Raw genomic sequence first — 230686 nt, forward strand, 5'->3', positions numbered from 1 at the left:
TCTTTAACTTCTTCTATTAATTTTAAAACTTTCTTTCTAGCAATATACATAACTAATATATTTCGTCTAAAATTCTTACCATTACCTTCAAGTACTGTAACTGCAAATCCTTTATCTCTAATATAATCAACTAATTCTTTTCCATCTTCTTCCTTAACTATTACTTCAACTTTACTAAGTCCAAGTCCAATTTTTGCTTCAACAATACTTCCAAAATAATTACCTAGAGCAAAGCCTAAAGCATATGCAATTACTTTAAACGGATCTGACATAACATCTTTTAATACAGAACCTGCAACGTATATCCATATAATAACTTCAAAGAAACCTATAATAGCTCCTAATTTTTTTTCTCCTTTTGTAATAAACATAATTCTAACAGTTGTAAGAGACACTTCAAATATTTTTGCAAAAACTATAAATACGTAAAGCCAAATTCCCATATTTACCTCCTTTTAATAAGAAACATCATCAACTTCGTTGTTTCTTTTTTCTCCTTTAATTTCTATTATTAACTTATGCGGAAGACATGCTATAATATCTCCAACTTTGTCTTTTTTTCCTTCAAGTACATCTATTTGATTAAAACAATCAGCTTCTATAACCTGGACTGAATCATTTTCAATCACAATTACATTTTTACCATATTTATTGTCAACAACAATTGTTTTTTTCGTTTTTTGCGGTAAATCTATTTTCATATATTCCTTATTATCAATTTTAATTTCAACATATTTTTTATTGTACTCACCATTTGGAATTATTAGAAAAAATGCAAAACCGATGCTAATAACTATATATATAACAATTAAAAAATAATCTAATTTTTTCATACTTACCCTCCGGCGAACAACATTCTAACATTAAATTTACAAATTAACAATAATAATATTAAAAAATAATTATTTATTTATATTTTTAATATATCATTTATTTTACCTTTAATCATAACATTTTATGTAGTAGTATTTAAGTAAGACTATTTTTATAAAATAAGACAAAATAGTTTTAGCCAGCTTAAACTATCTATAAGGAAAATGGTGATATGAAAAAAATTCGTATAATTATATTAATGTTAACAATAATTATTTTTGCTACTTCTTGCACGTCTAATCCAAAAGATAACTATATTACTCGCTCAAACTTGGAACTTGACACTTTAGTAACTATTACAGTATATAACACAAATGATCAAACTATTCTTGATGACATTTTTAATATACTTTCTGATATTACAAAAAAATTTAGTACTGATTTAAATGATAGCGAGATAAGTAAAATCAATTCATTAGATAAAGATATACCGCTTAAAATATCAGATGAAATGAATACAGTTATTGAGAGAGGCTTATATTACAGCAAACTTTCAAATGGATTATTTGATATTAGTATCGAACCTCTTGTTAAACTTTGGGGAATTGGAAGTGAACATTACAAAGTTCCCAGTCAAAGTGAAATAAAAAAAGCTCTATCTAATATTGATTTTAACAATATTGAACTTAAAAAAAATATTATAACTAAAAAGGATACTTCTACTAAAATTGATTTAGGCGGAATCGCCAAAGGATATGCAGCTGATGAAATTGTAAAATACCTTAAAGAAAAAGGCTATACAAAAGCGATGATTAATTTAGGTGGAAATGTATATGCACTAGGTGAAAAAAGTGAAAACACACTTTGGAACATAGGCATACAAAATCCTTTTAAAGATACTGGAGAATATATTGGAATTGTTAGCGTTAAAGATAAAACTATTGTATCAAGCGGTATAAATCAACGTTTTTTTATAAAAGACGGAAAAAGATATCATCATATTCTTAGCCCTTTTGATGGATATCCAATTGATAATAATCTTATGAGTGTTGCAATAATTGGAGAAAGTTCTATTGATGCTGATGCTCTTTCAACTATAACTTTTGAATATGGATTAGAAAAAGGTCTTGATTTTATAAATAATCTAGAAAATACTGAAGCTATTTTTATAACAAAAAATAAAGAAGTATACTTAACTACTAATTTATATAATAATCATAAATTTACATTAACTGATTCAACTTATAAAATAATGAATAAATAATATTGATTTTATTTTTAACAATCACAATTAGTAAATTAAAACACAGTATAAAGACTTTTTATAATCTTTATAACTGTGTTTTTATCGTTTACATTTCTAAATATTATTTTTCAAAGATAAGATAATCTTAAAAAGAGCACCATAGTTAATATTGTTAATTGCCTTAATTTCCCCATTATGTCTTTCTATAATAACCTTAGTAAGGGCAAGTCCAATGCCTGAACCACCTTTTTCTCCTTTATAAAATCTATCAAAAACATTCTTTTCTTCCCCTATTTTAAATCCAAGTCCATCATCTAGTATATCTATATAACAAAATTCTCCTGATATATTCACATTTATATCAATCTTAGTTCTTGCATATCTAGCGCAATTGCCAATAATATTGATAAAGGCTCTTGTTAGTTTATCTCTATCAAATTCTCCGCTACTTCCTTTTTCGCAGTTAAAATTGACAACTATATCATTTTTATCAAGGACTGGTTGAACGCTATTTAATGAATCTGCTAAAATATCATATATATCTTCTTTTTTATAGGTAAATATTTCACTTACATCATCTAATTTCGTCATCATTATCATTTCTTCAACAATTTTCTTTAATCTTTGACTTTCACTAATAATAATATCAAGTGACTCTTCTTTTTCTTTATCTTTAACAACACCATCTTTTATAGCCTCCGCATACCCTTGTATAGACATAAGTGGAGTCTTAAGTTCATGAGAAGCATTTTGAAAAAACGATTTTTGATTTTGGGAAAAAGAGTTAATTTTATTTGTTAATTCGATAAAGGCATTATAAAGATCTTCAATTTCGTCTCCAGTATTTATGGTTTGATCAATTTTATTGCTTATTTTATACTTAGATATTATATTTTTTAATTTTGATATCGGTTTACCTATTTTATTTTGCATAAAAACACTAAGAAGTATTGAAAAAATAGAACTTATACCTAATGCTATAATCAGAATTCTTCTTGCACTTTTATTTATGGCTTTTACATCTTCAATTTTTGCAATTACAATTACGTAACCAATTATTTTTTCATTATTTGTAACTTTCCTTGCTTCATAAACAATATCTCCGCTTCGCCCAGATGTTTTTGTAACAAGTTTTCGAATTTTATTATCAGGAACATTACCTAGTTTGAAAATATTATCTTTATTCACATTGTAAATGTAAATTTGAGAATCGATTCCAAATCCGCCTACTCTTAAACGAGTCTGATTATAATCCTCTCTAGAAATTTTAAAGCTAGGATCTTTATCATATTTTATTAGTAATGGTTTTACAACTTTTGTTATTTTATCAACTTTTAAGCTAATCTCTTTTTTAGTACTATCTAATATATATGATTCTGAAATTTTACTAAAAGAAATTCCAATTATCACAAAAGTAATAAGAATAACTATAATATAAGATAAAAATATCTTTTTACCTATTTTCCCTTTATTATTTTTATTTTTTTTCAATTTTATACCCATATCCCCACACCGTTTTTATTTCAACAATAGATCCAAATAGTTTTATTTTTTTTCTAATTCTTTTTACAAGATCATCAATAACTCTTGTTTCTCCTAAAAAATCATATCCCCAAATTTTTTCTATCATAGTTTCTCTTTCAAAAGGAATACCAGCGTTCACCAATAAAAACTCAAATAATTCATATTCTTTTGTTGTCAATTCAATAAAATTCTCATTAATTTTTACTATGCGTTTTTTTCTATCAAGCCTAATATCTTCAAATTCAATAGTACTGTCCGTGGTCATATTTTTACCTTTATCTATCCTTCTAAATATATTTTTAATCCTTGCTACAAGTTCTCTAGGACTAAAGGGCTTTGATAGATAGTCATCTCCTCCAATTTCGAGTCCTATCACTCTATCGAATTCATCGTCCCTAGCTGTTACAAAGATAATTGGTATTTCGCTATTTTTTCTAATTTTTTTTGTTAAATCAAGTCCATTTATCCCTGGCATATTTATATCTAGAACAATTAAATCTGGTTTGAGTCTAAAAATTTCTTCTTCAACTGTATTCCCATTTGAAAAAGTAGTAGTCTTATAACCTTCTTTTATTAAATATTTATTAATTAGTTCCCTAATGTTTTTTTCATCGTCTACAACAAATATATGTTTCATATACACTCCTAAAAATTTTAATAAATTAGAGTAATAATCCTTTTAATTTTACATAGTTCTATGAAACACTATCAGGAATAAATCCTTTAAATTGCGCGTTAAAAAGCTTTGAATATAAGCCATTCGAAGATAGAAGTCCACTATGATTTCCTCTTTCAATAATTCCTGTATCTGCTAGAACAAGTATCTCGTCAGCGCTCATTATTGTAGATAATCTATGTGCAATTATTATAGTTGTCCTTCCTTTTGATAGTTTTTCAATCGAATCTTGTATTATGATTTCGTTTTGATTGTCTAACGATGAAGTTGCCTCATCTAAAATTAATATAGGTGGATTTTTTATAAATACTCTTGCTATTGCAATTCTTTGCTTTTGTCCGCCTGATAATTTTATTCCTCTTTCTCCAACGATTGTATCGTATTTGTATTCAAGCGTCTCTATAAATTCATGTATATTTGCGTTCTTTGCAGCCTCTATTACTTCTTCTTCACTTGCACTTGGCTTACCATAAATAATGTTTTCTCTTATTGTTCCATAAAAAATAAAAACATCTTGCTGAACTATTCCAATATTATTTCTTAGATTAAATAATTTAATGTTTTTTATATCCATATTATCTATATAAATAGTACCTTCATTTACATCATAGTATCTAGGTATTAGATTTGATATTGTAGTTTTACCTACTCCTGACGGACCTACAAGTGCTATCGTTTTACCTTTTTCTATTTCTAAATTAAATTTGGTTAATACATATTTTTTATCATTATCATTATATTTAAAAGAAATATTGTCAATTTTAATATCTCCCTTTAAAGTGTCCACTTCAATTGCATCGTCATTATCAATTGTTTCAGTTTCAAGATCCATAATTTCTATAAATCTTTCAAATCCTGCCATTCCTGATTGATACTGCTGAGTAAATTGAATTAGTCTTCTTATAGGTCTTATAAAAAATGAAGTGTAAAGCAAATATGCAACTAAATCTCCATAATTAATTATTCCTTTATAAACAAAAATTCCTCCAACAGAAATTACAATAACGCTAAGTAAATCAGCTAAAAAATGTGTACCAGAAGAAAAAATACCCATTGCTCTATAAGCGTTATTTTTAGAATTTTTATATTCAGTATTAAATTCATCGAATCTATCAATTTCATAATCTCTATTTGCGAAAGATTTAGAAATTCTAATACCTGAAATAGAATTTTCTATTTTTGAGTTAATTTCTGCATTCTTCTTTCTAACATTTCTAAAAGCATATGTCATGCTTTTTCTTCTAGTAATTGTATAAATAATCAAAACAATTACTACTGAGAAAATAATTAACGTAAGTTCAATATTTATTGACATAAGGATAAAAAAAGATCCAAAAATCATAAGAAGCGAAATAAATAAATCTTCGGGTCCGTGATGTGCAAGTTCAGATACTTCATTTAAATCACCAGTTAATCTTGCCATAATTTGACCTGTTTTATTTTCATCAAAATAGTTAAAGGGTAAATTTTGAATATGCGAAAACAAATCTTTTCTTACGTCATATTCCATTCTTGAACCAAGTACATGTCCCCAATAAGCCATAATGTAATATAAACCTAGCCTTATAATATATAAGCCCACAATTATTGCAGTTAAAACTAAAATTCCATTTACGTTTTTATTTGGAATATAGTCATTTATTATTTCTCTTGAAAACATTGGAAATAATAAATCAATTCCAGCCACTGAAATTGCTGCAACCATATCAACAATAAATAAAAACATATGATTTTTATAATATTTTGCAAACCTTTTAATTTTATTCAAAAAAACCCCCTGAGATATGTAAATAAAGAATAATCAACGTTATAAATGAATTTCTAAAATTCAGAGGGAGTTTTTACTCCCACTGAATTTTAGAAAACATAATCCAGGGCCTTTTTAGAGTTCTTTATCCCTCACTTTTTTAAAAAGTGGGGGTATTAGAACTCTAAGGCATCGGATAAAATTACATACTTATATTTTAACATAATGAATATAATATTACAGCCTACATACGAACAAAAAAAAATTAACCAAACTTAGTTTTTAAGTTATAATGTATTTAAAGATTAAATTAAAATTTTTCTTAAATGAAAACACTAAATGATAAGGAGCAAACTAATGATAAATATAGATTTACTAAAAACTAGTATAAAATTATCAAAAACTAACTCTAAAGATTATAAAGAATATTCAATTGTAGTACCGGTAGTTTTACTTAACAATGAACTACATTTACTATATGAAGTACGAAGTGAAAATTTAAGAAGTCAACCTGGAGAAATATGCTTTCCTGGTGGAAAAATAGAAAAAAATGAGCTTAAATTAGATGCGGGTCTCAGAGAATTATATGAAGAAATAGGAATAGCAAAAGAAGATGTTGAAATAATTGGAGAAATACAAAAAATCATAACGCCATTTAATATTATTATCAATTGTTATATTGGTTTTGTAAAAGATTTTTCTATAGATAATTTAGTTTTAAATAAAGATGAAGTTAAAGAAGTTTTTTTAGCTTCGTTAGATGAACTTTTAAAAATCAAACCCAAACAATACACCTTAAAATCAAGTTTTGATTTATCAGATGAATTTCCTTATGAGCTTATTAGTAACGGAAAGGAATATAACTGGAGACAAGGTGAATATGCTGTTGTATTCTATGATTATAAGGGCAGAAATATATGGGGTATCACTGCAAGAATCACAAAAAATTTACTTGAAATATTAAAATAATACTTTACTTTCAAACTAAAAACTATTTTTAATTTATTTTTTTAATAATTTTATTATAATTAAACAAAATAAAAAAACCTAATCAATTAATCTTTACACCAATCGATTAGGTTTTCATTCGCAATATGAGCATGACATAAGTTTTCTATATTCAGTTTTTCGTGTCAGCTCTTTTTCGATATCACATTCCTCCTACAACTTACATTAATACATAATAAAAATCGTTTATTAAGTTATATTTGTTACTAGGAATATCTTTGCAAGACTCACCTTGCATCTACATCCTCATATTGCATCTATGTTAACCCTTCATATGAAAGGCAAACCCACTAACTTCTTGTTAGTATTATTATGTTACCCCAAAATATTAATTCTAAACAATTATTTTTTTTGAATTATTTTCAATATAATATTTTGCTATATTTTTTATTGAATACGAACAATCATCAATATACAAATCCATTGTTTGAATAGTATTATTTATCCTATAAATAAATCTAATTTTATAATTATTTAATCTGTAAATTTTAAATTTATCGATCTTATGATTATTTAAAAATTTACTATTGATCATTGTCCTCAGTGAATCAATAAGAAAAATATCTACTACATGTTTATCAAAAATCATATCTTTAAGTTCATCTTTAAGTTCAAGATTCAAGTGCTCAGCATTTTCAAGCTCAATTTTCATTTTTACAGTCTCAATAATATACCCAAGTATAGAAGTAATTAACAAAGCAAAAAGTATAATTAGCATAAAACTCACTCCTTTATGATTAATTTTATTTGTTATGTATATGACTTATTGCTTAACAATCAGCATATAGGGTATAATATATATATACTTTTTATATCTAATTTATATCCAAAATAACTAGATTTAAACTTTTATTTTACTATTAAAATAATTTATCAGATTGGAGGAAATATGACAATAGCGGCATTTTATGATATTGATGGTACACTTTATAGAGATTCACTTATGATAGAACATTTTAAAAAATTACTAAAATATGAAGTTATTGATCCCGCACTTTGGCATAATCATGTAAAACATACTCATAGAGATTGGCTTGAAAGAATCGGAGAATATGACGATTACATGATAGAACTTGCAAATATTTATATAGAAGCTCTAAAAGGATTAAATAAAGAAAAAATTGATTTTATAGCAGATCAAGTTATCAAGTTAAAAGGTGACATTGTTTATACATATACTAGAGATAGAATCTACTGGCATAAATTAAATGGTCATAAAGTTATATTTGTATCTGGAAGCCCTGAACATTTAGTTGAAAAACTCGCAGAAAAATATGGAATTGAAGACTACGTTGGAACTAAGTATCTTGTAGATTCTGAGTCAAAATTCACAGGAGAAGTTGTCCCTATGTGGGACTCTGAACATAAAAATAAAGCTATAAAAAATTTCGTTGATAAATATTCAATTGATTTAAACAAAAGCTATGCTTATGGTGATACAAACGGTGATTTTTCAATGCTTTCTCAAGTTGGAAATCCTTATGCTATTAACCCAACCAAAGAATTATTTAATAATATTAAATATGATCCTGATTTAAGCAAAAAAATTTCTATTATTGTAGAGAGAAAAGATATTGTATATAAATTAGACACTAATGTTAACACTCTTTAGACAATTTTTAATTTAATATTTTTTTGTTTTACTATACTCTATTCAAGGTAAAAAATATACTTTATATTAATACTATTAAACACAAAATAAATGAATTTCTTGGATTCAGAGGGAGTTTCTACTCCCACTGAATCTTAGAAAACATAATCCAGGGCCTTTTTAGAGTTCTTTATCCCCCACTTTTTTAAGAAGTGGGGGGGATATTAGAACTCTAAGGCATCGGATAAAAGGTGGTGAAAAAATGGAACTTAAAACCGCATTAATTACTGGAATGCTTATTGATATAGATTTTTTTGAGGATGGAAAAAATAGTAAGTTTAAAACTATTGTCGATAGACAAGTAATTAACGGTACCTTTACTGTTTTTACACCCATGCATAAAGGAAAATACTATGTGCCAAGAATAAGCGACAAAGTAAAAATCACTTTTTTATTTAATGATACTGAAAAAGACTTTAAAAAGCCATATTCATTCACTGCTAGTATCATAGACAGAAAAAAATCTAAAAAATCTTCCTATTTAGTACTTAAAGTAATTTCAAAAGTTACTAATGCTCAAAGAAGACAATCCTTTCGATTATCTGTGGTAAATAGCATTGAATTTGAGCACAATATAAAAAAAGGTGAACTTCTTACAAAAGATATTAGTTCAACTGGAATGAAATGTATTCTACCTTACCAGATAAAAGCAAAAGAAGAAATGAAAATATTTTTTCCTTATAAAAACACCATAATTGAAATTTACGCACATGTAGTAGATTCTTTTCAAATTAAAGATAGTATTAGTAAATATGAAGCAAGATTAAAATTTATCGACACAAACGAAGCTACAATTTCGAAAATTTCAAATTTCTTACTTAGTAAACAAGCTGAAGAAATAAGAAGTAATCTAGATAGCAAGGGCTACAGTGAACTTTATAAATTATTGAATTTTGAAGACGAGAAAAGAAGAGAAGACGATATAAATATTAGAATGGTCAACTATTTAGCATTTTTTTCATGGTTTATTTTCTTTATAATTCTTTTATTCTTTTTTAAAGCAAGACCTAAAATTCCATATGGTGTTCAATTATTTTTCAATATGTACTATGGTAGTGTATGGAATCTTACCTCATTAAATATTGCACTTGTTTTATCAATACTACAATTTTCTCTTACAGCATATGGTTTATCAATTAATTCAACAAGAATGAAAAGAGCAAGTGATAGATATAGTATTAGCCTAATAATAAATTTGATTTTATCAATTGTTTTTTTTATTATATATTCAGTTATTATCCGTATAATTCAATAAAACGCCTTACTATTTTTAACTAAAGTCAAATTAACTAACAGAAAAAAATCATGCATTTGATAGAATTATTTCTTCAAATGCATGATTTTTATTAATTAAATTTTTTTAATTTACATATTCATTTATTGTTTTAAACTTCTTTTTTATATTCTCAAGGTACCATGTTTTATATGTTCCTTTGTCAACTCTTACACTGCCTTGATTATAAGCAAGCGTAGCAAGATCTAAATTACCTTTATAATGTTCTAAATCGTTTTTTAAATACTTAACACCGGAATCTATACTTATAGCTGGATTATGGAGTTCTTCTTTTGTAATATCCATTGTTCTAGCGGTCGCTATAAGCATTTGCATTAATCCTACAGCATTTTTGTACACACAATCTTTATCATAATTACTTTCAAGCCACATCATAGACATAATCCAGTGAACATCAATTCCATAATCATTATTTGCCTTATATATTAATTCCAAAATATTTTTAGCCTCATCATATGAAAGATTTTTATTGATTTTCCTCATAAATTCTATTTCTTTTTCCTTTGAATCATCTTTTATAATTTTTTTATCAAGCTTTTCATAATTTTTTGTATATATTTTAAGACCATACACATTATCCCAAGATGAAGTCCATCCAAATTTTTTAATATTATCATAAATAAGTGGAATATAAATAAGATTATTTATAAGTAAATTAGGATAATCATTAGAGTTTATTTTTTCATCTTTGATTTCAACATTAAATTTTGATTTCCTTATATCTAAAATATTATTACATGAAAATTTTTTTATATCTATAACATTTGAAGAATCAAGTGATAATGTTTTTTTCTCATTATTCCATTTAAGACTTAAACCAAAAGATTTTGATGAATTATAGCTTAGTGGTAGATATATAATATTTTTATATGAAACCAAGGGAAAATCTAAATTGTTATTATTAACTAAATTATCATCAATATAGAAAGAAATTCCTGAGCTTTTTACTTTAAAATCAGAAGAATTTTCAGCAAATACTGTGTGATTATATATAAAACTTAAAAGAACTAACATGATTACAACTAATTTTTTCAACATTTTTAACTCCTAAATAGAATCTTTAAGGCAAAGTAATATTAACAAATTTCATAAAAATACTTGCTATTTTTTCATAAATAAATTAAATTAAATATAATTACTATTTATTTTATCATAGATAGTAATTAATGTAGAGATAAAAAAAAGATAATCCTACATACAACAAATATAATGGAAGAAAGAGTGTGATAAAATGAATACTAAAAATTTACCAAAAATTGAACTGCACTGTCATATTGACGGTAGCATAAGACCAAGTACCATATTTGAACTATTACAAAAAGAAAATATAAAAGTCGCGGCAAATACTTTAAATGAATTTAATAGGTATGTTAGAGCGCCAAAGAAATGTTCATCTTTAATTGAATACTTAGATAGATTCGAATATCCAAATCTAGTTATGCAATCAAAAGAGAACCTTGAAAGAATCACATTTGAAGTAATGGAAGACGCTGCAAAAGAAAATGTAAAATACATCGAACTTAGGTTTGCACCCCTTCTTCACTTAAAAAAAGGTCTTACTTTTGATGAAGTTATTGAAAGTGTTCTACTTGGAATAAAAAAAGCTCAAGCAAAATACGAGATATTTGGAAATTTGATTCTTTGTTTAATGAGACATGAAAGCATCGAAAATTCCCTATCAGTAGTAGAACAAGGAAGAAAATTTATTGAAAGGGGCGTTGTTGCTATAGATCTCGCTGGAAATGAGCATGATTTTCCACCAGAAATCCATAAAGAAGCTTTTGATAGAGCAAAAGAGTATGGTTACCATATAACAGTTCACGCAGGTGAAACTGGTAAATATGAAAACATAACAAAATCAATTGAACTACTTCACGCTGAGAGGATTGGTCATGGCGTTAATGCAAAAGATGATCTTAATACTCTTAACTCAGTTATTGATAATTCTATTGCACTTGAAATGTGTCCTACAAGCAATATTCAAACAAAAGCTGTTGACACCTATGAAAATCATCCATCTAAAATGTTTTTAGATAAAAAAGTACTAGTTACACTTAGCACTGATAATAGAACAGTTTCAAACGTTACACTAACAGATGAATTTAATACCCTTAGTAAATATTCAAACTATAGTAAAGCAGACTTTAAACAAGTATTTATTAATTCTAATAATGCTTCCTTTGCTTCAAGTGAAATTAAACTTAAACTTAAAAAATTTATAGATGATTATAAATAAGTTTAAGAGTTAAAGAAAATTATTAAAATATCTAAGCTTCAGTTTTGAATTTTACTCAAAGCTAATGCTTAGATATTTATTTATGTAACTTTATGTTTTTATATTTTTTTCAACTATATTTACTTCACTATCCTACATTTATTTCTCATAATCTAGTTGTAGACTTATTAACTTAAAGAGATTATAATTAATCTGATAAGAAGTATACTTAATACAATATTAATATATTTAGGAGGATTTTATGAACTATAAATTGCCAATTAGTGATAAACTTCATTGGATTGGAGTAAACGACAGAGAAACTCACCTATTTGAGAACTTTTGGCCTCTTGAAAAAGGTGTAACATACAATTCTTATTTAGTAAACGATGAAAAAATTGCACTTATTGATACCGTTAAGTTCAATAAAACTGATTTGTATCTAGAAAAAATAAAAGAAATTATCGGTGAAAAAGATGTTGATTTTTTAGTTATTAATCATATGGAACCAGATCACTCTGGATCTATTGCTGCAGTTATAAAAATGTGGCCCAATGTAAAAATAGTTGGAAACAAAAAAACTTTTGGCTTTTTAAAAGGGTTTTATGAAATCACAGATAATCTTTATGAAGTTAAAGAAGGCGACGAAATTAACTTAGGCTATCATAACCTTAAATTTTTTATAACTCCTATGGTCCACTGGCCTGAAACTATGATGACCTACGAAACTACAGATAAAATACTATTTTCAATGGACGCTTTTGGTGGTTTTGGTGCACTTGATGGTGGAATATTTGATTTTGAAGTTAATTTATCTTTCTATGAAGATGAAATAAGAAGATATTATTCAAATATTGTTGGAAAATACAGTCCAATTGTTCAAAGAACTCTTCAAAGATTCAAAGATGTTGAAATTTCTATGATTGCACCAACTCATGGAATTGTTTGGAAAGAATCTCCAAGTACTATTTTCAACTACTATGATAAATGGAGTAGATTTGAAGCAGAGGAAGGAGTAGTTATTGTTTATGGTACGATGTATGGAAACACTGCAAAAATGGCTGACTATCTTGCAAAAGAACTTTCAAGAAATGGAATAAAAAACATTAAAATTTTTGACGCAAGTAAAACTCACCTTTCTTATATTATTAGTGAATTATGGAAATATAAAGGTGTAATAATAGGTTCTGCTGCATACAATACTACTGTTTTTCCAGCTGTAGAGGCTGTACTTAGTAAAATCGAAAATAGTGGACTTAAAAATAGATATCTTGGCGTATTTGGCAATAAATCGTGGAGCGGCGGTGGAGTTAAAACTATTATGAATTTTGCCGAGAAAATCAAATGGGACTTTGTAGCCTCTCCTGTTGAAGCAACTTACTCACCAAAAGAAAAAGACTATAAAGAGCTTTCACTCCTTGCAAAAGAAATGGCTAATTTAGTTAAGAATAATCCTAAGTAAATAAAATCTGGCATACAAAAAACTATCAAATACATTTTTAAGGAGCTATTAATCGTATACAATTAATAGCTCTTTATTTTTCAAAAAAAATATATGTATTATTTAGATAAACACTCAATAATAGGTTTATTTGTCTATCTAGTGGATAAATATATAATAATATAAAATTTATATATACATATCAAAATTAGAGGTGATGCTTTTTGAAAAACACTTTATTAGCAATTATAAAAAAATTGAGTCCACTTTTTTACACATTAGCAATTTTACTATTAATACCCATAATTTTTATATTTTTTTATAAAGAGTACGATATGCTAAGTTCTTTTATTATTCCATCAATACTATCTTTATTACTTGGCGTTTTTTCCCAGTACATTTCAAAAAACAATCATAAACCATTTACTGCTACAACTGGTATGCTACTTTGCACTTTTGCATGGATATTATTATCTATTGTTGGTGCAATCCCTTTTATGATTGGATTAAACGAATCATTTGTTAATAGTTTTTTTGAAGCTGTATCAGGTTTTACTACAACTGGAATTACAGTTTTTACTGGTCTTGATAAAATGCCCTATTCGATTCTTTTTTGGAGAGCTTTAATTCAGTGGCTTGGCGGACTTGGAATTTTAACATTTTTCTTGCTTATAACTTTTAAAAGCGAAGGCGATTTATGGCATTTATTTTCTGCGGAAGGTCATAAAATTGATTCAGCTAGGCCTGTACCAAATGTATTTAAAACAGTAAAAATTTTATGGTCACTTTATATTTTTTACACATTACTAGAAACAGTTCTACTTTTCATTGCTGGTTTGTCACCATATGAAGCATTTATTCATTCCTTAACATCGCTTTCAACTGGCGGATTTTCCAATCACGATGCAAGTGTTGGTTACTATAAAATAGCCGGATTTAAACATTACAGAGCCATTGAATATATAATTACAATTTTTATGTTTTTAGGTGGCGTTAATTTTTTAATGCACTATAATTTATTTAAATTAAAATTAAAAAATATTAAACGAGATTTAGAAACAAGATCATATCTAAATTTTGTACTTGGCTTTACTTTATTAATATTAATTGGAATATTTGTTAATGGAAATTTGAATTTGGCTAACTTTGAGGAAAGTTTTAGAAAAACTATATTTCAAGTCGTTTCTCTTATTACCACAACTGGATTTGGAACAGAAGATATTGGAAGCGCTTTTTTCCCAGCTATCGCTAAGCAACTATTTATTTTACTTATGATAATTGGTGGATGTGTTGGTTCTACTGCTGGTGGAGTAAAAGTTATAAGAATTGTACTTCTTAGAAAATTACTAAAGCGTGAAGTACGAAAAGTTCACCTCCCTAGTAGTGCTATCTTACCTGTAACTGCAAAAGGCACCATAGTTAGCAGAGATGAAATCTTTAAAGTTTCTGCACTACTTTTTGCATGGGTTGTACTTATTTTTATAGGTGCTGGTATAACTGCTCTTTTTTCTGACCTTGGTCCATTTGAAGCTTTCTCAGGAATGGCCTCTGCTGTAGGTAATATCGGACCTTTTTACTTTAGTGTAGATAAAATGATTTCACTTTCTCCAGTTATTAAATATACTTATATTATAGGTATGTTAGCTGGAAGACTTGAACTTTTACCTTTACTAGTTGTTTTTAATAGAAAATCTTGGTTGTAAGTAAATAAATTATTCATTAGGAGGCTTATATGTTTATATTAATTGCTGGTGGCGGAATTGTAGGAAGAAATATTACAAAAAGTTTAGCTAAAAATCATGATATCGTTGTTATTGATAAAGATGAAAAAAACTGCGAAATAATCGCTTCAAAATATGGTGCAGTAGCAATAAATGGCGATGCAACTAATATAAGAACTTTAAAAGACGCAGGAATTGAAAAGGCTGATTATGCTCTTGGAGTTATGAGATATGACGCGCAAAATTTACTTTTTTCACTACTTGCAAAGAATTTTAATATCAAAAATATTTTTGTTAGGATGAGAGATCCTGAATATAAAGAAGCTTATGAAATCGCTGGTGCAACTAATATTGCTCACACAGTAGATATGATGACTAAAAAATTTATCTATGATATCGAAAATCCTGAAATTAGAACAGTAGCTTCACTTAGAAATGGAAGAGCCGATATTTCTATAATAACGATACCTAAAAAATCTTGGGTTTTTGGAAAAAGTATTTCTGAAATTACTAAGATGAGAAATTTTCCTAAAGAAATTGTTGTTGCTGGTATTTTTAATCAAGACCTTGATAAATTTATTGTACCTAGAGGCGACACAATTGTTGAAAAAAATTGCCAAATTTTCATAGTAGGAAAAAAAGAGAATATAAAGAATGCATATGAAATTTTAGTAAAATAAGACTCATTATTTAAAAACTAAGTAAGATTTAATAGACCTTTATAGAGTAATGGAGTAAGATTTAATAAATCTTACTCCATTACTACTTAGATTCTATTTTAATATTCAAATTCAGTGTATTTTAATTTAATTTGACTCATATCTATTTTCATATTTTCTAAATAATGTTTAACTAAGTCTCCATCAAAATCAACATGAAAACCTACTTTTTTATACACGTCATTTGTAAAATATCTTATCACTGAAAGTATCGCAGTTGGTGCAGTTTGACCTAACCCACAAAGAGATGCAATTTTCATAGTATTGCTAATTCTTTCTATTCTAATAACTTCTTCTTCAGTAATAGTTCCATCATTTAGCTTTAGTAATAGTTGTTTTAACTGTATATTTCCTTCTCTACAAGGAGTACATTTTCCACATGATTCATGAACAAAAAATTTCTGAACACCAAGTAAAAATTCAACTACATTGTTTGTTTCATCACCAACAGTAATAGCTCCTGAACCAATTGGAAGTCCATATGCCGATGTATTTTCATAAGTTATTGGAGTATTTAATATATATTTTTGCATAATTGGACCCGATACTCCACCTAATTGTAAAAATTTAAAAGGACTATCTGATTTCATTCCGCCACCAATGGTATATATAACATCATAAAAAGTTACACCAAATGGAACTTCATACATTCCAGGATTTTTTATGTTACCAGATAAACTTATTAACTTTGTTCCTTTACTCTCACTTGTACCATAATTTGCGTATTCTTCACTTCCATATCTCAAAATAGCTGTAACGTAGCTAAATGTTTCAACGTTATTAACCATTGTTGGAACTTGCATAAAACCTTTTGTTCCTATTCTTGGTGGTTTATTTCTTGGTCTTCCAGATTTACCTTCCATCGATTCAATTAATGCTGAGCCTTCACCACATATATAAGCACCTGCCCCAGTATATAATTCTATATCAAAAGAATAATCTGTTCCAAGTACACTTTCTCCTAATACACCTTCATTTCTTGCATTTTCTATACATTTTGCTACTTTATCTTGAATGTTTGGATATTCTTCTCTAATATAAATATAGCCCTTTACTGATCCAATTGTAATGCCTGCTATAATCATGCCTTCAAGAACGCTATATGGATCTTTATCAAGTAACTCTCTATCTTTAAAAGTACCCGGCTCGCCTTCATCAGCATTACATAAAATATACTTATCCTTAGCAATTCTTTTTTTGCCCATATCCCATTTTTTCCACGTAGGGTATGCAGCTCCACCTCTACCTCTAAGTCCTGTTTCTTTTAATTCACTAATTACAAAATCGGGCCCTTTTTCTATAAGTTTTTTTAAACCTGAAAAGCCACCTATTTCAATATATTTTTTTATATTTAATCCATCATACTTATTAAAATTATCAGTGACAAATGAAACTGTTTTATTCATTTAAATCACCCCTTAATTCATTAATAATTTTTGAAATTTTTTCCTTATCTAAATTTCCATATACTTTTTTTCCAATTCTCATAGCTGGTGCTCTATCACACGCTCCAAAACATGCTACGTATTCTAAAGTAAATAAATTATCTTTAGTTGTACCACCCATTTCAATATTTAATTCTTTTTCAAGCTCATCTTTTGCAATGTAATTTTTGCTTAATCTACATACTGTAGAATCACATAATTGAATAATATATTTTCCTTTTGGCTCAGTATTGATTGCAGAAAAAAAAGTAGTGACTTCATGTATTTGGCTTAATGGTACTTTTAACTTCTCTGAAAGATTAATTATATCTTCTTTAGAAACATAATTTTGTTCACTATTTTCTTGAATTTCAAGTAAAATCTTCAGTAATTTTGTTTTATCAAAATTATGTTTTTGAATCAACTCATCTATATACTTATTATTATTTTTCACACTAACCTCCGTTCAAGCTAAGATATCTCTTTAATTATATTTTACCAATATTATTTAAACATTCATAGCATAGTTAAATAAAAAACAATCTATTTTTTACCTATTTATAAAAAAATTTAACCCAGACTAAATACTTATTAATCTGGGTTACAAAGTTATTTTATTTTTTGTACTTCAAGATACCTAAAACACGAAGTAATATGATCATTAACTATACCCGTCGCTTGCATATGCGCATAACATATAGTTGGACCAAAAAATTTAAATCCTCGTTTTTTTAAATCTTTTGAAATTCTTTCACTTAATTTAGTCTTAGCAGGAATATCTTCTGTTTTTTCAAAAGAATTAACAATAGGTTTATATTGGGTATAACTCCAAATAAACTTTGAAAAACTACCAAATTCTTTTTGCAATTCAATAAAAAGATTAGCATTATTTATTGAAGCTTCAATTTTTTTCCTATTTCTTACAATGCCTTTATTATTCATTAATTCATTTATTTTTGTTTCATCATATTTGCTCACTTTTTCAACATCAAAATTACTGTAGGCTTTTCTATAATTTTCTCTTTTATTTAGTATTGTATTCCAACTTAAGCCTGCCTGCGCTGATTCTAATACTAAAAATTCAAATTGTACTTTATCATCATATACAGGAACTCCCCATTCTGTATCGTGATAATCAATGTATAATTGATTAACTTCACTCCAATCACATCTCTTCATAATACACCCACTCTTATTAATTAATTTTTTCAATTATACCATAATCATATTCGTCTACTTTTATTTCATTTATAAATTTTTTATAATAGTAATTCCCTACAATTAATCCAACAATAATGCTAATTATTAAAAATACTAAAGAATACATTACAATATTCGTTTTATTAATAATTATAATATTTTCTGGAGTTAATACAAAAACAAGTTCTAATAGTGCATAATACTCAATTATATAAAAAATGAGAATGAAAATAAATTTTGATTCTTTATTAACATCAAAATCATATAGTTTAACTTTATTCATAATAATCCACTTGTAGTTACTTTGAACAAAGTAAACCAAAGACAATAAAACAAATGGAATTGCAAATATAGTAACTACATCATTAAAATTAATTAATTTTCCTAAAAATAACATTTTGAAAATATTAACTAAAAAAATCACTGTTGAAGTTATAAAAGTCGTTGGAATAAATTCCCTTTTCATATGACTTCTATATCCAATTTTATGATTAAATCCATTTTTTGAAAAGTAAAACATAAGATCACCCATTCAATATTTAATAATACTTTACATTAATTATATTTCATTCATTTGTAATTGTAAACAACAACTTACAAATAAACAATTATATTTTAATAATTTAACATAATCTTAACAATTTAATTTATCTAATCTGTTAAAATAAATTGATTATATAGAGAACCTTTTGGTTTATATTAAAAACAATAGGGTATTTTATTATTAAATGATAATAACGGGAGGAAAAAAAGTGGGTTTTCAAATTGCTGTTGGGGTAATCGGAGGGCTTGGTCTATTTCTATTTGGTATGCAAATGATGGGAAATGGACTTCAAAAGGCTGCTGGTAAAAAATTAGAAAGAATTATTGAAATTCTTACAAGCAACAAATTCATTGGAGTTATTGTAGGTATTTTCGTTACAGGTATTATTCAAAGCTCAAGTGCAACTACAGTTATGGTTGTAGGATTTGTAAATGCTGGTGTTATGAAACTTTCACAAGCTGTTGGCGTAATTATGGGGGCTAATGTAGGTACTACTGTAACAGGTCAACTTGTTTCATTTAAATTAGAACATTATGCACCTTTAGCTGTTGGTATTGGTATGCTATTTTGGATGACAAGTAAAAAAGATAATGTCAAACAAATTGCTGAGATTTTTATTGGACTTGGAATTTTGTTTATCGGAATGGAATTCTTAAAAGACGCTTTAAAACCGCTTAGAGGAATACAAGCTTTTAACGATATTATGATAAGTTTTGGACATCATCCTGTTCTTGGAGTACTAATTGGATTTTTATTAACTTTAACTGTACAAAGTTCTAGTGCATCTATTGGAATGTTAATTGCACTTGCATCACAAGGAGCACTTCCACTAGCTGCTGCAATGCCAATTTTATATGGTGACAATATCGGAACATGTACTACAGCGTTAATTTCAAGTATTGGAGCTTCAAGAAACGCAAAAAGAGCTGCTATTATTCATTTGATTTTTAACTTAATTGGTACTATGCTATTCATTTTTGTATTCACAAAACCAATTATGGCTCTAGTACAATCATGGGACCCGAATGATGTTGCAAGACAAATCGCAAATACTCATACAATCTTTAATATATCAAACGTTTTAATTCAACTTCCATTCTCTTTTATGTTAATTAAAATAGTTATGTGGTTAGTTCCTGAAAGAGAAGATGAAAAAATTAGAACTACTACAACAAAATATATTGACAAAAGACTTCTTGCTACTCCTTCAATAGCATTAAGTAATTCTATTAGAGAAACTCTTCACATGGGTAATGTTGTTAAAAAATCGTATAAAACGTCCTTAGATAGTTTCTTCAACCTTGATAAAAAAGCAGTAATGGAAACTTTTAAGCTCGAAAAAGAAATAAATAAGCTTGAAAAAGATATTACAGATTATTTGGTAGAAGTATCAAATTGTGATATTTCTGATTTAGATAGAAAAATCATAGACGGTCTTTTCAATAGTGTCAATGATATAGAAAGAATTGGAGACCATGCTGATAATATTGCTGAACTTTCACTTGCCGCAATAGAAAATAAATTAGTTTTCTCTAAAAAAGGTGTAGAAGAACTTAAAGTTATGTATGAAATGGCTATGACTGCTTACGAAAATACACTTGAAGCAATCAAAACAGGTAAAACTGATAGAGTATTAAGTATAATCGAAATTGAAGAAAAAGTTGATCAACTTGAACTTAGAGCTCGTGAAGGTCATATAAGAAGACTTAACCACAATGAATGTTCTTCAGAGTCTGGAATAATATTCTTAGATATTATTAGCAATATCGAAAGAATATCAGACCTTTCAGCTAATATTGCAAAATTTGTTTTATCTATTTCTACTACTTCATAAATGAATTTCTATATAGAAAAAATGTAGAATAGAAGGAAATTATAAAATACTAAAAGCTAAGTATCAATAATGATACTTAGCTTTTTTAACAATCTATTCCTTCTCTTGATAAAACACCTTCACTATAATAATGCTTAACTTCTGTCATTTCAGTAACTAAATCGGCAAACTCATATAATTCTTTTGGACAATATCTACCAGTAAGTATTAATTCAGTTGATTGGCATTTACTTTCTATTAAATTAATAATCTGATCTTTTGAAATCATTTTATAAAAGTATGCTATAAATATTTCATCTAATACTATCAAGTCAAATTTACAGCTTTTTAAAGCATTAAGAGCATAATTATATCCAAGTAAAGCACGTTTGAAATCATCTTCAAGCGGCTCACTATCAATAAAACATTCCACTCCATACTGTTCTATTTTAAGATTAGTAAATGTATTTTCAAGTTTTGTTTCAGAATACTTCATTCCCTTAATAAATTGCCCAACATATACTTTTTTATCAATCATAATTGACCTTAAAACAACTCCAAATGCTGCTGTTGTTTTTCCTTTTCCATTCCCAGTATAAATATGTGTATAACCTTTACTCATATATTTCACCCCTTAATTATTTCTCAGATACAGTATATCAAATTATTATTTAAAAAAATATATAATCCCTTTTTTAGTTTTTTACAAAAAAATAGAGCATAAGCTCCATTTTTTATTCTAGGGGGACTAGAATAATAACTTAAAAATTAATAAATTTAAATTATTTTATATTGTTTTTTCAATAAAACTTGCAATTTTAATAAGAATATCTTCAGAAAATTTTCTTGAAATCACAGTAGCACCTATTGGTTCACCGTTATTTCTAAATCCCATAGGAATTGAAATTGCAGGAAATAGTGCACAGGAATATACTCTTGAAGCATAATTAGAAATTGTTACTATTGCATCAACTTTATTAAGTGCATCTTCAAGAACTTTTGTACTTAGTTTTGTATTTTCTTTTTTTATATTCTCATACAAATTTTTAGAAATATTATTATTTTGTGATTTTTCTAGTATATCCAATCCGTAAGGTGCAAACTTTTTTTTATTTTCGGTATATTTTTTTATTATTTTATCTAAAGATAAATCACTTTTAACTTCTTCTTTTTTTAAATAATCATTTATTCCTATTTTAAATTCATATAACATTAAATCCATTAAATTAATATTATAATTTTCTTCAGAAAATCCTATTTTTTCAATTACTATATCTTCATTTAAAAATAATTTTTTTATATTATCTAATAGTAATTGATCTTCTTCTCTATATTCATTTTTAATAAATTCATCTTCTAAAAAACCAATTTTCAAATTTTTAATTGGTTTATTAATAAATTTAGTATAATCCTTTACATAATATTTATTAGCTTTCTTATCTCTTTCATCGTAAGCACATATTACATTTAATACTTTAGCTAAATCCTTAATATTTTTTGCCATAGGACCTGCAGTATCTTGATTTTCTGATATTGGAATAATTAAATCTCTACTTACTAAACCTACAGTTGGTTTAAGCGCAAATATATTATTTTGACTTGCAGGATATATTAATGAGCCTGAAGTTTCTGTTCCTATAGATATAGGCGATAAATTTGCTGCAACTGCAACCGCACTTCCAGAACTAGACCCACCTACATCAAAATTTCCATAAGGGTTTTTAGTTTGTCCTCCAAGTGAAGAATATCCATTTGATGAATCAAAAGTCATAAAATTTGCCCATTCGCTCATATTTGCTTTACCAATTATTATAGCTCCAGCTTCTCTAAGTTTGACAGTTAAAAATGAATCCCTACTAACATATGAATTTTTTAAGAGAATAGACCCTGCTGTATTTGGCATATCATCTTTTGTTGCAATATTGTCCTTAAGTACTATAGGTACGCCATATAAAGGCATTTTATTTATATTGCTTTCTTTTAAACTATTTGCTACTTCTAGTGCAAAAGGATTTATAGATATGATAGCATTTAATTTTTTTTGATCTATAATTCTCTTTATATAAAAAATAACAATTTCTCTAGGTGTTACAAGCTTCTTCTCATATAGGTTAATTATATTATCAATGCTAACTTTTTCTACAAGTTTACTAATCATATTATATCTAAGCAAGCTCATACTTTGAATTTCTTTTTCATAAATTTCAGCATTTAATGGCTTATTTAAGTAGCCTTGCTTTGGATTTATATATTGTTTATTAATTTGATCTTTTAGATACTTATCTACTTCAGGATTTAAGTCAAACTTCATATAATATCACTACCTCATAGTTACTATTTATTAAAAATATGACATGAAACAAAATGGCCTTTAGATACTTCAATTAGTTTTGGCTCTTTATCCATGCAAACACTTTCAGCATAATTACATCTATTTGCAAATCTACAATTTTCTTTAGGATTTATTGGTGAAGTTATTTCACCCTTTAAAATAATCATTTCATCATCATTATCAAGTGTTGGTCTAGGAATTGCAGAAAGTAAAGCTTTTGTATAAGGATGAATTGGATTATCAAATAAATCTTTAGCTGGTGCTTTTTCAACTAATTTTCCTAAATACATAACTGCAATATCATCAGAAAAATGATTTACAACTGATAAATCATGCGTAATAAAAACATATGTTAAAGCTAATTTTTTTTGCAAATCTTTAAGCAAATTAAGTATTTGTGCTTGTATAGAAACATCAAGTGCTGATACAGGTTCATCACAAATAATAAATTTTGTGTCTAGTGCAAGGGCTCTTGCTATGCCAATTCTCTGCCTTCTACCTCCATCAAGTTCATGTGGATAAGTATTCATAAGACGTCTTGAAAGGCCTACTAAATCCATTAGTTCAAGTACTCTATCAAATCTTTTCTTTTTATCAATTATTAGTTTATTTAATTTAATAGGTTCTTCAATTATTTCACTTACGGTCATTCTGGGATCTAAAGAAGAAAATGGATCTTGAAATATTATTTGCATTTCTTTTCTAAGTTCTCTCATTTTACTTGCAGATAAATTTCTAATATTATTTCCTTTATAAATTATTTCTCCGTCAGTAGCTTCAAGAAGTCTTAATATTACTCTACCTGTAGTAGATTTTCCACATCCTGATTCTCCAACTAAGCCTAATGTTTTGCCTTTTTCTATAGAAAAATTAATATCATCTACAGCGTGTAAAGTACCTTTAGGAGTATCAAAATACTTCTTTAAATTTTTTACTTCTAAAATTATATCTGGCATTTTAATTCCCCCCTTATTTTAATTTATCTAACTTAAAATCCTTATTTTCCTTATATAAATGACATTCAACAAAATGAGTGTCTGAAAATTTTACTTTAACTGGCTTTATAGTTTTACACATATCCATAGCATAGTCACATCTATCACAAAATGAACATCCTTTTGGAAGATTATATGGATCAGACATTAAGCCTCTAATTGGTTTTAATTCAGCTTTTCTATCGTCAATATTGGGAATAGAATTAAATAATCCTTCTGTATAAGGGTGTTTAGTATTATTAAATATATCAACCAAGGTTCCTTGTTCCACTATTCTTCCAGCATACATTATCGCAACATCATCACAAACTTTTGCCACAACTCCAAGATCATGTGTAATCATAAGCATTGCCATTTTAAATTTTAATTTTAAATCTTTCATAAGTTTTAGAACTTGTGCCTGTATTGTAACATCAAGTGCTGTTGTAGGTTCATCAGCTAAAAGTAATTTTGGACTACATGAAAGTGCAATTGCAATAATTACTCTCTGTTTCATACCACCAGAAAACTGATGAGGATATTCGCCCATTCTTTCTCCAGGAATACCTACAAGTTCAAGCATTTCTTTTGCTTTCTTATTAGCTTCTTCATTTGAAACACTTTGATGAATACTAATTGCTTCTGAAATCTGATCTCCTACTGTAATTACAGGATTAAGTGCTGTCATAGGATCTTGAAAAATCATTGAAGCAACTTCACCTCTAATCTTTTCCATATCTTTTTCAGAAGTTTCCATTAAATTAATTCCATCTAAAATAATACTACCTGAAACTACTTTTCCAGGTGGATTCGGTATCAATTTTAAAATAGAAAGTGCAGTTGTTGTTTTACCCGCTCCTGTTTCTCCTACAAGCCCAAGTGTTTTTCCTTTTTCAAGATTTATATTAATTCCATTTACTGCTTCAACTATACCATCATCAGTTATATATTGAATTACTAAATCATTTATTTCTAGTACTTTATCATTCATGAACTCCCTCCACTATTTCAATTTAGGATCTAGTGCATCTCTAAGACCATCACCAATCAAATTAAGAGATAAAACAGTTAGAACTATTGCAAGTCCTGGGTATAAAACTATATACATATTATCTCTTATATAGGCTCTACCACCAGCTAACATACTTCCCCATTCTGGTGTTGGAGGTTGAACTCCTAGACCAATAAAACTAAGTGAAGCTGTTGCCATAATTGCGGTAGCAACTTTAAGTGTAGCATAAACAATTATTGGTGCCATTGAATTTGGAAGAACATGCTTTAAAATTATAGTATGATCTCTTGCACCAATAGCCCTTGCGGCTTCAATAAATTCTTGATCTTTTACACTAAGAACTGCAGCCCTAACTACCCTAGCAAAACCCGGAATATTTGATATTCCTACTGCTATCATTAAATTAAGTATACTCGCTCCAAGTGCTGCAACGATTGTAATGGCAAGTAAAATTGTTGGTATAGCAAGAAGAACATCAAGCACACGCATAATTACATTATCAATTTTTCCACCATAATATCCCGCGATTGAGCCTAAAAATCCCCCAAAAGAAAGTGCAATAGTAACTGATATTACTCCTACAAAAAGTGATATTCTAGTTCCATACACTATCCTTGCAAAAATATCTCTACCGAATTCATCAGTACCGAACCAATGTTCCATACTTGGCATTTCAAGCCTTGAGTGAAAATTCATCTTAAGTGCACCATTATTGTAATCAGCAATTAATGGTGCAAAAATAGCTAAACATATAAATAAAAATATTAATATTAGTCCAAGTACTGCAGTCTTACTTCTTCTTAGTCTTCGCCATACATCACGCATTTGACTACGTTTTTTCGTATTAAAGAGTTGACTAGAATTTGATTTTTCTAAAGTATTTTCCATAATATTCAACCCCCTAATTATAATTTGCTTTTATTCTAGGATCAATATAAGCATAAAGAATATCAATTAATAAATTCACTAAACTAAAAGCAAGTGCAAACACTATTACACAGCCCAAAACCATTGGTGTATCTTTTCTTTGAATTGATTCAACCATAAGTCTTCCAATACCCGGCCATGAAAAAACTGTTTCTGTAAGTACTGCTCCACCTAAAAGAACTCCAAATTCAAGCCCTATTACAGTTATAGCAGGAATAAGAGCATTTTTCAAAGCGTGCTTTCTAATAACTTTAGACCTACTAACACCTTTTGCTTTAGCAGTATTAATATAATCTTGCCTAATCACTTCAAGCATTGATGAACGTGTAGTTCTTGTTATACTTGCAGTCGAAGCTATTGCTAAAGTAAAGGCAGGAAGAATTAAGCTTTTAATTCCAGACATTCCGCCTGATGGAAACCAACCTAAATTTAATGAAAATGCAATTATAAGTATTAATCCAGTCCAAAACGATGGCATTGATATCCCTACTAAGGCAAAAATCATACCGAAATTATCAAAAATAGAATATTGCCTCGTGGCTGAAATTACTCCAATTGGTATTGATATTAATACTGATAAAATTATAGCCGTAATTGTTAATTTAAATGTATTAGGAAAACGTTCCCCTATTTCACTTGCAACAGACTTTCCTGTAGAATAAGAAATGCCCATATCACCAGTAACTAACTTTTCTACATAAACTGCATATTGAATTATAACTGGCTTATCAAGCCCCATATCATGACGCAATTCCACAATTGCCTCTTTAGTTGCACCATTACCAAGTATCATAGATGCTGCATCTCCAGGAGTTAAACTAATAATAAAATATACTAAAAATGTAACACCTATCATAACTGGTAAAAGCATTAAGAGCCTTCTAAAAATATATTTTGACATAATGCCTCCAATTCTAAAATATTTACTAAATACATAATTAATTTTATGAGATGAATTAATCATCTCATAAAATTAATATAATTCACACTAAAAATGAATTTTTTCTATATTCCAAAGACCTTGTGGACTTAATTCTACATCTTTTAAATTTGCATTTGCGCCTGTTACATTATTTTTAACAAATAACGGAACTATTGGAGCTTGATCCATAATATAAGTATGAAGTTCATTATATATCTTAATTCTTTTGTCTATATCAAGTTCTTTTCTAGCTGATTCAATTAATTGGTCAACTTTTGGATTATTAATTCTTGAGAAGTTCATTCCACCAATATTTCCTGAATAATATAATGGAGTTAATGTTGAGTCTGGATCAGGATTTGAGCTCCATCCAAGTACTAAAGTTTGCTCTTCACCCTTCATAAGAAGGTCAATATAAGTTCCCCACTCGTACATTTCAATCGTTGATTTTACTCCAATATCCATTAGATTAGCTTGTATTACTTCAGCAATTCTCTTTCTCTCATCACCTGAAGCCCAAATTGTCATTTCAAAACCATCTGGGTATCCAGCTTCTTTAAGTAGACTCTTAGCTTTTTCAGGATCATAACTATAATCAGAAGCTTTATAACCAAGCATTGAAGGTGCTAAAACAGATTTTGCAGGAGTACCTGCACCATCAATTGCAACAGCCATTATAGCATCTTTATCGATTGCATAGTTCATGGCTTGTCTTACTTTTTGATTATCAAAAGGTTTTTTTTCATTATTCATTGCAAAGAAATCTACTCTTGTTGAAGGAGTTTCATATAATTTAAGATCAGAATTTTCTTTTACTTTTTTAATATCAATAGTCTGTAGTTCATCAACTATATCAACTTCACCAGTTTCAAGAGCAATAGTTCTTGAAGTTCCTTCTGGAATGATTTTAAATACAATTTTAGACATTTGACCCATATTATTTTCATCAAAATAATTATCATTTCTTTCTAAAACAACTTTATCTCCTGAATCCCAAGAAACAAATTTATATGGACCAGAACCAATTGGATTTTTAAAATTATCATCCGATTCAACATATGCTTTTGGTAAAATTGAAGTTCCTGCGTGCACTAAAGTATATAAAAATGGAGCAAATGCAGTTTTAGTTGTAATTTTAACAGTATATTTATCTACTATTTCAACTGATTTCACTTCACTTAAAACATGTTTAACTTTTGGCATAGTCATTGATCTTTCCAAACTAAATTTAACATCCTCAGAAGTCATTTCACTTCCATCACTAAATTTTACACCCTCTTTAATCTTAATAATCCACTCAGTATCTGACGCTTGACTCCAAGTATCAGCTAGATCAGGTACAACTTTAAAATCAGTATCTAATCTAAAAAGTCTGTTAAAAAGTAAAAATGATACTCTCTCTGATTTAGTGTCATTATGACCTTGTGGATCTAATGATGTAATATCTGCACTAAGTGCAATCGTAAGTACATCTTTTTTAGGCTCCTCTTTAGATGCTTCATCTGTTTTTGTATCTGCTGGTGCTACTTTAACATCCTCTGTTTTCTTAGTTTCACTAGATGTATTATTCGTAGCTGAACATCCTGAAAATGCTGAAACTATTAAAACTAAAACCACTAATAACGATAATACTTTTTTCATTTTTTTTCCCCCTTTTTTTCTATATTAAAAGATCAACTTTTAATAGCTATAAAAATTTCTTGCAAAATCGCATATTACTTTTTCTAAAATTGTTAGCGAAGTAATATCTACATATTCATTTTCTCCATGCCAAAATTCTCCTACAGGACCGAATTCAATCGCTGGTATTCCCTTTTCAGCGAAGAATCTAGCATCTGACCCACCGTGCTGTCCAACTAATTCTATTTTTTTATCGGGTAAAAACCTAAGTATAGATTTTTTTAACTCTCCAATATTTTTATCCTTAGGATCAACATAAACACCTGGTTCAACAGCTTTAACAATTACTTTGCCTTCAATTACATCATTTATATTTTCTAGTATTTCTCCTGGATCCAAATTTGGAACATATCTTATATCTAGTCCCATTACAGCCTTGTCAGGAACCCTATTGTATATATCGCCTCCATTAATTTTAGCCAAATTAATAGAAGATTTTTTATAAAGAGTTGAAGAAATATTTAGTATATTTAGTTTTTCAATTTTTAAAAAATTATCATATGATTTTAGTATTGCATTTTCGCCTTCCCACGGTCTAGAACCATGTGCAGAAACTCCAAATGATTCAATATCAATTCGAATAATTCCTTTTGACTGAATAGATAATTCTAAATTAGTAGGTTCAGTGCATATTACAAAGTCACCAACATAGCCTTTTTCCACCAAATTTTTTGTACAATTTATTCCTCCAGTTTCTTCGTCACTTACAAGTTGCAGCATAATTTTTGAATTTAATTTTTCTTTATTTAATTTAATCAAAGCTTTCATTATTACAAAGCATCCACTCTTCATATCAGCTGAACCTCTTGCAAATAATTTTTCTCCTATAATTTTAGGTTTAAATTGATCTTTAGATGCTGACACTACATCTAAATGTCCATTTAAAACCAAGGTTTTTTCTCCTGATCCTATTAGAGAAACTAGACTTTTATAACCATTATTAACAATAATTTGACTTTCTATACCATTATTAAGCAAATATTCATTTGCATATTCTATAGCTAAATTTGCATTTTCTTTTATAGAAGTATCTATTTCTAATAGTTTTATAAGGATTTCATCAACTGCCACTAGCTAACACCTCCTTTCAAATATTTGTCAAACCAATTTAATATTTCATTATATCTATGCTTTTTATTTTGGGGTTTCCCTTTTATAGATAAACTATGGTCTTCGTTTTCAAAAAGACAAATTTTTGTTTCAATTCCAAAATAGTTTAAAGCGTTATACATTGATAAAGATTCCGTATAACTACATCTACAATCATTTTTACCATGAATAAACATCGTAGGAGTTTTAACTTTATTAGCATAGGTAAGCGGAGAAGATTCCATGTAAATTTTTGAATTGGTCCACGGTGTTTCATTATTACCCATATATTCATATATATAATTATATCCAATATCAGATGTCATAAAAGAGTGAGTCAAATCGCTAATACTTCTTTCAGAAACTGCAACTTTAAATCTATTTGTTTTTGTAATAATATAATTCGTCATATAACCACCATAGGATCCACCTGTAAGACCAAGTAATTCCTGATTTATCTGATTATTATTATTTATTACTTCATCCACAAATTTCATTAATTGTTTATAAGGCAAATCAGCATATTTACCTCTAATATTCGAAAATTCATCACCAAATCCATCACTACCCATTGGATTTGAGTAGAAGACATAATATCCATTTGAAGCAAATAACTGAACATCAAATGAAAAAATATCAGAATATATCATCTTTGGCCCACCATGAATCATAAGAATACCAGGATAAGTCTTGTTTTTTTCTATTTCAGTTGGTGGAAATACGAATCCATTTATTTCTATATCATTATGCTTAAATATTAATTGTTTTGGCTTAGAGAGTTTATATTTATTTAGCCATGAATTATGATTAGTTATTCTTTTAAGTTTCTTATCCTTATATAAATATAATTCTAATAAATCAAGATCTTTTAAACCAATAATTAATATTCCTTTTTCAAGTACACAATAGCTATTTATAACTTTAAGCCCAGTATCAATCATTTTATTATTACCGAACATATCAATTTCATTAATTTTTTCTCTATCTCTATCCACTCTTAAACTATAGAATTTATTATTTTTTTTATAGACAGAGTTTGAAGTAGTAAAGAAACTATCAGCAACAACACTTGGCTTTTCGTTGCTTAAATCAATGTATTTTCCTAATCTTTCACATTCATTACTTTGTAAATCAACGCTATATATTTGTTGATTATCATTTCTACTTTTTTTTCTTAAATCAACTCCTGTAAAAATTACTTTTTTTGAATTCATTGACTTAATATATCCAATATTAAAATTCCCTTTTGTATATATTTTTAAATCGTCATTTTTTAAATTATATATATATATATCTGTGGCAATATTCTTTAAATTAGATACTTTATAAGCACTAAACATAATTCTTTTATTAATAAAATCAAAATCAATTTTATCAATATCTAAATCTAAAGAAGTAATTAAATTTATTTTTTTACCATTCTCATCAGCATTAAATAAAGCTTTTACTTCCTTACCTACAAATCCTCTACCTTCAACAAAAGAAGGTGTAGTAAAACTATATTTAAAATCTTCAGATTTATTTTGACTCTGAATTATCGCAGTAAAATAAATATTTTTATTGCTAATGGAATAGTCCTTAACAACAAATGGAATAGTAAATTCTTTTATTACTTGTTGACTACTGATAAGATATTTATAAAATTTCGAACTATCTATAAAATCAACTTTAAAATAAATAAAGTCATTGTCAATAAAAAAATCATCTGCTTCAAAATCTAAAATTATTTTTTTAAGACTTAAATCTTTCAAATTAATTAAATATACTTCTCTTTTATATTTATTTAAATTCATATCATGCGAATATGTAAAATATAATCCAAAACTTTCATCATTATTAATTTTTAAATTAGTGATAATTTTATTTTTCAAAAAATCATCAGATTTAATTTCTCTTTGCATTTTACCACCTCAGCATAATATATATGCAATTACTATGCCAAATATTACAATAAGCACATATTTAAACATTTTTCTTTGCATATACATTTTTTTTATTATAAAATTGTAATATCAAAATTATTTCCTTACACTTTAGTTAGGATTTTTTCAAATTTAAAAATTCATTTATCGTAATTTTGGAGGTTTTATGAATAAAATAGCAATAGTAATAGACTCTGAATATAAACATAATCGTAGAAGCTTACTTGATAAACTTATTAAAGAAAACCTAAATTCAATTTTTGGACAAAAAATAAAGATTACAAACTATTATATTGATAAGTTAGTTAAGGGCGACTTAATCAAAGATGATTTAGTACTTGTAATGGCCGGAAGTAGAGTTTTAAAAATTAAAAACTTCGTAAACGATACTAATAATATAGTTGTAATAAAAAGAACTTTTTTAAAAAAAGGAATAAACCAACTTTTTCAAATTCCAAACGATTCTGACGTGTTAGTTGTAAATGATGATATTGAAACAGTACTTAATTCAATTTCGTCTCTTTATCAAATTGGTATTAAACACGTAAATTTAATACCTTATGAAAAAGATAAAGATTACCATAAAATTAAATATGCAATAACTCCTTCTGAAAATGAACTTGTGCCTAATTACATTAAAAACATCTATGATGTTGGCAATAGAATGGTTGATGTTTCAACTATTCTATTGATTATGAGTAAACTTAATATTAATGATAAAGTAACACAACAAAACCTATACAATTACTATCAAAATCTTTTTAGTTCAAATAACGCTATTACAGAAAATTTTAATAATCTATTATTTAGAACTGAAGAGATTGATAATCTACTTGATCTTTCACACGATGGAATATTGCTTACTGATAAAGACGGAAAAATATTAATTTGTAATGCTAAATTTAAAGAGATTTTTAATATAAATGAAAATATAGTGTCGACTTACCTTCATCAAATAATTGAAAATATTGATTTCTCAAAGTATTACTCTAATAGTTTTCATGATGGATTAATATATTTTAAAAACAAATATATCAACCTTGAAAAAAAGAATATAACTTATTTTAATAGTGAGTTTAGAATGTACTTCAGCTTTCAAGAAGTTACTTATATAAAAAAACTCGAACAAAATCTTTCACATAAACTTCGTCAAAAAGGGCAAATAGCAAAATATACTTTTAAAGATATTATTACACAATCAGATAAAATGAATGAAATAATCAAAAATAGTAAAAAAATTGCAAAAACTGATTTGACTGTCTTGATTACTGGTGAAAGTGGGACTGGAAAAGAAGTCTTAGCTCAGGCAATCCACAATTATTCCAATCGTAAAAAACAACCTTTTATTGCTATAAATGTCGCATCAATTCCTGATTCTTTACTTGAAAGTGAACTTTTTGGATATACAAAAGGATCATTTACAGGAGCACTAAACGAAGGAAAAAAAGGGATATTTGAAAGAGCAAATAGTGGAACGCTTTTTTTAGATGAAATTGGTGATATGCCAAAACATTTACAATCAAAGTTATTAAGAGTTCTTCAAGAAAAGCAGGTCATTCCAATAGGTTCTGAAAATGTCATTGAAATTGATGTAAGAATCATAGCTGCTACACATAAAAACCCAATAATTATGATTAAAGAAGGTAATTTTAGAAAAGATTTATTTTATAGATTAAATGTTTTTCCCCTTGAATTACCTCCGCTTAAAGACAGAAACGAGGACGTAAAACTTCTCCTTAATCATTTTACAAATAACAAGTTTGAATTTTCAAAAGAATGCTTAAAACATTTGCTAAATTACAATTGGCCTGGCAACATAAGAGAACTTTGTAATATAGCTATGTATATATCTACACTTGAAGAAAAACAAGTAGTTGAAACTACATCACTTCCAAATTATTTAACTGCACTTAATTTTGATGAAAATATTAAAGCTGAAAATATATTTGCAAAAGAAATTACAATAATTAAAGAACTTTCTAATTATAATTTATCAAAAGAAATACTCAAGTCTATAAAAATCCTAAATGAAATAGATAAAACTGCTGGTAGAAAGCATTTATTAAACTATTTAGAAAATAGAAAAATAAAAGTATCAGAGAATACATTAAAAAAATCTTTAAAAGCATTAAGTAAAAGCAAACTCATATTTTCAAAAAAAGGTAGAAGTGGAAACTATATAAATGAAAAAGGCAATTCTTTTTTAGAATATACAAAAGAATTACTTTAAAAAAATAAATAGACATATATTTTTTGAATTTAACAATATAAAGCTAATAAAATATATAAACAGGATAAAATACAGGATAAAACGAATTGATTCAATCCTATTTTTTATCCTGTATTTTTGTTTTAGTTTATTAAAATAAGTTAAAATACTTATAAAAACAAATATTTTTTTATTCGTTTTTCTTACAAAATTCTATAAATTTTCTTTCAATCAATGGCTTTTCAAAACAATAGCCTTGTACACAATTAGATTTAGTATTTTTTAAAAATTCAAGTTGTTTTTTTGTTTCAACGCCTTCAACAACAGATTCAATTCCAAGTTCATCAAAAAATATAAGAACTCCTTCAATAAATCTATTTTCATAATTATCAATAAAGGTTTTATCTATTTTAACTTCATCAATATTAAAATTCATGATACTAGAAAGAGATGAATATCCAGTTCCAAAATCGTCAAGAGCAATTCTAAAGCCACTTCGCCTTAAATTTTCTATTGTTAATAAAGCTTGTCCATTATTTTCTAAAAAAATACTTTCTGTAATTTCTATTTCAACGGATCTTGGATTAACATCATATTTTTTTACTATACTAGTCAAAAAATCACAATAATCAGTTTCTTTAAGCTCAATTGGCGATGCATTAATGGACGCAATCAACTCTTTTTTGCCAAGTTTTTTATAAAACTTAATTGTACTTTCTATAACAAACCTACCTATATCTATTATTTTACCTATTTCTTCTGCTATCGTTATAAGTTCGAAAGTTGATACATTTTCTTTTTCAGAATTTTTCCATCTTAATAAAGCTTCAAAGCCACGAAGTCTTTTTGACTCCTTTGTATAAAATTGTGGTTGATAGCACATATAAAATTCATTTTTTTCTAAGGCTATATTAATTGAAGCTTCAATGTTCATTCTTCTAACTAACTCTTTTTTCATATTCATATCAAAAAACTTATATTTATTTTTACCAATTTTTTTTGAAATTTGCATGGCAGAATCTGCATACATTAATAGTTCTTCAAAATTAATAGAATTTTCTGAAAATACCGAAACACCAAAACTACACGTAAGATAAAATCTATTATTTTCTAGAAAAACTACTTCACTTAATTTACTAGAAATTTTAACTATTAGTTCTTTAATTTCCTCCTTTGTTTTTTTATCTGAAATAATATATACAAATTCATCACCATTAAATCTCGTTAGCATATCATTTTTTAAAACAAATTTATTTAGTCTTTTAGAAATAATTACAAGTAATTTGTCACCTGTTAGATGTCCAAACGTATCATTTATATATTTAAAATTATCTATATTCAACATAATAATAAAAAACATTTTATTTTTTTCTAATATAGAATTTATATTATTATAAAGATAATTCTTATTAGGCAAACCAGTAAGAACATCAAAATATGCTAATTCACTTATTTTTTTTTCGTTTTTTTCTATAACAGAAATTTTACTTTTTAATTCTTCATTTATCTTTACTTGGTCAGTGATATCTTTTGTAACACCTATTAATTTTGATGGTTTAGAAAATTCATCATATTCAAGTTTCGCAATTGAATGAATATATCTTAACTCTCCATCACTAATTCGATATATTCTAAATTTTACATCATAAGGAATACCCTTATTAAGTAGATTAGGAATAGCTTCGTCTACAAATGAATCTTCAGGATGTCTTGATTTTTGAACTAAATCAAGTGGAAGTACTGAAGATTTTCTTTCAATACCATATATTTCAAATGCACCTTTTGATGCCCAAATTGACATACTATTAAAATCTAACTCCCAGTTTCCTGTTTTAGACATTTTTTGAGAAACAAATAATCTATTTTCATATTTTTTTAGTTCAGCCTTTGCTGACTCTATATCATCAAATGAAAGAATAAGTAAATCACATTCCGTCTTACTTGCTTTAATAATAAATGCTTGGTCTAATTTTTCTATATAAGCTTCAACTAAAATAGAACCCTTAAGCGAATACACTGTAATAAATGTATCTATATATTCCCTTGTAATATCAAATTGGGAAAGTTTTTCGCCAATGATATTTTTTCTTTCTTCTTTAATTAATTCTATGAATTTTAAATTAGTATCGATTACTACAAAATCTACTATTATGCCATCTGCATATATAGGTTTTACTAATAAATACCCACATAATAAATTTTCTTTAAACACTATAAAATTTTTATTTTTTATTAGATCTTTCATAAAACCACCAACTTTATTATTAAAGTTCACAGTAAAGTAAAACTAAATTCTACTATTACAATTAAAGTTCTTACTTTATAATTATACCTATAAATTAATAAATTAAACAGAAGTAGTCAAATTAATTGATTACTTCTATTAAATGTTAAGTCACAATTTAATTATAAGAATATGATTTTAACTAGAGGTCTAATTAACAATTTTACTAAATTCATCAATTTCTTTTTCAATTTCTTTTAACGAACTTGACCAAAATTCTTTTGAAGTAACATCTATATTCATAAGTTTTGCTACACTCTCTATATCAAGTTTACCTGTATTTTTAAGCATAATATTATAGTTTTTAACAAATTCATCTTTATCACTTAAATACAAGCTATAAAGACCTTTAGAAAACAGTAGTCCAAAAGCATAAGGAAAATTATAAAAATTTCTTTCACTATAGTAATAATGTGGTTTATTCATCCACATATATGGATGTAATGACTCATGATTAAGTGCATCACCATAAGCCTTTTTCTGAGCATCTAACATATACTTCTTTAATTCATCTACTGAAAGAGCGTGATCTCTTCTTGTTTCAAATAAATTAGTTTCAAAAATAAATCTTGAATATATATCTACAATTACTTGTCCATATCCTTGGAGTGAAGCTTCTAATATTGTTAGTTTTTCATCTTTACCTGCTTTTTCAAGTGCTGATTTTTTTACAATAGTTTCGCAAAATATTGAAGCAGTTTCAGCGAGTGGCATAGGATAACTAGTGTTTAATATATTTTCTTCAAATATATTTTGCCCATGAAAGCCATGACCTAATTCATGTGCTAAAGTTACCGCATTATTTAAAGATCCTGTAAAATTAACTAAAATTCTACTTTCATTTATAGCTTTTATATTACTACAAAATGCTCCGCCAACTTTTCCTTTCTTAGGTAGAATATCAATCCAATTTTTTTCAAAAGCATTTCTTGCAAAATCCCCAAGTTCATTGCTAAAAGAAGAAAAATTATCAACTACAATCGATTTTGCTTCTTCTATACTTATTTTACCCTTAGAACCACCCATTGGTGCAAATAAATCATAAAAAGGTAGTCCATTTTCATGTCCAAGTTTTTTTGCTTTTAATTTGTAGTATTCTCTTAGCTTAGGCAAAAATTCTTCTATCGAAGAAATAAGAGCATCTAACGTTTCTTTTTTCATTCTTGCATTAAATAAAGTTTCATATAAAGGCGACTCATAGCCTCTTTCTTTTGAAAGGGTAATAACTTCTCCTTTTATTGCATTTAAACAAGCAGCGGAGGCAACTTCATTAACTTTGTAAGCCTTTAACTCAGCATAATATGCATTTTTTCTAACTAGAGGATCTTTATCATAAGCTAAATTTCTAGCAGCTTGAAGTGGTAATTTCTCACCATCAATCTCTACAAGTAGTGATGAAGACAATTGACTTTGAAGAGTAGCAAAACTAGCTGAGCCTGTTTGCTTTAATTTAGAAATTAATACTTCTTCTTCTTTTGAAAGAAGATGCAATGAACCATTAAAAATTTCTAAAATGTGATACTCAAATTCTTCAAGAACTTTAGAACTATTAATTATTTCCTTAAGTTTATTTTCTCCTATATTTTTTAAATAATATGAAAACTCTACCATTGGTCCAGTTATATCACTATTCATTTTTTTAATTTTTTCAGCATATTTAAGTGCCGATGTATCACTAGTATTTACCGAAAAACTTAAAGATGAAAATGTAATCAGTTTACTTATTACTGTTCTATACTCACCAAAATGTTTAATATATCTTTCTAACACTTCTACACTTTTTAAATTACAAAATTCTTTTGAAAAAGTTTCAATTTCTTCAATCATTTTTTTTGCTTTATTTAAATCATCCAAAAACTCTTTTGATTCAAATGAACTATAAAGCTCTTTTAAACTCCAATTCATATAACAGCCTCCATTTTTTTATGCGTATAATTTTTTTTATACGTATATTATACCACTATTATATAAATTTTAATATAAATGTAGAATACACTACTTATATTTTTTCATAAAATTAACATCAATATAATTTTTAATTAAAAATGCAATTTTTCCATTAAATGTAATATTTTTATAATTTAAAATACCTGTCTTATTAGCTGAATAAATAATCGATAAAAACTCTTTTTTAGGTACAAATTCTTCTAATTCTTTACCATCTAAATATTTAAGTATATTATTATATAATATTTTTGATTCCTTTATTGCGTATACACCAACTTTTTTTAAGTTTTTATATTTATCAATAGAAATGCAATCTCCTGCTCCAAATAGAAAAGGATATTCATTTGATTGTAAAAAAATATTTACCTGTAAAAATCCTTTGATATCTGTTTTTAAATTTGATTTTTTATATAAATTACTTGAAGAAGAGCCTAAGGCCCAGAGTAAATATTCGTAAGGAATTTTTTCTTCTTCATTTGTTAGTATACAGTCTTTAAAAACTTCTTTAATTTTTTTATTTGCTAAGAAATTTATTTTATTTTCTCTAATTAATTTTTTCGATATTTTTTTAATTTTTTTATTTGATTTACTTAATATTTCAGAATTACTATCTAATATTGTAACTTCAACTACTTTATTTAATTTCTTAGATAGTGCTTTTAGAGAAAGTGCAATTTCAAACCCTGCTGCTCCTCCTCCTGCAACCAAAATATTTTTCCTTTTATCAATACCACTTATAAATTTTTCTCTTAAAGATTCTAAATTTTCGAGAGGTTTAATAACACTTGCATAATCTCTTACGCCCTTAATATCTAATCCATACATAATTGAACCCGTATTAACAGATATAATATCAAATTCAATTTTTTTGTCATCACTAAGCATAATGTATTTTTCATTTGCATTTATTTCAACAACTTTATTTTTGATAAATTTTATTTTTGAAACTTTACATATTTTTTCTATATCAAAACGGATTTCATCTTTGGAATATATGCCCTCTAAATAAGCTGCACTCATACCAGAATAAAATTGATATTTATATTCACTAACAAGTATTATATTAAGAAGACTATTAGGATTAAGACCAAATTCTTTTAACAAATATATATGTGAATGTCCTCCTCCAACTAAAACTAATGTTTTCTTTTTCATATTATCAACACCTTTCAAAATCAAATATAGTGAATACTATGCTTTGGAAAAATCAGACCAACTTCAACTCCTGTTTGTAAAATATTATTTGAAAATTCTTCAACTAAAAATGTTTTTTGGGTTTTTTTACTGTTTACCATATACAAGGCTTTTTTACCAATAACTTTGCAGCTTTCAATTAAATATCCACTTCTAGTTTCATCTATTTTAATTTGATGTGGTCTTATTAGTAAAACAAAGTTTGAATTAGTATTTTTAGGAACTTTAAATTCTCCTATTTCAGTTTTAAATAAATTATCACTTAATATTCCACTAATGAAATTGCAATCACCCATATATTTTGCAACTTCTTTTGTTTTTGGACTATAATAAATATTTTTTGGACTGTCTTTTTGCAGTTTTTTACCCTTGCTTATTAATAGTATTTCCTTAGAAAGTGCCATACTTTCATCTCTATCATGTGTTACGAAAATTATTGTTATTTTTAATTTTTCTTGAATTTTTTTTATTAATGCGCCCATTTCTTCTCTAAGCCTTGGATCTAAACTCGAAAATGGCTCATCCATAAGGAGTACTCTAGGATTAAAAGCTAGAGCTCTTGCAATTGCGACTCTTTGCTTTTGTCCACCAGATATTTCACTTGGCATTCTCTTTTCAAGACCTTCTATATGAAGTAATTCTAACAATTCTTTTGTTCTCTCTTTCATTTTTTCTTTTGTCCATTTTCTTATTTCAAGAGAAAAACATATATTTGCTTCTACATTCATATGTGGAAAAAGAAGTGGAGTTTGAAACACATAGCCTATATTTCTTTTATCCGGACTAATATTTGTAACATCTTTTCCATCAATAATAATACTCCCTGAATCAGCTTTTATAGTTCCTGCAATAATTCGAAGAATTGTAGTTTTTCCAGCACCAGATTCTCCGAGTATTGACAACAAATCTCCTTTCTCAACTTTAAAGGAAATATCTTCAACAACCTTAGTTTCACCAAATTTTTTTGATATATTTTTTATTTCAATATTCATACATTACCTCATTAATTACTAGTTTTATTCAAATAAATAATTTTCTGTTTTTATTTTTTTTCTTGATAAATATTCAGCAAATATAAAGATTAATAAATTTATAATTATAAATATAATACCTATAACTGCACCATTTTGTGAATCTCCATTACTAACGTATGGATAAAATAATAATGGCAAAGTTATAATATTTCCACCACCTACTAAAAAAGTTGAAAAATATTCAGAAAATGATATTAAAAATGATATTGAAAAAGATAAATATATTCCTGGGCTTATAAGGGGAAATATTATTCTAGTATATAACTTATAAGTAGAGCTACCAAGTGAAATAGCTGCGTTTTCCATATCTTCATTTATACCACTAAAAAAAGCAATAAAAATATTTATGGAATAAGGAATAGAAACTAACATATGAGCAATTATCACTCCTAAATATGTATTAATTATATTTAATTTAATCATCATCGAATGTATACCTATGAATAAGGCAATTGAGGGAATAAAAAGTGGAATAGAAAATAGTAGTTTTATACTATTTTGTCCTATAAATTTATATTTGATCAATGCTCTTGCGCTTAGCATTGCAATTACTGAAGTAAAAATTCCATTCAATATACCTATTAATAGACTTGTAAGAATAGATTTATATAAAAGGCTATTTCCAAATAAATTGTATTTCCATGACATTAAAGTAAAGCCCTTTGGAAGTAAACTTGGATATCTATAAAATGTGTTGATAGATAATAAAAAAATAAGTATAAGAGGAAATAAAATTATAAATGAAATCATAAATAATATTAGTTTTTTCATAGTACTTTCCCCCTAATAATTTGTCTAATCATTCTTGAATACATGAATATTAAGAATCCTGAAAGAAATAGTAAAATTATATTTAAAGCCATTGATTTTGGAATAATACTTAAATTGGGATTAATAAATAAACTATAAAGCTTAGATGACAAAGGTACTCTTATAATGCCCGAAAGTAAATATGGAACTTCAAAAGAACCCAAATCGTAAGCAAGAAGAATTGAAGAAGTCCAAACAATAGTTTCTTCGCAAAGTGGAAGAAATATTTTTTTTAAAATTGTAATTTTACTTGCTCCAAGAGAAACAGCAACATTTTTATATGAATTACTTATTCTTGACATAACATTAATTAAAAAAAGTGAAACAAACGGTGTACCCTTTAAAACAAATGCCACTATTAGTCCAAACCCATATCTATCATAAATTAATTTTGGAAAAGTTTCTATTTTGTTTATTAAACCTAAATTAAAAAGAATTCTCGAAAAAAAACCAGAACGCGAGAAAAATAAAGTTACTAAAAATATCACATATAAATAAGGCAAAATTAATCCAACTTGTAGAGATTTTTTAGAAAAAGTTTTAATCAATTTATTGTTTGATAATACGAAACTATAAGAAATAATAATACCAAATAACGTCGAAATAATTGCAGAAGTAAATGCAATATATACCGAAAAACCTAAATCTTTATAAAATCCATTTTGACTAAATAACTCTTTGTAAGAATTAAAATTTACTTGTTCTAAGCCAATGGACGGAATATAGCCAAGACTCTCTTTGAAAACACCTATTAATCCCCCACCAATGAAAAAAACATATAATATCACTAGTGGAGATATTAATAGGTATGGAATGATTTTTTTTGATTTAATTACTGATTTACAATTTGTGTTAGCCATATTTCTTTCACCCATTCAATGTATTTTGACTTCATTTCAGGTAGTCGATTATCTGATAGTGTTTTAAGTGGTATCATTGCACCACCTTTAGTTGCCTCATCTAAGCTTGCTAACTCTTCCTTAGTTAACTTACTAGCATCAAGTGCTGACATATCTCCCCAAACGCTTGCTTTAGCTTTTTCAATTTGAGCGTCTGGACTCTCAAGATAATTTATAACTAACATTGCTGCTGCTTTTTCTTTTGAATTAAAGGGTATTGCTAAATAATGCGAATTTCCAATCGTTCCAGTATCAAATACATAAGTTCTAACTGAATCTGGATATAGACCAGATTTTATAAGACCTTCTGTTTTACCAACCTCAAAGCCAATGGTCATAGCAATTTCTCCATTTTTAAATAATTCATCTAATTTTGCTTGAGTAGGTGGAAAAGCTTCACCGTCCTGCCATAAATATGGATTAATTTCTTTAAAATACTCAATTACAGGCCTCGAAACTTTCATGAATTCTTCTTTACTCATATCATTTTGAAAAATATCTTTTTCCCCAGTCAGTTCATAGTATGCTGTTCTAACAAAGGCAACCCCAACGAAATCATCAGGAAGCTTTGGAAAAGTAAATTTACCAGGATTTTTTTTAACCCATGTTTTTAACTCCTTAAAATTATTAGGTGGATTTGGTAAAACAGCAGAATCATAAGTTAATACTAGTTGCGCTCTTCCCCAAATACCTTCATATCCATCAATCTTAGTACCAGTATCGTATTTTAAATCATCTGAATCAGCTTCGTAATATGTTTTTAAATTAGGAAGCAAATGGGTAAAGGGACCCCAAATAAGTTTTCCTTCTTTGGCAGTTTTAAAATTTTCTCCATTTATCCAAATTATATCAGCAGTTCCATTTTCTACTTTACCTTTCTTTTCATTTAAAAGTTTACTTATAAATTCAGGAGCATTCATTGGGATTCTTTTTAACCTTATACCATATTTTTCTTTTAATCCTTTAGCAATATAATTATCCATATATTTATTTATATTTTCATTGCCACCCCACATAAATATACTAACTTCTTTATTTTTCCCATTTTCTTCTACTTGTTTAAATGAATCAAAATTATCAGTATTTTTATTTTCAACTTTTTCTTTTGAGCAAGCAGAGATTGAAAGTACTATAGTTATTAAAAGTAAAATTACAATCAAATTATTTTTTTTCATTTTTTCCCATCTCCTTTTTTCTTTTTTAGAATTAGCACAACAATAAAGACTAGAAAAATAGTTATTGTAATTACACTAAAATAATTGCTATACTTCAGCAGTGAATTTCCTAAAAATGTATATAATAGAGTACCTGGAATCATTCCTATAAAAACAATTTTTTAATAAGATTTTTTTGCCATGATTTAAAGGAATTTCTAACTTTAATTAAAGAAGCACTTGCAAATATTTCAGCTTCTGTAGGATATGAAAAAATCATATTTAAAAATACAGAAGTTTTCAATTTTTTCTTAATCGCTAAAGTAACTATAGGTATCATTTCACCAGCTTTTTCTCCAACTAATGAGGCACCAATAATTCTAGCTTTATCATCTAATATTATTTTTAAAAACCCATCAATATCATTTTCAGCTTTCGCTCTATCATTTTCTTTTAGATCAATAATCAAAGACTCTTTAAATAATCCAAGCGATTTTGCCCACGGCTCAGTATAGCCAACGTGTGTAACTTCTGGTTTTGTGTAAGTAGTCCAAGGTACAACAGAATAATTAACTTTTGTACCTAATCTAAATATAATATTTCTAATAACGACTCCCGCTTGGTAGGATGCCATATGGGTAAACTGATAAGGACCAGTTATATCGCCTGCAGCATATATATTTTTAACACTTGTTTGTAATTTTAAATTAGTTATTACGCTTCCTCTTTTGTCCAGTTTTACTCCAATTTTTTCAAGATTCATGCCTTTTGAAACAGGAGCTCTTCCAAGGGAAACTAAAATATTGTCACCGATAATTTCATTTTTAATTCCATCTTTTTCAATTACAACAACCACTGATTTATCCGCTTTTTTAACTTCAAGAATTCCAAAGCCAAGAAGTAAATCTACACCATCATTTTTTAGAACCTTTTCCATTATAGGTGCAACTTCAGGATCATCTTTCCTAAAGAGCCTTTCATTTCTATCAATAATAGTAACTTTCGATCCTAGATGTCTAAATCCTTGACCAAGTTCTAATCCAATAGGTCCGCCGCCAAGTACTATTAAATGTTTTGGTAAAATTTTTAAATCAAATATATTTCTATTAGTTAAAAAATCAACTTCACTTAGTCCCTTTATATTTGGAACAACAGCTTCTGATCCTGTAGCAATAACAATATTTTTCGCTGTTAGTACCTTACCATTAACTTCAATTGAATTTTTATCAACAAATACACCATTTCCAAAAAATACATCTACGCCAAGTTTTTCATATCTCTCTTTTGAATCATGAGGTTCAATTGACTTTATAACAGATTTAACTCTGTTCATTATTTTTTCTAAGTCAATCTCTTTAAATGTGCTATCTATTCCAAAGGTACTTGAAGAAGATATATCTTTAGCTAAATGAGCTGATTTAAGAAATGTTTTACTAGGAACGCATCCTGCATTTAAACAGTCTCCTCCCATTTTTTCGTTTTCTATAAGTGCAATCTTAGCACCAAGACCTGCACCTGCTGAGGCAACAACTAGACCTGCACTTCCAGCGCCTAGAACAATTATATTATAGTCAAATTTCATATGTCCTCCTCTTATTGTTCAACGTATAAATTTATACTTTGTTTGAATTTTTTACAATAAAATAAAACCTCATAATACCGGTAAATAAAATTAATAAATTAAAAACATTAAGAACATAAAAAATATAATTTGAAAATATAATCATTAAAGTAAAAACTATAAACGTTTCAGTTCTTTCAGCAAGTCCTGAGTCATAATGCATACTTTTTTCACCCTCATTTTGAAACAGTGCACCCGCTACCATAAATGTTGAAAAATTAAATATTACGAGTATAAGGAATAAAATATAAGAAATATAATGATTAGGAAACCTAATTGCAAATCCAAGAATCACAGCTGCTTCTACCATTCTATCCATGATTAGATCCATATATGCACCTAGTTTTGAAGATGTATTTGTGATTCTAGCAAGACTTCCGTCAATTGCGTCAAGTAAGCCAGAAACCCAAAGTAAAGCAACTGATAACATCCTTTGATCAAAATAAATTGCAATCCCAACTGAAACACCTGTAATAAATGCCAAAATAGTTATTTTATTTGCACTAATTTTAAGTCTTATAAATACTTTAGCAATAGTATTAAAAAAAGGCTGAAAATATTTTCTTGCTTTAGTATCTAACATTTTTCCTCCCTAAAAACTATATAATAAGTATATTATACCATTTTAGATCTGCATTAATCATATTATTAACTAAAATTTATATCGAATACAAGTTTACAACAATTATAATTAGTGATAAATAAAAAAATAGAACTAATATATTACTATTAGTTCTATCAATATTATTTCAAAATTTAAACAATTTTTTCGTCCAAATTAATAATATCCTTTACTACCTCTGACGCTATAATTAATCCTGCAACTGAAGGAACAAAAGAAACGCTTCCTGGAATACTTCTTCTGTTTTCACACGTTCTGTCCTTATTTGTACATATACAGTTGTTTTTACAATCACCATCTGTCACAAAAGTTTCTCTTGGTTTTTCTTTAGAATATACAACTTTTAATTTCCTAATTCTTCTCTTTTTTAATTCTCTTCTCATAACCCTAGCCAGTGGACACATACTAGTTTTATGAATATCTGCGACTTCAATCATTGTTGGATTTATTTTATTGCCCATTCCCATACTTGATATAATTGGTATATTTTTTTTATAGCATACTTCAATTAAATTTAGTTTTGATGTAACCATATCAATTGCATCAACTACATAATCGCAGTCATCTCCTATAATTTTTTCTGATGACTCTTCCTTGTACAAAATAGGAAAAATTTCGACTGTAGCTCTCGGATTAATATCTAATATTCTTTCTTTCATTACTTCTACCTTTAATTTACCAACCGTTTTTCTCGTTGCATGTATTTGTCTATTAATATTGGTAAGACAAATATCATCATCATCACAAAGTATAAAATTGCCAACTCCCATCCTTGCTAAACCTTCAGCTACGTAAGAACCAACTCCACCGATGCCTATTATAGCAATTTTAACTTTTTTAAGTTTATCTAAAGCTTCTGTTCCTATTACCATTTCTGTTCTTGAAAATGCATGTAACATCATAACACTCCTATATTTATATACTTTTTACTAACCTTAAGAAACATGTTCAAACTGCGAATTATATAGAGTTGCATAAAATCCATTTCTACTAAGAAGTTCACTATGATTTCCTTGCTCAACAATGTCACCATTATTCATAACAAGAATCAAATCAGCATCTCTAATAGTCGAAAGTCTATGTGCAATAATAAAACTTGTTTTACCATGCATAAGTCTATCCATAGAGGCTTGTATTTGAACCTCTGTTCTAGTATCTACTGAACTAGTCGCTTCGTCAAGTATTAATATATTAGGATTATTAAGCATAACTCTAGCAATAGTAATAAGCTGTTTTTGCCCCTGAGATATATTATTTGTATCTTCATTTAAGATCATATTATAACCATCCGGAAGCATATTAACAAAAGTATCAACATGTGATTTTTTAGCAGCTTCAATCACTTCTTCGTCGCTTGCATCAAGTCTTCCATAGCGTATATTTTCCATAATGCTTGTATTATAAAGCCATGTATCTTGAAGCACCATTCCAAGTTTAGTCCTAAGTTCTTTTCTACTCATATCTTTTACATTAACACCATCTATAAGTATACTACCAGAATTAACATCATAGTAACGCATAAGAAGTTTTACCATAGTTGTTTTACCTGCCCCTGTTGGTCCTACTATAGCAATTTTTTCTCCTTCTTTTATATCAGCACTAAAATCATTAATAATTATTTTGTCTTCACTATATCCAAAATGGACATTTTTAAAACTTACTCTTCCTTTTGAAGTTTTTGATATTGAAGAAGCATTTTTATCATATTTTTCTTTTAAAGTACTTTGAGCATTTCCACTAACAAATTCCACCTTTTCTTTTTCTTCAAGAAATTCAAAAACTCTTTCAGAAGCTGCAACGGTTTGCTGAAGTACATTAGATATATTAGCAATCTGAGCCATTGGTTGAGTAAAGTTTCTTACATACTGAATAAATGCCTGTATATCACCAACTGAAATTCTTCCAATTGCGGCTAAAAAGCCTCCTAAAACTGCAACTGCAACATATCCAATATTGCCAATAATATTCATCATAGGCATCATTAAACTCGATAAAAATTGTGACTTCCATGCACTATCATATAATTCTTCGTTCATTGTATCAAATTTTACAAGTGATTTTTCTTCTCCATTATAAGCTTTAACAATTAAATGAGAACTATATATTTCTTCAATATGACCATTTATGTGGCCTAAATAATCCTGTTGTTTTTTAAATAATTTTTGACTTCTTTTAACTACTTGCATGACTAAAACCATTGATAATGGTAGAATTAAAAGAGCTACCAAAGTCATAAGAGGACTTATACTAAACATCATAATAAGCACACCAATAACCGTAGCAACTGAAGTAATTATTTGTGATAGACTTTGACTTAAAGTTCTACTAACCGTATCAACATCATTTGTAATTCTAGAAAGTACTTCACCATGATTTGTTCCATCAAAATACTTAAGCGGAATTCTATTTATTTTTTTAGATATATTCTGGCGCATATTGTAACTAACTTTCATCGAAACTCCTGCCATTATATATCTTTGAAAATAACTAAAAATTGTACTAAGTCCGTATAAACCTACTAATATCAAAGTGATTTTTTTAATATATACGAAGTCTATTGTATCTTTTGAACCACTTATCATCTTCATTACACCAGAAAATATTTTTGTTGTTATATTTCCAAGTAATTTAGGTCCAATTATGCTAAAAGCAGAACTAATAATTGCAAAAATAACTACAACAAATATTGAATATTTATATACACTTAAGTATTTAATTAATTTTTTCAGAGTACCTTTAAAATTTTTAGCTTTAGGACCCGTTGCCCTCATCATAGAGTGTCCTCTTCCCATTGGTCTTGCTTGTGGTCTTGAGTTATTTTTATTTCTATTTTCCATTATAACTCCTCCTTTGAAAGCTGAGAGTTTGCAATTTCTCTGTATGTTAAACATTCTTTCATTAATTCTATATGTCTTCCTTTTCCTACAATTTCGCCATCATCTAAAACTATTATTTGATCTGCATTTTTAATAGTCGATATTCTCTGGGCAATAATTAAAACGGTTTTATTTTCGACTATTTCTCTTAAATCACTTCGTAAAGAAGCATCAGTTTTATAATCAAGAGCAGAAAAACTATCATCAAAAATATAAATTTCAGCATCCTTTACAAGCGCCCTAGCAATTGAAAGTCTCTGTTTTTGTCCTCCTGAAATATTTTGAGCACCCTGAGAAATTTCCTTTTTAATGCCAAGTTCATCTTCACTAATAAAATCAGTAGCCTGTGCAATTCTAATTGAATTATTAATTAATTCTTCACTTGCATTATTATTTCCGTATATTAAATTTGACTTTACCGTTCCACTAAAAAGCATTGATTTTTGTGGAATGTATCCTATTAGTTCTCTTAAATCACTTTGACTTACTTCAGTAATTAATCTATCTTTAATAGTAATTTTACCTTTAGAAGTATCATAAAATCTTGTAATTAAGTTTACTAAAGTAGTTTTTCCTGATCCAGTAGATCCAATAATTGCTGTTGTTTCTCCTTTTTTCGCTATAAAACTAATATCCTTTAGCATATACTCTTTAGCTCCATCATATTTAAAATATACATTTTCAAATACAATATTCGCTCCATTAGTTTTAGGAAATTTTTTAGGATTTTCAGGATTTTTTATCGATACTTTAGTTTCTATAACTTCTGCAATTCTTGTAGCTGATACAGAAGCCCTTGGAACCATTATAAATAGCATTGATAGCATTAAAAACGCCATAATTATTTGCATTGCATACTGCATAAATGCTATCATATCTCCAACTTGCATAGCAGAATTAGCTATATTATGAGCTCCTACCCAAATAATAAGTACCATTGCTCCGTTCATAATAAACATCATTATAGGAAATAAAAGAGCCATTACCCTATTAACAAATAAATTTAAATTAGTTAATTCTCTATTAGTTTTATCAAATCTATCTTCTTCAAAATTTTGATTATTAAAAGCTCTAATAACCATCATTCCACTTAAATGTTCTCTTGTAATTAAATTTATTTTATCAAGCGTCTTTTGTATTTTTTTAAACCTTGGCATGACAATTGAAAAAGTAACTAAAATAAATCCAAGTAACACTATAACTGCAAGTGCAATAATCCATGACATAGACGTACTTTTATTTAAAGCTTTTATTACCCCGCCAATTCCCATTAAAGGCGCATAAAACATCATCCTGATCATCATTACTAAAATGGTCTGAACTTGTGTAATATCATTTGTACTCCTTGTAATTAAAGAAGCAGTTGAAAATTTATCAAATTCATTATTTGTAAAACTTAGAATTTTAGAAAATAAATCTCTTCTTAGATTTTTAGCGACACCAGCAGCAACTTTTGAAGCAAAAAAACCAACTAAAATTGAAGAAAGTGCGCCAATTACCGTTATTAGAATCATAATGCTTCCTATTTTTAAAATATATGAAGTTTGAATCTTCTTAGTGTCAACTCCTAGGTAATCATAATATGATTTAATTGCCTTTAAATTCATTTGAGAAAATATATTTTCATCTATTTTATCCATTTGAGAAAATATATTTTTTGTAATTAATATTCTTTTATCATCTGGCATTTGCTTAAAAATATTAAAAATATCTGTTCCTTTTGGAAAAGTTATTTTTCCAAAAGAAATATTCTCTCCCGAATCTATTTTTTCTTTAATTCCAACAACCATATTAAATTTTTTCGAAATACTATTATAGAGTATTTGATCTTCACTTTCACTAATTTCTCCAATTATATATACATTGGTATTTTTACTTAGAATGCTATATTCACCAATATATTTTTCTACTAAATCTTTTTTACTTCCTATATATATATAATCTCTTAATATAATATCTTTCTCTTTTTCATTTGAAAATAATAAAACCTTATCCATATCTTCTTTTGCTAAAATTTTAGGAATATTTTCTTCTATTCCTCCGGACTGTATTCCACTATTTACTATATCTGATAAATAACCTGGAAGTGATAAATCCATTTGTGCCTGAATAAACACTAATCCTATAGTTATAAGTATCATTAAAATAAATGGTTTTAAATAACTTTTTAATTTAATCAATTTTATCCCCCACTTCATCATTTCTATTTAATATTTCTTCAAGTAAAGTTAATCCTTCTAAAACTTTTTCAAGTTCTTGATTCGAACTCTTATCCATTAATTTGTTAAGAAAATCATCCATGCTGTTAAATTTGTTTTTTGAATTCTCTTTAAAGTCTTTATTTAATGAAACGTTTACAACTCTTCTATCATTTTCACTTCTAACTCTTTTAACAATATTTTTTTTCTCCAATCTATCTACAATTCCAGAAACCGTAGCATTTGAAAGACCCATTTTTTTACTAAGTTCATTAAGTCTTAAAGAAGAGTGATTAAATAGTATTCCAATCATCATTCCCTGCGTTCCTGTAATATCAAGTTCTTTAAATTGTGATTTTGTGTTTTTATGCATAAATTTACGTAAGTTTTTTAACTTACTAAGTATTTCATATCCTAGCATTTCCATAAAACTCCCTCCAAAATAGTTAGCGTACAAATGTTTCGTACGCTAACTATTTTAACTTTTACTTTTTTTTATGTCAATAGATATTAAGCTATACTTTAAATTGTTTATATAATTAAATATTATAATTATTTGACCTTAATCTAAGTGTACTTTTCTAAAATAAGGGTATAATAAAAGTAAGTATTGCAATTCTGATAGTTGAGGTGATTATTTTGGATGATTCTATAAAAAAGTTAATTGAAGTAAGAAAATTATTAGATATTAATAGTCTTTTCAATGCCCAAAAAATTAATAGTGAAATTTTTAATAAAGCTATTAATGAAGGCAATAATAAAATTATAGTTAAAACATTGTATAATTTTGGAATTATTTTCGAAAGAAAAGGAGATTATAAAACTTCTTTTGATTATTACGAAAAAGCCTCAAAAAATGCTCTGATGTATGATTTTTTTGATGATTTTATCGATATTCAAAATAGCATTGCTTATTTAATTTCTCAAAGTGGTAAGTACAAACTATCACTAGCTAAATATAAAGAATTGCTTGAATTAATTGATAAAGACCAAAAGTTAATTAGCAAAAAAGCACTATTACTAAATAATAGCGCAATTATCTATAAAGAACTTGGAAAACTCGATCTTGCTTTAGATTTTTATATGAAGTGCATAGAACTCAAATCAAAACACGACGACAGATTACTTGATGCAATCGTATATTACAATATTGCAGAAATATTTTGTGAAAAAAAAGAATTTGAAAAAGCAAAAACATATTTAATAAAAAGCTACAAAGTATCAGAAAGTATTAATGATTATCTAGGTATTCATATGTGTAAAACTATTGATGCAATTATTAGTATACCAAAAGACCTCAACAAATCATTATCGCTATTTAAAGACTCTAAGAAAAATGTTGAAAAATTCGGTTCAAAATATAATGTTTTAGATATAGTTTATGATTATTCAATTTCACTGTATGAACTTGGCTATAAAGAACAAGCAATTAAATATTTAGAAAAACTTGAAAAAGAAGAAATTATTCAAAGTTATTATCTAAAAGCGAGAAAAATTTTGTCTTACTTAGAAAACTATTATGCTGATAATGATAATATAAAAAAAGCTTATTTTTACTCAAAAAAACGTGTACTTCTTAAGAAAAATTTAATTGATAATTGGGATGAAATAGAAGTAAATTATTTAAAAAATAGCTTTATAAACACTTATAATGAATCTCAAATGAAAGAACTTAAAGGCACAATAAAGATAATGGAAACTTTATCAAAAATAGGTGAATCAATTACAAAAGGCGAAAATTTCGATGATATTTTTCAAAGTTTAAGTAGAAATTTAAATATTTTATTTAAAATAGATTTATTCGGTGTTGGGGTAATAAAAAAAGATAAACTTCTTTATAGATATACTGATAATGAAAAAAATATTACAAGCACATTCGAATTAGATGATTACACTAAATTAATGAACATTTCAATTAGAGATGGTAAAGAAATTCTTATTTTAGATACAGAAAAAATACATGAATATGAAAATAAATTTGATAAAAAAGTCACAAAAAGAATATTTAATTCCAATGCTCGTTCAATTATATTTTGCCCTGTTTACTATGAATATAAAATAATCGGATCTGTTACAGTACAAAGTAGAGAAAATTATACATTTAATTATCTTGATTTGGAGAAAATTAGATTTTTATCATCCTATATTGGAATTGCAATTGTGACAAGTCAAAAAAGCGAAAAACTAATCGAAGTCAATAAACAACTAGATATACTCTCAAAATCTGATGCACTAACAAAATTATTTAATAGGCATGCTCTAACAGAATACATTGAAAATAATATGAACTACTTTACAAAAAAGAATATGCCACTTGGTATATGTATGTTAGATATTGATTATTTTAAAGAATATAACGATAATTATGGTCATGTTGCTGGAGATTCTGCTTTAAAAAAAATAGCGGACTTAACAAAATTAGTTTTTGATTCTTCAAATATCCATATATTTAGATATGGTGGTGATGAGTTTTTAATTATAACAGAAAATATTACTTTAACTAATCTAAAAAAAATGCTAGATGAATTACTTAAAAAAGTTAAACATGTAAATATTAAACACGAGTTTTCTAAAGCAGAAAATATACTTACAGTGACACTTGGGGGCATTGTTACATCAAATCTTTCTCTTTCGCAAATGAAATTATTTAATATGGCAGACGAAGTACTTTATGAAGCAAAAAATATGAAAAGAAATAGTTATATCATTAAAAATATATAGAAAATACATCAAGTGACATAAATACGATAATTAATCTTGAACCTTAATTTGACATTTAAAATCCACTGATATATAATTTGAATATACATTTTGAATATATGTTCAAAAGGAGTGCCTTATGCCAAACTCGAGATTTTATAAATTAGATCAAGAAAAAAAAGACTTAATTATTAGAACTGCTTTAAAAGAATTTTCTATTAAAAGCTTTAATCAAGCATCAATTAACCAAATTAGCAAAAATGCTGGATTAAGTGCTGGTAACTTATATTACTATTTTGAAAATAAAGAAGACTTATATATGACTGTTGTAGATTACCTATTAATCACTCTTGAATTTGAGCTAAATAATTTTACAGCGTCACTTTCGAAAGGGTATTTTTGGGAAGTTATAAAAACCTGGCTTCTTAAAAAAGTAATGATCTCTATTAAAGACAAAGACATAGGAAATTTTTTCAGTAAACTTTCTCAGTACAATACTTCAAGTGAAATGAGCTTAATCGAAAAAAATATAAAAGCCAAAGTAAGAAATGACTTTAGAAGTGTATTTGATATTGGAGTAAAAAAAGGCGCTATCAGAAGTGACCTTCCAATGGATTTTTTATTTACACTACATTTAAATTTGGTTATTACAACTCATCAATGGATTTCAGCAAATTGGAATTTATTTGAAAATAATGATATGTCTACAGAAGAAATAAAACAATTTGTTGATAACGCAATTGAACTTATTAAGTCAGCAATGCAGCCAATAAATTAGTAAACTATCTTAGCTAAAGCTAACCACCTAAAAATTAGATGGAGAATTTAATTCATTTGATTTCCTACCTATATAAGTAGGAGCCATGATTTATAAAACGGAGGAATAAATATGTCAGAGGTTAAAAATATACTCGTTATTTCAGCTAGCCCTCGTAAAAAAGGTGATGGATATAAAATAACTGAATCAATTATAAAAGAAATTGGAGATGAAAAAAGTTTTAAATGGGAATATTTATTTTTAAATGATTTTGAAATTAAAGCTTGTATAGGTTGTAGAATCTGTATCAAAATGAATGAAGAAAAATGTCCTTTTAAAGATGACCTACTAAGCATAGTTTCCAAAATGAATGATGCTGACGGTTATGTTTTTACTTCACCTGTGTATTCAGTTGCAGTTTCTAGTCAAATGAAAGCCTTTATAGATAGAACTAATTATTTACTGCACAGACCTTTCTCAATTGGAAAACCCACAATTGCTATTTGTACAGCTGAATTAAGAGGAACAAAAAGTGTTATAAAATATTTAAGCCATATTCTTAACACACTTGGTCTAAGGTATGAAGGTGGAATTGGAGTAAAAATAGGACCTTACAAAAACAATAAAAAATATAAGAGAAAAACTGATATTAAAATAAAGAAATTAGCAGGAGTATTTAAGACTTCACTAGAAAAAGGCAATAGACAAAAACCATATTTTAAGCAGGCAATACTTTTTAAAATGTGGCAAACTAGAGCAATAATTTCAAAAGATAAAAATCCTTATGATTATGAATATTGGTTAGCGAAGGGATGGATAAATACAGATTATTATTATCCAACAAAAATTAATTCAATTTCAAAATTTTTATTTAAATTGTTTAAAAAACGTTTAGCAAAATTTATGAAAGAAGGCTTTATTTACAAGTAAAATAAATAATTAAATGTATCAACTCCCTTCAACATTTTAACTACCTTTTAGAAAACTTGTTTATAAACATATAGATGATTGTAATATTTTACATCACACTTAATATGTAAAATTTGTAAACTCGAAAAATTATAAGCGATAAAGTTTATAATTAAATATTGAAAGTTAATGTATAATACTATATAATAAAATGTAATATTATGCATTAATGTGTAATAATCTATAAAAAAGGTGGGCAAAAAAAATGATTAAAGAAACAAACTATCCCGCACGTGCAGAAAAATTGAATTGGGGCGCATTATTACTAACTCCTATTTGGGCGATAGTCCATAAAAAATATTTTATAGCCATTCTATCATTAGTACCATTTGTTGGATTATTTGTTTCTGTGTTAGCTCTAATTTATGGTGGACGCTGGGCTTGGGATAGTAAACCATGGATATCAGAAGTTTGTTTTGAAGATAATTGCACATATTGGAATATTGCAGCAATAATTATATATATACTTTTATTTTTAATTCTATTACTTAAGTAATCCTCTTATTTTTTTCTTAAGAAAGATTAACATTGCTTTAAAGCGTGTTAAATTTTTACATATTGACCATTGACTACAAATCAAATTTACTAAGATTTCTGACTTAATTTTAATAGGACTTCCACAAAGATCATGGAATTACAATTCATCATCTTCTAGCTCATAATTCTGGGATACCTAATTACAATTAGAGAGAATATCATACACCTTGGGAAATATTACAAGTTGCAAACATCAGTAGAGAAATTGCTTCATTAATTTATGATAAAAAGTTAAGTGCCTTAAAGAAGATCATTTTAAAAGTTTATTGTATCTTGGTAGAATGATAAATTTTGCCATCAAAGGCAGTAATCCATTAAATAAAAATCCAATAACCATATACATATTTAGATAAGGGTTTGATATAACTCCATTATTTTTTAATAGATAGATCATAATAATAGCGTAGGGAGTATGCAAAATAAATGATGATCTAATGCCAGGATTTATGATCATTTTCCCTTTTATACCCATGACAAGGTGCGATAGTGCTTGAAATAAGAAAAAATATGGAATCCAAGCTGCAAAGCTAATATTAATGACACCTAAGCCAGAAAAAATAGGAATGACAAGCCATATATATATCATATTAATCCAAAATACTACCTCTCTATCTATAGGTAAAATCTTTTCATGAGAATCTACTTTTAGTAAGTTCTCATTAAAAAATCTCACAAAACCACCAGGTAAAATATATTCTTCTATTTCATGAACTAAATAAAGCGGAAATGCAAGCAAAAACATGAACTCAATCAAATTTATCCTTGAATACAAAGGAATTATTGTTGCCAAAACATAGATTAAAATCAGCACTGCTGATTTCTGCCAATTATCTTTTATCCATTCTAAATAATTATTAATCATATTAACCTCCAAAATATTTTTAAATCATTGAAATAAACACTGTGTTGATATGCACTTATTATAGACCATAGTAGTCTTCATGTGAATCAACAATATTGTTTGATTTGTTAATGAATGAACTAAAAAAGCTATCGCATTAAAATATCATATTACTAACTTAGCAAATACTGTTTTAAATGAATATGCTCTAGAATATATATCATCATTTCAAGTAGGGGTTATAATTCACTGGATACGAAACGACATGCAGATCACAATATAGGATATTAGTAAACTAATGCAAACTTTATCTACAAACAGAGCACTTGCATACTTTAAGTAAGACTATAAATAAACAATTAATTTCATATAACTGCATCTAAGCACATTGATGTTACTTTAGTATATCAATTATATTTGAATTTATTTTCCAATAATATTTACTATTTTTTGCATACATATTTATTAGTTAATTAATTATTTATACGTATAGATTAATAAAAATTCATTTTATGAAATATTTACGAACATATTGAAAATTCTAATCTTATAAATAGATAATCGTACGATTTATCATACAATTGTTTATTTAATTAATTCCTGTATAAATAGATATATATATAGTATAATAGAATTATTAAATTACATAGGAGGAAAAAATGTATACAAATATCTTTTTATTTATCTTATTAATTATTTTATTAGGTTACCATATCTATTATAGGAAAAAGTTTAACAACATACATAAATACAATGAAAATATAGCTGAAGAAGTAGTAAATGAATCAACAATTTCAGATTTACCTTATAAATACAGTAATTCTGTTGGATCCCTTGCCTTTTCTATAGATGAAATTTTAGTAGAGATGGCTGAAATACTTATAAATACGAGCACTCTTTCTGCAATATCAGAGGAACAATCGGCACAAATATTAACCACTAATGAAGCTATTAATACTATTTCTAATACATTTAAAGATATGACATTAAAAGCAGATAAATTAAAAGAACACTCAAATACTTCTTTACATACTTTAATAGACAAAAATGAAAAAATAAGAAATTCTGTTTCTTCATTTAAATTAATTAAAAGTAATTTAAATACTTCAAAAGTAAATATCGATAGCCTATCTAAAGAAAGCAAGAATGCAGAAGATATGATTTCACAGATAGAAGTAATAGCAAATCAAACAAATTTACTTGCTCTTAACGCTTCAATTGAAGCTGCTAGAGCTGGTGAAGCTGGAAGAGGATTTTCAGTTGTAGCTGACGAAGTTAGAAAACTTTCTGAAGAAACTAACCAAGTTGTACAAAATCTAACTGCTCTTATTTCAAACTTAATTAGCATTTCAAACTTAACAAAATCTAATATCGATGATGTAATCAATTCAGTTGAAAATGAATTTAATGCACTTGATTCTTCTGTTAAAGAGTTAGAATCTGTTGAAGAAACTACAAATATTACTATGAATATTACCACTGACTTATCTAACAATATCACTGATTTATCTTCAATGGTATCAACTGTTGATGAAAATATGGATCAAATCAAAGATTCTATAGAACATTATACTGATTCAACTATGATAATTGATAAATCAATTAATGACGAAAACCAATTAATTGAGTCTCTTTCGAATGGAATAGAAGTATTAAATGGACTAAATACTGAATTTTTAACACAATTAAAAAATAATAACAAGACTCTAATTGTTGCATCATCACCTTATGAACCCTATATAGTTTCAAAAAACAATATCATTCAAGGTATTGATATTGATATTTTAAAGAAAATTTACCAATCAAAAGGATATAATTTAAAATTTATTATAAGCACTTGGGATAATTGTATGAACTTAGTTAAAAATAATATTGCTGATATTGTTCCTAATATTGCTAAAACAAAAGAAAGAGAAAGCATAATGAATTTTTCAAAAGCATATAGAAAGGAAGAAACTTTTTCATTTTATACACTTAAGGACAATTCATACTCTTTGAATTCATTAAAAGATTTGGAAACAAAAAAAATTGGAATATTAGATGGCTATAATTATTTTGATGAATTTGATAATAATAGAAATATTAATTTTGATACAAGTGTAAATGAAAAAACTATGTTTAAAAAACTTGAAAAAAATCAAATAGATGCGCTAATTATTGAAAAAAATGTTGGAATACATTTTATAAATGAATTAAATTTATCTAATATAATTTCTGTTTCTAATTACTCACATACAAATAAAAAGGATAACATAAGTAATATGGGATATAACAAGAAAGTTAGTTCAGAAATTATAGAGATATTTGAGAATGGATATGATGAATTTTATAATTAAACACCAACGTTAATTGGATAATATTTCATGCAACTTAGTACATTAATTTATTGCTTCTTGTAATAAAAAATCTACGAATTAATAATTCGTAGATTTTTTTATGTAAGCTAAACTAGCTTAAATTATCACTACCTCATGAACTGCAAGCTTCTTGAACTGCTGAAGTTGTATGGTAAATGCCATTAATAACTTCAAGTGAAATTCCAACACTAGCATTTCCATTAATTTCATCAAGTTCTATTCCATCACCATTATCTAGTATAGCTATTTTTTTTGGTCCAATAAATTGTATTCCTACTATTTTCACACTTACCTCCCCCAACAAAGTAAACCCTTCATCACATTTGTTATTTTAAAGAAATATCTTTAATTTTAGTAAACGAATGTTCTTTTTTTAATGAATAGTAAACTGTTTTACCATCTTTTCTTTGATTCAAAAACTTATTATTTCTAAGTATTTTTAGTTGCTGACTAGTAGCAGGAATTGACAAGTTGATTGCCTTAGCAATATCACATACACATAATTCAAGACCATCTAAAATTGCAATTATTTTAATTCTAGTTTCATTACCTAAAATATGATAATAATTTACTATTTCAGAAATACGTATTTCTCTATTTAATTTATCTTCTGCAATTTTTATAAGTTCTTCATGAGTACATAGATAGCTACAACAATTTGCCTCTAAAATTTTATCCATATTATTTCCTTTTTAATTTTGGTGCACAACTAAGTACGTTTCCTTTAACTTCATCTTCTGAAATTGTACCATAAACTTTAACTTTATTAAAGCTTAGTTCTGACACATCAAAATTCACAACCTTTTCTCTAAATTCAGGTGTACAGCAATCACAAGTTTCTGCAATACACTGATTAACTTGCTTTTCAATTGCGTCTTTTGGCATAGACTCTGAAAATTCTATTTCTACATATCCATCTTTTTGAGTAATATTAGCAGGTAATTTTTTTTCATTCATATAAATTCTCCTTTAAATCTCAATAATCATTTTCTTATTTTCGAATATACGAAAATGTTACCACACAAACTAACATAAGTCAATAAAAATAACCACCTACTTAAACCTATACTTAATGAATTAATTCTATATTTCCAAAATATCCTCTTAGTTTTTCTGCATCTCTACTAATAAATTTTTCTTCTTTAACAAATGTCAATATTGATCTTTTTACTTTAGGCATTTTTTCCTACAAACTTATATATGTATTTTGTTCTTTAACTATATTATACACTTCTATCTTAAAAAAAATAAAACATCTTTTAAAATGTTTTATTCAAAGTCTTTCATTTTTCTATACAATGTTGCGACAGAAATTCCAAGTGCTTTTGCTGCCATTTCTTTTGCTAGAGTTGAATTACCATATTTTTTTATTGCCCTTTCAATTAATAATTTTATGTTATATTCTACATTTAACTCTTCAAAATCATCTTCAATAGGGTTTAGTATATCATTTGGTAAATTGTTCAATGTAATCATATCTGTATTTGACATACTCATTGAAAATTCTACAACATTCATAAGCTCTCTAACATTTCCTTTCCACGAATATGATAATAAAACTTTTAGCGCATCATCACTTATTCCACTAATTTTTTTTTCAAGTATATCTGAATAATGTTTCACAAAATAATCAAGTAGCAATTTAATATCACCAATTCTTTCTCTAAGCGGTGAGCTATAAATAGGAATTACTTTAAGCCTATAATAAAGATCTTCTCTAAATTTTCCATTTTTCACAAGCGTTTCGAGTTTCTTGTTAGTAGCTGCAAGAATTCTTATATCTACCTCAATTGGATTAAGACCACCTATTTTGGTTATTTGCTTATCTTGAATTACGCGTAATAATTTTGATTGCAAATGAAGAGCCATCTCTCCAATTTCATCTAAAAAAATAGTGCCACCATCAGCTAATTGGAATTTACCGATTTTACCGCCCTTTTTTGCACCCGAAAATGCTCCTTCATCATATCCGAAAAGCTCAGATTCAATTAAATTTTCTGGAATTGCTGAGCAATTAATCGCAACAAATGGTTCATTCTTTCTTTTGGATGTATTATGAATAAGTCTTGCTATTACTTCTTTCCCCAACTAGATCTTCGAAATCTACATCCATAGAATGTGTATATAGCTCATTCATTTTAACTGCACTATCTTTAATTGATCTAAGGGTAAGTATTGCTCCTTGATCTTTTTGATCTAAAATTACAGGTTTTGAGCTCAAAATAAAATCAAATTTTTTATAAATTTTTACTTCTTTATATTTTATTTCTTCTCTATTTGATAATAAACTTTCAACAAAATTTTCATCTAAAATCTCTTTTAAATTTCTTGGTAATTTTCGTTCAAAGATGTTCTTAAAATTTATATTTGTTTGAATAATCTCACCATCTTTAGAAACAAGAATTAAAAAATAATCTATTGAATTAAAAACTACTTCCATTCTTTTTTTTAATAAAGAAATTTCCTCAAAAGCTTGTTTTTCTGTGATTTTATTAATAATTAACTCAATCATTCTATCTATAAATTTCAAATAATTTTCTTTATTATTAATCATCTTATCTTTATCATAAGGAGAGTTGGCTATAATACCAACACTCCCTAAAACCTTATTAGCATAAAATACTGGAATTCCTATAATCATTTCTACTACACATTGATCCTTTTGGTTGCAATTTAAACAACCTATGTTCTCTTCTTTTGAATTAAATATGATGCTTTTTTTATCCATCATAACTTTAGCTAGCATCGAACTTTTTTTTATACAATCATTTTGAGAGATAGAAACAAGATTGCTATCACCAATTACTCTAAGTTTGTTATCAACAATTAATACATCAAGTTCTAAAACACCACCTATGATATTTGCAGTTTGCGAAACATACTCAGATATTAGTTTAAGTGATACCATATTTTCGTCGAGTAGACAACTCTCGACTCCACCTCCTTATTTAGCAAGGGTAGTCTATTTGCCCCTCACAGAACCCAACGTGCCCTATTAAGGCATTAGGCTCTTCATATAATTCTTACAAAATTACCATATATCCACATAAATCTTAGGTTCTTTTATTGGAAAATGCTCCAATAATAATCTATAACGTTTAACATTCAAATAACTTCTTTGACTACGTCTTGTTAAAACTTTATAAAACGCTTCTAGTATGAACCTTCGAAAGTTAACAAGGCTTCTATAGTTTCCAGATATACCATAATATGCATAGTGACCAATTAATTTCTTATTTATTTTCTTAATAAGTTCAGGTATTCCTATATGCATATTTACTTTCAACCAATTTTTAACATTTGCCTTCTTAACTTTTAATTTCTTCATACTTGTTTTATGCATCACTCTATATCTACCGGTAAGCGTTTTACCATTAATATGTGTGAAACCAAGAAAATCGAAGCTTTCAGTTTTACCATCCAAACTATTATCTCTAGCGAATCTACCAAATTTTATTATCTTACTTTTATCTTCTGATAATTCCAATCCAAATTTATTTAATCGCTTTATTAACGATTGATAGAATTTATTTGCTTCATTTTCATACTGAAAGAAACACACAAAGTCGTCTGCATATCTTACGATATAAGCGTCACCTTTAAGTTTTGATTTTACAACTTTTTCAAACCAAATATCAAGTACATAATGCAAGTAAACATTTGCAAGTACTGGCGATATTATTCCTCCTTGAGGTGTACCTTTATCACTTTCATAGTAATTCATTTCCTCAATTATTCCTGCTTTTAGGAATCTTTTGATATATCTAATAAAATTTTTATCTTCAATATCATGTTCGAGAAACTTTATTAACCACTTATGGTCTACATTATCAAAGAAGCCCTTAATATCCGCATCTACAATGAAATTAATTTTCTTTCTCATTATTATTTCATTAACTTTCTTTATTGCTTGATGAGCATTTCGGCCTTTTCTGAAACCATATGAGAAATTGTAAAACTTATTTTCATATATTTCATCTAATATATTTCTCATTGAACCTTGGACAAGTTTATCCTCATACGAAGGTATACCCAATGGACGCATTTTATCACTTGCATCTTTTGGAATATAGGTTCTTCTAACTGCTTTTGGCTTATAACTAAATCTTTTCATTCTACTAATTAGATTACTCACATTATCATCTAAATTTGCATCATAACTTTCTTTTGTTATGCCATCAATACCTGCTGTCTTCCCTTTGATTTGCCTATTATGTTCTTCCTTAATAGTCTTTTCATTAACGTAGTGCATTAAAGTTTGAACCTTTTTATGCTTTCTTGTTAATTTTGCTATTCCACTAAACTCATTTTCCATCTTTTCTTTACCTCTAGTGTAATTGATGTTTCATCTAACAAAACGATTTATATGTTAGTCCCTTCCCTCCACCTTCGTTACGGGTTTCATTAGTACTATGAACTAATCCGACTTCTTATATATCTTTTCCAATACCTTAGATTAAATGATCCTTGTGTACTAGATACTCCTTTGAAAAAAAAACATTAGAGAACATATAAGATCTCACAGGTATGCAGTGTGTAACACTCTTAGACTCGCCATGCTCTAGGACCCCGGTGGACTTAAGTTATTCTCGCATTTTACGAACAACTTATTTTGCTTACTATCGAGGTGACAATATCAGCTTCCACTTTCTATAATCTAACGAGGCTCAATCACTTCACGCTTTCGCATTACGGCTCGAATAGTTTCTTGTCTACGCTTAAACCTTATCTCGCGACTTCGGCTCCAAGACTAGATACTAGCGATTTGCTAAATCTTACTAGGTTGGATTTCCACCAACTATACACACGACACCGAACTGTCGCACCACCTCTTTTTTATAAATAATCTACTGAAGTTTGATTTAACTTTTATTTATTTACATAATCTAATATATCATCTTTTGTCATATGTGAAAATCCCATTTTTTCAAATGTTCTTCCTTCTTCAAAATAATCAACATCATTATAAGCAGAAGCAATACGAATACAGGATTCCATAATTGGCGCATGTATAGATAATAATTTAGAGAATTCGTAAATTGGAACTAATAAATTTGGAACATCTTCCGTTATATATCTACTTTTAGAAGAATCTGGAGCAGAGTGAATTTTACCATGAGTAACTGATGTTTTATTAAATTCATAAACTGACTTCGCATCTGAATTATATAAAGAATTCATCATATCTAATTCAGATTTTAACGTTAAACCTAAATCAGCACCAATTTTTATTCTTTCATTTTCCATTTTTTCAGATGCTCTATCAGTTGCAGGTGATACACAATCAGAATAATAATTAAATTTACCTTTAAAATTTTCGAGTAACCCAATATTTAATGTTGTTATTAAAGGATGTCCACCAAAGTTAATATTTTCAAAACCAGCTTCAATCACATTACTTAATGCTTTTATCTCTATTGGAAAAAACTCATTAATTTTGTTAAGAACTTGAGACTCTTTGTTTTTTGGTAAGACTCCTGCATATATAAATTCTTTAATTCCCATTATTCCAATTGTACCCGGTTCAAATAATCTACATGCCCATGGAATAGTCATTGCATCAACATATGTCATTTCTAAATCATTATAGCCCATTTTTTTCCTTTTATTTTCTAATACTAGACTAGCAAAATTACCTGGCATTGAAAAAAGTATATGATTATTACTTAAATAAGGTAACATTAATTCAAAAAGTTTTTCCTGAGCAAAAGATGGAACAATCATCACAATCATACTAGAATATTCTATTGCTTCTCTAATTGATGTTGTAACTTTTTTAATGTGTTCAAATCCATGCAAGATTAAATTTACACCCTCCACATTTTTTATTGCTTTAACTCCTCCACTTTCTTCTATTGCCTTTATTTGTTTATCAAATTCTACTTGATCATAAAGACAAACATCATGACCAATTTTAGAAAAATGATATGCAGCTGTAACACCACCATTACCAGCCCCAATTATCGTTATTTTACTCATATAATACATCTCCTTTTACATTAATAGTTTCTAGTACACTCCAAAAATATTTGTGAATAAAACAATTAACGGTAATGCAATTAAAGTTTTTTCGATAAAAAGGATAAATAAATGTTTTATATTTAAAGGTATTTTTGATCCAATAAGTACAGCACCCATTTCTGATAGATAAACAATTTGTACTAAAGACAAAATACCAATAATAAATCTTGTTTTTGCAGCGATAATTGAGCTACCAACAATAGCTGGTAAAAACATATCTGCAAATCCTATTATAGTTGCAGGAGCAGCACTAAATGCTTCTGGTACGCCTAGAATATTTAGATAATAACCCATTGGATATGAAACCCATGTGAAGATTTGTGTATACTCTGATAACATAAGAGCGACTATAGCAATTGTCATAATAGTTGGTGCAAGTGATAAAAATAAATCCACATAAGTTCTTGTTCCATAAATTACTACCTCTTTAACTCCTCCACCTTTTCTAGCTTGTAAAACAGATTTTCTAAATGCCCAAGAGTATTTATTTATTCCTTTAGGAGCAATTTCATCTGTTTGATATTCAATATCGTTATAAGTTGATTCATCAAATGTAGACAATGGAGGAATTCTTACCATGATTATCGTAGACAAAATACCTACTAAAACCAAAATCCCATAAAATATCATAAATTTATCGCCAACTTTAAGAGTATTTGCTATTACTAGGCAAAATGGAAGTGACACTGCTGAAAACATTGTTGCTATAACTGCTGCTTCTTTTGCATTATAGTGTCCAGATACATACTGGCGAATGGTAATTAATATTCCCGTACTATTGCCACCAATCCATGATGTCACTAAATCCACAGTACTTCTTCCTGGTAATTTAAATAAAGGATATGTAAGTCCTCTAAAAATTGTTCCGGTAAAATCCATAATTCCATAATCAGATATTAATGGTATTGTATAACATGTAATAAAAAATGTAACAAAAATTGTGAACATCAAGTCCATCGCTAGGAATCCTGTATTTCCATTAGTCACCATAGCAAATATTGTTCCTTCAGGCTTCAAAATAAGTATTATTGAAAATATAATTGATAATACTCTTATAATTAATCCTATAATACCTACTTCAAAAATTCCTGACCAAAATCTACTTTTGGAAATAAATTTCAATTTTACAGCTTTATGAACTAATGTTATTGAAGATGATAGCAAAACTACCATATAAATAATGCTCATACCAAAAGGTTTAAAAATATTTTTAAAAAAATTTATTAAATAACCTAGAGGGATATTAACGGACCCATCTCTAATAATCGGAAATAGAAACAAAAATACCCCTATCAATGATGGAATTAGAAATTTTAAATAATCTTTACTACTCAATTTTTCATCATTTTTTTCATTATAATCTAATATATTTTTCTCCATAAATGAATCCTCCTCTTAAATAACAAATAATATCTTAGTCGCGACTATTTAACATATGTATATATTGTTATTGCAAAATTCATGCCATTTATAAAAAGGCTATTTATCTACATTCTATTTAATAAATACAAAAAAAATTCTCAAATTAAGAATTTTTCGCAATTTGAGAATAATATATTCTGTTATTTATTAAGCAACTCCATCTCTTCTTCACTAATCTCTCTATACTCACCATTTTTTAGATTTTCATCTAACTCTAAATTCGCCATCTTGATTCTTTTTAAATATGTTACATGTTTTCCACTTGATTTAAACATTCTTTTTACTTGGTGATATTTGCCTTCTTCTATAGTTACATGAATTTCACTTTCATTTTCACCTGAATTAATTATATCAAGTATCGCAGGTTTTGTAATATATTCATCGTTGATATTAAGTCCCTTTTTAAATTCACTTACATCATTTTCATCTATTGGAGCATCAATTAAAGCATAATATGTTTTTGGAACATGCTTTTTTGGAGATAGTAAATTATAGCTAAATTTACCGTCATTCGTAATTAATAGTAGTCCTTCTGTATCTATATCAAGCCTTCCAACTGGAAAAGGATTAAAGCTTTTATAAAAATCATCTAGTAAGTCAATTACTGTTTCATATGAATTGTCTTTTGTGGCTGATACGACTCCAGCTGGCTTATTCATGATTAGGTATATATTCTTTTTATATATAATTCTTTCTCTAAATAATTCAACAAGGTCCTTTTCTATATCAACTTTTGTTGTAGCCGCTTTTACAACTTCTCCATTCACTTTAACATTTCCATATTTTAAGTATTTTTTTATTTCACTTCTTGAACCGTGTCCACTATTACTTATCATTTTATCGATTCTCATTATTGTCATAATTTTTCTCCTATTACTTTACTGCATTCGCCACGAAGCAGGATACATATTTTTAAGTGTATTTTTATTTATTTTTCCCCAACCAATTGGATATCCATCAACCAATATTAAATTAAGTCCATCCTCTCCACTAGCTTTTATAGTTTCGCATTTTAGGTACTTTATAACTTCTACAGACTCTGAAGGTAGATTAATAGTTCTTTTAACGTCTTCTTTTCTTAAACCCATTGCAAATGCCTGTGAAGGAACAAATCTTTTTTTCTTAATATCTCCAAGAAGCCATCCGCTCCTTGCTACTCTAATACCACTCGTATCAATTTTTATTTTTGGAAGCATATACAGTCTATCATTAATAATCTCAAATGTTCCTACAAATTTTGTATTTAAGTTGTTTTCCATAAATTTTTCAAAAATTTCAGGTGGTTTATTATCTAAATTAAGCTGATTAGTATTTTTTTCTATTTCCTTAATATCATGCTCATGAAAACTAGTTTTTCTTACATGTGCTAAAAAATGTCCTTCACCCTTAATTTTATGCGGCCAAAGTCTAGAGATTCCACCGGATATAACAAACCCTTCATATTGTTTGATATCAATAAAATTATAATCACCATGTTTTTTCATAAATATATTTATTGTATTTTCATTTTCTTCTATAGAAAATGTACAAGTCGAATATACAAGTTCACCGCCCTCTTTAAGTGATTCATCAATCACATCCATAATTTCAGACTGTAACTTGCTATATTTTTCAACTTCGTCAGTACTCCAATTTTTGTACATACTTTCATCTTTTCTAAACATCCCTTCACCAGAACATGGTGCATCTATCAAAATTTTATCAAATTTTTTCTTATATTTGTCAGTAATTTTATACTGATTTTCATTGATAACATACGCATTTTTTATACCTGCAAGTTCAATATTCTTTACTAGTGGCTTTATTCTTCCAGTAGATATATCATTTGTGATAATTACTCCTGTATTTTGAAGTTTACTTGCAATTTGAAGTGTTTTTCCACCAGGAGCTGCGCATAAATCAAGCACAATATCTCCCTTCTTAGGTGTAAGTTCATTAACGGGTGACATAGCAGAGGCTTCTTGTATATAAAAAAGTCCTGCATGATAATATGGATGTTTAGAGGGTCTCTCGCTATTTTCAAAATAAAATCCATCTTCTGACCATGGAATTTTCTTTAATTTAAAAGGAGAAATTTTTAGGAATTCTTCAACACTTATTTTTAAAGTATTTACTCGAAGTGAACTAATTTTTTCATCTTTATATGACTCTAAAAACTTGCTATATTCCTCTTTACTTAATTGTTTTCTTATTTTTTCTAAAAATTCTTCTTTTAGCTTCATTATTTTTTCCTTTATTTAATTAATTTTATTATAATAATTTCATTAAAGTGTCTATTATTCACATTTTCAGCGATTTTAGTAAAATGTCCCGCTATTGACAAAACACCTAAATATTCATATTATTTATATGTAAATAAATATTTTTAAACCTCTACGTTCTCAGTTAAGTTTATTATATTATTTTGGTACTGTCCATATCAATTAATATAATATTTATAGTACTTTTATGATTAATTTATGTTTTTAGGGTATATATCTAGAGTAATACTTAAACTAATTAGAGCACTATAGTATTAATACATCAAATGTATCGTCCATTCATTTGATAGCTGAAAAATTTTTATAATATAAGGAGGATTTTATTATGGCTTTAGTTACAACTACAGAAATGTTTAAAAAAGCTTACGAGGGTGGTTATGCAATCGGAGCATTCAATGTTAACAATATGGAAATTATCCAAGGAATTGTTGATGCAGCAAGAGAAGTAAATTCACCACTTATTTTACAAGTGTCAGCAGGTGCTAGAAAATATGCTAAACCAGCTTATTTAAAAAAATTAGTTGAAGCTGCTATTATTGATTCAGATGTTGATATTGCTCTTCATTTAGATCATGGAGATAGTTTTGAACTTTGTAAGCAATGTATTGATGATGGATTTACATCAGTTATGTTTGATGGTTCAGCTTTAGATTATGAAGAAAATATTAAAGTTACTAAACAAGTTGTTGAATATGCTCACGCTCATGGTGTTGTTGTTGAAGCAGAACTTGGAAAACTAGCTGGTGTTGAAGATGAAGTTAATGTTTCAGCTGAAGATGCAACTTATACTGATCCTGATCAAGCAGTTGATTTTGTAAAAAGAACTGGTGTTGATTCACTTGCTATCGCTATTGGTACAAGTCATGGAGCTTATAAATTCCAAGGTGAACCTAAACTTGATTACGAAAGACTTGAAAAAATCACTAATTTATTACCAAATTTCCCAATCGTTCTTCATGGAGCTTCTACTGTTATTCCTGAATTCGTTGAAATGTGTAATAAGTATGGTGGAGATATCCCAGGAGCTCAAGGTGTTCCAGAAGATATGTTAAGAAGAGCTGCTAAATTTGGAGTTTGTAAAATTAATATTGATACTGACCTTAGACTTGCTCTTACTGGTGCAATTAGAAAATATTTAGTTGAAAACCCTTCACAATTCGATCCTAGAAAATATTTAGGCGAAGGTAGAACTGCAATTAGAGAAATGGTTAAACATAAAATTGTTGACGTATTAGGATGCGACAATACTTTATAAATTTATAATAATTTTATTAAATCAAAACCTACTAAAATAAATTACTTTTATTTTAGTAGGTTTTATTTTTAAAAAAATGTTTGAAAAATAAAAGTGGGGGTATACATAGCATGAGAAGATAATTATCTTCTTGATAGGGTAGGTAGTAAAAGTTTAGAATTAAGAAGTTAGTGTTAAAAGTTTAAATTAGTTTTTAAGTTTATGGTTTAAAGATTTAGATTCAAAGAAATTTGTTTAAAGTTACAAGTACCATGTTTCAAGATTTACGAACAAGAACGTTGTTTCAAAGTTACAAGTACCGTGTTTCAAGATTTATGAATAAGAAGTTGCTTCAAATTTACAGTACTAAGTTTCAAGTTTTACGAATAAGAGATTTGTTTTAAAGATTTAGATTCATGTTTTAAAGATTTGATTAAGGTTTTAAGAAAAAAGAAGTAAATGTATGTTAGTTACTCTTTTACTAAACGATTTTGATTGGTTTTAAACGTTTTATGAAGTAGCATTAAGAAGATATTTGTGCATGAAGTATTGTACTACCCCCTATCCCATATAATAAGGCACACCTTTTGGTGTGCCTTTATTATATGGAATATTTATAATTAATATTTCTTATACTTTTGTAAAATACATTTAAATTCTTTTGATAATTTTATGCTTGATATTTCATCCATTCTATCATAAGTTCTTCAAATACGAGTTTTTCACTATTAATCTCATTTTGTATAGATATAAGTTTTTCAGAATTTGTGCTATTCTCTATCATTTCGTTTTCTAAATTTTTTATTTTATTTTCAATTTTTTCAATATTTATTTCAAGAAGCTGAATTTTCTTGCTATTTACGTTTTTATTATTTTTCACACTAGTAATTTTATTAATTTTCTTATTTTGTTTTTTTTCTTTAACAACTTTATTTTTTTGCTTTTCAATATTTTTTAATTTTTCACTGCGATAATACTCATAATCTCCATTAAAAGAATTCAACTTATAATTATCAATTTCAATTATTTTATTTGCTAATTTATTAATGAAGTATCTATCGTGCGATATGAAAAAGAGCGTTCCATTAAATTTCATAAGAGCATTTTCAATCATTTCTCTTGACTCTATATCAACGTGATTTGTTGGCTCATCTAGCACTAAAAAATTAATTTCTTTCTCCATCATAATACATAAAGATAGTCTTACTTTTTCTCCACCAGATAAATTTTCTATTTTTTTAAACACATCTTCCCCGTAAAATAAAAAACGTGCAAGTTTATGTCTTGCTTCAAATTCAGAAAGTAAACATTTTTCTTTAAATGTATCTAATATATTTTTTTTAGGTTCATCAAATTTTATCTCTTGCTCCATATATCCTATATTTACGCTTTTTGATAATTTAATTTTTTCATTTTTTCCATTTACTAAATTCATTACTTCTTTTATAAGTGTAGACTTACCTGAACCGTTTTTCCCAAGTAAAGCAACATAATCTTTATATTTTATATTCATATTTGCATTTTTAAATATAATTTTTTTATCGAATGATTTATTATAAGCTTCTACTTCGAGTACGTCTTTTCCTGAGCGTTCACTTTCATTAAATTCTAAAGCAATTTTTTTATTATTTATTTTCGGTTTGTTGACTTTATCCATTTTTTCAATTCGCTTTTGCATATTTCTAGCTTTTACAAACATTTGTTCATTATCAGCTCTTGTTCCCCAGTCTTTAAAGCGTTTTATGGCATCTTCCATATCTTTAATTTTCTTTTGTTGCAATTCATATTTTTCTATTTGTTCAAGTGTTCTTCTCTCTTTTTCGTTTATATAGTAACTATAATTTCCTAAATATTTATATGCTTCTCCATTTTCTATTTCATAAATTTCGCTAACTGCTTTATCCAAAAAATATCTATCATGAGATATAATAATAACACTTCCATCATACTCAATTAAATAATCTTCAAGCCACTCAACAGACTCAATATCTAAGTGATTGCTTGGTTCATCTAAAAGAAGTATTTGTGGTTTTTCTAAAAGTATTTTTGCAAGAATTACCCTCGTTTTTTCTCCACCTGATAGTATTTCAAAATCCATATTCAAAAAATCTTTTGTGAATTTAAATCCAGAGCATATTTTTTCTATTTGCTCATGTACTCTATATCCACCAGTTCTTTCAAATTCAAGTTGCTTTTCACCGTATTCTTTAAGCAATTTGTCATAATCACTACTATTTTTTGAAAGTTCCATTTCTATTTTTTTTAATTCATTATCTATCTCAAATACTTTTTTAAAGGCTAGTCTAAGCACATCCAATACTTTATGGTTTTCAAAACTTGGAATTTGATCTAAATAACCAACATTTACTCCATTTCTAAGCGCTATTATTCCATCATCTGCTGAAATAATACCAGCAATAATTTTAAATATAGTAGTCTTTCCGCACCCATTTCTTCCTATCAACCCTATTCTTGCTCCTCTATGTAGTTCAAAACTAATTGAGCTAAATATTTCATTTGCTCCAAAAGATTTTTTTAAATTTTTTATCGATAATTCAATCATATTGCCTCCAAAATTGTAATTCTACTTCCTTTAAAATAATTTTATCATCTTATATACAATGTATCCATATCAAACGTATTAAATAATTATTACACACCTTATTCTAAATCTAAATAATATAAGTACAAATAATTAAATATAAATGAATTTCTTGGATTCAAAGGGAGTTTTTATTCCCACTGAATCTTAGAAAACATAATCCAGGGCTTTTTTAGAGTTCTTTATACCCCACTTTTATGAAGTGGGGGTATTAGAACTCTAAGGCATCGGATAAGAATATAAAATTTGAAAATTGATATGCTTCTTCCTATAGTGTATTATTGTTATTATAAGATTTTACTGTTATTTTAAATCTAAACAGGAGGAAAGAATTTGAATAAAATAAATAAAACTGTTATCATAACAGGCGCTTCAAATGGGATTGGAAAAGAAATGGCTATACTATTTGCTAAATGCGGATTTAACGTACTTATTAATTATTTCACGTCTAAATTTAAAGCTAGAGAATTATTTAACGAATTGATATCTCAAGGATATAATGTAAGAATATTTAAAGCTGATGTATCCAAAAGAAATGAAGTTGACTCAATGATTGATTATTGTATAGATGAATTTGGAAGAATAGATGTACTTATTAATAACGCCGGTATAGCTGAATCAAAATTATTTACAGATATTACTGAAAATGATTGGGATAGAATGTTTGATATAAATTTAAAGGGCGTTTTTAATTCCACTCAAAGTGCTTTAAGATATATCCTTCCTAAAAAGCAAGGAAAAATTATAAATATTTCTTCTATTTGGGGAATGGTAGGAGCATCAATGGAAGTTCATTATTCGACTTCTAAAGCTGCTATAATTGGCTTTACAAAAGCTTTAGCTAAAGAACTTGGACCTTCAAATATAAAAGTTAACTGTATAGCACCAGGTGTAATTAACACATCAATGCTTGATGATTATAGCACAGATGATATTAATTACTTAAAAGAACAAACACCACTTGGAAAGTTAGGTAAACCCTCTGACATTGCAAAATTAGCTCTTTTTCTTGCAAAAGAAGGTGGTGACTTTATTACCGGCCAAGTTATATCTCCAAATGGAGGCTTTGTAATTTAATTTAGCAATAAAAACCGACCTCCTAAATTAGATTTTAATCTATTTTTTAGAGGTCGGTTAATTTTTTTATCAGATTATTGTTTTTCCTAGTATTTTATCAATTTTTAAAGTTCAAAAAATGTTTTAAAGATTTTAATTGATTCTATCAAATCTTTCGCTCCCATAAGTTCTCTAGCTGAATGCATAGACAACATAGGCAGACCCACATCTATTGTTTTAATAGGTAAATACTTGCCAGCAATTGGTCCAAGTGTTTTCCCACCAGGCTCATCTGAACGATTAACGAATTTTTGAAATGGAACATCTGCTTTTTCACATATCTGCGAAAATATTGCAGAACTTATGCTATCAGTAGCATAACTTTGCTTAGCACTTACTTTTACAGCAATTCCTGAATTTACAAGAGGAAAATTTGTAATATCATTTTTTTCTATAACATTTGGATGTACAGCATGTGCACCATCAGCAGAAATCATAAATGATTTATTAAACAAATTATATTTGTCCTCTTCTTTTACTTCAAGAGCCAAAAGAATTCTCTCAACAATTTGCCTAAAAATCGTACTATCTGCTCCTTGCTTAGTTGTGCTACCAATTTCTTCATTATCAAAACCTACTGCAATATTTATTCCTTTTGAATTTTTACTATTTATTAATGCTTCAAATGAACTAAATACCATAGATAAGTTATCTATTCTAGGCGAAGAAATAAATTCTTCTGTTAAACCAACAGTTTCAGCTTTTTCTGTAACATATAAATACAAATCAAAATCCAAAATTTCATCAACTTCACATCCCGCCTGCTCAGCTAAAAGACCCATCAAATAATTCTTTGTTTCAAAATCTTTTTCTATAGTCTTCATTAAAGGTAGTAAGTCTTTTTGAGGATTTACCTCTACACCCTTATTTACCTTACGATTAAAATGTATAGCAAGGCTTGGAATAATAAGAAGTGGTTTTCTAAAATCAATTTCAACTATTTTAGGTTCAAAAATATTATCTGATTTTAATACTATTTGACCAGCAAGAGAAATTGGTCTATCAAACCAACTATTAAAAATTGGTCCTCCATAAACTTCTGTATTAAGTTTTAAATAACCCGAAGAATTAATTTCAGGATTTGGTTTGATTTTATAAGTTGGTGTATCCGTATGGGATGTAATGATTTTAAGTCCATCATTTACTGAAAATTCACTCCCCACTGAAAACGCTACTAAACTCGTACTATATGGTCTAATAAAATATTTATTTCCTTTTACTAGATTCCATTTCTTATTAAAATTTAGTTGCTCAAATCCATTATTTTTTAAAATATCTATACTATGACTAACAGCTTGTATTGGGGTAGTTGCAATATCTATGTAATTTACAAATTCTTTAACACTATTTTTTTTCATTTTTACCTCCATTGTATTTGTTATAAATCAATTTCAGTTTAACAAAGTCAATTAAGTAAGTCAATTATCAATATAATATTTTTTATACACATAATTTTAGTATTATTACTATTCTAATTTGCTATTACTTTTAGTGTTATATATTATTTTATTTTTCTAATAATTTCATTAATAAAAATAATATCATCACGTGTTAAATCTTCAAATTTTAATCCCACTTTAAATTTCGAGCTATTATCAGTAAGTTCATTAAATTTACACCATTTTACTTTTAAATTAAAATTTCTTGATACAGATTCATTATTCACTTTAATTCCTAGCATCATATCTCTTTTTAATTTTTTGTTACAATATATTCCAAGTCCTCCATAGGAAATGTCTGATACACTAATTAAACACGGCTGTTTTTTTATTAATATATCATCTTTTTTCTCACATTCGTAACTTAAAATATTTCTTTTATATTCATATCTTTTACGAACACGAAGTTCATCCTTTATATACTTATTCAAAATTTTCACCTCAATAACATTTAGCTTAACTTGTATGACAAGTTTGCATTATATGATATATATTATACCATAACATGATTGTAAATACCATTTGTGTAATTAACCTGTTTTTATGAATGAATTTTTTGACTTAATATGGAATTTTCACTCCATCTTAAGTCAAAAAAACTGGAATTCTCGCCTATTAAAGTTCTTTATTTTTACTTAAGGAGAAGGTTATTAGAGGACTAATGCATCGGTAAAATTTTATTTATGATATTTTTTTAAAATTTGGGGTATAAATGACTTATGAAAAATTTATTAAGAAAGGAGGAAAAATAATGTATAAGAAAAATTTCTACAAATTAATTTCAATAATTATGGTTTTAACTATGATACTTGGAACAATTCCTATTAATTCCTACGCATCAGAGAATTCTATAAACATTGTTATTGATGGAAGTGAAGTTGTATTTCCAGATACTAAACCAACCGTATTAGATGGGCGTACTTTAGTTCCAATAAGAGCTGTCGCTGAAACCCTTGGTGCTGAAGTCGTATGGAATGGGGAAACAAAAAATGTGTTAGTAAAACTTAATGACAATGTATTAAGTTTAGAGTTAAACAATAAAATTGCCACAAGAAATTCTACTGAAATTACTATGGACGTACCTGCTCAAGTCATAAATGGAAGAACAATGGTTCCTCTTAGAATGTTAGCTGAAGCATTTGGTGCAAAAGTTTCATGGAATGGTGATACTAGAACTGTTAATATTATTTCTGGAAATATGTCAGTAGCAATAACGCAGATAGAAAATATAGTTGAATACCTATTACCAAATAGCGAAAGTTATGATTGGAAAGCTGCGACTCTTGGTGATAAACTAACTGAAAAATCTATTTTGCGTACTGGTAAAGATAGCTCTGCACAAATAACATTTTCAGATGGAACAAATGTACTACTTGAAAAAAATACAACTGTTGCAATCAAAACTTTGACTTATGATACTTCAACTAAAATTCGAACAATAATTTTAGAAGTAACTGATGGAAAAGTATGGGCAAGTGTTATTAAACAAATTAAAGGTTCAAAATTTCAGATTATATCGGGAGATAAAACTGTAACTTCAACAGGTACTCAATTTGGTGTTTCAGCAAATAAAGTATCTGTAATTAGCGGTTCAGTCGTTAGTGAAGAAAAAGGCAAAAAAACTCCTGTTTCTACCGGTACAGAACTTAACGAATTAGGTGAAGTAGTATTAAAACCTAGTAAAATTATAAATTCCGATGCAGTCAAGAAATGGTCATCTAAGAAATTAGAAGAAAATCAATCTCGTATTGCTGATTCACAACTCGCAATGATAAAATTACTAGAAAAAGCACCAAAAGGTGATAAAATAGTAAAAAATGTTGAAAATGAACTTAATACTATTCAAGAAAAAGGCTTATTAAACCAATTTGAAATAAGACAAAATATGCCTATTACAGGACTACATCTTGATAATAAAGTCCAAGAAACATTTTTAAATTCTCAGGGAAAAGTAATTGATTTTTTCAATAAGAAAGTTGATGATTCTAAAACAAAAGATAATATACTAGCTAATCAACAAGGAATGATGGAACAATTTAGACAAACTTTATCAACAGCTAATATCAATAATTCAAATCAATCTGAAAACTACCAAAATTTAATTGATTTAGCTGGTAATTTTGAAGCAAATATACCAAAAGATATAATTATGTCAGAAGATAAAATTCCAAAAATTAATATACCTGATGACGCAATCAAAACTTCTATAAAAATTCTATCTGATTCAGATTTACCAGATGGAGTAGTTCTCCCTCCTGGATTAGTAATTGATAAGAATTTTATAATGCCTAAAGGAAGTATGCTTCCACCTGATTTTGTAATACCAGAGGGATTTAACTTGCCTGACGGAACTGTTATTCCAAATGGATTTAAAATTCCAGATGGATTTGTAATACCTGAAGGCGCAATACTTCCACAGAATTTTAAATTTGATCCTAATATGAAAGTACCAAAAGATATCGTATTTTCTAAAGGATTTGTACCACCAAAAGACTTTGTAATTCCTGAAGGTTCAAAATTGCCACCAGGTTTTGAATTAAAAGAAGGTATGACATTGCCACCATCATTTAAATTACCTCCTGGCATAAATATGCCAAAAGGGTTTGTATTACCTACAGATAGTACATTTACAAAAACACCTTTTAAAGATTTATTTAGCGGTGTAAAAGATAAAACTGGTTCCGAGTATATACCACCACCAGGATTTGTACCACCAGAAAATTGGACTCCGCCAGAAAATTGGAATCCAGAAGAATTAGACCCAAATACTCCTCCACCAGGCTGGGTTAAAATCGATAATCTAATTCCAAAAGATACATTTTTCGATGTTAAAACAGGCGAACAAGTTGCAAATGGTGGATTCAAGCCTCCTGAAGGTTTTGTTCCTCCTAAAGGTTTTATTCCTCCTCCTGGTTGGATTCCTCCAAAAGATTGGAAACCAAAAGATGGGGAATTACCTCCAGATTGGGAACTTATGCCTGAAGATTTTAAAGATTTAGATCCGAATTTTAAAAATAATTACAATCAAGGAGTTAAAGAAATCTTCGATGGAAATTTAACACCACATGATAACTTTAAACTTCCACCGGGAACACTTCCACCGAAAGATTTTAAACCACCTGAAAATTGGACTCCACCTGAAGGTTTTAAACCACCGATTGGATGGAAGCCACCTAAAGATTGGAAACTCGGAGATAATTGGACTCCGCCCGAAGGATTTTCATCAAACGATGATAAAAAACAAGCATTATCACCTGGTTGGATTAGAAAAGAAGATGGAACTCTAGCTCCTCCAGAAGATTTTAATCCACCAGATTGGTGGATTCCACCAAAAGATTGGAAAAAAGGAGACGCTTTGCCTGAAGGTTCTGCACCTTTTCAAAAAACTAATTTTAAAGTAGGCGAAGAACCTCCTAAAGGATGGGAACCTCCTAAAGGATTTATTCCTCCAGACGATTGGGTTGCTCCAGAAGGATGGGTTCCACCTAAAGATTGGAAGCCAAATGAAGGATTTATACCACCAGAAGGTTGGATCCCTCCTGAAAAAGATCAATTTTTCTATCCAGATAATAACTTTAAACCACCGGAAGGATTTAAACCTCCTGAAGGTTTTAAACCACCCGAAGGTTTTAAACCTCCTGAAGGATTTATTCCGCCAAAAGGTTATGTTCCTCCAAATAGCATTATGCCTCCATCTGATGGATTTAAACCACCTAATGGAAATATAACACCTCCTCCTGATGGATTTAAACCTCCGGACGGTAATATGCCTCCTCCTGATGGTTACAAACCTCCGGATGGCAATACTCCGCCTCCTGATGGTTACAAACCTCCGGACGGCAATATGCCGCCTCCTGATGGCTACAAACCTCCGGACGGCAATACGCCTCCTCCTGATGGTTACAAACCTCCGGACGGCAATATGCCTCCTCCTGATGGTTACAAACCTCCGGATGGTAATATGCCTCCTCCTGATGGTTACAAACCTCCGGACGGCAATATGCCTCCTCCTGATGGTTACAAACCTCCGGACGGCAATATGCCTCCTCCTCCTCCTCCTAATTAAATCAAAAAATACAAAAGTACTCTTTAAAAAGAGTACTTTTGTTTGTTCATTTTATTTACCCATATGCGATTAATTAGTGTTTTAAAAATATTACTCTATTTATTAAACTATATAGAATCATTAACTTATTATAAAATTAAACTGTTTCAGGTTCTTTATATTCCACGTCAAATGTTTCAACTGTCATCACTTCTATTTTTTTCTCTTCTACTGGTCTATCTGTTCTATCTACTTTTGTCTCAGCAATTTTATCAACTACATCCATTCCTTCAATTACTTTTCCAAAAGCTGCGTATGATCCATCTAGGTGTGGAGAATGTTTATGCATAATGAAAAATTGCGAACCAGCTGAATTTGGTGCAGCTGCTCTTGCCATTGAAAGTACTCCAGCTTCATGAACTAAATCATTTTTAAATCCGTTTGAACTAAATTCACCTTTTACGGCATATCCAGGTCCGCCCATTCCAGTTCCATCAGGACATCCACCTTGAATCATAAATCCTTTAATAACTCTATGGAATATTAATCCATTATAAAAACCTTTTTTAACTAAGCTAATATAATTATTAACTGTATTTGGTGCTATTTCAGGATATAATTCTGCTTTAATTATTTCACCTGAAGTCATCTTAATTGTAACTATTGGATTTTTATTCATTATTTTCTCCCTTCCGTTATATGCTGTTTTTTATAATATTATTTAGCTGTTATACCTTATTCTTTGAAATATTAAATTAAACCTACTTTTGTTGTTTTTCAAATTTAATGTCAAATTTATTAACTTCAAGAATTTCATTTATGACTTCCCAAACGTCATATTTCCCAGCTCTATTCATTGCCGATACCGGTACTAAAACATCTTCTTTCGACATTCCTAATTCTTTTTTAATCATAAATACATTCTTAGATAATTGACCTTTAGACAATTTGTCTGCCTTTGTTCCAATTATTATTCCATTAAATCCATATTCCTTTATCCAATTATACATTTCTTTATCTTCTTTTGTTGGTTTATGCCTTAAATCTACCAATTGAAAAACCTCAAGTAAATTTTCCCTTTTTGTTAAATACGTTTCTATTATAGTACCCCAAGTTGCCTTTTGCGCTTTAGAAACTTTAGCGTAGCCATAACCTGGTAGATCAACAAATGTTATTTTATCATCAATATTAAAAAAATTAATTAATTGTGTTTTTCCAGGTCTTGAACTTGTTTTTGCAAGGCTTTTTCTATTTATTAACATATTTAGAAGTGTAGATTTCCCAACATTGCTTCTTCCAACAAATGCAAATTCAGGAGGTATAATTTCTGGATACTGTTCATACTTTACTGCGCTCGTAATAAAACTACTATTTCCTATTTTCATTTTTATCAACCTTTACTAATGCATGTTTTAATACATCATCCATTGTTTTAGCAGGAATAAATTTAATTGCATCTTTTACTTCATCAGGAATATCTTCTAAATCTTTAAGATTATCAAATGGAAATATTATTGTTTTAATTCCCATTCTTTTTGCTGCAAGTGATTTTTCTTTTAATCCTCCAATTGGAAGTACTCTTCCTCTTAAAGTGATTTCACCTGTCATAGCAACATCTTTACTTACTGCTATTCCAGAAAGAGCTGATATAACTGCAGTAGCCATAGATATGCCTGCAGAAGGTCCATCTTTTGGTATTGCACCTTCTGGAATGTGTATATGAATATCTTTACTTTCATGGAAGTTTTCTTCAATACCATATTTTTTTGCTACTGTTCTAACATAAGTTAATCCTGTTCTAGCCGATTCCTTCATAACGTCGCCAAGTTGACCCGTAAGTACTAACTTTCCATTGCCTTTCATTGGTGATACTTCAATATATAGTGTAACACCGCCAACTGCTGTCCAGGCAAGACCAGTTACCATCCCAATCTGATTTTTTGAATTTTTTTTGTCATATGAATACTTAGACACACCAAGCGATTTATTTAAATTTTTTGAATTTACAAGTATTTTATCTTTTTTTGTTTCAACTATTTCAGCAGCTGTTTTTCTACAAACCGTAGCAATTTGTCTTTCAAGTTCACGCACTCCTGATTCTCTCGTGTATTCTGTTACAATTTTTGAAAGTGTAGGATCAGATAATTTAAGATTTTTGTCCGTTAAACCATGCTCTTTAAGCTGTTTTGGAAGCAAATATTTTCTTGCAATATTTACTTTTTCAAATTCTGTATATCCACTTACATTAATCACTTCCATTCTATCAAGAAGTGGTCTTGGAATTGTACTAAGGGAATTTGCTGTAGTTATAAACATAACTTTTGATAAATCAAATTCTACTTCCAAATAATGATCTTTAAAACTTTTGTTTTGCTCAGGATCTAAAACTTCTAGTAGAGCTGATGCAGGATCTCCTCTAAAATCACTAGCTAATTTATCAATTTCATCAAATAAGAAAACTGGATTCTTAGTACCTGCTTCTTTTATTCCGTTAATTATTCTACCAGGAAGAGCTCCTATATACGTTCTTCTATGACCTCTAATTTCTGCTTCATCTCTTACCCCACCAAGAGACATTCTCACAAACTTTCTATTAAGAGAACGTGCAATTGATTTTGCAACAGATGTCTTTCCAACTCCCGGAGGTCCTACAAGACAAATAATAGGTCCTTTCATACTCTTAGTTAATTCTCTAATAGCAAGATATTCTAAAACCCTTTCCTTTACTTCTTTAAGACCATAATGATCCTGATTTAAAATTTCTCTTGCTTTAGTAATATCAAGCGTATCCTTTGTTTGTTTGTTCCAAGGCAATTCTAAAATTGAACTAATATATGTTCTAATTACACCACTTTCTGCAGATGCTGGTGAAAGTCTAGCTAGTCTTTCAATTTCTTTATTAATTTTTTCTTTCACTTTTTTTGGTGCTTTTAATTTTCTAAGTTTTTCTTTTAATTCTATTATTTCATCATCAGGATTGTATTCTTCACCCAATTCTTCTTTTATTATCTTCATTTGTTCTCTTAAATAGTATTCTTTTTGCATTTTATTTATTTGACTTCTTACTTTTTCATTAATGTTTTTTTCAACTTCTAAGATTTCGATTTCACTAACTAAAATACTATATAAGGCTTCTAATCTAGCTTTAATACTAATAGCTTCAATTATCTGCTGTTTTTGTTCAATTTTTAACGTCATATTTGAAGCAATAACATCAGCAAGTCTTCCTGGTTCTTCTATTGAAGAAATAGAAATAAGTACGTCTGGAGAAGTTTTAGCACTTATAGAAATATATTTTTCAAAAGATGATAAAACAGTCCTTATAAGAGCCTCTACTTCTTTATCTTTTAAAGAAATGTCTTTATATACTCTTATATCTGCTTTAAAAAATGGAGTTTCTTGAACTAACTCTACAATCTCTGCTCTTTCAATTCCTTCAACAAGTACTCTAATAGCATCTCCAGGAAGTTTAAGCATTTGCTTAATTTTGCAAGTTGTTCCTACTCTATAAAAATCATCAATTGTCGGTGTATCAACGTTTATATCATGTTGAGTAGTTAAAAATATTAATTGATCATTTACCATAGCATCTTCCAATGCCTTAATTGATTTATCTCTTCCCACATCAAAATGTAATACCATATTAGGAAATACTAATAATCCCCTAAGTGGTATCAGTGGCATAGTTATATTTTTTTCACTATCTACCATATTTTCACTCCTTATATTATAAAAAACGAGCCCCTAAAAGACTCGCTTGTTTTAGTCTAAATTAAGACGCATTCTCTTTGTCTTTTCCTTTAGGTTTAACAAAATTTTTAAGAACCAATTTAGGCTCAGTTTTATTTTCAATCGTGTCTTTTGTTATAATACATTCTTTTATATCATCACGAGATGGTATTTCATACATAATATTTAGCATTGTATTTTCCAAAATACTTCTAAGGCCTCTTGCACCTGTTTTCTTTTCAATAGCTTTATTAGCTATTAACGATAATGCCTCGTCTTCAAACTCCAATTGAACACCATCTAATTCAAATAATTTTTTATATTGCTTTGTAAGTGCATTTCTAGGTTCTTTTAGAATTTTAAGTAGTGCTTTTTCATCAAGTTCATGAAGGGAAACTTCAACTGGAACTCTACCAATAAATTCTGGTATTAATCCAAATTTAAGAAGATCACCAGTTTCAAGTTTTTCAAGAAGCTTTCCAACTTCTAAATCTTTTTTGCTTTGCAAGTTTGATCCAAATCCCATTTCTTTTTTACCAATTCTCTTAGAAATGATTTTTTCAATCCCATCAAAAGCTCCACCACAAATAAATAGTATATTACTTGTATCTATCTGTATAAGTTCTTGATGTGGGTGCTTTCTTCCACCTTGAGGTGGAACACTTGCAACGGTTCCTTCTATTAATTTTAATAGCGCTTGCTGTACTCCTTCTCCACTAACATCTCTAGTGATTGAAGGATTCTCAGATCTTCTTGAAATTTTATCTATTTCGTCTATATAAATTATACCTGTCTGCGCTTTTTCTATGTCATAATCAGCAGCTTGTATAATTTTTAATAAAATATTTTCTACATCTTCACCAACATATCCCGCCTCAGTAAGTGATGTTGCATCTGCTATTGCAAATGGAACATTTAATATTTTAGCAAGAGTTTGTGCTAATAGAGTTTTACCAGAACCAGTTGGACCTAAAAGAAGTATATTACTCTTTTGAAGTTCAACATCTCCTGTTTTTATATCATTTTTAATCCTTTTATAATGATTATAAACTGCAACCGACAAGGTTCTTTTTGCTTTTTCTTGACCTATTACATACTCATCAAGTATTTTCTTAATCTCACTTGGTTTCGGCAAATTTGTTAAGCTTACATCTTCAAAATCATTCATTTCTTCAGAAATTATTTCTTCGCAAAGAGCAACACACTCATCACAAATGTAAACATTTGGTCCTGCAATTAATCTCTTAACTTGATTTTGGGACTTTCCACAAAATGAACAAGAAACTTGTTTTTTATCTTCAAATTTATTCATAGTAAACCTCTCTCTACTATCTAGAAGTAATGACTTTATCAATAAGTCCATAATCAGCAGCTTCACTAGCCGACATAAAATTATCTCTTTCTGTATCTTTAGATATAGTCTCTAACGGCTGACCAGTTCTTTCAGATAAAATTTCATTAAGAGTTTCTCTAATTTTTAATATTCTATCTGTGTGAATTTTTAAATCAGTTGCTTGTCCACGTGTTCCACCAAGTGGTTGGTGAATCATAATTTCTGAATTTGGAAGAGCATATCTTTTACCAATAGCTCCAGCTGTAAGTAAAAAAGCGCCCATACTTGCTGCCATTCCAATACAAATTGTAGATACATCAGGTTTTATATACTGCATAGTATCGTATATAGCCATACCAGCTGTAATTGAACCACCCGGGCTATTTATATACAAACTAATATCTTTATCTGGATCTTCAGATTCTAAAAATAACATTTGAGCCACAACTAAACTTGCTGTAGCATCATTAACTTCTTCGCCTAAAAATATAATTCTATCTTTTAATAGTCTTGAAAAAATATCATATGATCTTTCGCCTCTATTTGTTTGATCAACTACTACAGGAACTAATGCCATAGTTACCTCCTCTTACACTAATTTAGCGTTTTCAACCAAGAAATCAACTGTTTTTCTTGAAACAATTGAATCTTCAATATATGAGTAATCATCATTTTTAAATAATTTCTTAACTTCTTCCATAGTAGATTTTTGTGCATCTGCAATCTTTTGAAGTTCTTCATTAATTTCTGTCTCTTCAGCTTTAAAACCTTCAAGTTCAGCAACTTTTTCTAAAACTAATGCAGTTTTTACTCTAATAGCTGCATCATCTTTCATTTGATCTTTTAAAGCATCTAAACTACCACCTGTATACTGAACATATTGATCAAGTGAAATTCCTTGAGAACTTAATTGATAATCAAACTCTCTAAGCATACCACTAACTTCTGTATCGATCATAGCATCCGGAATGTCAGCTTTCATAGTATCGCTTACAGCATCTATAACTTTATCTCTTTGAGCTAATTTCGCATTTTTTTCTGCTGATTCTTGTAATTTAACTTTAATATCATTTTTAAGTTCTTCTAAAGTATCAAACTCAGAAGTATCTTTAGCAAATTCATCATCAAGTTCTGGAAGTTCTTTTACTTTAATACCCTTAACTTCAACATTAAAAACAGCTTCTTTTCCAGCTAAAGTTTTTTCTGAATAATCTTCAGGGAAAGTAACAACAACATCAACTTTACTATCTAATTTTGCACCAATTAATTGTTCTTCAAATCCTGGAATAAATGTTTTAGATCCAATTACCAATGTTTGATTAGTAGCAGTTCCACCTTCAAATTGCTCATGATTTACAAATCCAGCATAGTCAATAATAACACTATCACCATCTTGAACAGCTCTGTCTTCAACGCTAATTAATCTAGCACCCATATCTCTTGATTTCTCAAGTTCTTTATCAACATCTTCATCAGATACTTCAACTTTAATTTCTTCTACTTCAATACCTTTATATTCGCCTAATTCAACCTCTGGCTTAACAGTTACAACTGCTTCAATGATTATTTCTTTTTCAACATCTAATTCTTTTACATCAATATCAGGGCTATCTACTACATCAAGTTTTAATTCTTCAACAGCTTTAGAATACTCTTCAGGAAGCACTACATTAATAGCTTCTTCATAAAAAACTTCTACCCCGTATTGTGCTTCTATAATCTTTCTTGGTGCTTTTCCTTTTCTAAATCCTGGTATATTGAATTTTTTTCTTTCTTTTAAGTACGCTTTTTGAATAGCAACTTTGAACTCTTCTTTTGACACCTTAATTTCAATTGTAACTTTATTATTTTCTTTTGTTTTTAATGATGAACTCATTTTTTTCCTCCTAAAATATCAATATTTCAATTGCACACATGCAATTCTGTTCAATAACAATGACAAAGATGCCATTAAAACACCTCTATACTCTAACATATATTATAACACTAAAAATAATATGTAAACACTTTTTAAAGCAAATTCTTAATTTTTTCACACTTTTTTCACAAAAAGTACATATTTTCACCTTTTTTGTTGCTTTTTAAGCATTTTTTGCTATTTTTTTATATCCAACATCTAGATTTTTATTAGTCATAGCTTCTTATAAGTTAGTTTTATCCGATGCCTTAGAGTTCTAATACCCACACTTCTTAAAAAAGTGGGGGATAAAGAACTCTAAAAAGGCCCTGAATTATGTTTTCTAAGATTCAGTGGGAGTAAAAACTCCCCCTGAATCCAAGAAATTCATTTATATAGTTCTATATATACTGATTTTGTTTTCTAGAAAATATGCGACAATTTCATTAGTTTATGATATTATAATTCTATATTTTACCAATGAGGTGTCTAATGGATATACTAAGAAAAATTGAAGTTCAAACAGATTTAAAATTTAACGAAGAACAAATTAAAGCTATAATGCATTTTAGTGGGCCTGCTCTTACACTTGCCGTTCCCGGCAGTGGTAAAACAACACTCCTACTCGCAAGGACAATTAATTTAATAGAAAAATATAAGGTAAAGGCTTCATCAATACTTACAATTACCTTTAGTAAAGCTGCTTCTTTAGATATGAATAGAAGATATGAAAAAGTATTTTATGATTCATTTCCATACAAAATTAAATTTTCAACAATTCATAGTTTTTGCTATCAAATTTTTAAGGCTTATTGTAAGAAAAAAAATTTGAAATATACATTAATCGAAACTAATAGCTATCTATCAAAGCAAAAAATTCTTAGCAAAATATATTTGGATTTAAATAAATCTTATATCACCGAAGATAAATTAGAAGAATTATCTAATTCTATTAGTTTTATAAAAAATATGCTTATTGATACTGAAAATATCGAAGACGAAATTACAACATTTTCTAACCTTAAGAATATTTTTATAGAATATGAAAATTTTAAATCAAAGAATATGTATATTGATTTTGATGATATGCTAACTTTAACATTTGATATTTTGAAAAACCATCCTAAAGCACTTGAATACTATAGAAAAAAATACGATTTTATTCAAGTAGATGAAACTCAAGATACAAGTAAAATACAACATGAAATCATTAAATTAATAGCTAATAATAACAAAAATGTTTTTATGGTTGCTGATGATGATCAAAGTATTTATGGATTTAGAGGTGCTTATCCTGAAATGCTACTAAATTTCTCTAAAGAATACAAGAATGCATCAATTTACTATTTAAAAACTAATTACAGAAGTTATTCAAATATTATTGATGTTTGTAATGATTCAATAAAATCAAATACTATTCGTTATAAAAAAGAAATAAAAGCTCATTTTGAAGCAAAAGGTAATGTTGAAATTATTAATTTTGATAGCACTTTTGATAGAAATAACTTTATAATAAATCAACTTAAAAAAAATACGTCCGAAGACTATGGTATTCTTTATAGAAATAATATATCAGGAATTTCTGTAGCAAATGAACTAGAATTAAAAAATATATCTTTTAATATAAGAGATAGTAAATTATTATTATTTAAACACTGGGTAACAAAAGATATTAAACTCATTCTCTCTCTTAGCTTAATCACGCAAGACTTATCTACTTTTGAAGACGTTTATTATAAAATTAATGGTTATATCTCTAAAAAAATGATTCAATTTGTAAAACTAAATCATAGGAATCGCAATGTATTTGACGTTCTTTTAGAATACCCCGATTTAAAAAAGCATCAAATAACTAAGCTAAAATCTATTAGAAGTCACTTTCAACTTCTAGCTAAATCAAAACCTGCTGATGCTATTAGAATAATAGAAGAAGAATTAGGTTACACTGAATTTCTAAGCACCCGCTCTGATGTAGATGACTATTCATTCTTGTCTCTTGTAAACATTATTGTGATACTAAAAGAAATTGCTTCTTCATGTGACTCTATATTAAGTTTTTTTGAAAGGCTTGATACTCTTGAAGAATTCTTAAACTCTAATTCAAAAAACTATTATGCAAATACAAAACTTTCAACTATTCATTCTGCAAAGGGACTTGAATATGATAATGTTTTTATTATTGATGCTGAAAACGAACTTTTCCCAAATGGTAGTGCAGTTTCTAAATTCAAAAAAAATATAATTTCTCCACTTGAAGAAGAAAGAAGATTGTTTTATGTTGGAATTTCAAGAGCTAAAAAGACACTTAGAATTCTTAATGTAAAATTTAAAAACGGTACTTATGTAAAACCATCTATATTCACTAATGAAATATCAAAGAATAATAACATTGTAATAAAAACCATTAAAACTAAAAAAAATAACGACAACCTTAAATTTAATATAGGCGATGTCGTTATTCATAATGTTTTTGGTGAAGGTGTAGTTAAAGATTCATCTAGCAATATTGTAAAAGTAGAATTCAATAAATCTATAAAAGAACTTTCCACAAATGTTGTAATAGAATACGGACTTATGAAATTAAAATAATTATAAACTATTCAAATTCAATAATTTCATAGTCTTGAAGTAGCGTATCTATTAATAGTAATTTTCCATTTAGTAAACTGCCTTTTTTAAGAAGATATTTTATAACTTCTGAAACTTGAATTGAAGCTACTAAAGCAGGTGTAAAAGAAGGACTACCTTTTTTAAGGTCACCTTCTTTATTTTTTGCATATATCTTGCCAAGCGTTTTTTCGCCTGGCAAGATAGTTGAAACTTGTCCATACCAACTTGAAATCGCACCATAAATAAAGGTAATTCCAAGTTTTTCACATGCATTATTAACTACAAACCTACTAGCAATATCATCCAGTCCATCTACCACTAGACTATGTCCTTTAATTAATTCTATTACATTTTTTTTATCTATTTTTTTAGTAAAAGCATTAATTATTACTTTAGAATTAATGTTAATTGCCCTTTCTTTAGCTACATCGACTTTGAATTTTCCAATTACAAATTCATCAGAATATATTTGCCTATTTAAATTGCTCATATCAAATTTATCAAAATCAATTATAGTAATTTCTCCGATACCAATTCTTACAAGCATTTCTAATATATATTCTCCAAGACCACCAAGACCAAGAATAACCACTTTAGAATTAATAAGAATTTTCATATCTATTTCTGATAACATATCATGGTTTCTTTTGTATCTTTCCATTTATCCACCTCCAACTGGAGGAAATAAGGAAACCTTGTCTTCATCTTCTAAAAGACTATTAAATTTGCCATCTCGACCATTTATTAATAAAATAGCAACATCGTCTTTTGATATATTTAGATATTCTAGTACATCAGTAACCTTTATTTCAGAATCAAATTCTTTTACCTTAGTTTTAAATCTTCCTTGCCTAAATGTAGCAAATAATCTAATTTCTATTTTCATTTTACTTAATTCCAAGCTTGGCTATTGTTTCTTTAGTTGGAATTCCATCTTCACTCCATCCTCTTGCCTTATAATACTCTGGAAGTAATTGATCTAATTTATTAACCCAACCTTTAGACGGACCTTCTGAAATTGGATCTTCTAGTAATCTCTTTGGAAGTGTATCCTCACTTGGTGCTATTCCTGCTTCAAGGTTAAATAATTTCTCCAAATTCCAAATTCTGTCCCCTGATTCCAAAATACTGTCCGCAGTATGATTAGTTCCACAAACTGAATTTACTAAATCTGCATATTCTTTAGCGCCTAAAGCAAAAGACGTAAATAAACAAAGTCCTAATGAATCAATTGATGCAGTTAAATCTTGGAATACTTTAGCCCATACAGCTTTACCGTCTAAAGCAAATCTATCAAGTTTTTCAGGAAGACCTAGTATCTCAGGTGAAATTAAATAACCTCTTACGTGACATCCACCTCTATTTGATGTTGCATATGCCAGACCTTGTCCTTGAATTCCTCTTGGGTCATAAGCTGGAATTTCAAGTTTTTTAACTGTCATAGACAATTCTTTAGCACCATAACTATCTGTAAGTCTATATGAGCCCATTGCAAGTTTTTTTCCAAGGCCTTCGGAAAGTCCCATCTTTTTAGTCCATGTTACAATTGAATCAGCGTTTCCAAATTCTAATTTATCACCATCAAATTCTTCTTCTTTTATAATACCTCTTTCATATAATTCCATAGCAGATGCTAGTGTTGAACCCGCAGAAATTGTATCAAGTCCCATTTCATTACACCAATGATTTGCTTCAATAATTTTTCCGTAATCAGAGATACCACAATCAGCTCCAAATGCCCATATTGTTTCGTATTCAGGTCCTCCGCCTTCTCCATTTTCACCGATTCTAACATATCTACCACAGCCAATTGGACAACCATAACAAGCTGTAGTCTTAATAAGGTGTTTTTCAACCATTGTTTCTCCGCTAATATCTTCCGCCTTATCATAAACTGAACCTTGAAAGTTTTTTACTGGAAATGCGCCATTTTCATTAATTATATTTACTAATACTGCAGTTCCATAAGTTGGTAAGCCTTGTCCAGTTACACCATTCTCACGAATTTTAGCTAGTGCATCTTTATAAACTAATTTTAACTTATCTTTATCAAATATATTTGGTCTATTACTACCTTTAACTGAAATACCTTTTAGGTTTTTTGAACCCATTACTGCGCCAACACCACTTCTTCCAGCTGCTCTATCTTTATCGTTCATTATTGCAGCAATATAAGAAAGTTTTTCTCCAGCAGGTCCTATTGTCATAATTTTGGCCCTATCTGGACTTTCATCTGCAATTATATCTGTAGCTTCCGATACATATTTACCCCAAACATGATTGGCTTTTCTAATTTCAACTTTATCGTCAACAATACTAATATAAACAGGTTCTTTTGCTTTACCTTCAATAACAATTACATCATAACCTGCAAATTTTAATTCCGCACCCCAAAATCCACCTGAATTTGAACTTGCAATAGTTCCTGATAGAGGCGATTTTGTAATAACCATATATCTTCCACCAGTTGGAGTTGCAGTTCCAGTAAGCGGACCAGTAACAATAAATATTTTGTTTTCTTCACTAAAAGGATCTACTTTAGGACCAACTTCATCGTAAAAAAGTTTACTTCCAAGACCTCTACCACCTATGTATTTCTTTGCTAATTCCAAGTCTAGCTCTTCTACTTTTGTAGTGCCTTCACTTAAATTTACTCTTAACACTTTACCATTATAACCGTACATAATATTCCTCCCTTTTGTTTTTAGGTTTCTATATTTTCTAGGAAGTTATATTGCAAATAGTATGCCAAAATTACGTATTTTACTAAATTACTCTCTTAAATATATAATAAATAACACTATTGTCATATTTCTAGAATTATTATGCCTATATATTAGCTTTATAATATAAAAAGACTATAATTTAGTATTATTATTACTAAATTATAGTCTTTTCAAATTTTTATAATTTTTTTCTCCACACAAATTTGTTCCAATTTCGAACACTTAGTAATACTAAATCTTAAAGCCTTTAATTGCAAAATATAGAAATAAATAATTACGTTCCTTTTTAGAACACTGTTACAGATTAGAACACTTCTTTGCAAAAGACATAGTGTTTTTAAATACTTGTATCAATTTTATATTTTTTCATTTTTCTATATAAAGTATTTCTTCCAATCCCAAGTATCTTTGCTACACTCGTTATATTATATTCTTTTTCTATTAATGTCTTTATAATATATTCCTTTTCAATTTCTTCTAGTGAATAACCTAATTTCGCATTTAAAAAATTTAATGACTTATTTTCTTTAGTTTGTTTTAACGTTTCAATCGGTATTCTCTCAGCATTAATTGCATGTTCTACAAAATTTTCGAGTTCTCTAACATTTCCTTTCCATGAATAATTTTTTAAACTTGCCATTAGGTTAAAATCAACTTCAACAATATTTTTATTTAATTTTTTAGATGTTTTTTTCATAAAATGTTCAATAAATAAAGGAATATCCTCTTTTATCTCCCTAAGTGGAGGAAGTTTCAGCGGAAGAACGTTTAACCTATAATATAAATCTTTTCTAAATTTACCATTTACGACGTCATCTTCTAAATTTGAATTGGTAGCAGCAATTAATCTTACATCTACAACCATTTCTTTAAGTCCACCTACTCTACATACTACGCCTTCTTCAATAACTCTTAAAAGTTTTGATTGCATATCAAGTGGCATTTCACCTATTTCATCTAAAAAAAGAGTTCCACCATCAGCAATTTCAAACTTTCCGGGTTGTCCACTTTTTTTTGCTCCTGTAAAAGCACCTTCTTCATATCCAAAAAGTTCAGTTTCAATTAAGTTTTTTGGTATTGCCGCGCAGTTCAGCGCAACAAATGATTCATTTTTTCTTACTCCATAATTATGTATAGATTGAGCAAAACTCTCTTTTCCAGTACCACTTTCGCCTAGTATTAATACAGTAGATTTGCTATCGGAAATTTTCATAGCCATTTTTTTTACATCTTTTATTTTTTTTGATTTTCCTATTATTTTATCAAAAGTATAGATTGCATGTCTTCCCATAATATCATTTGCAAGTTTTCTAATTTTTTTTATATCTTTAAATATTAGTATAATATTTTTTACTTCGCCTAAAGTATCATATATAGGGTATACTGTTAGAGAATACATTAATTTATTTCTCTTTGTATTAACAAATACTTCTTTGTCGCTGTAGTTTTCATTGTTATACACACTTGAAGTCATATCATTCCAGCCTTTAAATAAACGCCAAGCTTTAAAAGAATCAAGCTCCTTCGAACTAAATCCAAACATTTCTTTAATATATCTATTGTATGATTTAATATTCCCTTCCAAATCGCAAGTTAGTATACCAGAATTAATAAAATCCATTATTGTTTCAGAATATTTTTTTTCTAAAGCTAAACTTTCATTTGCTTCTTCTTTTTCAATAATTTTTGTAATTGAGTTTGCTATTGATATTGCAATTCCAAGCGTATGTGGATGCATAAATTCTTTATAACCTGTAATATCAATTATACCAAGCATTTTCCCACTTTTATTTATTATCGGTGAGGCTGAACATGTCCATTTTCGGTAAGCCAAAATATAATGATCATCACCTGAAATTTGTATAGGCTTTTTTTCAGATATTACAAGAGACATTGCATTTGTTCCAATACTATCTTCATTCATATAAGCGCCCGGAATCATCTTCATATTTTTAGCAACTTCCATTATTTCGCCTTCGCCAAAAGTCATTAAAATACAGCCATTTGGATCCGTTAATATTCCAAAAAATTTAGAATCACTATAATAATTATTAATGTCATCAATAAATTTTTTTGAAATGTCTATGATATACTTATTTTCTTCTATTTTCTTATGTAATTCACTTTGATTAATTATTTTCTTAGAAATAATTTGATTTTTACTTAATTTCATATTTTCACATCTTATATGAGAATTTTTTATTATATCATTCATAATAATTACTCCTTTTAATCCCAAGTTCTTCAAATACTCTTTTTACAGTACTATAGCTATATCCTTTTCTACTTAATAAGCCCATCAATCTATTATATTTTTTTTCAAATGGTATATCTCCATATTGATTAAATTTTTTTATAGCGATTTCTTTAGCAGCTAAAAATTCCTCATCTTCTCCAACATAACTTAATACATTTTCAATTATTTCTTTACTAATACCTTTTCTAAATAATTCTTGTTTAAGCCTGTTTTTACCATATCTTTCAATTCTAAATTCTACATACTTCTCTGTAAATTCTACATCATTAATTAAATTTAATTTTTTTAATTTTAATAGGACTTCATCTATAACACTCTTTTCATATTCTTTTGTAGTCATTTTATCTCTTATTTCTTTTTCAGTTCTATCTCTATAGCTCAGAACGTTTAATGCATAATTAAATCCTTTTTTTACTTCATTTTCTCTCATAAATTCCTCTTTATTTTAAAAAAAATAGACATAAAGTCTATTTTTAAAATTATTTTTGTGTTCTAAATCTTTTATCCTCAATTTTAATTTTAATCCAATCAATTTTCATATAATGACCAGTAAACCAGCCATAAGAGTGTGTGAAAATTCTAATATTTTTTTTATTAATATTTACTCCATTCACTTTATATTCTTTTCCATTTAAAATATAAGTTATTTTATTGTTTCTTGTATCATAAATCAACTTTTCTTCAAACCAATCATCAAAAATTGGATCTGTAACTTGATAATTATAGTCCTGTTTCCAATTTGGAGGAAGTATTCTAAAAATATCTCTACCAGGTCTTGTAGCTTTTTTATTATAATTATGCGTATATTCAACTAATACAGCACCTTCACCAAGACTTTTAACCCAATCATTGTCAATAATTTTGGGCTTTAAATTATCTGAATTTGTTTGCATTAAAGCAAATCCACCAGTAAAATGATCATTTGCATAATGAAGTTTAATCCTTCTTTCAATAGTAATAACGTCACCAGCAACTACCGGAAGTGGCTTGCTTAATAAATAAGGTCCCCTATCAGTTTCATCATCTTCTAGCGTTAATATACCGTTTTTAGTATTTACTCTATCATATGCAGGAAATCCAGTTTCCCATTCACCAACATACCAAAAGTCTCTATTTATTGTATTAAAATCATCTTCATAAGTAAAAGCTACCTTAGTTCTATTTAAATTGTTAAATTGATAAAAATAAAAACCTATAATCAAACCTATAAATAACAATAATGCAACTATCCTCTTTATCATAAAATCATTCCTTTTGATTATTAGTGGAAATTAATAGCTGCAAGCGCTACTGAAATAAACGATGAAACCACCATAGCTCCAATAATCACAATTGTTACAATCTTCTTCATTTTATAACTCATAATTTTCTCCTTTTTTAATAGTTATCCTATATATATTATTTTATAATCAACTTAGCATACTGTCAATTTCTTCTTTAGTTAAAACAAAAATAAATTTATGCTTTTTTCCCAAATAATTTAAAAAGAATTCAATATTTAATGAATAATCAAGGTCAAAGTATATTAACAATTCATCAACATATTTCTCTAGTTTATTTGAAATAAATTTTTCCTTTACACTAACAACAATTTCTCTTTCTTCAATTTCACTTGCAATATTTTTTTTACTTGCGAAATTATAAATTTCTGAGAATACTATTTTTTTTACAGAAAAATAAATTTTAAATCTAATTATACTTTTTATAAAAATTATAATTATTGCTATACTCACTGTAACTAACAAGGCAAAAGTAATATTACTCATAATTCTCCTTTATTCAAAATTCTTTATATATATTTGATTAATAGCCTTTTCAACTTCACTGTTAAATTTTTCAAATTTCTCAATTAAGTTTTCTGCTTCCACTGTCAAGTGTGATCCACCACCACCAAGACCACCACTGCTTCGTTTTAATATTTTTATATTTAAATTTGATTCTATATTTTTTACTATTTTAAGCGCTTTCGTATATGACATATTCATATCATTAGAAGCTTTCCTAAGTGAACCAAATTCTTTAGTTTTAGCTAATAACATCATAGGTCCTATTCCAAACACCTTTATATTGTTTTCTATAATCCAAATTTTATACTCATAATTCATTTTTTTACTCCAATTGCCTTAAAGATATCATTATTTTCATTTATATACGACATAAGTTTTGACTCTGTATTCTTCTTTAATAAATAATAATCAAAATAATTTAAAATAAAAGCATTGTTTTTCTTGTGATTTAAATTGTAATTGTCAGTTTTAGAAATTTTAAACAATTTTGACATTAGTCCAAGTTCACCCAAGTCTGTGAAATCTTGATGAGAAAATTTATTTACTTTATATACCTTTGAATTTACACAATTATTAATCTCGCAAATTCTAAATATATATCTTGTGTTTTCTGAATTATACCATTCATCTGAAATTAATACTGAAGTTGGTTTGTTAAATCCATATTTTACGAATTTGCTACTGATTGGTTCAATCCAAGGATCAAGTGCAATAACCGATTTCACTCTATCATCCTTTTCAAGTAAAAGAGCTGCACTACCACCAATAGAATGACCAAGGAGTGCAATGTTATTTACATCAATTTTGTTTTTAAAATCTAAATTACTTTTTACAGAATTAAGTTTTTTTAATCCTTCAATTGTAAGCATAATATCTTTTTTGTAAATATCTATAATATTTTTTCCAAAAGAAAAATAATCCAAATCATCATTACTGAATAAGTTATCATCTAAATATATATTTTTATTATCAATATTCGTTACAATTGAACCATAAGTATGATTTATAACTGCAACCAAGTATCCATTTGAGGCAAGTTTTTCAGCTAGCGAAGTCTGAAAATCTCCAAGACTAGCAAAACCGTGAGAAATTATTACTACTGGCATTTTTTCTACGTTATTACTTACCTCTACATTTTTATATGAATTAGTTTTTATATTTCCTATATAACTTACAAAAAATTTAGGTATTTTATACTTAGCAAATATGTATTTTTCTAAGCCATCTATATTATCAATCCATCTATTTCTTTCTTTTGAAATTGAATCTGATGGATAATATAATTTTACTGAAATTTTCCTGTTTTCATTTTTACTTAAAATTTCTTTTCGCAGCGGATCAATCATTGTATAAATCTTATTTCCAACATAATATTTTCCTTTATATATTTTAAAATCATTTAATGGAAAAATAATAGACGAAAATAAAAAAGAAGCAATTAAAACTGTTACAATCCTTCGACTCAATTTATGTGAAACTTTAAGGTTTTTATTTTTATATATAAATCCAATATAAATAAGAAGAATATAGGTTATTATAATGAGTAATATGAGTGGTATAAGCTGCCATCTAAAGGTATCATAAATTATTAAATACACAGAAACAAACGACAAAAAGATAAAACCTATAAAGGCTTTATCAAAAAAAATATTTCTTAAATTCTTAAATACATAAATAAAAAATAAAACAAACGCTATTAAAATTTCTATAATATTCAAAGTATCACCTGTAATAATTTTTTTACTTACAAAACGCAAAAGACCTTATTTGCGTTTTGTAAGTTATTTACTTAACTATAACACAAATATAATCACATATATATACTTAATTTTACCCATTCATTAGATTCATCATCAGCACTAAAACCTACTCTTTCAAAAATCCGTCTTGAATGAATATCTTCAGATTTTAAAATTGTATACAATGATTCACCAGAAAATTGGTAATAATCAATTAAAAATTCTACGCATTCACTAACAAAATCAAAGCCTAACCCTTTACCTAGCAAATCAGGTAATAAGGCGCACCCCATATCAATATCATCATCTTCATCAAAAGAACATTCAATAAATCCAGCTAATTCCTCATCTTCATCTAGAGCAACGAAAAACTCACATGATTTTTTTTCTAAAAGTCGATCCAAATCAACATTATTTTTCTCTATATCGTAGCACGAATAGTCATTTTGATTTTTCCAATTTATTATTTTATCAACATCTTCATCCTTAATCAGTCGAAAATCAAACATACTGTTTTCTCCTTCCCTAAAAAAATAATATAACAATTAATATTATTCTTTTATTACCCGAAAAAAAAGCAAACTAACTCTATTTATTAAATTTTGATTTATAAAGTCTTCTCCTATCAAGAACATAAACTCCATCTGTAAATTCACCCGTGTCTACACTACTTAAAGCTTTATCCATATCGTACATTCTAGCGTCAATCATATCAATATAGTGTAATAGTTCACCTTCAGGTATAAGCGGTTTTTTAGGACTTCCAAACTCTGGTTCATAGTGATGAGACAAAATCATATGCTGAATTAACGAAGAAATTTCTTCATCAACATTTAATTTTTTTGCAGCCTCATCTACTTTTTTTATACCCATAATCAGATGTCCAAGTAATTGTCCATTAAATGAATAACTCGAAACAATACCCATTTCATCCGAAATCATCTCATTTATTTTCTCCATATCATGTAAAATTATCCCTGCATAAAGTAAATCGCTATCAATATTAGGATAAACCTTAACTAAACCTTTACCTACTTTAAGCATTCTTAAAATATGATAAAGTAAACCAGCTCTAATACTATGGTGATTACTTTTAGCCGCAGGATAATACATTAACTTTTCCTTATTTTCAGTTAAAAAATATTGAACTAATTTTTTTACATCATTATTTTCCATAAGGTCTGTAAGCTCAAAAATCTCCTTATACATAAGGCTAGGCTCAATTGGAGCTGAAGGAACTAACTCGTTTATATCCACATTGTCTGCATCATTTTTAAGCCTTATTTTTGAAATTTTTAACTGCTTATTATTTTGCCATAAAGTTACTACACCTTTAACTTTAACTATGGCGCCAGTTTTATAAAGATCTATCATTTCGTCTTTTATATCCCAAACTTTAGAATTCATTTGTCCAGTTTTATCCGATAATGTCATATCAAAATACTTTTTATTATTTGATGAAGTCTTTAAATTTAAATCTTTGATTATAAAAAAAGATTGAATATCATCTCCAACTTCGAATTCTATTATATTTTTCATTCACGACTCCTTTTACTAAACTCACTAATACCATCCTCTATAATAATAACACTTAGTTTTAAAATCTCAAAACAAAAAAATAACTAAGAAAATATATTCTTAGTTATTTTTATTATATTGATTTAACAATTAATTTAAAATTATAATATTTCTACTGTATATTTTGATTTTAACTCTGCAACTTTTGCAAGATAAGCTTCAGATTGTTTTTTTGCTGTTAAAGTTTTTAATAAATCCATTCTCATCTCTTCTAATCCTTTAGAAGATGCTTCTTTTCTATCAACAACTTTAATTATATGATATCCAAATTGTGTTTTAACCGGCTCACTTATTTGATTTAATTCTAATGCAAATGATGCTTCTTCAAACTCTGGTACCATTTGACCCTTACCAAAGAATCCTAAATCTCCACCTTTTTCTTTTGATGGACAACTTGAATATTTTTTTGCTGCGTCTTCAAACGAAAGTCCACCATTAATTTCTTCAATGATATCATTTGCTTTTGTTTCATCATCTATCAAAATATGATGCGCATTTACTGTTTCTGGTGCTGTAAATTCATTCTTATGTGCTTCATAATACGCTTCTACTTCGCCATCTTCAACTTTTACACCCATCACTGTTTGTCCAATCATATATTGCTTGATTAAAGAAATTTTAGCTTTTTCTAATTCGCTTTTGAAAGCTTCATCTTCATCAGCTTTTATCTCTTTTCCATGAGAGTAAAATAATTCTTCATTAATTAATTCATCAAGTAATCTTTTTTCCCCTTCAGGATTTGCAAATTGCATAGCTTGATTTCCTAAATGACTAATAAGTACATCCATATCTTTTTGAGTAATTTCTCTTCCATCTACTTTAGCAATTATTTTATTTTCCATAATAACCTCCATTAAAATATAATTTATATTAATATCCATTAACACAACGTATGAATATATAATAACAAAAGAATTTATATGTGTCTACCAATAAAAAAAAACTCTGTAAACAGAGTTTTTGTGGTGCGGGTGGAGGGACTTGAACCCCCACGTACAAGACACTAGATCCTAAGTCTAGCGCGTCTGCCAATTCCGCCACACCCGCATATTGGTGATCCATCCGCGACTTGAACGCGGGACACCCTGATTAAAAGTCAGATGCTCTACCAACTGAGCTAATGGACCATATTTTTTTGGCTGGGGATACAGGACTTGAACCTGTGGTGACGGAGTCAAAGTCCGCTGCCTTACCGACTTGGCTAATCCCCAAAATATAAATGGGGCGGCTGATGGGGTTCGAACCCACGCATGCAGGAGCCACAATCCTGTGTCTTAACCACTTGACTACAACCGCCATATAAATTAGCATTTTTTTCATAATAAAAATTTACCATTATCTAAAAAACACTTCAGGAACTTAACACTTTCGTCTCCATCCAAAAATAAAAATGGTGCAACCGCGGGGATTCGAACCCAGGACCTACGCCTTAGAAGGGCGTTGCTCTATCCAGCTGAGCTACGGATGCACATAATTATATTTAATGGTCGGGGTGACAGGATTCGAACCTACGACCCTCTGGTCCCAAACCAGATGCGCTACCAAACTGCGCTACACCCCGTTGCCAACAGAAGTAATTATATATCATAATTTTGTTTACGTCAACACTTTTTTTTTATTATTTTATATTTCATATAAAAATGATTCAAAAGCGTTGCCATTAACCGTTATAACGGCATATGATTTTCCGAGTTTTCCTCTTGGAAAAGATAAACTTCCTGGATTTATTATTTCTAAATCCTTTTCTTTAATAATAAAAGGCGAATGAGTATGACCAAATAATACCACATCGGCATTTAATTCTTTCGCCTTATAGTAAATGTTATTAAGACTATATTTTACACCATATTTATGTCCATGTGTTAAAAAAAATTTTATTCCTTCTATATTCAAAAGCAAATCCATATTACCACTACTCATGTAATCACAATTTCCTAAAACTGAATAAATTTTTTTATTTGTATACTTTTTTATAATTTCACAATCGCTTTTTAAATCACCTAAATGAAAAATTAAATCTATATTCTTTTTTTCTATTTCACATACAAATTTCCTTATATTTTCATCTTTTCCATGACTATCACTTAAAATCCCTATTTTTATCATATTTTTGCCTCTTTTTAAACAAACTTTGTTCAATATCTAAAAAACGTTAAATTATTTCTGATTTAAAAATTTTCCTAATTCATTTTTTAATTTAATAAGCGCATTTGCTCTGTGGCTTATAACATTTTTTTCTTCAGAAGTTAATTCAGCAAACGTTTTATCAAGTTTTGGAATATAAAACAAAGGATCATAGCCAAATCCATTACTTCCTTTTTCATTAAAACCAATAAGTCCTTCAACCTCACCCCTAACAACTAATTTACGACCATCAGTCATAAGTAGCGTAATCACAGATACAAATCTAGCAGTTCTTTTTTCAATAGGCACATTTTCTAACTCTTTTAATAATTTTTTATTATTTGCATCGTAGTCTCTGTCTTTACCTGAATACCTTGCTGAATGAATACCAGGTGCACCTTCTAAATAATCAACCATAAGCCCTGAATCGTCAGAAAGAGTACTCACACCAAGCTTTTCCATAACAGTTTTAGCTTTTATTAATGAATTTTCTTCAAATGTATGACCATCTTCAACAATATCTTTTTCACCAAAACCCGCATCATACATAGAGATTAATTCTATATTAAATTCCTTAGTAATTTCAAATATTTCTTTAAGTTTATGTTCATTGCCAGAAGCAAGTATAATTTTTTTCACAATAACCACCTTTTATTTTGTTATAGTTATTTAATAACCAAGTGCTTTCTTTTGAAATTCAATTAATTCTAGTATTCCTTTTTCTCCAAATTCTAATAATTTATTAAGTTCAGCTTTCGAAAAAGGAGCTTCTTCTCCAGTTCCTTGAATTTCTATAAACTCTCCTTTAGATGTCATAATAAGATTCATATCAACCTTGGCACTTGAATCTTCTTCATAGCATAAATCAAGTAAAACTTCACCGTTAACGATACCAACACTCACCGCAGCTATATAATCATTCATTGGAATTTCTTTTATTAAAGCTTCATTTTTAAGTTTCATAAGTGCATCCATAAGAGCTACATACGCACCCGTAATTGATGCTGTTCTTGTTCCTCCATCTGCTTGAATTACATCACAATCAATCCAAATCGTTCTTTCGCCAAGTTTTTCTAAGTCAACTATACTTCTAAGAGAACGTCCAATTAATCTTTGAATTTCCTGTGTTCTTCCATCAATTTTTCCTTTTGAGGAATTTCTTATTTTTCTTGTATGTGTAGATCTAGGTAGCATAGAATACTCTGCACTTACCCACCCTTTACCTTGACCTTTAAGAAAAGGTGGCACTTTTTCTTCAATCGTTGCAGTACAAATTACTTTAGTATTTCCTGTTTCTATTAAAACTGATCCTTCTGGATGAAGCAAATAGTTTCTTGTTATATTAAATTTCCTAAGCTCATCGTTTTGTCTTCCATCAATTCTCATGTTTCACCTCTTATTAATATTTATAATCTATACATATTATATCACTCTATTATCAATAATTGCTACTATGAATTACTTAATTCTATTCTTATTATTCAAATAAAGCAGCTGGTAATTTTCAGAATTTTTCGATTGTTTGTACGTAAAAAAAATAATAAGTTGACTCCGAGGAATCAACTTATTACTGAGAATGCTTGAAATTATTTGAATAAATTCAATCTAACATAGTTTATTATAAATCTTTTTTTCAATATGTCAAGATAAAAAATGAAATATAATATATTTTTATTTTAATCTAAGTAGCATCATCGCAACATCATCAGTATAATCACCATCTTCTGTCATATGAATTAACTTAAAATGATTAAATGCCTTTTCTAGAAATGTTTTTTGATCTTCTAGAGCTAATCTTTTATAAAGATTAGTAAACTCTTCAACAAGTGTCCAATTTTTAAAATCACTATCTTTACCCGAACTAAAAAGACCATCAGTATATACAAAAATTTCATCACCACGATTTAACTTCATCTCATAATTTTCATATCCAATTCCTTCTAATATACCAAGAAGCAATCCATTCTTATTGAGAGGTGTAACTTCTTCTTCTTCACTAATTACGATTGGATATGGCTGACCAGCATTAGAGTATGTAAATACATCATCATCTATTAGTCCTACAAAAGCGGAAAAAACAATATAGTTAAATTCACCTTCAAAGTCAAACATATCAAAAATACTATTATTCATATTTTCAAGTATTTCAGATGGAGAAGTGTCTTTAAGATTAGCATTAGATCTAAACATAACTTTAACCATAGAAGACGCCATTCCAGCCGCAATACCATGGCCAGTAACATCAGCTATTATGAACCAAATTTTCCCATCTTTCTCAAAGCAATCAAAACAATCTCCTCCAATACCCATAGACGGTTGAAACTTAATATACAAATCTAAGTTTCTAAAATTTTTATTTTTTGGAAGCATTATATTTTGAAATGCATTTGCATTTTTAAGCTCACCATTAAGGGTTTTATTAAGATTTTCAATTGTTTTTTTATGCTCATAAAGCAGTAAAGCGTTTTTAGCTTTCAAGGGAAGCATAACTTGCATATCATATTTTGAAAGTGGTTTTGTAAAATAATCGATAGCACCATCTTCAAGTGTTTTTTCAATGCTCGCAACATCACTAATAGCTGAATTCACTATAATAGGTATATCCGTTGTTTTTTCATTCAATTTAAGTTTTTTAAGAGTTTCATATCCATCTTGAACCGGCATAATCAAATCTAATATAACTAAATCAATATCAAAATCATCACAAAGCTTAACAACTTCAATACCATTTTCTGCTTCAAAAAAAACTAAATCTTTAAGTTTTTTATCAAGGATTTCAATTAGTAAAACTCTATTCATTCTTACGTCATCAGCAATTATAATGTTGTAGCCCATACAAACACCCCTATATTAAAAGCTTCTATTCATCAATATCAAAAAATTCATCTAATTTCATTAATTTAAACAATTGTTTTATATCATCACTACATCCTTCAATTCTAAAACTTTTACCTTCTTTAACAACACTCTTATATAGTCCAACCACAAAAGTAACTCCCATAGAATCAATGTTATCAATTTCAGATAAATTAAGTATAACTTCATCCAAGTCTTCAGATTCATCTTCATTATCTTCAAGAAAATCTACAATTTTTGATTTAAATTCACTTATATTTGGAGCAACTAAATCCTTTTGCATTTTAATATAAATAGCATCATTTTCAATTGTTTTAATCATTACTTACACCCCTATCTTTATTATTATTTAGTTCATAAATTGCATGAATTTTATTACCATCAACATTAACCACAAAGCCATACTTTAAAATAAGCTCCATACCTCTATTTCTTTCTCGTAAAATATCTTCAAAATCAAACTCTCTTTTTAAAGTTATCACACCTTTTCCTTCATCTTCAACTTTAAAAGATAAATATGGATAGTCATAATCGATTTCGCAAAATACATATTTCGATTCATCATTTTTGTTGCCATGCTCCACCGCATTGTTAAGCAATTCTCTTAGCATAAAACCAATCATAAAAAGAGTATTTTCACTATTTAATTCTTGAATACTTTTTAACGATTCAATTATTTCATTAACTATTATATCTACTCTTTTAAAAGTGGATAAAAAATCTGTTTTATAAATAATCATCTTATGCTCCTTACTCCTGTATTAATAGAAAAACTATTTTTCTATTAATACCCTTATTAAATATACATATTCACAAAATATTTATAAAATTTTATTATCTACTATTTAAAACTCAAAAAATCTAATATACCTTTTGCTATTGCTTTAGCTGCTTTTGTTTGGTAATCAACATTCATAAGCTTATCTTGCTCTGTAGGATTAGAAATGAAACCGAGTTCTGTAAGAATAGATGGCATTTCAGTGTGCCTAAGAACGTAAAGTCTTGGTCTTGAAACAATTCCTCTATCAAATGCTCCTAGAGAATTAATTAATTCATTTTTGGTAAATTCTGCGAATTCTTTATTCTTTAGCTTATCATTTGGATTATAAAGAACTTCAAGTCCATAAGGATTTGCATTTACATATGAATTCATATGAATACTTACAAATAAATCTGCACCCAGTGAATTTGCAATATTCGTCCTTTCTTGTAGACTTACTCTCTTATCATTATCCCTTGTTATATAAACTTTAAATCCTAGTGATTCTAATTCTTTTTTTACTTTTTTACCAACTATTAGAGCTAATGTTTTTTCATAAGTTTTTGAACCAACTGCTCCTGCATCACTTCCACCATGTCCTGGATCAATAACCACTAGAGTATTTTTATATTTTGAATTTGATAATTCTTTATTAAAAAATGATAAGGAAATATTATCTATATTATTTTTTTCAGAATTATTCTTATAGCTTGTTCCTTTAGAAAGTTTTAAACTAATTAAATAATTATTCATATCCATATCATCTATTTTTATTAAATCAACAATACTATCATCTATATCAACATTCATTTTATCAAGATTAATACTACTTTTAGGCACTTCAAGAGTTAATAATTTACTATTACTGTCATAGTTCGTTTTATAACTTCCTTTTTTATCAAAATTAATATCTAAAGTTCCGCTATCTAGTCCATTTTTAACATAATTGAAACCATTTAAAGGAGCACCTGAAACATATATATAAACTTTGTCACCAATATCTTCAACATATACGTCATCGCTTGTTTTTCCCTCACTTAAATTTACAACTACTCTTGAAACTAGATCATCTTTTTCATATTCATTTGATGGATCAAATTGTGAAAACGATACTTTTTCTATTCCATCTTTTTTAAAATCTATACTTCCAAATTTGCCAGAGTTGAACTTTAATTTTGAATTAACAATATCTACTATAACTGCATTTTTTAAATATTTTACATTTAAATCTGGAGGCGCTTGATTAGTATCTATAACAATAGCATCAGCATTATATAATTTTTCATATCTAATATCTTCAACACTATTAATAAACTCTACTACTAATTCACCTGATTTATCATCATAAAATACATCAAATCCTTTTTTTATATCCAAGTTCACTTCAAGTCTAATATTACCCGTATCTTTGATTTTATACATATTTGCACTATCAATTCCATATAATTCTATAGGTATTTTATAATAACCGTTTTTATCAAAGTTTATTTTGTCCATTTTAAAATCAACATTTTGAATATCTACAACATATTTGTTCTTTTTATTTAATTTTGTTCCATCTATGTAATAAGACGTAGTTTTAACTTTTCCAGATGTTTTAATTCTTATTTCTTTAAAATGCCTTTCTCTGTCATATACAATTGATTTAATGTACTGTTTAGGTTCATTTATTTCTACTGTTCTAGTATCGTTAATCCATTTAATTTCTTTTCCAAGTTGTTCAGTTACAAATCGTACAGGTACCATGGTTCTATACGTCCCGTTATATGCCATTAGTTTTGCAGGAATATCATTAGGAAGCTTTATTTTTTCCCCGTTGATGGTGGCATCACTAGAATTAATTTTCAATACTATCGTTTTGCTTTCAGTTGTTATTGTAACCTCTTTTGTTTTTCCGTCCCACAATATATCGTAACCCAAATTATCAGTAATAATGCTTATTGGAACAAGTGTCCTTGTATAACCCCCAAGCGAATATAAAATACCAGGAACATCTGTAACTAAATCCTCACCACTAAGCATTAAATTCACAACTGGATACGATTGTGTTTTATTTGTTTTACTATCTAAAAGATTAATATTTTCAGAAATATCTGTCGAACTTTCCCCATAAGTAAATAAAGGAATACTCAAATTAAATATTAATGAAATTATTACTACAAATACTATTTTACGCATAAATCCTCCATTATTTTTAGCGATTATTAATTCTAGTAAAATCAATAAAATTGTTATTACAGCTATTATTTAAATTAATTCTATCATCCTTTATAATCGAAAACCCTGTATAAAACAAAGGTATATGATAAGAACTTGTGTACAATTCGATGTATGCATTTGTTAAAATCTTTGAATTTCTATCCAACATATATTCGTCCAAATATTTTACATAACTTCTGCTTCCCCAATTTGTATACTCCTCATAAGAATTTGGATAAAGTGAAATTAAATAACTATCTTTTGAATTTCCTACACCATTAACTTCACCTAAAAGTATATCAAAATCTTTATTATTAATTGCACGTTTCAAATTAATTTTACTATAACCAATACTTACGATTTTAGCATCAAAATTAGTTTCAAAAATTAATTTAATAATATTTGCTATTTTTTCATTTGTTTCATTATTATAATAAATAAATTTAATGTTTTTGCCTTTCAAATTTTTAGTAGTTAAATTCATAATATAATTTTCAATATAGCCCAGTTTCGCATAATTTAGTGAACCATCAACAAAGTCATTTGTTATTAAACCCATATTTTCATTAGAATAATCTAAAATAGCCATTCTATCAAGAACTTTATTTATTTTAAATCTCTCGTATTTATTTTTTAGAACATCGGATTTTGAATTAATAAATAAAGTTTTTATTTGGTTAAAAGGCAAATATCTATAATTAGTATTTTTTAATAATTCATTTTTATTGTCTAACAAATTATATGTGCTGCTAATTACAACTTCTTCTTCTCTATTTATTTTTTCTTTTTTATCTAAATTGAGAATATTTATTTTGTCGTAATTAATATCAATATCTTTTTTATAATATTCATTTTGTATAAGAGTTACTTTATTTTCATTTCTTTTTATAGAAAGTTTATATGGACCACTAGAAATGACATCTAAATCGTTAGAAAAATCACCTTTATATTCAAAATCATTTTTATATGGAAAAAAAATAGAGCTTGAAAAAAATTTAAGTAAATCTTCATTTTTTCTATTTAATCTAACAAATAAAGTCCTATTAGATAAAACTTTATATTCACTTATACCAAGTATTTTAAATATTGAAGTTTTATTACTTTTCGAAGTTAATTTTTCTAACTTATCCCATGAAGACACAAAATCATAGGCACTTATTTTTTCCCCATTCGACCAATATGCATCTCTTAATACAAAAGTATATTCTAATTTAGAATTACTAATAATTATTTTTTCAGCAAGTGAAGGTATAACCTTAACCCCAACTTGCTTTGTTAATCCAACAAAAATATTATTAACTATTGTTTTTTCTTCATATGTTTTGGCTAGAATTGGCGAAACGCTTTCAATATTTTTTAAATTAACAACCCAATCCAAAGTTTTAATATTATTTTTTTTGCTTTGTAAACTCGATTCCTCGTTAATTCTTGTATATCCTTTTTCAGAACCTAAAAAAACTTTTTTCCCACTAGAACTACATCCAACCAATATAATTGTAATAATAAGAATGTTAAAAATAAGAATCATTATTTTTTTATTCAAAACGTTCCTCCAATTCTACAGATTAAAAGCTTCTTTAAATTCCTCTTCACTAATCGTTTTGACTCCAAGGCTTATCGCTTTTTCTTTCTTTGAACCTGCTTTATCGCCATATACTAAATAAGAAGTTTTTTTACTTACACTTGAACTTGCTTTCCCACCTAATGATTCAATTAGTCCTTTTATTTCTTCTCTCTTATACTTTTTTAATGTTCCAGTAACTACAAATGTTAAATCTTTAAATATTAGTTCTTTTTCATCTTTTTCATTTTCAAGAGAAACCATATTTACATTTGCTTTTTTTAACCTTTCTATTCTTTGTAAGTTATCTTCATGTGAAAAATATTCTATAATGCTATTAGCCATCTTTTCTCCAATTTCATCAATTGAATTTAAAGTAGCAAAACTTGCATCAATTATGTTATCCATAGTTTTTAGTTTCTTCGAAATAGTTTTAGCAGCTTTTGCTCCAATTAGATTAATTCCAAAAGCGTTAATCAACTTACTTAGATCATTACTTTTAGAATTCTCAATCGATTCAAGCATATTGTCAACTGATTTTTCAGCCATTCTTTCAAGATTTAATAGTTCATCTTTTTTATCTTTCAAAAAATATAAATCAGAATAGTTTTTAATAAATCCATTTTTAATAAGTTCCGTAACTACAGCTTCACCAACTCCATCAATATTCATGGCGACTCTCGAAACAAAATGAATAATACTTCTTCTAAGTTTCGCAGGACAATTTTCATTAGTACATCTTAATGCGACTTCCCCTTCTTTTCTTAAAGTAGTACCTCCACATTCAGGACAGTAAAGAGGAAGTTTAAATTTCTTTTCTTCACCTGTACGTTTTTCTTTTACAACTCTTACTACCGCTGGAATAACATCTCCTGCTTTTTGAATAAAAACAGTGTCACCAATTCTAACATCCTTTTCATCAATAAAGTCTTGATTATGAAGAGTAGCCCACCTAATAGTACTACCAGCAACTTCAACAGCTTCGAATTCTGCTTTTGGAGTTAATACACCAGTTCTACCAACTTGAACAACTATATCTTTAACAACAGTCTCTTTTTCTTCAGCAGGAAATTTATATGCCATTGCCCACTTTGGACTTTTAGCTTTAATTCCAAGAGAATTACGACTATTAATATCGTTAACTTTAATAACCATTCCATCTATTTCATAATCCAAATTATGTCTTTCGCTAATCATTGATTCACAGTATTTTGCGACTTCATTTATATCATTACACTTTTTATGGTTATTTACTTTAAATCCAATAGCTTCAAGTTTATCTAAAATTTCATCGTGTTTGTTTAAGTTTAAATCTCCTTCTAATAAATCAAATATCAAAATATCAAGATGTCGTTTCGCTGCAACCTTTGAATCTAGTTGTCTTAGTGAACCTGCAGCAATATTTCTAGGATTCGCAAATTGTTCTTTTCCTTCTGTTTCTTGAATTTCATTAATTAAAGCAAATTGTTTCTTGGAAATAAAAACTTCTCCTCTTACAATGATATTTAGAGGTTCTTTTAATTTTAATGGTATACTTCGAATTGTTTTAAGATTTTCAGTTACATCTTCACCAATTTCGCCATTTCCCCTTGTAGCCCCTTTTACAAAATTACCATTTTCATAAGTTAATGCAACACTTAAACCGTCTATTTTGTATTCAACGATATACTCATCTATTTTTACTTCTTTGTTTATTCTTAAATCAAAATTAATTAAATCATTTTTGTTATAAGAATTATCAAGGCTAAGTAGCTTTACTTTGTGATTTACCTGATTAAAATTTTTTAAAGCAACTCCTCCAACTCGAACACTTGGAGAATCTGTGGTTTTAAGATTTGGATATTTTACTTCGAGTTCAATTAATTCTCTCATCAATTCATCATATTCAAAATCTGAAATTTCTGGATTATCTTCATTGTAATATTTATTTTCATGATAAATTATTAAACTCTTAAGTTCTTTTATTTTTTTTTCTATTTCTTGCATTATTTTTGCACCTCAAACTTTTTCTTTTTACTGTATAATTTCAAGCGGAGCTATACTTAATTTTAATTTTTTTATCCCTTTTGTTTTAAAAACAATTGTAACGTTTTCTTCACCCTTATTCCCTTTTAAACTCACTACTGTACCTTCACCAAAAATTTTATGAAATACTTTAGTTCCAGTTTTTATAACCGTAACATCTTCTATCTTAGATTTCGACTTTTCTTTATATGCTAAATCTGCTTTCATTTGAGATGTAAAAGAAGTTTTTCTTGTTTTTCTTGATGCAACTTCGTCTTTTGGTACATCAAGAAGCTCGCTAGGTATTTCTTCAATAAAACGACTTACTAAATTGCAAGATGTTTTACCATACATACTTCTAATTGAAGAATGCGTAATAAATAATTTTTCTTCTGCTCTAGTTATTCCTACATACATTAAACGTCTTTCTTCTTCTACAGATTCGTCCTCATTTAAGGATCTACTTGATGGGAAAATCCCTTCTTCAAGTCCAACCATAAAAACAATTGGAAATTCAAGTCCCTTAGCGCTATGAAGTGTCATTAGAAGCACACTATCATCATCTTCCTCGACATTATCTATATCACTTCTAAGACTAAATTCTTCTAAAAACTCTGCCAATAACCCAGTTTCAGATGTTCGTTCAAATTCTTTTGCAGCAGAAATCATTTCTCTTAAGTTTTCAATTCTACTTCTTGATTCCAATGTATTATCGAGTTTAAGTTCTTCAATATACCCTATATCATTTAATACGTCTTCCATTAAAAATGACACTTTTCTTTCAAGCGCATCATTTTTGTATTTTTCTATTATAGTAACAAACTCTTTTATACCTTTATTAATTTTTTTTGAAAATAAATCTTTCTTAGCTGCATAAACTAAGGCTTGATATAAAGATAAATTATTTTCATAAGCAAAACCTTTAATTTTTTCTATTGTTTTAGGACCGATTCCACGTTTAGGTATATTAATTGCACGCTTTATACTAAGCTCATCAACAGGATTTTGAATAATTCTCATATATGAAATAAAATCTTTTATTTCACGTCTATCGTAGAATTTTGTACCTCCAACAAGTTTATAAGAAACACCTTCACGTCTAAAAGCATCTTCAAGCACACGTGACTGCGCATTAGTTCTATATAGAACAGCATAATCTAAATTATTTCTTTTATTACGTTTCTTATCAGCAATTAAATTTCTAACTACAAAATAAGCTTCATCCATTTCACTTTGAGCTTTATAATAGTGAATTTTTTCACCCAAATCATTATCAGTCCAAAGTTTTTTGCTTTTTCTATTAATATTATTTTTTATAACATTATTTGCAGCGTTAAGTATATTCACAGAACTTCTATAGTTTTGTTCTAGCTTAATGATTTTTGCACCTGGAAAGTCTTTTTCAAAATCTCTTATATTTCTAATATCAGCGCCTCTCCATCCATAGATAGATTGATCATTATCACCAACAACACATAAATTAACATATCCCATCGATAAATATCTAACTAAAACATACTGCGCTTTATTTGTATCTTGATATTCATCAACTAAAACATATTTAAATTTTCTCTGGTAATCTGAAAGTATTTTTTCATTTTCTTTTAATACTTTTATTGCATTTAAAATTAAATCATCAAAATCCATAGCATTATTATTTATAAGTTTTCTTTGATATAATTCATAAACTTTAACTACTTTATCTAAATAAAAATCGCCACTATAGAGCTTTTCATATTCTTTGGGAGTAAGCATGTCATTTTTCGCTTCACTTATTTTACCTAAAACATATCTGAATGTTGTTTTTTTCTCATCAATATTTAATTCTTTTAAACATTCTCTAGCAAGAGTTTTTTGATCTGTAGGGTCATATATAACAAAATCTCTTTCATAACCAATTAAAGAAGCATACCTTCTAAGAATTTTTACACAAATTGAGTGAAAAGTTCCCATCCACATTCCATTTGAAGCTTCTCCAATTAATTTTTCTACCCTAATTCTCATTTCTTTAGCAGCTTTGTTTGTAAATGTTATAGCAAGAATATTACTCGGAAAAACTTCTTTTTCTTCAATCAAATATGCAATTCTATGAGTCAAAACTCTTGTTTTACCACTACCCGCACCCGCTAAAATAAGTAATGGTCCCTCAGTATTTATAACAGCTTCCTTTTGCATGTCATTTAGTAGATCTATATTCATTATGCCTCCATTATCTTCTCTTTTTATTTACTTTTTTAATTCTAAATTTATTGCCATTAACCTCTTTGTTTTTTAATGCTTTAAGAACAAGTTCTTCTTTTCCATTTAATACGAAAAATCTTGTATTCATAGCAGAAATATTAATTTGACCGAGATCAGTTGGATCAACTCCTTTAATCCTTCCTACTGCAAACGTAATATCTTTTACTTTGATTTTAGAATTTGCTCTTCCTACATTAAGTTCTAATTGTACTCTTTTTTTATTCTTAAAATTATCTTTAAATTTCTTCCTTTTACCCTTAACTTCTTCATCATCGGTTCTTTTGGTTTTCTTTTCAATATATCCACCTTTTAGTGGTATTTTGTAACCGATAAATTCTTCTATTTCTTCAAATCTTTCCATTTCTCTATCTGAAACAAAGGTTATAGCTACACCAGATTTATCAACCCTACCCGTTCTACCTATTCTATGAACATACTGTTCTGTTTCAAAGGGAACATAATAATTAACAACATGCGTAACTCCTTGAATATGGATACCTCTTGAGCTAACATCTGTAGCAATTAATATATTATATTTATTCTTTTTAAAATCTCTATATGCAATAAATCTATCTTCTTGCTTCATTCCACCATGCAAGGCACACACTTTAGAATTAAACTTATTTAGTATTCTATATAAGTTAATAACCTCATCCCTTGTATTACAAAATACTATACATTTTCTAGGTTCCTCTCTTTTAAGCATTTTCTTTAAAAAATCAACTTTTTTAATACCGGGAACTTTATAATAAATTTGTTCTATTTTATCAATAGGACTAATATTTGATTCAATTAAAATTTTCTTTGGGTTACTCATGTATTCACTAGCAAGCTCTTCAGTTTTTTCAGAAATTGTAGCAGAAAAAAGTAATGTAGTTCTTTCTTTTGGAAGTCTCTTTATAACGTTTCTAATTTGCTCAATAAATCCCATAATCAACATTTCATCAGCTTCGTCAATAACCAAATACTTAATTTCATTTACATTTCCCTTAATCAAATGATCCATAAGTCTGCCTGGCGTTGAAACTATAACATGATTAACAATCTTAAGTTTTTTTCTTTGTACTTGCATATCTTCTTTTCCATAAAGTGCAATCGATTTAACATTTTTATATTTACTAATGTCATCAAAATCTTCTTTAACTTGAAGCGCAAGTTCCCTTGTAGGTACCAAAATAATTGCCTGCGCTTTACTTACAGACATATCAATTTTCTCTATAATAGGAATAGCAAACGCTGCTGTTTTACCGCTTCCTGTTTGTGACATTACGATTAAATCTTTTTCATCTATGATACTTTCAAATGCACTTTCTTGCACCTTAAGAGTATCGGTAAAACCAAGATCACTTAGTGCATGTTTTATCTCACTTGAGATATTCAAATTTTTAAATTTCATAATTTTCCTTTCCTTATATATAACATGTAATCTATTTACATTTTAGTAATCAATCAACCGTTTTATTTTGTTCAAGTAGTATAATTTTAAGCGCAACTTCTCATTATTTGCAAATATAAGTATAACATAGTATTAACTAGTTTTTTTAATTTAAATATGATTTGTATATAAAATGTGATATACTTTAGAACTGTTAATCATTAATAGAAAAAAACTACTACAAATATAGAGGAATTTTATGAATACTTTTGAAACATTTAAAATAAAAGATTTTTTAATTAACAATCTTACTAAGCAAGGAATAAAATCACCAACACCTATTCAATCTGAAACTATTCCAAAAGTACTAGAAAATAAAGATTTACTTGCTAGTGCACAAACTGGTACAGGTAAAACTCTTGCTTTTTTACTTCCTATGTTTAATAATTTTGATTCAAATTATGGACACATTGAAGGCCTTATAGTTACACCTACAAGAGAACTTGCACTTCAAATCACTAAAGAAGCTGAGAAACTTGCTAAAGATACTAACATTAATGTACTTGCAATTTACGGTGGACGAGATATTAATTCTCAGCTTAGAAAACTAAAAAATAATGTAAATTTTATAGTAGCTACTCCCGGAAGATTAATTGATCATATAGAAAAAAATACTATCAATTTAAGACATCTAAAAACTATAGTCTTAGATGAAGCTGATCAAATGTTACTTATAGGATTTAAAAACGAAATTGATATAATTTTAAGAAATACAAACAAAAATAAACAAATGCTATGTTTTTCTGCGACACTTGATTCTAAAGTAAAAAAACTAGCTTATAAATACATGAATAATCCACTTGAAATTTCTGCAAAAAAAGAAAGTATAACTCTAGAAACTATAAATCAAAAGGTTATCACTTCATCTGATAGATGGAAAACTGAAGCTTTACTAAAAGAACTTGATAAGTCGAACCCTTTTTTGGGTATAATATTCTGTAGAACTAAAAGAAGAGTTGATAAACTCGAAGAAGAAATGAGTATAAAAAAATATTCATGTAAAAAACTTCACGGAGATATGAAACAAAACTTAAGACAAAGAATTATGAAAGAATTTAGAAATGCAAAATTCCAGTATCTTATTGCAACAGATGTAGCTTCACGAGGTCTTGATATAACGGGTATTACTCACATATATAATTTTGATACTCCTGAAACTCCTGAAATTTACATCCATAGAATTGGAAGAACTGGAAGAATGGGAAAGGACGGAGTAGCGGTAACTTTTGTAGCTCCAAAAGATGAACTTCTTTTATCTGAAATAGAAAAAACTATTAAAATTAAACTTCCTAGAGAAGAATATATTAAAGTAAAATAACTAAGGATGTGTTTTAATTGAAATTTATAAATCCACTTTTAGATTATGATGAATCTTTAAAAGAAAAAATAAGAAAGCAAATAACTTTTAATAACATAAAAGTTTTAAAAGTTTTTGCCATACTAAGCTTTTTTATTAATTTAATAATTGTTGCTATTTATCTAAAATCCAATACAGAAAATTATTTAAGTTCTTCTGACTTTATCATAAGAATATTTTGGGTACTTTCAGGATTTATTTATTTTTTTATTGTTGGAAAACACAATACTCTAGATTCAGTTACTAAAAAGCATAAATATATTTTTTTATTTACAGCATCTTTAAGTTTATTTTATACTGCACTAATTACTGCTAGTACAATAAGTGGTTATGGCTATTCATCAGTCTTTATTATAAATGTTATGCTATCATGTACCTTATTTTATTTTTCATTTATAGAAATCGTTGCTGTTTTACTTCCATCTTTTATATATATCTTTTTCTTAATAAGTACTATGAATACTATTAATTTAAATACCCAAAATACTTTTATTAATATTATTGCAATTAGTTTAATATCGGTAACATATTCCACTATTTCATATAAACGAAAAGCAACACTAATTGACTACCAAGAAATTCTTTTAAAAAATAACAAAGTCTTAGAACATTTATCTGAATTTGATGGTTTAACTCAAATTCCAAACAGAAGAAATTTTAATAAAACTTTTGATCTAGAGTGGGCTCATTCTATAAGAGAAAGTAGCCCACTTTCACTTATTATGATTGATGTTGATGATTTTAAGCTTTATAACGACACATATGGTCATTTAGCCGGAGACGACTGTCTAAAAAACCTTTCTTCTATTTTTACTAAAACTCTTAATAGAGAAATCGATCAAGTTTTTAGATACGGCGGAGAAGAATTTATGGTCATTCTCCCTAATACAGATTTAAAAGGTGCACTTAAAGTAGCAGATAAAATTAAAAATAATATTTCCAATGAAAATATCACTCATAGTAAAAGTATTTACACTAATATAACTGCAAGTATTGGCCTTAGCTCAATTATTGCAAGTCCAAATGACGACAAGTATGCTCTTATTGAAAATGCAGATAAAGCAATGTACAATTCTAAAAAAAATGGTAAAAACCAAATATCCTATTTATAGGATATTTGGTTTTTTATTTATTATTTAAATCCTGATCTTCAAGGTATTTTTTCATATGAGGTCTGTTTTCACCTTCCATTCTTTTTGAAACTTGTTCAGTCCAAGTACTATTAATTTTTCCATTAGTCCTTTTTATATAATACGTCTTAATTTTTTCATCATACTCTTCAAGACTTTTTTTATCATCTTCATAGTAATAATCTTCTTTTAAAACAATATCTAGTGGTAGTCTTGGTTTTTTACTTTGATTAAAATCATCCTCAGGATATCCAAGACACATTCCAAAAACTGGATACACATTTTTAGGAATTTTAAGTAAGTTACTGATTTCTCTTGGATTATTTCTAATCCCACCAATAAATACACCACCAATCCCTAAACTTTCGGCAGCTAAAATAACATTTTCAGCATATAAAGAGGCATCAACGGTTGCTGTTATAAAAGATTCTATATATCCAGTATCAACCTTAATATCATAATTTAATGCGATTTTTTCAATTCTATTTAAATCAGCGCAAAAGATTAAAAATTCTGCTGCCGTTTCAATATATTTTTGTTCACCGGCTAAATAAGCTATCTTCTTTCTATTCTCATCATTTTTTACTCTAATTACAGAATACAGTTGCAAAAAACTTGAAGTAGATGCGTATTGCGATTTATTTAGTATTTCTCTTAATACTTTTTCATCAATTTTTTTATCAGAATATTTACGACATGATGTATGATTACTAATCAATTCAATTATATTATTATTTAATTTATTCATATTTGCTCCTCCCACTATACTCTATTTATCCACCTGCAGACAAAAAATTCATTCTAAATTTCCTTACAGCCTCTTCAACAATTTCTTTTTCACCAAGAAAAGTTAGAAGTGTTGAATCAATTTCAATATTAGCATATTTTTTTGACTTGTTTTTTTTATAAATAATCTGATATCCATCAAAGGTAAAAATATTTTTATTATAACTTAAACAAAATGTTAAAAAATATTCTTCTATATATTTATATTTTACTCCGCTCTTTATCTCATATTTATATTCTTTATTTTCCATAAATCCTCTTTTATATGTTATATATCTATTTATAATATATCATATTTTCAAAATATTCAGTTAATCATTCAACTAAAGCTAGCCCATAAATGAATTCCTAAGATTCAGATGGAGTTTTTACTCCCACTGAATCTTAGAAAACATAATCCAGGACTCTAAGGCATCGGATAAATTTTAAAATTTCTAATATCAAAATAACTAGACAATTGTCTAGTTATTTTGATATTAAAAAGCATAATCTAAGCTTTTTTAACATATTCAGATTTTAAAAGCATTCCGCCGAATCCATCAATTTTACAATCGATGTCATGTCCACCTTGAACATCATCTACTAATCTAATATTTTTAACTTTTGTACCTTTTTTTAAGTTTGAAGTAGCACCTTTTACTTTAAGGTCTTTAATCACTATTACAGTATCTCCATCACTTAATACATTTCCATTTGAATCTTTAACTACTTTTTTTTCTTCTTCTTTTTCTTCTTCATTAGGATTCCATTCGTATGCACACTCTGGGCAAACTAGTAAATTTCCATCTTCATAAGTATACTGAGAATTGCACTTAGGGCAATTTGGTAAATTAGACATTATTATTCCTCCATTCATTTTCGGATTACATAATATCATAGTTTTAATTTATTGGCAAGAATTTCAAAATTATTATCCAACTACTACTCTATTTCTACCTTCCTCCTTTGCTTTATAAAGAAGCAAATCAGAACGCTTAACAAAATCAGCTTTACTTTCATCCTTTAATTCAGTAACACCAAAACTAACTGTTATATTGAATTTTACAGAATTGTCACAAATAAAAGTAAATTCTTCTACTTCTTTTCTTATTCTTTCAGCCAATGAGACACCTTCATTTAATAAGCTGTCAGGTAGAACAAATAAAAATTCCTCTCCGCCGTAACGACCAACAATATCATCTTTTCTAAGGTTTTTTTTAAAAATTTTTGATATTTCTTTTAATACATTATCACCTGTTTGATGTCCATATATATCATTTACGCTCTTAAATAAATCCAAATCTCCAAATATTATTGTCAGTGGTTTTTTATTTTTTTTAGCAATATTTATTTCATTTTGTAACAATTTATGAATATGTTGATGATTATATAAATTTGTTAATCCATCCCTTAAAGCCATACTTTTTAAATTTTTAGTTCTTTCTTCAACTATGTTTTCCAAAGTTTCATTCATTTCAAGAAGCTGTTCTTCTTTTTTTTCTTTATAATTAATATCTGCTATAAGTAATATTATTGCAATAACAATAATAGATACAATTAAGCCAAAAAATAATATTGGTTTAATTGAAAAATAGGCACTTTTGTATACTTCTGATTTTTCTTGAGCTAAAATAACATATTCGCTATATTTGTAATGACCAGGTTCAAAATTGATTTTTTTACCATAATAATATTTATCTACACCTAAATAACTGGCTTCAAATAGATTTTGTCCCTTATCAATTTTACTGATAATATTACTAGATATATTTATTATATCTTTATCTTTAGTTAAAATATAATCTCTATTTGGATGAGCAATAACCTGAAATGATTCATCTAAATAAATCATATAACCCGTTTTACCATGTTTTATTGAATCTACAAAAAGTTTTGTGAAATACTCCATTTGAGGTGAAACTATTGCAATTCCAATTATTTTTGAATTATGATAAATCGGAGCACTGATAACAAAAATAGGATTTTTTCTAAGTATACTAGGATAAATTTCACTAATAAAATAAGATTTACCCTTAAAAATCTCACTAATATATGAATAATTCATTCCACCTTTACCTATTGTTTTACCATTAACCGTATCAATAAAAAAAGTACCATTTGTAATAACAATATTTTTGCCATTAATATTTCTTGATATAGAATTTTTAGATTTAATCGCAATTGGTAAATTTTCATAGTAAGGATATTTTTCATGAAGTTTTTTTAAATAATTTTCAGCTAAAAGAACTTTATCTTCGTTTTCTGGATTTAAACAAGCGTCAATTATTCTATCATCTTCTGCTATACCCTTAACTATTCTAACTTGGTCTTTTACCCAAAATTTAACAAAATTTGATACTTGTGAAGTAAACTGATTGCCAACATCTATAAAATCATTTTTACTAGTATTTTTTAGATAGGAATAAAATACTATACTAGTCAATAAAAACATAAATAAAACAGTTAAACTAACAATTATTATAAATTTTCTTGACAATATCCTCACCTCCAATATACAAATTTAAAGTTATATTCTTAGCATTAACCTACTAAAGACCTTATTATTTATATATCATACCCCACTAATACTTTTAATATCAAAAAAAATACTATGATAAAAACAATTCATTTTCTTTTATCATAGTATTTACATTAGTATAGTATTTTTTTACATATCCCTTGTTTTCTTTGTTCCCAATATTTCCATAGTTTTTTTATAATTTGGACAAATTTTACCTACAAGACGCCAAAACGATCTATCATGATTCATATGAAGCATATGACAAAGTTCATGTACAACTACATAGTCAACTACATCAAGCGGAAATATCATTAGTCGCCAGTTGAAAGTGAGTGAACGAAGTGAATTGCAGCTTCCCCATCTTTTATCATTATCTTCAATTAAAAATGATTTATATTTAACCTTAAAATTCTTCTGATATATTTTTAGTCTTTGATTTATAACTTTGCGACTTTCTTTAATATAGAATGATTTTAATGCTAAACTAATATCAATTTCACCTTCAAACGGACTAGCGCAATGAAATGAATTATTTACCCATTTAATAGTTACTTTTTTTAATGATTTATCAAGCGACATATACATTGGATATACATTTCCAAGATAATAGTACTTATTTTCTGTAAGCTTTTTCATATTTTTTCCTTTTAAATTTTATTATTTATTTAACTAAAAGAGCCTACAAAAAAATCTATCATAATCCAAACCTTGTTCTGGCATTTTTTTACATTTAAAACCTATGGATTTATATAATTTTAGATCAGTATGTGTAATTTCAATTACTATTTCTTTTACATCAATTAATTTTTTTGCTTCATATATCATATCTTTATAAAGTTCTTTTTTTTCTTCTTCAATTTCCAAATTTGAAGCAAGGTGCATTATTTCTACTTGGTCTTTATTTAATCTTTTTAATCCAATAATACCTATTACAATATCTTCTTTAACAGCAGTAAAAAAAATACCTTGTTGCTTAGAATATATACTTTGAGCTATATTCTGTAATTTTCCCATACCGGGATTTATTATAGCAAGCGAAATAACATCTGCTATTTCTTTATTTTCAAAAATTTCTTTAGCCTTATCAATTTTATAAAGTCTCATTTTACACCTTTATGATAAATATAATTTATCATCCTTTTTATAGTTATATTTTTGCCTTACTTTTCAAATTTCAAAATTGCTCTTTGAAGATCTCCTTCAATTAGTTTATCAAGTTTATCTATCAATTGCTCAGAGTCCTCTGACATATTATTTTTAATCCAATCTAAAAGTAATCCAACAAATGCAAATTTATAAAAATCTACAATGTATTCCTTATCTATCTCTTTAATTGTTATGTCTTTAGAAAGTTCATCTACTACGTTGTAAATTAATTTAAAAACGCCATCATACAAATGTACTTCTAAAAACTCTCTTCCTATTGAATTGTAAGTATTAAAAATAATCTCTTTGTTTTTAAGTAAATAAACTAAAATTTGTTTAAATCCCTTTTGCCAAGTTTCATAAGTTCTATTTTCATTAAGGATAGCACGCACTTCAGTAATTAAGAGCCATTCTAAAAGTCCATATATATCTTGAAAATGATAATAAAAAGTTCTTCTACTTACCCCACAATCATTAACAATATCATTTATTGTTATTTTATTTAAAGGAGATGTTTTCATAATTTTTTTTAAAGACTGTGCTAGTGCTCTTTCAGTTATATTAGACATATTTTCACTCATTTCTATAAATTATTCATTACTCTTAATCAATTATATAGTAAATCTAGAAAATATAAATGAATTTCTTGGATTCAGAGGGAGTTTTTATTCCCACTGAATCTTAGAAAACATAATCCAGGGCCTTTTTAGAGTTCTTTATCTCCCACTTTTTTTAGAAGTGGGGATATTAGAACTCTAAGGCATCGGATAAAATAAATACTTAGAACTTAATAAATAGCAACTAATAAAAGCCATATAATTTTTTTTCTATTGAATAAATAAGTAAACTGTAGTACCCTTTACTTATGATTTGTGAAATAAAAAAATATTAAATTGAATACATAGGTGAATTATGAAAAATATAATTAATGAATATAAAAAATTCTTTTACCATCTTTCAAAAAATGTGAAGCTCTATTTAGGAGTCTTATTTTTTGTAACTTTTTTATCCTCAGCATATAGAGTTTTATTTAGTATATATATGATAAATATTGGCTTTACTGAAATAATCGTTGGTCAAATTCTTTCTCTTCAAACGCTTGGAATTGCTCTTGGAGCTATTCCAATAACATTGTTTTCTCAAAGAATAAATAAAAAAAATACTCTCATTTTAGGTATAGTATTTATGTTTATTAGTAGTTTTATACTTCTAAACTTTCATAATTTATATATTATGAAAATTGCTTCAATTATTTTTGGATTCTCTCAAGCAACTATTATGATTCTTCAAGCACCAATAATATTTGAAAATACAGCCAAGGAATACAGAACTATGGGATTTTCTATAGCTTTTGTATTTCAAAACATAGCATTTGCATTAAGTAATTTAATACTTGGACATATTTCACAATATTTTTCAATAAAAAATGGTAGCGCCTTTGGAAATTTAATAGTACTAAACGGCTCAACTCTTTTACTAATATTAGCTTTTATTATAGCACTTGCTTTTAAGGGAAAAAGCATGACAAGTTCATCAAAAGATAAATCTTTTGTTTATGATATAAAAAATGTTTTTATTAATTACCTTAAATTATTAAAAGGTAATTCCTTTAGCTATCTTCTCCAAATTGCAGTAATAGGCCTTGGCGCAGGTATGATTGTACCCTTTTTCAGCATTTATTTAAAGCACACTTTAAGTATTAAAGATGGCATGGTAGGAAATATTATGGCAATAAGCCAGATTGGAACAATAATAGGTGGATTACTTATTCCTATTATTGCTAAACGACTTGGAAATATAAGATCAATTATTCTTTGTCAAATTTTATCGATACCATTTTTAATAACCATTGCCCTCCCTCAAGGAGTACTCGTAGTTAGTACGGCTTTTTTCTTTAGATCCAGTTTAATGAATATGGCAAATCCTCTTTTTAGAAGTCTTGGAATGGAGATTATTAGTAAAGAAAAACGTACGGCAATGAGTGGAATGATTACTTTAACAAATAATCTATTTAGATCTATTGGAATTTTTATAGGCGGGTATTTAATGTATGCATATAGTTACAATACACCTTACTATTTTACAATACTATGTTATTTAATCGGTACATTAATTATTTATAAGGTATTTTATCCTAGGCACAAAACTTCTAATTCCAAAGCTAAAGCTTAGAAATTCATTTACAATAATAATTTCAAATTTCTTTGGAGTAATTCATAGTATTCTATAAAATTAATATCATCAAGTTTTTTTAAAGTGCTTTTAGAAAAATTTTCTAAAGGTACTTTATTAAGAATTTGATTTGTTTCAGACTCATTAAACGTTGAAATATCAACAATATTCCTAGAATTACTTTTATTAAGTGGACATACTATTTGGCATCTAATACATCCAATAATTGCATTGCTTTTCTCTATCCATTTTGGAAATTCTTTTTCTGACTCATTGTGAAAGGTAATGCATTTATTTGCCTTTAATACATATCTATCACGGCTTAAAGCTTTTGTAGGACAATTATCAAGGCATAAATTACAATTACTGCATTTATCCATATTAATATTTTCTACCCATACCTCGTCAAAACATGGAACATCTGTAAGGTATACAGATAACCACATAAAACTTCCAAGTCCATCAATATAGCATATATTATTTTTACCATACTTTCCTAAACCGCTTTTTACTGCTAGAAGTTTAGCAGGTAGATTGATTTTCTTAGATTTATAATCATAGTTAGATAATATATTATCTAAACTCTTACTAATTCTACTAATATTTTTTTGATTAATTTCATTTTTAACACTACTGTTATATAAGTACATTGGAGGCATAATAACATTTTTTTTCTTTTTATCAATTGTAAAGCCAATTCGACTAATAGGATCAGGAGTTGCTATAATTAAAATCGACTTTGCCGTTTTCATTAGACTATTAATATCGTAATTAAATTCATCAAAATAACTACTTAAATGTTTGCTAACAAAAGGATTATCACTTTGTACTTTATCTAATTCAGGTTTAATTCTATCTATAGAATTAATAGATATAAACTTAGCTTTAAATCCTTTATTTTCTAATTCATTAATTATTTTATCATTTTTGTTCATTAATAGCCTCCTCTCTGACTCAAATATAAATGTAACTGTTATTTTACACAACAATAGTTACATGATATACTAAGTCTATCAAAACAAAATGTAACTGTCAATATTCATTATGGAGGATACAATGAAATATTTATGCATAGAATTTATTAATACTGAATGGTATAATTTCCATGAAATGTTTAAAGAACCTTTGAAAGATGAAAAACTAATTTTAGATTTTTTCAATTCTTGGAATATAGATTTTAAAAAACCACTTCAAAATAATCAAATTGAGATATTATTAGATTTAAGAGATCTATTAAAAAAAATAATCTACTCAAATTGTAAAAACGAAAAAATAGATTTAAACGATTTTAGATTAATAAATAATTATATGGCATCTTATGAGTTTAAAAAAAATATTGTTTTTGAAAACGGAGAATATAATATTATAGAAGTATTAACAAATAGTTATGTCAACTTAGTTGTTTACAAAATAATATCTTCATTTTTTGATTTGGTATCTGAAAATAAACTAAGTCGGATTAATTACTGCAAAAATCCTGATTGTAATTGGCTATTTTATGATGAAAGTAAAAATAAAACAAGAAAATGGTGCGATAATACTTGCGCATCACTTATGAAGGTTAGAAAATATAGAAATAAACTTAAAAGCAGTAATAATCATCTTTTATAATAATTATTACTGCTTTTCTAAAATTATTAAAACCCAAATTTTCGTACTACTTTGCTTCTCTCATATGGAGTCGGCCATTTAATTTCTGCAAAAACTTTTTTTGAATGTGTCAATGGCATATATGGGTTTCTCAGAAGTTCACGTCCCATATATACTAAATCAGCTCTTCTATTTCTAACAATTTCATCAGCCATTAAAACGCTCGTAACAAGACCGCCGGCAATTACTGAAATCTCAGAATTTTGTTTAATATATTCTGCGTGACTTATTTGATAACCTGGGTAAGTCATAATTTTTTTAGGTACAACTCCTCCAGTACTTATATCAACTATATCCACACCTTCACTTTTAGCGGTACTTACAATTTCAACAAAATCATCTAAATTATTTCCTAATTCATCATATTCATCTGCCGAAATTCTTAGCATAAGTGCTCTATCAGACGGCCAAACTTCCTTTATAGCTCTAACAATCTCAACCAATATTCTAAGTCTATTTTTTAATATTCCCCCGTACTTATCTGTTCTAGTATTTGAAAGAGGCGATAAAAATTGGTTTATTAGATATCCATGCGCTCCGTGAATTTCTATTGCATCAAAATTAGCTTCTAAAGCTCTTTTGGCAGCTCTTTTAAAATTCTCAACTATTTCAGAAATATCCTCTTTACTCATTTTTCTTGGCAAAATATAATCACTACTGAATCCAATTTCGCTTGGTGCAAGCGGTCTATTTTCCAGTGAACCAAGGTCGCTTTTTCTTCCTGCATGAGCTAATTGGAGAGCAACGCTAGCTCCCTCTGAATGAGAGAATTCAACAATTTTTTTAAGTCCTTTTATTTGTTCATCATCCCAAAGTCCCAAATCATCCTTAGTGATTCTACCTTCTTCACTTACAGCAGTTGCTTCAACGATAATAAGTCCAACTCCACCAATCGCCCTCGTTGAGTAATGTACAAAATGCCAGTCATTAATGAAACCATTATTTGCCATATTTGTGCACATAGGCGGAAGTACTATTCTGTTTTTTAACTTTAAATTTTTCATTTTAAATTCATCATATAAACCACTCATTGTTGCCTCCGTTTTTACTTTATTATAATTCATAATTATTTAAACTTTAATAAAATAAATTTTTTCTCCATCTTCTTCAGTTTCAGTATACTTAAAGCCAAGCTTTTTTAATAGCTCAATAGAAGCAATATTTTCAGGTAATACTCCTGCATAAATCTTTTTTCCACCAGTATATTTAATCCATTCCATAATACCCTTTGCCGCTTCAAATGCATAACCTTGCCTAGCATAAATTGGATTTATCGTGTAACCTATCCAAAACTCATCTTCACATTGCTTTAAATAAATATCACCAATAAGGTGTTTATTGGATTTTTCTTCAATTGCTAATTGGACTCCATCATTTAAAGAAAATTCTTTCATCAATATTTCTTGATACTCTTCCTTTGATAGACCTTTGAAGCCTTGATATATCATCCATTCTTCATTATTCCTATATATCATAAAATCATTAATATCTTCTTCTAAAAAAGTTCTAATAATACATCTTTGAGTTTCAATTTTTTTCATAATACCTCACTAAATTATTTTCAGCTAATTATATTTCAATACTTTCGTCTTTAATATTAACTATTACAATCTCATCCTTTTTATACTGCCTATATGTGAATATTAAAAGCATTACTATAATCGGAATCAAAAATAATGTAAATCTATTTCCTGTAAATAAATAATACATATACGTTCTTAGTACATTTCCACCATCTTGAAAAGAAGTTATACCTGAACTAACATTAGTCACAAGTACCCTATTATCTATAGCTATTTTTGTATACAATTCTGATAAGTCTGTTGCTGAGTAAAGCATTCCAATTATAATTGGAATAAATGCTATAACTGATCTAAAAATATTACCTCTTGTCGCTACCACTATAAGTGTTCCACCTGCTATCAGATTCGGCAAATCGCCTAATGGTATAAACTTAATTCCAGGTAAAAATAATGCTAGAATAACTGCAATTGGCATAACCAATATTCCTGTTACAATAGCTTCTGGCATTCCAATTATTACAGCCAAATCCATTCCCATTCTAGAGTCTTTCATATGTGAAAATTTATTTAGTATAAACTTTTTTGCACCAGTCGAAATTGGTATTAATCCTTCACCTAATATCCCAGACATTTTGGGAATAATATATACAACACCAGCCACACTAATTCCTAAATTAGCTATTTCTTTAAAAGAATATCCAGCAGCGATTCCTATTCCAATTCCCATTAAAAATCCTATAAACATAGAATCACCAAAAAATCCAAGTTTTTTTTGTAATTTTTCAGGATTTCCATTTATTGACCTTATTAGTGGAATTCTTTCTATCAAATTATCTATAAATAATGCAATAGGATAATTTACAGCAGTGGAAAGAGTGGTTATTGCAATCCCTGGAATACCAGATAATTCTTCAGTTCTTTTAGCGCTCCAATCTCCAATTTTAAGTATTATAATCATAGTTATTATGGCAGCAATAATTGCTAGTACAGCATTACTTGTAGCATAAAAAACCATTTGACCCATAAATATAAAATGCCAATAATTCCATATGTCAATATTTACAGTATTGGTCCATTTAAAATAAAGCATAATAGCGTTAACGAGTACTATTAAAAATACTATTAGTGGAACATAAGAAAATGACCACGAAGAAGCTGCAAGAGGAGGCCAACCTACATCTAATATTTTCATATCACTCCCTGTGTTCAAAGCAATTGCCTCTATTGCTGGACTCATTTTTGAAACAAAAAAATCAAATACCATAAATATTCCAAGAAACCCCACACCAAGTGTCATACTGTATTTTAAAGCGTTTTTAAATTTTATTCCTATTATCATACTTAAAGTAAACATTAATATTGGAAGCATAACATAAACTTCAAAACTTAAAATATATTTAATTGCATCACTTATAGTTTTCATTTTTCCCCCAAACAATGAATGCCTCACAGTTATTATTTTTATACATCCTCGCCCAAAAAAGAAATTGAAAGTAATCCAGGGCCACCATGGCTACCTATAACAGGTCCAAGGTAATTAATAACTACATCTTTTACATTGTACTCTTCAAGTACCATTGATTTTAAAAATTCAGCGTCTTCTAAACAATCAGCGTGATTAATAAAAATCACTTGATTTTCAGGATCTAATACTTTTTCTTTAAATTCATCCATTAGTGCTCTGATAGATTTTTTCCTTCCACGCGTTTTTTTAATAGATACTAATTTACCATTTCTATCAATCATTAAAATAGGTTTAACATCAAGAATACCACCAATTGTTGCACTTGTTAAAGAAATTCTACCACCTCTTTTTAGGTGCATTAAACTATTGACAGTAAACCATGTATTTACATTGTTTTTATTATTTTCAACCCAATTTATAATTTGCTCTTTAGATTTTCCGCCTTTAAGCATTTTAACTGCATAATAAACTAATAGACCTTGACCCGATGTAGCATTTAATGAATCTATCAAAGTTATATCTGTATCTTTATTCTCATTTACTAAACTATCTTTAGCAAGTTTAGCATTATTAAAAGTTTCACTTAGTGCAGAAGAAAAACCTATATATATTAACTTGTATCCTTCTGATGTAAGTTTTCTGAATAATTCTTCAAAATTGTATGGTGTAATTTGTGAAGTTGTTGAAAGAACACCATTATTTAATTCATTGTAAAATTCTTTATAGCCTAATTCCTTTCCAAAATTATCTTCATAATGCTTTCCGTTTAAATTAAAATAAAACGGTACAACAGGAATATCATTGTCCTTTATGTATTTCTCAGACAGATCGCAATTAGAATCTGTTATAATTTTTATCTTCATTGTAATTTTTCCTCCATAATAATGTTATATGCATTTTTTCAATTAGACCTTACTATTACCAATATTTTAATGTTTAATCAAAAATTAATTCTATCGATGTTAATGCACTAGGTAATTTTTCTTCATCTGGATCTAATATGACTTGTATAGCTGTTCCAAACATTGCTCCAAAAATCATTCTTGATATTGCTATAGAAGAATATTTAGATAAATTGCTCTTTAAAGTAATATTATTTAGCGCGTATTTATCTATTAAATCTGCCACATCACTAAATAAATTACTAAGCAATTTACTAAATGTTTCAGACCATAAAGCCATACTCGATAAATCATAAAGCACCCTAAAAAGTTTTGGTTTTCCCCTTAAAACTTCTTGAAAATAAATAATAAGTCCCGAAATTTTTTCTTTTGGTGTTATTCCATTTTTTAAATGATCTTCTATTTCTACTAAGTAATCATTCATCATAAGTTTAATAACCTCGACAAAAAGTCCTTCTTTATTTTTATAATAGTAATGAATTTGACTAAGTACAACACCTGCTTCATCTGCAATTTCACGCATTGATACATTTGCATAACCTCTAGTAGAAATACATTTAAAAGCAGCTTGTAAAATTATTTTTGACTGATTTGTTTTCTTCGTTTTACTGTTCATAAAAACCCCTTTACAAAATAATTCGGTCAACTGATTTATTGTAGTTCTTTTCAAGAAAGGTGTCAAATTACCATGTAAATATTTATATTTATGATCAGCTCAATTTGCAGTTATCCCTCAAAAAAATGAAGTACGCCATTATTTGAAAAATCTTGAATTAACTTGCTAATATCTCTTTGAGGAACAATCATATCATTTCTTATCCAATGGATAATAGTCGCAACAGTTGCAGCAGCAAAGTATTCCAGTGCGTATTCATCTAAAAGATGGTCTTTCTTCAGATCTTTTTGGTAATATTGAGATAGTTTATTTTTAATTTCTTCTTTCATAAGATGTTCAAGGTTTGATTTTCCTTTATTACAAAGTAGCACCTTGTAATAACATAAATGTTTTTTATAAAATCCCATATTGGGTAGTGCTTCTAAAAGCAATTGATCATTAAATAATGCATTTAATGAGTTCTTAGCAACGACCTTTGTAATATTATAAAAATAGGCTTCAATTTTATCCAACAAATCATAGATATCAAGGTAATGAAGATAAAAAGTACCTCTATTTAAGTTTGAAAGATCCGTAATCATTTTAATACTAATTTTTTCTATAGGGTTATCAGCATATAAAGTCATAAATGCATCTATTATCTTATTCTCAATTTCATTTGTTTTACTAAAACTTGATAATTCTTGCATAGATTTATCCATGGATTTCCTCCTAAATTCAATTTATTCATGAACAGATATTCCCTTATTGTTTATTCACTTAATATCCAATTAGACATATAATAAGTATATATCAACACTATGTTGATAGCAAGATAAAGCATTAACCGAAACTAAGGAGGAATTCAAATGATTATCAAAAAAACTTCACCTAAACAAATCATTGGAAAAATAGGAAATTTGATAAAACCGAAAAATTACACTGTGATAGAATCGAGTCCATCTATAAGAATTTTGAGAGATATTCACATTCCATTAAGAGATGGAAGTTATGTCAGTGCGAATATCTATATGCCTTCTACAAAGGGAAAATTCCCTGTATTACTCTCTTTATATTCAGGTAGAAAAGATGTCCTTTGTAAGGATGGATATATGCATATACAATATAGATTTGCAAGACAACCAGGAAAACTTGTTTTTTCTGATGAAACAAGTTTTGAAGCACCAGACCCAAATTTTTGGGCCATAAATGGCTACGCAATATTAAACATTGATAAGAGAGGCTTTGGAAAATCGCCAAAGGCAAAAGAACCCCAATCTTTTTTCGATAATGAGGAAATTCTTGATATATATGATTCCATCGAGTGGGCTGGAATTCAAGAATGGAGTAATGGTAACGTCGGTATGTTAGGAGTTTCGTATTTAGCAATAAATCAGTATAAAACTGCATCTATGAATCCACCACATCTAAAAGCTATTTGTCCTTGGGAAGGTGTTTCTGATTTATATAAAGATTGGTTTTTTCAAAATGGTGTAATGGAGGAGGGATTCACTCCCTTCTTTATGAAACGTGTATCCACGATGGGCGATTGTGCAGATATGAGACAAGCTCAACTAGCCCACACAACAAGAGATGATTATTGGAAAGCCTTTGCACCGGCTTTAGAAAAAATAACCGTCCCTATGCTTAACTGTGTAAGTTATTCATGTCAAATGTTTCATAGCAGTGGAAGTTTTAGAGCCTATGAAAAAGTTAGTTCAACAGAAAAATGGTTGTATACTCATAGAAATGGAGAATGGACAGAATATTACAGTCAAGAAGTACAATCTCTAATGCTTAAATTTTTCGATTATTTTTTAAAAGAAGTCAAGAATGGCATGGATCAACATCCAAAAGTCCGTCTGGAAATAAGAGAATTTGGTGATGAAGTTAAAGAAGTTAGATATATAGATCAATTCCCACCTAAAGAAGTTATTTGGACTAAACATTATTTAAATAATGAGAATATGTCACTTAATGAAGATTTTCAATCCTCAGATAAAAATATAAAATTCGATCTTAAAAATGGTAGTTTGACATATAAATATAAATTCACTCAAGACACCGAAATTGTTGGCCCAATGAAACTTACATTGAATATCGAATTAGAAGAAACAGATGACGCCAACATTTTTGTAGGGATTCAGAAATTCCATGATGGTAAAGAAGTTGAGTTTGAAGGTGTTTATGGTTTTCCTAACGATATTGTTGCAAAAAGCACTTTAAGAGTAGCCCTTAGAACAGTGAATGAAAATCTAAGTACCCCATATACACCTGAATATGATTTTGATACTTTAAAACCATTAAGCAAAGGTGAACATGCAAAAATGGAATTTAAGTTTTCACCCTCAGGAACCTATTATAGAAAAGGTGATGAGTTAAGACTCGTGATACAAGGAAAATACTTCATTAGTGGTTCAAAAATTCATCAGCCTTTTAAATATAAGCCAAGTTCAAATGGAAAGTGTATTGTTCACGCCTCGAATGAAAATATATTGTTAATGCCGGTTATTTCTATTAAATCATAACAGTCTCAAAATACATGCTTTCAGAGATATTAACTGGCCGCCTTTTGATTAAAGGATCTCAATAAGTTATTGTTCTTTAAAAGGTCAGTTAATCTATTTTTTCAACGAAAAAAAAAGACGCTAATTATCTATGATTATGATAATTAACGTCTTTTTAGCAATATTTCAATTATCGTTGCTGTCTTATTGCTCTTTTCTTACCAATTTCAAAACCGTCTCCATGTGTGTCAACATCGTTATCTTTTAATAAATTTTCTTATAACTGTAGTTAGCATTTTCAACCATTTTACCTAAATAATAATTACTATTTACTACTTCCCAATTAACATAAGAATACCCAAGATAATAGTCTTCTATTCTAATTCCATTTGTTTCTATTGGATCATCTATTTGGATCCCAAACCATAGCAACATTAGGTGCATATTCTTGCATAAAATCGTGAACTAAGCGAAATTTTACTTTATATAATTCAGTATTACCATTCCACTGAACCCAGTCACCATTCATTCCTCCAAATAATCTTAAAAATATAGGCATATCAATTTTTTTAGCTTCTTTAACCCAATCAATTATTCATTCATTTTTTTCATTAGATTCTAAATCAAAAGAAAATCTTGGTATACTAGATACATTGCATGATTCCCATATACATTCTTTGTTAAAGAAAAATCTTGACCAATAAACTTATCATTTTCTGAAAAACTTGAAGATAATAAAAAGCAATGTCATTTTAATCACCAAATGTATTCTAACTAATTAGGCTAATATTAATGAATTATTTTACTATTCTTTTTTTGAAGTTATCTTTGCATTTTACCTGTTATATGATCAATATCTATTCTCACTACCCTAGTTATAGATTGTGCTTTTTCAATATATTTAGTAGCAGAATCTTTAAATTCATTTGAGTACTTTTCTATTAGAAACTTTAATGCTTCTATCTTCTTCTCTGTTTCCTCGTAAGCTTTACCAAAAATTACAACACTTTCATAATTGGTATCAAACTGATTGGGAAGTATTTCAATATTAGATGTGACACAAAATGAAACTTTATTATTTAACTCAATATTATCTAATTTATATCCCTCACTTGCACAATGAAAGAAAATACTATTATCATGATAAACGTAATTTAATGGTACAACATATGGATATTCAATAGCTGTATTAGTTGATAATACACCATACTCACCTTCAAATAACAGTCTTTCACATTCCTTTTTATTAAGTATTTTATCTTTTCTTCTCATCTCCCTAAACATTGTTTGCTCCTTCCTTAATTAATTCAAATTTTATACTATTGACCAATTAAACCAACCCCTACAATACAACAGATTATACCTACTATATTTAAAAGTGATATCTTTTCATTAAAGAATGCTAATCCTATAGGTATTAACAATATTACTATAATCGAACTTGCAAAAAGATTAGCCTTACTGATATTCCATCCACTCCTATATGCAACTAAAAAACCAAACTCAATACCAACAATTGACAGACCTAATACAACAATTGCCCAATTGGTTTTTTTAACTTCATCAATAAAGTTATTTCCATTTTGAAATAGTATATAAGCTACTACACAAATAACTAAAGAGGTCACATATGTTACAATTAGTGATATTAAAGGATTAATATCACTAGGAGTTGATTTTTGTGCTACATGGTAAATAAGCGTTGATACTACAATTATTGCTATTGATCCATATGTTAATAAGCCACTAACCATAATCAACTACCCTGCTCTTGAACCATTAGGTACAGGTTTCTCTGGCATTGCTAAAACTGGAATGATGCCATCTTCATATCCTATATCAAACAGCATCCCCTCTGATACCTCACCAAACATTTTTTTAGGTGCAAGATTCACCACAAATAATGCTTGATGACCAACTATTTCTGATGGTTTTTCTCGTTCCTTTTTCATACCAACCAAAATAGTTCGATTAAATGTTCCAAAGTCGACTATGAGCTTAACCATTTTATCTGATTTCTCAATATCTTCTACAGATATAATCTCGCCTACACGAATATCAATCTTACTAAGTATATCCATTTTTATGTTTTCTTTTATATTACTAGACATTTTTTTCTCCTCCATAAACAAAATTATGTTTGATCATTTATTGCTTTCCAAAACATTAACCATATTTTTTCAGATCTATTATCAAACTGTTTTTTTTTATAATAACAGGATTCTACAAACAGACCATCAATTAGACAATAGAAAAATGATATAATTTCAACTTCTGAAATGAGCTTAATTTCCCCACTTTCCTGTCCTTCATGAATAAGAGTAATTAATATAGGAAAAAACTGTATCTCTTTTTCTTCAAAGATATTCCGATGTTTACTATTTATTATTTCAGGTGGAAATATCATAACCCTATTTATAAATTTCATGCGTGTAAGATAGGGCTCTACTTGATAAAGCCTACAATATTCTATGAACAAAAGATGAAACTTTTCTTTAGCATTCAATTGTTCATTACTCTCCATAAGGTGTTTGAAGTGTTTTCTATCCCATTCAAGAACTTCATCAAGTAACAACAAGTAAAGCCCTTCTTTACTCTTAATATGCGAGTATACTGAAGCTTTTTTGATTCCTACAGCATTTGCAATAGTACTCATTGATGTTGCATCGAAACCTTTTTCTGCAAATAGTTCTAGAGCAACTTTTTTTATTTGATTTAATTTTGACACGATAACCCCTCTCTTTTACATACGACCGGTCGGTAGTTAAACAATACAGAAAAAAATCACACTTGTCAAGTTTAACAAACCTTCCTACAAGGTGATCTGTAACAGAATATTTATTGTGTTCTATTTGAATAGTACTATACTTACCAACTCTACATTCTTGCTCTTCATAAATAATATTAGCTTCTCTCTCATGTAATCCTACAAAACTTTTTACAGCAGTTCTCATATTATCATAAACAATCCATCAATAATTTGATAGTTAGCTACTTATTTTGCAATATTTTCACTCACTTATCTCACCTAAAAGATTCTTTCTTGTTAGTCTCAAAACGACTTCCACGTGACTCGTCCAACTAAACATATCCACAGGAGTAACTTCTTCTACAACAAATCCATTATCTACTAAATATTTTAAATCTCTAGCAAGTGAAGCAGGCTTGCAAGACACATATATAAGTTTTTTAGCTTTCATTTTAACTATTGTACTTAGAAGCTCTCTATCGCATCCTTTTCTAGGCGGATCTACTATAACTAAGTCGGCAGTAATTTCTGATTTTCTATTAAACATATTTGGCACAACTTCTTCTGCCCTTCCCACTATAAATTCAACATTTTTTATATTATTAAGCCTAGCATTTTCTCTTGCATCATCTACGGCTTCTTTAATAATCTCAACACCATATACTTTTTTAGCATTTTTAGCTATAGTAAGCGCTATTGACCCAATCCCTGAATATAAATCAAATACAATTTCCTCACCCGTTAAATTAGCATACTGACCTACTTTATCGTATAAAATTTTAGTTTGAAATGAATTAACTTGAAAAAATGAAAGCGGAGAAATATTATATTTTATATCGCCTATACTATCCATAATTGTATTTTTACCATATATAGTTTTATTTATTGTTCCAAGTATTTTATTGCCTAAATCTTTATTTACATTTTGAATAATAGAAGTAACACTTTTAACCGACCTTAAATTTTTAATTAATATATCTTTTGTTACTAATTCATCTTCACTTGTAACTACTATAAGCATATCTTCATTTGTAAGAAAAGAACTTCTAATAACTACATATCTTAAAACTCCTATCATGGTTTTAGAATTATATATGGATACATTGTTTTCTAAAATATATTTTTTAAAAACTTGAACAATTTCTTTAACTCTCGGATTTTGAAGTATGCAATCATCTATATCAACTAAAATATGTGACGCTTTTTTATAAAAGCCTATTACAATATCATCTCCATTTTTATTAATTGGAAATTGTGCTTTATTTCTATATTTGTATGGATTATCCATTCCAATAGTCTTCATAATTTTTTTTTCATCTATTTTTATTTCTTTTTTAAGTGCATTTATTACTAAATCTCTTTTTATATCTAATTGTTTCTTATAATCGATACTTTGATACTGACATCCACCGCAAACTCTAGAATACTTGCATTCTTCTATAATTCTATATTTTGAGGGTTCAATAACTTTTAATAATTTGCCAACCAAGTACTTATTAGAGATTTTAACTATTTTAACTATTAGTCTATCCTCTACTACACCACCATCTATAAAAATCTTTAAATCATTTATATAAGCAATTCCTTGGCCTTTTTCGCCCATTTCTAAAATCACTATTTCTATTTCATCATTTTTTCTAATTGTATTTTTTTTAATTATATCTTTTTTAACAATTTTATTTTCCATTTTACACCCTTCCAAATTTAATCATTTTTCTAATCGAACTATTATTTTTAAGGTTAAAAGTAATTTTAATTTTATTTAATATTTAAATCTAGATATTTTCTTATATTTTTATTATAATATATATATATTAGTGTTTAAATAGCGAAAGGATAATTCATGTCAAAATTTTTTATAAATATATTTATATTAATAATAATTGGTGTAACATTAACTTTAACACCAATAAATATAGATTTACTTAAATTAGATAATATACATTTTAATATAAATTCAATAAAAAAAGAAGAGAAAGCGCCTATTACTCCTGTAACAGCTGAAATTGAAGTAGTGCCAAATTTATCTATTTCATCCTCTATTAATTCTAATGACTATATTATTAATCCTGATTCTCTTACTTTTACTTTTAAAGCAACATCTTTGCTTGATGATAAACTTAAGAAAAAAGTTATTCAGGATATTAACAAATTTAAAGAAAATTTAGTTATTAATGTTAATAAAGGCACAAAAACAATACAATCTTTTAATAATAAAAATTTAAATATATTGGTTAATTCAGATATTTCTAATGAAAATACATCGATATTTACTTTACAAATTCCACTTGACAGTAAATCATTAGATATTTTGCTTGGGAACTTTACTATTAATATTTTAAGTAATAATAGTAAAATAAACGAAAATACTACTGTTAATCCCATTAATTTTAACGCAACATATATGGAAAAATTTCATTATGCAAAAGCAATAAATCATACAAATACTAATAATTTTACAAGTCTTTACTTTACTGATAAAAACGCTGAATATCTTATTCCTTATTCAAAAGATATTAAAGTAAGTAAAAGTTATATTAGAGGGATACTTAACGCTTTATTAGATGGTCCTTTTGAAAACTCAGGTTTAACCTCTGAATCAATAGTTCCTAGAGTATTTAGTGCAAGACTTACTAGTGATGAATTAATACTAAAACTTACAAAAAATGAAGCAAATAAATTTTCTAGTAGTTCTACTCTAGCATATTTAGCGTTAAACTCATTTAAAAATACTTTTTTTGAATTTCCCTATATCGAAAAACTAACAATTTTAGTTGATAATAAAGCTACTGTTAAGTATTTTCATGGTACTGATTTAAGAAATTCTTTTATTAAAGAATATTCTCCTAAAATTTATTTGGGCCTTTTAACTAAAATAGATAAAGATAAAGATATAAACAAGGTATACTTAACTCCTCTTAAAAGTGATGCAAATGATATATCTAAAATATTTGATTTGCTAGTTTCTGGCGAAATAAACGATAATTCAGATAAACTTTTATTAAGTACTATTCCAAAAAATATTAAATTACTTGATTATAAAATAGAAAATAAGCTCTTAACGCTTAATTTATCAAATGAATTTTCAGATGCTTACAGTGGAGAGAGTGAGTATCAAAATCTTATGATAGACAGTATAATTGAAACTTTCACATCTCTAAAAAATGTAGATATGGTTAAAATTAATGTAGAAGGGAAAAATGATATTCAACTAAATAATATTGATTTATCAAAGCCATTTAAGAAATTTTTATATCTAAATCCGATAATATAATAGCGTGTTTATTAACTAATAAAAAGGAGCTTATGATTAATCTTTAAATTAATCATAAAATATTAATATGATAATAATTAAAAATTCTACCATTAAGGATACAAATGAAATTTACGAGTTAATAAAAAAGAATTTAATCGAAATTAATTCTATAGATTATCCCCAAAAGGTCATTGAATTTATGCTTGGTTATTACTCTAAGGAAAATATAAAAAAATGGATAAGTCACCGAAATTATTTTCTTAGCGCTTATGATGATTCGAATAACAATGTAGTAGGATGTATTAGCCTTGAAAAAGATGAAATTCTTTCTCTTTACGTTTTACCAGAATATCATGGACAAAATATAGGATCATTATTACTAGAAAATTTAGAAGAAAAATGTAAACTTGATTGTATTACACCTATTATGTATGCAAGTCTTACAGCTGTAAATTTTTATAAAAAACATAATTACTCAGTCAAAGAAAAAGATTCTCATCCAGACTTTGGTGATGCTTACCTTATGACAAAAAAACTTTAAGAGATGCAGAAAACTGCACCTCTTTTTTTGAAAAACTATATATTTCACTCTAAAATGAAAGTTAAAATTAAATTAAACTTCAAATATATCTTTAAATGATTCTTACTTAACAACTTCAAAATATCTTTTAGGTACCCAGTTAAATTTACCTCTATTATCAGCAATTTTATAACACTCTTCATCTTCTGAGAGTACTTCATATTCTTTTCCTATCGTAGTATAATGAATTCTTAGTGTATCAGTAGCTTTTATAACTTTTGTATCCCCCATTATTACACCTCTTAAAATTTTATTTGATCAACTAAATTAATTTTCCAGTTGTCTTTATCTCCAGTGACCTTAATATTTTTCATTAACGTATTATTTTCTGTATCATTTAAATTTATTCTAACATATTTTATATGAATAATCCAAGAATCAATTTTATTTTCGGTAAAATGTAGTAAAGATTTGTATCCATCGATATCATTTAAAAACTCATTTGCATAAACAATGAAAGATTTATAATCTAAATATGCTTTTGTTTTATCATCTAAAAGCTCATACGCTTTTCTGTATTCATCAAGTGTTATATAATCTATATACTCATTGACCACATTTGATGGTGTGTTTTCAAGTATGCCTACAAACTTAGTATCTCTAGAAAGTGGATTTAATAAGTTGTATTTGCCAATTGGAATATCTATTTTTTTACCTTCAAACAAAAATTGCACCTTATAAATCTCATCAAATTCTGTGAAAGTATCCACAATTGACCATATATATAAATAAACATCAGACTTATTCCAAAAGCTTTCACTAAGAAAATCATTATTGAAATTTATAAATAGTATGGATTTATCTATTTCATAATTTAAGATTCCTGAACTTATCTCAAATGGACTATGAAGATATTTATCTCTTGAACCTTTCATAAGTTCTTTTCCAACTGCTTGGTAAATGTCATTGTCCTTTACTTCAATAATTCTTTTTTCAAATTCTAAAGTATTATTTCCAACAAAATATAAGACACTTTCAAGTTGCATAGCTTCTGGATTCGGAACAATGCTATATTTTTTTCCAAGCTCTTTAAATGTTAAGCTATTTGAAAAACTAATTACAATTAAAAGTATTCCTAGAAAAATAATAACCATAACTCTTAAAGTATATCTCACTTTTTCCTCCTCCTTATAAACTTACTTCTGAAGGCAGTGTTATATAAAAACTTGTACCACTATTGATTTTACTCTCTAAAGTAATCTCGCCTTGATGTAAATTTACAATTTGCTGTGCGATTGAAAGTCCTAGTCCTGTTCCACCTGTGTTTCTAGACCTAGCTTCATCTATTCTATAAAATCTATCAAAGATATTTATTATATCTTTCTCTGGTATACCAATACCTGTATCTGATATTTTAATTTTTACATTTTCTTTTTCCCTATACATTTCAATATATACTCGCCCGCCACTTGGAGTATATTTTATACCATTTGCAATAATATTTACTAAGCATTGATGCATTTTAGCTTTATCCACTTTTAAATTTACATGTTCTGTGTAGATATATTCGAGATTAATATTTTTTTTCTTAGCAAGTGGTTTTAACATCTTAACAACGCTCCTTACTAAATCATTCATATCAATAAATTCATATTCAAGCACCATATCTTTTTTTTCTATATCTACAAGATATAGTAAAGAATCAATTATTTTACTTAATCTATTAATCTCTGAATCTATGTCAGTCAAAAATTCCCTGTATACCTCTTCTGGCCAAGAATCTCCGTGTAATAGCGATTCTGAAATAATCATTACTGAAGCAAGAGGTGTTCTAAGTTCATGTGAAACATTGGATACAAACTTCTTTCTTTGATCATCAATTTGATGAAGCTTAATTGTCATTTTATTGATTGCATCTCCGAGATTTGACAGTTCATCATTTCCAACAAGTTCTATCCTTTGTTCAAAATTTCCTCTGGCGATTATTTTAACTAAATCAGTCATTCTTTCAACTGGCGTAGATATAATATCTGCGAAAATAAAACTTACTATACCAGTAACTAATAATCCAAGTATTGAAAGTAACAGTATTTTTTCAATTACATCATTTACTTTAGAAAAAATTGACTCTGCTGAAGATGATAAAAGGACTACTCCTACTATATCATTATCAATTATAATAGGAACTGACACATACATAGCCTTTTCACCATTATAAAGTTTATATAATTCAGAAGATGAATTTCCAAGTAAGGCATCGCTAACCTGCACTATACTTGAAATATTTTTGCCCTTGTATTTATCGTATGAATCAATAATAACAAAACCATTTTCATTTGTTATCATAATTCTAGAATTTATACTTAAACTATATTTTTTTAAGCTTTTCTCAACCAGACTTCTATAACTATCTTTATTAATTTTATTTAATTCAGTTTCGATTTGACTCGAGATAATGTTTCCTTCAGTAAATAATGTTATTTTTTTTTCATCAATAAAATTAATTTTTAATGTTTCATTTATAAAAGCTATCATTAAAGTTAAAGTTAAGAATACTAATAATAAATAGGTGGAAACAAGTTTCCACCTAATACTTACAAATCTATTTTTTATCTTTAAAATAGTAACCTACTCCCCATTTTGTCAAAATATAATTAGGTTGAGAAGAATTTTCTTCTATTTTTTCTCTAAGTCTTCTAATGTGAACATCTACTGTCCTTACATCTCCAAAATACTCATAACCCCATATAGTTTCAAGAAGTTCTTCTCTAGAAAAAACTTTATCTTTATTTATAACTAGAAGTAATAGTAAATCAAATTCCTTAGCAGTTAGGTTAATTTCTCTCTCATTTATTGATACTTTTCTTCCAAGTGTATTAATTGTAAATTCACCTATATTTAAGACGCTTGTTGCACTTCCTGCATCGTTTACCTTAACTCTTCTAAGAATTGCTTTAATTCTGGCTTTTAATTCTAAAATATTAAATGGTTTTGTAATATAATCATCTGCTCCGTATTCAAGGCCAAGTACTTTACTTGAATCTTCACCTTTTGCAGTTAAAATAATAATAGGCACCATTGAAGTCTCTCTAACTTTTTTACATACTTCAAGTCCATCTATTTCAGGTAACATTAAATCGAGAACAACTAAATCATAATTATTTGCCATAATTTTATCGTATGCTTCCTTACCATCAACAGCAACTTCAACTTCATAATCATCTTGTTCGAGACTAAATTTTAACCCCTTTAGTAATATTGGTTCATCGTCAACAACAAGTATTTTTTCTGCCATTATAACACCATCCTCATATTATTTTAGTATTCTCTTATCTTCAATTCTTTTAGTTATATTTTCTGCATCTAAATATTCAATAAGTGGAACTGCAATTTTTCTTGAAGTTTCAGCTAAATCTCTAAACTCAGACAAAGAAATTTCTTTATGTTCTTTTAAATAAATAATTAATTTTTCCTTAATTTCCTTATATACTTCACCACTAATAAGAATGTTATCATTTAGCTTAATTAAATCTTTATTTTCAATCAAATTATTAATTATATTAAGCTCTTTTTTATTAGTTTTTAATAAATTAAGTAAATCACTTGTATTTGGTGGTTTTGTATATGATGCATCGTAAAGATTTAATATTTTTTCAACTAAACGTTTTTGGTCTTTTGTAAATACGACTTCAAATTCACTTAATGATACAATACTTCCATTTATTTTAATTATGTTCTTATCCGTAAAAATAGATATAATATTATCAAATAACTTACCCTTAAAATCAGGAAATAATCTACTTCTGAGTTCTTCTTTTGAAATTCCTGACTTTAGAGGATTTTTCCCATGAAAGACATTCATCATTTTTAAAATTTCCTCTGACTTTATATCAATAAATGAACTATGCAAATATCTACCTTCATCAATTCTAACAATTTTTTTTACTTCTAGCAAATTTTTTACTATTTCTTTTACTTCTTCTATATCAATGCCTGATTTTTTTGCTATTAATTCTTCACTTGGAACCATCATACTATTTTCTATTAAGGCATCCTCTACAATTTCATCTTTATTACCTTTATTTTTAGAAATCAAATCATTTATTAATTTATCATTAAATCTTTTATGTTTCGAAGCATTTGGATCAAGTATAATTCCACCACCAATTGTTTCAAGAGGAGAAAATAATCTAAGTACAAATTTATCACCATATTTACACGATGTAACTTCTTCAAGTCTCAACTGTGCAAAGCCTTCTTCACCAGGTTTTAACTCTTCTTTATCAAGTATTACAATTCTACAAAGCACTTCTTTTGTTCCATGATAAAGTCTAAGTCTAGTCCAGTTCTTTATATCTCGCTTAGATGAGTTTAAAATTGTTAACTTAACATCTAGCATATGTGCTATATTTAAACTGTCTTTTTTAGCAAGTACCGAACCTCTATGAATTTGCTCTTTTTTTATATTTGATAAATTTACTGCTACTCTTTGACCCGCATATGCTTCTTTTACATCTTTACTATGTACTTGAATTTTTCTTACTTTAGTTTCAAATTGCTCAGGATAAACTTCTAAAAAATCTCCTTCTTTTATAGTACCTTCAACTAACGTTCCGGTAACAATAGTGCCAAAACCAGTCATTGTAAAAACTCTATCTATTGGAAGTCTAGATGACTCCTTAATATTTCTTTCTTCTACTTGGCTTGTCAAAGTATCAATATTATTAATTAATTCGTCAATACCGTCTCCATTTACTGCTGATACTCTTAAAATAGGACTTTCTTCTAAAAACGTTCCTTTAAGTCTATTTTTTATATCCTCTTCTATCATATCAACCCAATCTTCTTCTACCAAATCACATTTTGTTAAAACTACTATACCTTTTTTTACTCCAAGCAAATTTAATATATCAAGATGTTCTTCTGTTTGTGGCATAATTCCTTCATCAGCAGAAATAACTAGTAAAACTAAATCAAGTCCACTCGCACCTGCTAACATATTTTTTATGAATTTTTCATGACCTGGAACATCTACAATACCTGCTCTTTTTCCACTAGGCAAATCAAAATAGGCAAATCCAAGTTCTATTGTTATTCCTCTTTTTTTTTCTTCTTTTAGCCTATCTGTATCTATTCCTGTTAATCTTTTTATTAATGTTGTTTTTCCATGATCTATATGCCCTGCGGTTCCAACAATAATATTTGAAGTATTATTACTCATTAAAGCACCTCGCCAAATTCCTCTATTAAAATATCAAACTCATCTTCTCTTACTGTTCTTAAATCTATTAATATATTTTCTTCATTTATTCTGCATATAATTGGTATTTTTACTTCTCTAAGAAGCGACGTAACCTTATTAACTGATTTTTCTTTAGGTTTTATTGATATTAATTTTGTTTTAAGTTTCTCAAGAGGCATAGAACCTCCACCAACTTCAGAATAACCATCAATAATAGAAACATTAATTAATTTTTCATATTTGCTCTCTTTAAATTTACTATATAACACTTTTGCCTTCACTTCGAGTTCATTAAAACTCATCGTTAGCATCTTAAGCGTAGGCAATGTTTTAAGTGCTTTTTCTTCATCTAGATATAGTTTCAAAACACCTTCTAATGCTGCAAATGTCATTTTATCAACTCTAAGAGCTCTTGTTAGATTATTTTTTTTCATCATTTCAATATATTTTTTCTTGCCAATTATGATACCTGCCTGAGGTCCGCCAAGCATTTTATCTCCGCTAAAGGACACTACATCTACCCCCGAATTAATGCTTTCCATTACAGTTGGTTCTTTTGTAAGGCCATATTCAGAAAAATCTATTAAAGAACCACTACCAATATCTTCGATTACAGGAATATCATGCTTTTTACCTAGCTTTGATAAGTCTTTTATATCAACTTCACTTGTAAAACCTAAAATTTTATAATTACTTGTATGTACTTTTAAGAATGCACCAGTTTCTTCAGTTAAAGCATTTTCATAGTCACTTAAATGCGTTTTATTAGTTGTTCCAATTTCAACTAATTTTGCTCCAGAAAACTTCATAACTTCTGGAATCCTAAATGAACCTCCGATTTCTACCATCTGTCCTCTTGAAACAATAACTTCTTTACCATCTGTTAAAGTATTTAATATAAGCATTACCGCTGATGCATTATTATTTACTACTAAAGCAGCCTCAGCTCCTGTCAGTTTACATAACAAATCTTCAACTACATCATATCTTGATCCACGTTTGCCATTTTTAAGATTAAACTCAAGGTTTGAATAATTGCTTGCAGTTTCTATTATATTTTCAGCAATTTCTCTTGGAATAAGAGATCTTCCCAAATTTGTATGAATTACTACACCACTTGCATTTATTACTCTTTTAAGGTTATACTCATATTTTTTAGTTGAAATTTCAATGATTTTTGAAATTAATTTTTCTTTATCAACAGTAAATGATTTGATTTTTTCTTCACTTAAATTTTTAATAATTTTTCTTTCAGAATTAAGCACTTCATTAATTGAATCACTAATTAACCTTTTAGGAATATCTAAAGAAATTTTAGCAATTTTATTATGAGAAAAAATATCATCCACTTTAGGTAATTTTTTAAATAAATTATTTTTCATATTAATCTCCAAGTCCTTCTTAATAACTAGTTTGCCTTTTCAAATATTTATATTATAATTATATTACATATTACTGATTTTATTAAGGAAAATTTAAATTATTATTTGTTTTATTAAAATATAATCGGGTAAATTTCTTATATTATCTATGAAAGGAGCTATTATGCCAGAATCAAATATAATTATTAGTCAAATTGGCGATTTTGTATGGGGCCCTGTACTTATAATTCTACTTATGGGAACAGGTATAATACTTTCTTTCGCTACAAAGTTAATTCATTTTAGAAAAATACGACTTTCATTTAGATTGCTTTTTTCAAGAGATATTGTAGGAGACGGTGATATAACACCCTTCCAAGCTCTAATGACATCTCTAGCTGCGACAATTGGAACAGGAAATATCGCAGGTGTTGCTTCAGCAATAGCGTCTGGCGGACCGGGAGCTGTTTTTTGGATGTGGATTACAGCAGCGGTTGGTGGTGCTACTAAATATAGTGAAGCTTTACTTTCTATAAAATATAGAACTAAAAATTCCGTCGGAGAACAATCAGGTGGACCCATGTATTATATAAAGCTTGGAATGAATGACGTTTACAGTGGAAATTGGAGTTGGCTTGGCTGGATTTTTGCTTTATTTGGATGTATTGCTTCTTTTGGAATAGGCAATATGGTACAGTCAAATTACGTTGCCCAGTCAATATTCACATCAATTGGACTTTCACCAATAATCACTGGTGTTATTGTTACCATTGCTATTGGACTTGTTACAATCGGTGGTATAAAATCAATTGGTAAAGTTACAGAAAAAATAGTTCCTCTTATGATGGTTATTTATGTGAGTGGAGCATTAATAATACTTGCATTAAATTATAAAGTAATTCCTTCTTCATTCTCTCTTATTTTCAAATATGCATTTTCATCCAATGCAGTTGCAGGAGGTTTTTTTGGAACTGTTGTTAGGTACGGTGTTGCAAGAGGTTTGTTTTCAAATGAAGCGGGACTCGGATCAGCTCCAATAGCGCATGCTGCCGCGAGAAACAATAATCCCGCTACACAAGGATTAATTGCGTCACTTGGAGTTTTTCTTGATACATTTTTAATATGTACAGTAACTGCACTTGTTATACTAAGTTCAGGACTCATTCATTTTGATCCTACTTCTGGACTTATGAGTATTGCAGGAAATTTATCAGGTGCAGCACTTGCTACAACTGCTTTTGACACTGCACTTCCAGGTGGATTCGGAGGTTTTATAGTCGCATTTGGTATGATATTTTTTTCATTTTCTACTATTTTAGGTTGGTATTACTATGGATCGAAATGTTTTGAATATTTAGTTGGAGTAAAACTAGTTGAAGTTTATAAATGGCTTTGGATAGTATTAGTGTTTTTCGGGGCGATAAGTTCATTTAATTTAATTATGAATATTTCTGATATCTTTAATGCTCTTATGGCATTTCCAAATTTAATTGCACTTCTAGCACTTTCGCCTGTAATTTATAAAACAACTAAAAACTTTAGAAAAAACCCTATTGAAAAAAAAATTGAACTTTAAAATCAATATAATCAAAAATTAAAATAAACCATTCTAAATCATCTACTAAATGCTTTAGAATGGTTTTCAATTATTTTACAAATAAATTCACCCAGTTTAATTTTCGGAGTTTTAAAAAATAATCCACTTACATTAAGCATTTTTATTTAATTATTAAAGAAAAATCTTCTTTTTCTAAAACTCTTCCTACTACCGCAAATTCTGTTTTTAATGTAGTTTTATATATGTTCATTAACTTTAATGCTTCTTTTTCAGGAAGTGATATTAATAATCCCCCTGACGTTTGTGGATCAAACACTATATCAAGTACATATTCCTCAAGTGAATCATCTATAAGATACTCACCTTCAATATAATCTCTATTTCTATAAGTACCTGCTGGTATTAATCCCATTTCCGCATTTGATATTGTTTCATTTAAAATTGGAATTTTATTAAAATCTAATTCTACTGTTACTTGGCTTCCCTTTGCCATTTCATATGCATGCCCAGCAAGTCCAAAACCAGTAATATCTGTACAAGAATTAACATTCACTTGTTTTATTCCATCAGCTGCATCTTTATTTAAATAAGACATAACAAAAGATATTTTATCTATTTCTTCTTTTGAAAGCATATCCGCCTTTATACATGTACTTAAAATTCCTGTTCCAATTGGCTTTGTGAGTACTAAAACATCACCAGGCTTTGCACTTGAATTTGAAAGTACTTTGTCAGGATGGACCATTCCAGTAACACTAAGTCCATATTTTGGCTCAGGATCATCAACTGAATGTCCACCGACTAATATAGCTCCTGCTTCTTTTACTTTTTCAGCTCCTCCTCTTAATATTTCACTTAATATATTCATATCAAGGCAAGTTGGAAAAGCTACTATATTTAGTGCAATAGTTGGCTCACCTCCCATTGCATAAACGTCGCTTAAAGAATTTGCTGCTGCAATTTGCCCAAACATATATGGGTCATCCACAATTGGTGTAAAAAAGTCTAATGTCTGTATGATTGCTTTTTCATCATCAATTTTGTATACTGCAGCATCATCTGATGTTTCGAGTCCTATTATTAAATTTTCATCTTCGAATTTAGGTAAATTACACAAAACTTGTGCAAGTGTCTCGGGTCCGAGTTTCGAACCTCAGCCAGATCCCTGACTATAATCTGTTAATTTTATTTTTTTAGTATTCATTATTTCACCTTCTATATGCTATTTTAATTAAATAATATTTCTTCTAAGACTTAATTATATCAACCAAGTAGACAAATACAAGTGCTAATCTATTATATTCAAAAACTTTATACGCAAAGGAGAAGCATTAAATTTTTCTATAATAAATATATTATTCTATTATAAAGTATTCTTTCATATTTTCATATTTTTTTTCGCCAATTCCTTTTACATTCATTAACTCCTCAAATGATTTAAAAGATCCATTTTTATTTCTATAATTAATAATTCTATCGGCATAGACTTGACCAATTCCCGGAATAGCCAGTAATTCTTTTGCTTTTAATAAATTAAATTTTTCTAATGAAAGTTTATTTTTACCATCAAAAAGTTGTTCATCAATTTTAGGAATCAGAATTTTTTCTCCATCTTCTAAATATTCAACTAAATTTATTCTAGTCAAATCCGCAGTATCTTTTAATACTGCTATTTTTGTAACATCTTCAATTCTTGAACCATAGTCTAGTTCATAACTACCTTCTTTCTCAACTTCACCCAATATATAAACTTTTATCTTTAAATTTTTATCATTTGTTTTTAGTTCTTCTTTTAATAAAACTAAATTCTTTTTATCTTCATAATGAATCTTAACTTCATCAACTAATTTTATAATTAGCATAAGAGATAGCGCAATAATTAATAGTATTATTTCTTTCTTTTTTAATTTCATAAAACCTCCATTTTTCCATATTGTACCTTTATTGTATCTCCTTGTATTTATTTTTTCAATATATTTTAATAATATTACTTAAAGCTTATGGTATAATATAAAAAGTAAAATGGGAGGAAACAATGAAATTATTTTATAAAATTATAGCCTTAACACTTTTAATGAGTTTATTTATATCATCTTTATCTTTTGCATCTGTACCTGAAATTGTTGCTAAATCTGCAATACTCATTGATGGAAATACAGGTCAAATTCTTTACGAGAAAGATTCACATAAAGAAATGTATCCAGCAAGTACAACCAAAATACTAACTGCACTTATAATACTTGAAAATCATAAACTTGATGAAATAGTTACAATTGATAAAGATACTCCCTTTACCACGGGAAGCAGAATATATGTAATTGATGGAGAAAAATTCACAGTAAAAGAACTCCTTTATGCAATGCTTTTAGAATCAGCAAATGATGCTGCTGTTGCACTAGCAAAATTTCATTCTGGAAGTGTAGAAGAATTTTCTAAAGTAATGAATTTTCGTGCAAAGGAAATAGGAGCTACAAATTCTAACTTTGTAAATCCAAATGGGCTTCCAAATAAAGAACATCATTCAAGTGCTTACGATTTAGCGTTAATTGGAAAAGAAGCCATGAAAAACGAAACTTTTAGTAAAATAGTTTCTACATACAAATATAATATAAAACCTACAAACAAACAAAGCGAAACTAGATATTTAACTAGTAGCAATAAATTTTTATATGCTTCTGGTTCAAAAAATAAAATTTCTTATAAAGGTAAAAATATTGACATAAAATACGATAGTATTGTTGGAATAAAAACCGGATACACTGACTTAGCTAGGCAGTGTTTTGTTTCAGCTATAAAAAAAGATGGAAAATACTTAATCGCAGTTATTTTAAAAAGTGAAGGCAAAAATATTTATGTAGATTCAAGAACACTTCTCGACTATGGAGTAGATAATTATAATTACGTAACTATTTTTAAAAAGAATGATATACTAGCTAACATAAAAGTTGCAAGCGATAAAGAAATTCCAATAACTTCAGATAAAGATATTAATGTATTAATATCAAAAAAGGATTCTAATTTAACCATAACAAAAGAAATTAAATTGGATAAAGATATTAAACTTCCATACAAAGCAGATCAAGTAATAGGGCATGTAAATATTCTTGTAGCCACTAAAACTATAGCTAGTATTCCATTAATTGCACCATATGAAATTACTGATAAACCTCTTCTAAGTGACAAAACAATTAATCTTGCAAACTCAAATAATAAAATTTCTAAAACTACTGTCCTATTCATTATATTAAAAGTTTTACTTGCTATAATTATTTGGAGATTTATTATGACACTTATAAATTTAATAAAACGTAAATTTATTAAACGTAATTAGTATTATAAAATGAGTAGTCAATAAAATATGGACTAAATGAGCAAAATCACTTAATATTTCTGCTCTTTTAGTCCATTATTTTTTATTTGAAATATGATAATATATCATTTTTTAAAGTATATATTATTAACTTATTCTAAGATATTAATTATTTGTACGCAATCATTTGAATTTCAATTTTTGCATCTAATGGAAGTCTTGCAACTTCTACACATGCTCTTGCTGGCTTATGATCTGTAAAATACTCACCATAAACTGAGTTCATAGCCCCAAACTCATTCATATCTTTTATAAAAATCTCAGCTTTAACTACATCATTCAACGTAAGTCCTGCTGACTCTATAATAGCTTTGCAGTTCTCTAAAGACATTCTAGTAGCATTTTCTATAGTATCTTTCACCATTAAACTTGTTGAAGGATCAATTGGAAGTTGTCCTGATACATATACAAATCCCCCTGATTGCATACCTTGTGAATATGGTCCTACTGCTGCTGGTGCATTTTTAGTTGCCAATACTTTTAAAGCCATAATAACACTCCTCTTTATTCAAATTATTAATAATATTTCTAAGAATATTCTAATTTAAAACATTCTATTTGTCTACTCTAATCTCATCTAAATAATTATAAATTGTATATCTTGAAACACATAAAACCTTTGCAACGTAATCAATTGCGCCTTTTATTAAAAATGCTCCCTGATTATCAAGTTTTTGAACAATTGAAACTTTCTCATCTTTCGATAAATATGCTACTGGTTTACCTTTAGCTTCAATTGTATCATTTACAATATCCATTAAGACATCATTAACTTTATTTACATTATCAATATTTTTTACATATTCATTCTCTTTTGTAACTTTCATAATGCCGTTCATAACATTTCTAGCAGCAACTAGTTCAGTTATATCAAAATTTAGACAAAAACACCCTATTACCTTTTCAAATTCATCTTTAATAAACATTGTGCTTGATTTTAAAACTCTACCATCCATGCTTTTTTCTGTATAGTTAATAGAATCTTTATCTGTTTTTCCATTTGTAACTTTATTTAAAGACAGTTCAGTCATCGGACTACCAATATCTCTACCTGTAATATGACCATTTGCGATTGCAACAATTGAATTTTGTAAGTTCGTAAAATCATGAAGTACAACTTCACAGTTATTTCCAAATGTTTCAGCAAGTCCGTTCACAAGAGGAATATAGCTTTTTAGAATTGGATGTAATTTTTTTTCCATTTTATAAAACCCCTTTTTTATTTTACTACAATATTTACAAGCTTTCCTGGAACAACAATAACTTTAATAATTTTTTTACTTTCAATTAATATAGTAATTTTTTCACTCTCAAGTGCCATTTTTTCAAGTTCATCTTTTGTAATACTTGAACTTACAACCATTTTTTCTTTAACTTTTCCATTTATTTGAATTACTATTTCTTTTTCATCTAATACTAAGGCTGACTCATCAAATGTTGGCCAACTTTCTTTATGGATACTTCCACTTCCACCAATTTGACTCCAAAGTTCTTCAGTAAAATGAGGTGCAAATGGTGCAAGTACTAACAAAACATCTTTAACTATATTATTTAAAAGCTCAGCATTTAAATTTTCTTTAAATTTTTCTTTATATTTGTATGTTTCATTAATTAATTCCATAACAGAACTTATTGCAGTATTAAAATTAAATCTTTCTTCTATATCAAATGTAATCTTTTGAATTGATTTATTAAGAGAATAATTCAAATGTTTTTCTTCTTTTGAATTAATTTTAAGCTCGCCTTCTTTAATAGTATCTTTTAATTCATCGACTAATCTCCAAACTCTATTAATAAATTTAAAGGTTCCTTCAACCGCATCATCATTCCACTCTAAATCTCTTTCTGGAGGAGCTGCAAATAATACAAATAGTCTTGCAGTGTCTGTACCATATTTTTCAATAATCTTATTTGGACTAACTACATTACCTTTAGATTTAGACATTTTTGATCCATCTTTAAGAACCATTCCTTGTGTAAGAAGATTTTTAAAAGGTTCATCAACTGGAGCAATTTTCAAATCATACATTACTTTAGTAAAGAAACGCGCATATAGTAAATGAAGTATTGCATGTTCAACCCCACCTATATACTGATCTACATCCATCCAATATTCAGCTTTTTTAAAATCAAATACTTCTTTGTCATTTTTAGGGTCAGTATATCTTAAAAAATACCAACTTGAATCGACAAAAGTATCCATTGTATCCGTTTCTCTTTCAGCTTTTCCACCACATTTTGGACACGCTGTATATTTAAAAGTATCACTAGTTTTAAGTGGAGATTCTCCTTTTCCAGTAAATTCAACGTCCTTTGGAAGAAGTACAGGTAAATTTTCTTCTTTAATTGCTACTTCCCCACACTTTGGACAAGTTACAATTGGAATAGGTGCTCCCCAATATCTTTGCCTTGATACAAGCCAATCTCTTAATCTATAATTAATTGTTTTCTTACCTATTTTTTGATTAGATAATTTTTCTATTATTTTCTCAGAGGCTTCTTTATTTGCCATTCCATTAAATTCACCAGAATTTATCATAGAACCTTCTGAAATAAATGCTTTTTCAAGGTTATTTATATCAATATTATCATCATTTGAATCTATTACCGGCACAATTTCCAAATTATATTTTTTTGCAAATTCAAAGTCTCTTTCATCATGCGCTGGAACCGCCATAATAGCACCAGTACCATAATCAGTTAAAACATAATTTGCAACATAAATAGGCATTTTACTGCCATTTAGAGGATTAATTGCATATCTTTCTAAAAATAAACCTTCTTTTTCTACTTCTGTTGAAGTTCTCTCAATTTCAGATAAATGCTGAAGTTTAAGTACAAATTCATCCAATGATTTTTCTACAGCTAAGCCTTTAACAAGCTCTTTAGCATAAGGATGTTCAGGAGCTAATACCATATAAGTAGCACCGTAAATTGTATCAGGTCTAGTTGTAAATACTTTAAGTGATTTATCAAAATTTTCTATTTCAAAATCTAGTTCCGCACCAATTGACTTTCCAATCCAATTTTTTTGCATCAACTTTACTTTATCTGGCCAACCATCTAATTTATCCATATCTTGTAATAATCTTTCTGCGTAATCAGTAATTTTTAGGTACCACTGCGATAAGTTCTTCTTAACTACAGCACTATCACATCTTTCGCATACACCGCCAACAACTTGCTCGTTTGCAAGTACAGTTTCACATGAAGGACACCAGTTCACAGGCGATTTTTTCTTATATGCCAAACCATTTTCAAAGAATTTTGTAAATAACCACTGAGTCCATTTGTAATAATCCTCTTTGCAAGTTGCAACTTCTCTATCCCAATCATAACTTATACCTAATGTTTTAAGTTGAACTTTCATCTCATCAATATTAGCTGTTGTCCAAATATCCGGATGTATCTGATGTGCTATAGCAGCATTTTCAGCTGGAAGTCCAAAAGAATCCCATCCTATTGGATGAAGTACATTAAATCCTTTCATACTCTTGTATCTTGCTATTACATCTCCAATCGAGTAGTTTCTAACATGACCCATATGTAGTTTTCCTGATGGGTAGGGAAACATCTCTAAGCAGTAGTATTTTTCTTTTTCACTATCTTCTGTCACTTTAAACGCCTTATCATCATTCCACTTATTTTGCCATTTCTTTTCAATTTCACTAAAATTATATTCCATATTCCCTCCGCTATTATTATATTAATTTTCCATATAAAAAAATTGGTATTCCTTTTAGAAGCCATAAGTAAACATAGGGACGAAACAGTTCCGCGGTACCACCCTACTTAGTTATAATAAAATAACTCTCTTATGGATTATAAAGGATTACCAACCTCAATTCACACTCATTGGATAAGTTCAAAATTTAATTATGTTAATTCCCACCAAGCATTAACTCTCTTTAAATAATTATTTTTCTACTACTTCCAGTAAATTATAATATTCAGTTTTTTCTATTATATAAATTTTATATTATTTCGTCAATCAATTAGCAGCATTAAATTCAATAATTTTTGAATTCGCTAACACTTTCTCAAGTTTATAGAACTCTCTCTCTTCTTTATAAAAAATATGAACTATAATATCAACATAATCAAGTATTATCCATTTCTTTGATCTGTGTCCATCTTTTCTTTTTACGAAGATTCCTTGTTTTTCAAGTTCATCTTCAATATGTTCAGCTATCGCACCAACTTGTCTATCAGATGACGCCGAAGCTACAACATAATAATCAGCTAGATTTGATGAATTTGTTAAATCCATTAATAAAATATCTTCACCTTTTCTATCATCAACTAAATTAGCAATTTCAAAAGCCAAATCCTTAATTTCTTGCATTTCCTGCATTATACCCTCCTAGGCAAAATTCCATTTTCTAAAATTTCATTTCTTAAATCTAAAGTATTTAAATGAATTATTTTGTTTTCTTTTATAGCAAATTCAATAAAATAATCTATATAAGTAATTATAGCTACATCGATGTTTTCATAGCTTAATTCCCTAATAAAATCCACATGTTTATATTTTCTATCAATTTCAATTGCATCGGCTATATATACAATTTTCTCTATTAAACTCATATTTCGTCTGCCAAAAGTATGATACTTAATAGCATTTAATATATCTAAGTCATTTATATTATGTTCTTTTTCTAACATATAGGCAGCTACCACTCCATGTGAAAGAAAAATATTTTGCCAAACAAAATGATCAATTTTAAGGTTATTATGTTTTATATAAGCTTTTAATTCTTGATCAGACAGATTTTTAGCATAATCATGATACAATGCACCCATAACCACTTTTTCTTCATTAGCACCATGAATTCTTGCTAATTTCGATGCCATTTTAACAACATTAAGTGTATGATTAAACCTTGAAGGTTTTAATCTCGACTTTATTATTCTTTTATGTTTTTCATAATTCACTTCATCACCTTACTCATATAATAACTTATTTTTTTATTAAATAAAGAGATTTACTATAAATATATTCTTCAACTTTTTCAGGAAGTAAATATTTAATACTTTTTTTATTCTTGACTCTTCTCCTTATATCAGTTGATGATATTTCAAGTTTTGGAATAGACGTAAGTAATATTTTTTCTCCTACGTCTCTATATATTTCATTAATTTTATTTTCTAGTTGTTTCTTTTTTACCCCAGGTCTTGTAGCTCCAATAAATTTGACTAAAGAAAGTAGTTCTTTATAATCCTTCCAAGTGTCGATCATAAGAATAGCATCTGAACCTGTAATAAAAAATATTTCTGCATCAATATTATTTTTTAACTCTTTTATAGTATCAATTGTATATGTCTTTTTATGTTTATCTATCTCGATTGAAGAAATTTCAAAATTTGAATTAGATTCAATTGCTAATTTAACCATATTAAATCTATCAAATTTATCAACTTCAACGCCCTCTTTATGAGGTGCTTTTCCAACTGGAACAAATATAACTTTGTCTAGTAAAAATCTTTCTCTTACTTGCTCTGCTATAACTAAATGACCATAATGAATAGGATCAAAGGTACCACCCATAATTCCAACTTTGTAATTATTTTTTTGATACATTTTTTCCTCCTACATATATTGATCAATTCTATCTAGGCAGTCTAATTTTTTCATCTTTTTCTTTTTCTCTAGATTCTTTATAAATGACAAATTTTCTTCCAATTGCTTGCACAAATTCTGCATTTATTGCTTTACATACGTCGTTACAAGCTCCCTTTGCGTCAAGCATATTTGTTTCAAGTACATTTACTTTAACAAGTTCTTTATTTTCAAGCATTATATCAAGTTGTTTCAAAAACGCTTCTGTTACTCCATCTTTGCCAAGTTGAGCTATTGGCTTAAGTCCATTGGCCATTGACTTTAAATATTTTCTTTGTTTACTATTTAACATAAATACCTCACTATTTTTTAATTGTAAAATTCGAATTCAAAATCGAATATTCTTACAGTATCGCCTTCTTCAATTCCCATTTCCCTAAGTGTATCAATAACACCTTTTTTAGTCAGCATGCTCTGAAAACGTCTTACAGAATCAATATCTTCAAAATCTGTCGAATAAACTAAACGTTCAATTGGAATACCATCAACAACATATACTCCATCAATAACTTTATAGTCTATTTCGTTAAATTTATCATCTTCTTCATAAACAAACATATCATCGTCTGAATAGATTTCTACATCTTCTATTGTTTCTAGTAATTCAGTTACTCTTAGCATTAATTCTTTTATACCCTTACCTGAAACTGCGCTTATTGGAAAAACTTCGTATCCTTTTTCTTCCATTTTTACAATGAAGTCTTTATATTTACCATCATCATATACAAGATCTGTTTTATTTGCAGCGATTATTTGAGTTCTATCACTAAGTTTTTCACTATATTTAAATAGTTCATTATTTATACTTTCAAAATCTTCTTCAGGATCGCGCCCTTCAATACCAGATACATCAACTACATGAATTATTAATTTTGTTCTTTCTACATGCCTTAAAAAATCATGTCCTAAACCAACACCTTCATGTGCTCCATCTATTAAACCCGGAATATCCGCCAAAACAAAGCTTTTACCTTTTATTACTTCAACAACTCCTAAGTTAGGAAACAAGGTAGTAAAATGATAATTTGCAATTTTAGGCTTAGCTTTTGTAATTGAAGAAAGCATTGTGCTTTTCCCTACATTTGGGTAACCCACAAGTCCAACATCAGCTAACATTTTAAGTTCTAAAATAACATCTCTTTCTTCTCCATAAAAACCTTGTTCAGCAAAAGTTGGAGCTTGTCTAACAGAAGATTTGAAATGTAAATTCCCTCTTCCACCCTTTCCTGCCTTCGCTATGATTGCTTTTTTTATATCATCACTCAAATCTACAATAATTTTTCCTGTTTTTTCATCTTTAACTATTGTTCCGGGTGGCACTTTTAAAACTAAATCTTTTGCCGATTTACCTGATGATCTTTTCTTTCCACCATCATCACCGTCATCTGCATGATAACTAAGCTTATATCTAAAATCCATAAGCGTTCTCATACCTGGATCTACTTCAAATACAATATTACCACCACGTCCACCGTCTCCGCCATTTGGACCGCCATCTGGAACGTATTTTTCTCGTCTAAAACTTACTCTTCCATCTCCACCTTTTCCGGCTTTAAGATGTATTTTAGCAACATCTACAAACATACTACACCTCTCATTCACACTCTTTAAACTATTAATATAATCTTAATAAAATAACATTAATAGTTTAAAGAATAACTATATTTAACACTAAAATTATAATTTAAAATCCATTTTGTACCTTCATAAGTTCACATAAGAAAAAATGTCCATCTTATAAGATGGACATTAAGTATCAAAATTTAAGCTGGGTAAACGCTCACTTGCTTTTTAGTTTTACCTTTTCTTTCAAATCTTACAACTCCATCAACAGTAGCAAATAAAGTATCGTCTCCGCCTTTACCTACATTTGTTCCAGGATGAATTTTTGTTCCTCTTTGTCTAACTAAGATGCTTCCAGCACTAACTGCTTGTCCATCTCCTCTTTTTACGCCCAGTCTTTTAGAATTACTATCACGACCGTTCTTAGAAGAACCAACACCTTTTTTAGATGAGAAAAGCTGCAAATCAAATTTAAACATCATTTTACTACACCTCCTTAACCTTAATAAGAAGTTTAACATTGTTAGGGTACGCTTTAGCAACGCCCTCAACACCTATCATAAACGTCTTTATAATTATTTGACTATCATAGTGTTCTTTTTCAGACATATTTTCTGGTAAATCTACTGATAGATACCCATTTACCATTTTGTATTTTATCCCATCAATTTTAACTATTTCTAAAAGAGAAGCTAAAGTCGTTTGTGATAAAACCGATATCGCAGAACAAACTATATCTTTACCGTTTTCAGCAAAAGAAGCATGTCCTTTAATTTTAAATGACAAAATATTGTCTTTTTCTTTTAAAAAAGTAACCCTTAACATAAGAATTCCTATTATTTCTTATTATAAAGAAATACTTTCAATTTTTATTTTTGTATAAGGTTGTCTATGACCTTGTTTTTTTCTGTAATCTTTTTTAGCTTTGTATTTGAAAATAATAACTTTTGGTCCTTTTCCATTTTCAATAACAGATGCAGCTACTTTTGCGTTTGCAACAACTGGGCTACCAATTGTTAAACCACTTTCGTTAGAAACAGCTAATACTTTGTCAAATTCAACAGTCTCTCCAGCTTCAACTTCTAATTTTTCAATGTAAAGTGAATCGCCTTCTTCAACTCTGTATTGCTTTCCACCAGTTTCAATAATTGCGTACATAAAAACACCTCCTTATCAAGTACTCGCCAAATTCAGGTACTTACGTTTTAAAACCTAACTTGCGCGGCTATCCAAGTAAACATGATATCACACATTTTACTTTTCGTCAAATATTTTTTTGCTATTTTTCTAACCATTTTGGATCAGTAGATATTTTATAATTAGAAACTAAATCTTCGAAATAAATTTTTACATTTGAATCAATATATTTATTAATATACTCAATAAACATATTATTATAATCATTAAATTTCGATTTATTTATTAAAATTGCAACACTATTATAATTCTTCAAATAAATTTGTTCTTTTATTTCTTTAATCATATTATCTATAATAAATTCAACATCAAAATTTATAGAATCGTATACTTGTTTTTTTTCTTTTACTATAAGCTCATTAATTGATTTTCCACTATTTTTCCTTGTAATTTCAATTAATCCAAGTTTTGAATATCCATGAAACAATACATCGTCTTCTTTTAAACATAATTTCTTTACTTCTTTTATAAACTTTAATTCTTGATTTTTGTCACTAATATTTATCACATCGATAATAATTATACCACTTATATTCCTAAGCTTAATTTGCCTAAGCGACTCTGTAAAAGCCAATAAATTAAAGTCTGACAATGTAATATCATTGCCCTTTTTAAGCGCAGAACTAAAATTAACATCAATCGCTGTAAGTGTTTCACCTTCTTCAATAATAATATTGCCACCGTCAATTAAAGGAACTTTTTTATTTAACAAGCTTTTTAATGCAAATTCAACTCCCATAGAAGTAAAAATATTTTGATTTTTTTCCGCTATTTTAATTCGTCCATCAATATTAATTTCATAAAGTTTCAATTTGTTCAAAATATAATCATATATTTTTTTATCATTTAAAACTAATTCATCAATATCATTATCAATAAATTTATTAACTATATACTCCAAAGCAGAGTTAACAGAATAAACCAAAGCATTTTTTTTAAGCGAATTAACTTTAATCAATATATCTAGCCAATTATTCTTTAAATCATTAAATTCTTTAATTATTTTGTCTTCACTTAGTTTAGCTGAAGATGTTCGACAAATAAATCCATCATCGGCAAAGTTTTTATCCATAATTTTTTTTAATTCTTTTTTATTATCAATTATTTTTTTTGAATATCCCTTAAAGTCTTCATATGGTAGATACACAAAATAATTTGAAGAGAGTGATATTAATTCTGATACTTTTGCACCTTTTTCTCTATCTTCAATTTTTTTTACTTGAACCAACACTCTTTTGCCTTCATGCAAAACGGCATTTATATTTTTACATTCACCCTTAATAAATTTTAAAGTATCTTTTAAATGAATTATAGCATTCTTCTTTCTACCAATATCAATAAATGCAATACCTCTATTTGGAAGAATATTTATAACATTACCAAAATATATATCATCAACTTTAGGGTCTTCATTTTTCTTTTCAATATTAAATTTTTTGACTTTTTCACCTTCAAATTCTAAATAATAAGTATATATTATGCCACTATCTACAATATATTTTTTCATTTTGTCTTCCTAAATTTCGAATAGTTCTATTAGTTTTCCATCAATTTCCGTATAAACTTGTTTTTTATGAATTCTAATATCCGATTTTTCTAAATTCATACCTAACTTATCAATTATTTCAAGTCCAAGTTTCATAGGATTTAAGTTTCCATTTGATCCGCTTTTAGATACAATATCAATATATAATTCTTCTTCGTCTTCTAACAAACTATATTTTTTAATATGAGCTTTAATATCTACAGTTTTTAATTTTTTCTTTTTTGTTAATTTTTCTATTATTATTTCATCTTGATCTAAAAAATCTTTTAATTTTTCTTTATAGCTTTCTCCATTTATCGGAAAACTTATAATATAATTTGCGTAGTCAACTAAACTCATAAGAGATTTGGTCTCCTCAACATACTTTGCCTTTATAAATTTTATTCCTGTTGGAACAAATTTTTCTTGATTTTTTAAAAAATCATCAATGTCCATTTTTTCTAATAATTTAACATCTAAGATTTCATACTCACTTGAAGATCCTACTGAAAGAGGAAGTGCGAAATTAATCTTTGGACGCGGGTTAAATCCATTAGAAAATTCTAAAGGAAATTTTGCTCTTCTAAAACTTCTTTCAGCTAGCCTTACCATATCTAAGTGAGATATAAATTTCATTAGACCGTCTTTTTTATATAACATTCTAAGTATAGTCATTAACAAACACCGCCTAAAAAATCTTGATTTACACCGCAATTAGTACAACCTTCTCTGCAATCTACAGTTTTCTTTTCAACTTTAGAATTTTTATCTTCTCTGATTAAATACGACTTACTCACTCCTACATCAACAAAATCCCAAGGAAGTATTTCGTCATAGCTTCTTTCCCTATGTGCATAGAACTCCGGATTAATAGAAAGTTCATTAAAGGCTTCCATCCATATATTTAAATCAAAATGTTCATTCCAACCATCAAATTTTGCACCTTTTTCCCATGCTTTTAGAATAACCTTAGATAATTTTCTATCTCCTCTAGCAAATACCGCTTCAAGAAAACTCGTATCAGCATCATGATAAATAAATTTTACTTTTTTATTATTTATTTTTTTCCTTAGATATTTTTGTTTTTTTTCAAATTCTTCAATTGTATCTTGAGCCATCCATTGAAACGGCGTAAAAGGTTTTGGTACGAAGCAAGATGCGCTTGTAGTAACACTAACTCTTTGTTTCTTTAATTCACTTGGCATTTTACTATATGTGTAAGTTGCCAAATTACTAATATCCATAATTCCATCCAAATCTTCATATGTTTCAGTCGGAAGTCCAATCATAAAGTAAAATTTAACTCTACTCCAACCAAGTGGAAAAATTTTCTCTAAAGTCTCAACTATATTTTCTTCGCTTATGCCTTTATTTATAACATCGCGAAGTCTTTGAGTTCCGGCTTCTGGAGCAAATGTAAGCCCAGTTTTTCTTATTTTTTGTATTTTTTTCATAACTTCTGTTGAAAAAGAATCTAATCTAAGCGAAGGTAGAGATACTCCTACCCTATCTTTTTCATTTTCATCAATTAAGTCGTTTATAAGTTGTTCAATTTCGGAGTAATCAAGTGTTGAAAGTGAGGCTAAGGAAATTTCACCATATCCAGTTGATTCTACAACTTTTCTTGAATATTCTTTAATGGTTTCTATTGATTTTTCTCTAACAGGTCTATATACCATGCCAGCTTGACAGAATCTACAGCCTCTTGTACAGCCTCTAAAAACTTCTATAACAGCTCTATCGTGTACTACTTCTACATTGGGAACTAGCATTTGTTTTGGATAATATCCTTTATCAAAATTTTTAACGATTCTTTTATTAATTTTTTTAGGAATATCTGAAATTAAAGGGAAAAAGTCTTCAATAGTCCCATCCTCTTTGTATTTAACTTCATAGAGCTTTGGAACATATATGCCTTCAATTTTTGCGGCTTCAATTAAAAACTCATCTTTATTATAATTCTTTTTTTTCATTTCTTTATATAAATTCATAAGCTCAATATTAACTTCTTCACCTTCACCCATAACAAATATATCCATAAATTCAGCTAATGGTTCAGGATTATATGCACATATACCTCCCGCAATTACTATAGGGTAGGTTTCATCTCTATCAGATGATAGCATTGGAATATTCCCTAGAGAAAGCATATTTAGTATATTTGTGTATGAAAGTTCATACTGCAAAGTAAAGCCTAACATATCAAGTTCTTTAATAGGTGTAAAAGTTTCAAGAGTAAAAAGTTCTATTTTTTCTTTTCTCATTTCATTTTCCATATCAACCCAAGGAGCAAATACTCTTTCACAATAAAAATCTTCTACTTCATTTTTTATATTGTAAAGTACATGCATACCAAGATGTGACATACCTACTTCATATACATCTGGAAAACAAAATCCAAATCTTACATTCACTTTATCCAAATCTTTCCTAAACATATTAAACTCATTACCAATATAACGTCCTGGTTTTTCTACTTTGTAAAGTAGTTTTTCTATTTTTTTGTACATTATTCCTCCATGCCTATTAGACACCCTAAAAAAACATCATTTTATACATCGTAATCGATTCTTTTTCTTCTCATATATATATTCAGTATAATTCCAATTGATATCATACTTGTTATAATTGAACTCCCACCATAACTTAAAAACGGAAGTGTAATACCCGTAACAGGCATTATACCAAGGGTCATACCTATATTTTCAAAAATTTGAAAGGCAAACATAAACGTTATTCCCGTTGCTACAAGCGTTCCATAAAGATCTTTAGATTTTTTAGAAACATTTATCATTCTAAGCAACATAATAAAATAGAAAAAAATAACCAATATTCCACCAATAAAACCTGTTTCTTCACCAATAACCGCATATATAAAATCAGTTTCCTGCACGGGCAAATAATTGTATTTGTGGTATAATCCCTTAAAAATTCCTCTTCCGTAAACCATTCCAGAACCTATAGTTATTTTAGACTGCATTACATGATAATTTCCTGGAAGTGATGGATCACTAGGATTTAAGAAGGCATCTATTCTTATTTTTTGATGTGGTTCTAAAAATCTATAAATAATTGGAAATGAAATTGCGCTTAAAACACTTCCTCCAAGTATTATTTTATAACTTAAACCAGCTACAAAAATCATACCTATTGCAATAAATACGAATACTAATGCACTACCTAAATCTGGTTGCAATATTAAAAAAAACACAAATGGTAAAACAAAAAGTACTGGTAAAATTAAATCTGAAATACTATTAAATTCATTCATTCTATTTTCAAGAAATTTTGAAAAAGATAATATAAAACCGATTTTTGCTATCTCTGAAGTTTGAATGTAAATTATACCTATATCAATCCAGCTTCTAGCTCCGTTTTTTATTACTCCAATTCCAGGTACATATACTAATAATAAAAATAATATTGAAGCTATATATATAGCCTTATAAATTTCTCCAAATGTATTATAGTCAATTAAAACCATTAATATTACCATAAAAATTCCTATAAGAAAAGCTATAGCTTGAATTTTTATTTCTCTAGGAATACCATTATTTAATTCTAGTGCATTTGTTGCACTTAGTATCATTACGAGACCAAAAGTAAATAGAGAAAAAACAACAAATATTAAGCTAAAATCAAGATTTTTTAAATTATTTTTAGTTATCACTTTTTATCACCTCAAATAAAAAACCCCTAAATAGGGGGATTTTTAACCTCTTCTCATACTTTTAATTGGAATATTAGCAATTAATGCAGGTCTTCCACCAGACTCATCAATATTAGCAATCTTAATATCTAACCCGTTTTCATCAATATCAATATAACTTGCTATTGAACTTAAAATATCACCTTTAATTAATTCTAAAAATTCAGGTGAACAATTAGATCTATCATGGACTAATACTAATTTTAATCTTTCTTTAGCAACATTTTTACTAGAATTTTCTTTACTTAAGAATTTCAATAAATCAAACATGTCACGCCTCCTATTTTCCAATATTAAATAGTTTTTTTATCTTCGTCATAAATCCATCTTGGACATTTAAATCTAAGAACGGTATCTCTTCTCCAGAAATTCTTGAAGCAATATTAGTGTAAGCTTTACCAGACATAGAATTTTGATTTTTTACTGCCGGTTCACCTTTATTTGTACTAATAACAATTTCTTCATCATCTGGAACTATACCAATTAAATCAACCGCTAAAATATCAACGATATCATCCATATTCATCATATCACCACGTTTTACCATATCCATTCTAATTCTATTTACTATTAATTTTGGATTTCTAAGTTCTGCCGCTTCTAAAAGTCCAATAATTCTATCAGCATCTCTAACAGCTGAAATTTCAGGAGTTGTAACTACAATAGCTCTATCAGCTCCAGCAATTGCATTCTTGAATCCTTGTTCTATTCCGGCTGGACAATCAATGAGTATATAATCATGAAATTCTCTCAAATCATCACATAATTTAACCATTTGTGTTTCACTTACTGCAGTTTTATCTTTTGTCTGTGCAGCTGGAAGCAGAAAAAGTCCTTCAAATCTTTTGTCTTTTATAAGAGCTTGTTTAATTCTGCAATTTTCTTCAACTACATCTACAATATCATAGACAATTCTATTTTCAAGACCTAAGACTACATCTAAATTTCTAAGACCTATATCCGCATCAATTACGCATACTTTTTTACCTTTCATTGATAAAGCTGCACCTATATTTGCTGTGCTAGTAGTTTTTCCTACTCCACCTTTACCAGAAGTTACTACAATTACTTCGCTCATCTATTAAAATCCCCCTCAAACTATATATACGGCTCAATTTCCATTCTATTTTCTTTTATATATGCAATTTCTGGCATATCAGGTTCATAATCTCCATCATCTGGTGCACGTGTTATAAGTCCTGCAATTCTAAGTTGAGTTGCAATGAGTTTATTCGCTACAACATAGGCATTAATATTTCCATTTGCCCCTGCGTATGCTACACCTCTCAGTGTGCCCATAATAATAATATTTCCATATGCTATAACTTCAGCTCCAGGATTAACATCACCAAGTATAATTACATTCCCTTTAAAATCAACTTTAACTCCTGAACGAAGTGTTCCTCTTACAAACTTTGTAAGACCCTCTTTTATACCATCAAATACATCATTTTCACTAGAATTTTTATTATTAACTTTATTAGTTTTTTTAGTAAACGAATCTATATTTTCCAAACTTTTCACATTGATTTCTAGTTCTTTAATCAAAATTTCTTCTATAATAGATTTTTCATTATAAGTAAGTTTCTTCCCGCTCGTCCCTACAACAAAAGCACCCTTATAAAAGCTTTTTTTCTCAATTTTTTTACTGAGTGAATCAACCATTTCTTTAATTGAACTTTCCTTTGAAATGTGTATTACAATTCCGTCCTTGTTTCCCTTAAATTCTAAATGACTTAAATTAAGCATTTTTCCCCCATAAGTACAAATTTAGTTAGAGTTACGCATTATTATAATGATTATACCACTAAAAATATAAAATAAAAAGCATTCAAGCAGTTCAATTTATTTATTATCTTCCTTATAGTCATTTGGATCAAGTTTTAAGTAATCTGCAATTATATCTCTAGCAATTGGAGATGCATATCCCCCATGCCCACCTTGTGGAATTAACACCACAACAGAAATCTCAGGTTTTTCATATGGTGCAAATGATACAAACCACGAAAAACTATCATAGTTATCTCTATATTCATTTATCATTTCGTCAGTAAGTTTAAAATTAGATAATTCCTTTAATGCTTCTCTAATAGTATTTTCTTCACTTAAATACCCAATTCTAAATAAATACTCAATTTTGTTTTCTAATTTATTGATTTCCTTAATTAATAATTCCTTGCTTGATTTGTCTACTAATGATTTTGCTTCTTCTTCTAATTTTATTTTTTTAATTTGAAGTTCAGCCAATTCGTCATTTCTTTGTTTTATAATTTCTAAAGATTTCTTCTCAACTTCATCATATGTTAAATTTCTATTTATAAGTGATAGATATTTTTTTATATATTCTTTTTCACTTTTAGGCGGAATCGTTCCAGCTTTTTCTGCCGTTCCAGTTTTAGCTCCAACATCAATAGGAAATTTCTTAAATGCAGTCTTCGCTGTTCCTCTATTTCCTCTAGTTACTAATAACATTCCTTTTCTTAACTCTTTTAGACTATTTGATTGATCAAAACTTGAAGGATTCACATTTTGATTTTTTATAATTTTTGTATCTCCAACTTTTTTAATTAAAGTAAGTTCATTAAGCTTGCCACCGTTTGCAAGAGTAGCTATATATCTAGACATTTGTACAGGCGTATATTTATGGTCACCTTGACCAATTGCCAAATTAAGTCCATCACCCTCCGACCAATTAATATTACTAAAATAATCATATTTTATAATATCTGCTAATTTTTCAACAATATAATAATCACTATTTGCACCAAATTTAATTAGCGTTTTAATTAAATTTCCACGAGATATTGAAGAATCTTTAAGAGCAACGATTTTAGCAATAACTGCATCTGTTTTATCTTCCGAGTCAATTAATTCCTTAGGAAAATATTCTGGGAGTATAAATTTAAGTTTCCTTTTAAGCATGTTTATAGTAGTTACTTCTTTTTTTGTTTCACTTGGAACCCCAACACTTACTTCACCAATTTCAATTCCAGTTTTATCATTTAATCCGAAATATTTTGAATAATCAAGGAGTATTTTAGTACTCATTTCAAAACTTAATGGTTTATCTTTTTTATAATCGTATCCCATTCCCATATCGAAAAAATAGTAATTACAAGATTCTTCGATAGCTTTATATAAATCAGTTGGTCCATGTTTGGCATGATAATCATTCCATATCCAACATCCATACCTATGTTTTCCAATTTCAATATATCCATCCGCATTTATTTTGAGACTTGGATCAAGACCTTGCTCTAGTGCAGCAAATCCTGTAACCATCTTGTAGGTCGAACCAGGTTGTACAGCAGTAAGAGTCGCTATATCATATAAAGGTCTTGGAGAAAGTTGATCTTTAATATTCTTCGGAGAAAGTTTTTTCCAATTATCATAACTTATTCCCGTAGAAAACAAATTAAGATCATATGACGGATAACTTACAAGAGCAAGTACTTCACCAGTATTAACATCAGTTACAACTGCTGCTGCAGTTTTAGCTTTAGGAAAAGCCTCTTTAAATTTAAAATCTCCCCATTCACTTTTATATGTACCGCCTACTTGAAGAGCCTCTAGTAAGTCTTTAATGTGTTTTTCAAGTTTCTTTTGAAGATTAATATCAACGGTTAATGTTATATCTTTACCAGCTTTCGCTTTTTTAGAATCAATTCCATAAATGCTGTCATCAACATTTTTTACTAATTTCCCAAGTGCGTCAACTTCAATATATTTATATCCATTTTCTCCTTTTAAATCAAGTTCGTATCTACCTTCAATTCCAACTTTACCAATTAATTGATTTTCATCATAATTGTTTTTCCTTACATATTTTTCAATTTCGTTTTCACTAGAGATTTTGCCCATATAACCAATTATATGAGACGCACTACTATTAAAAGGATAGTTTCTTTGTGGTTCAATTCTAACATTAATGCCTGGCAAACTCATTGACATTTCCTCAATTAAGACAGCAGTTTCTTTATTAACACTTGAAGAAATTTTTACAGGATTATATTTCAAATATCCTTTTATTCTAAATGCGTGTTTAATTGTAAGTATCTTTAATGCATCTTCATCAGAATATGTACTATCAATTTTATAATATCTCAAATTTCTAATTTTTTTAAGTGCTGCCTTTGCATCTATATCATAAGGCAAATGATAGTATTTTAAAAATTTTTCTTTTTCTATCTGCGACCAAAATTTCATTTTACTTACTGATAAGGGAAGCGAAACTCCCTTCATTAATAAGAATTTTTTCGCATCATTATTATCTAGCTCTTCAGAAATTTGCTCTCTAGTTCTTATTTCTTGAAAAACTTTACTTGCTATAGCACTCGTATCATAACCATTATCAGCTAAATACTTTTCAACATTTTTATCATATGTAAAATAATATTCATCGCCATTTTTCTCTATAGGAAACTCAATATGTTCTTCGTTTCTTTTGTTTAATATATCTAATATTTTAATCGAAACGTCGTTAAGTTCACTACTTGAAAGTATACTTGCAGATAATTCTATGGCAAAAGCAGGAATATTTCCTGCAATAAGAACTCCATTTCTATCAAAAATCTCTCCTCTTTTTGCTACTATAGGAATTTTTCTTACCCTATTATTAATTGAAAGTTCTCTATAATGTTCACCATTTATAACTGTAATATCAACTAATCTAAGTGATATTACAAGAAAAATAATCGAGAATACTATTAATATTTGATTTCTTCTATCTTTTATATTATTCATAAATCCACCAATTTATCTATCTCATGTTATAATCATACACTCTTGGAAAAATCTTGCCATATATAAATGTTATAATCACAATATTTTCAATTCCTTCACCCAAAATTATTTTATAAAAGTCCAAATCGTTTATAGAAGCACCAATTAAATACATAAATAGTAAAAACATTATATGATATATAAATGTTGCAAAAATTATCGTAATAATTGGAGTCAAAAAATTATCTTTAAATAACTTTTCATAAAAAAGACTAATAATAAAAACAATACTTGTATAAATTATCAAATTAATACTTAAAGCTTTAGATAAAAATACATCTTGCAAAATTCCTACTCCAATTGCAAATATATAGCCTTCTTTTTTACCATAAATAAGAGTAAAAGTAACAATCATTACCAACGATATATTAGGGATAATTCCATAAATTCGAAAAAACTGTAAAATTGTTGACTGTATTAAAAAAACAAATATTGAAATTAAAATTACATATTTACTTTTCATCGTAAGTTCTCTCCTTATCGTAAGGAAGCACAATTACCTTATTAATTTTTTTAAAATTCACAGTGGGTTTTACCTTAACTTCAATTAGCAAATTATCTTTATTAGTATTGATCTTATCTACATAACCTATCAATATACCTTTTGGATATATTCCAAGTCCTGAAGTTATAATCTTATCTCCAAACTCTACTTTTGCTTTAGGATCAAATAAATTGCCAATCAAATTATAATTATAGGTTCCACTTAAAATTCCATCAAAACTACTTTTTACTTTCAATGATTCAAAACCTATAGAACTTTTATTATCTATTATCGTAACTACCTTTGACCAATTACTTCCTACATCATAAACTAATCCAACTAAACCTTTTCCATTTATAACAGTAGAATTCTTAGTAACTCCGTCATTTTCTCCAACATCAATGGTAAACATGTTATACCAATTACCAGAATCTTTAGCAGTAATATTTGCAGATACGAAATTATCTATTTTCGTCTTGTTAATATAATTTAATGTTTTACTTAAGTCTTTCAATTCACCATATTCTTTTTTATCTAAAGTGACTTTAATAAGTTCTTCTTTCATTTTTGAATTTTCTTCTAGTAACATTTTGTTTTCATCCATAGTTTTCCAAACATTTAAAATCGGATTCACTTTTGACGAAATATATTCACTCGATGTATACAGAACCTTTTGAATAGGTGTAATAATAACTCCAGCTATATTTTCAAATATAGAAATTCTACTTCTTCCCCCAGCAGATATTCCCATAAAAAAAAGCAAAATAATGCCTAAAATTATAATAAACCATTTTTTCCATTTAGAATATTCATTCATTATAACACCTACTTCTATTTTAAAATATTGCTTTGCCTAATAAAAACATTTTTATACTTATCATACTCCTCAACTGCAACACCAGTACCTATTGCTACACAATCAAGAGGTTCATTTGCGATATGAACAGGCATATAGGTCTGTGAATTTATAAGTGCATCTAGACCCTTTAAAAGAGCTCCACCACCTGTAAGCATAATCCCGTCCTGCATAATATCTGAAGCAAGTTCAGGGGGTGTTCTTTCAAGCGTAGACTTAATACCTTCAACAATAGAGCTAATTGGTTCTCTTAATGCATTTAAAATTTCACTTGAATCTATAATTTGATTTTTTGGAAGCCCAGTCAATAAATTTCTTCCTGTTATCTCTAATTTGGTATCTTTAGATAAAATAGACGATTTAACTTCATAGGCATAGCCAATCTCAATTTTAAGTTTTTCAGCAGTCCTCTCACCTATCATCAAATTATATTCTTTCCTAATATAATTAACAATTGATTCATCCATTTTGTCTCCACCAATTCTAATTGATTGTGAAGTAACAATACCACCAAGTGAAATAACTGCAATTTCAGTAGTTCCACCACCTATGTCAACAACCATGCTACCAGTAGGTTCTTCAACAGGAAGCCCCGCTCCTATTGCAGCTGCCATTGGTTCTTCAATTAATAAAGCTTCCTTAGCTCCTGCAGAAGTTGAGGCCTGTATAACAGCTTTTTTTTCAACATCAGTTACACCATATGGTATCCCAACAACGACTCTTGTATAAGTAAAAAAGCTTCTTTTAGGAATAGCTTTATCTATAAAATATTTGATCATTTTATAAGTTACGTCAAAATCAGCAATTACACCATCGCGAAGTGGTCTTATTGCAATAATATTTCCAGGAGTTCTACCTATCATTTGTTTCGCACCTAAACCAACATCTAAAATTTCATTTGTATCTTTTTTTATTGCTACAACTGAAGGTTCTCTTACAACAATACCTTTGTTTTTAACATTAACTAATGTGTTAGCCGTTCCTAGATCAATACCTATATCTTTTGTAAACCAATTAAAAATTCTCAAAGGTTTTCTCCTTTCATTAACACGCATCTATATAATTACTTTTAAATTTATTCATCTAAAATATCATGTTCTCTAAAACTAAAATATTTAGAGTTTCCTATAATAATGTGATCTAGAATCTCAATTCCCAGTATCTTACCTGCTTTTTTTAGCCTCTTTGTAATACTTCTATCTTCTTCACTAGGGTTTGTATTTCCACTAGGATGATTATGAACTAAAATAATTGAAGCTGCTGATTTTCTAACTGCTAAATTAAAAACCTCTCTTGGATGTACAATTGAGGAATTTAAACTTCCAATCGAAATTGTTTCTATCGATATAATGCTGTTTTTAGTATCTAATAAAACACTTCTAAATTCCTCTTTTTTTAAAAATTGCATACTTATCACTAATTCTTCAACAATATCTGTTGGCGATGTAATTTTCTTTCTTACTTCTTTTTTATATGAAACTACTCTTTTACCAAGTTCAACTGCGCAAATTACTTTTAAAGCTTTTATTTTACCAAGTCCGTTAATAGTGCATAATTCATCTACAGTAATATTATTTAAACCTTCCAAATTAGAACACATATCTATAATTTCATTAGATATGTCGTAAACATTTTTACTTTTACTACCACTGGAAAGAATAATAGAAATTAATTCATTAACCGAAAGTGAATTTACACCTTTAAGCATTGCTCTTTCTCTAGGTCTTTCAAACTCTTTTTTATTCTTAAATACAATATCCATGACATTTTCTCCAATTTTATTTGTATATGTCAAAATATCATAACTAAATAATATTTTCTCTAAAGGATATGAATATTAAAAACATCACTTAAAATGTCACTTAACCTTGAAATAGGCAATCCTACCACATTGAAATAATCACCTTCAATTGAATCAACAAATACTGAACCTACACCCTGAATAGCATATGCACCAGCCTTATCTAAGGGTTCTCCAGTTTCAATATAATTATCAATTTGCTTATCAGTTAATTTTTTAAAGACTACTTTAGTTTTTACAAAATCAATTATTTTATTTTTATCGTCAATAATACTTACACCTGTATAAACATAATGAGTATTATCACTTAAAAGCCTAAGCATTTCTTTTGCTTCTTTTTTACTTCTGGGTTTTCCTATAACTTTGTTATAAAAAACAATCGTATCAGCTGCAATTATTATAGAGTCTTTATCAGACTTTACAAAAATATCATTTGCCTTTCTAAAAGCCAAACTCATAACAATGCTCTCTGGCGATTCATTTTCATCAACCTTTTCTTCAATATCACTTGAAATAGTTTTAAAATTAAGCCCCATATTTTTTAATATCTCTTTTCTTCTCGGCGAATTTGAAGCTAATATTATTTTTTTCATTATAATCACCTACATCTTTCTAAAAATAATAAACGCAATTAAAATACCAATAATACTTGATAAATTTAAATGCATTAAGAAACCTAAAGTAAACTCAACAATTCCCAAATCAATTGTCACTGGACTAAAGCCAATTGTTTTACCATAGGATAAAACGCTGATATAATTTTTAAAGATATCTCCTATAATGCCTCCAATTACAAGTCCTATAAGTAGTACGATAAGTAAAACTAAAGTATTTTTATTAGTTGCTTTCAAAATATCCTCCATATACAATTATACAATATCATAGATATTTCCAATTTACAATATATGTAAACTAAACATCTTTACTTCACTACAATTTTAGCATGTATATAGGTCTTTCACAAGGTTTATAAGGTTACAATTTAACTATTTTAAAGTTAGATTTAGTTGCTTTAAAATATATTGCTAAGTGAAGTGAAATTAAATATAAAAAAGTCGATTAAACAATAATTTATGTTTAATCAACTTTTTTATAGCTTAATCATTATTGAATTTTAACTAGAGTTTCTTTTCAACTTTTAAACATTGGCCTAGTATTTCAATTTCTTTGACATTTACACTTAAATCTTTATTTTTATCATTAAAAATACTAATCTTACCACTATTTAATCTTAAAACACCTATTATTACATTGCCTTTATGCTTTACTGTATAAATTTTCCCACCAGTTATAGTCTTAGTTTTAAAAAGAGTAAGTATATCTCCTTTACTTATGCATCTTGATTCCATATCACTTGATGGAGCTTCCATAAAGAATATTTTTTCGTGCGAACGACCATCTATTTTCTTTTTTAAAATTGTTATATCTCTATTATCAATAACTTTATTAAATTGACCATTATATACAGGATAATTCTTTATTACGCCTGAAAGGGCATCTAACCATTTATCGTTAGGCTGAATATTTATATTTTCTTTAATTACTTTTTCTTCTTTCTTTTTTTCTTTTCTAACTTCTGTCTTTTCTTCATTTTCATTAATAAGTTCTACTGCTTTTCTACCAAGGACTTTAAATATTTTTTCTGAATTACCCTCGTTTATAATTTTTTTGCCAGATTCAATACTCTTTATATATGATTCAGCTAAACCACATTTTTTTGCAAGTTGCTTCTGAGTAAGTCCTGATTTTAACCTTGCTTCATATATTTCTTTCGCTAATCTATTCATTTAGAAACTCCTTTTTTATGTAAATTTATTATTCTATTATATCAGTAGATATAAAATTTTGCATCTGTAAATTATAAGAATAAATTCTGAGCTTATCTCCTTTATATGATTACTCGCAGTGCAACCCAGCCAACCTTCGGTTTGCTCTGTCACGGGCATCCTGCTTAAAATATCGCAGTGCAACCCAGCCAACCTTCGGTTTGCAGGGTCACGGGCATCCTGCCCTATGTAAAACATCAAAAAATCAAAAAAAGAAGAGCAAGCTCTTCTTTTTTGTTTTTTTGATGTTTTACGCACTGCTTTTTTATTTCATGAATATCGCATCTTTTGGGCATTTTTCTTCGCATTTGCCGCATCCTATGCATTTTTCTGGATCTATTTTATGTACTTCTTTTAGTTTTCCTTCTATTGCGTCTACTGGACAAACTTTTGTACATAGTGTACACCCTATACATTTTTCTTCTATTATTTCTGCTGTTTTTCTTAGGTTAAAATCTGCTGTTATTGATCCTGTTGGACATTTTTCTGCACATATCATACAATTTGTACATTTATCGTAATCTATAACTGCAAGTAAGTTTTCTACGTGAATTGCATCAAACGGGCATGATCTTTCACATATTCCGCAAGCTATACATGCTACATTACAATTCTTTTTAACATGTGCTCCTCTTTCTTTGTTGTTACAGTCAACTACTGTTAATTGTTCGTATGGAACATATGCTATTACATCTTTTGGACATACTTCTATACATTTGCCACATGCTGTACACTTATCTGGTTCAACTTCTGCAAGTCCTTCTTCATTTATGTGAATTGCATCAAATGGGCAAACTGCCACACATGATCCTAGTCCCATACATCCGTATTCACAGCTTTTTGATCCACCTAATAACATATTTGCTGCTCTACAATCTTCAAAACCATCATATACATATTTATCAGTGCATGTATCTTTACCGCCTTTACATAGTACTCTTGCTACTTGCTTAACTTTACCTTCTGCACTTACTCCCATGATCTTTGCAACTAAAGTTGCACAATCACTTCCTCCTACTGGACATCCATCAACTGGTGCTTCTCCTTTAACTACTGCATTTGCAAATCCATCACATCCAGGATAACCACATCCACCACAATTCGCTCCAGGAAGTGCATCTCTTATAGCAACAGCCTTTGGATCAATTTCAACAGCAAATTTTTGAGAAGCATATGCTAAACCTGCTCCAAATACTAACCCCATAGCTCCAAGGCTAACTCCGGATATTAGAATGTTATTAAAATCCATCTCAACCATCCTTTCCTATACTAGTCCTGCAAAGCCTAAAAATGCTATCGACATTAGACTCGCTGTAATTAATGCAATCGGAAACCCTTCAAAAGGTTTTGGAACATCAGCAATTTCTAATTTTTCTCTAATTCCAGCAAATAATACAATTGCTAATGAAAAACCTATTGCAGCACCTATAGAATGAGTTATTGTTTGTAATAAATTAAATTTATACTGAATATTTAAAAGTGCAAGTCCAAGAACAGCACAGTTTGTAGTTATAAGTGGCAAAAATACTCCAAGTGCCTGATATAAAGTAGGACTTGTTTTTTTAAGAACAATCTCAACAAATTGAACTAATGATGCTATTACTAAAATAAAAGCCACAATCTGCAAATACTCTAATCCTAACGGAATAAGAATATACATTTGTACAAAATAAGTAAAAATACCTGCTAGCGTCATAACGAACGTTACTGCCATACCCATGCCAAAAGCTGTTTCAACTTGCTTAGAAACACCTAAAAATGGACATATTCCTAAGAATCTTGACATAACAAAGTTATTAACTAATATTGCGCTAACAAGGATAACAAATAAGTTTGCATTTTCCATTTCTTTTCCCCCTAATTAAGCGACTTTTTACTGTCAATAACGTTTTTAATTGCAAGTAATAATCCTAATGCTAAAAATGCTCCTGGCGGTAATATCATTATTAGAGCCGGCTTATAAGAAGCCCATAATAAATGAATACCAAAAATACTTCCTGCTCCAAATAATTCTCTTACTGAACCAAGAATAACTAAAGCAAGTGTAAATCCAAGACCCATTCCTAGTCCATCTATAGCTGAAGAAGACACTTTGTTTTTAAATGCAAATGCTTCTGCACGAGCCAATATGATACAGTTAACAACTATTAAAGGAATAAATAAACCTAATTGTTTATATAAGGCAGGTACATATCCTTCCATAATCATTCCAATTATTGTTACAAAACTTGCAATAACTACTGTAAAAATAGGAATTCTTATTTTTTCTGGAACTATTTTTCTAAGCATTGAAATAACTACATTTGAACCCATAAGTACCGCTGTTGTAGCAAGTCCCATTCCTAGTCCATTTTCAGCTGAAGTAGTTACAGCAAGAGTAGGACACATTCCAAGAAGTTGAACAAAAATTGGGTTTTCTTTTACTATTCCATTTAATAAAATTTTATATTTTTTCAATTTATTCCCCCCTACTCTTTTAAAAATTTAACTGCTTCTATAGAGAAATTTACACCTCTTGTAACAGCTTTAGAAGTTATTGTTGCACCTGAAATTGCTTGAATTTGATTGCCTTCTGCATTTGTTTTAGAAACAGAAACATCATTATTTGCATCTTTACCATTATATTGCGTATAAAAACTTGGAAGAGTAGCATTTGCACCAAGTCCAGGAGTTTCTTGATGACTCCCAACTCTAACTCCAGAAAGTTTACCATCAAGAGAAATTCCTGTGATTACTTCAACTGGACCACCAAATCCTACAGGCATTGTTTTTACTACATATCCAACAACATTATCATTTTTATAACCAATATATATTTCTTTCACTTTATCATTTTTAGATATAATACTAGTCATTTTCTCTTGACTTAATTTTTCAAATTTATCAGCAGCACTTAACACTTCTACTCTTTTCTTTTGACTTTCAAGTTCTCTTTGATTAGCTATTTGGTTTTTTGTAACTTCATTTGTAAATCCTAACAAAGTAGCAGAAATGCCACTAATTATCAAAAGAATTAAACCTAATTTCATTATTTCCTTCATTTTTTAGCACCTCCAAAAACTCTTGAACTCGAATATTTTTCAATAAGAGGTGATGCTACATTCATTAATATAATTGAGTATGATACTCCTTCAGGATAACCCCCGTAAAATCTAATTACAGTAGCTATAACACCACAACCAATACCAAAAATAATTTGACCCTTAGGATTACTTGGTGATGAAGAATAATCAGTAGCCATAAAAAATGCTCCAAGCATTAAACCACCAATAAACAAATTATATGTACTCATATAAAGATCAAAACCAGTAAAAAAGAAGGCTAAAATAAAAACTGTTCCAATGTAAGCTGCTGGTATTCTTATACTAATTACACCCCTATAGATAAGATAGGCTGCACCTATAAGAATAGCAACTACTGAAGTTTCACCAATACATCCACCGACATTACCTATTATTACATCTGTCATTGAAGGAAGTGCTACTGATAGTTTTTCTCCAATGATTCCAAGTGGTGTTGGACCTGCAACCGAGTCAGCAAGCCTTGTCGATACCCAATTTGTCATTTCAACAGGCCAAGAAGCCATAAGCATTGCACGAGCAGCAAGTGCTGGATTCATAAAATTATGACCAAGTCCTCCAAAGGCTTGTTTAACAATTGCAATCGCAAATGCACTTCCTACTACAACTAACCACCAAGGAGCAGTTGAAGGTATATTAAAAGCAAGTAACATACCAGTGACTACAGCACTCCAATCTTTTATAGTTGCTTTTTGTTTTCTTAAATATTTTTGAACAATAAATTCTGTTGCTACTGCCGATCCTACTGAAAGTAGTATTAACACTAGTGCAGGAAGTCCAAAGTAATACACTCCAGCAAAAGTAGCAGGCAGTAAAGCTATTACAACATCTCTCATGATATTACTAACAGTTTGTTTTGAACGAATATGCGGAGATGAAGAAACTCTAAATAATGATTCCATCTATTTGCCCCCCTATTTTGACTTTCTTCTTTTTGCTATTATCTCTTTTTTTGCAACTCTAATAGAATGTAATAGTGGTCGTTTTGAAGGACACACAAATGAGCAAGATCCACACTCTATACAGTCAAGAGCATTATATTTTTCGGCTTTTTCAAAATCGTTTTTTAATGCATATGCACTAATATATAACGGTTCTAAAAATGATGGGCAAATACTTACACATTTACCGCATTTAAGACAGTTTTCAGCTTCCGGAATTTTTGCTTCATCTTCATTAAATATTAGAATTCCTGAAGTTGTTTTTGTTGATGGAATATTATCAGTATTACTTGCGAGTCCCATCATTGGCCCGCCCATAATTAATTTACCAACTTTACCTTTATAACCACCACATTGATCAATTATTTCTTTAATATTTGTACCTACTTTAATAAGCATATTTTTAGGTTCTACTACAGAACTTCCAGTAATAGTACATATCCTCTCAACTAAAGGCATTCCAGTTTTTATAGCGTTTGCAATCGCAGCAGATGTCGCGACATTACTTACAACAGCTCCAGCGTCCATAGGAAGTCCGGCTGATGGAACTTCTCGTTTTGTACACGCATATATAAGTTGTTTTTCAGCTCCTTGTGGATATTTTGTATAAAGCTCAACAACTTCAATTTCGGGATATTCTTTAGCTGCTTCAGATATACTCTTAAAAGCATCGGGTTTATTATTTTCAATACCAATATACCCTTTTTGAACATTTAAAACTTTAATCAAAGCTCTAAGACCATATACAACTTCTGCTGGTGTTTCAAGCATTAATCTATGATCCGCAGTTAGATAAGGTTCACATTCTGCACCGTTTAAAATTACAACATCAATCTTCTTTTCAGGAGGAGGAGAAAGCTTAACATGAGTAGGAAATCCAGCTCCACCCATTCCAACAATTCCTGCATTCTTGATTATTTCTAAAATTTCTTTAGAAGATAATCCACTAATATCTCCATTTGAAACAACTGTTTCATGAATCAAATTCTCGCCATCTGATTCAATTACTACACACATTGCTTTTCCACCAAGTACGTTTTTGTTTGTAACTTCTTTAACTGTTCCAGACACACTTGAATGCACAGGAGAAGAAACAAATGAAGTAGCTTCACCAACCATTTGACCCACTTTTACATAATCACCTTTTTTTACAATCGGATTACACGGTGCTCCTATATGCTGACGCATAGAAATCGTTACAACCTTTGGATCAACTGCCTTAACTACTGCTTTCTTTTCAGTGTACTTCTTTTCGTGAGGAGGATGAATTCCACCTTTAAACGAGAGAAGACTCATATATTTCACCCCTTTAAAATATATATTTTTTATACAATTAATAAATAAAACAATACCTGTAAATCATTACATGGATACTACTATAAAAAACGAATAAATATTCATTTTATGTTTTTTATGTATAAATATGAAAAATAGTAATTATAAATAATTTTTCAAGTATCTTAGTTAAATTCATGTCAGGCACGCACAAATTAATTATATCAAACTAATAATGCACCGTCAAAGGAATGCAAAGCTAATAAATGCCTAGTAGTAGTCACTTAGGCTTTAATATTAAAAATAGAAATACTCTATAAGAAGTATTAATATTCCTTATAGAGTATTTTTAATTAATAATATTAAATTTTTTGTTATTTTTTAGCCAAGAACTTTTTTCTTTTTACCAGTTACGTATCCAACATTATCTTCATACTTATTTGTAGGCATAAACATAAATTCATCAGCTACATATTTAACTTCTTGACCATTTCTAAGTGACATTGGAGCAGCTGTTTTATAATCGTATTCTCTTGTCATTTTTAGCGACACTGTTGGACAAACATCCACACAAAACGCACAGAAACAACATCTTCCATAATCAATTACTGGTCTTTTTTCTTTTCTTACATCCTCTTTACCTTCAGGTAAAGTCATAACTATTGCATTTACTGGACAAATTCTTTCACAGCTACCGCAACCAATACACTTTGATAAATCGTTTGTATGAACGCCTCTAAACCTTTCAGACACTCCCTTTTCATCAAAAACATCCAACTCTTCTTTTGGATAACGAACAGTTACAGGCTTTTTAAAAAGATTTTTAAAAGCGGAAAGCGGAGAACTAATACTCTTTTCACCTAATGCCATAATAATCCCTCCTATTTACTTATCGAAGTCTGGTGGACAAATTCCAAGCGTACCCATCCAAACTGCTACATCATCTATTTTCATTTTTGGTAAATGTTTTTGAGCCCATAAGAAACCTGCTGGAAGTGATGGTCCTCTTACTGATACCCTATATGGTTTTAATCCACCATCAGAAACAATATAATAACCAAATTCACCTTTAGAAGATTCTACTTTTGCATAAGCCTCACCTGGAGTAACTTTCAACATTCCTAAATTTCCTAAAGATGCATGTACTTCACCTTCAGGAATTTGTTTAATACACTGTCTAATTATATCTAAGGTTTGTTTATATTCTTTTCTAATTTGAACCGCTCTAGCAAATGCATCTCCACCTGTTTGAGTAATAACATCAAAATCAAGGTATGGATAAGCTGCGTATGGTGCATCTTTTCTAATATCAATGACATTTCCTGAAGCTCTAAGATTTGGACCAGAAAGCCCAGTTTTTCTTGCATCTTCTTTTGAAACAAATCCAAGACCTTTAAGTCTTTTGTGAATAATCGGGTTCTCAAATAATACTCTATCATACTCTGGAATTCTTGATTCAAGATAATCTAAAGTTTCATTTAATTTTTTAAAGAATCCTCTCGGTGCGTCGCGTCTTACACCACCAGGAATATTATAAATATGATATACTCTTCCTCCAGTCAACCATTCAAACATATCTAAAACCCTGTCTCTATCCGCCATACTCCAGTACATTGGAGTATATAAACCAAGTGAAGCTCCAGCTCCACCAATAGATATAAGGTGAGAAGTTAATCTGCTCATTTCAAGAGTAATTGTTCTAAGATATTTTGCTCTCTCAGGTATTTCTACATTCATAATTTTTTCTACTGCCATACAATAGGCAACTTCATTTGGATCTGGATCCATAACACATATTCTTGGTACAAGTGTTAAGTTCTGCACCCATCCTCTTTGCTCCATTAACTTTTCAAAGCCTCTATGAAGCTGACCTGCATTGGGTTTAACACTATTAATTTCTGTACCTACCATATCAAGAACATATCCGAAGTTTCCATGCATACCAGGATGATTAGGTCCAAAAAACAAATCATATGTTGTATCTTTATCATCTTTTGTCATTTTAGTTAAACTATAAGAATTAAAATTCATTATTTATTACCTCCATTCCTCTTAGAACCAAAAAGTTCTTCAGAAAATTGTTCAGTATTAAAGTCTTTTCTTAGCGGAGGAAGATCATTCCAGTTTTCTAAAAACAAGTGTGATAAGTCTTTATTACCTTCAAAATAAATTCCGTAAAACTCGTGAACTTCTTGTTCATAAAACTGAGCTTGTTCCCATAAATCAACAATACTTTGAATTACAGGTTCTTCCCTTGGAATTCTAACTTTAAAAATTATATGAATTTTTTCACTATATGAGTATATTTGGTATACCACTTCAAATTCATTTTCATTTATATAATCTACTCCATTGATATTTGCTAAATGTTCGTATCCAATAGATTGAAGAAAATGTAGATCATTTACAAAACTATCTTTTGAAACTGAAACTTTAATTTGACCTTCACATATTTTTTCTGCATTAAGACCTCTTGAGTGAAGAGTTTTTATTAAATTTGTAATTTTCATTATTGCTCTCCTCCATTTTCATCATGAATATATCTTAACGCCGAACTTTCAAGTACAGGCTTAGTTCTTTTAAATAATCTATCTTGATTTTCTTTATAATAAGAGTAGTTTTCTTTATACTTTTGAAAAGCTTTCGCTTCTCCTCTTTGTATCATATCCATTAATTCAATCATACTATCAAGTATAGCCTCAGGACGCGGCATACAACCTGCAATAGTAATATCAATTGGAATATATTCACCAACGTTATTTACCGTATTGTATGAATCCCAATACATTCCACCATTAACAGTACATGAACCAAATGCAAGTACCCATTTTGGTTCTGGCATTTGTTCATAAGTTCTAATAACTCTCTTCATTGTATTTGTTGAAACATATCCAGTAAGAAGCAATATATCAGCTTGTCTTGGAGTAGCCATTGGGCCAACTCCAAATCTTTCAATATCCCATCTTGAAGTAAGAATAGGTGGAAGTTCCATTGCACCGCAACCAGTACAATAATGAAGCATCCAAAGCGAACGCTTTCTAAAATAATTTATTACTTTATCCCAAAGTTTTTGGTCTTCTTGTTTCTTTTGCTCTTCTTTTGCATAATCTAAAATCTGCATAAATCCTCCTTAAAACGCCAATAGTAAAAGCTGAACTACAGCAAGACCCATTGGGAAAATCCAAAGGAATTTAACCGCTTGTTCAATTTTATATCTAGGAAATATATTATCAAATATAACTGCAACTAAATAAACTCCAAGTTGCTTTAATACGAAATCAATTGGATTTGCTCCTCCACCAAAGAAGAAGTTAACAATTAACCCAGTTTCAACAAAAATCGAAACTGCATGAGTTAAAAATCCAAGACCTAAATATTTACCAGAAAGTTCTACCATTGGACCAGATGCTATCTCAGCAGGTGCTATCATAGCATCAAATGGTTTTTCTCCCATCATAGCTTGAAGCGTTATTTCAGCTGCAATATAGCCAAGAGGCATATGCCAAATGTTCCAATTCCATATCGAACCAGCCTGAGAAGCTGCAATTACAGCAACTGATGAAGAATTATTAAATATAATCAAACCAAGAATAACTGTAAAAAAAGGAACTTCATATCCAAGCATCATTGTAAGTGCACGTGATACTCCAATAGCGGCATTTGGATTTCCACTAGCAGCAACTGCCATTGCCATTCCAAGATAACCAATTGCCATCAAATACATAATTACTACTATATTTGTGTTTGATATAAAAGCTGTGTGACCTGAGATTGGAACATATAACATTGTTCCAATTAGACCTGCAAGCGACATTATCATACCTAAGTCCATAACAAAATTATGTGTTATAGATTTTCTACTTAATAATTTAATTACATCCATAATTGATTGATAAAAAGGTGGTCCATATCTTAAATGTACTCTGGCAGTAACTTTTCTTCCTATACCCATAAACGTTAGCCCTACTAGAATAGAACCAAAAGCGTATAATAATATATTCAAAATAACCATTATATTATCCACCCCCCTATTATTAGTATCGCAATTCCAATATATAACATAAGAATAGCTCCTTCACTTTTTGTATATAAAATACCTAGCGCGTTACTTACTCGTTCAACTATTCTTCCAAAAGAACTCATCCATCTATCAAATGAAATAAGTGAAAGCATTGGATTAAATATTTGCTTAAAGGGCTGATAAAATCCATAAGAAAAATTAAATCTTTCAGGTGTAGTTCCCCAGTCTTCTGGTCTTTCACCGCCAGTATAATTATCTTCTTGAGCCACTTTCGTTTGTTTAGCTGAAAAAATATACATTATTAAAGAAATTGCAAAAGCTGCCATAAATACATAGAATAAATATGTTAAATTAAGGTCAGAATTAGAAAGTGCACTATGAACAGTAGTCCAAGTTGCTTCTTTAACTTTGTATCCCATACTTACTAAAACAACATGTATAGGCTTTGTAATAATTCCAGGAATAACTCCTACTAATAACATAATAACCATAAGTATAGTCATTGGAATAGCCATAAAAAGTGGTGCTTCTTTTACACTTTTGTATTTATCAGGTAATTGTCCTAAAAATACTGAAGCTAGACATCTAAATAAATACATAAATGCTCCAGTTGAAGCAAATATCATTGCAATGGCAACAAATAGCATTCTTTGAGACATTAAAGCTTGTATTATTTGCCATTTAGAAGTAAATCCATTTAATGGCGGTATTCCAGCTGCTGAAATAATGGCAAGTAAATAGACCATAAATGTAAGTGGCATTTTATAAACTAATCCACCTAATTTATGCATATCTCTTTCCCCAGTTCTGTAAATGACTGCTGCAAGAGATAAGAAAATTGCTGTTTTAAATATCATATGGTTAACTGAATGAAATAATGCTCCTTCAATACCAATAGCACTCATGGTAGATAGACCCATAACAATATATCCAATATTTGCTACTGAAGAATATGCAAATAATTTTTTCATATCTGTTTGGAATATTGCAAGTAAGGTAGCAAGGACTGATGTAATAGCTCCAAGATAAGCTAACATATATGCAGGTTCATTTATTTTCCCAAGTGCTGGTATATTAGCATTTTGTAAAATAGGAAGAATAAAAACTGCAATACCATAAACACCATATTTACTCATAACTGTAGATAAAAACGGTGTAAAATCATCCGGTGACTCTGCGTAAGCCTTTGAAGGCCACATATAAAACGGAAATACTGCAGATTTAATTAAAAATGTTGTTACAAATAATCCTATATAAAATAAAGCTAAACCATAATTTACCGAAAATAATTTAATTACACTATCAATCGATCTAGCAATATCAAACGAATTGGCTAAATTTGAAACTAAAATTATTCCAAGCAAAAGTGTTGATGTTCCAATTAAAGAAATTGATAAATAAAACTTTGCCGCTTTTGCCGATACTTCTTTTCCATGAGCAATTATAAAATATGCAGTTGTACTCATAGCTTCCCACATAATAAAAAACATAAGCCAATCTTTTGCAAAGAATATTCCTAAATTTGAAAAGATAAGTATCAGCCAAATTGGTGCAGTTTTACTATCGTGTTTTTTATCATTGTAAGCTATAGAGAACATAGCTATTAATAAAGTTGTAAGTGATGCAAAGAACGCAAAAAACCATCCAAGTGGACTATTTACTAGACCGAGTACTACATTTTGGTTAAATATTTTAAAACCAAGTTCAACATTATAAACTAAGTCCCATTTTCCATACATAGTGTATAATTCATAGCTAAGAAATCCTGAAACTACGAAAAATAGCGACCAAACTACTTTTTGATACTTCATGATTACAGTAGTAAGAAGTGCCACTAGAAGAGGCAATAATAATATCATTAACATCTTATCCACTTTAATCACCTCCCCTTAAATACTACATCTACATAATTTGTAGTTGAATTTAAAATTTCGTTTGCTGCGCTATTTACATTTGCTTTAATTAAACCAGGTTTAATTCCAATAGCTAAAACTATTATTGCAAGTGACGCTGCAATTACTAGTGATGTTTTACGAGCACTAGATTTGAATTCTTCATTTTTATCTTTTTCTAAAAATAAGGTATGTGAAATTTTAAGGAAATAAACGCCTTCAATAATAGCTGTAATAAGAATAATTATTATCCCAACAACCATAAATCCACTTCCATTTATTGCTCCTTGAATAACTCCAAGTTTTCCCCAGAAACCGGCGAAAAATGGAACACCCATTAAACTTAAAGATGCTACAACAAATGCTAGGCCTGACACGGGATGTTTTCTTCCAATACCTTTCATATCTTCCCAGTTATCACTCCCAGTCATAGAAATAAACTCTCCTGCTAAAACAAATAGTATTGTTTTAGCTAAAAAGTTTGCTACAACCATATAAAAAGCACCAATTAAAGCTTGCTCATTTCCTACCATAAAACCAAATATTATAAGCCCCATTTGACCCATTGATGAAAATGCTAAAACTTTTTTCAACTTTTTCTCAGCAAAGGCAGCAATTTCACTTACAAGTATTGTTAGTGAAGCAATAATTAAAATTGAGTTGGCAATATTCGCATTTATCAGAATCCCTGATCCACTTGCCGCAAACATTGTTAATAAAATTCTTGCAATAATATATGCACCGGCTGTACCAAGCATTCCATGAAGCATAACATTTACGCTTGTAGTTCCTCCAAAATATGCTTTTGGAACCCACATATTAAATGGAAATAACTCAAGCTCAACAAATATCCCTGCAAGCATTAACACAATTATTAGTTCTAATGTTAATGGATTTAATAAAGGTACTTTTGAAGCTATATCAGCAATATTTAAAGTTCCTAGAGTTTTGTAAATTATTCCTATCCCTATTAAAAGAAATGATGAAGCTGTTGAAGCTAATATCAAATATTTAAGAGCCGCTCCTGTACTTCTTTTATCTCTTGGGTATGCAATTAATGCAGTAATACCAAATGCAGTTAATTCACTAAAAATATAAAAATTGAAAATATCTCCAGTTAAAACAATTCCATTTGATGCTGCAAGTAATACTAAGAATGTAGAATAAAATTGATAACTCTTTTCTCCTCTAATAACAAAAAGAGAAATAGCCGCAGCTAAATTTATTAAAATAATAAAAGAAACCGACATCGGTGTTAATACAAAGTTTATTCCAAATGGAGCTTGCCACCCTCCTATTAGTACAGAAGTTGGTAATTTGTCACTAAGATATATAATAATCGAAAAAATTTCCATAAATAAAGCGATTATTGTAGCAATTGTTCTATTTGCTTTTTTTGCAAACAAAGCAAGAAAAGCGCCAAGTAGAGGTATTACTATTAAAAATAAAACACTATTCATTTAAGCTTACCTCCTCTTCATCACTCGTATCAATACATACAGTTCCATGAGTTTTGTAATATCTTATTGTTAATCCAAGTGCAAAAGCTGTAGTACCAAGTCCAATTACAATTGATGTTAAGACTAAAGCCTGAGGCACAGGGTCTACCATATTAATAAGTTGATTTATGCTATCAGAAGAAGTAAGAATAGGAACTTGTCCACCTTCTTTATATCCAAATGCAACTAATAGTAAATTTATTCCTGTTTCAATTATATTTAAACTAAGAAGAATTTTTACAATATTTTTTCTTGTAAGAACTCCAAATAATCCAATAAAAATAAGAGAAGTTGATGATATAAGAAAAATACTAAGCATGCTCATGTTCTTCTCCTCCTTCATAAAATTCAAAATAAATACCTGATATTTCTGCAGATACTTTAAAAGCAACTAAAGTATATAAAATAGGAATTAGTCCAGCAGAAAATAAATCTCCGACCTTTCCACCTTCAAGAAAATTAACAAAGAAGCTTCCTTTTAAAACAAATCCAAGTATTGCTAAAGAAAATATCAAAGTTCCCATAATAGCTTCAATTCTTTTTAAATTAGTATGCGAAATTGTTTGTTTTCCAGCTAAAACACCTACAAGAACAGCTGAACTCATTATTGCACCAGCTGGAAATCCACCACCGGGTGAAATATGACCATTAATAAACATATATCCACCAACTAATAACATAAAAGTCATAATAATTGGAGTCCAATGATATAATAACTCAGTTGACTCTTTAATTTTTCTATCTTCCCTTGGAATTACAAGGCCAAATCCCATAACAGTTATAAAAAGAACAATTACTTCAAGTGAAGTATCAAACAATCTATAATCAGCTACAACAGATGTAACTATATTTGCAGCACTGTCTTCAGCAGTAGTTCCCCAGTCATACTTACTATTTTCATCTAAAACATTTTTATTTAAATATCTATAAGCAACTCTATTTTCAATAACATTGTCATCTGTAAGTTTTACACCAACTCCATCATCCGTTGCAACAGTATAAATAAAATATGCTAAAACTGCTAAAAAAGCAATCGCTAAGATGTTTAATAGTAATGATTTATCATTTTTCATCTTACTTATCCTCCGTTTTTTTACTCAGAAATCCTCTTATACGATAAAATAAAGATTGCAGTAGTTATACCAGCTCCAATTGAAGCTTCTGTAATTGCAACGTCTGGTGCATGCATAAAAATAAATGATACAGCAGAAACTAATGATACAACCGCAAAAATAATTATTGCTTTTAGTATACTTTTAGTAATTACGACCCAAATAGCAGTAATAACCATTACTAAAGATAATAAACTAGCTAATACTATCATCATTATTATCACCTCCGTCTTCTTCTAGATCTACTTTAAACCTATCTTCAAATGCATTTTCGCTGAGAATAAAATTTTCTTTATTTCTTATTAACGCTGCCCTAGTTATTTTATGCGAAGAAATCGGTCCTGTTGCAAAAAAGAATAAGGCAATAATCACTAGTTTAAATCCCCATGCTGGGTGAAAAAATATAAGACCAATTAAAAATGATACAATACCCAGAGTAGAAGCTTTCGTTCCTGCCTGAGATTGATTTAAAACGTCAGGCATTCTAAAAACGCCAAGTCCACCTAAAAAAAGGAATATGGCACCTATTGTTAAAAATATATAACCAATAATTGTCACTTTATAAGCCCCCTTCTAAATATCTTGCCATTGCAATTACAGACGTAAACGATAAAATCGCATACACTAACACAACGTCTAGTAGTAATCCATTATTACTTAGATGAGCAGCAATCAATAAAATTGCAGAAGTAATAGTAGTCAGTGTATCAACAGCAACTACCCTATTTTCAAGTTCTTTTCCTTTTATAATTCTTAGAATTGTTAGAATTACTCCAAAAAGAATCAATCCAGTAATCAAATACATCATTTGTCAAGCGCTCCTTTCAACGTTTTTTCAAACGGCAACAAAATATCATCAGCATCTGAAACCTTTTTTCCATCAACAACATGAATATAAAGTTCATCGCCAACCAAATCAATTGTTAGTGTTCCTGGTGTCAACGTTATTGAATTAGCAAGAACTGCTTTTCCAAGTTCAGATCTAATACTTGTTTTCACCTTAACAATTTTTGGTGAAATAGGTAAACTTGGTGTAAGTACAATTTTTGCAATTGAAAAATTAGCTTTAATTAATTCCCAAGCAAAAATAAAAATAAATTTAAAAACATAAGGAATTCCAGAAATTTTATACATTTCTTTACCTTTAATTCTAATAGAAACTAGTAAAGAAATACTAAAACTTAAAATAATGCCTACTATGAGTTCTTGAAAAGATAGTGGAAAAACTAATCCAGCCCAAAAAACAAATAGAGTAATAAAAAGTAATATAAAATTACCCATAGGTGCACACCTCCGTTAACAATATGCTAGAAAAATATATCAATAAAACTTTACAAATAATTTTTGTAATTTATACCCCCCTCATTAAATTTAGAATAACTATCTAAAATATATCATCAAATAAATTGTATACATATTAGATTATACTGTATACAATCTTAATTTCTCCTTTTTCATTTTACTTACTTATGATAGATAAGTCAATCACAAACATTGGTAATTCTTAAGCATAGCCTCAAGTTTGTTAATATTAACACAATCGTTTTTTTATCTTATATTGATGTAATGTAGATACTATCACAATTGTTAAAAAAATTTTTTTTAGAAAAAACTAGCCCTTTTTACCACCCTATCCCACAGGGTGGTATTTTGAACGTTCTTTTATAAAAAAAAATAAATCAAAAAACATTTTTTTAACACACTTTTTTTGTAATCTTTATCGATAAATTAGCAATCTTAGTATGTTATACTATAGTTATCATTATAAAAAGGATTGATAATATGAGAATTGTTCCTGTTAATTCAGTAAAAGGTGAAGCATATCTCGCAAGAGATCTATATAATTCAAAAAGTAAAGTACTTCTAAAAAGAGGTGTATTACTTACAGAACATTTACTAAAAAAAATTCACAACAATAATATTTACACTATATACATTGAAGATAAGTATTCTAGTGAATCTATTAAAGAAGTAATAAAGCCTGAGCTACGAATTAAGGCAATTGAAACAATAAAAGAAACTTTTAAAAATATTGAAAAAGATAATAGATTTTCAAAAAAAGAATCACAAGGACTAAAAAAAAATCTTGGTATAAGAAGAATGGAAAAATACTTAGATAATATGAAAAGCATTTCAGAAAGTATTATTGAAGATTTAACTTCTAATACTAACTTACTAGTAAATTTAGTTGACTTAAAAAATGTAAGTACTTACACTTATGAACATTCCGTAAATGTTGCTATTATTTCTCTAGTTCTTGGCATGGAACTTAAATTTTCAAGAAATGAGCTTCAAACTTTATTTATTGGCGCCCTTCTACACGATATTGGAAAAACTCTATTACCAGAAGAAATTATAAATAAAGAAGAAAAATTGTCAGAAACTGAAAAAGAATTAACTAAAACACATTCACAACTCGGATATAATTATCTTAAAGAAAATTTTGCTCTGTCAACAAAATCAAATATCGTGGTTTTACAGCATCACGAGCGTTTTGACGGTCTTGGTTATCCAAATGGAACTTATGGAAAAGCAATTCATTTATATTCAAGAATAGTTGCAGTTGCAAATGTTTTTGACTCTATGACTTCTGATAAACCTTCTAGTAATGCAATTATGCCAAATGAGGCATTAGAATTTATAATGGGTAATGCTGGCAAACAATTTGATTTTGAAATAGTAGATATTTTTTCAAAAAAAATAATGCTTTATACTGTAGGAACTCTAGTCATGCTTTCAAATAACGCCCCTTGCGTCGTGGTAAGTCAAAATACAAACTTACCTCTAAGGCCAAAGGTAAAAGTAATTGATAAAAGGCGAAAAGATTACAATGAAATTTACGATTTATCTATCAAAACAAATATTGTAATTAGTTCAGTTATATACAATTATTCTGACGAGAATGTTTAAAAAGAGTATTTTGGGGTATACATACCTAGAGGTAGATGATAATTTGTGAGGAGGCTCATATGCGTATAGATAATAATATTAAAGCTATAAATAATATTTTGGCTGGAAATGCATCTAGCAATTCTCCAGCAAATATTGCTATTAATGAAGGGTTAAAGGCAAAAGAAAAGGGTTTTAACCAAGCTATTAACAATACGAAAGATTCAATTAATCTTGCTAATACTGCAGAAGGTGCTCTAAACACTGTCAATGATTCACTTCAAAGCATAAAAGAACTTGCTATTCAAGCATCGAATGGAACCCTTAATAATGATGATAAGGTTGCCATTCAAAACCAAATTGAAGGTCTAAAAAGTTCAATCAAAGATACTTTAAAAAATACTGACTTTAACACTATAAAAGTTCTTGATAATGGTTACGATGGCAATGTGCAAAATAGCCCTAATGCAAATCAGAGTGAAAATATGAAAATCGAAACAACTACACTTGATACTATTGGCATAAAGGATTTTAATGTCCTTGATAGTAATTTCGATATTGGTAAAATAGATAGCGCAATTGATAAGATAACAAAATCAAGAACTGAGATTGGTGCAAAAGTAAATTCACTTGAAACTTCAATTCAATCAAATCAAGTTGCTAGAGAAAATACTTTGTCTGCAAAAGAAAGCTTAAGTGATGATATCGCAAGCCAAATGATGGATTTAAAAAAATCTCAAATTCTTCAGCAATTTAAAAATTTTGCTCAAACAAATAAAATACCAACAAATAATAGCGCACTTAACCTTCTTGGTTAGCAGTCAACTATTAGGATTTTAAGTAACAAAAGAGTAGTAAGCCGAGTGTGGCTCACTACTCTTTTTAACATTTTTTGTAAACACAACTTAAATATTGTAAATCACTTAATTTAACTACTAATTACTCTTCCTATTTACAACTGCTTCAAAAAATTCAGAAGCATTATAAGAACTTCTTACTAGTGGAGCTGAAGCAACAAATTTAAAACCTTTTTTAAGGGCATATTCCTTGTAATCATCAAATTCTTCAGGACTTACATACCTATCAAGTGGAAAGTGATCTTTTGACGGTGGTAAATATTGACCAATTGTAAGAAAATCTATATTTCTACCACTTAAATCATCTATTAATTTGTACACTTCTTCTTTCTTTTCTCCAAGTCCTAGCATAAATCCAGTTTTAGTATAAATATTAGATCTATCTTTAACTTCACTAAGTAAATGAAGTGATTGTTCGTAGTCTGCTTCGGGTCTTACTGATGAGTATAACCTTTCTATAGTTTCAACATTGTGATTTATTATGTCTGGCGACGATTTAATAACATTATCAAGACTTTCACTACAACCTTGAAAATCCGGAATTAATACTTCTATAATAGTATCTTTACTCGTATTTTGAATTGCTTTAACTGTATTATAAAAATGCATTGAACCACCATCATCTAAATCATCTCTAGTAACAGATGTTATTACTGCGTGTTTTAAACCCATTTCTTTAACTGCTTTAGCAAGTCTTTTTGGTTCTTCCATATCAACTGTTTCAGGTTTTCCGCCACTTATATTACAAAATTTACATCCTCTTGTACAGTTATTGCCAAGTATCATAAAGGTAGCAGTCCTTTTACTAAAACATTCTAGTCGATTTGGGCATGCAGCCCCTTCACAAACCGTATTAAGATTATTAGCCTTAAGTATTTCATTTACTTGCACTAGCTTTTTAGTATCTTTAATTTGAACTTTTAGCCACTCAGGCTTTCTTTGATATTCTTTCATTTTCTTTCCTCCATTAAAATAATAACGAAACTATTTCATCTAAAGTAATATTAGAAAAATATTCATCTATATTAAAATCACTTAATTTATTTTTAATATCTTCTTTATTATGATTTACTCCAATCAATACTTTTTCAATATCTACAGTACTTTTTTGAGAGAAAAAATCTCCATTGAATTTAATTTTATAAATTTTTGCATTTTTAACTTCATAAGATGCTTCAACAATACCACCTTTAAACTTTTCTTCATTATAAGAAGAATATTTTGGTGATTTTCCATAGTTCCACTCGTAAGTTAAGTACTTCTCTTCCATTAACTTATCAATCTCATTTAAATCTTTCTCAGTAAATTTATAAAAAGAAGCATTATAGTTATTTTTAATGTGTTTGTTAATAAGATCTCTAAAGCCTAAAATATCAAGTTCTTTATTTTCTTCATTTAAATACTTATTAATATTAGTTACTCTTGATTTAACTGAATCTATTCCTTTACTCTTATATTTAATTTGGCTAGGATTAATAGCACTTACCAAATCTTTTAAATCTGCGCTATAAAGAAGTGCACCGTGATGAAGCACCCTATTTTTATATTTATACTGGGCGTTTCCAGATATTTTCATACCATCAACGACTAAATCGTTTCTTCCCGAAAATTCTGCATTAACTCCAATACTTTTAAGTACTTCTAAAATTGGAATCGTAAATTTTCTAAAATCAGTAAAAGAACTTTTATCTTCTGCTTTATCATCCGTTTTAATAAAACCAAATGCAATATTGCCTAAATCAAAAAAAACTGTTCCGCCTCCAGTAATTCGCCTTACAACACCTATATTATTTTCTTTTACATAATCATAATTTATTTCTTTAAGAGCATTTTGATTATTACCTATTAATATAGATCTTTCACCTCTCCAAAGCATAAATATATCATCATCAAAGTTTTTCATCATATATTCTTCAGCTGCTAGATTAAAAAATGAACTCGTATTATCATTTAAAACAATTAACATAAATAGCCTCCTATTTGTCAAACATATATATTAACCTCTTCCATTGTACTACATATTTTTATCTGAGCAATATATTTTATACAATAAAATTATTTTTGTAATTTTTAACGTATATAAATATTTTTTTAACGAAATTTAATTATATGTTAACTTTATTAAATTATTGCAGTTCAATCGGACAATTTTGTACATTTTCTTTTGTAAAAAGATATTATTGTCCATTTATGTCTTGACATGTACAAAATTGGGGTGTATAATAAAAATATAATTACTAGGAGGAGAAAATTATGAACAATCCTTATTATTCTGTAGACGAAGTAGCTAATAAACTTGAAGTTCATGCTAAAACCATTAGAAGATATATTTATAGTGGAAAAATATCAGCCAAAAAAATTGGAGGCCAGTGGAGAATTTATCAAACTGACTTAGATGAATACATTAGTTCTACTACTAGAACTTGTCATCATGCAACTTCTAATAACCAAGAACTTATTAGCGAAGATGATTTTTGTGTTTTTATGGATAACCATTTATTTGATCCTTCTACAAAAATACAACTGTGTATTATAGTAGATTTATTTATTAAAGACAAAAGTGAAATTAAAGATATTACTAACGAAATAATGGATGCATTAAATGAGTTCGAAAATGATGACTATAACAATCGATATAATTACGTTTTCGATAAAAGTGAAAATAAAGCACGCTTTGTTCTTTGGGGCAGTCCATCTTTTATGGAAACAGTTACTAAAAAATTAAAAAAATTTGAGGTGAAATAATATGACAATAAAAAAAGAATATTTAATTGATGGTATGACATGTTCTTCTTGTTCAGCTACTGTTGAAAAAGTTACTTCTAAATTAGAAGGCGTTAATTCATCAGTTGTAAATTTAACTACAAAAAAAATTACTATTGAATTTGATGAAAATTTAGTTAGCCAAAAAGATATATTTGAAAAAATTGAAAAAGCTGGCTACGAGCCAAACATCATAATCAATGAAAAAAGCATAGTTATACCAGTTGATGATATGACTTGCTCTGCATGTGCTATCGCCGTTGAAAAAGCAATAAATAAATTAGATGGAATTATTTCTGTCACAGTTAACGGACTAGCAGAAAAAGCTTATATTACTTATAATAGCGATTTGCTTAGAATTTCAGAAATCAAACACGCTATAAAAAAAGCTGGTTATGTTCCAAAAACAATCGAAATTGAAAAAAACGAGGATGATATTAATAGTAAAGCTAAACTTGATATTATGTGGGTAAAATTTATCGTTGCAATTTCATTTGCTATTCCTTTACTTTATATTGCAATGGGACATATGTTAAAATTACCTTTACCAAGTATAATAAATCCGCTTTACTATCCACTTAATTTTGCTTTAATTCAAATTTTACTACTTATACCTATTGTCATCGCTGGAAATAAGTTTTATACAATTGGATTTAGAACACTTTTTAGCGGACATCCAAATATGGACTCTCTAATCGCTATTGGTACAAGTGCTGCAATAGCATATGGAATATATGCAACTTATATGATTTCAAATGGCAATATAGAATATTACAAGGATTTATACTTTGAAACTGCTGGAATAATCATTGCATTAATTATGCTTGGAAAATCTTTAGAAAATAGATCTAAAGGTAAAACTTCTGAAGCAATAAAAAAATTAATAGATTTAAAGCCAAAATTTGCAGTTGTTTTACATGACGGTGAAGAAATTACTATACCAATTGACGAAGTTGAAATTGGTGATATTGTAAGGGTAAAACCTGGAGAAAAAGTACCCGTTGACGGGATAATCACAAAAGGTTTTTCTAGTATTGATGAATCTATGCTCACTGGCGAAAGTATCCCTGTTGAAAAACAAGTTGGAAGTAGTGTTTCTGGTGCAACAATTAATAAAAATGGTCTTTTAGAAATTGAAACTAAAAAAGTTGGAAAAGATACAGCAATATCTAAGATAATTGAATTAGTTGAAGGTGCTCAAGGTACAAAAGCGCCAATTGCAAAATTAGCCGATGTTATATCAGGTTATTTTGTACCAATAGTAATACTTATTGCTATAATTTCTTCAGTATCATGGTATATAGCTACAAAAGATATTAACTTTTCACTTAAAATATTTATTGCAGTTCTTGTTATAGCATGCCCTTGCGCACTTGGTCTTGCAACACCTACTGCCATAATGGTTGGTACCGGTAAAGGTGCAGATAATGGAATTTTAATCAAAAGTGGTGTTTCACTTGAAACTGCACATAAAATCACGACAGTTATATTTGATAAAACTGGAACTATAACTAAAGGAAAACCTGAAGTTACAAAAATATTAACATTTAATTCTCATTCTGAAAATGAAATACTTAAAATAGCAGCTTCTGCTGAAAAAGGATCAGAGCATCCACTTGGAGATGCCATTGTTAAGAAATTTGAAGAACTCAACACTCCATTTTTAGAGGTTACTTCTTTTGACAACATTCCTGGTTACGGAATTGAAGTATCACTTGAGAATAACGTTAGTGCAATTATTGGCAATAAAAAAATAATTGATAAAAATAAAATTAACTTGCCTTCTAATGATATCGTTACAAAACTTGCTAAAGAAGGAAATACACCGATATTCGTTGCAATAGACGGTATTTTAGCTGGAATAATTGGAGTTTCTGATGTAATAAAAGATACAAGTTTAGAAGCTATAAACAATCTCCATAAACAAAACATAAAGGTTGCAATGATTACTGGAGATCATAAGGATACTGCAAATGCGATTGCAAAACAAGTAAATATTGATATAGTAATTGCTGAAGTATTACCAGAAGATAAGGCAAATGAAGTCAAAAAGCTACAAAATGATAATTCAATAATAGCTATGGTTGGAGACGGAATAAATGACGCCCCAGCTCTTGCACAGGCTGATGTTGGAATTGCAATTAGTTCCGGAAGTGACGTTGCCATTGAATCGGCTGATATTGTTCTAATGAAAAATGATCTTAGAGACGTTTCAACTGCAATTAGTTTAAGCAAAGCTACTATTAGAAACATCAAACAAAATCTATTTTGGGCATTTGCATATAATACTGCAGGTATTCCACTTGCTGCTGGAGTAGTATATTTACTTGGTGGACCACTATTAAATCCAATATTTGCTGCTGCTGCAATGTCTATGAGCTCAGTATCTGTTGTTACTAATGCTCTTAGACTAAGGCATTTTTCAAAGTAAGTTTCGCTCTTCACGCCAAAGGCGTAAGGCAAGCTTAACTTATTTTGAAAAATGTACATCTTAAAACATATATATTTTTTATAAACTCGTTTAGCTAAAGCTAAACATTGAGGAATCAAATGAAGGATTTACTAAAGTCTGATTTAAAAATTCCCACTTATAAAAGTGGTGTCTTAACTCTAAAAACTAAGAATAACTTATTAAAACTATTTTACTAACGGAGGTTAATATGAAAAAAACTATTACAATTAACGGAATGTCTTGTCACCACTGTGAAATGCGAGTAGAAAACGCTTTAAAAGAATTAAATATTGATGTCATTTCTGTAAGTGCCAGCGAAAACAATGCTATCGTTGAACTTAGTGATGATTTTGATACAAAAAAAATTGCTGAAACTATTGACGATGTGGGCTATGAAATGATTGATATTAAATCTTAATGAAAAATTTTAAAACCGTAACTATTGTTACGGTTTTAACTTTGTAAAATAGTCTATAATACAAATGTAGTAGTTAATAATTTATCCATCAATTATTTTAAATAAAATAAAGGAAGGTATTATGAATCCCAAAAATGCCGTACTTCAAAAGGTAAGAAATAATAAAAGAACTTATGGTATCACTCCAAGAATTCCTGGTGGTTTTGTAACTCCAGAAATACTTATAAAAATCTCAGAGGTTTCTAAAAAATATAATGGCACTATAAAAATTACTAGTGGTCAAAGGATAACTATACTTGGATTAAATGCAGAAGATATTGATAATATTTGGCAAGAACTTGATATGGAACCTGCAATATTATCATCCTATTCAGTAAAAAATGTTGAAATTTGTCCTGCCTCATTTTGTAAGCGTTCAAGGCAAAATTCAATGAAGCTTGGTTTAAAACTTGAAAAACGTTTTTACGGTGCTCCTTGTCCTAATAGAACTAAAATTGGAGTGGTCGGTTGCTTAAATGGTTGTTCTAGCGTACATGCAAAAGATATTGGCCTTCTGGCTAATGAAGAAGGTTTCATAGTTGTTGCTGGTGGAAGTGCTGGATATAATCAACGCCTATCTGATACAATTGCTAGAAATCTTTCAGAAGATGAAGCTTTTTGTATGGTAGAATCAATTTATGAAGTTTACAATGAAAAAGCTGATTTTGGACAAAAATTAGGTCCATTTATAGATAAAATTGGATTAGATAGTTTTAAAGAACTTGTTTTTAAAGTATATAATAGTAAATTAACTAAAAAGGAGAAGATCAATGAGTAAATTTTTAGCACCAATTCATACATGGTTATTTAATAAAATTAAATTACTTGAATCAATTGAAAAAGATATAAGAAGTCTTAAAATACTTACTGAAGAGGAAAAAAAAGCTCTTTACACTACTCTATCAAATAAGTACGGAGAACTACTGGACGAAAGACCAATTGAAGAATTAATTGATACAGACAATATTCATGGATGGCTTCAGGGTAGAATAAAAATAGCTGAAACTCGCCAAAGTGAACTAACATTTGCTTTACTAAATAAAAATAAAGATACTGCAATGAATGAATTACTATCAATTTATAAGAATTACGGATTTGAATCTGCAAAAAAAGTAAATATTGATAAAAACATTAATGAACCTGAATTTATACTCAATTCAACTAATAATTTTCTAGTAGAAGGTATGCCATGCGATAGAATAAATACAATAACATTAAATACAGAAAATGAACTTAATTGGAATTCAGCAAGATGCTTACATGAAGAATATTGGAATTCAACTGGAAACAATGTAGAAGTTTACTATAATCTTAGAAAATCATTTATTAATGGATTTATTGATGGCCTTAATTTGAACTATAATTATGATTTTGATATAATTAAGACCACTACACTTAATAGTATTAATCATTCAATCAAATAACAGCATTAGTTGTTTTTATAACTACAACATTCTCAAAAGGAGGAAATTATGATTACTAAAGACTCACTTATAGGCGATATAATAATGAAATATCCAAAAGCAGTAGAAATACTTATGAATAATGGCATGGGATGCGTCGGTTGTCCTTCTTCGCAAATCGAATCTATTGACCAAGCTGCTGCTATACACGGCATGGATATTGAAAAATTATTAGAAGAATTAAATAAAGCACTATAGTATTCACATAAATGAATTTCTTGGATTCAGAGGGAGTTTTTACTCCCTCTTTGAATCTTAGAAAACATAACCCAGAGCCTTTTTAGAGTTCTTTATCCCCCACTTTTTAAGAAGTGGGGGTATTAGAACTCTAAGGCATCGGATAAAAAGAAGGGATTAAGTGTTATCAACTTAACCCCTTCTTTTTTACATACTAGTTTAATCACATTGCAGTACTCAATAGCTTCTATTTGTTTTCAATAAGTCTATCGAGTATTAAATTGTAACCACCTTGACCACCCTGAATACTTTTATTTACTTTACTAATTGTTGCAGAGCTTGCATAGGTCTTTTTTTCAATTTCAATCCACTTTGTATTATTTCTTAAACATTTTGCAATAGATAATCTTTGAGCCATAGATAAAAGTTCATTAATAGTGCAGATATCTTCAAAAAATTTATAGCATTCTTCTCTATTATTAAGCGAAAGGATGGCATCAAATAAATCGTCCATTTCTTTTGACTTAAGCTTTGAATTATATGTATTCAAATTATTTCCTCCTTATAAAGCACAACTTACTACTTCAATTATATTTAATGAAGAAAGATTTGTAAAGAAAATTGCCTATAATTTTATCAATGAATACTATAAACTAAATAATACTATATTAAATAAAAAAATCTGATTAAAAATATATCTTAATCAGATTTTTTATAAAACAAGAATTTTTTTAACCAAGTGCTACATCTAGAATCATCATAACAGAAAAACCTACCATTGCACCAATAGTTGCAACATCTGTTTTATGATCTGATTGAGCTTCTGGAATAAGTTCTTCAACAACAACGTATATCATTGCTCCAGCCGCAAAAGCAAGTGCATACGGCAAAATTGGTCTCATCATAATTACTAAAGCCGCTCCAATAACACCTGCAATTGGTTCAACAATTCCAGATGCCTGACCATACATAAACGCTTTAAACCTAGACATATTTTCCCTTCTTAAAGGTATAGAAACTGCTGCACCTTCAGGAAAATTTTGTATACCAATACCTATCGCTAGTGCAACAGCACCTGCAAGCGTTGCTGATGGAAGTCCATATGCAACTGCTCCAAAAGCAACTCCAACTGCCAAACCTTCTGGTATATTATGTAGGGTTATTGCAAGTACCAATAAAATACTTCTTTGCCAGCTTGTTTTAATACCTTCAGCTTCTTCAATTTTAAGTCCCAAATGTAAATGTGGAAGAAGTTTATCTACTAAAAATAAAAACGCTCCACCACCTAAAAATCCTACTGCTGCTGGGACCCAAGGAATTACATTCATTTGTTCTGCCATTTCAATTGATGGGGCAAGTAGTGACCAAAAACTTGCTGCAATCATAACACCTGCTGCAAAACCTAACATCCCATTTAAAACAGTCTTATTAATTTTCTTGAAGAAAAATACCATCGATGCCCCAAGAGCTGTAACAAACCATGTAAATAATGTTGCAAATAAAGCCTGTATTACAGGAGAATATCCTATTAACCAATCAAACATTTTATCACATCCTATTTATATTTTTTAATCTATTTATAGAATATCATATAAATTTACCATTGTAAATGTAATGAAAATAAATTTACAATCATTACATTTCATATATTTTTAATCATACTTCTTATTACACTCAATAAATGTACTTCTTCATCTTTTTTTATTTTTTTTAATACTCTTTTCTCTATTATTAAAACAACTTTCCTTGTCTTTTTATAATTATCTAATCCTTTATCGGTAATCACTATATTTCTTAGCCTTTTATCTTCCGTATTAACCACTCGTCGAACAAAGCCTTTCATAAGCAAAATATCAATAATACCAGTTAAGGTCGATCCTTTAATGCCTATTATATTTAGCAATTCTTTTTGAGATAAATCACCTTTTTTATATAAATTTTCTAGTAATAAATACTGCGAATATGTAATATCATATTTACTCAATTTATTATTATATTCAGTTTTAATCATTCTTGAAAATTCATTTATAGTATTAAATAAATTAGACATCTTTTCATCCTTTCAAATTTAGATAGAAAGTTTATTTTCAATAATACTTTTGAGGTTATTTGTTATTTCAAATGTATCAAGAGTTTTATATTCATCATTTAATATTGGTTTTTCAATAATAAGTTTTACTTTAGATGATCTTATAGTTTTACTTCCTTTTGGCATAATTTCTTTAGACCCATTTATAATAATAGGCACAATTGGAACGCCTGATTTTATTGCCAATTTTAACGCTCCAGCTTTAAATTCCAATAAATTTCCATCTTCACTTCGCGTACCTTCTGGAAACACAACTATTGAATATCCTGATTTTAATAACTTTATACCCTTAATTATAGATTTTGCAGATTGTCTTATATCACTTCTGTCCATAAATATACAATTTATCTTTTGCATCCATCTATTTACTACAGGAAATTTTTTTAATTCTATTTTTGCTATAAAGGCTTTTGGTTTATCAATTTTTGCAAGTAATATTGGTATATCAAAATTACTTTGATGATTACTTACAAAAAGAACCGGACCTTCTTTCGGTATATTTTCTTCACCAATAATTTCAACTTCTACTCCTGCTAATCTAATTAATTTATCACACCACTCTTTTACAATAATAAAACTTCTTTTTTGAGATTCTTCTATAAGCCCTTTACTTTCCATTTTGTTTATTTTAGAAAGTTTTGGAAGCGATTTTACTAAACTACCCATAAAATACATAAACCACACTAGTGTTCTAAACATATATAAATTTTGTATAATAATTTAATTATTATAACTCTCCTTTTTATTTGAATATATTTTTTTTATTGAAATTAATCTATTGTTTAATTCTTGTTTTAATATCTTACTTGCTCCCTTTACCTGTGTTCCTTTTAGCAAGTAGTCTCTTGCGGTTCTTATATCACCGTCTTCAAAATACAAAGTTCCAATTTTCATTGTTAATTTTACTTCATCATTAGGATTAATATATTCTGTTGAATTAAACCATGCATCTTCATAATATCCACGAAGAATTCTTTTTGCTTTATTTACATTCTCTTCATCTTCAACGTCTTCTAGCAACCATACTATTGATTGCCAAAGCCTTGCTTTTAAAAAACTTGAATTACTAAACATATTTATTATTCTACTAAGATAAAAATAATCCTTAAAAACATCATTTATTGAAGTTTTTACTAACCTTAATTCAGAAACATTTCTAGGAAGCTTTTCCCTAAGCTCTTCTCTAACTTTATTATTTATCTTGTAAAAACTATTTTGAAAATTAGCATAATTACAAAGCGGACAATGCCAAATTTGATACCATAATTCATCTATTCCATCATATATTTTTCTTCCATCTTCTAATTTAACCTTAAGTTTTAATTTTGAATATTTAATTTGATTAACCTTAAATTTCTCTCTGCAAACTGGACACTCTACTTCCTTATCAAATAAATAAATTACGTGTTCTTTTGGTATTGCCTTTCTATAAACTCTATCTGTTTCGACTACAAAATCATCCTCTATTTTGGATATCATAAACTCTTTATCATTATTAAAAATCTTAGTTGATGATTTATTTATTAATTCTTCATTAGCTAACTTCAATTCATTACTTAATTGTTTTAATAAATCAAAAGACATAATTGAATTACGAGAAACAAAATTTTCGATATTTGATTTATCAACTAATTCAAGCTCGACATCTTCTAAGCACACCGCAGTATAACTTCTAGAAATTTCTGAAAAAAATTCATATGCACCAAAAAAAGAATTAGGCATAATTTGTTTATATGCAAAGTTTGATTCATTATTTTCGTCAATTAGATTAATAGAACCTTTTAATACAAAATAAAATGATAAAGCCATCTCACCTTTTTTATAAACAATTTCTCCACTATTTAATACAACTTTATTAATCAATATTTTCCACCACCAAATTATCGATTTTATTTTTAACTACATTAATTCTTTCTGACAAAGTTTTCATCATATTAATAGCATATTTCGGCTCTAATGTAACAAATTCATTAAAATTTTCTTCGACTATTTCTAATGCTATAACTTTACTAAGTGCACATACACTTGCAGTTCTTTCTTCTTCATCTATAATTGACATTTCTCCAAAAAGTCCACCTGGACCTAGCTTTGCAAGTACAATTTTAGAATTTGTTACATCATTTGTTATATATATTTCAACTTCTCCGCTTAGAATTATATATGTGCTTTTTGAATCTTCACCTTCGTAAAAAACGTGCTCATCTAGTTCAAAGTTCACAATTTTTCCTACTGATTTTAAATTATTATTCATATTTTCACCTAGCCTAGTCAAGAAATATTTAAATACTTAGCTTCATAACTATTATATTATTTTAATTTAGGTAAAGCTATAATTATTTTATAATGTAGATAAATTTTACTATACTTTTTTTGATATAATATACTATAATTAAGTATGGAGGAGATTATATGAAATTTATTAAGAGTTTATTTAAGTTTGTATTTGGAACAATTTTACTTATTGTTGTTCTAGTAGGCGTTGCTTTTTATTTTATAAGTAGTCCTAAAAAAACAATTGATATTACATGGACCAAAGATGATTTTAACACCTATGTAAATAAGGGTGGTATCACGTTTGATGATTCGCATGCATCTGTAGAAGATATTTTTGCTAATAATTTATTAACTGAAGGAATCACAAATGTAAATGCTACTTTTACTAACGAAGAAGCTAGCGCAATTGCTAATATGTCTTCAAATGGAAATTCAATAATAAAAAACGTAAAGATACATTGTCTTGGAAACGATGAACTTGAAGCTTCAGCTGTAATTGGTGATATAACACCACTTATAAATAAATTTCCTGCTCTCAAAAAATATGAGTCTGCCTTAAAACTTATTGAAAATAAGCCAATTTATGCACATTCAACTCTATTTTTCAATAAATCTACTGGTTTATTTGATGGGGTAACAAAAGAACTTTATATTGGTAAAGTTAAAATACCAACCGACAAAGCAAATGACAATCTTAAATATGGTGGTAGTGCTATAAACAAGGCTTTAAAGCAATTGAAAGGTTTTTCAGTAAAAAAATTCAAAGTTACTAGCGAAGGTTTTAAATTTGATGGAACTATTCCAAAGAAGATTGAATCAGCTGGTTCACTTTTAAACTAGTATTTATTAAAGGTTTCAATTTTAAAATTAATTTCTTAAAATTGAAACCTTTTTTAATGAAAATTTAAACTTTTAATGTTCCGCTCATAACAATTTATTTATTTATTTTTTTTACTCATACTTAAATAGTCATTTTTTTTAAGCAAAGTTTGGTCAATACTACTAACAAACTCAATTTCTCTAGGAACACTCCACCTTGAAAGATTTTTACTTAAATTGTTCAGAATCAATTCTTTAGTCACATTCTTAGCATTATATTTATCTAAAACAACAAATGCTTTTAAATATGATATATCATTTTTTTCTGCACTAATAACACATGAATCAAAAACTCCGTCTATTGAGTTTATACATTTTTCAATTTTTGCTGGAAAAACTTCATGTGCCAATATTTTAATCATCCTTTTTACCCTATCAACAAAATAAATATATCCTTGACTATCTATATATCCAATATCACCACTATAAAGCCATCTAAGATTTTTTTCAACCTCAATATTAGTATTTTTTTCACCAAAATATCCAAGCATAACTGTATCAGAAGAAATGCATATCTCTCCCACTTCATTTGCTCTTAATTCTTTTTTACTAATTCTATCAACAATCACTATATCTACGCCTACATATGCAATTCCTACACTACCTCTTTTGCTCTCATCACTTGGCATTAAAGTGCATGCACCTACGCATTCTGAAAGTCCATAACCTTCTCTAAGTAAAATTGATGAATTCTTTTCCTTAAGCATTTCATTAAATTTATCAAGTAAGTTATCATTTAATTTTGATCCTCCGCAGTATAATCCTCTAAAAAAACTTAAATCTACATCGATGTCTTTTAGTAAATCATATATCTTTGCATACAATTTGGGAATTCCTAATATGTAATTTGGTTTGACTTTTAATAATGTTTTTTTAAATAATTTATCTTTATAATATGGAAGTAAAATCAATGTATCTCCAACAAAAAAAGTAGTATGAATGCAATTTACAAGCCCATAGCCATGAAATATTGGTAAAATACCAAGAACTTTATCTTGCTGATTTGAGTTAATTTTATATTTACTCGTTTGAAAAGCAGCAGCATTCATATTTTTACTTGAAAGACGCACTCCTTTTGTATTACCTGTAGTCCCACCAGTAAATAATATTGTTGCAGTTTCACAAAATTCAATATTATTTTTTATATCTTTATTTTCCATATCATTTTTTTTACTTTTATTAGTCAAATAATAAAAAGTATTATTATCTAAATTTATTCTAAATCTATAATACAATTCTTTAATTTTATAATAATACTTATATTTAATTGGTAAAAAATCACTAATTTTTACTAAAATTAGCTTTGTTTTTATTTTATTATTTTTAAGTTCATTAATTTTTTCATACATGCTATCCAGAATAAATATTATTTTAGGTTGCATTTTTAACAGAATTTCACTGTTTTCATTTATAGGCATATTTGGATGAATAAAATTTGATATTGCTCCAATCTTATTTATAGCATAATATAATGTAATTGAAATAGGCATATTAGGTAAGTAAATTGATATTATATCACCTTTTCTTACTCCTATTTTATTTAAAAATGCTGCTAGTTCATTAATATCCTTAAAAAAATCTTGATAGGTTTTAGAATATCCTAAAAAATCATATGCAATTTTATTTTTATTTTTAATTGTACTCTCTTTAATAACTTGATATATACTTTTTTCTATTATCATAATTACTCCAATAAAGAAGGATTTTCCATATATTTTTTAAATAATTCTAACGATTTAGCCATATATATACCATCCACGATTCTTTCGTCAATAGTAAAATTAACGTTAACAACATCCGCTATCCTTATATTTTCATTTTCATCAATTATATAATCTTTATGTATTTTACCAAGGGATGCAAAAATTGAAGTAGTTCCAAATTCAAACATATGATGAAAAGGAGCATCTAGTCCTATACTACCAACATTAGTTACAAATACACTAACAAAAAGAGGATTATCATCAATAAATTTTTTTGTTAAAAAACCAAGTTCATCTATTTTTCTTACAATAAAAAAAATAAATGTCGTTATAAGTTTAGGCAACTTTATAAGTATATCTAATGACTTATCTGCGTTAAATGAATCACCTTTTTTTACGATATTAACTTTATTCTTAACTTTTTTTTCCACATCATAAATATTGTCTTTTTTATCAAATTCAACTTTTAAACTTAGTTCTTCAGATTCTTCATCTAATTTACGTTTTGCCACAAAAGCAATTTTAAATTCATTTCTTTTATATATTCTTTTTCCAACAACAAATCTATTCATATTTTCTTTTTCAAATCCTATTTTAGTTAAAGCAGCGAGGAAGATATGAAAAATCTTAATATTATTTTTTTCCGAAAATTCTATAGTATTTGTTAAATCAATTTTCTGACTAAAATAAATAGAGGCATCAAGTCTTCTTCTCATAATAAATGGAAATGCCTTAATATATGTTGGTAATTCTTTTATATATGTTCCATCATTTCTGTTATATATCCCCATTTAATATCCTCCAAAATTTATTACTAAATCAATCACTAAATTTTATCCTATACTTAATATACCAAATTCATATTTATAACTCTATAGTTATTTTAGAATAAAATTATTTACAGATAAAAAGCAATCCTTTTACGGATTGCTTTTTATCTGTAATTTCTAGTAATAATTTTATGATATACTACACATTTTTCCTTAGTATTTTATAAATTCATACATAATTTTAACTGCTTCTGCTCTTGTAGCAGTATCATTAGGTCTAAAGGTATTATCCTCGTAACCACTTATAATGTTATTTGCTCTTAAAGCATAAATTGCTTTTTTTGATTCAGCATTTAAAAGTGAATCATCATCAAATACACTTGATTCTCCTGTTAATTCATAACCATTTTTAATATAATATGCCTTTGAAATCATCATTGCCATATCATTTCGATTAATATCTGCTTCTGGATAAAAATTGCCCTTTGATGAACCGTAAGAAATTCCGTTCATTCCAGCAAGTGCTGTGATATCATAGTACCATTTATCTTTTTTTACATCTTTAAAATTTGTAGTAATTTTATCATCAAGTCCAAGATAAGTAACTAAAATTTTAGCAAATTCTGCTCTTGTAATATTTGAATTTGGATCAAATCTCATATCGCTTTTCCCATTTACAATACCTTTAGCTGTAAGTGAATTTATATAATTCACTGCCCAATTTGATCTAGTATCTTCAAAATTGTTTTCAAATGACATTAGTGAATATACGCTAAAATGCGGAGCCATAAATTCGACTTCATTATCTACAACTTCATAGCTAAGTTTAGTCCATTTACCATTTTCAAATACTCCAACCATTAGTTTATTCAGATCAACATCTTCTAAAGTATCTAATGAGAAAGATAACTTAACTTTATTTTTTATTTTTTCTCCATTAGTTTCTGCTGATAAATCTAATGTTTTAAGCTCTTTTACTAATCCATTATTAGTTTTTTTGTTTAATACTTTTCTTTTTTCACTTGAAACATTACTGCTTTGAAGTTTAATACTATTACTAAAATTACCCATTAAACTTGATGGAATCATAAAACTCACATCTTTTGATTTTACAGTAATTCCAAGTTTGTTATCTCTTAAATCTTGAATTGCATTAGGATCAAGTTCAAGAGATAGGGCTTCTGAATCGTTTGACTTTGGCAGAGAAATATTAACATATTGATCATGTAGAATCATATCATTTAAATTAGAATCACTTAAAGTTTTTAACATTTCTTTTTTTGTTTCTAGTATATTTTTTATTGAATCAGTTAATAGATTTTTATCAATTTTATATGACTTTTTGTTTTTGTATTTTTCATTTTTGTCGCTTACTAAAGCCATATTATCTGTTAAAGCAATTCTACCCGATTTTTCAATAAGTTTTTCTATTAACCTTGATAATGATTTGCTAACCTTTCTTGTATTCACTTTTTTATCTTTTTTATCAAATTCAGATTTACTAAATAAAGTTTTTACATTAGTAGTTATCAAATCTTTTACCATAATCTTAGCATCAGATATATCAACATTTGCTGAAAACATCATGGTTCTAACAAGATTTGTCTGTTTATCAACTATACTTGATCCATTTTTAAAATCTAATTTTTTTAGTTCATCGTTAATACTTTTATTAATTTTTCTAATTCCAGCAGTTTTTTCTTTTGAATTCATAATTTTTTTTAAAAAAGATTTCATAGAATCTTCTAATATGCTTTTGATAGCGCCTGGTAGGCTAATATCCATATTAATCGCTTCTGATGGAATGATATCATCATTTACAACAACAGTAGTATTTTTCTTCTTTTTCTTATGATTCGCCTCTTTATATTTCTTAACTTCAAATTCATAATTTTTTATAAGGCTACCATTTTTTAACGTAATCTTATATTTTCCAATATCACTAATACCAAATTTTCCTAAGTTGAAGTCAAATTTATTTCCAAGTAGCTTAATTTGGCTTACAGTAACTATTCTTGTTCCTTCTTTATTAGTTACTTTCAAAGTAACATATTCAGATAGGGGCGACTCGATACTTCCACTTAGTTTAACAGTATCAAAAATATAAAACTCTTTTTGATTAAATTTAGCTTTAACGTTATTAGTTGGATTTTTAACATATGAAAAAGATTTTTCAATTTTATTTCCATTTTCTGAAAATATTATTTTGTATTTACCAGATTCCAAATTATCCATTAACTCAATAGTAAAATTATTTGATTTTATTTCTCCAAGAGTTATTAATTTATTGCCATCTTCACTTATACATTTGTATGTTACTACAAATGTATTTTTTTCACTTACAATATTACCTTTTACAAAAGAATTATTTACTATATTACTCTCTAAATTAACATTAAAGCCACTAGAATCTGCAAAACTTATACCAGCAGTAATTAGTAATAATATGAGAGTTAATTGCACAATTTTTTTCATATTATACCTACCTTATTTTGAATTCTGCTGCATTTGAATCTGCAAGTGGTAACATTCCTTCAAGCGAATCCCAGTAATAAACTGTCGCTTTATATTTTCCTTTTTCTAAATTATTTGTATCAAATCCAATACCACTTTTCCCGCTCAATGCATCAAAATTCGATAAAAATCCTAATCTAGAAGTTTTATTATTTTTTGTAATTTTTACTATAATTGTACCTTTAACTTCTTTTTTTGTTGTGTTTTTTGTCTCAACATAAACATTAATAAAATCACCTTTTTTGAATTCATTTTTTTCATTAAATGATAAATCCATAGTTTTTACTCTACTAATTGTTACGCTTCCTTCTTCAATTGCTTTTTTTACAAATCCACTAAGGCCTTCCATATTTAATTTGTAAATATTTTTATATCCATCTACATAGCCCACTATATAATCAAACTTATCTCCAACTTTAAATTCAGTTGAAATTTTATCAAAATCATCACCACTTCTAGCATCAATTTTCGAACTAATTTCTTTATCACCTAGCATAAATTTAACATATGAATTTTTATAACTATCTGTAGTTATTTCTTTGATAGTAACATTTTTAAGTTTCACAAACTGACCCTCAACGGATTCATTTAATTCAGCTACATTAATCAGTTTAGGCTCTATTAAATTACCTTGACTTAAAATTTCTACATTACTTATATTTAGTTGGAATATATTGTTATAAACATTTGTTTTAGCATGTATTTTTAACTTTGTTCCTTTAGTAATTTTCTCATCAAGAACTTTAGTATAAATAAATGATCCAGCACTACTATCTTCTACATAAATAGATTTGCTTCCTACCATTCCAGGTTTTGATGTAACCATCACTTCTACAATTACATCTGTACCAGTTTCTTTTTCCCTAGCTTTTGCTAAAGATATTATTTCTTCATTTACTTTTATTTTATAAGTAAAAGTTGAAACTAGGCTTTTCTTATCCCCTTTTACGGCTATAGCTTTAATAGTCATATCTTTAGTAATTTTTACTGGACCGGTATACAGAATATTATTTGATAAATTTTCTAAATCTAGATCTTTATCAACTGAATAATAAATTTTAGCACCATTTGTTAATGTACTTAATGTAGTTAAACTTCCTATTTCAACTTCACCTGTATTAGTTGCTCTAACATTAGTTATTTGGTCAGATAAACCAATATTATCAATCGATACAACCACAGAGTCATGATCACTATTTCTAACACCTTTACTTAAGACTGAATTCATATTGATTATATCTACTTTTGTATTTTTTAATATATTATTAGAAACTAGTATATGATCAAGTACCTGAGCATTTCCTGCATGTGAATAAGTAAATCTTTCATTTAAAGGAAGTTGATTAATCATATCTGTAATAACCTTATCTTCTCCACTTCCCATCAAGGTTTTAATTGGATTAGAAAATTGAAACTCATTAAAATCACCTAATACTACTATTTTTGCATCTTTGTTTTTTGCTTTGATTTTATCAATAAAATTATTTACAATTTGTGCTTGCTCAACTCTCTTAGCTTCAGAATGTAACACTGGTTGCTGTACATTTCCATAAGGTGAATTATCTCCGCCTTTTGATTTTAAGTGATTTGCAATTACATAAACTGTTTCACCTCTAAAAACAAATTCGCTTACTAAAGATTTTCTTGTTCCAACAAACGCTTCTGCTGTTGGATCAATTCTTCCAGGGTTTAATGTTAATTCTCCATTATTATCTACATCAACAGCTTCTGTTGATCCACCTTTACTTCCTTCTTTTAATGTTACTTTAGAAGGATTATATAAAAATCCAACTCTTATATTTCCACCAGGTTCTCCACCTTCAGCATCATCTACTGGAGCAATGTCAACATAATTATAATCAACTCCGCCTTTTGCTTTTACTGCTGCTATAATACTTTTATAAACCTCACTTGCATCTGTAACTGAAGTATCTTTCTTTCCATCATTATCTTGAACCTCAACTAAACCTAGAATATCAGGATTTTTCATTTGATTTACAATTTGAACTGCCAGTCCATCAGTTTTTGACTGAGGATCATCTCCACCATGATTATAAATATTGTATGATCCTATTGTAAGAACTTTATCATTATTCATATCAAGAGTATTTACATCATCTTTATAAGTACTTGCAGTAGCTTCAAGTTTGTTTGTAACATACATTTGATAATTTCCCCATTCATAGTCCATAATACCTTCTGGATCTACAGTAAGTTTTGCTCCTGTTTTAATTTTGCTTAAATTACCAATTGATTCGATTGCTCCATTAAGTATTACAATTTCAGTATTATGATCATGTTCACTTAAAACAGCTGCTCCATATTTGTTTAAGTCTCCATCATCTTTTGCAACTTTTCCGTTATCTGGAAGAACCGAAATAACTCTATTAATATATGGTCCTGTTACCAATGCGTTTTCTATTTTTATTCTCATACCTTCTAATGATTCATAAAAATCAATTGCATATTTAGAAGGATCATATTCACTAAAATTATCGCTAGATATTTTGTCATGCGGAACTTTTCTTCCATTTTCGCCTAGAATAACTGGACTAGGAAGCGTGTTCCCTTTTGATTTAACTTTTACATTACTCTCTTCAATTGCAGTTACTGTTAACTGATTATTTTGATCATATGCATAAAAGTCCATTTTCTTTAAGAATTCTTTTACAATTCCAGTTACTAAAACTTCATCGCCTACTTCAACAGTTGTATTATTACTTAAAACAAGAATCCCATCTGATGTATCACTATCCTTATCTCCAGATTTATCTTGTATATAGAAGCCTTTTATTGCACTTCCATAACTATCAAATTTATAATTAAGTTTTGCAGTAACTATTCCATCTACATCTGTAACTGCTTTTTCTAGATAAGGACTTTTTTGTGATTTTCCTTGAATTTCAAATATTTTAAGAGTTCCAACGTTGTCTTGAACCATATAATTTCTAGTTACAATATCACTATTTGTTAATCCACTCTTTATTGCTAGAGCTTTTAAAGTTAAATTCTTTTTTATCTCAATTGGCATTACATATTTTAAAGAAGCTTTATTGGGTTCACTACCATCTAGTGTATAGTATATATCTGCTCCTTCAGTAAGAGTTAAAAGCTCAACTTTAGTACCTGGAGCAATACCTCCTGAATTAACAGAAACTTTAATATTTCTAACTTTACTTGAATCTTTCACTATATCTTTTTCATCTCTAGGTATTAACGCATATTTACCATATGCTAGATTAATAACACCCTCAATTGACTCATAGCTAGTACCTACTTCCAAAAATTCTTTACTTTGAGGTTTTATTTTAAATGATGCATCACCAGACACAACGTCAAATTCACCATATTTATTAACTGCTGATATTTCTACATTTTTTAATTTTACTAATCTTCCTTCATAAGTGTTACCCGTATCTTTTGTTATTGTTGTATTTGTTATATCAACTGGAGTAGCACTACCGCTTCCTACTATTTCTATATAACTTGGATCTTCAATTTCAATTAAATCAAATCCATATGCATCAGATTTTTTTCCAAAAACTTTAATTTTATCTCCTATTTTGGCATCAGTATCTAATCCATTTAACTTTACTGCAAGTCCTGCAGTTTCGTCTTGAAAGTATAAATATTTAGAGTCTTTGTACGTTACAATACCCTCAGTAGATACATTATCACCTTTAGTTATTTCTCTGGCTTTGGCGATAGTTAATGTTTGGCCAGAAAAAACTGTGTAACTATATTCAGTAACATCGCTATCACTAAATCCTGTCATTACTGCTTTTGCTTTAAATTTCATATTTGAATTTACTACAATTGGATTTACATAATCAACATAATCTCCATATGAATCTGAAGTATAATTAGAAATCTTAATAGCAGCACCAGACGTAGTCGTCGTTAAATTAATATTCGTTCCTTTTTTTACTTCACTGCCATTTTTCACATTTGATTTTACTCCTAAAACTTTTGTCGAACCATATGAAACTGTGTGAGTGCCTAAATTTGATAAAGTATCTTTAGCTAATACCTCCCATTCGCCGTTATCTTTAGGATTACTCTCCTTAGGATTTCCTTTACTTATATTAGGAAGTCTAACAAATGTACTATCTTTAGCAAAATTACTTCCATCTGTTATACCAAAATAGTCAATAATAGTATCACCTTTTTTTAATATTACAGGATCATTTCCATTAAAAGAAATATAACTACTCAAATAATCCGCTTTACTTTTAATAATCTGATCTGTACCAGCATTCGAATTTGCAAGTATTAATACTTCGCCATGATGCAGTATTTTTTTATCTCCTTCATCTAATTTAATCTTTCCCTTTTCAGCACCACCATTATATAAATACTGATAACTATACCCACTTAAATCTACGTCTTTTCCTGTTCCATTGTAGATTTCAATAGCCTTATTATATCCCCCGCCTTCTACATATTCAGAAATAAACAAATCATCTGCATAGCTAACTCCACTATCTGCAAATACAGGCTTTACCTGACCTAGTGCGCTAATCATTAAAACCACACTTAAAATAACTGCTAAACTCTTTCTTACCTTCCCCATTTTTTTCCTCCCAATATAATTTTAACCGATGACTTATTTTTTTTAAGCCTCTAGTCTATCTATACATTTTAGAATATCATTATGCCATAATAATCCATTTGTTATATTGTTATAGTTTTTGAAATAATCAGACAATTCTTACTATGATTTATATATAACAAATATAATACGTATTGTATATTTTATACAATACGTATTATACATTAAACGTTTTAAATTATTTTTTATGTAAAGAATAGGTATTTTTGCTGAAAAATACACAAGTTCGTTAATATGTTTACTTTATACAATGCAAAAAAATTATATAACATTATTTTACTGTAACATTTTAATTTTACAATTATGTATACTTAAACTATAATTATCAATCAATTCTTATTATGGATATATAGTCTTTAATTGTTATTTTAGAATAAAAAAAATCGCTAGCATATACTAGCGATTTTTTTATAATATATTTTATTTTATTATATTCCTACTCCTCTTCCCAGTTATGAAAAACGTTCTGAACATCATCACAATCTTCAAGAAGATCAATTAATTTTTCCATTTTACCTATATCACTTGCTTCAGAAAGTTTAGTCATTGTTTGAGGTAAATATCTCAATTCCGCCATAGAAAATTCATATCCCGCTTCTTTTAACTCATCTCTTACTGCTGCAAAATCACCAATATCTGTAATTATTTCATAGTAATCTTCTTCAGATGAAAAATCTTCAGCTCCAGCTTCTATTACTTGCATTTCAAACTCTTCTTCATCTATTTCATCTTTTTTATCAACTAATAAAATACCTTTATGATCAAACATAAAAGAAACACAACCGTTTGATCCTAAATTTCCATTACATTTTGTAAAATAACTCCTAACATCTGCCGCTGTTCTATTTTTATTTTCTGTTAAGATTTCAACTAATACTGCAATACCACCTGGTCCATATCCTTCATAAGTAAACTCTTCATATATTACATTTCCAAGTTCGCCTGCGCCTTTTTTTACCGCTCTATCTATATTATCGTTTGGCATATTTGCCGCTTTTGCTTTTTCTATTGCTCCTTTTAATGCTGCATTATAATCTGGATCCGATCCGCCTTCTCTTGCAGCTACACTAATATACTTACCCATTTTAGTAAAAATCTTAGCTTTTTTTGCATCCATTTTACCTTTTTTCTTTATAATTGTACCTATTCTACCCATATTACACTCCTATCAATATATAAAATAATACAAAGTTATTTTTAGTCCTTCATAATTCTATCACAGCAGTTTAAAGTAGTAAAGAGTAAAAAGTGGCTTATTAGCTACTCTTTACTCTTATAAATTAGTTTTATTAATTATTATTCTTTTATAACTTTTATTGTTTTAAAGGTCTGGTCTTCTAAATCAGTTATTACCGTATCTTGTTTTTTAAGAAAATCTATATATTTAATTACTCTTTCATCAATTACTTCTCCTGGGGTAAAAACTGGTATACCTGGTGGATATGCCATAATTGATTCTCCGCTTATTCTACCTATAGAATCACTAAGATTAATTGATTCTTTTTCTGCATAAAAAGCATCTCTTGGAGAAAGAGCTAACTTTAAAGCGCTTGGAATAGGCATATCAACTTTTTTTATAGCTTCTTTCATATATTTTTTAGAAATATCTTTCATTGCATTTATTAAGGCATCGATTTGATCTTTTTCATCTCCTATACTAATAATAGCAAGTGTATTATGAGCATCGCCTAGTTCCATTTGAATATTAAATTCATCCCTTAGAATATCATATACTCTAAAACCCGTTAATCCTAAATCTGCTACATTGATTACTAATTTTGTTTCATCAAATTTATATACACCTTTTGTATTTTCTAATTCTTTTCCAAATGCGTAAACACCTTCAATTTTATTTAATTCATTTCTTGCATATCTTGAAAGCTCTAACACTTTTTGCATTATTTCATTTCCACGAAGTGCTAAGTTTTTTCTAGCTATATCAATACTTGTCATAAGCAAATATGAAGCACTAGTAGTTTGATATAAATTTAGTATTTTCCTAACATACTTAGAATCAATTATTGAAGAATTCATTAAAAGCGCTGAACTTTGTGTTAAAGATCCACCTGTTTTATGAAGACTTATCGCCGACATATCAGCTCCAAGCTTTATGGCACTTTCAGGTAAATCGTCATGGAACATTAAATGCGATCCATGTGCTTCATCAACTAAAACGCTCATATTGCTTGAGTGAGCAATATTAATAATTTCTTTTAAATTAGAACTCGCACCAAAATAAGTAGGATTAATCACAAATATAGCTTTTGCATCTCTATTTTCGGCAATTGTTTTTTTAACACTTTCTATTGTAATTCCAAATGATATACCTAAATCTTTATTATATTCCGGAGTAATATAAATAGGAATAGCACCTGACATTATTATTCCATTCACTGCAGATTTATGTGCATTTCTAGGCAAAATTATTTTATCACCTGGTTTACAAACACTCATAATCATTCCTTGAACTCCAGCAGATGAACCGTTTACCAAGAAAAAACTATGCTTTGCTCCGTAAAGTTCTGCTAAAAGTTCTTCCGCTTCTTTAATAACACTAACTGGATTAGACAATATATCTAAACATTTCATTGAATTAACATCAACTTCAAGGACTTTATTTCCTAGGAAATCTCCATATTCTTTTAACCCTCTTCCATGTTTATGACCAGGAACATCAAATGGTATTACTTTTTTACTGTGATAATCCTTTAAAGCATCAAATAAGGGCGTCACGTTTTGATCTTTCACCTTTCCACCTCTACTTTTTACTAACTACAGCAAGTACTAATTCTCTTATAACTTTGCAAGCAACTGCAGTAGACGTTCCACTAGAATCATAATGAGGAGAAAGTTCAACAACATCTGCTCCAACAATATTTAATCTACTTATAGACTTAATTGCTTTCATCATTTCTTTAAATGTAATTCCACCCGGCTCGATTGTACCAGTACCTGGAAATATTGATGGATCTAGTATATCAAGATCAATAGTAACGTATACTGGAGTATTTTTAATTTTATTAACTATCATGTCTATTGTATTAACTTCAAATTTTTCCATATACGTATTTTCTTTTGCAAAATTAAATTCTTCTCTTTCACCTGAACGTATTCCAAATTGATAAATTCTATTTTTCCCAATTAAATCAAATGCTCTTCTTATTACTGATGCATGAGAAAACTTTTGACCTAAGTAATCCTCTCTTAAATCCGCATGTGCATCTAAATGAATAATAACAACATCATTATATTTTTCGAAAACAGACTTAAATGAAGGATAAGTAACAAGATGCTCACCACCAACCATAAAAGGTATTTTACCGTCACATACAATTTTTTTCGAAAAATCATATATCATATTCAAGGCTACATCCGTGTTTCCAAATGGCAATTCTATATCTCCACCATCAAATAATAAATAATCTTCTAAATCCAAATCAAGATATGGACTATAAGTTTCAAGTCCATAAAATTCTTGGCGCGCATACATAGGACCAAATCTTGTGCCTGGTCTAAAAGAAGTTGTTCCATCAAATGGAGCACCAAATATTACTAGAGAAGATTCTTCGTATTCATCTTCAAAACCCATATATGTCGATATATTCTTATTCATTTTCATTCATCATATCCTTAACAAAATTTGGAAGCATAAAGGCTCCTCTATGAATATCTGTATTGTAGTATTTTGTTTTTAAACCAAGTTTGTTCCATTCATTTATTTTTTCATTTTCTACTGGGTCAATTCCTTTTGATGCAAATCCAAATAGCCAATGTCCTGATGGATATGTAGGCATATGGAATTGATATATTTTTGAAACTGGAAAAGTACTATGAATTTTTTTGTATGACCTTTTAAATTCTCTAATGTCTCTATCATAATATGGACTTTCACTTTGATTCACTAGTATTCCGTCCTCTGTTAGAGCTTTATAGCAATTATTATAAAATTCTGTTGTAAATAGTCCTTCTCCTGGACCAATTGGATCTGTTGAATCAACTAATATCAAATCATATTCATTTTCTTTTGTTTTAATAAATTCAATTCCATCCTTATAATGTAAATCTACTCTTTTATCACTTAAAGCTGAACTTGTAATTGGAAGGTATTTAAGGCTTACATCTACTACCATTTTATCAATTTCAACCATATCTATATGTTCAATTCTATTATATCTCACAAGTTCTCTAACAGTTCCACCGTCTCCCCCACCAATAACAAGTACATTTTTAATATTAGGGTTTGAAGCTAGCGGAACATGTACTATCATATCATGGTAAACAAATTCATCTTTTTCATTAACCATCATCAGTCCATCAAGCGTAAGCATTTTACCAAATTCATATGACTCAAAAACATCTACTCTTTGAAAATCACTTTGTTCACTAAATAAATGTTTATCTACTTTTATTGAAAATCGTGCGTTTTCTGTGTGTTCCTCTGTGTACCAAAGTTCCATAATTTCATCTCCCTTTAAATCGTCCTATAAAAATAAACGTATAATAATCAATTAAAATATTATACGTTTAACAAACTATCCATATAAACTACACTATAAGGATAAAAATAAACACGTTATAAATATAATATATTTTTACAAAATGTCAATATAATTTTTCTATTTAAAAAATCGGTGGTTTAGGTGGCATTTCACGTTTGTGATTGCTTCTATTATGAAGCGACTCAATGATTTTTCTATCTTCCTCTGGTATAATTTTTCCTTCAATTAAATCATCAATCATATCATAAGTAGTTCCCATTTCTTTTTCATCAGTTTGACCTTCCCAAAGACCTGCTGATGGTGGTCTAACGATTACACTTTCAGGAACTCCTAGTACTTTTGCCCACTCATAAACTTCTCTTTTTGTTATATTTGCAATTGGTATAATATCAACTCCACCATCGCCGTATTTCGTGAAATAACCTGTATAAACTTCTGCAGCATTATCTGTTCCAGCCACTAAATATCCTAAATTATTTGCAATGCCATAAAGTGTGCTCATTCTAAGTCTTGCTCTCAAATTTGCATCGCTTAGTCTATGATTTACAGTATCTAAATCTTTTAAAGATTCTCTTATTCCTCCGTATAGCATACTATGAACTTCAGTTAAATCAACTTCTGTAAATTTGATATTTGCTTTCTTTGCAACTTTAAGTGCATCTTCTTTATCTATATCATTACTCTTACACGGAAGAATCACACCAAGTGAATTCTCCGGAAAAGCTTTCTTTAATAAAAATGCAACCACACTTGAATCAATTCCACCTGAAAGTCCAACTAATATGCCTTTGGTTCCTGATTCATTTACCTTTTTTCTAATCCACTCCACTGTTTTTTCAATTTTTTCTTCAATAGTTAAGTTATTCATATTCGTTCTTCCTTTATTTTTATTTTAAACTATAATTAAAAATTTTAGTTCATATTATTTTTAATTTGCAATTATTCGACAAATTATTCTAGTATGATTTCTAGCCGAGTTCAACAAGTACACATTTATGATAGACTGATTTTAAATTTTTTTCATTTGCAAGTTTAATTGTTTCATCATCAAATGCACCAGGTTGAAACCATATATACTCAATTCCAAGTTTATACGCATCTTCAATAGGCTTTATAGCTCTTTTAGGAGACACAACAACATTTATACAATCTGGTTTCTCTGGAAGTTCTTCTAAAGAACCATAGCATATATTTCCTTCTATTTCGTCATATACTGGATTAACTGGGTAAACTGTATAACCTTTACTAAGCAATTTTTTATAAATCTTATAAGCAAATTTAGCCTCATTTTTTGTAGCTCCAACTACTGCCCACACTTTTTTATCAAGCATTTCATTAATAGTATTTTGCATATTGCCTCCTTCTAAAATCAGTAGATATTAATAATTAGTAATTACTTCATTTTTTCTAATAGATGCATTAATTATTTCTTTTTTTCCAAAAGAAACATCTGAATTCGTCAAATCAATAATAGTATTATTCACTTTTTCATACTCGTTTTTACTTATTAATAATATCATTTTCACTTTATCAGTATAAATTGTATTTTCAATAATAACTGAATCCTCATTATTAATATAATTAAGTAACTTCCCATGAAGTGTATATTCTATCTCAATAGCAATTCTAATAAACTCATCTACTTCAATAATTCCAGCGTTTTCAAGTGATTTTTTAGCAATATTAGTATACGATCTCACTAAACCACCCGTTCCAAGTTTAATTCCACCAAAATATCTTGTTACAACAACTACAACATTTGTAATTTTCTCGTTTTTTAACATAGAAAGTATTGGAACACCTGCAGTTCCACTCGGCTCTCCATCATCACTATATTTTTGCACATCCATTTTTTCTCCTAGCAAATACACCGGAACATTATGTGTTGCATCTTTATGTTTCTTTTTTATTTCTTCAATAAACTCTGTAGCTTCTTCAATTGTTTTAACTGGTTTTGAATACCCTATAAATCTAGATTTATTAACTACTTCTTCTGCTGAAGAAAATTTCTTAATAGTTTTATATAAATACATAAATACCTTCACTTTTTTATATTTACTAAGCATGTTTTAACACTATCTAAAGTATAAATTCCTTATACTTATTGTATTCCTTATCCGAAACTTCAACTTCTACTAAAGTTCCCTCTTCAATATATTCAGTAGATATTACATTCGCAATTGAACATAACTCTGAATATATATATCCTTTATTAAAAGGTAATAACATTTTTACTATCTTTAAGTCATCAAAAACAATTTTCTTTATTTTTTCTTTTAATTCATCTATTCCATCACCCTTAACTGCTGAAATTAATATATCATTTTCATTTATTAAATCAATTTCTTCATTTAATAAATCCGATTTATTATAAACAAAAATTGTTTTTTTATCTCTAACATTAAGCTCATTTAATACCGATTCAGTTATTTTAATTTGATTATTATAATCTAAGTTAGTTGAATCCACTACATGAAGCAATAAATCAGCTTCAGTAACTTCTTCAAGTGTTGCTTTAAAAGCCTCTACTAAAGAATGGGGAAGTTTAGAAACAAATCCAACCGTATCAACAATAATAACATCTTTATTGTCCCCAAGTGTTATTTTTCTATGAAATGTATCTAAAGTTGCAAACAACATGTCTTTTACAAATACATGTTTATCTGTATCCTCAACATTTGTGTCCGCTATTAACTTATTCATAAGTGTAGATTTACCTGCATTCGTATATCCTACAATTGCAACTATTGGTATTTCATTCTTACTTCTTTTTACTCTTTGGAGATTTCTTACCAGTCTAGCTTCTTCTAATGATTTTCTTATATCTGTTACTCTTTCATTTATTCTACGTTTATCAATTTCAAGTTTTTGTTCACCAGGACCTCTAGTTCCTATTCCAGCACCTGTTTTTGACAAATTGCTTCTCGAACCTTTAAGCCTTGGTAGCCTATAACGAAGTTGCGCTAATTCAACTTGTAACTTGCTCACTTTAGATTTTGCTCTTTTGGCAAATATATCTAATATAAGTACAGTTCTATCTATTACCCTAGCTTCCACCACATTTTCAATGTTTCTTTGTTGAGCTCCTGAGAGCTCATCATTGAAGATTACTAAATTCGCGTCGTGCATTTCTACCAATGCTTTAACTTCATCAATTTTACCTTTTCCGATATAAAAAACTGCATCAATTGTTTTCTTGTTTTGAATTATTGAATCACTTACTTGACATCCTGCTGCAAGAGCAAGCTCTTTTAGTTCAAGCATTGAATATTTAATATCTATATGGCCTTTATCATTGTTAAATCCAACAAGAACTGCACGTTCAATTATTTTATCAACAATCTCATTTTTTTCGTTTATTATCATATGACCTCTTTTCGATAATTTTTCATTATTTCCAACTACATTTTAATACTTATTTAAAATATTACAAATTAATTATATCATTCAAAAGCAAATTAACATACCTTTCTTTGTATGATATAATACTTTTGAAGCTTTAAAGGGAGGTTTTTATGAGTACAGGAAGTAAAGAAACAAATACTACTAAAAAAAGAAAAAAAAGAAAAAAGAAAAAAAAGTTTTCATTATTAACTTTTTTTAAAATTTTTATAATATTAATTATCGTTGGAGGAATAGTCGGAAGCGGTGTTACTTATTTTTATGTTAAAAACGTCTTAAAAGATATTCCCCAAATTGATCCATCTAAAATAAACGATTTATTAGGTGAAAATTCAGTTATACTTGATAGTAATGGTAAAGTTCTTGAAACTATTCAAAATAGTGGGCTTAGAACAATTATAAAATATGATGATATTAGTAAAAATACAATTAACGCTTACATTGCTGTAGAGGATAAAACTTTTTGGGAACATAATGGTTTTAACTATATTAGACTTATGGGGGCCATTCGGGATAGTGTTTTTAGAGGAAAATCAATTAAAGGTACTTCAACTATTTCACAACAATTAGCAAGAAATTTATATCTTGCGGAAATTAAATCTGTTAGAAGTATTGAAAGAAAAATTAAAGAAGCTTATTACGCAATGCAACTTGAAAATTATCTAACAAAAGAGCAAATTATTGAAGCCTACCTTAATACAATTTATTTAGGAAGTGGAACTAACGGTGTTGAAGCAGCAGCACATAAATATTTCAATAAAGATGCAAAGGATTTAGATTTAATTGAATCTGCTATTTTAGCTGGAATTCCTGCTAATCCACTAGATTATTCGCCTATGAGAACCGTCAAAAAAGCGAATGTAGAAAGTAGTGATTATATTATAGACGATTCAAGTGATCTTTACAGCGTTATTTATAATCCGGGATGCGAAAAGAGATTTAAAACCGTTATTAGCATTATGTATAATAATGGCCATATATCTAAAAGTGAATATGAAAAAGCCAAACAAACTGATCTAAAAACAGTACTTCATTTTGGTTCAACAACTAACAATGAAATTTCATCATATTTTTCTGATATGGTTAAGAATAACGTTTTAAAAGATTTAATGGTTAAATATAATTATACACGCCAAGAAGCTCAACATATGCTATATACTAAAGGTTTAAAAATATATTCTACTATCGATTTTGATATGCAAAAAACTTTAGAAAGTGCCTACTCTAATAAAAACCTTACAGCATATTATGGTGCATCTACAGTAACCGCCGTTAAGAATTTTCAGTCTAGAAATGGACTTAAATCTGATGGTATTGCAGGCTCAGGCACTATACAAAAATTAATTGACCTAGGCTTAGTTAAAAAAGAAGACTTCTCTCTTAAAACTTATAGAAAAGGACTCGAACACGATGATGTTATTATTTTAAAAAAGGCACTAGATAGCCTCGGTTTAATGAATTATAATGACAATATTCCAAAAGTAACAGTTAGATTTAATAAACAAAAAAATATTATCACTAAAGAAGGTACTATACTTCTATATAAATACGATAATTTTGTGAATAGTAAAAATCAATTTATTATTCCTTCGTCTGATTACAAATATGATGAAAATGGAAATCTTGTTTTATTTAAAAATAAAAGATTGTATTTTTATCCTAAAAAACAAGATGGAAAACTTATAAACATTCAAGCTGTACTTAAAACAACTTACAAATATGATAAAGATAATAAAGCCAATACTAAAAATTCAAACGGAACTTATAACATTATTGATTTATACACTTATCAAGGAAAAGATTTATTAATTAAATCAAGTTATAAAAGTTTTGACAATAATAAAAATTTGGTTATTAATAAAAAACTTTTTAATGATAATCCTAATTTTTTTAATAAAGACACGAATGGAAATCTTCTTGTAAATAGCGATAATTATGTTATTACAACCAAAGGCGTTATACAACCACAATCTTCTATGGTTATTATCGACTACCACAGTGGAGAACTAAAAGCTATAGTTGGTGGTAGAAATGTTGAAGGTTCAATGATTTACAATAGAGCAATTAAGCCAAGACAACCCGGTTCATCAATTAAACCTATTGGCGTATATTTACCTGCTATTGACTCTAAAAATTACACTTCTTCTACTGTAATTGATGATAGACCAACATTTTTAGGATCCGATCCTGAAGTAAGATGGCCTTTGAACTGGTATGAACATTCTCATACTGGATTCAAATACTGGGGACTTTTAACTCTTAGAGAAGGCATTGAATGGTCAAATAATGTAATTTCTGTAAAACTTGCTAATATGATTGGAGTCGAAACTTCGATTTCTTATTTAAAAAAACTTGGAATCACAAGCTTAGTTGAAAGCGGAAGATATAACGATTATAATCTTTCTTCAGTTGCACTTGGAGGAATGACACAAGGTATATCTCCACTTGAGATGGCACAGGCTTATGGTGCGCTTGCTAATAAAGGTGTCTTAAATAAAACAATAACCTATACAAAAGTGTTAAATAATAACAATGAAGTCATACTACAAACTAATTCTAAAAAAACATTAGTAGTAGATGAGAAATCTGCATATATTGTTCAAGATATGATGAGAACTGGTGTTGATCATGCTCTTTCTACGGGTGCACAAATAAGAACTAACAATAAAGGAATTCCAGTAGCTGGAAAAACAGGAACAACTTCAAATAAATTAGATGCTTGGTTTGTCGGTTACACTCCATACTATGTTGCCTCAATATGGTTTGGTAATGACTGGAATATGCCATTAAATGAAGGTAGTCATATCGCTGCAAAATTCTGGTCACAGGTTATGAAAGAAATACACACAGATTTACCTGATAAGGATTTTGTAAAACCAAATGGTATCGTATATGCTACCGTAGATACAAAGTCTGGTAAACTTCCTTCTGAATTATCATATTTAGATCCAAGGGGTACTGTAAAAAAGGAAATATTTATAAAAGGAACTGTTCCAACTGAAACTGATGACGTCCACGTAAAAGCTGCAATTGATGTTTCTAGTGGTAAACTCGCTACTGAATACTGTCCGACTACATTAGTTGAAGAAAAAGTATTTATAAAAAGACCAGAGCCTTATGATCCTAATGAATTTTTAGATAAAGATGGTAATCCAATACTGCTTAGAGATTCTGAGTATGATTTACCTACTGAGTTTTGTGATTTACATCAAGGAGAATTAATTGATATAAACAATATCAATAACTCTTCAACTTCAAATATTCATTATATTGTTCAGCTGCCTGATAAAACATATAAAGTTCTAGTACCTTTTTATGTTGAAAAAACTTCTAGAGAAAAGGTTTTAGTACCTATTGACACAATCATTATGTTAGATAGTAGTATGTCAATGCCTGATGGAAGTGTAATTCTTCCCTATGATTTAAAGTACTATCCAAACTTAGATAGTTTAAAAGGAACAATCAATACTAATAAACCTTCAACGGAAAATACTACACCTTCCTCAAATTCGTCTAATACGAATACAAGTGGAAATTAAATTAAAAAAGCCCTCAGAAATTTTATTTTCTGAGGGTTTTATTAGTTAGTATATTATAAATCTTCAGGATGAAAAATCTGAGTTTCAATGTTTTCTAAAGCATCGTCAATTAGTTTTTCTACATCCAGTAAACTTAAACTTCTTTCAATTTTTTCTAATTTCGGCTTTGTAACTACCCTATCAGGTAAAAATACTGTACAACAATCTTCAAAAGGCAAAATTGATGTTTCAAAGCTACCTATGTTTTCCGCTACTCTTATTATCTCAATTTTATCCATTGCTATCAGAGGTCTAAATACAGGCAATTTCACAGATGAATTCGTAACATTTAGTCCTTCTATTGTTTGAGATGCAACTTGTCCTAAACTTTCCCCGGTTACTAGAGCCTTGCAACTATTTTTTTCTGCTAGCTTCTCAGCAAGTTTCATCATGAATACTCTTGAAAGAATAGTCATTTCTTCAGATGGACAATTTTCATTTATTTGTTTTTGTATCTCAAGTATATTTATAGAATGTATTCTAAGTCTTCCAAAATATTTTGAAAGTATTTTAGCTAAATCCATTACTTTTTCTTTGGCTCTTTCACTTGTAAACGGATAAGAATGATAGTGAACCGCTTCAATTTCTAGTCCACGTTTACCCATAAGAAATCCAGCTACAGGAGAATCAATTCCCCCGCTCAATAAAAGCATAGCTTTTCCAGCTGATCTATATGGCATTCCACCAAAACAATCAATTTTTTCTGTAAATACATAAGTTGAATTTCTCACTTCAACATTAACAGAAAAATCAGGATTATGGACATCAACATTTAACTCATCAATGTTACTAAGTATATAACCTCCAACCATACGTGCAATTTCCGGAGATTTGTATTCAAATGATTTATTTCCTCTTCTAGCTTCAATCTTAAAAGTTTTATATTTATTATTTTCTAAAACTTTTTTAGCCTGTATAAGTGAAACTTTATATATTTCATCCATATCATTAGCTACTCTAACAACGGGAGAAAGTGAAACGATTCCAAATATTTTCTTCACTCTCACAATTACTTCTTCATAATCTTTCGGTTCAAATTCTACATAAACTCTACCATGTTCTTTTAGCACTCTATAATTTTCAAGCCCTTTTAAAGAATGTTTAATATTAGAAATTAATATTTTTTCAAAAAATGATCTATTTTTCCCTTTTAACGCAATTTCTGAGTACCTTACCATGATTAAATTGTACATTTTGCTTCTCCCTTCTTCTTGTATCAAATTGTTATATCAAACAACATATTATTATTTTTTTCCATTTTTCATCATACTTCTATATTCATTTACACGAAATATAATTTCATCTAAAGCATATTTAATTTCATTTTTTGTAGTAAATTTCGAAAAACTAAATCTGATTGATCCTTCTTTAAGTTTGTCAGGAACATTAATAGCATGTAATACATATGAAAAACTTTTCGTCTTAGAATTACAAGCTGATCCAGTAGATACATATATTTTTTTCATCTCAAGATAATGGAGTAACACTTCACCCTTAACACCAACAAAGGCAATATTAACAATATATGGACTAGCCTTTGAAAAGTCACCGTTAATATACACATCAGAAAGTTCACTAGTAATACTATTAACAAATGCTCTCTTTAATTCTTTAACATTGTTATAATAATTTTCTCTATTTTTTATAAAATCTAATACCGCGTTTTTAAGAGCAAAAATTCCTATAGTGTTTTCGGTTCCCGGCCTTAAGGAATTTTCCTGCTGACCTCCAAACATAAGAGGCTTAATTCTTATTCCCTTTTTCACATATAAACCACCAAGTCCTTTAAGTGCGTGAATTTTATGCGCGCTAAATGAAAAAAGATCAATGTTTAATTCTTCTACGTTTATTTTCATTTTCATAAATGCCTGTACACCGTCAACATGAAAAATAGGTTTGTTTTTTAAAGTAGATAAATATTTTCCAATTTCTTTAATTGGTTGAAGCGTACCAATTTCATTATTTACAAACATTATGCTTACTAAAATAGTATCCTTTTGAATTGCACTAATTATATCATTAAGTTCAATCAACCCATTACTATTAGGTTTAATATAAGTGACTTTAAAACCCTCGTCTTCTAAACTTCCTACTGTGTTTAATATAGATTTATGTTCAAATTCTGTTGTTATTATATGTTTCCCAAGTCTTTTATATGCATTTACAGCCCCTTTAATTGCAAGGTTATTTGATTCAGTTCCACCTGAAGTAAAAATCATTTTCCCATCACTACTGCTAAGATCTTTCAAAATAATTTTTTTTACCTCTTTGATTTCCCTCTCAACTCTAACTCCGAGTGTATGAAGAGAAGAAGGGTTTGCATACAATTCATCAAAAGAATTATTGACTATATCTTTTATTTCTTTATTAGGTTTTGTTGTTGCTGCATTATCCAAATAAACTTCCATTTTTTTCTCCATTTATATTAATAAGATATCAAAGTACTGTTATATTCTAGCGTCATTTTATATCAGTATTCAAGATTTGTAAAGTGCGCGAAAAAAAGAAGCTGTGCGATAAAACAAAAAAAGACCTAAAAACAAGCTTGCTTGATTTTTAGGTCTTTTTTGTTTTATCATAGGGCTAAAAGCCCGCGATGAGTTAAACGAAGTTTAACGAATGCACTGCTTTATTTACTTTTATATAAATTTTCATAGGGCTAAAAGCCCAAGGTAAGTTAAACGAAGTTTAACGAATGCACTGCTTTATTTACCTTTATATAAATTATCATAGGGCTAAAAGCCCAAGGTAAGTTAAACGAAGTTTAACGAATGCACTGCTTTATTTACTTTTATATAAATTTTCATAGGGCTAAAAGCCCAAGGTAAGTTAAACGAAGTTTAACAAATGCACTGCTTTATTTACCTTTATATAAATTTTCATAGGGCTAAAAGCCCAAGGTAAGTTAAACGAAGTTTAACGAATGCACTGCTTTATTTACCTTTATATAAATTTTCATAGGGCTAAAAGCCCAGGGTGAGTTAAACGAAGTTTAACGAATGCACTGCTTTATTTACCTTTATATAAATTTTCATAGGGCTAAAAGCCCAGGGTGAGTTAAACAAGGTTTAACAAATGCACTGCTTTATTTACTTTTATATAAAACTTACTTCATTCTTTTTAATACTTCACATAAAAATTCATACACTCTTCTTGTTGAAGAAATACTTAAATGTTCATTTGGAGTATGAACATCATAAATATTAGGTCCAATTGATATCATATCAATATCTCCAACTTTTTCTTTTAATAATCCACACTCAAGACCTGCATGAATTGCATCGATTTTAAGTGATTTTCCATACATATCTTTGTAAACTGATTTCATTTTCTCTCTAATATCTGAAACAGGTTTAAATTCCCACTCTGGGTAATTTGCATGAAGTTCCATTTTAGAATTTGTTAAATCAGCAATAATTTGAATTCTTGAATTAATTTCTTCTTTAAGCGATCTAACTGAACTTCTTACAGCCGAATTAAAAATCACTTCATTTTCATCAGTAGTTAGTACTCCTATATTAAGAGAACTTTCTACTAAGCCCTCTATATCAGCGCTCATAGTTTGTATTCCAAAAGGTATTAACCTTAAAACGTCGATTATATTTTTTGTAGTACTATCATTCATATATTTGCTAACACTCGTAATCTTTTTACCTTCAACTTTTATATTTGGATCTGAAGTTTTAAATTCGTTATTAATGATTTTTTCAAATTTTTCTAAAATAACAATAGCGTCTTCAGAGTCTTTTTTGTCCATTACAATTTTAGCGATTGCAAACTTAGCAATTGCGTTCATTTTTTCTCCACCATTAATATCGCTAATATTAAGCTTAATATCTTTTTTCATTTCCTCGAGAAGTCTTCCCATTAATTTAATAGCATTAGCTCTATTTTTATTAATCTCCATACCAGAATGTCCACCAAGCAAACCTCTTATAGAAATTTCCAAAGTTTCAGTATTTTCGCTAATATCATTGTTCCATATTATAGGAGTTTTAACAATATTATCAACACCACCTGCACAAGATGAAAGTGCAGTGCCTTCTTCTTCTGAATCTATATTAATAAGAACATCACCTTTAACAAGTCCTTTTTCAAGACCTAATACTCCATCCATTCCTGTTTCTTCTGATATTGTAACAAGAGCTGTTATTTCAGGGTGCATCATATCTTTAGAATCTAATATTGCCATTGACATTGCAACAGCAATTCCATTATCTGCTCCAAGTGTTGTTCCTTTTGTTCTTATTACATCTCCATCTACATAAATATCAATTGGATCTTTCTCAAAATCAAATTTTAAGCCTTCCTCTTTTGCGCAAACAATGTCACAATGTCCTTGAAGGATGACACTAGGAGCTTTTTCATATCCCTTAGATGCAGGCTTTTTTATAATAACATTTAAAATATCATCTTGAATAACTTCAAGATTTCTATCTTTTGCAAATTTAACTAAATAATCACTCACACCTTTTTCATTTCCAGACCCTCTTGGAATCTGAGTTAGTTCTTCAAAAAATTGAAATACTTTTTCTGGCATTAAACCTTTTAAAACATTAGACATTATTAACACTCCTTAAATTATAATATTCATTTTTCCCTTTTGATTCTTTTACAATAAGATTCTCTTTTAGCAGTTTATCTAATACTGCTTTAGTAAAAACTTTTGAATCTGTAACTTTGATTTTTTTCTTTGACCAAAATAAAGATCCTTTTACTCCATCTATTTCATATTTTAGCTCTTTAAAAGACATTTTACCATTCTTTTTAAGGAGTTTTATTATCTTTTTTTCAACTTTATTGTAAATTACATTTAGCAGTTCACTATTTTTATTTTGATCTTTTATAATACCCCACGCACCTACAAGTGCAATTGTAAACGCTAAAGCTAATATTCGTAATATTATACCAAACATTATATTTTCTCCAAATAAATAAATTTATTGTTTCTTAGTATCACAATATATTCAGCAAGTCTTTTATGTAAAGGCTCTATTTTATCACCAAATTTATCTAACAATATATTGCCAACATCACCAATGCTATTCTTTCCATCTACTGCAATCCAAACAGTACTACCTATTTCATCTAATTCGATTTCCATTTTTTTTGGCGTTTTTATAAAAAAGCGAACAAACCTATCCACTATGCCATCTCTAGGGATAATTATTTTTACTAAGCCATCACTCGACACTATAAATTCTTGATTTTTTTTTCGTTTAGGCACTAATTCCAAAAAATTATCTTTTTTATCAACTTTCATAATAAACCTCCAAAATACAAATAACTACTTATTTTCAAAATAATCTCTGACTCGCACTTAGTATGCAAGCCAGAGAATTTTATAACTAAAACGAATTAAACTTAAATTCTATTTTTTATTTATTTTAGGATCATGTAGTAATGAATACTTAATTAGTGAGAATACTAATAAGCCAAAGAACACTAATGCCCCTATTTGACCAAGATTTGGTAGTTTAGGTAATGGAATGTGAAAAACAGCTATTACTGCAAGACATATTCCTAGTAATCCTTCACCTGCAATCAAACCTGATGCGTATAAAATACCTGAATCAATCTTAGCTTTTATTGTTTCATAAGCACTTTCAGCTTTTTCTAATTTTTTATCAAGAATTCCTCTAATAAATCCACCTACCATTATTGGAGTAGAAAGATGAATTGGTAAATAAAGTCCAATTGCAATTGGAAGAACTGGAAGACCAAGTAATTCAATGGCAACTCCAATACCAACACCTGTAAATACTAATGCCCAAGGTAGATTTCCACCCATAACACCTTCTATAACTAATCTCATTAAAGTAGCTTGTGGAGCAGGAAGTTCTTGTGATCCAAATCCCCATGCACTATTAAGAAGAATAAGAACACCACCAATTGCAAATGCAGCAACTACAGCACCAATTAATTCTCCATACTGTTGTTTATAAGGAGTAGCTCCAACTAAGAAACCCGTTTTTAAATCCTGAGAAGTATCTCCAGCCATTGCAGCTATTATACAAATAATAGCACCAACAGTTAATGTTCCAATCATTCCTGCATGTCCATCGTTACCAGTTGCTTTAAATACTAAAGCAGTGATAATAAGAGTTGCAATAGTCATTCCTGAAACTGGGTTTGAAGAACTACCAACTAAACCAACGATTCTTGATGAAACTGTTGCAAAGAAAAATCCAAAGATTGCAATTAACAACGCTCCTGTAAATCCTACAGGTATAATAGGAAGCATCATCATAGCAAGAATTATTGCAAGTGAACCAATAAGTACAACTTTCATTGACATATCTTTATCAGTTCTAAGACTTGATAGAGAACCAACTCCACCACTATAATCCTTCATTGCATCTTTAAATGTTTGTATAATAAGTGGAAGAGATTTTATTAAACTAAATACTCCACCAAATGCAACTGCACCTGCTCCAACGTATCTTATATAATAATT

Annotated in this window: 214 protein-coding genes, 6 tRNA genes, 1 pseudogene and 1 other annotated feature (2 of these 222 running past the window's edge); of the genes and pseudogenes, 38 read left to right on the plus strand and 183 right to left on the minus strand. The window is 28.3% G+C overall.

Annotated features, from left to right (window positions below):
- Positions 1 to 443, minus strand: partial view of a DUF2179 domain-containing protein gene (locus AACH12_RS10620; RefSeq protein WP_338535390.1) — the 5' portion only. 76 nt of this gene lie to the left of the window's left edge; the window shows 443 of its 519 coding nt (coding positions 1–443); it begins with the start codon at positions 441 to 443; its stop codon lies off the left edge, out of view.
- 12 nt (positions 444 to 455) lie between these two features.
- Positions 456 to 833 carry a NusG domain II-containing protein gene (locus AACH12_RS10625; RefSeq protein WP_338535391.1) on the minus strand — a complete coding sequence of 126 codons (378 nt, stop codon included), beginning with the start codon at positions 831 to 833 and terminating at the stop codon, positions 456 to 458.
- Between the two features lie 239 nt (positions 834 to 1072).
- Here AACH12_RS10625 and AACH12_RS10630 point away from each other — a divergent pair, with 239 nt between their 5' ends.
- Positions 1073 to 2077 carry an FAD:protein FMN transferase gene (locus AACH12_RS10630; protein WP_338535392.1) on the plus strand — a complete coding sequence of 335 codons (1005 nt, stop codon included), beginning with the start codon at positions 1073 to 1075 and terminating at the stop codon, positions 2075 to 2077.
- Between the two features lie 96 nt (positions 2078 to 2173).
- On the opposite strand, the gene AACH12_RS10635 is transcribed toward AACH12_RS10630, so the two are convergent.
- From AACH12_RS10635 to AACH12_RS10645, 3 genes are read right to left on the minus strand one after another with little or no spacing between them, the layout of a single operon-like run.
- Entirely contained in the window at positions 2174 to 3562 is a 1389-nt protein-coding gene (locus AACH12_RS10635) for a HAMP domain-containing sensor histidine kinase (protein ID WP_338535393.1), read from the minus strand.
- Complete coding sequence (locus tag AACH12_RS10640) at positions 3537 to 4220, minus strand: response regulator transcription factor (protein WP_338535394.1); 684 nt, start codon at positions 4218 to 4220, stop codon at positions 3537 to 3539. Before AACH12_RS10640 ends, AACH12_RS10635 begins: the two co-directional genes overlap by 26 nt.
- A gap of 58 nt (positions 4221 to 4278) precedes the next feature.
- Entirely contained in the window at positions 4279 to 5985 is a 1707-nt protein-coding gene (locus AACH12_RS10645) for an ABC transporter ATP-binding protein (RefSeq protein WP_338537380.1), read from the minus strand.
- Positions 5986 to 6363: 378 nt separating this feature from the next.
- Here AACH12_RS10645 and AACH12_RS10650 point away from each other — a divergent pair, with 378 nt between their 5' ends.
- Positions 6364 to 6975 (plus strand): NUDIX hydrolase, encoded by a 612-nt coding sequence (locus AACH12_RS10650; protein WP_338535395.1) that lies wholly within the window; start codon positions 6364 to 6366, stop codon positions 6973 to 6975.
- 373 nt (positions 6976 to 7348) lie between these two features.
- Here the strand turns inward: AACH12_RS10650 and AACH12_RS10655 are convergent, their stop codons facing one another.
- Complete coding sequence (locus tag AACH12_RS10655; RefSeq protein WP_338535396.1) at positions 7349 to 7732, minus strand: hypothetical protein; 384 nt, start codon at positions 7730 to 7732, stop codon at positions 7349 to 7351.
- A 171-nt stretch (positions 7733 to 7903) separates the two neighbouring features.
- Between AACH12_RS10655 and AACH12_RS10660 the strand changes: the two genes are divergently transcribed.
- Entirely contained in the window at positions 7904 to 8626 is a 723-nt protein-coding gene (locus AACH12_RS10660; protein ID WP_338535397.1) for an HAD family hydrolase, read from the plus strand.
- A 241-nt stretch (positions 8627 to 8867) separates the two neighbouring features.
- Entirely contained in the window at positions 8868 to 9920 is a 1053-nt protein-coding gene (locus AACH12_RS10665) for a flagellar brake protein (protein ID WP_338535398.1), read from the plus strand.
- 105 nt (positions 9921 to 10025) lie between these two features.
- Here AACH12_RS10665 and AACH12_RS10670 read toward each other — a convergent pair whose 3' ends face one another.
- Complete coding sequence (locus AACH12_RS10670; RefSeq protein ID WP_338535399.1) at positions 10026 to 10997, minus strand: lytic transglycosylase domain-containing protein; 972 nt, start codon at positions 10995 to 10997, stop codon at positions 10026 to 10028.
- Between the two features lie 193 nt (positions 10998 to 11190).
- Between AACH12_RS10670 and add the strand changes: the two genes are divergently transcribed.
- The 4 genes from add to AACH12_RS10690 all read left to right on the plus strand — a co-directional run bounded on the left by add (position 11191) and on the right by AACH12_RS10690 (position 16016).
- Entirely contained in the window at positions 11191 to 12195 is a 1005-nt protein-coding gene (gene add, locus AACH12_RS10675; protein WP_338535400.1) for an adenosine deaminase, read from the plus strand.
- A 241-nt stretch (positions 12196 to 12436) separates the two neighbouring features.
- Positions 12437 to 13636 (plus strand): FprA family A-type flavoprotein, encoded by a 1200-nt coding sequence (locus AACH12_RS10680; RefSeq protein ID WP_338535401.1) that lies wholly within the window; start codon positions 12437 to 12439, stop codon positions 13634 to 13636.
- A gap of 203 nt (positions 13637 to 13839) precedes the next feature.
- On the plus strand, positions 13840 to 15318 hold the full coding sequence (locus AACH12_RS10685) for a TrkH family potassium uptake protein (protein WP_338535402.1): 1479 nt from the start codon (positions 13840 to 13842) through the stop codon (positions 15316 to 15318).
- A gap of 29 nt (positions 15319 to 15347) precedes the next feature.
- The gene (locus AACH12_RS10690; RefSeq protein WP_338535403.1) at positions 15348 to 16016 is read left to right on the plus strand and encodes a potassium channel family protein; all 669 of its coding nucleotides are present in this window, start codon (positions 15348 to 15350) and stop codon (positions 16014 to 16016) included.
- Positions 16017 to 16114: 98 nt separating this feature from the next.
- Here AACH12_RS10690 and AACH12_RS10695 read toward each other — a convergent pair whose 3' ends face one another.
- The 4 genes from AACH12_RS10695 to AACH12_RS10710 all read right to left on the minus strand — a co-directional run bounded on the left by AACH12_RS10695 (position 16115) and on the right by AACH12_RS10710 (position 19199).
- Positions 16115 to 17461 carry a complex I 51 kDa subunit family protein gene (locus AACH12_RS10695; protein WP_338535404.1) on the minus strand — a complete coding sequence of 449 codons (1347 nt, stop codon included), beginning with the start codon at positions 17459 to 17461 and terminating at the stop codon, positions 16115 to 16117.
- On the minus strand, positions 17454 to 17933 hold the full coding sequence (locus AACH12_RS10700) for an NADH-quinone oxidoreductase subunit NuoE family protein (protein WP_338535405.1): 480 nt from the start codon (positions 17931 to 17933) through the stop codon (positions 17454 to 17456). Before AACH12_RS10700 ends, AACH12_RS10695 begins: the two co-directional genes overlap by 8 nt.
- Before the next feature lie 155 nt (positions 17934 to 18088).
- A complete protein-coding gene (locus tag AACH12_RS10705; protein ID WP_338535406.1) occupies positions 18089 to 18658 on the minus strand; it encodes a DNA-3-methyladenine glycosylase I in 570 nt (189 codons plus the stop codon).
- A gap of 16 nt (positions 18659 to 18674) precedes the next feature.
- The gene (locus AACH12_RS10710; protein WP_338535407.1) at positions 18675 to 19199 is read right to left on the minus strand and encodes a hypothetical protein; all 525 of its coding nucleotides are present in this window, start codon (positions 19197 to 19199) and stop codon (positions 18675 to 18677) included.
- A gap of 232 nt (positions 19200 to 19431) precedes the next feature.
- Here AACH12_RS10710 and AACH12_RS10715 point away from each other — a divergent pair, with 232 nt between their 5' ends.
- On the plus strand, positions 19432 to 21057 hold the full coding sequence (locus AACH12_RS10715; protein ID WP_338535408.1) for a Na/Pi cotransporter family protein: 1626 nt from the start codon (positions 19432 to 19434) through the stop codon (positions 21055 to 21057).
- A gap of 85 nt (positions 21058 to 21142) precedes the next feature.
- On the opposite strand, the gene AACH12_RS10720 is transcribed toward AACH12_RS10715, so the two are convergent.
- The 9 genes from AACH12_RS10720 to AACH12_RS10760 form a co-directional block, all read right to left on the minus strand.
- A complete protein-coding gene (locus AACH12_RS10720) occupies positions 21143 to 21658 on the minus strand; it encodes a cob(I)yrinic acid a,c-diamide adenosyltransferase (protein WP_338535409.1) in 516 nt (171 codons plus the stop codon).
- 165 nt (positions 21659 to 21823) lie between these two features.
- Positions 21824 to 23347, minus strand: a complete 1524-nt coding sequence (locus tag AACH12_RS10725) for an amidase family protein (protein WP_338535410.1) — start codon at positions 23345 to 23347, stop codon at positions 21824 to 21826.
- A 23-nt stretch (positions 23348 to 23370) separates the two neighbouring features.
- Entirely contained in the window at positions 23371 to 24324 is a 954-nt protein-coding gene (locus AACH12_RS10730; protein ID WP_338535411.1) for an ABC transporter ATP-binding protein, read from the minus strand.
- A 13-nt stretch (positions 24325 to 24337) separates the two neighbouring features.
- Positions 24338 to 25333, minus strand: coding sequence for an ABC transporter ATP-binding protein (locus AACH12_RS10735; protein WP_338535412.1), 996 nt, complete (start codon positions 25331 to 25333; stop codon positions 24338 to 24340).
- Positions 25334 to 25345: 12 nt separating this feature from the next.
- On the minus strand, positions 25346 to 26242 hold the full coding sequence (locus tag AACH12_RS10740; RefSeq protein WP_338535413.1) for an ABC transporter permease: 897 nt from the start codon (positions 26240 to 26242) through the stop codon (positions 25346 to 25348).
- A 13-nt stretch (positions 26243 to 26255) separates the two neighbouring features.
- On the minus strand, positions 26256 to 27182 hold the full coding sequence (locus tag AACH12_RS10745; protein WP_338535414.1) for an ABC transporter permease: 927 nt from the start codon (positions 27180 to 27182) through the stop codon (positions 26256 to 26258).
- 87 nt (positions 27183 to 27269) lie between these two features.
- A complete protein-coding gene (locus tag AACH12_RS10750; RefSeq protein WP_338535415.1) occupies positions 27270 to 28844 on the minus strand; it encodes an ABC transporter substrate-binding protein in 1575 nt (524 codons plus the stop codon).
- Positions 28845 to 28883: 39 nt separating this feature from the next.
- Positions 28884 to 29954, minus strand: a complete 1071-nt coding sequence (locus tag AACH12_RS10755; protein ID WP_338535416.1) for a M20 family metallopeptidase — start codon at positions 29952 to 29954, stop codon at positions 28884 to 28886.
- Positions 29954 to 31873: an alpha/beta hydrolase family protein gene (locus AACH12_RS10760; RefSeq protein ID WP_338535417.1), complete on the minus strand. Its 1920-nt coding sequence runs from the start codon at positions 31871 to 31873 to the stop codon at positions 29954 to 29956. Before AACH12_RS10760 ends, AACH12_RS10755 begins: the two co-directional genes overlap by 1 nt.
- Positions 31874 to 32060: 187 nt before the next feature.
- On the opposite strand from AACH12_RS10760, the gene AACH12_RS10765 reads away from it, so the two are divergent.
- Positions 32061 to 34124 (plus strand): sigma 54-interacting transcriptional regulator, encoded by a 2064-nt coding sequence (locus tag AACH12_RS10765; protein ID WP_338535418.1) that lies wholly within the window; start codon positions 32061 to 32063, stop codon positions 34122 to 34124.
- 169 nt (positions 34125 to 34293) lie between these two features.
- Here the strand turns inward: AACH12_RS10765 and AACH12_RS10770 are convergent, their stop codons facing one another.
- The 13 genes from AACH12_RS10770 to AACH12_RS10830 all read right to left on the minus strand — a co-directional run bounded on the left by AACH12_RS10770 (position 34294) and on the right by AACH12_RS10830 (position 51169).
- Positions 34294 to 36348 (minus strand): bifunctional diguanylate cyclase/phosphodiesterase, encoded by a 2055-nt coding sequence (locus AACH12_RS10770; RefSeq protein ID WP_338535419.1) that lies wholly within the window; start codon positions 36346 to 36348, stop codon positions 34294 to 34296.
- A gap of 189 nt (positions 36349 to 36537) precedes the next feature.
- Entirely contained in the window at positions 36538 to 38292 is a 1755-nt protein-coding gene (locus AACH12_RS10775; RefSeq protein ID WP_338535420.1) for a M3 family oligoendopeptidase, read from the minus strand.
- 90 nt (positions 38293 to 38382) lie between these two features.
- Positions 38383 to 39489 (minus strand): NAD(P)/FAD-dependent oxidoreductase, encoded by a 1107-nt coding sequence (locus AACH12_RS10780; RefSeq protein ID WP_338535421.1) that lies wholly within the window; start codon positions 39487 to 39489, stop codon positions 38383 to 38385.
- Positions 39490 to 39509: 20 nt separating this feature from the next.
- The gene (locus tag AACH12_RS10785; protein WP_338535422.1) at positions 39510 to 40520 is read right to left on the minus strand and encodes an ABC transporter ATP-binding protein; all 1011 of its coding nucleotides are present in this window, start codon (positions 40518 to 40520) and stop codon (positions 39510 to 39512) included.
- A gap of 24 nt (positions 40521 to 40544) precedes the next feature.
- Positions 40545 to 41333, minus strand: coding sequence for an ABC transporter permease (locus AACH12_RS10790; protein WP_338535423.1), 789 nt, complete (start codon positions 41331 to 41333; stop codon positions 40545 to 40547).
- Positions 41330 to 42232, minus strand: coding sequence for an ABC transporter permease (locus AACH12_RS10795; RefSeq protein WP_338535424.1), 903 nt, complete (start codon positions 42230 to 42232; stop codon positions 41330 to 41332). The genes AACH12_RS10790 and AACH12_RS10795 overlap by 4 nt, the downstream gene beginning before the upstream one ends.
- Positions 42205 to 43446 (minus strand): ABC transporter substrate-binding protein, encoded by a 1242-nt coding sequence (locus AACH12_RS10800; protein WP_338535425.1) that lies wholly within the window; start codon positions 43444 to 43446, stop codon positions 42205 to 42207. The genes AACH12_RS10795 and AACH12_RS10800 overlap by 28 nt, the downstream gene beginning before the upstream one ends.
- 145 nt (positions 43447 to 43591) lie before the next feature.
- Positions 43592 to 45007 (minus strand): dihydrolipoyl dehydrogenase family protein, encoded by a 1416-nt coding sequence (locus tag AACH12_RS10805; protein ID WP_338535426.1) that lies wholly within the window; start codon positions 45005 to 45007, stop codon positions 43592 to 43594.
- A 31-nt stretch (positions 45008 to 45038) separates the two neighbouring features.
- Complete coding sequence (locus AACH12_RS10810; protein ID WP_338535427.1) at positions 45039 to 45629, minus strand: CDP-alcohol phosphatidyltransferase family protein; 591 nt, start codon at positions 45627 to 45629, stop codon at positions 45039 to 45041.
- Positions 45630 to 45802: 173 nt separating this feature from the next.
- Positions 45803 to 46570, minus strand: a complete 768-nt coding sequence (locus tag AACH12_RS10815) for a tRNA threonylcarbamoyladenosine dehydratase (RefSeq protein WP_463670988.1) — start codon at positions 46568 to 46570, stop codon at positions 45803 to 45805.
- A gap of 33 nt (positions 46571 to 46603) precedes the next feature.
- Positions 46604 to 48505 (minus strand): ABC transporter ATP-binding protein, encoded by a 1902-nt coding sequence (locus AACH12_RS10820; protein ID WP_422388896.1) that lies wholly within the window; start codon positions 48503 to 48505, stop codon positions 46604 to 46606.
- Positions 48505 to 50724, minus strand: a complete 2220-nt coding sequence (locus AACH12_RS10825; protein ID WP_338535429.1) for an ABC transporter ATP-binding protein — start codon at positions 50722 to 50724, stop codon at positions 48505 to 48507. The genes AACH12_RS10820 and AACH12_RS10825 overlap by 1 nt, the downstream gene beginning before the upstream one ends.
- Complete coding sequence (locus AACH12_RS10830; protein ID WP_338535430.1) at positions 50717 to 51169, minus strand: MarR family winged helix-turn-helix transcriptional regulator; 453 nt, start codon at positions 51167 to 51169, stop codon at positions 50717 to 50719. Before AACH12_RS10830 ends, AACH12_RS10825 begins: the two co-directional genes overlap by 8 nt.
- A gap of 212 nt (positions 51170 to 51381) precedes the next feature.
- On the opposite strand from AACH12_RS10830, the gene AACH12_RS10835 reads away from it, so the two are divergent.
- The 4 genes from AACH12_RS10835 to AACH12_RS10850 all read left to right on the plus strand — a co-directional run bounded on the left by AACH12_RS10835 (position 51382) and on the right by AACH12_RS10850 (position 55664).
- Positions 51382 to 53463, plus strand: a complete 2082-nt coding sequence (locus AACH12_RS10835; RefSeq protein WP_338535431.1) for a GGDEF domain-containing protein — start codon at positions 51382 to 51384, stop codon at positions 53461 to 53463.
- 118 nt (positions 53464 to 53581) lie between these two features.
- Positions 53582 to 54220: a TetR/AcrR family transcriptional regulator gene (locus AACH12_RS10840; protein WP_338535432.1), complete on the plus strand. Its 639-nt coding sequence runs from the start codon at positions 53582 to 53584 to the stop codon at positions 54218 to 54220.
- Positions 54221 to 54331: 111 nt separating this feature from the next.
- Positions 54332 to 55129 (plus strand): flavodoxin family protein, encoded by a 798-nt coding sequence (locus tag AACH12_RS10845; protein ID WP_338535433.1) that lies wholly within the window; start codon positions 54332 to 54334, stop codon positions 55127 to 55129.
- Between the two features lie 244 nt (positions 55130 to 55373).
- Positions 55374 to 55664, plus strand: a complete 291-nt coding sequence (locus AACH12_RS10850) for a hypothetical protein (RefSeq protein WP_338535434.1) — start codon at positions 55374 to 55376, stop codon at positions 55662 to 55664.
- 291 nt (positions 55665 to 55955) lie between these two features.
- Here AACH12_RS10850 and AACH12_RS10855 read toward each other — a convergent pair whose 3' ends face one another.
- A complete protein-coding gene (locus AACH12_RS10855) occupies positions 55956 to 56567 on the minus strand; it encodes an HXXEE domain-containing protein (protein ID WP_338535435.1) in 612 nt (203 codons plus the stop codon).
- Between the two features lie 638 nt (positions 56568 to 57205).
- On the opposite strand from AACH12_RS10855, the gene AACH12_RS10860 reads away from it, so the two are divergent.
- A complete protein-coding gene (locus AACH12_RS10860; protein ID WP_338535436.1) occupies positions 57206 to 58882 on the plus strand; it encodes a methyl-accepting chemotaxis protein in 1677 nt (558 codons plus the stop codon).
- A gap of 133 nt (positions 58883 to 59015) precedes the next feature.
- Here the strand turns inward: AACH12_RS10860 and AACH12_RS10865 are convergent, their stop codons facing one another.
- The 10 genes from AACH12_RS10865 to AACH12_RS10910 form a co-directional block, all read right to left on the minus strand.
- On the minus strand, positions 59016 to 59189 hold the full coding sequence (locus AACH12_RS10865; RefSeq protein ID WP_338535437.1) for a hypothetical protein: 174 nt from the start codon (positions 59187 to 59189) through the stop codon (positions 59016 to 59018).
- Positions 59190 to 59229: 40 nt separating this feature from the next.
- The gene (locus tag AACH12_RS10870; RefSeq protein ID WP_338535438.1) at positions 59230 to 59583 is read right to left on the minus strand and encodes an ArsR/SmtB family transcription factor; all 354 of its coding nucleotides are present in this window, start codon (positions 59581 to 59583) and stop codon (positions 59230 to 59232) included.
- Position 59584: 1 nt separating this feature from the next.
- Complete coding sequence (locus AACH12_RS10875) at positions 59585 to 59860, minus strand: hypothetical protein (RefSeq protein WP_338535439.1); 276 nt, start codon at positions 59858 to 59860, stop codon at positions 59585 to 59587.
- Between the two features lie 312 nt (positions 59861 to 60172).
- On the minus strand, positions 60173 to 60991 hold the full coding sequence (locus tag AACH12_RS10880) for a sigma-54 interaction domain-containing protein (RefSeq protein ID WP_338535440.1): 819 nt from the start codon (positions 60989 to 60991) through the stop codon (positions 60173 to 60175).
- Complete coding sequence (locus tag AACH12_RS10885; protein ID WP_338535441.1) at positions 60957 to 61811, minus strand: transcriptional regulator; 855 nt, start codon at positions 61809 to 61811, stop codon at positions 60957 to 60959. The genes AACH12_RS10880 and AACH12_RS10885 overlap by 35 nt, the downstream gene beginning before the upstream one ends.
- Positions 61812 to 61934: 123 nt before the next feature.
- Positions 61935 to 63218, minus strand: a complete 1284-nt coding sequence (ltrA, locus tag AACH12_RS10890; RefSeq protein WP_338534949.1) for a group II intron reverse transcriptase/maturase — start codon at positions 63216 to 63218, stop codon at positions 61935 to 61937.
- A 554-nt stretch (positions 63219 to 63772) separates the two neighbouring features.
- Entirely contained in the window at positions 63773 to 64882 is a 1110-nt protein-coding gene (locus AACH12_RS10895; protein ID WP_338535442.1) for an NAD/NADP octopine/nopaline dehydrogenase family protein, read from the minus strand.
- Positions 64883 to 64912: 30 nt separating this feature from the next.
- A complete protein-coding gene (locus AACH12_RS10900) occupies positions 64913 to 66304 on the minus strand; it encodes a YjiH family protein (RefSeq protein ID WP_338535443.1) in 1392 nt (463 codons plus the stop codon).
- A gap of 182 nt (positions 66305 to 66486) precedes the next feature.
- Positions 66487 to 67200 (minus strand): pseudouridine synthase, encoded by a 714-nt coding sequence (locus AACH12_RS10905; RefSeq protein WP_463671022.1) that lies wholly within the window; start codon positions 67198 to 67200, stop codon positions 66487 to 66489.
- A gap of 24 nt (positions 67201 to 67224) precedes the next feature.
- Entirely contained in the window at positions 67225 to 68568 is a 1344-nt protein-coding gene (locus AACH12_RS10910) for an RsmB/NOP family class I SAM-dependent RNA methyltransferase (RefSeq protein WP_338535444.1), read from the minus strand.
- A gap of 364 nt (positions 68569 to 68932) precedes the next feature.
- Here AACH12_RS10910 and fba point away from each other — a divergent pair, with 364 nt between their 5' ends.
- A complete protein-coding gene (fba, locus tag AACH12_RS10915) occupies positions 68933 to 69862 on the plus strand; it encodes a class II fructose-1,6-bisphosphate aldolase (RefSeq protein ID WP_338535445.1) in 930 nt (309 codons plus the stop codon).
- Between the two features lie 649 nt (positions 69863 to 70511).
- Here fba and abc-f read toward each other — a convergent pair.
- Positions 70512 to 72404 carry a ribosomal protection-like ABC-F family protein gene (gene abc-f / locus AACH12_RS10920; protein WP_338535446.1) on the minus strand — a complete coding sequence of 631 codons (1893 nt, stop codon included), beginning with the start codon at positions 72402 to 72404 and terminating at the stop codon, positions 70512 to 70514.
- A gap of 372 nt (positions 72405 to 72776) precedes the next feature.
- Between abc-f and ymfI the strand changes: the two genes are divergently transcribed.
- Positions 72777 to 73520, plus strand: a complete 744-nt coding sequence (gene ymfI, locus AACH12_RS10925; protein WP_338535447.1) for an elongation factor P 5-aminopentanone reductase — start codon at positions 72777 to 72779, stop codon at positions 73518 to 73520.
- A gap of 104 nt (positions 73521 to 73624) precedes the next feature.
- On the opposite strand, the gene AACH12_RS10930 is transcribed toward ymfI, so the two are convergent.
- Positions 73625 to 74917 carry a M18 family aminopeptidase gene (locus tag AACH12_RS10930; protein WP_338535448.1) on the minus strand — a complete coding sequence of 431 codons (1293 nt, stop codon included), beginning with the start codon at positions 74915 to 74917 and terminating at the stop codon, positions 73625 to 73627.
- Positions 74918 to 75060: 143 nt separating this feature from the next.
- Positions 75061 to 75429: a PilZ domain-containing protein gene (locus AACH12_RS10935; protein WP_338535449.1), complete on the minus strand. Its 369-nt coding sequence runs from the start codon at positions 75427 to 75429 to the stop codon at positions 75061 to 75063.
- 320 nt (positions 75430 to 75749) lie between these two features.
- On the opposite strand from AACH12_RS10935, the gene AACH12_RS10940 reads away from it, so the two are divergent.
- On the plus strand, positions 75750 to 79064 hold the full coding sequence (locus AACH12_RS10940) for a stalk domain-containing protein (protein WP_338535450.1): 3315 nt from the start codon (positions 75750 to 75752) through the stop codon (positions 79062 to 79064).
- Positions 79065 to 79200: 136 nt separating this feature from the next.
- Here AACH12_RS10940 and AACH12_RS10945 read toward each other — a convergent pair whose 3' ends face one another.
- The 6 genes from AACH12_RS10945 to tig form a co-directional block, all read right to left on the minus strand.
- The gene (locus tag AACH12_RS10945; RefSeq protein ID WP_338535451.1) at positions 79201 to 79722 is read right to left on the minus strand and encodes a peptidylprolyl isomerase; all 522 of its coding nucleotides are present in this window, start codon (positions 79720 to 79722) and stop codon (positions 79201 to 79203) included.
- Between the two features lie 82 nt (positions 79723 to 79804).
- The gene (gene yihA / locus AACH12_RS10950; protein ID WP_338535452.1) at positions 79805 to 80428 is read right to left on the minus strand and encodes a ribosome biogenesis GTP-binding protein YihA/YsxC; all 624 of its coding nucleotides are present in this window, start codon (positions 80426 to 80428) and stop codon (positions 79805 to 79807) included.
- A complete protein-coding gene (lon, locus tag AACH12_RS10955; RefSeq protein WP_338535453.1) occupies positions 80412 to 82754 on the minus strand; it encodes an endopeptidase La in 2343 nt (780 codons plus the stop codon). The genes yihA and lon overlap by 17 nt, the downstream gene beginning before the upstream one ends.
- Before the next feature lie 61 nt (positions 82755 to 82815).
- Entirely contained in the window at positions 82816 to 84084 is a 1269-nt protein-coding gene (gene clpX / locus AACH12_RS10960; protein WP_338535454.1) for an ATP-dependent Clp protease ATP-binding subunit ClpX, read from the minus strand.
- A 16-nt stretch (positions 84085 to 84100) separates the two neighbouring features.
- Entirely contained in the window at positions 84101 to 84682 is a 582-nt protein-coding gene (gene clpP, locus AACH12_RS10965; protein WP_338535455.1) for an ATP-dependent Clp endopeptidase proteolytic subunit ClpP, read from the minus strand.
- Positions 84683 to 84694: 12 nt separating this feature from the next.
- Positions 84695 to 85981: a trigger factor gene (tig, locus tag AACH12_RS10970; protein ID WP_338535456.1), complete on the minus strand. Its 1287-nt coding sequence runs from the start codon at positions 85979 to 85981 to the stop codon at positions 84695 to 84697.
- Between the two features lie 513 nt (positions 85982 to 86494).
- Here tig and AACH12_RS10975 point away from each other — a divergent pair.
- Positions 86495 to 88591, plus strand: coding sequence for an ATP-dependent helicase (locus AACH12_RS10975; protein WP_338535457.1), 2097 nt, complete (start codon positions 86495 to 86497; stop codon positions 88589 to 88591).
- 7 nt (positions 88592 to 88598) lie between these two features.
- Here the strand turns inward: AACH12_RS10975 and AACH12_RS10980 are convergent, their stop codons facing one another.
- The 29 genes from AACH12_RS10980 to AACH12_RS11120 all read right to left on the minus strand — a co-directional run bounded on the left by AACH12_RS10980 (position 88599) and on the right by AACH12_RS11120 (position 113840).
- Complete coding sequence (locus tag AACH12_RS10980) at positions 88599 to 89273, minus strand: HesA/MoeB/ThiF family protein (RefSeq protein WP_338535458.1); 675 nt, start codon at positions 89271 to 89273, stop codon at positions 88599 to 88601.
- Positions 89274 to 89498 carry a MoaD/ThiS family protein gene (locus AACH12_RS10985; RefSeq protein ID WP_338535459.1) on the minus strand — a complete coding sequence of 75 codons (225 nt, stop codon included), beginning with the start codon at positions 89496 to 89498 and terminating at the stop codon, positions 89274 to 89276. It abuts the gene before it with no gap.
- A gap of 1 nt (position 89499) precedes the next feature.
- Complete coding sequence (locus tag AACH12_RS10990; RefSeq protein ID WP_338535460.1) at positions 89500 to 91296, minus strand: aldehyde ferredoxin oxidoreductase family protein; 1797 nt, start codon at positions 91294 to 91296, stop codon at positions 89500 to 89502.
- Between the two features lie 379 nt (positions 91297 to 91675).
- The gene (locus tag AACH12_RS10995; protein WP_338535461.1) at positions 91676 to 93553 is read right to left on the minus strand and encodes a sigma-54 interaction domain-containing protein; all 1878 of its coding nucleotides are present in this window, start codon (positions 93551 to 93553) and stop codon (positions 91676 to 91678) included.
- The gene (locus AACH12_RS11000; RefSeq protein ID WP_338535462.1) at positions 93546 to 94025 is read right to left on the minus strand and encodes a regulatory protein RecX; all 480 of its coding nucleotides are present in this window, start codon (positions 94023 to 94025) and stop codon (positions 93546 to 93548) included. The genes AACH12_RS10995 and AACH12_RS11000 overlap by 8 nt, the downstream gene beginning before the upstream one ends.
- Positions 94026 to 94074: 49 nt before the next feature.
- A complete protein-coding gene (locus AACH12_RS11005) occupies positions 94075 to 94836 on the minus strand; it encodes a hypothetical protein (protein WP_338535463.1) in 762 nt (253 codons plus the stop codon).
- Between the two features lie 168 nt (positions 94837 to 95004).
- Positions 95005 to 95361, minus strand: coding sequence for a hypothetical protein (locus AACH12_RS11010; RefSeq protein ID WP_338535464.1), 357 nt, complete (start codon positions 95359 to 95361; stop codon positions 95005 to 95007).
- 9 nt (positions 95362 to 95370) lie between these two features.
- Positions 95371 to 95700 (minus strand): winged helix-turn-helix domain-containing protein, encoded by a 330-nt coding sequence (locus AACH12_RS11015; RefSeq protein WP_338535465.1) that lies wholly within the window; start codon positions 95698 to 95700, stop codon positions 95371 to 95373.
- Positions 95697 to 97100, minus strand: coding sequence for an alpha/beta fold hydrolase (locus AACH12_RS11020; RefSeq protein ID WP_338535466.1), 1404 nt, complete (start codon positions 97098 to 97100; stop codon positions 95697 to 95699). Before AACH12_RS11020 ends, AACH12_RS11015 begins: the two co-directional genes overlap by 4 nt.
- 92 nt (positions 97101 to 97192) lie before the next feature.
- Complete coding sequence (locus AACH12_RS11025) at positions 97193 to 97630, minus strand: GNAT family N-acetyltransferase (RefSeq protein WP_338535467.1); 438 nt, start codon at positions 97628 to 97630, stop codon at positions 97193 to 97195.
- A 79-nt stretch (positions 97631 to 97709) separates the two neighbouring features.
- Entirely contained in the window at positions 97710 to 98660 is a 951-nt protein-coding gene (locus AACH12_RS11030; RefSeq protein WP_338535468.1) for a 3'-5' exoribonuclease YhaM family protein, read from the minus strand.
- A 140-nt stretch (positions 98661 to 98800) separates the two neighbouring features.
- Positions 98801 to 99541, minus strand: coding sequence for a peptidylprolyl isomerase (locus tag AACH12_RS11035; RefSeq protein ID WP_338535469.1), 741 nt, complete (start codon positions 99539 to 99541; stop codon positions 98801 to 98803).
- Positions 99542 to 99662: 121 nt separating this feature from the next.
- Positions 99663 to 99746, minus strand: a tRNA-Leu gene (locus tag AACH12_RS11040).
- A 4-nt stretch (positions 99747 to 99750) separates the two neighbouring features.
- A tRNA-Lys gene (locus AACH12_RS11045) sits at positions 99751 to 99826 on the minus strand.
- A gap of 9 nt (positions 99827 to 99835) precedes the next feature.
- A tRNA-Gln gene (locus tag AACH12_RS11050) sits at positions 99836 to 99910 on the minus strand.
- 9 nt (positions 99911 to 99919) lie between these two features.
- Positions 99920 to 99995 (minus strand) — tRNA-His (locus AACH12_RS11055).
- A gap of 95 nt (positions 99996 to 100090) precedes the next feature.
- Positions 100091 to 100167, minus strand: a tRNA-Arg gene (locus AACH12_RS11060).
- Positions 100168 to 100183: 16 nt separating this feature from the next.
- Positions 100184 to 100260: transfer RNA gene (locus tag AACH12_RS11065), tRNA-Pro, on the minus strand.
- Between the two features lie 62 nt (positions 100261 to 100322).
- On the minus strand, positions 100323 to 100805 hold the full coding sequence (locus tag AACH12_RS11070) for a metallophosphoesterase (RefSeq protein ID WP_338535470.1): 483 nt from the start codon (positions 100803 to 100805) through the stop codon (positions 100323 to 100325).
- A 51-nt stretch (positions 100806 to 100856) separates the two neighbouring features.
- Positions 100857 to 101462, minus strand: coding sequence for an XTP/dITP diphosphatase (locus tag AACH12_RS11075; RefSeq protein WP_338535471.1), 606 nt, complete (start codon positions 101460 to 101462; stop codon positions 100857 to 100859).
- A gap of 30 nt (positions 101463 to 101492) precedes the next feature.
- Positions 101493 to 102209 (minus strand): ribonuclease PH, encoded by a 717-nt coding sequence (gene rph / locus AACH12_RS11080; protein ID WP_338535472.1) that lies wholly within the window; start codon positions 102207 to 102209, stop codon positions 101493 to 101495.
- Positions 102210 to 102494: 285 nt separating this feature from the next.
- Complete coding sequence (locus AACH12_RS11085) at positions 102495 to 103658, minus strand: PP2C family protein-serine/threonine phosphatase (RefSeq protein ID WP_338535473.1); 1164 nt, start codon at positions 103656 to 103658, stop codon at positions 102495 to 102497.
- A gap of 25 nt (positions 103659 to 103683) precedes the next feature.
- Positions 103684 to 104001, minus strand: coding sequence for an STAS domain-containing protein (locus AACH12_RS11090; protein ID WP_338535474.1), 318 nt, complete (start codon positions 103999 to 104001; stop codon positions 103684 to 103686).
- Positions 103994 to 104419 carry an ATP-binding protein gene (locus AACH12_RS11095; RefSeq protein ID WP_338535475.1) on the minus strand — a complete coding sequence of 142 codons (426 nt, stop codon included), beginning with the start codon at positions 104417 to 104419 and terminating at the stop codon, positions 103994 to 103996. The genes AACH12_RS11090 and AACH12_RS11095 overlap by 8 nt, the downstream gene beginning before the upstream one ends.
- Positions 104420 to 104520: 101 nt before the next feature.
- Complete coding sequence (locus AACH12_RS11100; RefSeq protein WP_338535476.1) at positions 104521 to 106617, minus strand: N-acetylmuramoyl-L-alanine amidase; 2097 nt, start codon at positions 106615 to 106617, stop codon at positions 104521 to 104523.
- Positions 106618 to 106633: 16 nt separating this feature from the next.
- Entirely contained in the window at positions 106634 to 108181 is a 1548-nt protein-coding gene (locus tag AACH12_RS11105; RefSeq protein WP_338535477.1) for an ABC transporter substrate-binding protein, read from the minus strand.
- 15 nt (positions 108182 to 108196) lie between these two features.
- The gene (gene ligA / locus AACH12_RS11110; protein ID WP_338535478.1) at positions 108197 to 110185 is read right to left on the minus strand and encodes an NAD-dependent DNA ligase LigA; all 1989 of its coding nucleotides are present in this window, start codon (positions 110183 to 110185) and stop codon (positions 108197 to 108199) included.
- A 27-nt stretch (positions 110186 to 110212) separates the two neighbouring features.
- A complete protein-coding gene (gene pcrA, locus AACH12_RS11115; protein ID WP_338535479.1) occupies positions 110213 to 112402 on the minus strand; it encodes a DNA helicase PcrA in 2190 nt (729 codons plus the stop codon).
- 10 nt (positions 112403 to 112412) lie between these two features.
- On the minus strand, positions 112413 to 113840 hold the full coding sequence (locus tag AACH12_RS11120; protein ID WP_338535480.1) for a DEAD/DEAH box helicase: 1428 nt from the start codon (positions 113838 to 113840) through the stop codon (positions 112413 to 112415).
- A gap of 238 nt (positions 113841 to 114078) precedes the next feature.
- On the opposite strand from AACH12_RS11120, the gene AACH12_RS11125 reads away from it, so the two are divergent.
- Both AACH12_RS11125 and AACH12_RS11130 read left to right on the plus strand, forming a co-directional pair.
- Positions 114079 to 115197 carry a DEAD/DEAH box helicase gene (locus AACH12_RS11125; protein WP_338535481.1) on the plus strand — a complete coding sequence of 373 codons (1119 nt, stop codon included), beginning with the start codon at positions 114079 to 114081 and terminating at the stop codon, positions 115195 to 115197.
- Positions 115198 to 115214: 17 nt separating this feature from the next.
- Complete coding sequence (locus tag AACH12_RS11130; protein WP_338535482.1) at positions 115215 to 116348, plus strand: GGDEF domain-containing protein; 1134 nt, start codon at positions 115215 to 115217, stop codon at positions 116346 to 116348.
- A gap of 13 nt (positions 116349 to 116361) precedes the next feature.
- Here the strand turns inward: AACH12_RS11130 and nfsA are convergent, their stop codons facing one another.
- From nfsA to AACH12_RS11165, 7 genes are all read right to left on the minus strand, one after another.
- Positions 116362 to 117114: an oxygen-insensitive NADPH nitroreductase gene (gene nfsA, locus AACH12_RS11135; protein WP_338535483.1), complete on the minus strand. Its 753-nt coding sequence runs from the start codon at positions 117112 to 117114 to the stop codon at positions 116362 to 116364.
- A gap of 25 nt (positions 117115 to 117139) precedes the next feature.
- Positions 117140 to 117403, minus strand: coding sequence for a hypothetical protein (locus tag AACH12_RS11140; protein ID WP_338535484.1), 264 nt, complete (start codon positions 117401 to 117403; stop codon positions 117140 to 117142).
- 239 nt (positions 117404 to 117642) lie between these two features.
- Positions 117643 to 117990, minus strand: a complete 348-nt coding sequence (locus AACH12_RS11145; protein WP_338535485.1) for a zinc ribbon domain-containing protein YjdM — start codon at positions 117988 to 117990, stop codon at positions 117643 to 117645.
- A 72-nt stretch (positions 117991 to 118062) separates the two neighbouring features.
- A complete protein-coding gene (locus AACH12_RS11150; RefSeq protein WP_338535486.1) occupies positions 118063 to 119628 on the minus strand; it encodes a sensor domain-containing diguanylate cyclase in 1566 nt (521 codons plus the stop codon).
- A 171-nt stretch (positions 119629 to 119799) separates the two neighbouring features.
- Positions 119800 to 120288, minus strand: a complete 489-nt coding sequence (locus tag AACH12_RS11155) for a M48 family metallopeptidase (protein WP_338535487.1) — start codon at positions 120286 to 120288, stop codon at positions 119800 to 119802.
- A gap of 33 nt (positions 120289 to 120321) precedes the next feature.
- Positions 120322 to 120756: a hypothetical protein gene (locus tag AACH12_RS11160; RefSeq protein ID WP_338535488.1), complete on the minus strand. Its 435-nt coding sequence runs from the start codon at positions 120754 to 120756 to the stop codon at positions 120322 to 120324.
- Between the two features lie 56 nt (positions 120757 to 120812).
- Complete coding sequence (locus tag AACH12_RS11165) at positions 120813 to 121379, minus strand: TetR/AcrR family transcriptional regulator (protein WP_338535489.1); 567 nt, start codon at positions 121377 to 121379, stop codon at positions 120813 to 120815.
- Positions 121380 to 121710: 331 nt separating this feature from the next.
- On the opposite strand from AACH12_RS11165, the gene AACH12_RS11170 reads away from it, so the two are divergent.
- Positions 121711 to 122970 carry an MFS transporter gene (locus tag AACH12_RS11170; protein WP_338535490.1) on the plus strand — a complete coding sequence of 420 codons (1260 nt, stop codon included), beginning with the start codon at positions 121711 to 121713 and terminating at the stop codon, positions 122968 to 122970.
- Between the two features lie 8 nt (positions 122971 to 122978).
- On the opposite strand, the gene AACH12_RS11175 is transcribed toward AACH12_RS11170, so the two are convergent.
- Complete coding sequence (locus AACH12_RS11175; protein ID WP_338535491.1) at positions 122979 to 123905, minus strand: 4Fe-4S double cluster binding domain-containing protein; 927 nt, start codon at positions 123903 to 123905, stop codon at positions 122979 to 122981.
- A 121-nt stretch (positions 123906 to 124026) separates the two neighbouring features.
- Between AACH12_RS11175 and AACH12_RS11180 the strand changes: the two genes are divergently transcribed.
- Positions 124027 to 124581: a CGNR zinc finger domain-containing protein gene (locus tag AACH12_RS11180; RefSeq protein ID WP_338535492.1), complete on the plus strand. Its 555-nt coding sequence runs from the start codon at positions 124027 to 124029 to the stop codon at positions 124579 to 124581.
- Between the two features lie 26 nt (positions 124582 to 124607).
- Here AACH12_RS11180 and namA read toward each other — a convergent pair whose 3' ends face one another.
- From namA to AACH12_RS11210, 6 genes are all read right to left on the minus strand, one after another.
- Complete coding sequence (namA, locus tag AACH12_RS11185; RefSeq protein ID WP_338535493.1) at positions 124608 to 125684, minus strand: NADPH dehydrogenase NamA; 1077 nt, start codon at positions 125682 to 125684, stop codon at positions 124608 to 124610.
- 6 nt (positions 125685 to 125690) lie between these two features.
- Positions 125691 to 126161 carry a GNAT family N-acetyltransferase gene (locus AACH12_RS11190; protein WP_338535494.1) on the minus strand — a complete coding sequence of 157 codons (471 nt, stop codon included), beginning with the start codon at positions 126159 to 126161 and terminating at the stop codon, positions 125691 to 125693.
- 28 nt (positions 126162 to 126189) lie between these two features.
- Entirely contained in the window at positions 126190 to 127566 is a 1377-nt protein-coding gene (locus AACH12_RS11195; RefSeq protein WP_338535495.1) for a PTS transporter subunit IIC, read from the minus strand.
- 38 nt (positions 127567 to 127604) lie between these two features.
- Positions 127605 to 128471, minus strand: a complete 867-nt coding sequence (locus AACH12_RS11200; RefSeq protein ID WP_338535496.1) for a DegV family protein — start codon at positions 128469 to 128471, stop codon at positions 127605 to 127607.
- Between the two features lie 73 nt (positions 128472 to 128544).
- Entirely contained in the window at positions 128545 to 129126 is a 582-nt protein-coding gene (locus AACH12_RS11205) for a TetR/AcrR family transcriptional regulator (protein WP_338535497.1), read from the minus strand.
- Positions 129127 to 129236: 110 nt separating this feature from the next.
- Positions 129237 to 129827: a TetR/AcrR family transcriptional regulator gene (locus tag AACH12_RS11210; protein ID WP_338535498.1), complete on the minus strand. Its 591-nt coding sequence runs from the start codon at positions 129825 to 129827 to the stop codon at positions 129237 to 129239.
- Positions 129828 to 129974: 147 nt separating this feature from the next.
- Between AACH12_RS11210 and AACH12_RS11215 the strand changes: the two genes are divergently transcribed.
- Positions 129975 to 131633 (plus strand): CocE/NonD family hydrolase, encoded by a 1659-nt coding sequence (locus tag AACH12_RS11215; RefSeq protein ID WP_338535499.1) that lies wholly within the window; start codon positions 129975 to 129977, stop codon positions 131631 to 131633.
- Between the two features lie 243 nt (positions 131634 to 131876).
- Here the strand turns inward: AACH12_RS11215 and AACH12_RS11220 are convergent, their stop codons facing one another.
- The 8 genes and pseudogenes from AACH12_RS11220 to rlmD all read right to left on the minus strand — a co-directional run bounded on the left by AACH12_RS11220 (position 131877) and on the right by rlmD (position 136048).
- Positions 131877 to 132047 carry a hypothetical protein gene (locus tag AACH12_RS11220; RefSeq protein ID WP_338535500.1) on the minus strand — a complete coding sequence of 57 codons (171 nt, stop codon included), beginning with the start codon at positions 132045 to 132047 and terminating at the stop codon, positions 131877 to 131879.
- Entirely contained in the window at positions 132016 to 132171 is a 156-nt protein-coding gene (locus AACH12_RS11225) for a hypothetical protein (RefSeq protein ID WP_338535501.1), read from the minus strand. Before AACH12_RS11225 ends, AACH12_RS11220 begins: the two co-directional genes overlap by 32 nt.
- Positions 132172 to 132434: 263 nt before the next feature.
- A complete protein-coding gene (locus AACH12_RS11230) occupies positions 132435 to 132896 on the minus strand; it encodes a pyridoxamine 5'-phosphate oxidase family protein (protein ID WP_338535502.1) in 462 nt (153 codons plus the stop codon).
- 35 nt (positions 132897 to 132931) lie between these two features.
- Positions 132932 to 133366 (minus strand): EamA family transporter, encoded by a 435-nt coding sequence (locus AACH12_RS11235; protein ID WP_338535503.1) that lies wholly within the window; start codon positions 133364 to 133366, stop codon positions 132932 to 132934.
- Between the two features lie 6 nt (positions 133367 to 133372).
- Positions 133373 to 133723, minus strand: coding sequence for a tRNA-binding protein (locus tag AACH12_RS11240; RefSeq protein ID WP_338535504.1), 351 nt, complete (start codon positions 133721 to 133723; stop codon positions 133373 to 133375).
- A 23-nt stretch (positions 133724 to 133746) separates the two neighbouring features.
- Entirely contained in the window at positions 133747 to 134340 is a 594-nt protein-coding gene (locus tag AACH12_RS11245; protein ID WP_338535505.1) for a TetR/AcrR family transcriptional regulator, read from the minus strand.
- A gap of 79 nt (positions 134341 to 134419) precedes the next feature.
- A pseudogene (locus tag AACH12_RS14270) lies at positions 134420 to 134566 on the minus strand (hypothetical protein); the annotation flags it as partial.
- A 57-nt stretch (positions 134567 to 134623) separates the two neighbouring features.
- A complete protein-coding gene (rlmD, locus tag AACH12_RS11250) occupies positions 134624 to 136048 on the minus strand; it encodes a 23S rRNA (uracil(1939)-C(5))-methyltransferase RlmD (RefSeq protein ID WP_338535506.1) in 1425 nt (474 codons plus the stop codon).
- A 156-nt stretch (positions 136049 to 136204) separates the two neighbouring features.
- On the opposite strand from rlmD, the gene AACH12_RS11255 reads away from it, so the two are divergent.
- Entirely contained in the window at positions 136205 to 137635 is a 1431-nt protein-coding gene (locus AACH12_RS11255) for a GerMN domain-containing protein (RefSeq protein ID WP_338535507.1), read from the plus strand.
- 67 nt (positions 137636 to 137702) lie between these two features.
- On the plus strand, positions 137703 to 138158 hold the full coding sequence (locus AACH12_RS11260) for a GNAT family N-acetyltransferase (RefSeq protein ID WP_338535508.1): 456 nt from the start codon (positions 137703 to 137705) through the stop codon (positions 138156 to 138158).
- A gap of 102 nt (positions 138159 to 138260) precedes the next feature.
- Here the strand turns inward: AACH12_RS11260 and AACH12_RS11265 are convergent, their stop codons facing one another.
- The 6 genes from AACH12_RS11265 to selA all read right to left on the minus strand — a co-directional run bounded on the left by AACH12_RS11265 (position 138261) and on the right by selA (position 144761).
- On the minus strand, positions 138261 to 138428 hold the full coding sequence (locus AACH12_RS11265; RefSeq protein WP_338535509.1) for a DUF6501 family protein: 168 nt from the start codon (positions 138426 to 138428) through the stop codon (positions 138261 to 138263).
- 11 nt (positions 138429 to 138439) lie between these two features.
- Positions 138440 to 139312, minus strand: a complete 873-nt coding sequence (locus AACH12_RS11270; RefSeq protein WP_338535510.1) for a GerMN domain-containing protein — start codon at positions 139310 to 139312, stop codon at positions 138440 to 138442.
- Between the two features lie 13 nt (positions 139313 to 139325).
- A complete protein-coding gene (locus AACH12_RS11275; protein ID WP_338535511.1) occupies positions 139326 to 140672 on the minus strand; it encodes a sensor histidine kinase in 1347 nt (448 codons plus the stop codon).
- A gap of 67 nt (positions 140673 to 140739) precedes the next feature.
- Positions 140740 to 141432, minus strand: coding sequence for a response regulator transcription factor (locus AACH12_RS11280; protein ID WP_338535512.1), 693 nt, complete (start codon positions 141430 to 141432; stop codon positions 140740 to 140742).
- An 18-nt stretch (positions 141433 to 141450) separates the two neighbouring features.
- Entirely contained in the window at positions 141451 to 143358 is a 1908-nt protein-coding gene (gene selB, locus AACH12_RS11285; protein WP_338535513.1) for a selenocysteine-specific translation elongation factor, read from the minus strand.
- Positions 143358 to 144761, minus strand: coding sequence for an L-seryl-tRNA(Sec) selenium transferase (gene selA, locus AACH12_RS11290; protein WP_338535514.1), 1404 nt, complete (start codon positions 144759 to 144761; stop codon positions 143358 to 143360). Before selA ends, selB begins: the two co-directional genes overlap by 1 nt.
- Positions 144762 to 144924: 163 nt before the next feature.
- Here selA and AACH12_RS11295 point away from each other — a divergent pair, with 163 nt between their 5' ends.
- Entirely contained in the window at positions 144925 to 146316 is a 1392-nt protein-coding gene (locus AACH12_RS11295) for an alanine/glycine:cation symporter family protein (protein ID WP_338535515.1), read from the plus strand.
- Positions 146317 to 146458: 142 nt separating this feature from the next.
- On the opposite strand, the gene selD is transcribed toward AACH12_RS11295, so the two are convergent.
- Both selD and AACH12_RS11305 read right to left on the minus strand, forming a co-directional pair.
- The gene (gene selD / locus AACH12_RS11300) at positions 146459 to 147502 is read right to left on the minus strand and encodes a selenide, water dikinase SelD (RefSeq protein ID WP_338535516.1); all 1044 of its coding nucleotides are present in this window, start codon (positions 147500 to 147502) and stop codon (positions 146459 to 146461) included.
- 151 nt (positions 147503 to 147653) lie between these two features.
- On the minus strand, positions 147654 to 148211 hold the full coding sequence (locus AACH12_RS11305) for a ComEA family DNA-binding protein (RefSeq protein ID WP_338535517.1): 558 nt from the start codon (positions 148209 to 148211) through the stop codon (positions 147654 to 147656).
- 122 nt (positions 148212 to 148333) lie between these two features.
- Between AACH12_RS11305 and AACH12_RS11310 the strand changes: the two genes are divergently transcribed.
- A complete protein-coding gene (locus AACH12_RS11310; protein WP_338535518.1) occupies positions 148334 to 149629 on the plus strand; it encodes a D-alanyl-D-alanine carboxypeptidase family protein in 1296 nt (431 codons plus the stop codon).
- Between the two features lie 148 nt (positions 149630 to 149777).
- On the opposite strand, the gene AACH12_RS11315 is transcribed toward AACH12_RS11310, so the two are convergent.
- The 45 genes from AACH12_RS11315 to AACH12_RS11535 all read right to left on the minus strand — a co-directional run bounded on the left by AACH12_RS11315 (position 149778) and on the right by AACH12_RS11535 (position 188132).
- Positions 149778 to 150158 (minus strand): RidA family protein, encoded by a 381-nt coding sequence (locus AACH12_RS11315; protein ID WP_338535519.1) that lies wholly within the window; start codon positions 150156 to 150158, stop codon positions 149778 to 149780.
- Positions 150159 to 150222: 64 nt separating this feature from the next.
- On the minus strand, positions 150223 to 150870 hold the full coding sequence (locus tag AACH12_RS11320) for a helix-turn-helix transcriptional regulator (protein ID WP_338535520.1): 648 nt from the start codon (positions 150868 to 150870) through the stop codon (positions 150223 to 150225).
- A gap of 17 nt (positions 150871 to 150887) precedes the next feature.
- A complete protein-coding gene (gene leuS, locus AACH12_RS11325) occupies positions 150888 to 153353 on the minus strand; it encodes a leucine--tRNA ligase (RefSeq protein WP_338535521.1) in 2466 nt (821 codons plus the stop codon).
- A gap of 72 nt (positions 153354 to 153425) precedes the next feature.
- Positions 153426 to 153612, minus strand: a binding site (T-box leader).
- A 47-nt stretch (positions 153613 to 153659) separates the two neighbouring features.
- On the minus strand, positions 153660 to 154022 hold the full coding sequence (rsfS, locus tag AACH12_RS11330) for a ribosome silencing factor (protein ID WP_338535522.1): 363 nt from the start codon (positions 154020 to 154022) through the stop codon (positions 153660 to 153662).
- A complete protein-coding gene (yqeK, locus tag AACH12_RS11335; protein ID WP_338535523.1) occupies positions 154022 to 154603 on the minus strand; it encodes a bis(5'-nucleosyl)-tetraphosphatase (symmetrical) YqeK in 582 nt (193 codons plus the stop codon). Before yqeK ends, rsfS begins: the two co-directional genes overlap by 1 nt.
- Positions 154604 to 154628: 25 nt before the next feature.
- Positions 154629 to 155249: a nicotinate-nucleotide adenylyltransferase gene (gene nadD, locus AACH12_RS11340; RefSeq protein ID WP_338535524.1), complete on the minus strand. Its 621-nt coding sequence runs from the start codon at positions 155247 to 155249 to the stop codon at positions 154629 to 154631.
- A gap of 28 nt (positions 155250 to 155277) precedes the next feature.
- Positions 155278 to 155580 (minus strand): YhbY family RNA-binding protein, encoded by a 303-nt coding sequence (locus AACH12_RS11345; RefSeq protein ID WP_338535525.1) that lies wholly within the window; start codon positions 155578 to 155580, stop codon positions 155278 to 155280.
- A gap of 17 nt (positions 155581 to 155597) precedes the next feature.
- On the minus strand, positions 155598 to 156872 hold the full coding sequence (gene obgE, locus AACH12_RS11350) for a GTPase ObgE (RefSeq protein ID WP_338535526.1): 1275 nt from the start codon (positions 156870 to 156872) through the stop codon (positions 155598 to 155600).
- 179 nt (positions 156873 to 157051) lie between these two features.
- Positions 157052 to 157330: a 50S ribosomal protein L27 gene (rpmA, locus tag AACH12_RS11355; RefSeq protein WP_338537383.1), complete on the minus strand. Its 279-nt coding sequence runs from the start codon at positions 157328 to 157330 to the stop codon at positions 157052 to 157054.
- A gap of 7 nt (positions 157331 to 157337) precedes the next feature.
- The gene (locus AACH12_RS11360) at positions 157338 to 157676 is read right to left on the minus strand and encodes a ribosomal-processing cysteine protease Prp (protein ID WP_338535527.1); all 339 of its coding nucleotides are present in this window, start codon (positions 157674 to 157676) and stop codon (positions 157338 to 157340) included.
- 21 nt (positions 157677 to 157697) lie between these two features.
- A complete protein-coding gene (gene rplU, locus AACH12_RS11365) occupies positions 157698 to 158009 on the minus strand; it encodes a 50S ribosomal protein L21 (RefSeq protein ID WP_338535528.1) in 312 nt (103 codons plus the stop codon).
- 121 nt (positions 158010 to 158130) lie between these two features.
- Positions 158131 to 159555 (minus strand): ribonuclease E/G, encoded by a 1425-nt coding sequence (locus AACH12_RS11370; RefSeq protein WP_338535529.1) that lies wholly within the window; start codon positions 159553 to 159555, stop codon positions 158131 to 158133.
- 9 nt (positions 159556 to 159564) lie between these two features.
- Positions 159565 to 160248, minus strand: coding sequence for a TIGR03936 family radical SAM-associated protein (locus AACH12_RS11375; protein ID WP_338535530.1), 684 nt, complete (start codon positions 160246 to 160248; stop codon positions 159565 to 159567).
- The gene (locus AACH12_RS11380; protein ID WP_338535531.1) at positions 160248 to 162083 is read right to left on the minus strand and encodes a TIGR03960 family B12-binding radical SAM protein; all 1836 of its coding nucleotides are present in this window, start codon (positions 162081 to 162083) and stop codon (positions 160248 to 160250) included. The genes AACH12_RS11375 and AACH12_RS11380 overlap by 1 nt, the downstream gene beginning before the upstream one ends.
- 41 nt (positions 162084 to 162124) lie before the next feature.
- Entirely contained in the window at positions 162125 to 163243 is a 1119-nt protein-coding gene (rodA, locus tag AACH12_RS11385; protein ID WP_338535532.1) for a rod shape-determining protein RodA, read from the minus strand.
- 42 nt (positions 163244 to 163285) lie between these two features.
- Positions 163286 to 163552 (minus strand): cell division topological specificity factor MinE, encoded by a 267-nt coding sequence (gene minE, locus AACH12_RS11390; RefSeq protein WP_338535533.1) that lies wholly within the window; start codon positions 163550 to 163552, stop codon positions 163286 to 163288.
- 10 nt (positions 163553 to 163562) lie between these two features.
- A complete protein-coding gene (gene minD / locus AACH12_RS11395) occupies positions 163563 to 164360 on the minus strand; it encodes a septum site-determining protein MinD (RefSeq protein ID WP_338535534.1) in 798 nt (265 codons plus the stop codon).
- Positions 164361 to 164380: 20 nt separating this feature from the next.
- A complete protein-coding gene (minC, locus tag AACH12_RS11400) occupies positions 164381 to 165031 on the minus strand; it encodes a septum site-determining protein MinC (RefSeq protein ID WP_338535535.1) in 651 nt (216 codons plus the stop codon).
- Positions 165032 to 165127: 96 nt separating this feature from the next.
- The gene (locus AACH12_RS11405) at positions 165128 to 168025 is read right to left on the minus strand and encodes a penicillin-binding transpeptidase domain-containing protein (protein ID WP_338535536.1); all 2898 of its coding nucleotides are present in this window, start codon (positions 168023 to 168025) and stop codon (positions 165128 to 165130) included.
- Positions 168026 to 168041: 16 nt separating this feature from the next.
- The gene (gene mreD / locus AACH12_RS11410; protein WP_338535537.1) at positions 168042 to 168527 is read right to left on the minus strand and encodes a rod shape-determining protein MreD; all 486 of its coding nucleotides are present in this window, start codon (positions 168525 to 168527) and stop codon (positions 168042 to 168044) included.
- Positions 168517 to 169365 (minus strand): rod shape-determining protein MreC, encoded by an 849-nt coding sequence (gene mreC, locus AACH12_RS11415; RefSeq protein ID WP_338535538.1) that lies wholly within the window; start codon positions 169363 to 169365, stop codon positions 168517 to 168519. The genes mreD and mreC overlap by 11 nt, the downstream gene beginning before the upstream one ends.
- Before the next feature lie 14 nt (positions 169366 to 169379).
- On the minus strand, positions 169380 to 170432 hold the full coding sequence (locus tag AACH12_RS11420) for a rod shape-determining protein (protein WP_338535539.1): 1053 nt from the start codon (positions 170430 to 170432) through the stop codon (positions 169380 to 169382).
- 47 nt (positions 170433 to 170479) lie between these two features.
- Positions 170480 to 171166 carry a RadC family protein gene (radC, locus tag AACH12_RS11425; protein ID WP_338535540.1) on the minus strand — a complete coding sequence of 229 codons (687 nt, stop codon included), beginning with the start codon at positions 171164 to 171166 and terminating at the stop codon, positions 170480 to 170482.
- A gap of 59 nt (positions 171167 to 171225) precedes the next feature.
- On the minus strand, positions 171226 to 171798 hold the full coding sequence (locus AACH12_RS11430) for a nucleoside triphosphate pyrophosphatase (RefSeq protein ID WP_338535541.1): 573 nt from the start codon (positions 171796 to 171798) through the stop codon (positions 171226 to 171228).
- Between the two features lie 9 nt (positions 171799 to 171807).
- Positions 171808 to 172056, minus strand: coding sequence for a DUF4321 domain-containing protein (locus AACH12_RS11435; protein ID WP_338535542.1), 249 nt, complete (start codon positions 172054 to 172056; stop codon positions 171808 to 171810).
- A gap of 267 nt (positions 172057 to 172323) precedes the next feature.
- Complete coding sequence (locus AACH12_RS11440; RefSeq protein ID WP_338535543.1) at positions 172324 to 172992, minus strand: helix-turn-helix domain-containing protein; 669 nt, start codon at positions 172990 to 172992, stop codon at positions 172324 to 172326.
- Between the two features lie 304 nt (positions 172993 to 173296).
- Positions 173297 to 174280 carry an RnfABCDGE type electron transport complex subunit B gene (locus AACH12_RS11445; RefSeq protein ID WP_338535544.1) on the minus strand — a complete coding sequence of 328 codons (984 nt, stop codon included), beginning with the start codon at positions 174278 to 174280 and terminating at the stop codon, positions 173297 to 173299.
- Between the two features lie 15 nt (positions 174281 to 174295).
- On the minus strand, positions 174296 to 174877 hold the full coding sequence (gene rsxA, locus AACH12_RS11450) for an electron transport complex subunit RsxA (protein WP_338535545.1): 582 nt from the start codon (positions 174875 to 174877) through the stop codon (positions 174296 to 174298).
- 11 nt (positions 174878 to 174888) lie between these two features.
- The gene (gene rsxE, locus AACH12_RS11455; RefSeq protein WP_338535546.1) at positions 174889 to 175488 is read right to left on the minus strand and encodes an electron transport complex subunit RsxE; all 600 of its coding nucleotides are present in this window, start codon (positions 175486 to 175488) and stop codon (positions 174889 to 174891) included.
- Positions 175489 to 175499: 11 nt separating this feature from the next.
- A complete protein-coding gene (locus AACH12_RS11460) occupies positions 175500 to 176072 on the minus strand; it encodes an RnfABCDGE type electron transport complex subunit G (protein ID WP_338535547.1) in 573 nt (190 codons plus the stop codon).
- The gene (locus AACH12_RS11465; RefSeq protein WP_338535548.1) at positions 176069 to 177013 is read right to left on the minus strand and encodes an RnfABCDGE type electron transport complex subunit D; all 945 of its coding nucleotides are present in this window, start codon (positions 177011 to 177013) and stop codon (positions 176069 to 176071) included. Before AACH12_RS11465 ends, AACH12_RS11460 begins: the two co-directional genes overlap by 4 nt.
- A 12-nt stretch (positions 177014 to 177025) precedes the next feature.
- On the minus strand, positions 177026 to 178348 hold the full coding sequence (rsxC, locus tag AACH12_RS11470) for an electron transport complex subunit RsxC (RefSeq protein WP_338535549.1): 1323 nt from the start codon (positions 178346 to 178348) through the stop codon (positions 177026 to 177028).
- A 360-nt stretch (positions 178349 to 178708) separates the two neighbouring features.
- Positions 178709 to 179197, minus strand: a complete 489-nt coding sequence (locus AACH12_RS11475; protein ID WP_338535550.1) for a 4Fe-4S binding protein — start codon at positions 179195 to 179197, stop codon at positions 178709 to 178711.
- Positions 179198 to 179212: 15 nt separating this feature from the next.
- The gene (locus AACH12_RS11480) at positions 179213 to 180358 is read right to left on the minus strand and encodes an NADH-quinone oxidoreductase subunit D (RefSeq protein WP_463670989.1); all 1146 of its coding nucleotides are present in this window, start codon (positions 180356 to 180358) and stop codon (positions 179213 to 179215) included.
- Positions 180358 to 180837 (minus strand): NADH-quinone oxidoreductase subunit C, encoded by a 480-nt coding sequence (locus tag AACH12_RS11485; protein WP_338535551.1) that lies wholly within the window; start codon positions 180835 to 180837, stop codon positions 180358 to 180360. Before AACH12_RS11485 ends, AACH12_RS11480 begins: the two co-directional genes overlap by 1 nt.
- Positions 180837 to 181448 carry an NADH-quinone oxidoreductase subunit B gene (locus tag AACH12_RS11490; RefSeq protein ID WP_338535552.1) on the minus strand — a complete coding sequence of 204 codons (612 nt, stop codon included), beginning with the start codon at positions 181446 to 181448 and terminating at the stop codon, positions 180837 to 180839. The genes AACH12_RS11485 and AACH12_RS11490 overlap by 1 nt, the downstream gene beginning before the upstream one ends.
- 9 nt (positions 181449 to 181457) lie before the next feature.
- Positions 181458 to 182339 (minus strand): respiratory chain complex I subunit 1 family protein, encoded by an 882-nt coding sequence (locus tag AACH12_RS11495; protein WP_338535553.1) that lies wholly within the window; start codon positions 182337 to 182339, stop codon positions 181458 to 181460.
- Complete coding sequence (locus AACH12_RS11500) at positions 182339 to 184213, minus strand: proton-conducting transporter transmembrane domain-containing protein (protein WP_338537385.1); 1875 nt, start codon at positions 184211 to 184213, stop codon at positions 182339 to 182341. Before AACH12_RS11500 ends, AACH12_RS11495 begins: the two co-directional genes overlap by 1 nt.
- 14 nt (positions 184214 to 184227) lie before the next feature.
- A complete protein-coding gene (locus AACH12_RS11505; protein ID WP_338535554.1) occupies positions 184228 to 185700 on the minus strand; it encodes a complex I subunit 5 family protein in 1473 nt (490 codons plus the stop codon).
- Complete coding sequence (locus AACH12_RS11510) at positions 185693 to 186064, minus strand: sodium:proton antiporter (protein ID WP_463670990.1); 372 nt, start codon at positions 186062 to 186064, stop codon at positions 185693 to 185695. The genes AACH12_RS11505 and AACH12_RS11510 overlap by 8 nt, the downstream gene beginning before the upstream one ends.
- Positions 186051 to 186812: an MnhB domain-containing protein gene (locus AACH12_RS11515; RefSeq protein ID WP_338535555.1), complete on the minus strand. Its 762-nt coding sequence runs from the start codon at positions 186810 to 186812 to the stop codon at positions 186051 to 186053. Before AACH12_RS11515 ends, AACH12_RS11510 begins: the two co-directional genes overlap by 14 nt.
- 20 nt (positions 186813 to 186832) lie before the next feature.
- Positions 186833 to 187066 (minus strand): Na(+)/H(+) antiporter subunit B, encoded by a 234-nt coding sequence (locus AACH12_RS11520; RefSeq protein ID WP_338535556.1) that lies wholly within the window; start codon positions 187064 to 187066, stop codon positions 186833 to 186835.
- Positions 187047 to 187409 (minus strand): monovalent cation/H(+) antiporter subunit G, encoded by a 363-nt coding sequence (gene mnhG, locus AACH12_RS11525; RefSeq protein ID WP_338535557.1) that lies wholly within the window; start codon positions 187407 to 187409, stop codon positions 187047 to 187049. The genes AACH12_RS11520 and mnhG overlap by 20 nt, the downstream gene beginning before the upstream one ends.
- Position 187410: 1 nt before the next feature.
- The gene (locus AACH12_RS11530; protein ID WP_338535558.1) at positions 187411 to 187659 is read right to left on the minus strand and encodes a monovalent cation/H+ antiporter complex subunit F; all 249 of its coding nucleotides are present in this window, start codon (positions 187657 to 187659) and stop codon (positions 187411 to 187413) included.
- The gene (locus tag AACH12_RS11535) at positions 187656 to 188132 is read right to left on the minus strand and encodes a Na+/H+ antiporter subunit E (RefSeq protein WP_338535559.1); all 477 of its coding nucleotides are present in this window, start codon (positions 188130 to 188132) and stop codon (positions 187656 to 187658) included. The genes AACH12_RS11530 and AACH12_RS11535 overlap by 4 nt, the downstream gene beginning before the upstream one ends.
- A 501-nt stretch (positions 188133 to 188633) precedes the next feature.
- Between AACH12_RS11535 and AACH12_RS11540 the strand changes: the two genes are divergently transcribed.
- Both AACH12_RS11540 and AACH12_RS11545 read left to right on the plus strand, forming a co-directional pair.
- Positions 188634 to 189761 carry an HD-GYP domain-containing protein gene (locus AACH12_RS11540; protein ID WP_338535560.1) on the plus strand — a complete coding sequence of 376 codons (1128 nt, stop codon included), beginning with the start codon at positions 188634 to 188636 and terminating at the stop codon, positions 189759 to 189761.
- A 59-nt stretch (positions 189762 to 189820) separates the two neighbouring features.
- Entirely contained in the window at positions 189821 to 190558 is a 738-nt protein-coding gene (locus AACH12_RS11545) for a flagellin (RefSeq protein WP_338535561.1), read from the plus strand.
- A gap of 117 nt (positions 190559 to 190675) precedes the next feature.
- Here AACH12_RS11545 and lipA read toward each other — a convergent pair whose 3' ends face one another.
- Both lipA and AACH12_RS11555 read right to left on the minus strand, forming a co-directional pair.
- Positions 190676 to 191551, minus strand: coding sequence for a lipoyl synthase (gene lipA / locus AACH12_RS11550; protein WP_338535562.1), 876 nt, complete (start codon positions 191549 to 191551; stop codon positions 190676 to 190678).
- Between the two features lie 13 nt (positions 191552 to 191564).
- Positions 191565 to 192563 carry a lipoate--protein ligase gene (locus AACH12_RS11555; RefSeq protein ID WP_338535563.1) on the minus strand — a complete coding sequence of 333 codons (999 nt, stop codon included), beginning with the start codon at positions 192561 to 192563 and terminating at the stop codon, positions 191565 to 191567.
- Between the two features lie 287 nt (positions 192564 to 192850).
- Here AACH12_RS11555 and AACH12_RS11560 point away from each other — a divergent pair, with 287 nt between their 5' ends.
- The 6 genes from AACH12_RS11560 to AACH12_RS11585 all read left to right on the plus strand — a co-directional run bounded on the left by AACH12_RS11560 (position 192851) and on the right by AACH12_RS11585 (position 197930).
- Positions 192851 to 193342 (plus strand): helix-turn-helix domain-containing protein, encoded by a 492-nt coding sequence (locus AACH12_RS11560; protein WP_338535564.1) that lies wholly within the window; start codon positions 192851 to 192853, stop codon positions 193340 to 193342.
- Position 193343: 1 nt separating this feature from the next.
- Positions 193344 to 195791, plus strand: a complete 2448-nt coding sequence (locus tag AACH12_RS11565) for a heavy metal translocating P-type ATPase (RefSeq protein WP_338535565.1) — start codon at positions 193344 to 193346, stop codon at positions 195789 to 195791.
- A 229-nt stretch (positions 195792 to 196020) separates the two neighbouring features.
- Positions 196021 to 196230 carry a heavy-metal-associated domain-containing protein gene (locus AACH12_RS11570; protein ID WP_338535566.1) on the plus strand — a complete coding sequence of 70 codons (210 nt, stop codon included), beginning with the start codon at positions 196021 to 196023 and terminating at the stop codon, positions 196228 to 196230.
- A gap of 121 nt (positions 196231 to 196351) precedes the next feature.
- Positions 196352 to 197047 (plus strand): nitrite/sulfite reductase domain-containing protein, encoded by a 696-nt coding sequence (locus AACH12_RS11575; protein ID WP_338535567.1) that lies wholly within the window; start codon positions 196352 to 196354, stop codon positions 197045 to 197047.
- On the plus strand, positions 197040 to 197693 hold the full coding sequence (locus AACH12_RS11580; protein ID WP_338535568.1) for a hypothetical protein: 654 nt from the start codon (positions 197040 to 197042) through the stop codon (positions 197691 to 197693). The genes AACH12_RS11575 and AACH12_RS11580 overlap by 8 nt, the downstream gene beginning before the upstream one ends.
- Positions 197694 to 197738: 45 nt before the next feature.
- Positions 197739 to 197930 carry a DUF1858 domain-containing protein gene (locus AACH12_RS11585; protein ID WP_338537387.1) on the plus strand — a complete coding sequence of 64 codons (192 nt, stop codon included), beginning with the start codon at positions 197739 to 197741 and terminating at the stop codon, positions 197928 to 197930.
- Between the two features lie 226 nt (positions 197931 to 198156).
- Here AACH12_RS11585 and AACH12_RS11590 read toward each other — a convergent pair whose 3' ends face one another.
- From AACH12_RS11590 to AACH12_RS11615, 6 genes are all read right to left on the minus strand, one after another.
- Entirely contained in the window at positions 198157 to 198459 is a 303-nt protein-coding gene (locus tag AACH12_RS11590) for a YerC/YecD family TrpR-related protein (RefSeq protein ID WP_338535569.1), read from the minus strand.
- A 181-nt stretch (positions 198460 to 198640) separates the two neighbouring features.
- On the minus strand, positions 198641 to 199453 hold the full coding sequence (locus tag AACH12_RS11595; RefSeq protein ID WP_338535570.1) for a ZIP family metal transporter: 813 nt from the start codon (positions 199451 to 199453) through the stop codon (positions 198641 to 198643).
- A gap of 98 nt (positions 199454 to 199551) precedes the next feature.
- Positions 199552 to 199959: a MarR family winged helix-turn-helix transcriptional regulator gene (locus tag AACH12_RS11600; RefSeq protein WP_338535571.1), complete on the minus strand. Its 408-nt coding sequence runs from the start codon at positions 199957 to 199959 to the stop codon at positions 199552 to 199554.
- Positions 199960 to 199977: 18 nt separating this feature from the next.
- On the minus strand, positions 199978 to 200697 hold the full coding sequence (locus AACH12_RS11605) for a lysophospholipid acyltransferase family protein (RefSeq protein WP_338535572.1): 720 nt from the start codon (positions 200695 to 200697) through the stop codon (positions 199978 to 199980).
- A gap of 21 nt (positions 200698 to 200718) precedes the next feature.
- Positions 200719 to 201861, minus strand: coding sequence for a DUF2225 domain-containing protein (locus AACH12_RS11610; protein ID WP_338535573.1), 1143 nt, complete (start codon positions 201859 to 201861; stop codon positions 200719 to 200721).
- Positions 201854 to 202249: a Crp/Fnr family transcriptional regulator gene (locus tag AACH12_RS11615; RefSeq protein WP_338535574.1), complete on the minus strand. Its 396-nt coding sequence runs from the start codon at positions 202247 to 202249 to the stop codon at positions 201854 to 201856. Before AACH12_RS11615 ends, AACH12_RS11610 begins: the two co-directional genes overlap by 8 nt.
- A gap of 158 nt (positions 202250 to 202407) precedes the next feature.
- Between AACH12_RS11615 and AACH12_RS11620 the strand changes: the two genes are divergently transcribed.
- Entirely contained in the window at positions 202408 to 203112 is a 705-nt protein-coding gene (locus tag AACH12_RS11620) for a hypothetical protein (protein ID WP_338535575.1), read from the plus strand.
- A gap of 98 nt (positions 203113 to 203210) precedes the next feature.
- On the opposite strand, the gene AACH12_RS11625 is transcribed toward AACH12_RS11620, so the two are convergent.
- The 12 genes from AACH12_RS11625 to hflX all read right to left on the minus strand — a co-directional run bounded on the left by AACH12_RS11625 (position 203211) and on the right by hflX (position 220615).
- Positions 203211 to 204833 carry a class I adenylate-forming enzyme family protein gene (locus AACH12_RS11625; RefSeq protein WP_338535576.1) on the minus strand — a complete coding sequence of 541 codons (1623 nt, stop codon included), beginning with the start codon at positions 204831 to 204833 and terminating at the stop codon, positions 203211 to 203213.
- Positions 204834 to 204835: 2 nt separating this feature from the next.
- The gene (locus tag AACH12_RS11630) at positions 204836 to 205645 is read right to left on the minus strand and encodes a 2-oxo acid dehydrogenase subunit E2 (RefSeq protein WP_338535577.1); all 810 of its coding nucleotides are present in this window, start codon (positions 205643 to 205645) and stop codon (positions 204836 to 204838) included.
- Between the two features lie 192 nt (positions 205646 to 205837).
- Positions 205838 to 208099, minus strand: a complete 2262-nt coding sequence (locus AACH12_RS11635) for an S-layer homology domain-containing protein (protein ID WP_338535578.1) — start codon at positions 208097 to 208099, stop codon at positions 205838 to 205840.
- A gap of 7 nt (positions 208100 to 208106) precedes the next feature.
- On the minus strand, positions 208107 to 212711 hold the full coding sequence (locus AACH12_RS11640) for an FN3 associated domain-containing protein (protein ID WP_338535579.1): 4605 nt from the start codon (positions 212709 to 212711) through the stop codon (positions 208107 to 208109).
- Positions 212712 to 213186: 475 nt separating this feature from the next.
- Entirely contained in the window at positions 213187 to 213906 is a 720-nt protein-coding gene (locus AACH12_RS11645; RefSeq protein WP_338535580.1) for a YebC/PmpR family DNA-binding transcriptional regulator, read from the minus strand.
- A 140-nt stretch (positions 213907 to 214046) separates the two neighbouring features.
- Entirely contained in the window at positions 214047 to 215498 is a 1452-nt protein-coding gene (locus AACH12_RS11650) for an aminotransferase class I/II-fold pyridoxal phosphate-dependent enzyme (protein WP_338535581.1), read from the minus strand.
- 10 nt (positions 215499 to 215508) lie between these two features.
- Positions 215509 to 216369, minus strand: coding sequence for an agmatinase (speB, locus tag AACH12_RS11655; RefSeq protein WP_338535582.1), 861 nt, complete (start codon positions 216367 to 216369; stop codon positions 215509 to 215511).
- Entirely contained in the window at positions 216356 to 217207 is an 852-nt protein-coding gene (gene speE / locus AACH12_RS11660; RefSeq protein WP_338535583.1) for a polyamine aminopropyltransferase, read from the minus strand. Before speE ends, speB begins: the two co-directional genes overlap by 14 nt.
- A 163-nt stretch (positions 217208 to 217370) precedes the next feature.
- Positions 217371 to 218117, minus strand: coding sequence for an NAD(+) synthase (gene nadE / locus AACH12_RS11665; RefSeq protein ID WP_463670991.1), 747 nt, complete (start codon positions 218115 to 218117; stop codon positions 217371 to 217373).
- Positions 218118 to 218217: 100 nt separating this feature from the next.
- Positions 218218 to 218601: a CoA-binding protein gene (locus tag AACH12_RS11670; RefSeq protein WP_338535584.1), complete on the minus strand. Its 384-nt coding sequence runs from the start codon at positions 218599 to 218601 to the stop codon at positions 218218 to 218220.
- Positions 218602 to 218628: 27 nt separating this feature from the next.
- The gene (locus AACH12_RS11675) at positions 218629 to 219282 is read right to left on the minus strand and encodes a YigZ family protein (protein WP_338535585.1); all 654 of its coding nucleotides are present in this window, start codon (positions 219280 to 219282) and stop codon (positions 218629 to 218631) included.
- 46 nt (positions 219283 to 219328) lie between these two features.
- Positions 219329 to 220615, minus strand: coding sequence for a GTPase HflX (gene hflX, locus AACH12_RS11680; protein ID WP_338535586.1), 1287 nt, complete (start codon positions 220613 to 220615; stop codon positions 219329 to 219331).
- 149 nt (positions 220616 to 220764) lie between these two features.
- Here hflX and AACH12_RS11685 point away from each other — a divergent pair, with 149 nt between their 5' ends.
- Positions 220765 to 224190: a transglycosylase domain-containing protein gene (locus AACH12_RS11685; RefSeq protein WP_338535587.1), complete on the plus strand. Its 3426-nt coding sequence runs from the start codon at positions 220765 to 220767 to the stop codon at positions 224188 to 224190.
- Positions 224191 to 224243: 53 nt separating this feature from the next.
- On the opposite strand, the gene thiI is transcribed toward AACH12_RS11685, so the two are convergent.
- From thiI to AACH12_RS11715, 6 genes are all read right to left on the minus strand, one after another.
- Positions 224244 to 225422, minus strand: coding sequence for a tRNA uracil 4-sulfurtransferase ThiI (gene thiI / locus AACH12_RS11690; protein WP_338535588.1), 1179 nt, complete (start codon positions 225420 to 225422; stop codon positions 224244 to 224246).
- A gap of 51 nt (positions 225423 to 225473) precedes the next feature.
- Positions 225474 to 226649, minus strand: a complete 1176-nt coding sequence (locus AACH12_RS11695) for a cysteine desulfurase family protein (protein WP_338535589.1) — start codon at positions 226647 to 226649, stop codon at positions 225474 to 225476.
- A gap of 686 nt (positions 226650 to 227335) precedes the next feature.
- Positions 227336 to 228793 carry an aminoacyl-histidine dipeptidase gene (locus AACH12_RS11700; protein ID WP_338535590.1) on the minus strand — a complete coding sequence of 486 codons (1458 nt, stop codon included), beginning with the start codon at positions 228791 to 228793 and terminating at the stop codon, positions 227336 to 227338.
- Entirely contained in the window at positions 228786 to 229145 is a 360-nt protein-coding gene (locus AACH12_RS11705; RefSeq protein WP_338535591.1) for a hypothetical protein, read from the minus strand. Before AACH12_RS11705 ends, AACH12_RS11700 begins: the two co-directional genes overlap by 8 nt.
- The gene (locus AACH12_RS11710) at positions 229145 to 229492 is read right to left on the minus strand and encodes a PqqD family protein (RefSeq protein ID WP_338535592.1); all 348 of its coding nucleotides are present in this window, start codon (positions 229490 to 229492) and stop codon (positions 229145 to 229147) included. Before AACH12_RS11710 ends, AACH12_RS11705 begins: the two co-directional genes overlap by 1 nt.
- A gap of 108 nt (positions 229493 to 229600) precedes the next feature.
- Positions 229601 to 230686, minus strand: the 3' portion of a protein-coding gene (locus tag AACH12_RS11715) for an OPT family oligopeptide transporter (RefSeq protein ID WP_338535593.1). The gene runs 834 nt beyond the window's last position; 1086 of the gene's 1920 nt are visible here — the last part of the coding sequence; its start codon lies off the right edge, out of view; it ends in the stop codon at positions 229601 to 229603.

The sequence above is a fragment of the Helicovermis profundi genome, assembly GCF_033097505.1.
GTDB lineage: Bacteria > Bacillota > Clostridia > Peptostreptococcales > Acidaminobacteraceae > Helicovermis > Helicovermis profundi.

What these genes read in the sequence shown, in the direction of transcription:
- AACH12_RS10625 (WP_338535391.1), bottom strand. Translation starts at nt 833, where the DNA reads ATGAAAAAATTAGATTATTTTTTAATTGTTATATATATAGTTATTAGC.
- AACH12_RS10630 (WP_338535392.1), top strand. Translation starts at nt 1,073, where the DNA reads ATGTTAACAATAATTATTTTTGCTACTTCTTGCACGTCTAATCCAAAA.
- AACH12_RS10635 (WP_338535393.1), bottom strand. Translation starts at nt 3,562, where the DNA reads ATGGGTATAAAATTGAAAAAAAATAAAAATAATAAAGGGAAAATAGGT.
- AACH12_RS10640 (WP_338535394.1), bottom strand. Translation starts at nt 4,220, where the DNA reads ATGAAACATATATTTGTTGTAGACGATGAAAAAAACATTAGGGAACTA.
- AACH12_RS10645 (WP_338537380.1), bottom strand. Translation starts at nt 5,985, where the DNA reads ATGTTTTTATTTATTGTTGATATGGTTGCAGCAATTTCAGTGGCTGGA.
- AACH12_RS10650 (WP_338535395.1), top strand. Translation starts at nt 6,364, where the DNA reads ATGATAAATATAGATTTACTAAAAACTAGTATAAAATTATCAAAAACT.
- AACH12_RS10655 (WP_338535396.1), bottom strand. Translation starts at nt 7,732, where the DNA reads ATGCTAATTATACTTTTTGCTTTGTTAATTACTTCTATACTTGGGTAT.
- AACH12_RS10660 (WP_338535397.1), top strand. Translation starts at nt 7,904, where the DNA reads ATGACAATAGCGGCATTTTATGATATTGATGGTACACTTTATAGAGAT.
- AACH12_RS10665 (WP_338535398.1), top strand. Translation starts at nt 8,868, where the DNA reads ATGGAACTTAAAACCGCATTAATTACTGGAATGCTTATTGATATAGAT.
- AACH12_RS10670 (WP_338535399.1), bottom strand. Translation starts at nt 10,997, where the DNA reads ATGTTGAAAAAATTAGTTGTAATCATGTTAGTTCTTTTAAGTTTTATA.
- add (WP_338535400.1), top strand. Translation starts at nt 11,191, where the DNA reads ATGAATACTAAAAATTTACCAAAAATTGAACTGCACTGTCATATTGAC.
- AACH12_RS10680 (WP_338535401.1), top strand. Translation starts at nt 12,437, where the DNA reads ATGAACTATAAATTGCCAATTAGTGATAAACTTCATTGGATTGGAGTA.
- AACH12_RS10690 (WP_338535403.1), top strand. Translation starts at nt 15,348, where the DNA reads ATGTTTATATTAATTGCTGGTGGCGGAATTGTAGGAAGAAATATTACA.
- AACH12_RS10695 (WP_338535404.1), bottom strand. Translation starts at nt 17,461, where the DNA reads ATGAATAAAACAGTTTCATTTGTCACTGATAATTTTAATAAGTATGAT.
- AACH12_RS10705 (WP_338535406.1), bottom strand. Translation starts at nt 18,658, where the DNA reads ATGAAGAGATGTGATTGGAGTGAAGTTAATCAATTATACATTGATTAT.
- AACH12_RS10710 (WP_338535407.1), bottom strand. Translation starts at nt 19,199, where the DNA reads ATGTTTTACTTTTCAAAAAATGGATTTAATCATAAAATTGGATATAGA.
- AACH12_RS10720 (WP_338535409.1), bottom strand. Translation starts at nt 21,658, where the DNA reads ATGAGTAAAGGTTATACACATATTTATACTGGGAATGGAAAAGGAAAA.
- AACH12_RS10725 (WP_338535410.1), bottom strand. Translation starts at nt 23,347, where the DNA reads ATGAAGTTTGACTTAAATCCTGAAGTAGATAAGTATCTAAAAGATCAA.
- AACH12_RS10730 (WP_338535411.1), bottom strand. Translation starts at nt 24,324, where the DNA reads ATGCCAGATATAATTTTAGAAGTAAAAAATTTAAAGAAGTATTTTGAT.
- AACH12_RS10735 (WP_338535412.1), bottom strand. Translation starts at nt 25,333, where the DNA reads ATGAATGATAAAGTACTAGAAATAAATGATTTAGTAATTCAATATATA.
- AACH12_RS10740 (WP_338535413.1), bottom strand. Translation starts at nt 26,242, where the DNA reads ATGGAAAATACTTTAGAAAAATCAAATTCTAGTCAACTCTTTAATACG.
- AACH12_RS10745 (WP_338535414.1), bottom strand. Translation starts at nt 27,182, where the DNA reads ATGTCAAAATATATTTTTAGAAGGCTCTTAATGCTTTTACCAGTTATG.
- AACH12_RS10750 (WP_338535415.1), bottom strand. Translation starts at nt 28,844, where the DNA reads ATGAAAAAAGTATTATCGTTATTAGTGGTTTTAGTTTTAATAGTTTCA.
- AACH12_RS10760 (WP_338535417.1), bottom strand. Translation starts at nt 31,873, where the DNA reads ATGCAAAGAGAAATTAAATCTGATGATTTTTTGAAAAATAAAATTATC.
- AACH12_RS10765 (WP_338535418.1), top strand. Translation starts at nt 32,061, where the DNA reads ATGAATAAAATAGCAATAGTAATAGACTCTGAATATAAACATAATCGT.
- AACH12_RS10770 (WP_338535419.1), bottom strand. Translation starts at nt 36,348, where the DNA reads ATGAAAGATCTAATAAAAAATAAAAATTTTATAGTGTTTAAAGAAAAT.
- AACH12_RS10775 (WP_338535420.1), bottom strand. Translation starts at nt 38,292, where the DNA reads ATGAATTGGAGTTTAAAAGAGCTTTATAGTTCATTTGAATCAAAAGAG.
- AACH12_RS10780 (WP_338535421.1), bottom strand. Translation starts at nt 39,489, where the DNA reads ATGAAAAAGAAAACATTAGTTTTAGTTGGAGGAGGACATTCACATATA.
- AACH12_RS10785 (WP_338535422.1), bottom strand. Translation starts at nt 40,520, where the DNA reads ATGAATATTGAAATAAAAAATATATCAAAAAAATTTGGTGAAACTAAG.
- AACH12_RS10790 (WP_338535423.1), bottom strand. Translation starts at nt 41,333, where the DNA reads ATGAAAAAACTAATATTATTTATGATTTCATTTATAATTTTATTTCCT.
- AACH12_RS10795 (WP_338535424.1), bottom strand. Translation starts at nt 42,232, where the DNA reads ATGGCTAACACAAATTGTAAATCAGTAATTAAATCAAAAAAAATCATT.
- AACH12_RS10800 (WP_338535425.1), bottom strand. Translation starts at nt 43,446, where the DNA reads ATGAAAAAAAATAATTTGATTGTAATTTTACTTTTAATAACTATAGTA.
- AACH12_RS10805 (WP_338535426.1), bottom strand. Translation starts at nt 45,007, where the DNA reads ATGAAATTTGACTATAATATAATTGTTCTAGGCGCTGGAAGTGCAGGT.
- AACH12_RS10810 (WP_338535427.1), bottom strand. Translation starts at nt 45,629, where the DNA reads ATGTTAGATACTAAAGCAAGAAAATATTTTCAGCCTTTTTTTAATACT.
- AACH12_RS10815 (WP_463670988.1), bottom strand. Translation starts at nt 46,570, where the DNA reads ATGATGTTACATGCATTTTCAAGAACAGAAATGGTAATAGGAACAGAA.
- AACH12_RS10820 (WP_422388896.1), bottom strand. Translation starts at nt 48,505, where the DNA reads ATGGAAAATAGAAATAAAAATAACTCAAGACCACAAGCAAGACCAATG.
- AACH12_RS10830 (WP_338535430.1), bottom strand. Translation starts at nt 51,169, where the DNA reads ATGGAAATGCTAGGATATGAAATACTTAGTAAGTTAAAAAACTTACGT.
- AACH12_RS10840 (WP_338535432.1), top strand. Translation starts at nt 53,582, where the DNA reads ATGCCAAACTCGAGATTTTATAAATTAGATCAAGAAAAAAAAGACTTA.
- AACH12_RS10845 (WP_338535433.1), top strand. Translation starts at nt 54,332, where the DNA reads ATGTCAGAGGTTAAAAATATACTCGTTATTTCAGCTAGCCCTCGTAAA.
- AACH12_RS10850 (WP_338535434.1), top strand. Translation starts at nt 55,374, where the DNA reads ATGATTAAAGAAACAAACTATCCCGCACGTGCAGAAAAATTGAATTGG.
- AACH12_RS10855 (WP_338535435.1), bottom strand. Translation starts at nt 56,567, where the DNA reads ATGATTAATAATTATTTAGAATGGATAAAAGATAATTGGCAGAAATCA.
- AACH12_RS10860 (WP_338535436.1), top strand. Translation starts at nt 57,206, where the DNA reads ATGTATACAAATATCTTTTTATTTATCTTATTAATTATTTTATTAGGT.
- AACH12_RS10870 (WP_338535438.1), bottom strand. Translation starts at nt 59,583, where the DNA reads ATGGATAAAATTTTAGAGGCAAATTGTTGTAGCTATCTATGTACTCAT.
- AACH12_RS10875 (WP_338535439.1), bottom strand. Translation starts at nt 59,860, where the DNA reads ATGAATGAAAAAAAATTACCTGCTAATATTACTCAAAAAGATGGATAT.
- AACH12_RS10885 (WP_338535441.1), bottom strand. Translation starts at nt 61,811, where the DNA reads ATGGTATCACTTAAACTAATATCTGAGTATGTTTCGCAAACTGCAAAT.
- ltrA (WP_338534949.1), bottom strand. Translation starts at nt 63,218, where the DNA reads ATGGAAAATGAGTTTAGTGGAATAGCAAAATTAACAAGAAAGCATAAA.
- AACH12_RS10895 (WP_338535442.1), bottom strand. Translation starts at nt 64,882, where the DNA reads ATGAGTAAAATAACGATAATTGGGGCTGGTAATGGTGGTGTTACAGCT.
- AACH12_RS10900 (WP_338535443.1), bottom strand. Translation starts at nt 66,304, where the DNA reads ATGGAGAAAAATATATTAGATTATAATGAAAAAAATGATGAAAAATTG.
- AACH12_RS10910 (WP_338535444.1), bottom strand. Translation starts at nt 68,568, where the DNA reads ATGAAGCTAAAAGAAGAATTTTTAGAAAAAATAAGAAAACAATTAAGT.
- fba (WP_338535445.1), top strand. Translation starts at nt 68,933, where the DNA reads ATGGCTTTAGTTACAACTACAGAAATGTTTAAAAAAGCTTACGAGGGT.
- abc-f (WP_338535446.1), bottom strand. Translation starts at nt 72,404, where the DNA reads ATGATTGAATTATCGATAAAAAATTTAAAAAAATCTTTTGGAGCAAAT.
- AACH12_RS10930 (WP_338535448.1), bottom strand. Translation starts at nt 74,917, where the DNA reads ATGAAAAAAAATAGTGTTAAAGAATTTGTAAATTACATAGATATTGCA.
- AACH12_RS10940 (WP_338535450.1), top strand. Translation starts at nt 75,750, where the DNA reads ATGTATAAGAAAAATTTCTACAAATTAATTTCAATAATTATGGTTTTA.
- AACH12_RS10945 (WP_338535451.1), bottom strand. Translation starts at nt 79,722, where the DNA reads ATGAATAAAAATCCAATAGTTACAATTAAGATGACTTCAGGTGAAATA.
- yihA (WP_338535452.1), bottom strand. Translation starts at nt 80,428, where the DNA reads ATGAAAATAGGAAATAGTAGTTTTATTACGAGCGCAGTAAAGTATGAA.
- lon (WP_338535453.1), bottom strand. Translation starts at nt 82,754, where the DNA reads ATGGTAGATAGTGAAAAAAATATAACTATGCCACTGATACCACTTAGG.
- clpX (WP_338535454.1), bottom strand. Translation starts at nt 84,084, where the DNA reads ATGAATAAATTTGAAGATAAAAAACAAGTTTCTTGTTCATTTTGTGGA.
- clpP (WP_338535455.1), bottom strand. Translation starts at nt 84,682, where the DNA reads ATGGCATTAGTTCCTGTAGTAGTTGATCAAACAAATAGAGGCGAAAGA.
- tig (WP_338535456.1), bottom strand. Translation starts at nt 85,981, where the DNA reads ATGAGTTCATCATTAAAAACAAAAGAAAATAATAAAGTTACAATTGAA.
- AACH12_RS10975 (WP_338535457.1), top strand. Translation starts at nt 86,495, where the DNA reads ATGGATATACTAAGAAAAATTGAAGTTCAAACAGATTTAAAATTTAAC.
- AACH12_RS10980 (WP_338535458.1), bottom strand. Translation starts at nt 89,273, where the DNA reads ATGGAAAGATACAAAAGAAACCATGATATGTTATCAGAAATAGATATG.
- AACH12_RS10985 (WP_338535459.1), bottom strand. Translation starts at nt 89,498, where the DNA reads ATGAAAATAGAAATTAGATTATTTGCTACATTTAGGCAAGGAAGATTT.
- AACH12_RS10990 (WP_338535460.1), bottom strand. Translation starts at nt 91,296, where the DNA reads ATGTACGGTTATAATGGTAAAGTGTTAAGAGTAAATTTAAGTGAAGGC.
- AACH12_RS10995 (WP_338535461.1), bottom strand. Translation starts at nt 93,553, where the DNA reads ATGAATGATATAATAAAAAATTCTCATATAAGATGTGAAAATATGAAA.
- AACH12_RS11000 (WP_338535462.1), bottom strand. Translation starts at nt 94,025, where the DNA reads ATGAGAGAAAATGAAGTAAAAAAAGGATTTAATTATGCATTAAACGTT.
- AACH12_RS11005 (WP_338535463.1), bottom strand. Translation starts at nt 94,836, where the DNA reads ATGATAAAGAGGATAGTTGCATTATTGTTATTTATAGGTTTGATTATA.
- AACH12_RS11010 (WP_338535464.1), bottom strand. Translation starts at nt 95,361, where the DNA reads ATGAGTAATATTACTTTTGCCTTGTTAGTTACAGTGAGTATAGCAATA.
- AACH12_RS11015 (WP_338535465.1), bottom strand. Translation starts at nt 95,700, where the DNA reads ATGAATTATGAGTATAAAATTTGGATTATAGAAAACAATATAAAGGTG.
- AACH12_RS11025 (WP_338535467.1), bottom strand. Translation starts at nt 97,630, where the DNA reads ATGTTTGATTTTCGACTGATTAAGGATGAAGATGTTGATAAAATAATA.
- AACH12_RS11030 (WP_338535468.1), bottom strand. Translation starts at nt 98,660, where the DNA reads ATGAAAAATATAATAGAATTCGAAGTTGGAGATGATATTCAATCTTTT.
- AACH12_RS11035 (WP_338535469.1), bottom strand. Translation starts at nt 99,541, where the DNA reads ATGGAAAATAAAATAATTGCTAAAGTAGATGGAAGAGAAATTACTCAA.
- AACH12_RS11070 (WP_338535470.1), bottom strand. Translation starts at nt 100,805, where the DNA reads ATGATAAAAATAGGGATTTTAAGTGATAGTCATGGAAAAGATGAAAAT.
- rph (WP_338535472.1), bottom strand. Translation starts at nt 102,209, where the DNA reads ATGAGAATTGATGGAAGACAAAACGATGAGCTTAGGAAATTTAATATA.
- AACH12_RS11085 (WP_338535473.1), bottom strand. Translation starts at nt 103,658, where the DNA reads ATGGGCTACAACATTATAATTGCTGATGACGTAAGAATGAATAGAGTT.
- AACH12_RS11090 (WP_338535474.1), bottom strand. Translation starts at nt 104,001, where the DNA reads ATGATTAAAACAATTGAAAATGATGCTATTTATATTAAAATGCAAAAG.
- AACH12_RS11095 (WP_338535475.1), bottom strand. Translation starts at nt 104,419, where the DNA reads ATGATTATTTATAAAACAGATTTTTTATCCACTTTTAAAAGAGTAGAT.
- AACH12_RS11100 (WP_338535476.1), bottom strand. Translation starts at nt 106,617, where the DNA reads ATGCGTAAAATAGTATTTGTAGTAATAATTTCATTAATATTTAATTTG.
- ligA (WP_338535478.1), bottom strand. Translation starts at nt 110,185, where the DNA reads ATGCAAGAAATAGAAAAAAAAATAAAAGAACTTAAGAGTTTAATAATT.
- pcrA (WP_338535479.1), bottom strand. Translation starts at nt 112,402, where the DNA reads ATGAATATAGATCTACTAAATGACATGCAAAAGGAAGCTGTTATAAAT.
- AACH12_RS11120 (WP_338535480.1), bottom strand. Translation starts at nt 113,840, where the DNA reads ATGAAATTTAAAAATTTGAATATCTCAAGTGAGATAAAACATGCACTA.
- AACH12_RS11125 (WP_338535481.1), top strand. Translation starts at nt 114,079, where the DNA reads ATGAATACTTTTGAAACATTTAAAATAAAAGATTTTTTAATTAACAAT.
- nfsA (WP_338535483.1), bottom strand. Translation starts at nt 117,114, where the DNA reads ATGAATAAATTAAATAATAATATAATTGAATTGATTAGTAATCATACA.
- AACH12_RS11140 (WP_338535484.1), bottom strand. Translation starts at nt 117,403, where the DNA reads ATGGAAAATAAAGAATATAAATATGAGATAAAGAGCGGAGTAAAATAT.
- AACH12_RS11145 (WP_338535485.1), bottom strand. Translation starts at nt 117,990, where the DNA reads ATGTCTAATTTACCAAATTGCCCTAAGTGCAATTCTCAGTATACTTAT.
- AACH12_RS11155 (WP_338535487.1), bottom strand. Translation starts at nt 120,288, where the DNA reads ATGAAAAAGCTTACAGAAAATAAGTACTATTATCTTGGAAATGTATAT.
- AACH12_RS11160 (WP_338535488.1), bottom strand. Translation starts at nt 120,756, where the DNA reads ATGAGACTTTATAAAATTGATAAGGCTAAAGAAATTTTTGAAAATAAA.
- AACH12_RS11165 (WP_338535489.1), bottom strand. Translation starts at nt 121,379, where the DNA reads ATGAGTGAAAATATGTCTAATATAACTGAAAGAGCACTAGCACAGTCT.
- AACH12_RS11170 (WP_338535490.1), top strand. Translation starts at nt 121,711, where the DNA reads ATGAAAAATATAATTAATGAATATAAAAAATTCTTTTACCATCTTTCA.
- AACH12_RS11175 (WP_338535491.1), bottom strand. Translation starts at nt 123,905, where the DNA reads ATGAACAAAAATGATAAAATAATTAATGAATTAGAAAATAAAGGATTT.
- AACH12_RS11180 (WP_338535492.1), top strand. Translation starts at nt 124,027, where the DNA reads ATGAAATATTTATGCATAGAATTTATTAATACTGAATGGTATAATTTC.
- namA (WP_338535493.1), bottom strand. Translation starts at nt 125,684, where the DNA reads ATGAATTATAATAAAGTAAAAACGGAGGCAACAATGAGTGGTTTATAT.
- AACH12_RS11190 (WP_338535494.1), bottom strand. Translation starts at nt 126,161, where the DNA reads ATGAAAAAAATTGAAACTCAAAGATGTATTATTAGAACTTTTTTAGAA.
- AACH12_RS11195 (WP_338535495.1), bottom strand. Translation starts at nt 127,566, where the DNA reads ATGAAAACTATAAGTGATGCAATTAAATATATTTTAAGTTTTGAAGTT.
- AACH12_RS11200 (WP_338535496.1), bottom strand. Translation starts at nt 128,471, where the DNA reads ATGAAGATAAAAATTATAACAGATTCTAATTGCGATCTGTCTGAGAAA.
- AACH12_RS11205 (WP_338535497.1), bottom strand. Translation starts at nt 129,126, where the DNA reads ATGAACAGTAAAACGAAGAAAACAAATCAGTCAAAAATAATTTTACAA.
- AACH12_RS11210 (WP_338535498.1), bottom strand. Translation starts at nt 129,827, where the DNA reads ATGGATAAATCTATGCAAGAATTATCAAGTTTTAGTAAAACAAATGAA.
- AACH12_RS11215 (WP_338535499.1), top strand. Translation starts at nt 129,975, where the DNA reads ATGATTATCAAAAAAACTTCACCTAAACAAATCATTGGAAAAATAGGA.
- AACH12_RS11220 (WP_338535500.1), bottom strand. Translation starts at nt 132,047, where the DNA reads ATGTTGCTATGGTTTGGGATCCAAATAGATGATCCAATAGAAACAAAT.
- AACH12_RS11225 (WP_338535501.1), bottom strand. Translation starts at nt 132,171, where the DNA reads ATGCCTATATTTTTAAGATTATTTGGAGGAATGAATGGTGACTGGGTT.
- AACH12_RS11230 (WP_338535502.1), bottom strand. Translation starts at nt 132,896, where the DNA reads ATGTTTAGGGAGATGAGAAGAAAAGATAAAATACTTAATAAAAAGGAA.
- AACH12_RS11235 (WP_338535503.1), bottom strand. Translation starts at nt 133,366, where the DNA reads ATGGTTAGTGGCTTATTAACATATGGATCAATAGCAATAATTGTAGTA.
- AACH12_RS11240 (WP_338535504.1), bottom strand. Translation starts at nt 133,723, where the DNA reads ATGTCTAGTAATATAAAAGAAAACATAAAAATGGATATACTTAGTAAG.
- rlmD (WP_338535506.1), bottom strand. Translation starts at nt 136,048, where the DNA reads ATGGAAAATAAAATTGTTAAAAAAGATATAATTAAAAAAAATACAATT.
- AACH12_RS11255 (WP_338535507.1), top strand. Translation starts at nt 136,205, where the DNA reads ATGTCAAAATTTTTTATAAATATATTTATATTAATAATAATTGGTGTA.
- AACH12_RS11260 (WP_338535508.1), top strand. Translation starts at nt 137,703, where the DNA reads ATGATAATAATTAAAAATTCTACCATTAAGGATACAAATGAAATTTAC.
- AACH12_RS11265 (WP_338535509.1), bottom strand. Translation starts at nt 138,428, where the DNA reads ATGGGGGATACAAAAGTTATAAAAGCTACTGATACACTAAGAATTCAT.
- AACH12_RS11275 (WP_338535511.1), bottom strand. Translation starts at nt 140,672, where the DNA reads ATGATAGCTTTTATAAATGAAACATTAAAAATTAATTTTATTGATGAA.
- AACH12_RS11280 (WP_338535512.1), bottom strand. Translation starts at nt 141,432, where the DNA reads ATGGCAGAAAAAATACTTGTTGTTGACGATGAACCAATATTACTAAAG.
- selB (WP_338535513.1), bottom strand. Translation starts at nt 143,358, where the DNA reads ATGAGTAATAATACTTCAAATATTATTGTTGGAACCGCAGGGCATATA.
- selA (WP_338535514.1), bottom strand. Translation starts at nt 144,761, where the DNA reads ATGAAAAATAATTTATTTAAAAAATTACCTAAAGTGGATGATATTTTT.
- AACH12_RS11295 (WP_338535515.1), top strand. Translation starts at nt 144,925, where the DNA reads ATGCCAGAATCAAATATAATTATTAGTCAAATTGGCGATTTTGTATGG.
- AACH12_RS11305 (WP_338535517.1), bottom strand. Translation starts at nt 148,211, where the DNA reads ATGAAATTAAAAAAGAAAGAAATAATACTATTAATTATTGCGCTATCT.
- AACH12_RS11310 (WP_338535518.1), top strand. Translation starts at nt 148,334, where the DNA reads ATGAAATTATTTTATAAAATTATAGCCTTAACACTTTTAATGAGTTTA.
- AACH12_RS11315 (WP_338535519.1), bottom strand. Translation starts at nt 150,158, where the DNA reads ATGGCTTTAAAAGTATTGGCAACTAAAAATGCACCAGCAGCAGTAGGA.
- AACH12_RS11320 (WP_338535520.1), bottom strand. Translation starts at nt 150,870, where the DNA reads ATGGAAAAAAAATTACATCCAATTCTAAAAAGCTATATTCCTCTTGTG.
- leuS (WP_338535521.1), bottom strand. Translation starts at nt 153,353, where the DNA reads ATGGAATATAATTTTAGTGAAATTGAAAAGAAATGGCAAAATAAGTGG.
- rsfS (WP_338535522.1), bottom strand. Translation starts at nt 154,022, where the DNA reads ATGCAGGAAATGCAAGAAATTAAGGATTTGGCTTTTGAAATTGCTAAT.
- nadD (WP_338535524.1), bottom strand. Translation starts at nt 155,249, where the DNA reads ATGTATCAAAAAAATAATTACAAAGTTGGAATTATGGGTGGTACCTTT.
- AACH12_RS11345 (WP_338535525.1), bottom strand. Translation starts at nt 155,580, where the DNA reads ATGTTAAATAGTAAACAAAGAAAATATTTAAAGTCAATGGCCAATGGA.
- obgE (WP_338535526.1), bottom strand. Translation starts at nt 156,872, where the DNA reads ATGTTTGTAGATGTTGCTAAAATACATCTTAAAGCCGGAAAAGGTGGA.
- rpmA (WP_338537383.1), bottom strand. Translation starts at nt 157,330, where the DNA reads ATGTTTAAATTTGATTTGCAGCTTTTCTCATCTAAAAAAGGTGTTGGT.
- AACH12_RS11360 (WP_338535527.1), bottom strand. Translation starts at nt 157,676, where the DNA reads ATGTTAAGGGTTACTTTTTTAAAAGAAAAAGACAATATTTTGTCATTT.
- rplU (WP_338535528.1), bottom strand. Translation starts at nt 158,009, where the DNA reads ATGTACGCAATTATTGAAACTGGTGGAAAGCAATACAGAGTTGAAGAA.
- AACH12_RS11370 (WP_338535529.1), bottom strand. Translation starts at nt 159,555, where the DNA reads ATGAAAAAATATATTGTAGATAGTGGCATAATATATACTTATTATTTA.
- AACH12_RS11375 (WP_338535530.1), bottom strand. Translation starts at nt 160,248, where the DNA reads ATGACTATACTTAGAATGTTATATAAAAAAGACGGTCTAATGAAATTT.
- AACH12_RS11380 (WP_338535531.1), bottom strand. Translation starts at nt 162,083, where the DNA reads ATGTACAAAAAAATAGAAAAACTACTTTACAAAGTAGAAAAACCAGGA.
- minE (WP_338535533.1), bottom strand. Translation starts at nt 163,552, where the DNA reads ATGTTTGATTTATTGAAATTCTTAAGTAAAGAAAATTCTAGTAAAAAT.
- minD (WP_338535534.1), bottom strand. Translation starts at nt 164,360, where the DNA reads ATGAGCGAAGTAATTGTAGTAACTTCTGGTAAAGGTGGAGTAGGAAAA.
- minC (WP_338535535.1), bottom strand. Translation starts at nt 165,031, where the DNA reads ATGCTTAATTTAAGTCATTTAGAATTTAAGGGAAACAAGGACGGAATT.
- AACH12_RS11405 (WP_338535536.1), bottom strand. Translation starts at nt 168,025, where the DNA reads ATGAATAATATAAAAGATAGAAGAAATCAAATATTAATAGTATTCTCG.
- mreD (WP_338535537.1), bottom strand. Translation starts at nt 168,527, where the DNA reads ATGAAAAGTAAATATGTAATTTTAATTTCAATATTTGTTTTTTTAATA.
- mreC (WP_338535538.1), bottom strand. Translation starts at nt 169,365, where the DNA reads ATGAATGAATATTCTAAATGGAAAAAATGGTTTATTATAATTTTAGGC.
- radC (WP_338535540.1), bottom strand. Translation starts at nt 171,166, where the DNA reads ATGGATATTGTATTTAAGAATAAAAAAGAGTTTGAAAGACCTAGAGAA.
- AACH12_RS11430 (WP_338535541.1), bottom strand. Translation starts at nt 171,798, where the DNA reads ATGAAAAAAATAATATTAGCTTCAAATTCGCCGAGAAGAAAAGAGATA.
- AACH12_RS11440 (WP_338535543.1), bottom strand. Translation starts at nt 172,992, where the DNA reads ATGAATAGATTAGCGAAAGAAATATATGAAGCAAGGTTAAAATCAGGA.
- AACH12_RS11445 (WP_338535544.1), bottom strand. Translation starts at nt 174,280, where the DNA reads ATGGATTTTAATAACATTCTAATATCCGGAGTTAGCCTTGGAGCTATG.
- rsxA (WP_338535545.1), bottom strand. Translation starts at nt 174,877, where the DNA reads ATGGAAAATGCAAACTTATTTGTTATCCTTGTTAGCGCAATATTAGTT.
- AACH12_RS11460 (WP_338535547.1), bottom strand. Translation starts at nt 176,072, where the DNA reads ATGAAGGAAATAATGAAATTAGGTTTAATTCTTTTGATAATTAGTGGC.
- AACH12_RS11465 (WP_338535548.1), bottom strand. Translation starts at nt 177,013, where the DNA reads ATGGAATCATTATTTAGAGTTTCTTCATCTCCGCATATTCGTTCAAAA.
- rsxC (WP_338535549.1), bottom strand. Translation starts at nt 178,348, where the DNA reads ATGAGTCTTCTCTCGTTTAAAGGTGGAATTCATCCTCCTCACGAAAAG.
- AACH12_RS11475 (WP_338535550.1), bottom strand. Translation starts at nt 179,197, where the DNA reads ATGGCATTAGGTGAAAAGAGTATTAGTTCTCCGCTTTCCGCTTTTAAA.
- AACH12_RS11480 (WP_463670989.1), bottom strand. Translation starts at nt 180,358, where the DNA reads ATGAATTTTAATTCTTATAGTTTAACTAAAATGACAAAAGATGATAAA.
- AACH12_RS11485 (WP_338535551.1), bottom strand. Translation starts at nt 180,837, where the DNA reads ATGAAAATTACAAATTTAATAAAAACTCTTCACTCAAGAGGTCTTAAT.
- AACH12_RS11490 (WP_338535552.1), bottom strand. Translation starts at nt 181,448, where the DNA reads ATGCAGATTTTAGATTATGCAAAAGAAGAGCAAAAGAAACAAGAAGAC.
- AACH12_RS11495 (WP_338535553.1), bottom strand. Translation starts at nt 182,339, where the DNA reads ATGGTTATTTTGAATATATTATTATACGCTTTTGGTTCTATTCTAGTA.
- AACH12_RS11500 (WP_338537385.1), bottom strand. Translation starts at nt 184,213, where the DNA reads ATGTTAATGATATTATTATTGCCTCTTCTAGTGGCACTTCTTACTACT.
- AACH12_RS11505 (WP_338535554.1), bottom strand. Translation starts at nt 185,700, where the DNA reads ATGAATAGTGTTTTATTTTTAATAGTAATACCTCTACTTGGCGCTTTT.
- AACH12_RS11510 (WP_463670990.1), bottom strand. Translation starts at nt 186,064, where the DNA reads ATGAGCATGCTTAGTATTTTTCTTATATCATCAACTTCTCTTATTTTT.
- AACH12_RS11515 (WP_338535555.1), bottom strand. Translation starts at nt 186,812, where the DNA reads ATGAAAAATGATAAATCATTACTATTAAACATCTTAGCGATTGCTTTT.
- AACH12_RS11520 (WP_338535556.1), bottom strand. Translation starts at nt 187,066, where the DNA reads ATGATGATAGTATTAGCTAGTTTATTATCTTTAGTAATGGTTATTACT.
- AACH12_RS11530 (WP_338535558.1), bottom strand. Translation starts at nt 187,659, where the DNA reads ATGATGTATTTGATTACTGGATTGATTCTTTTTGGAGTAATTCTAACA.
- AACH12_RS11535 (WP_338535559.1), bottom strand. Translation starts at nt 188,132, where the DNA reads ATGGGTAATTTTATATTACTTTTTATTACTCTATTTGTTTTTTGGGCT.
- AACH12_RS11540 (WP_338535560.1), top strand. Translation starts at nt 188,634, where the DNA reads ATGAGAATTGTTCCTGTTAATTCAGTAAAAGGTGAAGCATATCTCGCA.
- AACH12_RS11545 (WP_338535561.1), top strand. Translation starts at nt 189,821, where the DNA reads ATGCGTATAGATAATAATATTAAAGCTATAAATAATATTTTGGCTGGA.
- lipA (WP_338535562.1), bottom strand. Translation starts at nt 191,551, where the DNA reads ATGAAAGAATATCAAAGAAAGCCTGAGTGGCTAAAAGTTCAAATTAAA.
- AACH12_RS11555 (WP_338535563.1), bottom strand. Translation starts at nt 192,563, where the DNA reads ATGTTAATTGTTTTAAATGATAATACGAGTTCATTTTTTAATCTAGCA.
- AACH12_RS11560 (WP_338535564.1), top strand. Translation starts at nt 192,851, where the DNA reads ATGAACAATCCTTATTATTCTGTAGACGAAGTAGCTAATAAACTTGAA.
- AACH12_RS11565 (WP_338535565.1), top strand. Translation starts at nt 193,344, where the DNA reads ATGACAATAAAAAAAGAATATTTAATTGATGGTATGACATGTTCTTCT.
- AACH12_RS11570 (WP_338535566.1), top strand. Translation starts at nt 196,021, where the DNA reads ATGAAAAAAACTATTACAATTAACGGAATGTCTTGTCACCACTGTGAA.
- AACH12_RS11575 (WP_338535567.1), top strand. Translation starts at nt 196,352, where the DNA reads ATGAATCCCAAAAATGCCGTACTTCAAAAGGTAAGAAATAATAAAAGA.
- AACH12_RS11580 (WP_338535568.1), top strand. Translation starts at nt 197,040, where the DNA reads ATGAGTAAATTTTTAGCACCAATTCATACATGGTTATTTAATAAAATT.
- AACH12_RS11595 (WP_338535570.1), bottom strand. Translation starts at nt 199,453, where the DNA reads ATGTTTGATTGGTTAATAGGATATTCTCCTGTAATACAGGCTTTATTT.
- AACH12_RS11600 (WP_338535571.1), bottom strand. Translation starts at nt 199,959, where the DNA reads ATGTCTAATTTATTTAATACTATAAATGAATTTTCAAGAATGATTAAA.
- AACH12_RS11605 (WP_338535572.1), bottom strand. Translation starts at nt 200,697, where the DNA reads ATGTTTAGAACACTAGTGTGGTTTATGTATTTTATGGGTAGTTTAGTA.
- AACH12_RS11615 (WP_338535574.1), bottom strand. Translation starts at nt 202,249, where the DNA reads ATGAATAATAATTTAAAATCAGTAGGAAAAATTGTGAACTTTGAACTA.
- AACH12_RS11620 (WP_338535575.1), top strand. Translation starts at nt 202,408, where the DNA reads ATGAAATTTATTAAGAGTTTATTTAAGTTTGTATTTGGAACAATTTTA.
- AACH12_RS11625 (WP_338535576.1), bottom strand. Translation starts at nt 204,833, where the DNA reads ATGATAATAGAAAAAAGTATATATCAAGTTATTAAAGAGAGTACAATT.
- AACH12_RS11630 (WP_338535577.1), bottom strand. Translation starts at nt 205,645, where the DNA reads ATGGGGATATATAACAGAAATGATGGAACATATATAAAAGAATTACCA.
- AACH12_RS11635 (WP_338535578.1), bottom strand. Translation starts at nt 208,099, where the DNA reads ATGAAAAAAATTGTGCAATTAACTCTCATATTATTACTAATTACTGCT.
- AACH12_RS11640 (WP_338535579.1), bottom strand. Translation starts at nt 212,711, where the DNA reads ATGGGGAAGGTAAGAAAGAGTTTAGCAGTTATTTTAAGTGTGGTTTTA.
- AACH12_RS11645 (WP_338535580.1), bottom strand. Translation starts at nt 213,906, where the DNA reads ATGGGTAGAATAGGTACAATTATAAAGAAAAAAGGTAAAATGGATGCA.
- speB (WP_338535582.1), bottom strand. Translation starts at nt 216,369, where the DNA reads ATGAAAATGAATAAGAATATATCGACATATATGGGTTTTGAAGATGAA.
- speE (WP_338535583.1), bottom strand. Translation starts at nt 217,207, where the DNA reads ATGGAACTTTGGTACACAGAGGAACACACAGAAAACGCACGATTTTCA.
- nadE (WP_463670991.1), bottom strand. Translation starts at nt 218,117, where the DNA reads ATGAATAACTTAACTATTGAAGAAAAAATTGAAAAAACAGTGGAGTGG.
- AACH12_RS11670 (WP_338535584.1), bottom strand. Translation starts at nt 218,601, where the DNA reads ATGCAAAATACTATTAATGAAATGCTTGATAAAAAAGTGTGGGCAGTA.
- AACH12_RS11675 (WP_338535585.1), bottom strand. Translation starts at nt 219,282, where the DNA reads ATGTATTTATATAAAACTATTAAGAAATTTTCTTCAGCAGAAGAAGTA.
- hflX (WP_338535586.1), bottom strand. Translation starts at nt 220,615, where the DNA reads ATGATAATAAACGAAAAAAATGAGATTGTTGATAAAATAATTGAACGT.
- AACH12_RS11685 (WP_338535587.1), top strand. Translation starts at nt 220,765, where the DNA reads ATGAGTACAGGAAGTAAAGAAACAAATACTACTAAAAAAAGAAAAAAA.
- thiI (WP_338535588.1), bottom strand. Translation starts at nt 225,422, where the DNA reads ATGTACAATTTAATCATGGTAAGGTACTCAGAAATTGCGTTAAAAGGG.
- AACH12_RS11695 (WP_338535589.1), bottom strand. Translation starts at nt 226,649, where the DNA reads ATGGAGAAAAAAATGGAAGTTTATTTGGATAATGCAGCAACAACAAAA.
- AACH12_RS11700 (WP_338535590.1), bottom strand. Translation starts at nt 228,793, where the DNA reads ATGTCTAATGTTTTAAAAGGTTTAATGCCAGAAAAAGTATTTCAATTT.
- AACH12_RS11705 (WP_338535591.1), bottom strand. Translation starts at nt 229,145, where the DNA reads ATGTTTGGTATAATATTACGAATATTAGCTTTAGCGTTTACAATTGCA.
- AACH12_RS11710 (WP_338535592.1), bottom strand. Translation starts at nt 229,492, where the DNA reads ATGAAAGTTGATAAAAAAGATAATTTTTTGGAATTAGTGCCTAAACGA.